This is a genomic window from Microbacterium sp. NPDC064978 (genome assembly GCF_044543605.1).
In the GTDB taxonomy this organism is placed as follows: Bacteria; Actinomycetota; Actinomycetes; order Actinomycetales; family Microbacteriaceae; genus Microbacterium; species Microbacterium meiriae.
Window position 1 is genome coordinate 281,578 of record NZ_JBITWF010000001.1, and the last position, 220,019, is coordinate 501,596.

The 220,019-nt window shown below is 69.7% G+C and carries 219 protein-coding genes, 6 tRNA genes and 2 pseudogenes (2 of these 227 only partly in view); 77 read left to right on the forward strand and 150 right to left on the reverse strand.

Annotation, left to right across the window (positions count from 1 at the left end; all coding sequences use genetic code 11):
• Both ACIGJI_RS01380 and ACIGJI_RS01385 read right to left on the reverse strand, forming a co-directional pair.
• On the reverse strand, window positions 1-603 hold the 5' portion of the coding sequence (locus ACIGJI_RS01380) for an AAA family ATPase (protein ID WP_366243657.1). Its footprint begins 534 nt before the window's first position; the window shows 603 of its 1,137 coding nt (coding positions 1-603); it begins with the start codon at window positions 601-603; the stop codon falls past the left edge of the window.
• A 1-nt stretch (window position 604) separates the two neighbouring features.
• On the reverse strand, window positions 605-1,369 hold the full coding sequence (locus tag ACIGJI_RS01385; protein WP_187661472.1) for a DUF6414 family protein: 765 nt from the start codon (window positions 1,367-1,369) through the stop codon (window positions 605-607).
• 380 nt (window positions 1,370-1,749) lie between these two features.
• Here ACIGJI_RS01385 and ACIGJI_RS01390 point away from each other — a divergent pair, with 380 nt between their 5' ends.
• Complete coding sequence (locus tag ACIGJI_RS01390; RefSeq protein ID WP_363443975.1) at window positions 1,750-3,111, forward strand: hypothetical protein; 1,362 nt, start codon at window positions 1,750-1,752, stop codon at window positions 3,109-3,111.
• A gap of 43 nt (window positions 3,112-3,154) precedes the next feature.
• Here ACIGJI_RS01390 and ACIGJI_RS01395 read toward each other — a convergent pair.
• From ACIGJI_RS01395 to ACIGJI_RS01425, 7 genes and pseudogenes are all read right to left on the reverse strand, one after another.
• Window positions 3,155-3,262, reverse strand: a pseudogene (locus tag ACIGJI_RS01395) (SDR family NAD(P)-dependent oxidoreductase); the annotation flags it as partial.
• A gap of 1,215 nt (window positions 3,263-4,477) precedes the next feature.
• Window positions 4,478-5,029, reverse strand: coding sequence for a hypothetical protein (locus tag ACIGJI_RS01400; protein WP_363443981.1), 552 nt, complete (start codon window positions 5,027-5,029; stop codon window positions 4,478-4,480).
• A gap of 67 nt (window positions 5,030-5,096) precedes the next feature.
• Window positions 5,097-5,978, reverse strand: coding sequence for a hypothetical protein (locus ACIGJI_RS01405; RefSeq protein WP_363443984.1), 882 nt, complete (start codon window positions 5,976-5,978; stop codon window positions 5,097-5,099).
• Between the two features lie 108 nt (window positions 5,979-6,086).
• Complete coding sequence (locus tag ACIGJI_RS01410; RefSeq protein WP_363443987.1) at window positions 6,087-6,830, reverse strand: S8 family serine peptidase; 744 nt, start codon at window positions 6,828-6,830, stop codon at window positions 6,087-6,089.
• A 155-nt stretch (window positions 6,831-6,985) separates the two neighbouring features.
• Window positions 6,986-9,343: an excinuclease ABC subunit UvrA gene (locus ACIGJI_RS01415; protein ID WP_363443990.1), complete on the reverse strand. Its 2,358-nt coding sequence runs from the start codon at window positions 9,341-9,343 to the stop codon at window positions 6,986-6,988.
• Window positions 9,344-9,370: 27 nt separating this feature from the next.
• Window positions 9,371-9,781, reverse strand: a complete 411-nt coding sequence (locus tag ACIGJI_RS01420; RefSeq protein WP_363443993.1) for a VOC family protein — start codon at window positions 9,779-9,781, stop codon at window positions 9,371-9,373.
• Window positions 9,782-9,786: 5 nt separating this feature from the next.
• The gene (locus ACIGJI_RS01425) at window positions 9,787-10,185 is read right to left on the reverse strand and encodes a helix-turn-helix transcriptional regulator (protein WP_259954888.1); all 399 of its coding nucleotides are present in this window, start codon (window positions 10,183-10,185) and stop codon (window positions 9,787-9,789) included.
• Window positions 10,186-10,364: 179 nt separating this feature from the next.
• Here ACIGJI_RS01425 and ACIGJI_RS01430 point away from each other — a divergent pair, with 179 nt between their 5' ends.
• Window positions 10,365-10,952, forward strand: a complete 588-nt coding sequence (locus ACIGJI_RS01430; RefSeq protein ID WP_363443996.1) for a DUF308 domain-containing protein — start codon at window positions 10,365-10,367, stop codon at window positions 10,950-10,952.
• Between the two features lie 63 nt (window positions 10,953-11,015).
• On the opposite strand, the gene ACIGJI_RS01435 is transcribed toward ACIGJI_RS01430, so the two are convergent.
• Window positions 11,016-11,780: an SDR family oxidoreductase gene (locus tag ACIGJI_RS01435; RefSeq protein ID WP_259951525.1), complete on the reverse strand. Its 765-nt coding sequence runs from the start codon at window positions 11,778-11,780 to the stop codon at window positions 11,016-11,018.
• 122 nt (window positions 11,781-11,902) lie between these two features.
• Here ACIGJI_RS01435 and ACIGJI_RS01440 point away from each other — a divergent pair, with 122 nt between their 5' ends.
• From ACIGJI_RS01440 to ACIGJI_RS01455, 4 genes are all read left to right on the forward strand, one after another.
• Entirely contained in the window at window positions 11,903-12,376 is a 474-nt protein-coding gene (locus ACIGJI_RS01440) for an NfeD family protein (protein WP_025103445.1), read from the forward strand.
• An 8-nt stretch (window positions 12,377-12,384) separates the two neighbouring features.
• Entirely contained in the window at window positions 12,385-13,314 is a 930-nt protein-coding gene (locus ACIGJI_RS01445) for an SPFH domain-containing protein (protein ID WP_363443999.1), read from the forward strand.
• Window positions 13,311-14,087: a glycerophosphodiester phosphodiesterase family protein gene (locus ACIGJI_RS01450; protein WP_366243665.1), complete on the forward strand. Its 777-nt coding sequence runs from the start codon at window positions 13,311-13,313 to the stop codon at window positions 14,085-14,087. Before ACIGJI_RS01445 ends, ACIGJI_RS01450 begins: the two co-directional genes overlap by 4 nt.
• A gap of 116 nt (window positions 14,088-14,203) precedes the next feature.
• Window positions 14,204-14,587, forward strand: a complete 384-nt coding sequence (locus ACIGJI_RS01455; protein ID WP_060921636.1) for an RNA polymerase-binding protein RbpA — start codon at window positions 14,204-14,206, stop codon at window positions 14,585-14,587.
• Here ACIGJI_RS01455 and lnt read toward each other — a convergent pair.
• From lnt to ACIGJI_RS01500, 9 genes are read right to left on the reverse strand one after another with little or no spacing between them, the layout of a single operon-like run.
• Window positions 14,584-16,107 carry an apolipoprotein N-acyltransferase gene (gene lnt, locus ACIGJI_RS01460; protein WP_363444003.1) on the reverse strand — a complete coding sequence of 508 codons (1,524 nt, stop codon included), beginning with the start codon at window positions 16,105-16,107 and terminating at the stop codon, window positions 14,584-14,586. The two genes, ACIGJI_RS01455 and lnt, sit on opposite strands and share 4 nt — an antisense overlap.
• 11 nt (window positions 16,108-16,118) lie before the next feature.
• Window positions 16,119-18,593 carry a DEAD/DEAH box helicase gene (locus ACIGJI_RS01465; protein ID WP_363444006.1) on the reverse strand — a complete coding sequence of 825 codons (2,475 nt, stop codon included), beginning with the start codon at window positions 18,591-18,593 and terminating at the stop codon, window positions 16,119-16,121.
• Window positions 18,590-19,348 (reverse strand): twin-arginine translocase subunit TatC, encoded by a 759-nt coding sequence (tatC, locus tag ACIGJI_RS01470; protein ID WP_259951710.1) that lies wholly within the window; start codon window positions 19,346-19,348, stop codon window positions 18,590-18,592. Before tatC ends, ACIGJI_RS01465 begins: the two co-directional genes overlap by 4 nt.
• A 56-nt stretch (window positions 19,349-19,404) precedes the next feature.
• Window positions 19,405-19,641, reverse strand: a complete 237-nt coding sequence (gene tatA / locus ACIGJI_RS01475) for a Sec-independent protein translocase subunit TatA (RefSeq protein WP_101845779.1) — start codon at window positions 19,639-19,641, stop codon at window positions 19,405-19,407.
• 45 nt (window positions 19,642-19,686) lie between these two features.
• Entirely contained in the window at window positions 19,687-20,670 is a 984-nt protein-coding gene (locus ACIGJI_RS01480; protein WP_363444009.1) for a WYL domain-containing protein, read from the reverse strand.
• Window positions 20,667-21,659 (reverse strand): WYL domain-containing protein, encoded by a 993-nt coding sequence (locus tag ACIGJI_RS01485; protein ID WP_366243668.1) that lies wholly within the window; start codon window positions 21,657-21,659, stop codon window positions 20,667-20,669. The genes ACIGJI_RS01480 and ACIGJI_RS01485 overlap by 4 nt, the downstream gene beginning before the upstream one ends.
• Window positions 21,659-22,591 carry a hypothetical protein gene (locus ACIGJI_RS01490; RefSeq protein WP_363444012.1) on the reverse strand — a complete coding sequence of 311 codons (933 nt, stop codon included), beginning with the start codon at window positions 22,589-22,591 and terminating at the stop codon, window positions 21,659-21,661. Before ACIGJI_RS01490 ends, ACIGJI_RS01485 begins: the two co-directional genes overlap by 1 nt.
• Before the next feature lie 10 nt (window positions 22,592-22,601).
• On the reverse strand, window positions 22,602-23,621 hold the full coding sequence (locus ACIGJI_RS01495; protein WP_259951532.1) for a tRNA (adenine-N1)-methyltransferase: 1,020 nt from the start codon (window positions 23,619-23,621) through the stop codon (window positions 22,602-22,604).
• Window positions 23,618-24,301, reverse strand: coding sequence for an HAD family phosphatase (locus ACIGJI_RS01500; RefSeq protein WP_292795163.1), 684 nt, complete (start codon window positions 24,299-24,301; stop codon window positions 23,618-23,620). The genes ACIGJI_RS01495 and ACIGJI_RS01500 overlap by 4 nt, the downstream gene beginning before the upstream one ends.
• Window positions 24,302-24,389: 88 nt before the next feature.
• On the opposite strand from ACIGJI_RS01500, the gene ACIGJI_RS01505 reads away from it, so the two are divergent.
• Window positions 24,390-25,238: a PAC2 family protein gene (locus ACIGJI_RS01505; protein WP_292795165.1), complete on the forward strand. Its 849-nt coding sequence runs from the start codon at window positions 24,390-24,392 to the stop codon at window positions 25,236-25,238.
• A 12-nt stretch (window positions 25,239-25,250) separates the two neighbouring features.
• Here the strand turns inward: ACIGJI_RS01505 and ACIGJI_RS01510 are convergent, their stop codons facing one another.
• Complete coding sequence (locus tag ACIGJI_RS01510) at window positions 25,251-26,081, reverse strand: undecaprenyl-diphosphate phosphatase (RefSeq protein ID WP_136052801.1); 831 nt, start codon at window positions 26,079-26,081, stop codon at window positions 25,251-25,253.
• Window positions 26,082-26,128: 47 nt separating this feature from the next.
• A complete protein-coding gene (locus ACIGJI_RS01515; protein WP_363444017.1) occupies window positions 26,129-27,424 on the reverse strand; it encodes a M20/M25/M40 family metallo-hydrolase in 1,296 nt (431 codons plus the stop codon).
• Window positions 27,425-27,537: 113 nt separating this feature from the next.
• Here ACIGJI_RS01515 and ACIGJI_RS01520 point away from each other — a divergent pair.
• Window positions 27,538-27,620: transfer RNA gene (locus ACIGJI_RS01520), tRNA-Leu, on the forward strand.
• A gap of 102 nt (window positions 27,621-27,722) precedes the next feature.
• On the opposite strand, the gene ACIGJI_RS01525 is transcribed toward ACIGJI_RS01520, so the two are convergent.
• A complete protein-coding gene (locus ACIGJI_RS01525; RefSeq protein ID WP_363444020.1) occupies window positions 27,723-28,820 on the reverse strand; it encodes a VIT1/CCC1 family protein in 1,098 nt (365 codons plus the stop codon).
• A 130-nt stretch (window positions 28,821-28,950) separates the two neighbouring features.
• Complete coding sequence (locus tag ACIGJI_RS01530) at window positions 28,951-30,693, reverse strand: DEAD/DEAH box helicase (RefSeq protein ID WP_187664054.1); 1,743 nt, start codon at window positions 30,691-30,693, stop codon at window positions 28,951-28,953.
• Between the two features lie 146 nt (window positions 30,694-30,839).
• Between ACIGJI_RS01530 and ACIGJI_RS01535 the strand changes: the two genes are divergently transcribed.
• Window positions 30,840-31,667: an SGNH/GDSL hydrolase family protein gene (locus ACIGJI_RS01535; RefSeq protein ID WP_259951537.1), complete on the forward strand. Its 828-nt coding sequence runs from the start codon at window positions 30,840-30,842 to the stop codon at window positions 31,665-31,667.
• Between the two features lie 9 nt (window positions 31,668-31,676).
• Here the strand turns inward: ACIGJI_RS01535 and ACIGJI_RS01540 are convergent, their stop codons facing one another.
• Complete coding sequence (locus ACIGJI_RS01540) at window positions 31,677-32,483, reverse strand: RNA methyltransferase (protein WP_363444023.1); 807 nt, start codon at window positions 32,481-32,483, stop codon at window positions 31,677-31,679.
• A 65-nt stretch (window positions 32,484-32,548) separates the two neighbouring features.
• Here ACIGJI_RS01540 and ACIGJI_RS01545 point away from each other — a divergent pair, with 65 nt between their 5' ends.
• Both ACIGJI_RS01545 and ACIGJI_RS01550 read left to right on the forward strand, forming a co-directional pair.
• A complete protein-coding gene (locus ACIGJI_RS01545; RefSeq protein ID WP_187664051.1) occupies window positions 32,549-33,388 on the forward strand; it encodes a Sir2 family NAD-dependent protein deacetylase in 840 nt (279 codons plus the stop codon).
• Entirely contained in the window at window positions 33,385-33,972 is a 588-nt protein-coding gene (locus ACIGJI_RS01550) for a histidine phosphatase family protein (protein WP_060922608.1), read from the forward strand. Before ACIGJI_RS01545 ends, ACIGJI_RS01550 begins: the two co-directional genes overlap by 4 nt.
• A gap of 8 nt (window positions 33,973-33,980) precedes the next feature.
• On the opposite strand, the gene ACIGJI_RS01555 is transcribed toward ACIGJI_RS01550, so the two are convergent.
• The 5 genes from ACIGJI_RS01555 to ACIGJI_RS01575 are packed head-to-tail and all read right to left on the reverse strand — an operon-like array spanning window position 33,981 to window position 39,926.
• Window positions 33,981-34,787: a CoA ester lyase gene (locus ACIGJI_RS01555; RefSeq protein ID WP_363444026.1), complete on the reverse strand. Its 807-nt coding sequence runs from the start codon at window positions 34,785-34,787 to the stop codon at window positions 33,981-33,983.
• On the reverse strand, window positions 34,784-35,272 hold the full coding sequence (locus ACIGJI_RS01560) for a MaoC family dehydratase (RefSeq protein WP_363444029.1): 489 nt from the start codon (window positions 35,270-35,272) through the stop codon (window positions 34,784-34,786). Before ACIGJI_RS01560 ends, ACIGJI_RS01555 begins: the two co-directional genes overlap by 4 nt.
• A 9-nt stretch (window positions 35,273-35,281) precedes the next feature.
• Window positions 35,282-36,430, reverse strand: a complete 1,149-nt coding sequence (locus ACIGJI_RS01565; protein WP_363444581.1) for an acyl-CoA dehydrogenase family protein — start codon at window positions 36,428-36,430, stop codon at window positions 35,282-35,284.
• Window positions 36,430-38,367 (reverse strand): biotin carboxylase N-terminal domain-containing protein, encoded by a 1,938-nt coding sequence (locus ACIGJI_RS01570; RefSeq protein WP_363444032.1) that lies wholly within the window; start codon window positions 38,365-38,367, stop codon window positions 36,430-36,432. The genes ACIGJI_RS01565 and ACIGJI_RS01570 overlap by 1 nt, the downstream gene beginning before the upstream one ends.
• Window positions 38,368-38,372: 5 nt before the next feature.
• A complete protein-coding gene (locus tag ACIGJI_RS01575; protein ID WP_363444035.1) occupies window positions 38,373-39,926 on the reverse strand; it encodes a carboxyl transferase domain-containing protein in 1,554 nt (517 codons plus the stop codon).
• A gap of 112 nt (window positions 39,927-40,038) precedes the next feature.
• On the opposite strand from ACIGJI_RS01575, the gene ACIGJI_RS01580 reads away from it, so the two are divergent.
• Window positions 40,039-40,641, forward strand: coding sequence for a TetR/AcrR family transcriptional regulator (locus ACIGJI_RS01580; RefSeq protein ID WP_259951545.1), 603 nt, complete (start codon window positions 40,039-40,041; stop codon window positions 40,639-40,641).
• Here the strand turns inward: ACIGJI_RS01580 and ACIGJI_RS01585 are convergent.
• The 3 genes from ACIGJI_RS01585 to pdhA are packed head-to-tail and all read right to left on the reverse strand — an operon-like array spanning window position 40,634 to window position 44,138.
• Window positions 40,634-42,013 carry a dihydrolipoamide acetyltransferase family protein gene (locus tag ACIGJI_RS01585; RefSeq protein WP_366243675.1) on the reverse strand — a complete coding sequence of 460 codons (1,380 nt, stop codon included), beginning with the start codon at window positions 42,011-42,013 and terminating at the stop codon, window positions 40,634-40,636. The two genes, ACIGJI_RS01580 and ACIGJI_RS01585, sit on opposite strands and share 8 nt — an antisense overlap.
• Window positions 42,010-43,020: an alpha-ketoacid dehydrogenase subunit beta gene (locus ACIGJI_RS01590; protein ID WP_363444041.1), complete on the reverse strand. Its 1,011-nt coding sequence runs from the start codon at window positions 43,018-43,020 to the stop codon at window positions 42,010-42,012. The genes ACIGJI_RS01585 and ACIGJI_RS01590 overlap by 4 nt, the downstream gene beginning before the upstream one ends.
• A 2-nt stretch (window positions 43,021-43,022) precedes the next feature.
• Entirely contained in the window at window positions 43,023-44,138 is a 1,116-nt protein-coding gene (pdhA, locus tag ACIGJI_RS01595; protein ID WP_363444584.1) for a pyruvate dehydrogenase (acetyl-transferring) E1 component subunit alpha, read from the reverse strand.
• A gap of 171 nt (window positions 44,139-44,309) precedes the next feature.
• On the opposite strand from pdhA, the gene ACIGJI_RS01600 reads away from it, so the two are divergent.
• Window positions 44,310-44,783, forward strand: a complete 474-nt coding sequence (locus tag ACIGJI_RS01600) for an Lrp/AsnC family transcriptional regulator (protein ID WP_025103414.1) — start codon at window positions 44,310-44,312, stop codon at window positions 44,781-44,783.
• On the opposite strand, the gene ACIGJI_RS01605 is transcribed toward ACIGJI_RS01600, so the two are convergent.
• Entirely contained in the window at window positions 44,755-45,654 is a 900-nt protein-coding gene (locus ACIGJI_RS01605; RefSeq protein ID WP_187664043.1) for an alpha/beta fold hydrolase, read from the reverse strand. The genes ACIGJI_RS01600 and ACIGJI_RS01605 overlap by 29 nt on opposite strands.
• 134 nt (window positions 45,655-45,788) lie before the next feature.
• On the opposite strand from ACIGJI_RS01605, the gene ACIGJI_RS01610 reads away from it, so the two are divergent.
• Window positions 45,789-46,703: an AraC family transcriptional regulator gene (locus tag ACIGJI_RS01610; RefSeq protein ID WP_363444045.1), complete on the forward strand. Its 915-nt coding sequence runs from the start codon at window positions 45,789-45,791 to the stop codon at window positions 46,701-46,703.
• 184 nt (window positions 46,704-46,887) lie between these two features.
• Window positions 46,888-47,205, forward strand: a complete 318-nt coding sequence (locus ACIGJI_RS01615; protein ID WP_060921991.1) for a hypothetical protein — start codon at window positions 46,888-46,890, stop codon at window positions 47,203-47,205.
• Window positions 47,206-47,258: 53 nt separating this feature from the next.
• Here ACIGJI_RS01615 and ACIGJI_RS01620 read toward each other — a convergent pair whose 3' ends face one another.
• The 8 genes and pseudogenes from ACIGJI_RS01620 to ACIGJI_RS01655 all read right to left on the reverse strand — a co-directional run bounded on the left by ACIGJI_RS01620 (window position 47,259) and on the right by ACIGJI_RS01655 (window position 52,897).
• Window positions 47,259-47,519 (reverse strand): DUF6458 family protein, encoded by a 261-nt coding sequence (locus ACIGJI_RS01620; protein ID WP_187664041.1) that lies wholly within the window; start codon window positions 47,517-47,519, stop codon window positions 47,259-47,261.
• Between the two features lie 104 nt (window positions 47,520-47,623).
• Window positions 47,624-48,475: a hypothetical protein gene (locus tag ACIGJI_RS01625; RefSeq protein ID WP_363444587.1), complete on the reverse strand. Its 852-nt coding sequence runs from the start codon at window positions 48,473-48,475 to the stop codon at window positions 47,624-47,626.
• Window positions 48,458-48,838 (reverse strand): annotated as a pseudogene (locus tag ACIGJI_RS01630) (globin domain-containing protein); the annotation flags it as partial. The pseudogene ACIGJI_RS01630 and the gene ACIGJI_RS01625, both read right to left, overlap by 18 nt.
• 89 nt (window positions 48,839-48,927) lie before the next feature.
• Complete coding sequence (locus tag ACIGJI_RS01635) at window positions 48,928-49,434, reverse strand: hypothetical protein (RefSeq protein WP_268776338.1); 507 nt, start codon at window positions 49,432-49,434, stop codon at window positions 48,928-48,930.
• Between the two features lie 147 nt (window positions 49,435-49,581).
• The gene (locus ACIGJI_RS01640; RefSeq protein WP_363444048.1) at window positions 49,582-51,345 is read right to left on the reverse strand and encodes a DUF5979 domain-containing protein; all 1,764 of its coding nucleotides are present in this window, start codon (window positions 51,343-51,345) and stop codon (window positions 49,582-49,584) included.
• A 306-nt stretch (window positions 51,346-51,651) separates the two neighbouring features.
• Window positions 51,652-52,164, reverse strand: a complete 513-nt coding sequence (locus ACIGJI_RS01645; RefSeq protein WP_363444051.1) for a hypothetical protein — start codon at window positions 52,162-52,164, stop codon at window positions 51,652-51,654.
• Window positions 52,165-52,258: 94 nt separating this feature from the next.
• Window positions 52,259-52,332, reverse strand: a tRNA-Ile gene (locus tag ACIGJI_RS01650).
• 28 nt (window positions 52,333-52,360) lie between these two features.
• Window positions 52,361-52,897, reverse strand: coding sequence for a gamma carbonic anhydrase family protein (locus ACIGJI_RS01655; protein ID WP_363444054.1), 537 nt, complete (start codon window positions 52,895-52,897; stop codon window positions 52,361-52,363).
• Window positions 52,898-53,026: 129 nt separating this feature from the next.
• Here ACIGJI_RS01655 and ACIGJI_RS01660 point away from each other — a divergent pair, with 129 nt between their 5' ends.
• Entirely contained in the window at window positions 53,027-53,512 is a 486-nt protein-coding gene (locus tag ACIGJI_RS01660; RefSeq protein WP_025103404.1) for a Dps family protein, read from the forward strand.
• 63 nt (window positions 53,513-53,575) lie between these two features.
• On the opposite strand, the gene ACIGJI_RS01665 is transcribed toward ACIGJI_RS01660, so the two are convergent.
• Genes ACIGJI_RS01665 through ACIGJI_RS01685 form a run of 5 tightly spaced genes read right to left on the reverse strand, consistent with a single transcriptional unit; the run spans window position 53,576 to window position 58,453 of the window.
• Window positions 53,576-55,072: an amidohydrolase family protein gene (locus tag ACIGJI_RS01665; protein ID WP_363444057.1), complete on the reverse strand. Its 1,497-nt coding sequence runs from the start codon at window positions 55,070-55,072 to the stop codon at window positions 53,576-53,578.
• A complete protein-coding gene (locus tag ACIGJI_RS01670) occupies window positions 55,069-55,710 on the reverse strand; it encodes an FMN-binding negative transcriptional regulator (protein WP_259951553.1) in 642 nt (213 codons plus the stop codon). Before ACIGJI_RS01670 ends, ACIGJI_RS01665 begins: the two co-directional genes overlap by 4 nt.
• A 42-nt stretch (window positions 55,711-55,752) precedes the next feature.
• Window positions 55,753-56,751 (reverse strand): Fpg/Nei family DNA glycosylase, encoded by a 999-nt coding sequence (locus tag ACIGJI_RS01675; RefSeq protein ID WP_259951554.1) that lies wholly within the window; start codon window positions 56,749-56,751, stop codon window positions 55,753-55,755.
• A 1-nt stretch (window position 56,752) separates the two neighbouring features.
• Entirely contained in the window at window positions 56,753-57,238 is a 486-nt protein-coding gene (locus ACIGJI_RS01680) for a ribose-5-phosphate isomerase (RefSeq protein WP_363444061.1), read from the reverse strand.
• Window positions 57,239-57,268: 30 nt separating this feature from the next.
• Window positions 57,269-58,453, reverse strand: coding sequence for a ferrochelatase (locus ACIGJI_RS01685; protein WP_363444064.1), 1,185 nt, complete (start codon window positions 58,451-58,453; stop codon window positions 57,269-57,271).
• Between the two features lie 169 nt (window positions 58,454-58,622).
• On the opposite strand from ACIGJI_RS01685, the gene pepN (ACIGJI_RS01690) reads away from it, so the two are divergent.
• The 4 genes from pepN (ACIGJI_RS01690) to ACIGJI_RS01705 all read left to right on the forward strand — a co-directional run bounded on the left by pepN (ACIGJI_RS01690) (window position 58,623) and on the right by ACIGJI_RS01705 (window position 64,439).
• Complete coding sequence (gene pepN, locus ACIGJI_RS01690) at window positions 58,623-61,175, forward strand: aminopeptidase N (protein ID WP_363444067.1); 2,553 nt, start codon at window positions 58,623-58,625, stop codon at window positions 61,173-61,175.
• An 80-nt stretch (window positions 61,176-61,255) separates the two neighbouring features.
• Window positions 61,256-62,332, forward strand: coding sequence for a mechanosensitive ion channel family protein (locus ACIGJI_RS01695; RefSeq protein ID WP_187664030.1), 1,077 nt, complete (start codon window positions 61,256-61,258; stop codon window positions 62,330-62,332).
• Window positions 62,329-62,778, forward strand: coding sequence for a globin (locus ACIGJI_RS01700; RefSeq protein WP_396667007.1), 450 nt, complete (start codon window positions 62,329-62,331; stop codon window positions 62,776-62,778). The genes ACIGJI_RS01695 and ACIGJI_RS01700 overlap by 4 nt, the downstream gene beginning before the upstream one ends.
• Window positions 62,775-64,439, forward strand: coding sequence for an FAD-binding dehydrogenase (locus tag ACIGJI_RS01705; protein ID WP_363444070.1), 1,665 nt, complete (start codon window positions 62,775-62,777; stop codon window positions 64,437-64,439). The genes ACIGJI_RS01700 and ACIGJI_RS01705 overlap by 4 nt, the downstream gene beginning before the upstream one ends.
• Before the next feature lie 36 nt (window positions 64,440-64,475).
• Here ACIGJI_RS01705 and ACIGJI_RS01710 read toward each other — a convergent pair whose 3' ends face one another.
• Window positions 64,476-65,141, reverse strand: a complete 666-nt coding sequence (locus ACIGJI_RS01710; RefSeq protein ID WP_363444073.1) for a hypothetical protein — start codon at window positions 65,139-65,141, stop codon at window positions 64,476-64,478.
• 50 nt (window positions 65,142-65,191) lie between these two features.
• On the opposite strand from ACIGJI_RS01710, the gene ACIGJI_RS01715 reads away from it, so the two are divergent.
• On the forward strand, window positions 65,192-66,079 hold the full coding sequence (locus tag ACIGJI_RS01715) for an acyl-CoA thioesterase II (RefSeq protein WP_363444076.1): 888 nt from the start codon (window positions 65,192-65,194) through the stop codon (window positions 66,077-66,079).
• Window positions 66,080-66,086: 7 nt separating this feature from the next.
• Here the strand turns inward: ACIGJI_RS01715 and ACIGJI_RS01720 are convergent, their stop codons facing one another.
• From ACIGJI_RS01720 to ACIGJI_RS01735, 4 genes are all read right to left on the reverse strand, one after another.
• Window positions 66,087-66,575: a thioesterase family protein gene (locus ACIGJI_RS01720; protein WP_187664025.1), complete on the reverse strand. Its 489-nt coding sequence runs from the start codon at window positions 66,573-66,575 to the stop codon at window positions 66,087-66,089.
• A 7-nt stretch (window positions 66,576-66,582) separates the two neighbouring features.
• Window positions 66,583-68,262: an energy-dependent translational throttle protein EttA gene (gene ettA / locus ACIGJI_RS01725; RefSeq protein ID WP_025103391.1), complete on the reverse strand. Its 1,680-nt coding sequence runs from the start codon at window positions 68,260-68,262 to the stop codon at window positions 66,583-66,585.
• A gap of 80 nt (window positions 68,263-68,342) precedes the next feature.
• Window positions 68,343-68,828, reverse strand: a complete 486-nt coding sequence (locus ACIGJI_RS01730; RefSeq protein WP_232089227.1) for a DUF6993 domain-containing protein — start codon at window positions 68,826-68,828, stop codon at window positions 68,343-68,345.
• A gap of 9 nt (window positions 68,829-68,837) precedes the next feature.
• Window positions 68,838-69,293: a single-stranded DNA-binding protein gene (locus ACIGJI_RS01735; RefSeq protein ID WP_187664024.1), complete on the reverse strand. Its 456-nt coding sequence runs from the start codon at window positions 69,291-69,293 to the stop codon at window positions 68,838-68,840.
• A 206-nt stretch (window positions 69,294-69,499) separates the two neighbouring features.
• Between ACIGJI_RS01735 and ACIGJI_RS01740 the strand changes: the two genes are divergently transcribed.
• The gene (locus tag ACIGJI_RS01740; protein WP_187664023.1) at window positions 69,500-69,775 is read left to right on the forward strand and encodes a hypothetical protein; all 276 of its coding nucleotides are present in this window, start codon (window positions 69,500-69,502) and stop codon (window positions 69,773-69,775) included.
• Between the two features lie 27 nt (window positions 69,776-69,802).
• Here ACIGJI_RS01740 and ACIGJI_RS01745 read toward each other — a convergent pair.
• Window positions 69,803-69,878 (reverse strand) — tRNA-Arg (locus ACIGJI_RS01745).
• Between the two features lie 61 nt (window positions 69,879-69,939).
• Between ACIGJI_RS01745 and orn the strand changes: the two genes are divergently transcribed.
• From orn to ACIGJI_RS01775, 6 genes are all read left to right on the forward strand, one after another.
• On the forward strand, window positions 69,940-70,566 hold the full coding sequence (gene orn, locus ACIGJI_RS01750; protein WP_187664022.1) for an oligoribonuclease: 627 nt from the start codon (window positions 69,940-69,942) through the stop codon (window positions 70,564-70,566).
• 36 nt (window positions 70,567-70,602) lie between these two features.
• A tRNA-His gene (locus tag ACIGJI_RS01755) sits at window positions 70,603-70,678 on the forward strand.
• 87 nt (window positions 70,679-70,765) lie between these two features.
• Window positions 70,766-71,395 carry a LysE family transporter gene (locus tag ACIGJI_RS01760; protein ID WP_187664021.1) on the forward strand — a complete coding sequence of 210 codons (630 nt, stop codon included), beginning with the start codon at window positions 70,766-70,768 and terminating at the stop codon, window positions 71,393-71,395.
• A 30-nt stretch (window positions 71,396-71,425) separates the two neighbouring features.
• Window positions 71,426-71,773, forward strand: a complete 348-nt coding sequence (locus ACIGJI_RS01765) for a metallopeptidase family protein (RefSeq protein WP_187664020.1) — start codon at window positions 71,426-71,428, stop codon at window positions 71,771-71,773.
• 2 nt (window positions 71,774-71,775) lie between these two features.
• On the forward strand, window positions 71,776-72,063 hold the full coding sequence (gene clpS, locus ACIGJI_RS01770; RefSeq protein ID WP_232089236.1) for an ATP-dependent Clp protease adapter ClpS: 288 nt from the start codon (window positions 71,776-71,778) through the stop codon (window positions 72,061-72,063).
• Window positions 72,060-72,557, forward strand: coding sequence for a DUF2017 family protein (locus tag ACIGJI_RS01775; protein WP_363444080.1), 498 nt, complete (start codon window positions 72,060-72,062; stop codon window positions 72,555-72,557). Before clpS ends, ACIGJI_RS01775 begins: the two co-directional genes overlap by 4 nt.
• 6 nt (window positions 72,558-72,563) lie before the next feature.
• Here ACIGJI_RS01775 and ACIGJI_RS01780 read toward each other — a convergent pair whose 3' ends face one another.
• From ACIGJI_RS01780 to gatC, 6 genes are read right to left on the reverse strand one after another with little or no spacing between them, the layout of a single operon-like run.
• On the reverse strand, window positions 72,564-73,145 hold the full coding sequence (locus ACIGJI_RS01780) for a hypothetical protein (protein ID WP_315636906.1): 582 nt from the start codon (window positions 73,143-73,145) through the stop codon (window positions 72,564-72,566).
• Window positions 73,129-73,446: a hypothetical protein gene (locus tag ACIGJI_RS01785; RefSeq protein WP_071328758.1), complete on the reverse strand. Its 318-nt coding sequence runs from the start codon at window positions 73,444-73,446 to the stop codon at window positions 73,129-73,131. Before ACIGJI_RS01785 ends, ACIGJI_RS01780 begins: the two co-directional genes overlap by 17 nt.
• 37 nt (window positions 73,447-73,483) lie before the next feature.
• On the reverse strand, window positions 73,484-74,740 hold the full coding sequence (gene dinB / locus ACIGJI_RS01790; RefSeq protein WP_187664016.1) for a DNA polymerase IV: 1,257 nt from the start codon (window positions 74,738-74,740) through the stop codon (window positions 73,484-73,486).
• Window positions 74,741-74,788: 48 nt separating this feature from the next.
• On the reverse strand, window positions 74,789-76,303 hold the full coding sequence (gene gatB, locus ACIGJI_RS01795; protein ID WP_259951623.1) for an Asp-tRNA(Asn)/Glu-tRNA(Gln) amidotransferase subunit GatB: 1,515 nt from the start codon (window positions 76,301-76,303) through the stop codon (window positions 74,789-74,791).
• Entirely contained in the window at window positions 76,303-77,820 is a 1,518-nt protein-coding gene (gene gatA, locus ACIGJI_RS01800) for an Asp-tRNA(Asn)/Glu-tRNA(Gln) amidotransferase subunit GatA (RefSeq protein WP_259951625.1), read from the reverse strand. The genes gatB and gatA overlap by 1 nt, the downstream gene beginning before the upstream one ends.
• The gene (gene gatC / locus ACIGJI_RS01805) at window positions 77,817-78,116 is read right to left on the reverse strand and encodes an Asp-tRNA(Asn)/Glu-tRNA(Gln) amidotransferase subunit GatC (RefSeq protein WP_025103377.1); all 300 of its coding nucleotides are present in this window, start codon (window positions 78,114-78,116) and stop codon (window positions 77,817-77,819) included. The genes gatA and gatC overlap by 4 nt, the downstream gene beginning before the upstream one ends.
• A 65-nt stretch (window positions 78,117-78,181) precedes the next feature.
• Here gatC and ACIGJI_RS01810 point away from each other — a divergent pair, with 65 nt between their 5' ends.
• From ACIGJI_RS01810 to ACIGJI_RS01820, 3 genes are read left to right on the forward strand one after another with little or no spacing between them, the layout of a single operon-like run.
• Window positions 78,182-79,882 (forward strand): long-chain-fatty-acid--CoA ligase, encoded by a 1,701-nt coding sequence (locus ACIGJI_RS01810; RefSeq protein WP_363444085.1) that lies wholly within the window; start codon window positions 78,182-78,184, stop codon window positions 79,880-79,882.
• 46 nt (window positions 79,883-79,928) lie between these two features.
• A complete protein-coding gene (locus ACIGJI_RS01815; protein ID WP_396654857.1) occupies window positions 79,929-81,767 on the forward strand; it encodes a DEAD/DEAH box helicase in 1,839 nt (612 codons plus the stop codon).
• Between the two features lie 11 nt (window positions 81,768-81,778).
• The gene (locus tag ACIGJI_RS01820) at window positions 81,779-82,258 is read left to right on the forward strand and encodes a GNAT family N-acetyltransferase (RefSeq protein ID WP_187664012.1); all 480 of its coding nucleotides are present in this window, start codon (window positions 81,779-81,781) and stop codon (window positions 82,256-82,258) included.
• A 3-nt stretch (window positions 82,259-82,261) separates the two neighbouring features.
• On the opposite strand, the gene ligA is transcribed toward ACIGJI_RS01820, so the two are convergent.
• Genes ligA through ACIGJI_RS01835 form a run of 3 tightly spaced genes read right to left on the reverse strand, consistent with a single transcriptional unit; the run spans window position 82,262 to window position 86,898 of the window.
• A complete protein-coding gene (ligA, locus tag ACIGJI_RS01825) occupies window positions 82,262-84,577 on the reverse strand; it encodes an NAD-dependent DNA ligase LigA (protein ID WP_366243687.1) in 2,316 nt (771 codons plus the stop codon).
• 38 nt (window positions 84,578-84,615) lie between these two features.
• Window positions 84,616-85,713 (reverse strand): tRNA 2-thiouridine(34) synthase MnmA, encoded by a 1,098-nt coding sequence (gene mnmA, locus ACIGJI_RS01830; RefSeq protein WP_187664010.1) that lies wholly within the window; start codon window positions 85,711-85,713, stop codon window positions 84,616-84,618.
• A gap of 9 nt (window positions 85,714-85,722) precedes the next feature.
• The gene (locus ACIGJI_RS01835) at window positions 85,723-86,898 is read right to left on the reverse strand and encodes a cysteine desulfurase family protein (RefSeq protein ID WP_363444091.1); all 1,176 of its coding nucleotides are present in this window, start codon (window positions 86,896-86,898) and stop codon (window positions 85,723-85,725) included.
• A gap of 101 nt (window positions 86,899-86,999) precedes the next feature.
• Here ACIGJI_RS01835 and glgX point away from each other — a divergent pair, with 101 nt between their 5' ends.
• The 3 genes from glgX to glgB all read left to right on the forward strand — a co-directional run bounded on the left by glgX (window position 87,000) and on the right by glgB (window position 93,404).
• Window positions 87,000-89,072 (forward strand): glycogen debranching protein GlgX, encoded by a 2,073-nt coding sequence (gene glgX, locus ACIGJI_RS01840; protein WP_363444094.1) that lies wholly within the window; start codon window positions 87,000-87,002, stop codon window positions 89,070-89,072.
• Between the two features lie 64 nt (window positions 89,073-89,136).
• Window positions 89,137-91,206, forward strand: coding sequence for a maltotransferase domain-containing protein (locus ACIGJI_RS01845; protein ID WP_315636911.1), 2,070 nt, complete (start codon window positions 89,137-89,139; stop codon window positions 91,204-91,206).
• Window positions 91,203-93,404 (forward strand): 1,4-alpha-glucan branching protein GlgB, encoded by a 2,202-nt coding sequence (glgB, locus tag ACIGJI_RS01850; RefSeq protein WP_363444096.1) that lies wholly within the window; start codon window positions 91,203-91,205, stop codon window positions 93,402-93,404. Before ACIGJI_RS01845 ends, glgB begins: the two co-directional genes overlap by 4 nt.
• 54 nt (window positions 93,405-93,458) lie before the next feature.
• Here glgB and ACIGJI_RS01855 read toward each other — a convergent pair whose 3' ends face one another.
• Together ACIGJI_RS01855 and ACIGJI_RS01860 are read right to left on the reverse strand one after the other, a co-directional pair.
• Window positions 93,459-94,385, reverse strand: a complete 927-nt coding sequence (locus ACIGJI_RS01855; protein ID WP_396667017.1) for a tetratricopeptide repeat protein — start codon at window positions 94,383-94,385, stop codon at window positions 93,459-93,461.
• Between the two features lie 5 nt (window positions 94,386-94,390).
• A complete protein-coding gene (locus ACIGJI_RS01860; RefSeq protein ID WP_366243691.1) occupies window positions 94,391-96,334 on the reverse strand; it encodes a glycosyl transferase in 1,944 nt (647 codons plus the stop codon).
• A 178-nt stretch (window positions 96,335-96,512) separates the two neighbouring features.
• Between ACIGJI_RS01860 and ACIGJI_RS01865 the strand changes: the two genes are divergently transcribed.
• Window positions 96,513-97,574, forward strand: coding sequence for an AI-2E family transporter (locus tag ACIGJI_RS01865; protein ID WP_060922797.1), 1,062 nt, complete (start codon window positions 96,513-96,515; stop codon window positions 97,572-97,574).
• Window positions 97,575-97,592: 18 nt separating this feature from the next.
• On the opposite strand, the gene ACIGJI_RS01870 is transcribed toward ACIGJI_RS01865, so the two are convergent.
• The 9 genes from ACIGJI_RS01870 to rpsB form a co-directional block, all read right to left on the reverse strand.
• The gene (locus ACIGJI_RS01870) at window positions 97,593-98,309 is read right to left on the reverse strand and encodes an alpha/beta fold hydrolase (protein ID WP_315637164.1); all 717 of its coding nucleotides are present in this window, start codon (window positions 98,307-98,309) and stop codon (window positions 97,593-97,595) included.
• Window positions 98,310-98,311: 2 nt separating this feature from the next.
• Window positions 98,312-98,599 (reverse strand): hypothetical protein, encoded by a 288-nt coding sequence (locus tag ACIGJI_RS01875; RefSeq protein ID WP_363444102.1) that lies wholly within the window; start codon window positions 98,597-98,599, stop codon window positions 98,312-98,314.
• Window positions 98,600-98,608: 9 nt separating this feature from the next.
• On the reverse strand, window positions 98,609-99,301 hold the full coding sequence (locus ACIGJI_RS01880) for a transglycosylase SLT domain-containing protein (RefSeq protein ID WP_187664003.1): 693 nt from the start codon (window positions 99,299-99,301) through the stop codon (window positions 98,609-98,611).
• A gap of 66 nt (window positions 99,302-99,367) precedes the next feature.
• Complete coding sequence (locus ACIGJI_RS01885; protein ID WP_187664144.1) at window positions 99,368-99,949, reverse strand: DivIVA domain-containing protein; 582 nt, start codon at window positions 99,947-99,949, stop codon at window positions 99,368-99,370.
• A 20-nt stretch (window positions 99,950-99,969) separates the two neighbouring features.
• Entirely contained in the window at window positions 99,970-101,103 is a 1,134-nt protein-coding gene (locus ACIGJI_RS01890) for a phosphatidate cytidylyltransferase (protein ID WP_187664002.1), read from the reverse strand.
• A 5-nt stretch (window positions 101,104-101,108) separates the two neighbouring features.
• Complete coding sequence (gene frr / locus ACIGJI_RS01895; RefSeq protein ID WP_187664001.1) at window positions 101,109-101,663, reverse strand: ribosome recycling factor; 555 nt, start codon at window positions 101,661-101,663, stop codon at window positions 101,109-101,111.
• A 67-nt stretch (window positions 101,664-101,730) separates the two neighbouring features.
• Window positions 101,731-102,447, reverse strand: coding sequence for a UMP kinase (gene pyrH / locus ACIGJI_RS01900; RefSeq protein WP_025103358.1), 717 nt, complete (start codon window positions 102,445-102,447; stop codon window positions 101,731-101,733).
• Window positions 102,448-102,537: 90 nt separating this feature from the next.
• Window positions 102,538-103,365 carry a translation elongation factor Ts gene (tsf, locus tag ACIGJI_RS01905; RefSeq protein ID WP_187664000.1) on the reverse strand — a complete coding sequence of 276 codons (828 nt, stop codon included), beginning with the start codon at window positions 103,363-103,365 and terminating at the stop codon, window positions 102,538-102,540.
• A 41-nt stretch (window positions 103,366-103,406) separates the two neighbouring features.
• Window positions 103,407-104,363: a 30S ribosomal protein S2 gene (gene rpsB / locus ACIGJI_RS01910; protein ID WP_363444106.1), complete on the reverse strand. Its 957-nt coding sequence runs from the start codon at window positions 104,361-104,363 to the stop codon at window positions 103,407-103,409.
• 535 nt (window positions 104,364-104,898) lie between these two features.
• On the opposite strand from rpsB, the gene ACIGJI_RS01915 reads away from it, so the two are divergent.
• Window positions 104,899-105,276, forward strand: coding sequence for a murein hydrolase activator EnvC (locus tag ACIGJI_RS01915; protein ID WP_268776367.1), 378 nt, complete (start codon window positions 104,899-104,901; stop codon window positions 105,274-105,276).
• A 23-nt stretch (window positions 105,277-105,299) separates the two neighbouring features.
• On the opposite strand, the gene ACIGJI_RS01920 is transcribed toward ACIGJI_RS01915, so the two are convergent.
• Genes ACIGJI_RS01920 through ACIGJI_RS01930 form a run of 3 tightly spaced genes read right to left on the reverse strand, consistent with a single transcriptional unit; the run spans window position 105,300 to window position 108,069 of the window.
• Complete coding sequence (locus tag ACIGJI_RS01920) at window positions 105,300-106,202, reverse strand: tyrosine-type recombinase/integrase (RefSeq protein WP_280567136.1); 903 nt, start codon at window positions 106,200-106,202, stop codon at window positions 105,300-105,302.
• Between the two features lie 56 nt (window positions 106,203-106,258).
• Window positions 106,259-107,449, reverse strand: a complete 1,191-nt coding sequence (dprA, locus tag ACIGJI_RS01925; protein WP_363444111.1) for a DNA-processing protein DprA — start codon at window positions 107,447-107,449, stop codon at window positions 106,259-106,261.
• On the reverse strand, window positions 107,446-108,069 hold the full coding sequence (locus ACIGJI_RS01930) for an ATP-binding protein (RefSeq protein ID WP_363444114.1): 624 nt from the start codon (window positions 108,067-108,069) through the stop codon (window positions 107,446-107,448). Before ACIGJI_RS01930 ends, dprA begins: the two co-directional genes overlap by 4 nt.
• Before the next feature lie 450 nt (window positions 108,070-108,519).
• Between ACIGJI_RS01930 and ACIGJI_RS01935 the strand changes: the two genes are divergently transcribed.
• The 3 genes from ACIGJI_RS01935 (at window position 108,520) to ACIGJI_RS01945 (ending at window position 111,060) form a co-directional block, all read left to right on the forward strand.
• The gene (locus tag ACIGJI_RS01935) at window positions 108,520-109,137 is read left to right on the forward strand and encodes an HNH endonuclease signature motif containing protein (protein ID WP_363444117.1); all 618 of its coding nucleotides are present in this window, start codon (window positions 108,520-108,522) and stop codon (window positions 109,135-109,137) included.
• 230 nt (window positions 109,138-109,367) lie between these two features.
• Window positions 109,368-109,646, forward strand: coding sequence for a hypothetical protein (locus ACIGJI_RS01940; RefSeq protein ID WP_363444120.1), 279 nt, complete (start codon window positions 109,368-109,370; stop codon window positions 109,644-109,646).
• Between the two features lie 262 nt (window positions 109,647-109,908).
• Window positions 109,909-111,060, forward strand: a complete 1,152-nt coding sequence (locus ACIGJI_RS01945; RefSeq protein WP_363444123.1) for a phage major capsid protein — start codon at window positions 109,909-109,911, stop codon at window positions 111,058-111,060.
• A gap of 113 nt (window positions 111,061-111,173) precedes the next feature.
• Here the strand turns inward: ACIGJI_RS01945 and ACIGJI_RS01950 are convergent, their stop codons facing one another.
• Window positions 111,174-111,698, reverse strand: a complete 525-nt coding sequence (locus ACIGJI_RS01950) for a hypothetical protein (RefSeq protein ID WP_363444126.1) — start codon at window positions 111,696-111,698, stop codon at window positions 111,174-111,176.
• 81 nt (window positions 111,699-111,779) lie between these two features.
• Between ACIGJI_RS01950 and ACIGJI_RS01955 the strand changes: the two genes are divergently transcribed.
• The 6 genes from ACIGJI_RS01955 (at window position 111,780) to ACIGJI_RS01980 (ending at window position 114,306) form a co-directional block, all read left to right on the forward strand.
• Window positions 111,780-112,067: an HNH endonuclease gene (locus tag ACIGJI_RS01955; RefSeq protein WP_366243935.1), complete on the forward strand. Its 288-nt coding sequence runs from the start codon at window positions 111,780-111,782 to the stop codon at window positions 112,065-112,067.
• A gap of 149 nt (window positions 112,068-112,216) precedes the next feature.
• Window positions 112,217-112,492, forward strand: coding sequence for a hypothetical protein (locus ACIGJI_RS01960; RefSeq protein ID WP_363444132.1), 276 nt, complete (start codon window positions 112,217-112,219; stop codon window positions 112,490-112,492).
• Window positions 112,493-112,777: 285 nt separating this feature from the next.
• Entirely contained in the window at window positions 112,778-113,038 is a 261-nt protein-coding gene (locus ACIGJI_RS01965; protein ID WP_363444135.1) for a hypothetical protein, read from the forward strand.
• Window positions 113,031-113,489 (forward strand): NUMOD4 domain-containing protein, encoded by a 459-nt coding sequence (locus ACIGJI_RS01970; protein ID WP_363444138.1) that lies wholly within the window; start codon window positions 113,031-113,033, stop codon window positions 113,487-113,489. The genes ACIGJI_RS01965 and ACIGJI_RS01970 overlap by 8 nt, the downstream gene beginning before the upstream one ends.
• Before the next feature lie 82 nt (window positions 113,490-113,571).
• Window positions 113,572-113,799, forward strand: coding sequence for a hypothetical protein (locus ACIGJI_RS01975; protein WP_363444141.1), 228 nt, complete (start codon window positions 113,572-113,574; stop codon window positions 113,797-113,799).
• 165 nt (window positions 113,800-113,964) lie between these two features.
• Complete coding sequence (locus tag ACIGJI_RS01980) at window positions 113,965-114,306, forward strand: hypothetical protein (RefSeq protein WP_363444144.1); 342 nt, start codon at window positions 113,965-113,967, stop codon at window positions 114,304-114,306.
• A gap of 53 nt (window positions 114,307-114,359) precedes the next feature.
• Here the strand turns inward: ACIGJI_RS01980 and ACIGJI_RS01985 are convergent, their stop codons facing one another.
• The 10 genes from ACIGJI_RS01985 to ACIGJI_RS02030 all read right to left on the reverse strand — a co-directional run bounded on the left by ACIGJI_RS01985 (window position 114,360) and on the right by ACIGJI_RS02030 (window position 121,489).
• The gene (locus tag ACIGJI_RS01985; RefSeq protein ID WP_363444147.1) at window positions 114,360-115,190 is read right to left on the reverse strand and encodes a hypothetical protein; all 831 of its coding nucleotides are present in this window, start codon (window positions 115,188-115,190) and stop codon (window positions 114,360-114,362) included.
• Window positions 115,191-115,279: 89 nt separating this feature from the next.
• A complete protein-coding gene (locus ACIGJI_RS01990) occupies window positions 115,280-115,561 on the reverse strand; it encodes a hypothetical protein (RefSeq protein WP_363444150.1) in 282 nt (93 codons plus the stop codon).
• Between the two features lie 85 nt (window positions 115,562-115,646).
• Complete coding sequence (locus ACIGJI_RS01995; protein WP_363444153.1) at window positions 115,647-117,173, reverse strand: recombinase family protein; 1,527 nt, start codon at window positions 117,171-117,173, stop codon at window positions 115,647-115,649.
• Between the two features lie 17 nt (window positions 117,174-117,190).
• Window positions 117,191-118,126, reverse strand: coding sequence for an ATP-binding protein (locus ACIGJI_RS02000; protein ID WP_363444156.1), 936 nt, complete (start codon window positions 118,124-118,126; stop codon window positions 117,191-117,193).
• Window positions 118,123-118,485: a YraN family protein gene (locus tag ACIGJI_RS02005; protein WP_363444158.1), complete on the reverse strand. Its 363-nt coding sequence runs from the start codon at window positions 118,483-118,485 to the stop codon at window positions 118,123-118,125. The genes ACIGJI_RS02000 and ACIGJI_RS02005 overlap by 4 nt, the downstream gene beginning before the upstream one ends.
• Window positions 118,486-118,596: 111 nt before the next feature.
• The gene (locus ACIGJI_RS02010) at window positions 118,597-118,923 is read right to left on the reverse strand and encodes a DUF2469 family protein (RefSeq protein WP_017204525.1); all 327 of its coding nucleotides are present in this window, start codon (window positions 118,921-118,923) and stop codon (window positions 118,597-118,599) included.
• A 56-nt stretch (window positions 118,924-118,979) separates the two neighbouring features.
• The gene (locus tag ACIGJI_RS02015; RefSeq protein ID WP_363444161.1) at window positions 118,980-119,639 is read right to left on the reverse strand and encodes a ribonuclease HII; all 660 of its coding nucleotides are present in this window, start codon (window positions 119,637-119,639) and stop codon (window positions 118,980-118,982) included.
• A complete protein-coding gene (gene lepB, locus ACIGJI_RS02020) occupies window positions 119,636-120,361 on the reverse strand; it encodes a signal peptidase I (protein ID WP_187663992.1) in 726 nt (241 codons plus the stop codon). The genes ACIGJI_RS02015 and lepB overlap by 4 nt, the downstream gene beginning before the upstream one ends.
• Window positions 120,362-120,480: 119 nt before the next feature.
• Window positions 120,481-120,831 carry a 50S ribosomal protein L19 gene (gene rplS / locus ACIGJI_RS02025; RefSeq protein WP_025103348.1) on the reverse strand — a complete coding sequence of 117 codons (351 nt, stop codon included), beginning with the start codon at window positions 120,829-120,831 and terminating at the stop codon, window positions 120,481-120,483.
• Window positions 120,832-121,000: 169 nt separating this feature from the next.
• Entirely contained in the window at window positions 121,001-121,489 is a 489-nt protein-coding gene (locus ACIGJI_RS02030; RefSeq protein WP_187663991.1) for an MFS transporter permease, read from the reverse strand.
• Between the two features lie 109 nt (window positions 121,490-121,598).
• On the opposite strand from ACIGJI_RS02030, the gene map reads away from it, so the two are divergent.
• The gene (map, locus tag ACIGJI_RS02035) at window positions 121,599-122,381 is read left to right on the forward strand and encodes a type I methionyl aminopeptidase (protein ID WP_363444165.1); all 783 of its coding nucleotides are present in this window, start codon (window positions 121,599-121,601) and stop codon (window positions 122,379-122,381) included.
• On the opposite strand, the gene ACIGJI_RS02040 is transcribed toward map, so the two are convergent.
• Genes ACIGJI_RS02040 through rpsP form a run of 6 tightly spaced genes read right to left on the reverse strand, consistent with a single transcriptional unit; the run spans window position 122,344 to window position 125,603 of the window.
• Window positions 122,344-122,826: a pyrimidine dimer DNA glycosylase/endonuclease V gene (locus ACIGJI_RS02040; RefSeq protein WP_187663989.1), complete on the reverse strand. Its 483-nt coding sequence runs from the start codon at window positions 122,824-122,826 to the stop codon at window positions 122,344-122,346. The two genes, map and ACIGJI_RS02040, sit on opposite strands and share 38 nt — an antisense overlap.
• Window positions 122,823-123,557: a class I SAM-dependent methyltransferase gene (locus ACIGJI_RS02045; protein WP_187663988.1), complete on the reverse strand. Its 735-nt coding sequence runs from the start codon at window positions 123,555-123,557 to the stop codon at window positions 122,823-122,825. The genes ACIGJI_RS02040 and ACIGJI_RS02045 overlap by 4 nt, the downstream gene beginning before the upstream one ends.
• A 46-nt stretch (window positions 123,558-123,603) precedes the next feature.
• Window positions 123,604-124,308, reverse strand: a complete 705-nt coding sequence (trmD, locus tag ACIGJI_RS02050) for a tRNA (guanosine(37)-N1)-methyltransferase TrmD (protein WP_259951647.1) — start codon at window positions 124,306-124,308, stop codon at window positions 123,604-123,606.
• 19 nt (window positions 124,309-124,327) lie between these two features.
• The gene (rimM, locus tag ACIGJI_RS02055) at window positions 124,328-124,945 is read right to left on the reverse strand and encodes a ribosome maturation factor RimM (RefSeq protein WP_187663986.1); all 618 of its coding nucleotides are present in this window, start codon (window positions 124,943-124,945) and stop codon (window positions 124,328-124,330) included.
• The gene (locus ACIGJI_RS02060) at window positions 124,929-125,159 is read right to left on the reverse strand and encodes an RNA-binding protein (RefSeq protein ID WP_025103341.1); all 231 of its coding nucleotides are present in this window, start codon (window positions 125,157-125,159) and stop codon (window positions 124,929-124,931) included. Before ACIGJI_RS02060 ends, rimM begins: the two co-directional genes overlap by 17 nt.
• Before the next feature lie 6 nt (window positions 125,160-125,165).
• A complete protein-coding gene (gene rpsP, locus ACIGJI_RS02065) occupies window positions 125,166-125,603 on the reverse strand; it encodes a 30S ribosomal protein S16 (protein WP_280567961.1) in 438 nt (145 codons plus the stop codon).
• Window positions 125,604-125,811: 208 nt separating this feature from the next.
• On the opposite strand from rpsP, the gene ACIGJI_RS02070 reads away from it, so the two are divergent.
• On the forward strand, window positions 125,812-126,963 hold the full coding sequence (locus ACIGJI_RS02070) for a glutamate--cysteine ligase (protein WP_187663984.1): 1,152 nt from the start codon (window positions 125,812-125,814) through the stop codon (window positions 126,961-126,963).
• A gap of 12 nt (window positions 126,964-126,975) precedes the next feature.
• On the opposite strand, the gene ACIGJI_RS02075 is transcribed toward ACIGJI_RS02070, so the two are convergent.
• Complete coding sequence (locus tag ACIGJI_RS02075) at window positions 126,976-127,947, reverse strand: sugar-binding domain-containing protein (protein WP_363444169.1); 972 nt, start codon at window positions 127,945-127,947, stop codon at window positions 126,976-126,978.
• A 102-nt stretch (window positions 127,948-128,049) separates the two neighbouring features.
• On the opposite strand from ACIGJI_RS02075, the gene ACIGJI_RS02080 reads away from it, so the two are divergent.
• The 3 genes from ACIGJI_RS02080 to glpK all read left to right on the forward strand — a co-directional run bounded on the left by ACIGJI_RS02080 (window position 128,050) and on the right by glpK (window position 132,176).
• Window positions 128,050-129,759 carry a glycerol-3-phosphate dehydrogenase/oxidase gene (locus ACIGJI_RS02080; protein ID WP_187663982.1) on the forward strand — a complete coding sequence of 570 codons (1,710 nt, stop codon included), beginning with the start codon at window positions 128,050-128,052 and terminating at the stop codon, window positions 129,757-129,759.
• A gap of 92 nt (window positions 129,760-129,851) precedes the next feature.
• Window positions 129,852-130,625 carry an MIP/aquaporin family protein gene (locus ACIGJI_RS02085; RefSeq protein ID WP_187663981.1) on the forward strand — a complete coding sequence of 258 codons (774 nt, stop codon included), beginning with the start codon at window positions 129,852-129,854 and terminating at the stop codon, window positions 130,623-130,625.
• A 36-nt stretch (window positions 130,626-130,661) separates the two neighbouring features.
• A complete protein-coding gene (glpK, locus tag ACIGJI_RS02090) occupies window positions 130,662-132,176 on the forward strand; it encodes a glycerol kinase GlpK (RefSeq protein WP_187663980.1) in 1,515 nt (504 codons plus the stop codon).
• A 152-nt stretch (window positions 132,177-132,328) separates the two neighbouring features.
• Here glpK and ACIGJI_RS02095 read toward each other — a convergent pair whose 3' ends face one another.
• Window positions 132,329-133,213 (reverse strand): LysR family transcriptional regulator, encoded by an 885-nt coding sequence (locus ACIGJI_RS02095; protein WP_363444172.1) that lies wholly within the window; start codon window positions 133,211-133,213, stop codon window positions 132,329-132,331.
• A 78-nt stretch (window positions 133,214-133,291) separates the two neighbouring features.
• Between ACIGJI_RS02095 and ACIGJI_RS02100 the strand changes: the two genes are divergently transcribed.
• Window positions 133,292-134,200 (forward strand): EamA family transporter, encoded by a 909-nt coding sequence (locus ACIGJI_RS02100; protein ID WP_363444175.1) that lies wholly within the window; start codon window positions 133,292-133,294, stop codon window positions 134,198-134,200.
• A 12-nt stretch (window positions 134,201-134,212) separates the two neighbouring features.
• Here the strand turns inward: ACIGJI_RS02100 and ffh are convergent, their stop codons facing one another.
• The 4 genes from ffh to ACIGJI_RS02120 all read right to left on the reverse strand — a co-directional run bounded on the left by ffh (window position 134,213) and on the right by ACIGJI_RS02120 (window position 137,551).
• Window positions 134,213-135,775, reverse strand: a complete 1,563-nt coding sequence (ffh, locus tag ACIGJI_RS02105; protein WP_187663977.1) for a signal recognition particle protein — start codon at window positions 135,773-135,775, stop codon at window positions 134,213-134,215.
• Window positions 135,776-135,788: 13 nt separating this feature from the next.
• Entirely contained in the window at window positions 135,789-136,298 is a 510-nt protein-coding gene (locus tag ACIGJI_RS02110) for an RNA polymerase sigma factor (protein WP_363444178.1), read from the reverse strand.
• Entirely contained in the window at window positions 136,295-136,897 is a 603-nt protein-coding gene (locus tag ACIGJI_RS02115) for a hypothetical protein (protein ID WP_363444181.1), read from the reverse strand. Before ACIGJI_RS02115 ends, ACIGJI_RS02110 begins: the two co-directional genes overlap by 4 nt.
• 66 nt (window positions 136,898-136,963) lie before the next feature.
• A complete protein-coding gene (locus ACIGJI_RS02120) occupies window positions 136,964-137,551 on the reverse strand; it encodes a TetR/AcrR family transcriptional regulator (RefSeq protein WP_315636929.1) in 588 nt (195 codons plus the stop codon).
• A gap of 87 nt (window positions 137,552-137,638) precedes the next feature.
• Here ACIGJI_RS02120 and lipB point away from each other — a divergent pair, with 87 nt between their 5' ends.
• Window positions 137,639-138,289 carry a lipoyl(octanoyl) transferase LipB gene (gene lipB / locus ACIGJI_RS02125; protein ID WP_363444184.1) on the forward strand — a complete coding sequence of 217 codons (651 nt, stop codon included), beginning with the start codon at window positions 137,639-137,641 and terminating at the stop codon, window positions 138,287-138,289.
• Entirely contained in the window at window positions 138,286-139,275 is a 990-nt protein-coding gene (gene lipA, locus ACIGJI_RS02130) for a lipoyl synthase (RefSeq protein ID WP_363444187.1), read from the forward strand. Before lipB ends, lipA begins: the two co-directional genes overlap by 4 nt.
• Window positions 139,276-139,285: 10 nt before the next feature.
• Here lipA and ACIGJI_RS02135 read toward each other — a convergent pair whose 3' ends face one another.
• Both ACIGJI_RS02135 and ftsY read right to left on the reverse strand, forming a co-directional pair.
• On the reverse strand, window positions 139,286-139,786 hold the full coding sequence (locus ACIGJI_RS02135) for a DUF2004 domain-containing protein (RefSeq protein WP_363444190.1): 501 nt from the start codon (window positions 139,784-139,786) through the stop codon (window positions 139,286-139,288).
• A 43-nt stretch (window positions 139,787-139,829) separates the two neighbouring features.
• Entirely contained in the window at window positions 139,830-140,702 is an 873-nt protein-coding gene (ftsY, locus tag ACIGJI_RS02140) for a signal recognition particle-docking protein FtsY (protein ID WP_025103328.1), read from the reverse strand.
• Between the two features lie 28 nt (window positions 140,703-140,730).
• Here ftsY and ACIGJI_RS02145 point away from each other — a divergent pair, with 28 nt between their 5' ends.
• A complete protein-coding gene (locus ACIGJI_RS02145; RefSeq protein ID WP_363444196.1) occupies window positions 140,731-141,408 on the forward strand; it encodes an alpha/beta hydrolase in 678 nt (225 codons plus the stop codon).
• Window positions 141,409-141,532: 124 nt separating this feature from the next.
• Here the strand turns inward: ACIGJI_RS02145 and smc are convergent, their stop codons facing one another.
• The gene (gene smc / locus ACIGJI_RS02150; protein ID WP_363444199.1) at window positions 141,533-145,078 is read right to left on the reverse strand and encodes a chromosome segregation protein SMC; all 3,546 of its coding nucleotides are present in this window, start codon (window positions 145,076-145,078) and stop codon (window positions 141,533-141,535) included.
• Between the two features lie 387 nt (window positions 145,079-145,465).
• Here smc and ACIGJI_RS02155 point away from each other — a divergent pair, with 387 nt between their 5' ends.
• The 4 genes from ACIGJI_RS02155 (at window position 145,466) to ACIGJI_RS02170 (ending at window position 149,181) form a co-directional block, all read left to right on the forward strand.
• A complete protein-coding gene (locus tag ACIGJI_RS02155) occupies window positions 145,466-145,882 on the forward strand; it encodes a hypothetical protein (RefSeq protein ID WP_363444202.1) in 417 nt (138 codons plus the stop codon).
• 108 nt (window positions 145,883-145,990) lie between these two features.
• A complete protein-coding gene (locus ACIGJI_RS02160) occupies window positions 145,991-147,070 on the forward strand; it encodes a GNAT family N-acetyltransferase (RefSeq protein WP_363444205.1) in 1,080 nt (359 codons plus the stop codon).
• 99 nt (window positions 147,071-147,169) lie between these two features.
• Window positions 147,170-147,865, forward strand: coding sequence for an ABC transporter ATP-binding protein (locus ACIGJI_RS02165; protein ID WP_187663968.1), 696 nt, complete (start codon window positions 147,170-147,172; stop codon window positions 147,863-147,865).
• Window positions 147,862-149,181 (forward strand): FtsX-like permease family protein, encoded by a 1,320-nt coding sequence (locus tag ACIGJI_RS02170; RefSeq protein ID WP_363444208.1) that lies wholly within the window; start codon window positions 147,862-147,864, stop codon window positions 149,179-149,181. The genes ACIGJI_RS02165 and ACIGJI_RS02170 overlap by 4 nt, the downstream gene beginning before the upstream one ends.
• 31 nt (window positions 149,182-149,212) lie before the next feature.
• On the opposite strand, the gene mutM is transcribed toward ACIGJI_RS02170, so the two are convergent.
• From mutM to ACIGJI_RS02200, 6 genes are all read right to left on the reverse strand, one after another.
• The gene (mutM, locus tag ACIGJI_RS02175) at window positions 149,213-150,076 is read right to left on the reverse strand and encodes a bifunctional DNA-formamidopyrimidine glycosylase/DNA-(apurinic or apyrimidinic site) lyase (RefSeq protein WP_187663966.1); all 864 of its coding nucleotides are present in this window, start codon (window positions 150,074-150,076) and stop codon (window positions 149,213-149,215) included.
• The gene (gene rnc, locus ACIGJI_RS02180) at window positions 150,069-150,761 is read right to left on the reverse strand and encodes a ribonuclease III (RefSeq protein WP_060923098.1); all 693 of its coding nucleotides are present in this window, start codon (window positions 150,759-150,761) and stop codon (window positions 150,069-150,071) included. Before rnc ends, mutM begins: the two co-directional genes overlap by 8 nt.
• Before the next feature lie 10 nt (window positions 150,762-150,771).
• Window positions 150,772-150,981 (reverse strand): 50S ribosomal protein L32, encoded by a 210-nt coding sequence (gene rpmF / locus ACIGJI_RS02185; protein ID WP_013586329.1) that lies wholly within the window; start codon window positions 150,979-150,981, stop codon window positions 150,772-150,774.
• Between the two features lie 2 nt (window positions 150,982-150,983).
• A complete protein-coding gene (locus ACIGJI_RS02190) occupies window positions 150,984-151,478 on the reverse strand; it encodes a DUF177 domain-containing protein (RefSeq protein WP_025103319.1) in 495 nt (164 codons plus the stop codon).
• 129 nt (window positions 151,479-151,607) lie between these two features.
• Window positions 151,608-152,105, reverse strand: coding sequence for a pantetheine-phosphate adenylyltransferase (gene coaD / locus ACIGJI_RS02195; protein ID WP_187663965.1), 498 nt, complete (start codon window positions 152,103-152,105; stop codon window positions 151,608-151,610).
• 31 nt (window positions 152,106-152,136) lie between these two features.
• Window positions 152,137-154,311, reverse strand: a complete 2,175-nt coding sequence (locus tag ACIGJI_RS02200; RefSeq protein WP_363444211.1) for an ATP-dependent DNA helicase RecG — start codon at window positions 154,309-154,311, stop codon at window positions 152,137-152,139.
• 60 nt (window positions 154,312-154,371) lie between these two features.
• Between ACIGJI_RS02200 and rsmD the strand changes: the two genes are divergently transcribed.
• Window positions 154,372-154,986 (forward strand): 16S rRNA (guanine(966)-N(2))-methyltransferase RsmD, encoded by a 615-nt coding sequence (rsmD, locus tag ACIGJI_RS02205; RefSeq protein ID WP_259951674.1) that lies wholly within the window; start codon window positions 154,372-154,374, stop codon window positions 154,984-154,986.
• Here the strand turns inward: rsmD and thiL are convergent.
• On the reverse strand, window positions 154,956-155,951 hold the full coding sequence (gene thiL, locus ACIGJI_RS02210; RefSeq protein ID WP_268776387.1) for a thiamine-phosphate kinase: 996 nt from the start codon (window positions 155,949-155,951) through the stop codon (window positions 154,956-154,958). The genes rsmD and thiL overlap by 31 nt on opposite strands.
• 23 nt (window positions 155,952-155,974) lie before the next feature.
• Here thiL and ACIGJI_RS02215 point away from each other — a divergent pair, with 23 nt between their 5' ends.
• Window positions 155,975-156,457, forward strand: coding sequence for a DUF3515 family protein (locus ACIGJI_RS02215; protein ID WP_187663961.1), 483 nt, complete (start codon window positions 155,975-155,977; stop codon window positions 156,455-156,457).
• A gap of 22 nt (window positions 156,458-156,479) precedes the next feature.
• Here ACIGJI_RS02215 and ACIGJI_RS02220 read toward each other — a convergent pair whose 3' ends face one another.
• The 6 genes from ACIGJI_RS02220 to leuC all read right to left on the reverse strand — a co-directional run bounded on the left by ACIGJI_RS02220 (window position 156,480) and on the right by leuC (window position 162,840).
• Window positions 156,480-157,562: a D-alanine--D-alanine ligase family protein gene (locus ACIGJI_RS02220; RefSeq protein WP_363444216.1), complete on the reverse strand. Its 1,083-nt coding sequence runs from the start codon at window positions 157,560-157,562 to the stop codon at window positions 156,480-156,482.
• Window positions 157,462-158,601: an NAD(P)H-dependent glycerol-3-phosphate dehydrogenase gene (locus ACIGJI_RS02225; RefSeq protein ID WP_363444219.1), complete on the reverse strand. Its 1,140-nt coding sequence runs from the start codon at window positions 158,599-158,601 to the stop codon at window positions 157,462-157,464. Before ACIGJI_RS02225 ends, ACIGJI_RS02220 begins: the two co-directional genes overlap by 101 nt.
• Window positions 158,591-159,346 carry a lysophospholipid acyltransferase family protein gene (locus ACIGJI_RS02230; RefSeq protein WP_363444222.1) on the reverse strand — a complete coding sequence of 252 codons (756 nt, stop codon included), beginning with the start codon at window positions 159,344-159,346 and terminating at the stop codon, window positions 158,591-158,593. The genes ACIGJI_RS02225 and ACIGJI_RS02230 overlap by 11 nt, the downstream gene beginning before the upstream one ends.
• Window positions 159,347-159,351: 5 nt before the next feature.
• Window positions 159,352-160,719: a UDP-N-acetylglucosamine 1-carboxyvinyltransferase gene (murA, locus tag ACIGJI_RS02235; protein WP_280569504.1), complete on the reverse strand. Its 1,368-nt coding sequence runs from the start codon at window positions 160,717-160,719 to the stop codon at window positions 159,352-159,354.
• A 61-nt stretch (window positions 160,720-160,780) separates the two neighbouring features.
• Window positions 160,781-161,401 (reverse strand): 3-isopropylmalate dehydratase small subunit, encoded by a 621-nt coding sequence (gene leuD / locus ACIGJI_RS02240; protein ID WP_363444225.1) that lies wholly within the window; start codon window positions 161,399-161,401, stop codon window positions 160,781-160,783.
• Between the two features lie 2 nt (window positions 161,402-161,403).
• Window positions 161,404-162,840, reverse strand: a complete 1,437-nt coding sequence (gene leuC / locus ACIGJI_RS02245) for a 3-isopropylmalate dehydratase large subunit (RefSeq protein WP_363444228.1) — start codon at window positions 162,838-162,840, stop codon at window positions 161,404-161,406.
• 188 nt (window positions 162,841-163,028) lie between these two features.
• On the opposite strand from leuC, the gene ACIGJI_RS02250 reads away from it, so the two are divergent.
• Together ACIGJI_RS02250 and ACIGJI_RS02255 are read left to right on the forward strand one after the other, a co-directional pair.
• Window positions 163,029-164,324 carry an O-acetylhomoserine aminocarboxypropyltransferase/cysteine synthase family protein gene (locus ACIGJI_RS02250; RefSeq protein WP_280569510.1) on the forward strand — a complete coding sequence of 432 codons (1,296 nt, stop codon included), beginning with the start codon at window positions 163,029-163,031 and terminating at the stop codon, window positions 164,322-164,324.
• Window positions 164,321-165,634 (forward strand): LLM class flavin-dependent oxidoreductase, encoded by a 1,314-nt coding sequence (locus ACIGJI_RS02255; protein ID WP_363444231.1) that lies wholly within the window; start codon window positions 164,321-164,323, stop codon window positions 165,632-165,634. The genes ACIGJI_RS02250 and ACIGJI_RS02255 overlap by 4 nt, the downstream gene beginning before the upstream one ends.
• Before the next feature lie 16 nt (window positions 165,635-165,650).
• On the opposite strand, the gene ACIGJI_RS02260 is transcribed toward ACIGJI_RS02255, so the two are convergent.
• Window positions 165,651-166,658: a TerC/Alx family metal homeostasis membrane protein gene (locus ACIGJI_RS02260; RefSeq protein ID WP_259951691.1), complete on the reverse strand. Its 1,008-nt coding sequence runs from the start codon at window positions 166,656-166,658 to the stop codon at window positions 165,651-165,653.
• A 266-nt stretch (window positions 166,659-166,924) separates the two neighbouring features.
• Here ACIGJI_RS02260 and ACIGJI_RS02265 point away from each other — a divergent pair, with 266 nt between their 5' ends.
• From ACIGJI_RS02265 to ACIGJI_RS02280, 4 genes are all read left to right on the forward strand, one after another.
• Window positions 166,925-167,482, forward strand: coding sequence for an RNA polymerase sigma factor (locus ACIGJI_RS02265; protein WP_187663951.1), 558 nt, complete (start codon window positions 166,925-166,927; stop codon window positions 167,480-167,482).
• Complete coding sequence (locus ACIGJI_RS02270) at window positions 167,479-168,567, forward strand: DUF4349 domain-containing protein (RefSeq protein WP_363444236.1); 1,089 nt, start codon at window positions 167,479-167,481, stop codon at window positions 168,565-168,567. The genes ACIGJI_RS02265 and ACIGJI_RS02270 overlap by 4 nt, the downstream gene beginning before the upstream one ends.
• A gap of 64 nt (window positions 168,568-168,631) precedes the next feature.
• On the forward strand, window positions 168,632-169,180 hold the full coding sequence (locus ACIGJI_RS02275) for a helix-turn-helix domain-containing protein (RefSeq protein ID WP_280569523.1): 549 nt from the start codon (window positions 168,632-168,634) through the stop codon (window positions 169,178-169,180).
• A complete protein-coding gene (locus ACIGJI_RS02280; protein WP_363444239.1) occupies window positions 169,180-170,412 on the forward strand; it encodes an MFS transporter in 1,233 nt (410 codons plus the stop codon). The genes ACIGJI_RS02275 and ACIGJI_RS02280 overlap by 1 nt, the downstream gene beginning before the upstream one ends.
• 61 nt (window positions 170,413-170,473) lie before the next feature.
• Here the strand turns inward: ACIGJI_RS02280 and ACIGJI_RS02285 are convergent.
• Window positions 170,474-170,546, reverse strand: a tRNA-Glu gene (locus ACIGJI_RS02285).
• Between the two features lie 151 nt (window positions 170,547-170,697).
• On the opposite strand from ACIGJI_RS02285, the gene ACIGJI_RS02290 reads away from it, so the two are divergent.
• The 3 genes from ACIGJI_RS02290 (at window position 170,698) to ACIGJI_RS02300 (ending at window position 172,900) form a co-directional block, all read left to right on the forward strand.
• Window positions 170,698-171,336: an MBL fold metallo-hydrolase gene (locus ACIGJI_RS02290; RefSeq protein WP_187663947.1), complete on the forward strand. Its 639-nt coding sequence runs from the start codon at window positions 170,698-170,700 to the stop codon at window positions 171,334-171,336.
• The gene (locus tag ACIGJI_RS02295) at window positions 171,333-171,875 is read left to right on the forward strand and encodes a GNAT family N-acetyltransferase (RefSeq protein ID WP_363444242.1); all 543 of its coding nucleotides are present in this window, start codon (window positions 171,333-171,335) and stop codon (window positions 171,873-171,875) included. The genes ACIGJI_RS02290 and ACIGJI_RS02295 overlap by 4 nt, the downstream gene beginning before the upstream one ends.
• A 98-nt stretch (window positions 171,876-171,973) precedes the next feature.
• Window positions 171,974-172,900 (forward strand): serine protease, encoded by a 927-nt coding sequence (locus ACIGJI_RS02300; protein WP_363444245.1) that lies wholly within the window; start codon window positions 171,974-171,976, stop codon window positions 172,898-172,900.
• Between the two features lie 22 nt (window positions 172,901-172,922).
• Here ACIGJI_RS02300 and pepN (ACIGJI_RS02305) read toward each other — a convergent pair whose 3' ends face one another.
• From pepN (ACIGJI_RS02305) to ACIGJI_RS02320, 4 genes are all read right to left on the reverse strand, one after another.
• Window positions 172,923-175,406 (reverse strand): aminopeptidase N, encoded by a 2,484-nt coding sequence (gene pepN, locus ACIGJI_RS02305; RefSeq protein WP_363444248.1) that lies wholly within the window; start codon window positions 175,404-175,406, stop codon window positions 172,923-172,925.
• A 49-nt stretch (window positions 175,407-175,455) separates the two neighbouring features.
• The gene (locus ACIGJI_RS02310) at window positions 175,456-176,466 is read right to left on the reverse strand and encodes a DNA topoisomerase IB (protein ID WP_363444251.1); all 1,011 of its coding nucleotides are present in this window, start codon (window positions 176,464-176,466) and stop codon (window positions 175,456-175,458) included.
• A 72-nt stretch (window positions 176,467-176,538) separates the two neighbouring features.
• On the reverse strand, window positions 176,539-177,045 hold the full coding sequence (locus ACIGJI_RS02315) for a hypothetical protein (protein ID WP_363444254.1): 507 nt from the start codon (window positions 177,043-177,045) through the stop codon (window positions 176,539-176,541).
• Between the two features lie 9 nt (window positions 177,046-177,054).
• On the reverse strand, window positions 177,055-178,329 hold the full coding sequence (locus ACIGJI_RS02320) for an MFS transporter (RefSeq protein WP_363444257.1): 1,275 nt from the start codon (window positions 178,327-178,329) through the stop codon (window positions 177,055-177,057).
• An 84-nt stretch (window positions 178,330-178,413) separates the two neighbouring features.
• Here ACIGJI_RS02320 and ACIGJI_RS02325 point away from each other — a divergent pair, with 84 nt between their 5' ends.
• Window positions 178,414-179,229 carry a hypothetical protein gene (locus ACIGJI_RS02325; protein ID WP_363444260.1) on the forward strand — a complete coding sequence of 272 codons (816 nt, stop codon included), beginning with the start codon at window positions 178,414-178,416 and terminating at the stop codon, window positions 179,227-179,229.
• Between the two features lie 89 nt (window positions 179,230-179,318).
• Window positions 179,319-180,170, forward strand: a complete 852-nt coding sequence (locus tag ACIGJI_RS02330) for a class II glutamine amidotransferase (protein ID WP_363444263.1) — start codon at window positions 179,319-179,321, stop codon at window positions 180,168-180,170.
• Window positions 180,171-180,231: 61 nt separating this feature from the next.
• On the opposite strand, the gene ACIGJI_RS02335 is transcribed toward ACIGJI_RS02330, so the two are convergent.
• From ACIGJI_RS02335 to ACIGJI_RS02375, 9 genes are all read right to left on the reverse strand, one after another.
• Window positions 180,232-180,303, reverse strand: a tRNA-Gln gene (locus ACIGJI_RS02335).
• Between the two features lie 100 nt (window positions 180,304-180,403).
• Complete coding sequence (gene gltX / locus ACIGJI_RS02340) at window positions 180,404-181,909, reverse strand: glutamate--tRNA ligase (protein ID WP_363444266.1); 1,506 nt, start codon at window positions 181,907-181,909, stop codon at window positions 180,404-180,406.
• Between the two features lie 29 nt (window positions 181,910-181,938).
• The gene (locus tag ACIGJI_RS02345) at window positions 181,939-182,703 is read right to left on the reverse strand and encodes a class I SAM-dependent methyltransferase (RefSeq protein WP_363444269.1); all 765 of its coding nucleotides are present in this window, start codon (window positions 182,701-182,703) and stop codon (window positions 181,939-181,941) included.
• A complete protein-coding gene (locus tag ACIGJI_RS02350) occupies window positions 182,700-183,959 on the reverse strand; it encodes an MFS transporter (protein WP_363444272.1) in 1,260 nt (419 codons plus the stop codon). Before ACIGJI_RS02350 ends, ACIGJI_RS02345 begins: the two co-directional genes overlap by 4 nt.
• On the reverse strand, window positions 183,956-184,735 hold the full coding sequence (locus ACIGJI_RS02355) for a fumarylacetoacetate hydrolase family protein (RefSeq protein ID WP_187663938.1): 780 nt from the start codon (window positions 184,733-184,735) through the stop codon (window positions 183,956-183,958). Before ACIGJI_RS02355 ends, ACIGJI_RS02350 begins: the two co-directional genes overlap by 4 nt.
• 115 nt (window positions 184,736-184,850) lie before the next feature.
• Window positions 184,851-185,831: a type IV toxin-antitoxin system AbiEi family antitoxin domain-containing protein gene (locus tag ACIGJI_RS02360; RefSeq protein WP_363444275.1), complete on the reverse strand. Its 981-nt coding sequence runs from the start codon at window positions 185,829-185,831 to the stop codon at window positions 184,851-184,853.
• Between the two features lie 189 nt (window positions 185,832-186,020).
• Window positions 186,021-187,121, reverse strand: coding sequence for a branched-chain amino acid aminotransferase (locus tag ACIGJI_RS02365; protein WP_187663936.1), 1,101 nt, complete (start codon window positions 187,119-187,121; stop codon window positions 186,021-186,023).
• Between the two features lie 62 nt (window positions 187,122-187,183).
• Window positions 187,184-188,227, reverse strand: a complete 1,044-nt coding sequence (locus ACIGJI_RS02370) for a 3-isopropylmalate dehydrogenase (protein ID WP_363444278.1) — start codon at window positions 188,225-188,227, stop codon at window positions 187,184-187,186.
• An 82-nt stretch (window positions 188,228-188,309) separates the two neighbouring features.
• Complete coding sequence (locus tag ACIGJI_RS02375; protein WP_187663934.1) at window positions 188,310-189,845, reverse strand: MFS transporter; 1,536 nt, start codon at window positions 189,843-189,845, stop codon at window positions 188,310-188,312.
• 96 nt (window positions 189,846-189,941) lie between these two features.
• On the opposite strand from ACIGJI_RS02375, the gene ACIGJI_RS02380 reads away from it, so the two are divergent.
• A complete protein-coding gene (locus tag ACIGJI_RS02380; protein ID WP_268776402.1) occupies window positions 189,942-190,484 on the forward strand; it encodes a TetR/AcrR family transcriptional regulator in 543 nt (180 codons plus the stop codon).
• A 73-nt stretch (window positions 190,485-190,557) separates the two neighbouring features.
• On the opposite strand, the gene serA is transcribed toward ACIGJI_RS02380, so the two are convergent.
• From serA to ACIGJI_RS02395, 3 genes are all read right to left on the reverse strand, one after another.
• Window positions 190,558-192,162 (reverse strand): phosphoglycerate dehydrogenase, encoded by a 1,605-nt coding sequence (serA, locus tag ACIGJI_RS02385; RefSeq protein WP_187663932.1) that lies wholly within the window; start codon window positions 192,160-192,162, stop codon window positions 190,558-190,560.
• Window positions 192,163-192,293: 131 nt separating this feature from the next.
• Window positions 192,294-192,629 (reverse strand): hypothetical protein, encoded by a 336-nt coding sequence (locus ACIGJI_RS02390; protein WP_268776403.1) that lies wholly within the window; start codon window positions 192,627-192,629, stop codon window positions 192,294-192,296.
• On the reverse strand, window positions 192,626-193,096 hold the full coding sequence (locus ACIGJI_RS02395) for a hypothetical protein (RefSeq protein ID WP_268776404.1): 471 nt from the start codon (window positions 193,094-193,096) through the stop codon (window positions 192,626-192,628). Before ACIGJI_RS02395 ends, ACIGJI_RS02390 begins: the two co-directional genes overlap by 4 nt.
• 83 nt (window positions 193,097-193,179) lie before the next feature.
• On the opposite strand from ACIGJI_RS02395, the gene ACIGJI_RS02400 reads away from it, so the two are divergent.
• On the forward strand, window positions 193,180-194,130 hold the full coding sequence (locus tag ACIGJI_RS02400) for a hypothetical protein (RefSeq protein WP_259953908.1): 951 nt from the start codon (window positions 193,180-193,182) through the stop codon (window positions 194,128-194,130).
• A gap of 2 nt (window positions 194,131-194,132) precedes the next feature.
• Here the strand turns inward: ACIGJI_RS02400 and ACIGJI_RS02405 are convergent, their stop codons facing one another.
• Window positions 194,133-194,795 carry a GntR family transcriptional regulator gene (locus ACIGJI_RS02405; protein ID WP_280566369.1) on the reverse strand — a complete coding sequence of 221 codons (663 nt, stop codon included), beginning with the start codon at window positions 194,793-194,795 and terminating at the stop codon, window positions 194,133-194,135.
• Window positions 194,796-194,869: 74 nt separating this feature from the next.
• Here ACIGJI_RS02405 and ACIGJI_RS02410 point away from each other — a divergent pair, with 74 nt between their 5' ends.
• A complete protein-coding gene (locus ACIGJI_RS02410; protein WP_363444284.1) occupies window positions 194,870-197,704 on the forward strand; it encodes an FAD-binding and (Fe-S)-binding domain-containing protein in 2,835 nt (944 codons plus the stop codon).
• Between the two features lie 57 nt (window positions 197,705-197,761).
• Here the strand turns inward: ACIGJI_RS02410 and ACIGJI_RS02415 are convergent, their stop codons facing one another.
• From ACIGJI_RS02415 to ACIGJI_RS02440, 6 genes are read right to left on the reverse strand one after another with little or no spacing between them, the layout of a single operon-like run.
• Entirely contained in the window at window positions 197,762-199,111 is a 1,350-nt protein-coding gene (locus ACIGJI_RS02415; RefSeq protein WP_187663926.1) for an alpha-L-fucosidase, read from the reverse strand.
• Entirely contained in the window at window positions 199,108-200,688 is a 1,581-nt protein-coding gene (locus tag ACIGJI_RS02420; protein ID WP_363444287.1) for a M81 family metallopeptidase, read from the reverse strand. Before ACIGJI_RS02420 ends, ACIGJI_RS02415 begins: the two co-directional genes overlap by 4 nt.
• 32 nt (window positions 200,689-200,720) lie before the next feature.
• Window positions 200,721-201,695, reverse strand: a complete 975-nt coding sequence (locus ACIGJI_RS02425) for an ROK family protein (protein WP_363444290.1) — start codon at window positions 201,693-201,695, stop codon at window positions 200,721-200,723.
• Window positions 201,692-202,606, reverse strand: coding sequence for a carbohydrate ABC transporter permease (locus tag ACIGJI_RS02430; protein WP_060920974.1), 915 nt, complete (start codon window positions 202,604-202,606; stop codon window positions 201,692-201,694). The genes ACIGJI_RS02425 and ACIGJI_RS02430 overlap by 4 nt, the downstream gene beginning before the upstream one ends.
• Window positions 202,596-203,501, reverse strand: a complete 906-nt coding sequence (locus ACIGJI_RS02435) for a carbohydrate ABC transporter permease (protein ID WP_060920975.1) — start codon at window positions 203,499-203,501, stop codon at window positions 202,596-202,598. Before ACIGJI_RS02435 ends, ACIGJI_RS02430 begins: the two co-directional genes overlap by 11 nt.
• A gap of 43 nt (window positions 203,502-203,544) precedes the next feature.
• Window positions 203,545-204,804 (reverse strand): sugar ABC transporter substrate-binding protein, encoded by a 1,260-nt coding sequence (locus tag ACIGJI_RS02440; protein ID WP_363444293.1) that lies wholly within the window; start codon window positions 204,802-204,804, stop codon window positions 203,545-203,547.
• Between the two features lie 199 nt (window positions 204,805-205,003).
• Between ACIGJI_RS02440 and ACIGJI_RS02445 the strand changes: the two genes are divergently transcribed.
• On the forward strand, window positions 205,004-206,155 hold the full coding sequence (locus ACIGJI_RS02445) for an ROK family transcriptional regulator (RefSeq protein ID WP_187663923.1): 1,152 nt from the start codon (window positions 205,004-205,006) through the stop codon (window positions 206,153-206,155).
• Window positions 206,156-206,174: 19 nt separating this feature from the next.
• Here the strand turns inward: ACIGJI_RS02445 and ACIGJI_RS02450 are convergent, their stop codons facing one another.
• The 8 genes from ACIGJI_RS02450 to ACIGJI_RS02485 form a co-directional block, all read right to left on the reverse strand.
• Window positions 206,175-207,440: an alpha-L-fucosidase gene (locus ACIGJI_RS02450; protein WP_363444296.1), complete on the reverse strand. Its 1,266-nt coding sequence runs from the start codon at window positions 207,438-207,440 to the stop codon at window positions 206,175-206,177.
• A gap of 102 nt (window positions 207,441-207,542) precedes the next feature.
• A complete protein-coding gene (gene ilvC / locus ACIGJI_RS02455; protein WP_025103269.1) occupies window positions 207,543-208,571 on the reverse strand; it encodes a ketol-acid reductoisomerase in 1,029 nt (342 codons plus the stop codon).
• Between the two features lie 59 nt (window positions 208,572-208,630).
• Window positions 208,631-209,140: an acetolactate synthase small subunit gene (gene ilvN / locus ACIGJI_RS02460; RefSeq protein ID WP_025103268.1), complete on the reverse strand. Its 510-nt coding sequence runs from the start codon at window positions 209,138-209,140 to the stop codon at window positions 208,631-208,633.
• Window positions 209,141-209,143: 3 nt separating this feature from the next.
• Complete coding sequence (locus ACIGJI_RS02465; RefSeq protein WP_363444299.1) at window positions 209,144-210,943, reverse strand: acetolactate synthase large subunit; 1,800 nt, start codon at window positions 210,941-210,943, stop codon at window positions 209,144-209,146.
• A gap of 70 nt (window positions 210,944-211,013) precedes the next feature.
• Window positions 211,014-212,732 (reverse strand): dihydroxy-acid dehydratase, encoded by a 1,719-nt coding sequence (gene ilvD, locus ACIGJI_RS02470; protein WP_187663920.1) that lies wholly within the window; start codon window positions 212,730-212,732, stop codon window positions 211,014-211,016.
• Window positions 212,733-212,741: 9 nt separating this feature from the next.
• On the reverse strand, window positions 212,742-213,539 hold the full coding sequence (gene otsB / locus ACIGJI_RS02475) for a trehalose-phosphatase (RefSeq protein ID WP_187663919.1): 798 nt from the start codon (window positions 213,537-213,539) through the stop codon (window positions 212,742-212,744).
• Between the two features lie 43 nt (window positions 213,540-213,582).
• On the reverse strand, window positions 213,583-214,989 hold the full coding sequence (locus ACIGJI_RS02480) for a trehalose-6-phosphate synthase (protein ID WP_187663918.1): 1,407 nt from the start codon (window positions 214,987-214,989) through the stop codon (window positions 213,583-213,585).
• Window positions 214,990-215,054: 65 nt separating this feature from the next.
• A complete protein-coding gene (locus ACIGJI_RS02485) occupies window positions 215,055-216,311 on the reverse strand; it encodes an MFS transporter (RefSeq protein ID WP_366243719.1) in 1,257 nt (418 codons plus the stop codon).
• 206 nt (window positions 216,312-216,517) lie between these two features.
• Here ACIGJI_RS02485 and ACIGJI_RS02490 point away from each other — a divergent pair, with 206 nt between their 5' ends.
• Window positions 216,518-216,817, forward strand: a complete 300-nt coding sequence (locus ACIGJI_RS02490; protein ID WP_025103262.1) for a hypothetical protein — start codon at window positions 216,518-216,520, stop codon at window positions 216,815-216,817.
• Between the two features lie 21 nt (window positions 216,818-216,838).
• Here ACIGJI_RS02490 and ACIGJI_RS02495 read toward each other — a convergent pair whose 3' ends face one another.
• From ACIGJI_RS02495 to ACIGJI_RS02505, 3 genes are read right to left on the reverse strand one after another with little or no spacing between them, the layout of a single operon-like run.
• Entirely contained in the window at window positions 216,839-218,023 is a 1,185-nt protein-coding gene (locus tag ACIGJI_RS02495; protein WP_187663916.1) for an acetyl-CoA C-acetyltransferase, read from the reverse strand.
• Window positions 218,020-218,682 (reverse strand): 3-oxoacid CoA-transferase subunit B, encoded by a 663-nt coding sequence (locus ACIGJI_RS02500; protein ID WP_363444304.1) that lies wholly within the window; start codon window positions 218,680-218,682, stop codon window positions 218,020-218,022. Before ACIGJI_RS02500 ends, ACIGJI_RS02495 begins: the two co-directional genes overlap by 4 nt.
• Before the next feature lies 1 nt (window position 218,683).
• Complete coding sequence (locus ACIGJI_RS02505; protein WP_292797183.1) at window positions 218,684-219,457, reverse strand: CoA transferase subunit A; 774 nt, start codon at window positions 219,455-219,457, stop codon at window positions 218,684-218,686.
• Window positions 219,458-219,560: 103 nt separating this feature from the next.
• Between ACIGJI_RS02505 and ACIGJI_RS02510 the strand changes: the two genes are divergently transcribed.
• Window positions 219,561-220,019, forward strand: the 5' portion of a protein-coding gene (locus ACIGJI_RS02510) for an IclR family transcriptional regulator (RefSeq protein WP_363444307.1). 330 nt of this gene lie beyond the right edge of the window; the window shows 459 of its 789 coding nt (coding positions 1-459); it begins with the start codon at window positions 219,561-219,563; the stop codon falls past the right edge of the window.

Consider the following 220,019-nt stretch of genomic DNA (forward strand, 5'->3'; position numbering starts at 1 on the left):
CATTGAGAACTGAGTCCGCATCAGAGAACCTTGCAGCAGGTCGTTGATAAACTTTGCCGTCTCTGTCTTGCCGACACCGGACGGGCCGTAGAACATCACGACAACCGGCCTGTTGCGCCTCGCTCTAGTCAGAGGGTACATCGCGCGGAGCATTGCGTCCCGGACCTGCGCTTGACCGACCAGGTGTTCTCCGAAGTGGTCCCGGAAAGCGCGCAGGGTCTCCAATGTCACCATGGGGTAGGAGTACCGCTCGACGCGGAAGGAGTTCGGGAATGTTTTCTCGAGTTGCGCTTTGACTTGTTCAGGCGGGTTGTGGAGATGTAACTCTTTCGGGTTCAGTGCTCTAGCCAGCCACGAGAAATTTGTTATGACATGCTCGTTGAGACTGGCGTAGTCACCTGAGTCCGCTACGAGCCGTTGGGGTCGCTTCCTCTTCTTCGGCTTGACCCGCGGAGGCTCCTGACCAGGTACGTGGTGGATGTGAACAGTTTGATTCCTCTCGTCGTCATGAGCGTTAACTGCCTCCCGCAAGCTCTCTTTGCGTGTTGGCTTGACCCGTTCGCCAAACCACTCGCTCGGTCCGTAATAGGCCGTCACCGCCACGTCAGCTCCCATGCATGACCCCCGCGAGGATGACGTCGTAGACGTCCAGCTCGGCCGTGTCGTTGATCTCGGCTCTACCCACGAGTCGTTCAACGGATGGCAGCGTTGAGGCATCGCTAGGCGCCATCTCGGCTTCCATCGTGAGACTTCCCTCGCTGGCGCTGCCGACCCGCACTGCGTCGAAGACAAGATTCATTCGGGCCAGATCGACGAGTCCATAACTGTTGCGGAACGCGTTGATGTTGAAGCGGAGGATTCGCGCCGTCCCATGGTTGTCTCGAGCGAGCAGCTCATAGTAGCCCTTGGCCGTCGCCAGCATCTCGCTTAGTCCGTTGAGGCTAATCGGTGCGTCCTCTAGCTTGAGCATGGACATGTAGGGGGCGTACATCTTCATGTACGCCGCTGACTTGTTGCTCGCCGTTACGCGCAGTCCCTCGAGACGCGCGACACCCTCGATGTCGACACTCTTGTCGAGGTAGTCGGTAAGAATGGTGTTCGAGATTGTCTTGTTCAAGATGTTTCGCCCGACTGCCGACCCCTTCACGCCAGCCGCGACCTCGGCAGATGCACCGAAGAACGAGAGCCATTTCAGCCTCGCCGATAGCGCCGCATCCGCATTTGCGTGTGCTTCCTTTGCACGTTCCTGGATGTGCTCGGTTGAGGAGACCTCCCGGCCGCCTGCTGTGATGTCAAGCAGGTCAGATGCTGACTCTTCGTCGAAGTAGACGATCTTCACGAGGCGTGCGGGTCGCAGACTCTTCGACATAGTTTCCTCTCGATGCGTGATGTAGCGCGGATACCCGGCCGCAGGCAGTCGAATGCGAGACGATCACCGCATCCGGCCCTTGCCCCCTACCTTGCCAGGTGTTGCGGCCTCCTGGTTCTGTACGATGCTTGTTCTTCGTTGTGCACACTTCTGCTCACTCCGATTGCGCAGCGACGGCACTTGGAGGAGGGCTTCCCACCGATGGTGGCTGAACGCGTCCGTTGGCAATCCCGCCGCGCCGAATTTCGCTCGTCGTTGTGGTGCGCTCCTAGATCGGGCGTCGTGAGCCCGCATCCACACCTCCGTCTGCCGCGGCTCCGACTATCGAGATCGCCAGCCGTCCGCGACCGGCACCTGCGAGTTCCGCTAGATTTCGGTCTATGAAGACTGATGAGCCCGGTGCTGACGTCAACCCCGACACCGTAGATGCAGCTACACGGGAAGAGCGGGTGCCGTCACTCGATCAGCGCTTCTGGGTCACGGGAACTGAGTTCACTGACAGATTCGACGCACTGCGGGAGACTCACACCGAGCTTTCGAAAGCTGCTGCCAATCTCGACCACTTTGGCTCAATCTGGGACAATCTGCCGGCTGGCGTCGAGATCAGCAGTGAAGACAAGCAACGCGTTGTAGCCCGTATCCGCTCGATACCCAAGGATGCGTTCACCGCTCGCAAGTTGCTCGACGCACTTTGGGACGTCACCTCTGATGATGCCTGGGGGCCCGCCTTTGCCACCGCAACGATGGCTAAGTTCTACCGGCCTCGACGAGAACCGATCTTCCATGGCGCGCTGCTGATCAGCGCCGTTGCCAGCCTGGAAGCTCATCTCGGGCAGCTAGCCGAGAACTACTACCGCGCGGCGCCAGCAGCGCTGCATGACGTCCCTAAAGAGGCGCTCAAAGAGTTTTCTTTGAAGGACCTTCAGACGCTGGGTTCGATCGATCAGGCGATCGAAGCCGCTATCGACTCACGAGTTAACAAGCTCAGCTTCGGCACCCTCTCCGACTGGCGAAAATTCTTCAAAGACCGGATGAGCATAGATCTGGCCGATCAAGGCACCACATGGGAGCAGTTGTTGGAGATCTTTGAGCGACGCCACTGCCTTGTGCACAGCGAAGGCCAAGCGTCGCACCGATACGTCAAGGTCACGGGCTCCTCTGAAATCAAGTCGGACTTGCGGCCGGATCGCGACTATGTATCACACGCCATCGATGCTCTGGAAGTCATGGGGACACTTCTGCAAGCGTCGGTCTGGCACAAGTTCACCAAGAACGCGGATGACATATTCACACAGCTTCAGAGGGTCGCGTTCGGAGCACTCAGCACAGGGCGGTGGGCCTTCGCGTTGCCGCTCTTCGAACGGTGTGGAGAATTGCCTCTGTCGAACGAGAAGCGCCTAATCACCCTCGTCAACACTTGGCTCGCTCAGAAAGGCCTATTCGGTCTGGACGCAATTCGCCGAGACGTGGAGGAGTGGGACGTCACTGGTGTCGACGAGCTCTATGTTTTTGCGAAAGCATGCATCCTCGGAGACCTAGATGCCGCGTTCGCTCAGCTTCCAGGTCTCGTAGAACGTGACAAGTTGTCTGGTGCCGCGCTGGCGACATGGCCGCTGACCGCTCCCTTGAGGACTGACCCGCGTATCCGAGAGTACGGCGACCTGGTTCGCGGCTTCTTGTCCACCGAGATCGAGGAATCTGAGCTCGAAGCCGAGATCGAAGACTCGGACCCAGCAGCATGATGCCGGCGTTGTTGACCAGGACACCAGCCCCTCCGAGCTCATCCTGGACGCGGGCGGCAGCCGCGACGATGGAGTCGCGGTCGGTGACGTCGGCTTCGATCGCGATCGCGCCGCAGCTGAGTTCCTCCGCGAGGGCGGTGATGCGGTTCAGGCGGCGGGCGACGAGGGCGACGGTGTAGCCGGCTGCAGCGAGTTCGCATAATCCGCGATGTAACGCAACTCAGAACCATCTGATCACTCGTTTATGAGTAAACCTTGCCTTCTCATGGAGTCCGCGTAGCATGACGACTGCAACCTCACCCTGTGGTCGTCGACCTGGTCGATCCCGTGCTGGCTCCGGACTCGCGGGGAGTGTGATGAGACCGGCCAGTTCGCGTATTGCGAGAATATGTCGTCCTCAATCTGACATAATGTGCATTATCGGATAATCCATATCCGGGATCTGGCAGGACGAGACAGGGTGGGAAAGCCGCCACCGCGGCCCTCGATCATGCGTTGACGTACGCCGCGAGATGCTCACCCGTCAACGTCGACCCGTCAGCGACGGGCTCGGACGGCGTTCCCAGGACACGCGGGCCTCGGACACCGGAAAGGTCGAGCACCTCGGTGATGTCCTTGCCGCCGAGCTTGGGCTCAGCCGCTCAGCTCGAATCCGCTTCTGTGGTCGAGAGGTCAGACCAGACGCTTCTCGGAAGCTGACCGCGCATGCCGATGCCCTCATTCGGCCGGGTGGCAAGCTCGCAGGTTTTCGATCCTCCCATAACCACGTGAAGACGCTGCTGATGACCGCGAATGAGGCCTAGCCGCTCATAGCGCTCGGCAAGCTCGGGTGAGCCGGCGGCGGTGACCACCACTGTACCGCTGGGCAGATTGCGGAGCCGGCAGCGAAGGCTTGGCATCAGGTCAGAGTGTGTGCCGGGTAGCTGGGCCAAGGCCGAGACAACGACCCGCGGGCCTGGCGGGGTTTCAGGGCCAACTGGAGCCGCGGGGAAGCCCGCGCGCCCAACAGCTACCGCTGTTCCCAGCAATATCCATAGCAGCGTCAGAACGGTTAGGGCTGAGACGAGAAGCGCGAGATACGCAGACGTGAGCGTGGGTGCGACGATCACGACCACAGATGCTAGGGTGGCCGGCGTGACGAGCAGGAGGAGTACTGCGACCATCCGGGCGACGCTTCGTCCGGGCTTGTAGGGAGCCACGACCGCGGCCCCGGTACCGTTGTCTGAAAGAACCACGTGCTTCGTTCCTGCCACCGCCAAGGCCCAGGCGTGCGCGGCGAATGTCACGAAGGCCAGTACGCGGTTGTCTGAGAACGCGCGAGCGATAACCCACGCAGCACGGGCTGCGCGGCCGACGCCACCGTATGTCATACGAGAGGCGCCGCAGTGAACGGCGCTCGATCCGCGAACTGGAACGCGCGTCCGAAGAGCGTGGAGCCACTCGTGGGAGAGCCGGGATCTCGGGGCACCACGCCTGTAGCGGCCCAGAGCATTTCGCGCAGCCACTGCGCGCCTCCATAGACTCGAAAGTTACCGACGCGTTCAGCCGTGTGGTCAGCGCGCTCCAGTACGACGTGGATGCGTGACAACTCCTCGATCTCGTGGGAGTACACGGTCCACTCTTCGTTGGCTTCTCCGTACTCGAGCGGGTCGAACTCTGAGGATGGGTCCGAGGCGAAGTTCTCGAGTTCTTCGGGGCTCGCACGCTGACGCAGCAGCTGCGGTGCGCGCAGCGTGAAGGCGACGATCGCGAGTTCGGGATCCACGAACTCATCGATCAGATCCTCGCCGTACCGATCAAGATCTAGTGGCGTAGCGCCTAGTGAGACGAGGAAGGAGGCTACGTCGTCCACCAGAGGCATGGCGGCCACGTTGTAGTGTTCGCGCGCTGACTCCAGCAGCTGGTCGTAGGTCGTCATGTGTTCTCCAACGGTGCTTGGGTCGGCGCCTGAATTCGTTCGGCGCCGACCCACCAGACCCTACCGGCTAGGACGGAGAGCCATAGAACGAGTGCATGTTTGGAGCGTGTCGGTACGGGTGGTAGTGCCACAGGTAGCCTGTTCCATGCTTCTCCGCACCGACGGGATTGCCCGACGGATTGAGCAGCTTCGCGAGCGACTTCGCCTTGGTGCTCGAGATGGCCCAGACATCGCCGCCCGTGCGCCCCCGGGCCTGAGCCTGAGCGGACGTGAGGCCGGTTGGGCTGATATACACCTTGCTGCCTGAGCGGACCGCGATGTAGTAGTCGCGCTTCTGGCTGCTTGAGCGGCGGTTGTTATCGGCGATGATTTTGGAGACCGCCTTCGCAGCTTCAAGCGCTAGGACGCCACCAATGATGATGGCAGCGCCGATGGCCAGGTAGGTGAGCGCTGTGCCCAGCGAGATCGCGGCGAACGCAATGGGGATGACGAATGCGATAGACGGGTTGACGTTGGCCGAGTCGTAGTTGTAGGTCTCCCCCGAACTGGGCTCCGTCAGCGTGAAGCTCGTTTCCTCGACGGTGGATTCCTGAATCGATATGTCATACGTTTCCGTCACCAGTTCGCCGTCGATGCGATCGGTGAAGGTCACCTGACCGAACGACTGTCCCGGCTCCAGCTCCAGCGAGAACGAAAAGTCGCTGTTGGGCTCCGAGGCTGCAGCTTCGAGCTCGACGCCGTCAGTCCCGACCTCGACCGCCTCCAGATCAAGACCCTCTTCTGCGAGGCCCTGCTCGAGTATCTCTTCTGGTTCGAGACCTTCGTACTCACCTTGTATGGCTGTCGTCTGATCGTCCGGGGTCTCGTCCGCAGTTGCCGCTGGCGCCACCAAGACACTGGCGACCAGCGCAGCGGCAGCCGCGACGGCCACCAAGAAACGTCTTGACATGTATTCCTCCTCCGGTTGTTGAGCGGAAAGTAGCACATCTGTCGGCGCTGCATCGCTCTGCCTACAAAAATGACGTGGAACTCACCACGGGAAGTGGCAGAGCGCGGGTCAGTCGTTCCCGTCCGGCGGCTGCGGGAAACGAAAGTCATGGACGCTGTCGATCTCTCCCGCGATGAGAGCACTCACTAGTTGGTGGGTGACGGCCGCGGTCGAGATCGAGGTGCCTGATTCAACGCGAACCTCGCCGTTAGGAGCGAGAACGCTGACGTCCACCCCGTCCGCCACGGCATCGACCTCGCGACGCGCAGCATCGGACCACCACTCCCCTGCGGAGTCAACCGCCGACACGGAGACAACGCTTGAGCATCGGGCAGGAAAATCAGACGCCAGGAACCGCACGTTGCCTGCGGCGGCAATGATGGGGATCCCCGCCTCCCCCGCGATGCGAACAGCCTCTCGGAGACGCGAGGAGTCCTGGCGCACGCCCATGCTGATTGAAATCACGTCGACACGTCTGTCGACCGCCGCCTCAATTGCTTCCGCAAGACCGGTCGCAGTGGCGTTCTCACCTATGTCGTAGCTCACGAGCACAACCCGGTCGGGCGGGAGTGCTTCTGCCCCTTCATCATTCACCCCTAGCAACACAGAGGCCATCATCGTGCCGTGCTCGCCGCTCACCGGTTCGGTTTGATTTTCGATCGTGTAATCGCGTAACTCTGTCACAGAGTTCTCGGCGATGCCCGTGTCGATCATGGCGACCACGATCGGGCCCGAGGCATTATTGTGGGGCGAGCAGGAAGCCATCATCATGGCCAGCAGACACACGCTCAACACGACCCGCAAAGCCCTCATCCAAGGATCGTATCCAAGGACCGGACGGCCCCCGCATCCGAGCACAACCGAGGATCGAACGATCCTTGTGATCTGCAACCGACATCAGCGCATAATCCGCATACAGGGTCTCGCGGGACCAGAGAGGATGGAGAAGCCGCCAGCGCGGCCCTGTATCAAGCGTTGACGTACGCCGCGAGATGCTCACCCGTCAGCGTCGACCCGTCTGCGACGAGCTCGGCAGGCGTTCCCTGGAACACGATGCGACCACCGTCGTGGCCGGCTCCCGGTCCGACGTCGATGATCCAATCGGCGTGCGCCATGACCGCCTGATGATGCTCGATCACGACCACCGTCTTGCCCGCGTCGACAAGACGATCCAACAGACCGAGGATCGTGTCCACGTCGGCGAGATGCAGGCCGGTCGTCGGCTCGTCCAACACGTAGACGTCGCCCTTCTCGCCCATCTGGATCGCGAGCTTGATGCGCTGGCGCTCACCGCCCGACAGGGTCGACAACGGCTGTCCGAGCGACAGGTAGCCGAGCCCCACGTCTTCCAGGCGTCCGAGGATGGCGGCCGCGGCCGGGAGCTTCGCCTCGCCCTCGCTGAAGAATACGCGGGCCTCGGACACCGGAAGGTCGAGCACCTCGGTGATGTCCTTGCCGCCGAGCTTGTACTCCAGCACCGCCGCCTGGAAGCGCTTACCGCCGCAGTCCTCACATGGGGTCTCGATCGTGTCCATGAACCCGAGCTCGGTGATGATGACACCGGCGCCCTTGCACGTGGGACACGCGCCCTCGGAGTTCGCGCTGAACAGGGCGGGCTTCACGCCATTCGCCTTCGCGAAGGCCTTGCGGATGGGCTCGAGCAGCCCCGTGTAGGTCGCGGGATTGCTGCGACGCGAGCCCTTGATGGCGGACTGGTCGATCGCCACCACGCCCTCGCGTCCGGTCACCGAACCGTGGATGAGCGAGCTCTTACCCGAGCCGGCGACACCGGTGACCACGGTCAGGACACCGGTCGGAATGTCGACGTCCACGTTCTGGAGGTTGTTCGTGGAGGCGCCGCGGACTTCGATCGCGCCGGTGCGGTCACGCACGGCGTCCTTGAGCTGTGCACGGTCGTCGAGGTGCTGCCCCGTCAGTGTTCCACTGGCCGTGAGACCCTCGACGCTCCCCTGATAGCAGATCTCTCCCCCGGCGCTTCCGGCACCCGGACCCAGATCCACGACATGATCGCCGATCGCGATGGTCTCCGGCTTGTGCTCGACGACGAGCACCGTGTTCCCCTTGTCGCGCAGGCGCAGCAGCAGCCCGTTCATGCGCTGGATGTCGTGCGGGTGCAGCCCGATGGTCGGCTCGTCGAACACGTAGGTGACATCGGTCAGCGAGGAGCCGAGGTGCCGCAGCATCTTGATCCGCTGCGCCTCTCCCCCGGACAGCGTTCCCGATGGCCGGTCCAGGCTCAGATACCCCAGGCCGAGGGTCACGAAGGCGTCGAGGTTGGCACTCAGCGCCTGGAGCAGCGGCCCGGCACCCGGGAGGTCGAGCCCCCGGACCCACGCGGCGAGATCCGTCACCTGCATGCGGCAGGCGTCGGCGATGCTCACGCCGTCGATCTTCGACGATCGCGCACCTTCGGTGAGGCGCGTGCCGTCGCACTCCGGGCACACCGCGAAGGTGGCCACCCGCTCGACGAACGCGCGGATGTGCGGCTGCAGCGCGTCGAGGTCTTTGGAGAGCATGGACTTCGTGATCTTCGGGATCAGGCCCTCGTAGGTCATGTTGATACCGGAGATCTTGACCTTCGTGACCTCGCCGTAGAGGAAGAGGTGACGCTGCTTGTCGGTGAACGACGCGATGGGCTTGTCCGGCGGGTAGAACCCGGACTGCGAGAACCCCTTCACCATCCAGCCGTCGGCGGTGTATCCGGGCACCATGATCGCGCCCTCGTCGAGGGACTTGGACTCATCGACGATCTGCGAGAGGTCGAGATCGGACACCACTCCCCTGCCCTCACATCGCGGGCACATGCCGCCGAGGTAGATCGCGTCCTTCACGATCTTCTTCTCCCCGCCCGGCCCGGTCATCACTCCGCTGGCCTTCTGCGTCGGGATGTTGAACGAGAACGCCGTCGGCCCGCCGATGTAGGGCTGTCCGAGCTTGCTGAACAGGATGCGGAGCATCGCATTGGCATCCGTCACCGTGCCGACGGTGGACCGCGGATTCGCGCCGAGGCGCTCCTGGTCCACGATGATCGCCGTGGTGAGGCCTTCCAGCACGTCGACGTCGGGTCGAGGGACGGACGGCATGAAGCCCTGCACGAAGGCGCTGTACGTCTCGTCGATCATCCGGCGCGATTCGGCGGCGATCGTGTCGAAGACGAGAGAGCTCTTCCCGGAACCCGAGACCCCGGTGAACACCGTGAGGCGTCGTTTCGGGATGTCGACGCTCACGTCCTTGAGATTGTTCTCGCGCGCGCCCTGCACACGGATGAGATCGTGGGTGTCCGCGGGGTGCTCGGCAGCGGTCATGCGGCGTCCTTCGTGGTGGTGGGGCCGTCAGGCGGCCTGGTTGATGCGGAGCAGGTTGCCCGCGGGGTCGCGGAACGCGCAGTCGCGCACACCGTAGGGCTGATCCATGGGTTCCTGGACCACGTCCGCCCCCTCCGCGACCAGACGGTCGAACAGGGCGTCCAGGTCGTCGCTCGCGAGTGTCAGAGCGCCATAGCTGCCCTTCGCGATGAGCTCCAGGATCGTCTGCCGTTCGGCGTCGGTGATGCCGGGGTCGGTGGCCGGCGGGTGGAGCACGATCGAGGTCTCCGGCTGGCCTGCGGGGCCGAGGGTGAGCCAGCGCAGGCCGTCATAGCCGACGTCGCTGCGCACCTCGAAGCCGAGGGCGTCGCGGTAGAAGCCGAGCGCCGCTTCGGCGTCGGTGTGCGGGAGGAAGGCGTAGTGGATGCTGATGTTCATGATGCTCACGTTAGGTGCGCCTCGGGGCGCGGCGCTTCTCGATTCCTGATCGGTCGGGTGACCTGCTTCGCCTGGAACGACGGGATGCCCTCGACGTTCGCGGCGCGTTCACGGTACACGCTGGGTGGGACACCGACCAGCTCCGAGAACCGGGTGCTGAACGTTCCCAGCGAGGAGCAGCCCACGGCGAAGCACACCTCGGTGACGCTGAGGTCGCCGCGACGCAGCAGCGCCATGGCGCGTTCGATGCGGCGGGTCATGAGATAGGAGTACGGGGATTCGCCGTAGGTCTCGCGGAACCGCCGACTGAGGTGGCCGGCGGACATGTGCACGCCCCGCGCCAGGGCCTCGACGTCCAGGGGCTTCGCGTACTCCCGATCGATGCGGTCGCGAACCTTCCGCATCACGACCAGCTCCCGCAGTCGAGCGTCATCCACCGGTGTCACGTGATGATCCTGCCATGACGCCGGAAGACGGGGAATGACCATCCGCGACGCGCGGAGCCGCTCCTCCCCCGCTGTCGGACTTCCGGCGCTACCCTGGGGGCATCCTCACAGGATTCTCTCAGAAGGGGTTCCCCGTCATGTCTGAAGCAGTCGCAGAAACGAAGTCTTTCTTCAAGTCAATCCGCGTCGCTCTCGCGGTCTCCGGCGTGCTCGCCCTGCTCGCGGGTATCGCGTTGCTCGTCTGGCCGGTGAAGTCCGCCGTTATCGTGACGGCGATCTTCGCGTCGTACCTGATCATCGCGGGAGTCGTCTACATCGGCCTCCGCATCTTCTCCCGCGCCAAGGGCGGCTGGTCTCGCGTCGGCCACATCGTCCTCGGCTTGCTCTACATCGTCGCCGGCGTCATCGCGTTCTTCAACCTGAACGTCGCCGCCGCCACCCTCGCGCTGGTCGTCGTGATCTTCATCGGCGTGAGCTGGATCGTCGACGGCGTCGTGGCGCTCTCGCTGCTCGGCAGCGATGGGTCGCGAGTGTGGACCGTGATCTACGCCATCCTCAGCATCATCGCCGGAATCATCGTCCTCTTCTCGCCGGTCATCGCCGGATTCGCGCTGTGGCTGCTCCTGGGCATCTCGCTCGTCGTGCTCGGTATCGTGCAGATCATCCGCGCGATCACGCTGGGCAAGGATGAGAAGGCGTTCACCACGGGCGCTGCCGCCGTCTGATCTCGGATACGCACGACGCCCCGGACCTGCCGAGCAGGTCCGGGGCGTCGTGGCGTCGGACGACTATTCCGCGGCGAAGGCGCTCACGTCGCCGACGAGGCGGGTGTTGTCCGCGGGGACGGGGTCGATGACCGCCTTGGCGACCTCGGCGGCGAACTCGGACACGTTGTAGAGACGGCCGGCGGATTCGCGGCGCTCGGCGATCGCCCCGGGGTTCGCGCGCTCGAGCAGCGTCGCGGTGATCGTGCCCTCGATCATGTCGCCGGAGACGACGGTGAAGCCGATCCCCTTCTCTGCGAGGCCGGGGATCAGTTCCCGCAGCGCGTCCTCGCCGGCACGCTTGGACAGCGCGACGGGCTCGTACTCCGGCATCGTCGGCGTCGTGCGGATGAAGTGCGCCTGGTGGCTGGTGACGAACACGACGCGTGCGCCATCCGACAGCAACGGGGTCGCGGCGTTGAGGACGTTGAGCTGCGCGTCCCGGTTGAGCGTCAGGGCGTAGTCCTCGGCCATCCCCGACTCCATGCCACCCGAGGCGTTGAGGACGAGGACGTCGAGACGCCCGTACTCGGCGCGGACGGCGTCGAACATCTCGGCGATCGACGCCGGGTCGGTGAGGTCCGCGCCGACGACGAGCGCCCGGCGGCCCAGTTCGCGCAGCTGCGCTGCGAGCTTCTCCGCGCGCGGCGCCTTGTTCCGGTAGTTGATGACGACGTCGGCGCCGGCCTCGGCGAGGTACCGCACGGTGTCGGCGCCGATCCCCCGCGATGAGCCGGTGACGAGGGCCACCTTGCCGTCGAGGGATCCTGCGGGAAGAACGTCGGTCACGGGTGACTCCTCATGGTGCGTGGAACGCCGTGAGCGCACGGCCCTCACAGATTACCAAGGGGGCGCGGTGGCGGCCGGTCGGGCGTCGCCACGCGTGGTACGTTGACGGCAAAGGAGGCCGCATGGACAACTTCTCGACGTTCGTCACGTTCATCGACCACTGGGCATGGATCGGGTGGCTCGTCCTCATCGCCGTCTTCCTCGTCATCGAGATGCTCTCCCTCGACTTCACCTTCCTGATGCTGAGCTTCGGCAGCGTGATCGGTCTCGTCACCGACTTCGTCGGGCTCCCGGTCTGGATCCAGATCCTGATCGCCGCCTTGGCATCCGCCCTCTTCATCCTCTTCCTGCGGCCGCCCCTCTTGCGCCGACTGCACCGCGGTGCCGACCCCACCCGCTCGAACGTCGAGGCGCTCGTCGACCTCCGCGGCATCGCGCTCAGCGAGATCACGCAGATCTCCGGCCAGGCGAAGCTCGCGAACGGCGACACCTGGACCGCCCGAACCACCACCCCGATGGCGATCCCCGCGGGGGCGCCTGTCGCCGTCAGCGCGATCAACGGCGCGACCGCCATCGTCCGACCCCTCAACGACTAGGAGCACGCGTGGACGACGCATCGATCATCCCGACCGTGATCATCTGGATCCTGGTGATCGCGGTCATCATCTTCGTGATCGTCACGATCGCGCGGGCGATCCGCATCATCCCGCAGGCGACCGCCGGCGTGGTGGAACGACTCGGCCGGTATCACAAGACCCTCTCCCCCGGCCTCAACATCCTCGTGCCCTTCATCGACCGTCTGCGGCCGCTGATCGACATGCGCGAGCAGGTGGTCTCCTTCCCGCCGCAGCCCGTGATCACCGAGGACAACCTCGTCGTCTCCATCGACACGGTCGTCTACTTCCAGGTGACCGACGCCCGTGCCGCCACCTACGAGATCGCGAACTACCTCGGCGCCGTGGAGCAGCTCACCACCACGACGCTCCGCAACGTCGTCGGCGGTCTGAACCTCGAAGAGGCGCTCACGAGCCGCGACAACATCAACGGCCAGCTCCGCGTGGTCCTCGACGAGGCGACCGGCAAGTGGGGCATCCGCGTGGGCCGTGTCGAGCTCAAGGCGATCGACCCGCCCGTCTCGATCCAGGACTCGATGGAGAAGCAGATGCGCGCGGAGCGGGACCGCCGTGCCGCGATCCTGACCGCCGAGGGGACGAAGCAGTCCGCGATCCTCGAGGCGGAGGGCCTTCGTCAGGCGGAGATCCTCCGGGCCGAGGGCGACAAGCAGGCAGCGGTCCTTCGCGCCCAGGGTGAGGCGGAGGCGATCCAGAGCGTCTTCACCGCGATCCACCAGGGCGCTCCGGACGACAAGCTGCTCGCCTACCAGTACCTGCAGATGCTCCCGAAGATCAGCGAGAGCCCGTCCAGCAAGCTGTGGATCATCCCGAGCGAGCTGACCGAGGCGCTCAAGGGCATCGGCACCGCCTTCACCCCGAAGGCCGGGCCGGGTTCGTCCACTCCCCCCGCTGGCGCGTGACCCACCCGTACTTCGTCAAGGCCGAGCAGCCCCGGATCCTGGCCCATCGCGGTCTCGTGACCGTCGAAGGGCGGGAGTCCGGGGTCTGGGAGAACACGGCGGCCGCCTTCGCCGCTGCTCATGCCGCCGGGGCCGAGTACATCGAGACGGACTGCCAGATCACCGCAGACGGCGACGTCGTGCTCTTCCACGATCACGACCTCCGGCGTCTGGTGGACGATCCGCGCCCTGTCCACGAGGTCCGGACAAGGGAGCTGAGCGCGCTCTTCGCGGAGCACGGTGGTCTGCTCACCGTGGCCGAGGCGCTCTCCGCGTTTCCGGAGACGCGCTTCAACATCGACGTGAAGACGCCGGCCGCTGCGGCTCCCCTGGGGCCCGTCCTGGCCGCGCACACGCACCGTGTCCTGGTCACCAGCTTCTCGGACGCCAACCGGCGCGCAACGGTGGAGGCCGTGCGACAGACCGGCACCGGGCTCCGGCCCGCCACCTCGGGCGGGAGCCGGACGATCGCGGCGCTCCGGACGCTGTCCGCGATGCGCCTCTCCCCCGGCTGGCTGCTGCGGGAGATCGATGCCGTGCAGATCCCGGAGCGCCACGGGGCGCTCACAGTGCTGACGCCGGCCCTCCTCCGCGCCGCCCACCGCGTCGGCACCGAGGTCCACGTGTGGACGGTGAACGAGGCGGAGGACATGCGCCGCCTCGTCGACGCCGGTGTGGACGGCGTCGTGACCGACCGCGCCGACCTCGCCGTCGCCACGCTGCGGACGGTCTGAGCGCCCTTTATCCTCCGGCGCTGGGATTCCGCTGTGAATACCGGGCAGAACGCCCCCACGTGGATGAAGCGCACAGGCTCGAACGTTATACCTGACAGCGACGAGAGGACCACACAATGGCAGATCGCAGCCTGCGCGGCATCCGACTCGGCGCCCAGAGCCTACAGAGCGAAGAGGGCGTCGTTTTCATGGAGCGCCGTGAGACCACCTACACCTGTGACACCTGCGGACACGACACCACGCTCATGTTCGCAGCCGATGCCGAACCGCCTCAGACCTGGGAGTGCCGTTCCTGCGGAGCGGAAGCCCGCCTGAAGGTCGACGGCGAGGCCGTCACCCTCGAGGCCACCGACGAGAAGGCCGCCCGCACCCACTGGGACATGCTCATGGAGCGTCGCACCCGTGCGGAGCTGGAAGAGCTTCTCGAAGAGCGCCTCGCCTACATCCGAGCCCGGCGCGGTGCCGGCGAGGACCCCACCCGAGAGAAGATCGGCGCCTAGCGCCGACGGGCGCGCCACCACCCGAGACCGAGCGCTCCCAGACCGCCCCAGAGCAGCACCTGCTGCAGCCAGGGGCCCAGGACGATTCCCGCCGTGAGGCCGGAGCGGAGTTCGACATCCTCGAGCATCGCTCCGGCCTCATCCGCGTCCAGGCTGGTGACCGTGCGCCCGTCCGGGAGGATGATCTGGCTCGTGCCGACCGTGGAGATGTTGACGACGCTCCGGCCCGTCTCGATGGCGCGCATCCGCGCGAAGGCGAGCTGCTGCAGATTCTCGTCCGTGCCGCGGAAGTCGGCGTTGTTCGTCTGGAAGACCAGGACCTCGGCGCCGTCGTACAGTCCCTCCGTGATCACGTCGTCGTAGATCACGTCGAAGCAGATCGCGAGCCCCACCCGGACGTCGTCGACCTCGACGATCGGCGGGTTGGTCCCCGGCGTGTACTCGCGCTGGATCAGCCCGATGAGGTCGGGGACGAGGGCGTTGAAGAACGCCCGATCCGGCACATACTCGCCGAAGGGTACGGGATGGCGCTTGTCGTGCTTCTGGGGCGCCGTGCCGTCCGGCAGCCACAGCATCGACGTGTTGTAGTAGAGGTTGCCCCGACCGGTGGCGGCATTGGCGAGCAGCGGCGCATCGATGCGGTTCGCCACGAGGGTCATCCGCCGCGCGATCGCGGAGTTCGCAAAGGGATCCGTGTCCAGCCCGCCCTCCGGCCAGACGAGAAGATCGACGTCCTCGCCGTAGAGGGGCTCGGTCGCCTCCGTCTGCGCCTGGACGACGGCGAAGGGTTCGCGCTGGTCGAAGTAGCCGGTCGGCCCGTTCCCCTGCACCGCGGCAATGCGCATCGATCCGGACGGCATGGTCGGGAAGAGCGGGGTGAAGAAGAGGATCAGGACCAGTGCGACCGGCGCGAGGAGCGTGACTGGCCGCCGCCACAGCCCCGTGCGGACGATCTCGATCACCATGGCGACGAGGAAGACCATGAGGAAGCTCAGCCCGCTGACGCCCACCCAGGAAGAGAGCGCCGCGAGCGGGCTCTCCGCCTGACTCATCCCGAGACGAGCCCAGGGGAAGCCGCCGTATGGCCACCAGCCGAGAAACAGCTCCCTCCCTACCCACAGCGCCGCAACGACCGCCGGGAGGGTCAGCAGGCGACCCGCGGTGCCCGGCCAGGCCCGGGGCAGCCACCGGTAGGCGAGGGTCAGCGGGATCAGCGCCACGGCCGTGAGTGCGCCCTCGACCACGCTCAGGGCAGCCCAGGGCAGCGGCCCCAGATATCGAGACGTCCAGGACACGAGCAGGGCGAAGAACACGATGCCGTAGACCAGTCCCACGAGCAGTGCGCCACCGGCCCGTCGGCCGATCAGCGCGAGCAGCAGCAGCCCCGTGGCGGGGAAAGCCAGGATCCAGATCGCCGCTTCGGGAAACGCGAGGTCCATGAGCAGCGCAGCCAGGGCGGCGACGGGTACGGCGGCCCACAGGGGCAGGAGGGCGCGTCGGCGAACGGGAGCTTCGGTCATGCGGGCGGATCTCACATCGAGGAGTAGGCGACGATGCCACGGCGCACACCGTCGAGGGCTGCCCGGGCGGTGCGTGCGAGTGCGGCGTCCTCCGCGACGATGGACAGCTGATCGAGGAGGTCGATGGTCTGCTTCGCCCATCGCACGAAATCACCGGCCGCCATGTCCGCGTCGATGAGCACGCGATCGAGCATGCCGCCCCGCGCCCACGCGTGCATCGCACCCGCGAGTCCCGCGGCCAGCGGCTCGCTTCCCGGCAGCTGGTGGTCCTGCTCCAGGTCGTCGAGCTCGGCCCACAACGCGGTCGTCTTCTCGTATGCCGCTCGGAAGGCACCCCGCGGGAGGCCCCGCTCCCCCGCGTTGGCTTCGTCCCGACGTGGCTCGTACACGAGGGAGCACGCCATCGCCGCGAGTGACGGGGCGTCCAGTCCCTTCCAGAGCCCCTGACGCAGCGACTCGGCCACGAGTAGATCGCGCTCACCGTAGATCCGCCGCATCGTGCGGCCGGCGTCGGTCAGGTGCATCCCGTCCTCATCGCGACGGACATAGTCCAGCGTCTCCAGCACCTCGACGACACGGTCGAAGACGCGAGCCACCGTTCCCGTCCTGGTCTCGATCTGACGCCGCGTACGGTCTGTCTGCCGCTTGAGCTTCCAGTAGCGCTCGGCCCAGCGAGCGTGCTTCTCGCGGTCGGGGCACCGATGGCACGGGTGGCGCTGCATCCGCGTGCGGAGCGTCTGGATGCGCTTCATCCGCTTGTCCCGGGCGGCACGGGGAGCCTGGGTGTCCTGTCGATTCTTCTTCTCGAGATCGCTCAGCTCGCGGCGGATGGCGGCGTACTCCGGGAAGTCGCCGTGCTCGCACGCCATCGCCGACTGGTAGCCGGCCAGCGACTCCTCGGCCTCCCGCACCTGTCGGGCCAGCCCGACCACCGCGCGGTCGGCCTGGAACTGGGCGAACGACGACTCCAGGATCTGCCGCGCCCTGGCCTGCCCGAACAGATCGATCAGGTTGACGGCCATGTTGTACGTCGGCCGGAAGCTGGAGTTGAGCGGGTAGGTCCGCCGCGATGCGAGGGCGGCGACGGCCTGCGGGTCCATGCCCTCGGTCCACTGCACGACCGCGTGCCCCTCGACATCGATGCCGCGGCGCCCGGCGCGGCCCGTGAGCTGCGTGTATTCGCCGGATGTGATCGCGACGCGCGCCTCTCCGTTGAACTTCTCCATCTTCTCCAGCACGACCGTGCGCGCCGGCATGTTGATGCCGAGGGCCAGCGTCTCGGTCGCGAAGACGACTTTGAGCAGTTTGCGCCGGAACAGCTCTTCGACGACCTCCTTGAAGGCAGGGAGGAGGCCGGCATGGTGGGCGGCCACGCCCCGTTCGAGGTTGTCCAGCCACTCCCAGTAGCCGAGCACCCCGAGATCCTCGTCCTGCAGCGTGCGGGTGCGTTCCTCGACGAGGGCCCGGATCTCCGCGCGCTCTTCCGACGAGGTCAGGCGCAGGCCGGAGCGCCGCACCTGCTGCACCGCGGCATCGCAGCCCACGCGGCTGAAGATGAAGAAGATGGCGGGAAGGAGATTCGACCGTTCCAGCAGCTCGACCACGTCAGGGCGGTCCATACGCTCGATCCGGTGCGCGTTCGCGGCGCGCACGGGGCGGCGGCCACCCCGGGGCGGTCGCGCGGCCTGGCGCCCGGCGTGGCGATTGCTGCGATACGACTGCGCCTGGCGGTTGCTCTCGTAGGTGGAACCCGTGAACGAACGGATGCGCATGAGCTCCTGGTTCACCTGGGCCGTGGCGATGCCCGCCCGGTCGTCGAAGAGCGGCAGCAGGTCGTCGCGTACGAGCACGTGCTGCTCCAGCGGCACCGGACGGATCTCGGAGACGATGACCTCGGTGTCTCCGCGCACGGTGTCGAGCCAGTCGCCGAACTCCTCGGCGTTCGACACGGTCGCGCTCAGCGAGACCAGCCGCACGCGGGGCGGTAGGTGGATGATGACCTCTTCCCACACGGCACCACGGAAGCGGTCGGCCAGATAGTGGACCTCGTCCATCACGACGTAGCGCAGGTCGCGCAGCGTCGCGGAGTCGGCATAGATCATGTTCCGCAGCACCTCGGTCGTCATGACCACGATGCGGGCGTTGCCGTTGATGTTCGTGTCGCCCGTCAGCAGACCGACGTCGTCCGCGCCGTAGACGTCGACGAGCTCACGGAACTTCTGATTCGAGAGCGCCTTCATCGGCGTGGTGTAGAAGGCTTTGTCCGTCGCGGTCTGCATCGCCAGGTGGATGGCGAACTCCCCCACGATCGTCTTCCCGGCACCCGTGGGGGCTGCCACGAGAACGCTGCGTCCGTTCTCCAGCGCGTGGCATCCGGCGAGCTGGAACGGGTCGAGGTGGAAGCGCTGGCGCGAGGCGAATGCTGCGGTCTCCGGGTGCGCCGCGCTCTCCTGCGCCTGCGCGTATCGCTCGGACGGCGAACTCATGGGGCGTCCGGGATGAGTCCGGCGGCGGTGTCCTGCTTGCGCTTGCGCCGGTCGAAGAGGAGGGAGAGCCCTGCCGCTGCGAAGAAGAGGACGATGAGGATGCCGGCCAGCATCAGCATGCTCACGACGTCCGCCGCGGGCGTGGCCAGTGCGGCGAAGATGGTCGCGATGAGGATGGCCACCCGCCACCCCTTCAGGATCGCTCGGCCCGACATCACCCCTGCGAGGTTGAGCGCGACGAGGAAGACGGGGAGGACGAACGAGATGCCGATGACGATCATCAGCTTGAACACGAAGTCGTAGTACTCCTGTGCGGAGTAGAAGTTGGTGCCGCCCTCCGGGGTGAAGCTCCACATGAGCTCGATGACGTGCGGCATGATCTGCACCCCGAGATAGCACCCCGCGAAGAACAGGGGCACCGCGGCGACGACGAAGCCGACCGTGTAGCGGATCTCCTTGCGGGTGAGACCGGGCATGATGAAAGCCCAGATCTGCCACAGCCAGACGGGTGCGGAGAGGAACAGGCCGATCGTGAGGGCGATGCGCATGCGCATGTCGAACGCGGACGTCACTGTCCCGAAGTTCAAGGCGCTGAAGTCATCACCGCGCTGTTCCGAGATGATGCGGATCGGACCGGTGATGAAGTGGATCACCGGATCCGCGATGAGGAACGCCACCACCATGCCGACGACGAGAGCGATCGCCGCGTACATGAGGCGCTTCCGCAGTTCGACGAGATGGGCTCCCAGCGACATCCGCCGATCTCGCTCCGCCGTCGGCGTCACGGCCGGTTCGATGGCTGCCACGGCCGTCAGGCGCGAGGCGGGGTCTCAGGGTCGGTGCCCGAGTCCTTCACCGTCGTGGGCTCCGCGGGTGCCGACTCGGCACGACTCGCGTCCTCTTCCTTCATGGCCTTCATCTCCCCCTTGAAGACGCGGGCCGACTGGCCCATGCTCTTCGCGAGAGCCGGCAGCTTGGCAGCGCCGAAGAGAAGGAGGATAACGGCCAGCACGATGAGCAGGTGCCAGCCTTGCATTCCAGCGAACATATCGACAATCCCGTCGTAGGGGGGCTTTCCGCCCCAGTCTACAGATCAATCCTCGGCATCAGGCCGGTGGTAGAGCGCGAGTCCGGCGGCGGCCCACTCCCGTGTGGCAGCCCGCGCGATGCCCGGATCCGTGACCTCCATCGCTCCGCCGAAACGGGCCGCGAGCCGCTTGATGCCGCGGGGGTCCGCGAGGTGGAGGTGCGTCGTCACCATCCCATCTCCGGTGCGGAGCGTCTCGGCGGGCACGAAACCGCTGAGCAGCGGAGCAAGGCGCTCCGGGACACGGACGGTGACCTCCCGCTCCTCCTCCAGCCCCGCGAACGCCTCCGGCACCCGGTCGCCGCCGTGCGTGCTGGGGATGTCGGTGAGGGTGGGTGCGCTGACGCGGTCGAGGTGGAACGTGCGCATCGCCTCGCGCATATGGCACCAGCCCTGCAGGTACCACTGTCCGTTCGTGATGAGGATCTGCACCGGATCCACGGTGCGCGTGGTGGGCTCGGCGTCAGGGGCCTGGTAGGTGAACGAGACGGCCACCCCGTTCTGCAGGCCGCGGGCGACGACCTCACGCACCTCGTCCACCGCGGTCGGGGCGACGACGACATCAGCCGGCGCATCGGCGGCTCCCCGCGAGAGCTTCGAGATGAGGCCGGCGACGAGACCGGAGTCGGATACGGCCGGCACGGCGGCGACCATCTGCAGGCCGGCGAGCAGGGCCGCGGCCTCACGCGCCGTGAAGCGCGGGACGCGACGCAGGGCCACGTCGTTCGTGATCTCGATGACGTCCTCGAGATCGAGGAGATCCCAGTTGATGTCGAACATCTCCTGCGGCTGCTGCCAGTAGCCCGCCTCGCCGGGAAGGCCGATGACAGTCAGCTTCTCGACCATCGCCCGCATCTCCCGCGGGGTCACCCCGAACTCCTCGGCGGCCTCGGCGAGGGAGACCTGCCCGTGCTCGAGCAGGTACGGGACGAGCGTGAGATAGAGGCGTACACGCTCCGCCGCGAGGAGGGGCTTGGGCGCGGCGCTCATGCGGGCACCTCCGCGTCTGTGTGGGCCTCGACCACGGCGCGCAGACGACTGATCACCGCGTCCCGGAGCGGTGCGGGCTCCACCACGCGGACCTCGGGTCCATAAGAGGCGAGCTCATCGGCCAGGATGTGCAGATCGACGAAGGGCACGTGGATGCCCTGGGCGGCAGGCGTCGCCCGTCGGCCCAGGCGCAGTGCGGCTTCGGTTCCGGGTGTGACCTCCAGCAACGCCGAGTTCTCCGCGGCGACGCGCTCGAGACCGCTCAGCGCCCGCTCCCCCGCGCCCTCGCGCAGCGCGGGGTCGAACGTCGTGGCACTGACCGCGACCTCGCCGACGATGCGGCTCAGCAGGAACGTCCGGTCCTCTTCGATGTCGACGTCGACGCCGTACACGTGCCAGCGCGCCTCGTAGTCCACCAGCGCGAGCGGGCGGATACGACGCCGACGAGGGGCGTCCTCTCCCGGCTTCAGATAGTCGAAGGTGACCACTCTGCGGCGTTCGATGGCGTCCTGGAGCGGGCCGAAGGCGGCATCGCGTGCGGTGATGCGCGGCGCGAAGCCGATGATCGGCTCGTCGCCGTCGATGCCGAGGGCGCGGATCTTCCGCACTCCGGACTGCGCGTCTCCCGAGACGGACTCCGCGCTCCAGACACTTCCCGCGAGGCGCAGGACAGCCAGCTCCGCCGGGGAGAACTCGATGTCTCCTGGCAGGTCGTATTCCGCCTGCGGGATGCGGTACCTGGCCTCGCGGAGGTCGTTCGGGTCCGCGGCGTCGCCGATCGTCTCGATCGGGACGCCGAGCGCACGGAGCTCGTCCTTGTCCCGTTCGAACATCTTCTCCAGGGCATCCGAGCGTGTCCCGGCATCCGCGCGCTGGCGATAGCCGGAGACGTTGTCGAGGATCTGCTGCTTGGTGAGCCCGATCTCCGTCGCCATCAGCGCCACGACGAGGTTCGTCAGGCGCTCTTCGGCAGGGATCCGGGCAGCCATCAGGGTGCGGAGACCGGGGACACGCCGAGGATGTCGACCACGACGGCCATCGCGGAGGAGGTCTCGGTCTTGGGGAGCACGACGAGGACCTGGGAGCCGACCGGCTGCCCGACGAGCGCGTCAGCCACCGGCGCCGCGATCTGTCGGATGCCGTCGGTGGCGGACTGTCCCCAGGTGCTCTGCAGGACGGACTTGTCGTCCCAGCTCACCGCGGTGAAGTGGACGAGCGGCGTCTGGTCCGCGGTCAGCTTCTCGCCATCTCCACGGATCAGCGTCTGGACGACCTGCTCGTCCGGGGCGGCGCTGTCGGGGATGATGATGCCCGGGGTGCCGTCATCGGCGCGCACGACGGTCGGCATCCCCTTCGCGTCGTTGAACTGCAGGGTGCCCTCTGCCTTCGGGAGGAAGGCGTCGACGACGTCGATGACGAACACCGCGATGTCGTCCTGGCCCATGCCGAAGCCGCTGAGGTTCGCCTCGCCGAAGTCTTCCGGGGTCAGACCCGCCACGATGCGGGTGCCGCCGGTCGCGCACTCCATGGCGTCGGCGAGCCCGGGAGACTGCGTGGCCCAGGAGCCGATCGTCGACGCGCGGGTGCTCTCCTCGTCGTACGTCGTCTGGAAGATCTGCTCGCCGGTCGCACCGTTGTAGATGGAGATCTGGGCGATGAGTGGCTGGGCGTCGTCGACGAGCGCCCGACCGTCCCCCGTCACGACGTCGGCGTAGGACGTCTCCGTCAGGTGGACGGGCGCGAAGATCTCGACCTCCGGCTCGGACCCGACATCGCCGGTGACGGTGACGGCACTGTCGATGCCGTTGGCGTGCCCGTCGCGATCGCACGAGGCGTCAGCGGACGATGCGGTCACGCTGCACCCCGTCAGGGCGAGGGCGGCGAGGCTGAGAGAGGCCAGAACGGCGGACGTTTTATGCACGCGCTCCAGTCTATTCCGTCGTGTGCTCGGATTCGCGCGATGCCGCGGCCAACCGCGCGCCTTCGGCCGCCTTCCCGGCCTCCCTGGCACGTTTGCGGAGGTTCTTGTCCGTGATCTCGCGATCACCCACCGCGCCCGGCGTCCACAGTTCGACGTCCTCGTCGCCGTAGCTGCTCTTCGAGGCGCGACGCTTCACCGACGGAGCCACGGCGCCGGGAGCGAGCCGGCGAGCCGTGAGCAGGAAGCCGGTGTGCGCGACCATGCGGTGGTCCGGCCGGACGGCGAGCCCCTCCACGTGCCAGCCGCGTACCATCGTCTCGGATGCCTCCGGGTCGGTGAAGAGGCCGGTGCCCCGGATGAACTCGGCAACGCGGGAGAGCTGTGTGGCAGTGGCGATGTAGCAGAGCACGACACCGCCGGGGGTCAGCGCGTCCGCGACCGCCTCGATGCACTCCCACGGCGCGAGCATGTCGAGGACGACCCGGTCGACGGTGCCGGGCTCGACTTCCTCGGGCAGCGCGGCGACGAGGTCTCCGACGACGACCCGCCAGGAGTCGGGGCGCTCCCCGAAGAAGGTCTCGACGTTCGCCTGGGCGACCTCGGCGAAATCCTCGCGGCGTTCGAAGGAGAGCAGGCGTCCGGCAGAGCCGACGGCTCGCAGCAGCGACAGCGACAGGGCGCCCGAACCGACTCCGGCCTCGACCACGGTGGCGCCGGGGAAGATGTCGGCCTGCATGACGATCTGCGCCGCGTCCTTCGGGTAGACGATCGCGGCACCGCGGGGCATCGACATCGCGAAGTCCCGCAGCAGCGGCCGCAGCGCCAGGTACTCGTGCCCGGAGCTGTTCGCAACGACCGAGCCATCGGGGAGCCCGATGAGGTCTCGGTGCCGGAGGACCCCGTGGTGCGTGTGCAGCTCGCCGTCTTCGCGGAGCGTCACGGTGTGCAGGCGACCCTTCGGGCCGGTGAGCTGCACGCGGTCGCCCTCACGGAAGGGGCCGCTGGGGCGCGGGGCGGACGTGGTCGTCATCGGGTGGCCTCCGTGAACGCGGCGCGGGAGCCGAAGAGCTCCACGAGGTCGGCGGCACCACGGCCGTCGAGGGTCGGCCACAGCTCATGGGCACCGAGGCCGTCGAGCGGGACGATGTGAGGCACGCCGAGCGTCAGAGCGCCGGAGGCGAGGCCCGCGCGGAGACCGGTCGGGGAATCCTCGATGACCACGACCTCGGCGATGTCCACGTCGAGGAGCGCGGCGGCCTGGAGGTACGGCTCCGGGTGCGGCTTGGGGTTGTCGACGTCGTCTCCGGCGACGACGATGTCGAAGGCCTCGAACTCGATCAGCCCGACCACGTCGAGAGCCATCCGACGCAGCGACATCGTCACCAGCCCGGTCGGGATGCCGGCGGTACGGAGGTCACGGAGAAGCTCCTGGGCGCCAGGCCGGAAGGGCACGCCCTGGGCCCGCAGCGACTCCTGCACGGCACTCGTCAGGTGGGAGACGATCGCCTCCGGAGCCATGTCGACCCCCGCGCCCTGGAGGATGATCGCGCTGTCGATGAGGCCGCTGCCCACGAGCTGCAGGGCGTCCTCATGGGACCACCTGCCGCCGAACGACTCCACCAGCGCGGTCTCGGCCGCCATCCAATACGGCTCGGTGTCGACCAGTGTTCCATCCATGTCCCAGAGGACCGCGCGGGGCTTGTTGCTCACTGAACCCATGCTAGCCGGGCCCGCCCACATCCCCTCGACGCGGGCTAGCCTGGGGGGATCGAATCCTCGACCTCGAAGGGAGCACGGCATGGACGTTCTCGGTTCACGCATCATCATCGCCGCCTTCGACGGCTGGAACGACGCCGGTGAGGCCGCGACCGGAGCCGTCGGCGCGCTGCAGGCGGCGGGCGGCTACGACCTCGTGCACTCGGTCGATCCGGAGCTCTACTTCGACTACCAGTACACCCGGCCGGCGACCCGACTCGATGCCGAGGGACGCCGTCAGATGACGTGGCCCGAGGCCGGGCTGTGGCGCCCGCGTTATCCGGGCCCCGGCCCCGAGTTCTGGCTGCTCACCGGTGCCGAGCCCGCGCGCACCTGGCAGGCGTTCGCGTCCGAGTTCATCGACGTCGCCCTGCGCGACGACATCACCGGCTTCGTGACCCTCGGCGCCATGCTCTCCGACGTCCCGCATACCCGCCCGATCTCGATCTTCGCGTCGAGCCAGAACGAGCAGGTCCGCGAGGCACACGCCCTGGAGCGGTCGGTGTACGAGGGCCCCGTCGGCATCCTCACCGTGCTCGAGCACTTCGCCGAGAACGCGGGGATCCCCTCCGTGAGCCTCTGGGCGAGCGTCCCGCACTACGTCGCCTCGGCCGCCCCGTCGCCGAAGGTCACCCTCGCGCTTCTCGACCGTCTCGAGGAGCTGACCGGTGTGGATGTGGACCGCCGGCACCTCCGCACGGAAGCCGCGGCCTGGGAGGCGTCGATCGATGCCGCCGCGTCCGAGGACGAGGAGATGGCGGAGTACATCCGGCAGCTGGAGCGGACGCGCGACACGTGGGACTCCCCCGACGCCTCGGGAGACGCGATCGCCCAGGCCTTCGAGCGCTATCTGCGACGCCGCGACGACGGCCGCGGCGACCGCAAGCGCTGAACGGGGCTCGGCTCAGGCCGAGGCGGGGATGACGCCCATCGCGAGCAGCACGAGCAGCACGCCGCCGAGCAGGATCCGGTAGATCACGAACGGCAGGAAGCTGCGCTTCGAGATCCAGTTCATGAAGAACGCGATCACGCCCAGTGCGACGACGAAGGCGACGCCCGTCGCGGCCACCGTGTCGCCGAGCGAGAAGAAGGACGGCTCGCCCCAGCTCTTGAACAGCTGGTAGAAGCCGCTGCCGAACACGGCAGGGATGGCGAGCAGGAAGGCGTACCGGGCGGCGGCGGCGCGCTCGTAGCCGAGGAAGAGACCCATGGTGATCGTGCCGCCGGACCGCGAGACGCCGGGGATGAGGGCGAGTGCCTGGGCGAGCCCGAAGGCGATGCCGTGCGGGTAGGTCAGGTCGTCGAGCTTCCGGCGCTTGGCCCCGACGTGATCGGCGATGCCCAGGAGGATGCCGAACACGATGAGCATGATCGCCACGATCCAGAGTGACCGGAAGACGGTCTCGATCTGATCCTGGAAGAGCAGCCCGAGCAGCACGATCGGGATGCTGCCGATGATGATGAGCCATCCCATGCGCGCGTCCGGGTCGTTCCGGGGCACCTTCCCGGCGAGCGACCGGAACCACTGGGAGATGATGCGGACGATGTCCCGCCAGAAGAACACCACGACGGCGGCCTCCGTGCCGATCTGCGTGATGGCGGTGAAGGCCGCGCCCGGGTCCTCCCCGGAGGGCAGGAACGTCCCGACGACGCGCAGGTGGGCGCTGGAGGAGATCGGCAGGAACTCGGTGAGACCCTGGACGATTCCCAGGATCAGTGCTTCGAGCAGGTGCATGGAGAGGCCTTCGTCTTTCGGGACGGCACGGAGCGCGTGGACGCCGCTCAGTACGTGCGCAGCAGATCGGCCAGCACCCGCTGACCGAAGACAAGTGAGTCTACGGGCACCCGCTCGTCGACTCCGTGGAACATCCCGGTGAAGTCGAGATCGGCCGGCAGACGCAGCGGGGCGAAGCCGTAACCGGTGATGCCGAGAGTGGCCAGCGCCTTGTTGTCGGTCCCGGCTCCCAGGAGATACGGGATGACCGGTACGCCGGGGTCGTGCCGACCCAGGGCTGCCACCATCGCGTCGACGAGCTCCCCCGCGAACGGCGTCTCCATGCCGATGTCGCGCACCACGGTCTCGATCCGGATGTCGTCGCCGACGATGCGCTGGAGCTCGGCGAGCACGTCGTCCTCGGTCCCGGGGATCACCCGGACGTCGATCAGCGCCTCGGCGCGCTCCGGGATGACGTTGTGCTTGTAGCCGGCGGTGAGGGCCGTCGGGTTGGTCGTCGTGCGGAACGTCGACCGCAGGAAGGCTTCTGCCGGACCGGCCGCGGCGGCGAGGGCGTCGGGGTCGTCGGCGCTCCGGCCGCTCAACGCACTCAGACCCTCGAGCAGCGCCTCCGTCGTCGGCGTGAGCCGGACCGGCCACCGCGTGCGGCCGATGGCGGCCACCGCCTCGGCGAGTTTCGTGACGGCGTTGTCGTCGTGCAGGCGACTGCCGTGTCCCGCTCGGCCGGTGGCGACGAGGCGGATCCAGATCAGGGCCTTCTCCCCCACCTGCAGCAGGTACGCCCGGCGGTCGTCCACTGAGATCGAGTAGCCGCCGACCTCGCTGATGGCCGCCGTCGCGCCGGCGAACCACTCCGGACGATCCTTCACGACGAGCGCGGAGCCCTCCACGCCGCCGTTCTCCTCATCGGCGAAGAAGGCCAGGATGAGGTCACGCTCCGGATGCTCCCCCGCGCGCAGGATGTCCGCCACGGCGGTGAGGATCATCGCGTCCATGTTCTTCATGTCGACCGCGCCGCGGCCCCACAGCATGCCGTCCTGCACCGTGCCGGCGAACGGATCCACCGTCCAGTCCTCGGCGACCGCAGGCACGACGTCCAGGTGGCCGTGCACGACGAGAGCCGGCTTGGTGCGATCGCGCCCCGGGACACGTGCCATGACGTTCGTGCGCCGCGGGATGGGCTCGTGGTACTCGACCTCGAGTCCCAGCTCCTCCAGGTACGCGCCGACGTACTCGGCGGCTTCCCGCTCCCCCTTCGCGTTGCCGCCGCCGTAGTTGGAGGTGTCGAAGCGGATGAGGTCGCTCGCGACGCGGGCGACCTCCGGCAGGGAGGATTCGGTCATGGACTCAGGCTATCGAAACCGCATGCCACGCCCGGGCGTCACGCTCGGTTCGAGACGCCTCCGAGAACGTGCTAATCTCATTCTTCGGTCGGCAACGATCAAATCCAACACCTGCGCGGGTGGCGGAATGGTAGACGCGCTAGCTTGAGGTGCTAGTGCCCGATAGGGCGTGGGGGTTCAAGTCCCCCTCCGCGCACAGAGAGCGAAGGCCCCGGATCCACGGATCCGGGGCCTTCGTCGTTTCCCGTGCGTCGCGGTGGGGCGCTGCGGTCCCGCACGCGGCGGGACCACAGCGCCGTCACACCGCGCCGACGCCGAAGAGCAGGCCCAGCGCGTAGGTCACCGCCGCCGCGCCGAACCCGATGGCGAGCTGCCGAAGGGCGCGACGGAGGGGCGGGCCACCGGAGAGCACGCCGACCATCGCTCCCGTGCTGAGCAGAGCGATGCCGACCAGCACGAGCGCGAGGACGATCGCCGCGGTGCCCTCCATGCCGAAGATCCACGGCAGGACGGGGATGATCGCGCCGGAGGCGAAGAGGAGGAAGCTGGAGATCGCGGCCGTCCAGTCGCTGCCGACGACCTCGTGGGCGTCCGCACCCTGGATGCTCACGGGCCCCGTGGCCGCCCGTCGGACACCCTCCTGCGCCGCCTGGACGATGCGGCGGGCCCTGGCCAGCGACTCGCCCTGGTCCATGCCGCGGGCGCGGTACACGAGCGCGAGCTCGTTCTCGTCGATGTCGAGGTCGGCGGCGGCCGCCGCCGCATCCTCGTTCGCCTCGGTCGCGGTGAGGAGTTCCCGCTGCGACCGCACCGACACGAACTCCCCCGCACCCATGGACAGCGCACCGGCGAGGAGCCCGGCGATGCCGCTGAACAGGACGAAGCCCGAGCTCACGCCGGTGGCGCCGATGCCGAGCACGAGCGCGAGGTTGCTGACCAGGCCGTCGTTCGCGCCGAAGACGGCAGCGCGGAAGGAACCGGAGAGGCGCCGACGCCCGCGTGCGGCGAGACCGCGGACGACCTCGTGGTGGACCTTCTCGTCTGCCCGCATGGCAGGGGTGGCCCAGCGCTCGGCGTCGTACGGAGAGCGGGCCTCGGCACTCTGGGCGAGGGCGAGGACGAAGATCGAGCCGAAGCGTCCGGCCATCCACCCCAGGAGGCGCGAGCGGACCCCCGCCCGCGGCAGGCGGGCCGGTTCTCCGCCCAGCAGATCGAGCCAGTGCTTCTCATGCCGGCGCTCGGCCTCGGCGAGCCCGAGCAGGATCGCCCGTTCCTCCCCGGACCGGCGGGACGCGAGGCGCCGGTACACGGCGCCCTCCGCCCGTTCCTCGACGAGATAGCGAGCCCAGCGCCGTCGATCGGCGGCCGTGGAATCGGCTGCGGCAGGGGCTGTCATGGAACCTCCAGGTGTCACCGTGCCCGGCGTCCGGGCAACCGTTCCACGCTATCCGCGCGGTGTCGCGCAGGCCGCGTCCTGGCACGGATTGCCAGCATTTCGGGGATCCGAAGCAGCGACCGGACCTCGCTCAGGAGCGGACGCGTTTGCGCAGCACCTCGATGCGGGACTGCAGCTGCGTCACGGTCGCCTGCGCCACCGCCGGTCCGCCGCAGATGCGACGGAGTTCGGCATGCACAGCACCGTGCGGCTGGCCCGACTGCCGCGCGTAGAGGCCCACCAGGCTGTTCAGGAGCTGGCGCTGTTCGCGCAGGGTGCGATGCAGCGGCGCAGGGAGCGTCGTCGTCTGCGTCGGCTCTGCCTGGGCCTCCCGCACCTCGCGGTGCCGGGACTGCCGCGCCTGCCGCTGCATGAGGAGCTCGTGGACGTGCTCGGGTTCGAGGAGACCCGGGAAGCCGATGAACTCCTCCTCCTCCGGCGTGTTCGGCTCCGCGAGCTGGCCGAACTCCTTGCCGTCGAACACCATGCGATCGAAGTGGGCGACGGAGGAGATCGCCTGGTAGCTGAACTCCTGGGTCAGCGCGTCGGAGGCCTCGTCCTCACGGTTCGCGCTCTCCAGGAGTGAATCCTCGAGACCGTCGTCATCCTTGGACTGCCGATCCAGCGCGTGGTCACGCTGCTTCTCCATCTCGTTCGCGAGCTTCATCAGCACGGGGACGTGCGGGAGGAAGACGCTCGCCGCCTCACCTCGACGACGGGCGCGGACGAAGCGGCCGATGGCCTGGGCGAAGAACAGCGGAGTGGACGAGGAGGTCGCATAGACGCCCACCGCGAGCCGCGGCACGTCGACGCCCTCCGACACCATGCGCACCGCGACCATCCACCGGGCGGTGCCTTCGGAGAACTTCTCGATCCGCTCGGAGGCGGTGGCGTCGTCGGACAGCACGATCGTCGGCTGCTCGCGCGTGATGCTGTGCAGGATCTTGGCGTAGGCCCTGGCGACGGTCTGATCCGTCGCCAGCACGAGTCCGCCGGCATCCGGGATGTGGTGTCTGATCTCGGTCAGACGGCGGTCGGCCGCCGAGAGCACCGCCGGCATCCAGTCGCCCTCGGGATCCAGCGCCGTGCGCCAGGCCTGCGACGTGACGTCCTTCGTGTTGTCCTGTCCCAGATGGGTCTCGAGCTCGTCGCCGGCACTCGTCCGCCACCGCATCTTCCCCGCGTACATGTGGAAGAGCACGGGGCGGACGACGCCGTCCGCGAGGGCACGCCCGTAGCCATAGGCGTAGTCGGTGCTGGAGACCCGTGCCCCGGACTCATCAGGGAGGTACTCCACGAACGGGATCGGCGCCGTGTCGCTCCGGAACGGGGTCCCGGACAGCAGCAGTCGACGCTTCGCCGGCCCGTAGGCGTCGCGGATCGCGTCACCCCAGCTCAGCGCGTCGCCGCCGTGGTGCACCTCATCGAGGATGACCAGGGTCTTCGCATCCTCCGTGAGGTGGCGGTGCACCGAGGACTTCGCCGCGACCTGCGCGTACGTGACCACGACGCCGTGATAGTGCCGCGCCGGTGCCCAGTCGCTGTTGCGGAAGCGCGGGTCGAGCCGGATGTGCACGCGGGCGGCGGCGTCGGCCCACTGGGTCTTGAGGTGCTCCGTCGGAGCCACGACGATGACCCGGTTCACCTCCCCCATGCGCATCAGCTCGACCGCGAGGGTGAGCGCGAAGGTGGTCTTGCCGGCGCCCGGTGTGGCGGCCACGAGGAAGTCGCGCTGGTCGGCCTGGAAGTACGCATCCAGAGCCTCCTGCTGCCATGCCCGCAGCTTGTTCGCCGTTCCCCACGGGGCGCGCTGAGGGAAGGACGGAGAGAGCATCGACTCCACGATAATCGCTCCCACCGACACCGGGGCATCCGCCGGGGCGCCGCGTGCGTCCTCCCTCGGGAGCGGCGGCACGGGTAGGCTCGGTCACTGCGCGGCGGTCACCACCGTGCGCGCACGCGTTGGCGAAGGAGAGTCGGATGAGCGATCAGGAATCGACCAGGACCCCGTACGTCGCGAACGAGACCCCGCACCCGTGGCGACGGTTCGTCGCGATCGGCGACTCGTTCACGGAGGGCATCGGCGACCCGGACCCGGCGGCCCCGGGTGGACACCGCGGCTGGGCCGACCGCGTCGCGGAGGTGCTCGCCCAGCAGGTGGACGACTTCGCCTACGCCAACCTTGCCGTCCGAGGGAAGCTCATCGCGCAGATCGTCGCCGATCAGATCGAACCCGCCGTCGCGCTCCGCCCCGACCTCATCTCGATCTGCGCCGGCGGCAACGACGTCATCCGCCCCGGCACCGACCCGGACGCCATCGCCGCGCAGCTCGAAGACGCGGTGGCACGGCTGTCCTCCACCGGTGCAGCCGTGATCCTCTTCACGGGCATCGACACCGGATTCACGCCGGTGTTCCGTCCGTTCCGCGGCAAGGTCGCGATCTACAACGAGAACATCCGCGCGATCGCGGAGCGGCACGACTGCATCGTCGCGGACCAGTGGGCGCTGAAGGTCGTGCAGGACGCACGCTTCTTCGACGATGACCGCCTGCACTACAACGCCCTCGGCCACCACGAGGTCGCGCGGATGGTGCTCCGCGCCCTCAACGTGCCGAACGACCTCGAGGCCATGCAGCCGGAACCGCTGCCGCTGCGTACCTGGCGTGCCGCCCGCGGCGAAGACCTCGGCTGGGCGCGGGAGCACCTCGTGCCCTGGGTGCTCCGCCGTCTGCGGCACCAGTCGTCGGGGGATCACATCGCGGCGAAGCGCCCAGAGCCCTCTCCGGTCATCTTCCCCGGCAAGGAGTGACACGCGCCCTCACTCCGCGGGAGCGAGGGCCCACAGTGCCACGGCGGCCGCCGAGGCCACGTTGAGCGAATCCACGCCGCCGGCCATCGGGATCGTGACCACGGTGTCCGCGCTGTCGAGAGCAGTCGGCGTGAGTCCGTCTCCTTCGGCGCCGAGGAGCAGCGCCACCTTCTCCGGCCGCTGCGCTGCGTAGACCCGGAGATCCACCGCCGCGTCGCTGAGAGCGAGGGCGGCGATGTCGAAACCCTCGTCACGGAGGGCGCCCACGGCCGCATCCCAGTCGTCGATCCGGGTCCAGGGCACCTGGAAGACCGTGCCCATGCTCACCCGCACGCTCCGCCGGTACAGCGGGTCGGCGCAGCGCGGCGACACCAGCACCGCATCGGCCCCCAACCCGGCGGCGGCACGGAAGGCCGCACCGACGTTGGTGTGATCGCCGAGGTCCTCCAGCATCAGCACCAGACGTGCGTCGCGTACCACCTCCGCGACCGGCGCCAGAGTCGGGCGGTGCATCGCGGCGAGGGCCCCACGGTGCACTTGATAGCCGGTGACCTGTTCCGCGACCTCCTCCGGCACCACGAGCACCGGCACGCCGCGCTTCCCGATGATCCGGCCGACCTCGTCGACGCGCCGGGCCGAGACGAGCACCGATCGGGCTTCGTGTCCGGCGGTCAGCGCGCGCTCGATCACCTTGGCGGTCTCGGCGATGTAGAGTCCCTCCGCGGGCTCTCGCACGGCGCGGAGGGCGGTATCGGTGAGGCCGCGATAATCGTCCAGCCGCGGGTCGTCGATGTCGATCACATGCTGGAGGTCCACCGCTCCACTCTGCCATCCCCGTTCCCCTCCGCCCCACGCCCCGTAGACTCGATCGAGGAGGTCCTGTGAGCGTGACGAACACCGCCGAGCCGTCGGCAGAGCTCTCCCACGCCGCCGACCTGCTGCGCGGCAAGCGGATCGCCCTCCTCACCGGAGCCGGCATCTCCACCGACTCGGGCATCCCCGCCTACCGCGGCGAGGGCGCGCGCACGCGTAGCAATCCCATGACGATCCAGACGTACCTCGGCGACGAGGCCGCGCGTCGTCGCTACTGGGTCGGCGGTCATCTCGGCTGGCGGGCGTTCGCGCAGGCGGCGCCCAATCCCGGCCATCGCGCCCTCGCGGAGATGGAGTCCAGAGGCGTCGTCTCGGGCGTCATCACGCAGAACGTCGACGGCCTGCACCTCCGCGCGGGAAGCTCACACGTCATCGAAGTGCACGGCACCATGCGCCGGGTGCTCTGCCTGCACTGCGGCCAGGTGTTCGATCGTCGCGACATCGCCGTGCAGATCGAGGAGCGCAATCCCTGGATCACCGTCCCCGAGAACGTGGCCCTGGCCCCGGACGGCGACGTGCTGCCGGAGAGCACCGAGGGCTTCCTCGTCCCGACCTGCACGGTCTGTGACGGCATGCTCAAGCCCGACGTGGTGTTCTTCGGCGAGTACGTGCCGCAGGACCGCTTCCGCGCCGCGGAGTCGCTGCTCCGCTCCAGCGATGCGCTCATCGTCGCCGGCTCCTCGCTCGTCGTGAATTCCGGCGTGCGCCTCGTGAACCGTGCGCGTCGGCGTGGCATCCCTCTGATCATCGTCAATCGCGAGCCGACCCGCGCGGATGCCTGGGCCGATGTCACCATCGCCGCCGGCACCAGCGACGTGCTCCCCGCCCTCCAGGAGATGCTCTCGTGACCTATCTCACTCTCATCCGCCACGGTCAGACCGACTGGAACCTCGCCCGCCGCATCCAGGGGTCGACCGACATCCCGCTGAACGAGACGGGGCGCGAGGACGCACGGTGGGCGGCGGAGAAGCTCGCCGGCACGACGCACCATGCCGTCTACACGAGCCCGCTCGTGCGAGCGAGCGAGACCGCCGGCATCATCGCGGAGCGCCTGGGGCTGGAGATCGCGGGCGTGGTCCCCGACATCCGGGAACGGGAGTTCGGCGACGGCGAGGGCATGCTCGTTCCCGACTACATCTCGACCTACGGCGACTGGCACGCGGAGGTGCCCGGGGCGGAATCGCTGCACGAGGTCGGCGTCCGTGCCATCGCCGCGCTGCACCGGATCGCACGGGACGCGCGACGGAGGTCGGCGCCGCAGGCCGAGTCCGTGCTCGTCGTGACCCACGGGGGCGTGATCCGCGCCGTCATCGACCACGTCTCCGGCGGCACGCTCCCCCGCGACGGTGAGGTGCTGCGCAACGGCTCCGCGCACCGGTTCGTCGCCGCACCCGGCTACCTCCGCCTGCTGGAGGAGACGCCCGTCCTCTGACGGGACGGTCAGCCGGCGCGGGAGACCACGGCGCGCGCGTGGCGCAGGACGGGCTCGTCCACCATGCGCCCCTGGAAGCGGAACACACCCCGTTCCTCCGCCGCTGCCGCGAGGACCGCATGTGCCCAGGCCACGATCTCGGGGTCCGGTGCGTACGCGGCTCGGATCACCTCGACCTGACTCGGATGGATGCAGGCCGTCGCACGGAACCCCGAGGCTGCAGCGTCCCTCGCCTCCTGCTCCAGCCCTGCCGTGTCGGCGATGTCGACATGCACGGCGTCGATCGCCGCCTTGCCGTACGCGCCGGCCTCCAGCAGCACCCGGGAACGGGCGTAGCGGGCGATGTCCCGGTACCCGCCCTCGTCGTTCCGGGATGACGTGCCGCCGAGCGAGGCCACCAGATCCTCCGCTCCCCACATCAGTCCGGCGACCGTCGGATGCGCGGCGATGTCGGGCGCCGCATGGATCCCGCGCGCCGTCTCGCACAGCGCGAGGAGCGAGTAGTCCGCGCCGAAGGCGTCCAGACTCTCCGCGCTCTCCGTCTTCGCCACCATCACGGTCCGGAAGGGCGACCGTGCCAGGGCCTCGAGGTCGTCAGCGAAAGCCGCGGAGTCCGGGGCGTTCACCCGCACGATGACGCGCGCGGGATCGAGGTCAGCGGCGACGACGTTCTTCCGGGCCTCGGCCTTCGCAGCCGGCAGGACGGCGTCCTCCAGGTCGAGGATCACGGCATCGGCCCGCTCCTGCGCCTTCGCGAAGCGCTCGGGGCGGTCCGCCGGGCAGAAAAGCAGGGCAGGACCGAGCTCGAACGTCATACCGCCTCCCCTTCCGGTCGGCAGCGCACGAGCACCGTGCGGACGGCCGTCGCGACCACCGTGCCGTCCTGATTGCGTCCGGTGTGCGCGATCTGCACGACGCCCTGACCGGGGCGGGACGACGAGAGCCGCTTATCGACGACGACGCTCTCGGTCCTGAGCGTGTCGCCGGCGAACAGCGGGTGCGGGAAGGCGATGTCGCCGAGGCCGAGCTGCGCCACCAGCGTCCCCTGCGTGAGCTGGGCGACGGAGGAGCCCACCATCGTCGACAGCGTCCACATGGAGTTCATGAGGCGCGCGTGGAAGGGCTCCTGGGCATCGGCGAACGCGGCGTCCAGGTGCAGCGCCTGAGTGTTCATCGTCAGGGTCGTGAAGAGGACGTTGTCCGCCTCCGTAGCCGTGCGACCGGGGCGGTGTACGTACCGGACGTCGGTCTCGAACTCCTCGTAGTACAGGCCGCGCTGCACGATCTCGCGCATGGTCATGCCTCCACGCTACCGGGCGAGTCCGAGCGCCCTGGCGATCACGAGAAGCTGGACCTCGGTGGTCCCCTCGCCGATCTCCAGGATCTTGGAGTCGCGATAGTGGCGCGCCACCGGGAACTCGTTCATGAAGCCGTTGCCTCCGAAGATCTGCGTGGCGTCGCGAGCGTTGTCCATCGCGGCCTCCCCGGCGACGAGCTTCGCGATCGCCGCCTGCTCGGCGAACGCCTCTCCCGCGTCGCGGAGACGGGCAGCGTGGTGCCAGGCGAGTCGTGCCGTGTGGACGCGGGCCCGCATGCGCGCCAGGGTGAACTGGGCGTTCTGCCGCGTGCTGAGGGCGCTGCCGAAGATGGTGCGGCTCTTGGCGTAGTCGACCGCCGCCTCCAGGCAGCCCTCCGCGGCGCCGGTCGAGAGGGCGGCGATCGCGATGCGCCCCTCGTCCAGGATGCTGAGGAAGTTCCGGAAGCCGCTCCCCCGCTCGCCGAGGAGGTTGCCCGCCGGCACCCGTGCCCCGTCGAACGTCAGCGGATGCGTGTCCGAGGCGTTCCAGCCCACCTTGTCGTAGGGCGGCTCGACCGTGAACCCCGGCGTTCCGCTCGGGACGATGATCGTGGAGATCTCCTTGCGCCCCTCGTTCTGACCGGTGACGGCGGTGACCGTCACGAACCGTGTGATCGGGGTGCCCGAGTTCGTGATGAACTGCTTGGAGCCGTCGATCACCCATTCGTCGCCGTCGAGCCGCGCTGTCGTCCGCGTCGCCCCGGCATCGCTCCCCGCCTCGGGTTCCGTGAGTCCGAACCCGGCGAGGGCACGACCGGCGAGGAGATCCGGCAGCAGCTCGCGCTTCTGCTCCTCGGTGCCGAAGCGGAAGACGGGCATCGCCCCGAGGCTCACGCCGGCCTCGAGGGTGATCGCGATCGACTGGTCGACTCGTCCCAGAGCCTCGATGGCGAGGCCGAGCGCCATGTAGTCGCCGCCCTGCCCGCCGTACTCCTCGGGGAAGGGCAGCCCGAAGAGGCCGAGCTCGCCCATCTGCCGCACGACGTCCATCGAGAGCGTGTGGGTGCGATCCGCCTCGTAGGACTGCGGGGCGACCACCGTGTCGGCGAATTCGCGTGCCATCACGGCGAGTTCGCGCTCCTCTTCGGTGAGATCGTGCATCATCGGTCCTCCTCCGTCATCGACACGCGGGCGACCGGTTGATCGCGCCGCACCTGATCGCCCACCGCGACCAGCATCCGCACCACGCCGTCGTGCGGCGCGACCACGGGGTGCTCCATCTTCATCGCCTCGATCGATACGAGAGGCTCTCCCGCGCGGACGGCCGCCCCGTCCTCGACATGGACCGCCACGACACCGCCCGGCATGGGGGCGCGCGCCTCGGGCTCGGTGGCGCGGGCCTCCCGCTCCGCGGCGGCGAGTCGCCTCCGCATCCGGCCGCGGCGATCCAGGGGGCGGAGCCGCAGCGTCCGCCCGCCTTCGCAGACCCATATCGCGCCCTCGGCATCGCGGGCCGCGCACACCCGGTCGGACGGGGGCAGCGTCGGTGTCGTGCGTACGATCTCGTCGTCGTCGTCGGTGAGCAGGGTGAAGGGTTCGGGCGCGTGCGGTGCTGCCCCCAGACGCCACCCGGGGAGGGAGCGCCACAGCGATCCGGCGCCGCCCGGTGATGCGGCGGTCTCGCGACGAGCGTCCACCAGTCCGGCAGCTGCCGCGACCTGCGCCGCCGACGGGCTCATCGGCTCGAGCGGGAGCAGGGTGTCGATGAGACCGGTGTCGAGGTCGCCCTCGAGCACGCGACGGTCCCGGAGGAGCCGGCGCAGGAACGCGATGTTCGTCTCCACTCCCAGCACCACGGTGCGGGCGAGGGCATCGTCGAGTCGCTGCAGCGCTGTCGCCCTGTCCTCCGCCCACGCGATGATCTTCGCGATCATCGGGTCGTAGAACCCGCTCACCACGCTCCCGGATTCCACGGCCGCGTCCACGCGGACACCGGAAGGTGGGTCGAAGAGCAGCACGGTGCCGGTCGACGGCAGGAACCCGCGCTCCGGCGACTCGGCGTACACACGGGCCTCGACGGCATGCCCGGTCGTCCGGGGTGCGACGTCGAGCGGCTGTCCGTCGGCCATGCGGAGCTGGAGTGCGACGAGGTCGAGTCCGGTGACCTCCTCGGTCACCGGGTGCTCCACCTGCAGCCGGGTGTTCATCTCGATGAAGAAGACGTCGTCGGGAGCATCGGCGTCGACGAGGAACTCCACGGTCCCCGCTCCGACGTAGGCGACGCTCTCCGCGGCGCGCACGGCTGCCGTGAGCAGCCGGTCGCGGGTCGCGGGCGGGATCCCGGCGGACGGCGCCTCCTCGATCACCTTCTGATGACGACGCTGGAGCGTGCACTCGCGCTCGCCGAGCGCCACGACGGTGCCGTGCGCATCGCCGAACACCTGCACCTCGATGTGACGCGGTCGGCGGATGAGACGCTCCAGGATGAGCGCATCGTCGCCGAAGGCGGATGCCGCGACGCGTCGGGCTGAACTGAGCGCGCCGGGAAGACCCGCGCTGTCGACGACGACCTCCATACCCTTCCCACCCCCGCCGGCACTCGGCTTGACGAGGAGCGGGAACCCGACCGCCTCCGCCTCCTCGCGGATCTCCGCATCCGAGAGGCCCCTGGCGTCGAACCCCGGCACCACCGGCACGCCGCTGCGGCTCACATGCTCACGGGCTCGCGCCTTGTCTCCCATGATCTGGAGTGCTTCGACCGTCGGGCCGATGAACACGATGCCGCTCTCCGCACAGGCCTCCGCGAGCCCGACGCTCTCGGAGAGGAATCCGTAGCCGGGATGCACGGCCTCCGCTCCGGAAGCGCGGGCCGCGGCGATGACGGCGTCGATGTCGAGGTAGGACTCCGCCGCCGGCGCCGGCCCGATCCGCACGGCGGCGTCCGCCTCGCGGACGTGCGGCGCGTCGACGTCTGCATCGCTGTAGACCGCGATGCTGCGGATGCCGAGGTCGCGGAGGGTCCGGATGATGCGGCGCGCGATCTCGCCGCGGTTCGCGACGAGGGCCGAGGAGAACGAGAGGGAAGGCGAGTGCGACATGGGGCTCACATCCGGAAGACGCCGAAGCGCGGCTCGGGCAGGGGGCTGCGGGCGACGACGTCCAGGGCGAGACCGAGGAGGTCACGGGTCTGCTCCGGGTCGACGATGCCGTCGTCCCACAGCCGTGCGGTCGCGTAGTACGGTTCGCCCTGCTCCTCGTACTGCGCCCGGATCGGCTCTTCGAACGCCGCACGCTCCTCCGCGGTCCACGCCTCCCCGCGCGCCGCGAGCTGGTCGTCCTTCACCGTGGCGAGCACCGAGGCGGCCTGAGGCCCGCCCATCACCGAGATCCGGCTCGCCGGCCAGGTCCAGAGGAATCGCGGCGAGTAGGCGCGCCCGCACATCGAGTAGTTGCCCGCCCCGAAGGAGCCGCCGATGATGACGGTGAGCTTGGGGACCCGGGTGGTCGCCACCGCCGTGACCATCTTGGCCCCGTCCTTCGCGATCCCTCCCGCCTCCGCATCGGAGCCGACCATGAACCCGGTGATGTTCTGCAGGAAGAGCAGTGGGATGCCGCGCTGATCGCAGAGCTCGATGAAGTGCGCGCCCTTGAGCGCCGACTCGCTGAACAGCACGCCGTTGTTCGCGACGATGCCCACGGGGTGGCCGTGCAGCCGCGCGAAACCCGTCACCAGTGTGGTGCCGTACTCGGCCTTGAACTCATGGAATGTGTCGCCATCGACGAGGCGTGCGATCACCTCGCGCACGTCGTACGCGGCGTTGACGTCCACGGGAACCACGTCGTACAGGGAGCCGATCTCCGCCGGGGCGCGACTCTCCCCGACGTTCCAGGCCGGGGCGAGCGGCGGCGGCAGCGTGGCCACGATGTCGCGGAGGATCTCCAGCGCGTGCTCGTCGTCGTCGGCGAGGTGATCCACGACGCCGCTGCGCCGGGCGTGCAGCTCCCCTCCGCCGAGCTCCTCCGCCGTGACGATCTCGCCGATGGCAGCCTTCACCAGAGGAGGCCCGCCGAGGAAGATCGTGCCCTGTCCGCGGACGATGACGGTCTCGTCGCTCATCGCGGGAACGTAGGCGCCACCCGCCGTACACGATCCGAGGACCGCCGCGAGCTGCGGTATTCCCCGCGCGGACAGCCGGGCCTGGTTGAAGAATATGCGTCCGAAGTGCTCGCGGTCCGGGAAGACCTCGTCCTGTCGAGGAAGGAAGGCGCCGCCCGAGTCCACGAGGTAGAGGCACGGCAGACGGTTCTCGAGGGCGATCTCCTGCGCCCGCAGGTGCTTCTTCACGGTGAGCGGATAGTACGTTCCGCCTTTCACGGTGGCGTCGTTGCAGACGACCATGACGTGCCGGCCGTGGACCAGGCCGATGCCGGCGATGACACCGGCCCCCGGCGCCTCCCCGCCGTACAGACCGTCGGCCGCGAGCGGGGCGATCTCGAGGAACGGGCTGTCCTCGTCGAGGAGACGGGTGACGCGGTCGCGCGGGAGGAGCTTCCCGCGGGCGACATGTCGCTCGCGGGAGGCCGCGGGGCCACCCTGCGCTGCGGTCGCGAGACGGTCACGGAGCCGCTGGGCGAGTGCTTCCTGGGTTGCCGGCATCGTGACGTCCTCCTCGACCCACGTCGCGCCGGGCGGGGAACCTGGCGCGCTGCATGCATTCTCGGTTAGTGTTCACTAACCCGTCGATTCAGGTTAGCGAGGATTAACTGAGATGACAAGCCCCGCCACCGCCCGTGACCGCGCCAAGGCAGAACGCTCCGACGCCCTTCTGCATGCCGCGGCTCGGCTCTTCGCCGCGCGCGGGTACAGCGGGGTGAGCCTGGAGGACATCGGCGCTGCCGTCGGTGTGTCCGGGCCCGCGGTGTACCGCCACTTCGCCGGGAAGCAGGCCCTTCTCGGAGCGGTCCTGGTGAAGGTCAGCCAGGACCTCGTCGCGGGCGGACGACGCGTGTCCGAGGAGACGAGCGCACCCGACGAGCGCATGCGCGGGCTCATCCGCTTCCATGTGGAGTTCGCGCTCGGCAACGCCGAGGTCATCCAGGTGCAGGATCGCGATCTCGCCTTCCTCGACGAGGACGATCGCGCCGAGGTCCGCCGACTGCAACGCGCCTACATCGAGCTCTGGATGGACGCTCTCGCCGCGCTCGAGCGTCCGGAACCGCTCGACCGGGACGAACTCCGGCTCCGCGTGCAGGCGTGCTTCGGTCTCATCAACTCGACCCCGCACAGCACGCGGGCCGCGACGAGAAGGCACACGGCCACCGCGACCGTGCTGGTCGCGATGGCCGAGGCTGCACTGCGCGCCGCTAGCTGAGCAGCATCGCCCGTCCCGGATCCTCGAGGATGTCGGCCACGTCCTTGAGGAACGTCGCGCCCTCGGCCCCGTCGACGAGGCGATGATCGAAGGACAGACTCAGCGTCATGAGCTGACGGAGTGCGATCTCACCGCGGTACTCCCACGGCTGCCGCCGCACCGCGCCGACCGCGAGGATCCCAGACTGCCCTGGCGGGAGGATCGGCGTTCCGGCCTCCACCCCGAACACCCCGATGTTCGACAGGGAGAACGTGCCCCCGGCGAGCTCGGCCGGGGAGGTCTTCCCTGCGCGAGCGGTGTCGGCGAGCCGCCTGACCGCGGTCGACAGCTCCACCAGGTTCATCCGCTCCGCATCCCGGATCATCGGCACGATGAGACCCCGATCGGTCGCCGCGGCGATCCCCAGGTCGACATAGCTGTAGTGGACGATCTCGCCGGACTCCTCATCCCAGCGCGCATTCAGGCCGGGCGCCCGGCGCAGAGCGAGACAGACGGCCTTCGCGACGACGGCGAGCGGGCCGATCCGGTGCTCCGCAAGCGCTCGGTCCTCGCGGAGACGTGCCAGCATCTCCATGGTCGCGGTCACATCGACCGTGTGGAAGACCGTGACGTGCGGGGCGGTGAACGCGCTCTGCACCATCGCCGCTGCCGTGTGCTTGCGGACCCCGCGGATCGGGACGCGCGTCTCCCGCGGCCTCCCCTCCGCGCGCGGAAGGGTGCCGGAGGCCGCGGTGGTCTCGCGCTCAGGCGTCCCGGCGGGCCGTGACGGCTCCGCTCCGACACGCTCCGCGTACGCATCCACGTCTGCCCTCGTGATCACTCGGTCACCGACTTCCGCAGCGACGAGGACGAGGTCGACGCCCCGTCGCTTGGCGTAGGCGCGCACCGGAGGGGTGGACCGTGGTCGCTCCAGAACGGGCTCGATCGCGACCGATGGCGTCGCGTCGTGCGGCGCTGCCTCGAGAACGGCGGTGTCGGCCGCCGAGGCCACCTGGGCGGCACTCCGGCGCCGCACCCGGCGCGCGGGGCGTCCACTCGATGTCGGGGCGGCTCCGTAGCCCACGAGGTTCGGCTGCGCCTTCTCCGCGGAGGCCACCTCCTCGCCACCGGACGGCGCCGCCGGAGGATCGTCCCCCTCGATGTCGAAGGCGATCAGCGGTGCTCCCACGGCGACGGTCTCTCCCGCGTGCGCGTGCAGGGTCGACACCGTGCCTTCATAGGGCGACGGCAGCTCGATGACGGCCTTGGCCGTCTCGACCTCCGCGAGGGTCTGATTCAGCGCGACGCTGTCGCCCGGCGCGACGAGCCACTGCACGACCTCCGCCTCGGTGAGTCCTTCGCCGAGGTCGGGGAGACGGAATTCGGCGATCATGCGTCCGCTCCCGTCAGGCTGTGCGGGCGATCCATCACGCGATCGACCGCATCGAGGATCCGGTCGAGATCCGGCAGGTGGTACTTCTCGAGCTTGGCAGGCGGGTACGGCACGTCATGCCCGGTGACCCGCAGCGGAGGGGATTCGAGGTACTCGAAGCAGAGCTCGGTCACGCTCGCGATGACCTCCGCGGCGAGGCCGGCTTCCCGGGAGGCCTCATGCGCCACGATCACACGCCCGGTCTTCCGCACCGAGGCGGCGATGGAGTCGTAGTCCACCGGAGAGAGCGATCGCAGGTCGATGACCTCCAGGGCGACGCCCTCGTCTTCCGCGGCCTCCGCCGCCTGCAGCGCGGTGCTCACCATGGCTCCGTAGGTGAGGACCGTGACGTCCGTCCCGGAGCGCACGACCCGGGCGAGTCCCATCGGCGGCGCATCCGCGAGCGGTGCCTCGAGGTCGACCTCGCCCTTGTGGTGATAGAGCCGCTTCGGCTCGAAGAACACGACGGGGTCGTCCGACGCGATCGCCTGCCGGAGGCTCCGATAGGCGTCCTCCGGGTTCGAGACGGCGACGACACGGAGGCCCGCCGTGTGGGCGAAGAAGGCCTCCGGCGACTCCGAATGATGCTCGGCGGCACCGATTCCGCCGGCCCACGGGATCCGGATCGTGATCGGCATCTTCACCCGCCCCTGGGTGCGGTAGTGCAGCTTGGCGACCTGCGAGACGATCTGGTCGAAGGCGGGGTAGACGAACCCGTCGAACTGGATCTCGACGACCGGGCGGTAGCCGCGGAACGCGAGACCGACGGCCGTGCCGACGATCCCGGACTCCGCGAGCGGTGTGTCGATGACCCTGGCCGCCCCGAACTCGTCGAGGAGGCCGTCGGTGATCCGGAAGACGCCGCCGAGCTTGCCGATGTCCTCGCCCAGGAGCACCACCTTCTCGTCGTCGCGCATCGCCTGACGGAGGCCGGCGCCCAGCGCCTTGCCGAGAGTGAGTTCGGTCATGGTCACGCCTCGCCCTCGAACGACGCGAGGTATGCCGCGTACTCGTCGCGCTGCCGCTCCAGGCCCGTGTGCGGCTCGGCATAGACGCCGTCGAACACCGCCAGCGGCGGACGGGTGACCATGCCGAGGCAGGTCGCGCGCATCTCCTTGGCGACCGCGTCCGCAGCCGCCTGCGTCTCGGCGAGATGCTCCTCGGTGAGGTCCCCGGTCGCACGGAGGTACGCCTCCAGTCGCGTGATGGGGTCGCGGCGGCGCCAGGACTCCAGCTCGGCCTCGTCCCGGTACCGGGTGGGGTCGTCCGCGGTGGTGTGCGGGCCCATCCGATATGTCACGGCCTCGATGTAGGCCGGGCCTTTCCCGGAGCGCGCGTGGGCCAACGCCCAGCGCATCGCCGCCAGGCAGGCGAGGACGTCGTTCCCGTCCACACGGAGGCTCGGGATCCCGAACCCGGGCGCGCGCCCGGCGATCGGATACTGCGACTGCACGGCGACCGGCTCGGAGATGGCCCAGTGGTTGTTCTGACAGACGAAGACGACCGGCGCCTGATACGACGCGGCGAAGATCATCGCCTCGTTCACATCCCCCTGGCTGGTCGCCCCATCACCGAAGTAGGTCACGGCGACCTCCGATGCCTTCTCATGCTGGATGCCGAGCGCGTACCCGACCGCGTGCAGGGTCTGGGCGCCGATGATGATCTGCAACGGAGCGACGCGGAGGGCGGCGGGATCGTAGGCCGCCCCTTCTTCACCGCGCCACATCCGCACGTAGTCCCCCGGCTGCGCGCCGCGCGCGTAGATCACGCCGGTCTCCCGGTAACTCGGGAAGACGTAGTCCTGCGGATCGAGCGCTCTGGCCGTACCGATCTGCGTGGCTTCCTGGCCCTGGCACGGCGCCCAGAGTCCCAGCTGCCCCTGACGCTGAAGGGCCACGCCCTCGGCATCGATGCGGCGGAGGATGACCATGTCGCGGTGCAGTGCCCGCAGCTGCGCGGCGTCGACATCGGTGACGAACGGGTCGAGGCGGTCGTTGGCGACACGGGTCCCGTCCGGAGCGAGGATGCGCTCCGACAGCTCCAGATCCTGGGCGGTGTCCGCAATGGGGGTGGTCTGCGGCGACATCATCGTCCTCCTCGTCCCTGGCGGCCCTCGTGGGGCGACGCGCAATGGTGCCAGCGTCATCACCGGCATGGTCTGAGGGTACGTCCGGTGAACACCTCGCTCAAGCAACTCAATCTGGATTGAGCATGTTGCTCATTTTTCTCCGGTCGCGTGCTGCTAGGGTTTGGCACTATGCCTGGACTGGACCGGATCGACCTGGAGCTTCTCGCCGCGCTCGCCGACGACCCGCGCGTGACCATCGTCGCTCTCGCAGAGCGCATGAGCCTGTCGCGGAACACCATCCAGGCGCGGATGGCGCGGTTGGAGCAGAGCGGCGTGTTCCTCTCCTACGAGCGCGCCTTCTCCCCCGATGTCCTGGGGTTCCCGCTGCAGGCGTTCGTCAGCATCGGCGTCCGCCAGACCGAGCTTCCCCGGATCATCAACGAGCTCGCGCGCATCCCGGAGGTCGTCCAGGCGCACGGCCTGAGCGGCTCCATCGACCTGTTGGCGCGCGTGGCATGCCGCGACGCGCGTCACCTGTTCGACACGGACGCCCGGATCCTCTCGATCGAGGGCGTGGAGCGCACGGAGACCTCGCTCGCGATGGGCGAGGTGATCCCGTTCCGGGTGGCCGGACTCATCGGCCTCGCGCGACGGGAATCCTGAGGAACCGACGGACCGCTCCGGCCGCCTCGGCCGGGGTCTCGTAGTGGATCAGGTGACCCACGTGCGCGATCTCGACGAGGGACGCGTCCGGGAAGAGAGTGACCAGCGCGCGCTCCGCCTCGATCGGGGTGATGTCGTCCTTCTGGGCGGCGATCAGGAGCGTGGGAACGTCGATCGACGGCGCGAACTCCCTGACGTCGTGGGAGACGCTCGCGACGAACGCGTCGTGCAGGACCTCCCGGTCGGAGAACCGCGAGAAGTAGGTGTCGTGCTGGTCGTGGATGAAGCGACGCAGCTCCGGATCCCGCGTCTTCGCCATGGTCACGCTCATGACACGGACGATCACCCGGTTGCGCAGGAGCGCGGTGCCGATCCGCGGCGGAAGCTTGGCACCGAGAGCGTAGTACAGCACCGCCAGTCGGGTCATGATGCCCTTCGGTCCCTCCAGCGCGGGCGCGCCGATGGGGTTCACGAGGATCAGCCGCGGGGTCTCCAGCCCCCCGGCGACGGCGGCGGCGGTCACGATGGAACCGAACGAATGGCCGAGGATCACGGCACCAGGTGCCGTGGCCGCCGTGAAGTCGGTGAGCCATCCAGCGTACTCCGCCAGATCGTGGCGGCGACCGGGCAACGGCGCGGACTCCCCGAATCCGGGGAGGTCGGGAGCCAGCACCCGGAGTTCAGGCAGGAAGGCCAGGACCGACTCGAGACCGTGGTGCTCGCCCCGGAAGCCGTGGACCGCGATGACGGTCGTCTCGGCGTCGTCCGGACCGTACGCCCAGTACGCCGTCGATCCGCCGCGGACCTCCACCTCATGGCGCTGCACCGGAATCCGGCTCAATCGCTCCGCATACGGGGAAGGCACACTCATGATCCGAGTCTACGAGGCCCCGACCGCGCGGCCCGCCCGCGGGCCCGCGGAGCATCCCCACCGTGCTGTCAGTGGCATGGGCTACTGTCCAAGAAGCCCCGGCCGCCCGGAAGAGGGCGCAGCAAGGAGTGTCGGTGCAGTTCACATCCACGGACATCGAGCAGGTGGAGACCACCTGGCAGCAGTTCGTGCCCTCGGCGACCCTGCAGGACGTGGACCCGCGCCGGTTCCGCTTCGATTGGCGCTCGGTGGAGGCACCCTCGATGTCGCTGGTCCGTTACCAGCTCGCCGCCCAGGTGCACTCCCGCGCCGAGCCCGAGGATCAGCTGCTGGTGTGCCGCGTGGATGCCGCCGATGCCCGGATCTGGTCGGGGCGCCAGGGACTGGACGCCGCCCAGCCGTGGCTGACGGACGGCGTCCGCGTGGAAGCGAAATGGAATCAGGTGGCCCGGGTCCGGGCCCTCGTGTTCGATCGGACCGCAGCGCGCGACTCGATCAGGCAGATCACCGGCGACGACCGCCTCGAGCTCCGGGCCACCGGGCTCGCTCCGCATACGCGGGAGGACGGAGCGCGGTGGGAGCAGATGTTCTCCTATATCGACGGCTCGTTCGGACCGGACGGCGCCGCCCCTCTCATCGCCGCAGAACTCGAACGCCACGCCCTCCTGCTGACGATGTCGGCGTTCCCCACCACGTTCAGCGAGTCGCTGCACCGTCCCGCGCAGCGCTCTGCGGCACCGACCTCGGTGCGTCGTGCCCTGGCGTACATCGAGGACAACGCACATCTGCCGATCACGGTCGACGACGTCGCCGCGGCCGCGTACATGTCCACGCGTGGCCTGCAGTATGCGTTCCGCCGCGCACTCGACATCACACCGAACGAGGCCCTGAGGCGTGCTCGGCTCGATGGCGCGCATCGGGATCTGCGACACGGCAAGGGAGCCTCCGTGTCGGCCGTCGCCCGCCGATGGGGTTTCAGCAATGTCTCCCGGTTTGCCATCGCCTATCGCGAGGCGTACGGGAATCCGCCCGTCCTGGCGGCCCTGTGACGCCGGACTGACACCGCGCGCATACTCTGTTCGCGCCCGACGGCGAGTCCCGGCGATGCGCACGATGTCGTGCGCAAATTGGGTAGAGTCCAAGTATCCCCGGGAGCGGTCTGCCGTCTTCCCCCTGCACGTTCCGAAGGAGCGCCATGAACACCCCCGCCTCCCGCGCGAAGGTCGGCTGACGATGGGCAGCCTGTACTACGGCGACACCCAGACGCCGATCCAGATCGAAGACCGCGCACTCGCGCACCTCAAGGTCGTCATCGCCACCAAGCTGCGGCGCAACGAGAGCTTCACCCTCTCCTGGCGCCACCCCGAGGGCGACGCCCCCGGCCGCTCCACGCTGTGGCTGCACCCGTCCATCCCTCTCCGGTTCGTCTTCGACGAGGCCGAGACGCCCGAGCTGAGCCGTCGCTGGATCGAGGAACTCGCGCACTCCGCGAACTCGAGCGGAGGCATCACCCTCGTCGAGGAACATCTCGAAGGCGCAGACGTCGTCTGACGAGAAGGGCCGCGGGTTTCCCCGCGGCCCTTCTCGTTTCCGAATGAGTCAGCTCAGAGGCCCTCGTCCGAACTGGAGCTGACCGAACGCCGGGTCGTGGGCTCCCCCGTCGCCGGGTCGACGTACGTGCGCGACACGGTCTCCGTGCGACGTCGGCGGGCGAGTAGCACGATGCCGATGAGGAAGATGATCACGCCGGCACCCATGAGGATGTAGCCGACCATGTCCAGGTTGACCCACGGCACGTCGACGTTGATCGCGAACACGAGGATCGCTCCGATGACGAAGAGCGCGATTCCGCTGCCGATGCTCATTGTCTCTCCCGTTCCGCGGCGCGGTGCCGCTCTCGGGGAGCATGGCAGCGCCTCGTGGCGTCGAGGAGGGGCTTGACACGGCCACGCTCAGGTCTCCGGGACTCTCAGGCCGCACCGGACTCCGGGCGCCGGGCCCAGAGGTCAGGGCCGAAGACCTCGTAGTCGATACGGTCCGGCTCGATCCCGCGGGCCGTCAGTGCGCCCCGAACGGCTTGCATGAACGACAGCGGCCCACAGAGGAAGACGCGTGCCGTCGGCGGAAGGTCGATGCCGGCGAGATCCATCCGGCCGGACCGCACCGACGGCCCCTCCTCCACGCCCGCCGTGTACCAGGTCAGGGCGCGGACGTCGCTCAGATGCTGCGCACGACCGCGCACGGCAGAGACGAGGGCGTGCGTGTCCGGCTCCCGGTCCACATGGAACAGGTGCACCGGCCGGTCGGGACGCCGCTGTGCGAGGTCGTCCACCATCGCCGCGACGGGAGTGATGCCGATTCCCGCCGAGATCAGGACCAGCGCGTCATCGGAGTCGTCGAGGAGCAGGTCGCCGGCGGGCTGGGAGACATCGAGTACCGTACCGACCTGCGCGTTCTCGTGCAGCCAGGTCGACACCTGACCGTCCGGTGCGCCGTCCACACCACGCACACGCTTCACGGTGACGCGCAGCGCTGCCCCGGGTGCAGACGAGGAGATCGTGTACTGCCGGGGCTGGCGCGTGCCGTCCGGGAGGTCGACGGCGACGGCCACGTACTGCCCGGTCCGATGGGGCGCCCGCTGACCGTCCACCGGCTCCAGGACGAGGGAGATGACGTCGCGGGCCTCCTCCACCCGCTCGATGACGCGGTGCGGCCGCCACGGGTGGTCCGGGTCTGTGCCCGCCTCCGCGTAGAGCCGCGCCTCCTCCGCGATGAGCGAGCAGCCGAAGAGCCAGTACACCTTATCCCACGCGGCGTGCACCGCCGGTGTGACCGCCTCGCCGAGGACCTCATCGACGGCGGCCAGGAGATAGCGGCCCACGATCGTGTACTGACGGGCCGACACCCCCAGCGAGACGTGGCGGTGGGCGATACGTCGCATCACCGGGGAGAAGTCCGGCGCGTCGGGATCGATGAGGTGGACGGCGAACGCCACGACGGACGCCGCCAGTGCCTTGGGCTGATCGCCCTGCGCCTGATGCGCGCGGTTGAAGACGTTCAACAGCTCCGGATGCGCCTCGAACATGCGCCGATAGAACAGGGTGGTGATCTCGTCGGCGTGAGAGGCGACGACGCCCGCGGTGGCGCGGACGATGGCTTCGGAATCCGTGGAGAGCTGCATGGCTGCCTTTCGGTCGGTGTCCGTTCAGCCTCTCGACGACGAGCGCGCCACGTCGCCGCGGATACCGTGGAAAACAGGACTCCGCCCCGCTTTCACCTCACGTAGCCGTAGGACTCGACCCGCGGGAACGCGAGTCCATCGCCTTCGCCCGTCCACACGCCGGTGAAGCGCAGCACGACATCGTCTCCGGCGTCGAGCGGCCCGTTCCACGTGACGGCGTTCTCCGCCGCGGAAGGGCGGCCGGAGGTCGCTTCCAGCGTCGACGCTGCCCAGGTCGAGTCGTCGAGGAGGCCGTCCAGGCGGAACGTGAGCGCGCTCTTCGTGGAGTCCACCTCGCCGTTGTTGAGGAACTGCATGGTGTACGTCACGGTGTCCCCCACCTGGGGATCGGTCGGGCTCATGTTGAACGTGTACTGGAAGAAGAGACAGGCAGGCCCGACGCGCTGCGCGAGCACGCCCGTGCTCAGCGGCTTCGACACGGCCGGGTCCGCAGGTGTCGCCTCCGCGTGAGCGGCGGGAGCGAGCGTCGCTCCACCGAGCGAAAGAGCGGCCGCGACGCCGAGGGCGGCAGAGGCACGGGCAATGAGCGTCTTGGTCATGAGAGATGCCTTTCTCCGACGCGCTGCGGCGTCGGCGTGGTCGTCGAGGGAAACTCCTCGACGACCACTAGACGCCGAATGGCACGATCGATCACGCGACGACGAAGAAGTCGTCGCGCGATCGATCTGCCCGGCCTCTCCTAGTCCTCAATCACCGGCGCGACCCGCCACCCGATGGCGGACGCCGAGCGCTGTCAGTCCCGCAAGCAGCAGCGGCGCTCCCAGGGCGAACGGGCCGGCGGGTCCCTCGGATCCGGTCAAGGCGAGCTCACCACCCGGAGGGGGCGGCGGAGTGACGGCGGTCCCATTGGTGAGGACCACCCCGAGCGTCGCGTCTTCGGAGATCGTGAGCGTCGCGCCGTCGTCGCCGACGTCGACTCCTGCGCCGGTGAAGTGCGGGCTCTTCCACGTGACGCCCTCCACGGCGATCGGCGCCTTCTCGCGGAGCGTGACGACCGTTCCCGCCGGCAGATCCGCGAGTCCCTCGCTCTCGCCGGCACGGAGCGCGAGTTCACCGGTGACGGAATGCCCGGCGAGCTCGTACGAGTACTCCACGGTGAAGGTCTGGTGCGCAGGAACGAGGGAGGCCCCGGCCCCCGTGACCTTCTTGGTCACCGTGAACCCCCCGACCGGCGGCGGCGTGACCGTCGTCGGGTTGGTGAGCGTCACCACGACTGTCGTGCCCCGTGCGATGGTGACGGTCGCGCCGCCATCGGTGATCGCCACATCGGTGCCGGAGAAGACCGGCGCCTGCCAGGTCACGCCGTCGACGTCCGCAGGCGTGACCTCAGACAGGGTGACGACCGTGCCGGCCGGCAGATCCTTCAGACCATCGGTCTGCCCGGATCGCAAGGCGAGCTCGCCCTCCACCGTCTGTCCTGCGCGCTGATACGTGTAGGCCACCCGGAACTCGCGGTCGTCGGGCACCAGAGCCGCGCCGGAACCGCTGACCTCCTTGGTCACGGTGAACCCGCCGACCGGGAGCACCCCTTCACCGTCTCCCCCGCCCTGGGAGTAGATGACCGGCGTACTCTCGGTGACCCACCGGGAGCCGGTCACGGTGTTGTGGAACGCATCACCGGGACGGACGTCGGCGGGCAGAGCCGTCTTGTAGCGGAGCACGTAGATCGCGTCGGCGACGATCGGCGCGTCGACCGTCACCGTGAACGACTCGGAACTGACCTCCGTGACGGTGAAGTCGCTGCCCGACTGCAGCGCCGTCGACACGGTGTACTTGCCTCCCGCCCAGTCCTTCGCGAGCACGTACGCCACGGTGACGGACGCGGGGTCGAGCACGAGGCCGGCCGTGAACGTGTCGCTGAGCGTCGGAGCCTCCCCGGCCAGCGCGGAGGACGGGATGTTCACGCCCCACGCGATGTTCCGACCGTCGAGCGTCACGTCGCCCCACTTGGTCGGGGTCGTCGGCGCAGGGAACTCCGGGACCGGCCCGATCCCGCCGGGAACGTCGACCGGGACGACGGTTCCGCCGCCCGTCGTGAACGGGATCTCCGTCAGTGTGGTCTCCTCGTCCGCCCTGGCGCGGAAGTGCAGGGTGCCGCTGACGTCGGTGTGGCTGTCCACGTAGTCCGTGAGCGTGCACACGAGCTCACCGGTCGACACCTCGCACGTTCCGACGGTCTGGCCATCCGGCGCCGTCAGGGCGAAGGAATCCCGCACCCCGGTCAGGCTCGGGCTCGTCGGAAAGGCGAGGCGGAACGTGTCTCCCGCGGTCGCCGTGTCCGGCACTGCCCAGGTCGCTTCGAACGCGATCCGGTCCCAGACCTTGATCTGGTCGGTGGGTTCGGTGATGGTCACCGAGGTGATCCCCGCGACCTCCGCAGCGCGGGCCGTGGCCGGCGTCGCGATGACGGCCGCCAGGGCCGCCAGACAGATCGCGAGCAGAGCACCCACGAACGTCCTCAGGCGCGTTCCCCGCGCGCCCGATCTGATTGCATGCTGAATGACTGGCACTTTCGACTCCCCAGATGATCGATGAACTCGCGCGGATGGCTTCTTCCGCGCGAGTGATGTCCCCAGGAAGGGATGCAGAACGGCGCGTTCTGTTACGCGGTTCGGTCGAACGGGTTTCTCGCGGCACGTGCAATATGCCGTGATCCTGCGGAAAACGGCGTCATGAAACGGTCACCTCGTCATCTCTCCTGTGACGGATCGCTTCCCCTTCCGACGCGTCCGTCCGTCTGTAGAGGCATTCGCCGTCTACCTGGTGCCGGGGGCATCGTTGTCTCTCCCCGCTCCCGGCACCTCCTTTCGCAGCGCATCGATGCTCCACCGGTAGCGCTTCAGCCCCGCGAGCAGGATCGCGGCGGCCGTGAAGACGAAGACCGGGTATCGGAACGGCGCAAGCGGCCCGAGGAAGACGAGCATCGTCACGCCGAACGTCACCGTGAGCAGCGCGGCGACTCCCGCCGCGAGCCGGGTCCACAGCCCGACGGCCAGCAGCAGAGCGAGGACGGTTTCCAAAGCCGTCGCCAGCACGGCCGCCGTGTCCACCACCAGGTCGACGGGGACAGGGACGAGCTGCGCCGTGTACGCACGGAAGATCGTCCACGATCCCCACGACACGCCATCAGCCCCCGGGCCGCCGAGGAGCCCGAAGCGGTCGGCGACGGCGAGGGCGAAACTCGCCGCGATCGCGAGACGCAACGCGATCTGCCCCACGTCCTCGATCCGACGACGGGTCTCCGCGTTCGGCACACTCGTGGTCGTCATGGCTCCTGCTCCGATCCGGAGGCTGACGGGCGTCGAGACCTCCAGAGGAGAGACGGGAGAACGCGGCGACGATTACGACGGACGAGACGGGTAGTAGGGCGGGTCGGACTTGAACCGACGATCGTTGGGTTATGAGCCCACTGCCTTAACCAGCTTGGCCACCGCCCCGTACCGCCCAGCCTAGCGGGGCAGGGCCTTACGCTTCCGTTGCGCGGACGTGCGTCGCCGCGTGCTCCAGGTAGATCGCCGCGTTCGCCACCAGGGAGGCACGCTCGTCGTCCGACAGCGCCCTGCGCACCTTCGCGGGAACACCGGCGACCAGGGAACCCGGCGGCACCTCGGTCCCGCCGAGCACCACGGCTCCGCCGGCGATCAGGCAGCCCTCTCCGATCACGGCACCGCTGAGGACGACGGCCCCCATGCCGATGAGAGAGCCGTCACCGATCGTGCAGCCGTGCACCACCGCGTTATGGCCTATGGACACCCGTGACCCGACGACGACGGGATGCCCGGCGTCGACGTGGATCGACACGTTGTCCTGCACGTTGCTGCCGGGTCCGATGACGATCGGCGAGGAGTCACCGCGGAGCACGGCGTTGTACCAGACGCTCGCACCGGGTCCGAGCGAGACCGCGCCCACGATGCGGGCGCCGTCCGCGACGAAGGCCGTGTCGTCGAGCTCGGGGATGCGATCCGGGAGGGCGAGGACGGAGGCTCCGGCAGCGATGCTCATGAGGCGAGACTACCCTCACTCCCCCGGAATCACGCGGAAGTGAGTGGAGCCTCAGCTTCCTTGCGGAATGTCTGAGGCTGAGTAGCGTTGTACTCGTCAGTCAGAGAACTTCATTCGGAGGAGCACAAGATGAGCAAGGCCCAGACCGTTTCCACCACCGCCATCGACCCGACTGTCGCCGCCGGTGCGGCGCAGTTCCTCTCCCCCGTCGTCCTCGGTCTCCAGGCGCTGACCGTCAACGGCAAGCAGGCGCACTGGCACGTCCGCGGCGCCAACTTCGTCGGCGTGCACGAGCTGCTCGACACGATCGTCGCCCACGCCGGTGACTTCGCCGACACCGCCGCCGAGCGCATCGTCGCTCTGGGCCTCCCGATCGACGCGCGTGTGAACGCCGTCGCCGAGAAGGCCGGCGCCACCGGCGTTCCGGCCGGCTTCGCGCAGTCGGACGAGCTGATCCGCGCCGTGATCGCCGACATCGACGCGATCCTCGTCGATGTGAAGGCCGCTGTGGAAGGCCTCGACGAGGTCGACCTCACGAGCCAGGATGTGGCGATCGAGATCCAGCGCGGCCTCGAGAAGGACCGCTGGTTCCTCGTGTCGCACATCGCGGCCTGACACCACGTTCACGACGAAGGGCGGCTCCGATACGGGGCCGCCCTTCGTCGTGTGAGCGCCGCCTCAGGCGACGTGCGTGAGGCGGCCGCCGAGCAGCGTCGTGGTGACGGGCATCGTCCGGAGCCCCGCCGCGTCAGCGATGCGAGGATCCGTCCCGAGGATCACGATGTCGGCGCTCTGACCGGGACGGAGAGATGTGCGGACACTCGCTTCGAGCGCCTGCTCCAGCGTCAGCCGCTCCTCCGGATGCCAGGCAGCACGGTCGTCGTCAGTCCGCCAGACGGCCGCGGAGATCGCGTGCCAGGGGTCGAGCGGGGCGACCGGCGCGTCGGACCCGAAGCGCACCTCCGCGCCTGCCGCCCGCAGCGAAGCGAGCGGATAGCCGATGGCCGTCTGACCGGCCCAGTGGTGCTCGACCAGGTCGCGGTCGTCCACCGCATGCTGGGGTTGGACGCTCGCGCGCACCCCGAGCCGGGCGAATCGAGCCAGATCCGCGTGCCGCACCAGTTGCGCATGCTCCATCGATCCCGTGGCCCCGGAGGCCCCGAAGGCGTCGAGGGCCGCCGTCACGGCGCGATCGCCGATCGCGTGCACGGCGACCTCGATCCCGGCTCCCGCCGCAGTGGTCAGCAGCGCCGTGAGCTCGTTCGGAGGCACCGTCAGCACCCCGTAGTTCGCGGGGTCGCCGGGGTACGAATGTGAGCAGGCCGCGGTACGGGTGCCGAGCGAGCCGTCGCTGATGACCTTCAACGACCCGACCCGCACGAGGGATCCGACCAGCCCGGTCGGATCCGACACCGCGAGGCGCTCCCCCGTCCGGAGGCCCGCGGTGATCGCCCGATCGAGATCCGCCCGATAGAACGCGAACTCGACACGGTGCGCGGCGAAGCCCGCGAGGATCCGTCGCGGCCAGGCATCGGCGTTCCACGCCATGTCGAAGTCGACCAGCCCGGTCACGCCACGCGCTGCGGCCGCCGCCCCCGCACGGATGACCGCCTCATCGCTGTGGGCAGGGTCGACGGCATTCAGGCGGCGGGAGATCTCGAACGCGTCCTCCTCGCGGAGCAGACCGTCGTCCCCGCGGAAGCCCTCGCGCGCCAAGGCCGCCGAGTTCAGCCAGACGCTGTGCACGTCCGCGTTGATCAGGTAGGTCGGCACGACGCCGGTTTCGGCATCGAGCGCGGCCACGGATGGCCGATCAGGCCACAGCGCGTCCCGGAACCCCGTGCCGATCCGTCTTCCATCGGGGAGGACCGGAGCGTCGCGCATCAGTCTCGCGGCCGCTGCGGCCGAGTCCGCCCCGTCCAAGGGCACGCGCTCCGCCGCCAGAGCCCACTGCACGGTGTGCACGTGGTTGTCCCACAGCCCTGGGACCGCCCAGGCACCGTCCGCTTCGATGACCTCGCCGCGCGCCGGCAGGGCCCCGGTCGGCGCGATGTCGACGATGCGTCCGTGGGCGAGGTGGAGGTCGACCGGCTCATCGTCCAGCAGGAACTCCCGCCCCGGACCCACGGGGCGGACGGCACGGACCGTTCCGACCTCGACTCCGAGGGCGCTCACGCCCCGCCACCCGTCCGTGCGTCCTGTGCACGACGCATCTCCGCGGCGAGGGCGGCGTTCTCATACGGGCCCTCGGCGTGCAGCGCCGCGATCACCGCCTCGATGGTCTCCGCGGGCTTGTTCTGGCTCAGCTTCCGCTTGGCGACGACCTTCGTCGGGGCGAGGCGGAAGCCGACCGTTCCGGATTCGAGTCTCTCGATGAAGGCCGCGTCGTTCGGACGCTCCCACATCAGGCGCGGGTCGGGCAGGCGCGACTCGAACCGCGCGACGAGGGCATCGAGCACACGGAGATTCTCCGCGGTGCTGAGGATCTCGGGAACGCCCGACAGGTGCACCGCGGTGTAGTTCCAGGTGGGGACGGCGGGGACGTCGCCGTACCAGCCCGGCGAGACGTACCCGTGCGGCCCTTGGAAGGCAAGCAGGATCTCCCGGTCCCCCAGACCGTGGATGGCGTCGTCCGGGCGGCCCACGTGCCCCACGACCGTCAGATCATCGCGGTCGTCGTCGAGGAGGACGGCATAGTGCGAGGCGACCAGACCATCCTCAGGCGCACTCACCACCGTCGCCCACGGGTTGGCGTCGATGACGCGGCGGATCTCGGCCACATCGGCGAGCGTGAAGCTCGGATTCTGTCGCATGGATCCCAGCCTAGAGCGGCGGAAGCCCCGGGGATCCCGCCCTCAGGCCTGACAGCGCGGGCACCAGTACAGCTTGCGGGCGCCGATCTCCTCCAGGGCGATCTCGGTCCCGCACACCCGGCACGGTAGGCCGGCGCGGTGGTAGACCCAGTGGCGGTCGTCGCGGCTGGCCATCGCGGCGCGGTACTGCTCAGGAGACAGTCCGTCCATGGTCATCATCTGACCGGTCTCCACACCGATGGCCAGCAGCCGCACCCAGTCGTGCCAGAGCGCCCTGACGACATCCTCCGGGACGTCGCGGCCCGGCGTGTGCGGGTTCAGGCGCTGCCGGTAGAGCATTTCGGCGCGGTACACGTTGCCGATGCCGCTGACGACCGCCTGGTCCATCAGCAGCAGCGCGATCGGGGTCGGCTTCTTCCGCACGGCGCGGACGAACCGCTCCTCGTTCTCCGCCGGATCGCCGACGAGCGGATCGGGGCCGAGCTTGGCCACGGTCGCCAGCATCTCCTCCGGCGTCTGCAGCACGCACGCGGTGGGACCGCGCAGGTCGGCCACGGTGATGTCGGTCATGAGACGGAGACGCACCTGACCCACCACGGGCGGGGGCCATTCGTCGACCTCGTCGGTCAGCCCCTTGGTCTGCTCGGACATCCGCACGTGGACCCTGGCGCGACGCGGAGCCCCGATCGAGGCGAGGGAGTTCTCACCCGCGTCGTCCAGGATCGCCTCGTCGAAAGTGGTGCCGCGCTGATTGGTCTGTCCCATCCGGCCGTTGGCCGACGCGATGGTGGGATCGACGAGGATCTCCCCCGCGAAGTCCCACGCGCCGTAGAGGCCGAGGTGCACACGCAGCCAGAGGTCGCCCTCCGCCTCGAGGAACATCTGCTTGCCGACGGCCTGCACGCTCACGGCCTGGCGCCCGTCGAGCACGGCGGCGCCCTCGGCGAAACGGCCCTGCGGGCTGGACGCGCTCATCGTCTTGCCGACGAAGTTGCGATCGAACTGCCGCGCGATGCGGTGGACGGAATGTCCTTCGGGCATGTCAGGCCCGAGGGTCCGGGAGGAGCGAGCCGTCCCGCTCGAAGTCGGCGATCTGGCCGATCCGGCGGACGTGACGCTCGTCGCCCGAAAACGGCGTCGCGACGAACCGGTCGATGAAGGCCGTGACCTCGTCGTAGGTGTGCTGGCGAGCTCCGATGGAGATGACGTTCGCGTCGTTGTGCTCGCGCGCGAGCTCGGCCGTGGACAGGTTCCAGACGAGGGCCGCGCGGACGCCGGCGACCTTGTTCGCCGCGATCTGCTCGCCGTTGCCGGAGCCGCCGAAGACGACGCCGAGCGCCGGCACCCCTGTCGCCTGATCGACGACGACGGCCTGCGCCGCCCGGATGCAGAAGGCGGGGTAGTCGTCGAGCGCGTCGTACTCCACCGGACCATGGTCGATCACCTCGTGCCCCGCGGCGCGGAGATGCTCCTGCAGCCGGGTCGAGAACTCGAGTCCGGCGTGATCGGTGGCGATGTGGATGCGCATGGTCTCCATCCTAGGATCCGGTGTCCCGACTCAGGGGGCGATGCCGGCCGCCGCGGGCTTGAACCCCGCGCGCACGTTCTCGCAGCACCCGGGACGGCAGACGTCGAACGCGCCGGGCAGATCGGTGACGTGCGGACGCTCCGCGTTCGGGCGACCCTGCAGGCGCTCCTCGATGAGGTCGACGATGCCCTCCACGAACGCCTCGCGGACACCGGGCGTCGGCGTGCGCACGAAGGCGAGGCCCGCCTCCTCCGCGGCTTCGGCGGCCTCGGTGTCGAGATCCCAGAGGACCTCCATGTGATCGCTCATGAAGCCGACGGGGACCACGATGACGGCCTTGCGGCCGCGAGCGGGGAGCTCCGCGATCACGTCGCAGACGTCGGGCTCCAGCCAGGGCTGCGACGCGGGACCCGAACGGGACTGGTAGACGAGCTCCCAGGGCACATCGGCGGCTCCCGGGATGGCCGCCCGCACCTGCTCCATCGTCCACTCCGACACGGCGAGGTGCTGCGCGGCATAGGCCCCGCCCTCGCCCCAGTCGATATCGCGGGCGCCGGAGCGCTCGGCGTCGGCCGCCGGGATGCTGTGCGTGGAGAAGAGGACCTGGATCTCGGTCGGCGCGAAGCCCTGGTCGAGATAGCCCTGCACCGACTCCCGCACGCCCGCCTCGAAGGCCTCGACGAAGCCGGGGTGGTCGTAGAAGGGACGGATCTTGTCGATGGTGACCGTCTCGCCGAGGCCGGTGTCCGTCAGCACGCGAGCGAAGTCCTCGCGGTACTGGCGGCAGCTGGAGAACGAGCTGTACGCGCTCGTGGCGAAGGCGAGGAGGGTGGTGTGACCGTTCGCGGACGCCTCGGGCAGCACGTCCTCCAGGTACGGACCCCAGTTGCGGTTGCCCCAGTACACGGGGAGGTCGATCCCCCGGGCCACGAGCGCCTTCTCCAGCGCGTCCTTGAGCACACGGTTCTGGCCGTTGATCGGGCTCACCCCGCCGAAGTGACGGTAGTGGTGCGCGACCTCCTCCAGACGCTCATCCGGGATGCCCCGACCGCGCGTCACGTTCCGGAGGAAGGGGATCACGTCCTCCTGGCCCTCCGGGCCGCCGAAGCTCGCCAAGAGGATGGCGTCGTAGGCGACGGGCGTGGTCACATAGGGGTCGCCGCCGGCAGCGGCGGGCGAGGCAAAGGGAACGACATTCGGCTCGATCGCGGTCACCCCTCCATCTTCCCACCTCCGCAGCCCCCGAGCGTCCGCGCGACCGTGACTATCCCCGGTCCGTGCGGATCGACGGCGCGCGCGTCGCTCTGGCGTAGGCTGTCATGGTTGCCGTCGGCGCCAACTGCGCCGACCCCGGTTACATCCCCTCACCCCTGGGAGTACAGCTTTGCCTGGAGAGAACCTCACCCGAACCGAAGCGCAGGAGCGCCGCGACGTCGTCGACACGCACTCCTATGAGGTCGCCCTCGATCTGACCAAGGGCGCCGAGGTCTTCGGCTCCCGGAGCGTCGTGCGCTTCTCCGCGTCCCCCGACAGCTTCACCTTCATCGACCTCATCGCCCGTGACGTGCGCGAGATCTCGCTCAACGGAGAGCAGCTCGACCCGCGCGAGGTCTTCGCAGACTCCCGGATCGCGCTCGCCGGTCTGCAGGAGGAGAACGTCCTCGTCGTCGACGCCGACTGCCTCTACACGAACACCGGCGAGGGCCTGCACCGCTTCGTCGACCCGGTGGACGGCGAGGTGTACCTCTACTCGCAGTTCGAGGTGCCCGACTCCCGTCGCGTGTTCGCCGTCTTCGAGCAGCCCGACCTCAAGGCCACCTTCCAGTTCACGGTGACCGCTCCCGCGGAGTGGAAGGTCGTCTCCAACTCCCCCACGCCCGAGCCGATCGTCCACGACGACGGCGTCTCGGCCACCTGGGGCTTCGAGCCCACGCCCCGGATCTCCTCCTACATCACGGCTCTCGTCGCAGGACCGTACGAGGCCACCTTCTCGGAGCTCACCAGCGCGTCCGGCCGGGTGATCCCGCTCGGCGTCTACGGCCGCAAGAGCCTCTGGCAGCATCTGGACGCCGACTACATCTTCGAGAAGACCCGAGAGGGCTTCGCCTACTTCGAGTCGAAGTTCGGCGTGCCGTACCCGTTCGCCAAGTACGACCAGCTCTTCGTGCCGGAGTTCAACGCCGGCGCCATGGAGAACGCGGGCGCCGTGACGTTCACCGAGACGTACGTCTTCCGCAGCAAGGTCACGGACGCCGTCAAGGAGCGTCGCGTCGTCACGATCCTGCACGAGCTCGCGCACATGTGGTTCGGCGACCTCGTCACCATGAAGTGGTGGAACGACCTCTGGCTGAACGAGTCGTTCGCCGAGTGGGCCTCGACCATCGCGACCGCCGAGGCGACCGAGTGGACCGAAGCCTGGACCACGTTCAACGCCATGGAGAAGACCTGGGCCTACCGCCAGGACCAGCTCCCCTCGACCCACCCGATCGTCGCCGAGATCAACGACCTCGAGGACGTGCAGGTGAACTTCGATGGGATCACCTACGCCAAGGGCGGCTCCGTCCTGAAGCAGCTCGCCGCGTGGGTCGGCATCGAGGCGTTCTTCGCCGGTGTCTCGCAGTACTTCCAGAAGCACTCCTGGGGTAACACCGAGCTCAGCGACCTGCTGTCCGAGCTGGAGGCCACGAGCGGTCGCGACCTCGGCACCTGGTCCAAGAAGTGGCTGGAGACGGCCGGCGTCAACACTCTCGAGCCGGTCGTGGCCGAGGACGACAACGGGAAGATCTCGCGCTTCGCCATCACTCAGACGGCTCCGGCCGACTACCCGACCATCCGTCCGCACCGTCTCGGCATCGGCTTCTACTCGCTGCAGGACGGCGCGCTCACGCGCACCCACCACATCGAGGTGGACGTGGACGGTGACCGCACCGAGGTGCCCGAGCTCCAGGGCCTGGCTCGCCCCGATCTCATCCTCCTCAACGACGACGACCTCGCGTACGCGAAGATCCGTCTCGACGAGAAGTCGCTCGCGACCGCGATCGCCCACCTCGCCGACATCCACGACCCGCTCGCCCGCTCGCTCGTGTGGGGTGCGGCCTGGGACCAGACCCGCGACGCGGAGACGCCCGCATCCGACTACATCGACCTCGTCCTCGGCAACATCGGTCGGGAGACCGAGTCCACCACGGTCCGGACCACGCTCGCGCAGCTGCGGACGGCCGCGACGCTCTACGTCGCTCCGGCGGAGCGCGAAACCGCACGGCTGAAGGTGGCCGACGGTCTCTGGGCGCTCGCCGAGTCGGCGGAGGCCGGCAGCGACAGCCAGCTCCAGTTCGTCACCGCCTTCGCGAACAACCTGGTGACGCCGGAGCACGCCGGCATCGTCGGCCGTCTGCGCTCGGGCGAGGAGACGCTCCCCGGACTCGACGTGGACGCCGACCTGAGCTGGCAGCTCCTCGTCGGCCTTGCGACGATCGGTGCGACCGACGCCGGTGCCATCGACGCCGCGCTGGCCGCCGACAACACGGCCAAGGGCGCGGAGTTCGCCGCGCAGGCGCGCGCGGCTCTTCCGGACGCCGCAGCGAAGCAGCAGGCCTGGGACGCGCTGATCGCGCGCGACGACGCCCCGAACACGATCGTCCGCTCCGCAGCCCTCGGTTTCGTCCACCCGGCGGGTGCCGAGGTGCTCGGTGCCTTCGTGTCGCAGTACTTCGACATGCTCCTGCCGGTGTGGGAGTCGCGGACCTACCAGATCGCCCAGTACCTGGTCGTCGGGCTGTTCCCCACCGCGCTCGCGGACGTCGCCCTGCGCGACGCGACGCGCGGATGGCTCTCCGAGCACCAGGACGCGCCGCCCGCGCTGCGCCGTCTCGTTCTGGAGAACCTCGCGGACGTGGAGCGCGCTCTCGCAGCGCAGTCCCGCGACGCCGAGGACTGACCCTCCGCCACCGACACGACACGGGCCTCTGCCGCCGCTCTTCCAGCCGGCGCAGAGGCCCGCTCGGTACCATCGAGACGATGCTGATTTCCGCCGAGACGACCCCCGCGCCGACGCCCGCCGAACTCCCGCCGTGGGTGCAGGACATGCTCGCCGTGCTGACCACGGTCGGCGGCAAGCTCCTCCAGATCGCGATGATCATCGGCGCCTGCGTCCTCATCGCGCTCGTGCTGCGCCGGGTGATCACCCGCGTCGTGCACCGCATCGTGGACACCGCCAAGAACAAGGCCGCCGTCGACGACACGCAGGCGCTGGAACGCTCCCCGCTCGCGGACATGCGCCTCGTGCAGCGCACCCGAACGCTCGGCACCATCCTGCAGAACATCGTGAACGTGATGCTCGTCATCATCGCGATCATCCTCATCGTCAACGCGATCGACAACGCTCTCCTCGGATCGCTCACCCTCCTCACGGCAGCGGTCGGCGCCGGCCTGGGTTTCGGCGCCCAGAACATCGTCAAGGACGTGCTGAACGGGATCTTCCTCGTCGCCGAGGACCAGATCGGCATCGGAGACGTCGTCGACCTCGGGCTGGCGAGCGGCGTCGTCGAATACGTCAGCGTGCGCGTGACCCAGGTGCGGGACGTGAACGGGACGCTCTGGTACGTCCGCAACGGCGAGGTCACCCGCATCGGGAACATGTCGCAGGGCTGGGCGCGGGCGATCGTCGACATCGGTGTCGCCCCGGATTCCGACCTCGAGCAGGTCGAGCAGATCCTTCTGGAGACCGCGCAGGGACTGGCGAAGGACCCGAAGTGGCGCACGCGCATCGTGGAGAAGCCGGAGCTGTGGGGCCTCGAGTCCATCGACGGGGATGCGCTCGTCGTCCGGGCCGTCATCAAGACCAGGGCGAACGCGCGGGACGACGTGGCACAGGAGCTCCGACGCCGCCTCCGGGCCGCTCTGCTGGAGAAGGAGATCGACGTGCCGCGTCTCGCGGACGTCGTGCCCACCGGACTGGAGGGCGCGCGCCGCGTCCGGGGCGCCAACCCGCCGAAGACGCGCCCCAACGCCGTCACCGGGGTGCCCGTCATCCCCGACCGCGGCATCTGGCGACGCAAGAAGAACACCGGCGGCGACGGGAGTGCAGACAAGTGACGTTCTACGACGAGGTCGGCGGCCGCGAGACGTTCGCGAAGATCGTCTCGGTGTTCTATCGCGAGGTCGCCCTCGATCCCGTGCTCAAGCCGATGTACCCGGAGGAAGACCTCGGTCCCGCGGAGGAGCGGCTGCTGCTGTTCCTCGAGCAGTACTGGGGCGGCCCGACCACCTACGGCGAGACCCGAGGGCACCCCCGGCTGCGGATGAGGCACATGCCGTTCCATGTGGATCCCGACGCACGCGATCGTTGGCTTCGTCATATGCGCACCGCCGTGGACGAGGCGCAGTTGTCCCCGTTGCACGAAACCACTCTCTGGGACTACCTGGAACGCGCCGCCTATGCCATGGTGAACACATTCGAGCCGTCCGGTATCGGTACGGCACCTCAGGGCCGCACGACCCTGGAGACCCGATCCCGTCAGGAATCAACGGAGAACCCATGACGACGACACCCCCGACCGCAGACGTCCTGGTGATCGGTTGGGGGTTGGCGGGTCTCGTGGCCGCCGCGGAAGCCCTCGAGGCCGGACGTCGGGTCGTCATCGTCGACCAGGAGCCCCGCACGAACCTCGGCGGGCAGGCGTGGTGGTCGTTCGGCGGCCTGTTCCTCGTGGACTCCCCGGAGCAGCGCCGCCTCGGCATCAGCGACTCGCTCGAGCTCGCGACCCAGGACTGGTTCGGTACCGCGGGATTCGACCGGCCGGAGGACGAATGGCCACGGCGCTGGGCCGAGGCCTATCTGCAGTTCGCGGCCGGTGAGAAGCGCTCGTGGCTCCGCTCCCGCGGCGTCGGCTTCTTCCCGGTGGTCGGGTGGGCCGAGCGGGGCGGCTACGGCGCCCTCGGCCCCGGCAACTCGGTCCCTCGCTTCCACATCACGTGGGGCACCGGGCCGGGGATCGTCGCCCCGTTCGCGGCCGCCGTCGAGCAGGGTGAGCGCGAGGGACGACTCACCGTCCTCGCCAGACACCGCGTCGAGGAGCTCATCCTCACCGACGGACGCGTGACCGGCGCGCGCGGGAGCGTGCTGGCGTCGGATGGTGCCGCACGCGGCATCCCCTCCTCGCGCGAGGTCATCGGCGCCTTCGAGATCGACGCGACGGCGACGATCGTGGCCTCGGGGGGCATCGGCGGAAACCATGACCTCGTCCGCGCGGCCTGGCCCCCGCGCCTCGGCACTCCCCCGGCGCACATGCTCTCCGGCGTGCCCGCCTATGTCGACGGCTCGATGCAGGCCGTGAGCGCCACCGCCGGCGCCCGCCTCATCAACGGCGACCGGATGTGGCACTACGTGGAGGGCATCACGAACTGGAACCCGGTGTGGCCGCAGCACGGCATCCGCATCCTGCCAGGGCCGTCGTCGCTGTGGCTCGACGCGACCGGACACCGGCTCCCCGTTCCGCTCTTCCCCGGCTTCGACACCCTCGGCACGCTCGAGCACCTGCGGCGGACGGGCCACGACCACTCCTGGTTCGTGACCTCGCGGCAGATCGTGGAGAAGGAGTTCGCGCTGTCCGGCAGCGAGCAGAACCCCGACCTCACCGGCAAGGATGTGGCGCTGCTGCTCAAGTCCCGCCTCGCGAAGGGGCCGACGGGACCAGTGCAGTCATTCCTCGACGAGGGCGAGGACTTCATCGTCGAGAACGACCTGGAGTCGCTGCTGGAGCAGATGGCGGCTCATCCCGGCGGCGAGCTCCTGGACATCGATGCCGTGCGCCGGGAAGTGGTCGCTCGCGATCGCGAGATGGCGAACGACTTCAGCAAGGATGCGCAGATCGGCATGCTGCGCTCGATGCGGGCCTATCGCGGGGACAAGCTCATCCGCACCGCGGCGCCGCACCGGCTGCAGGATCCCTCCGCAGGACCGCTGATCGCGGTCAAGCTGCACGTGCTGACCAGGAAGTCCCTCGGCGGGATCAACACGGATCTCGACGGTCGTGCCCTGGACGGAGGCGGCGCACCGATTCCTGGCCTCTTCGCCGCCGGTGAGGCCAGCGGCTTCGGCGGCGGGGGCGCGCACGGCTACCGCGCCCTGGAGGGGACATTCCTCGGCGGGTGCCTGTTCTCCGGCCGTCAGGCGGGACGCGCGGCGGCTGCCCTCGGCTGAACCGGCACTGTTCCCCTGGTCCTGCCTGCGGTCACGTCAGTCGGTGGAGCCGGTGGCCCGCACCCCCGTCAGTCCGGTGGCGACGGGGCCCCGTGCGAGGACGTGGCCGCGGCGGAACGCGAGCCGCGTCCAGCGGCCGGACCGCGTGACGGTCACGTCCTCTTCACCGGAGATGAAGCCCAGCGCGTCCGCGGCGAACGCCACGCCCCGCGGCAATCCGCCGAGGTCGTCGTCCGGCTCGCCCCAGATGGCCGCACGAAGCGCGCGCACGGCCTCCTCACCCGACCCCGGTCCCGCACCGTGGGCGACCGCGGAGATGCCCCACTGTGCACGCTGCGCGATGGTGGAGGCGGGCAGGACGGACTCCGCGAGCCAGCCCTGCCGCGGGGGCGCGACGCCGGCCCATGCGGGCGAGAGGGCGGTCTCGGGCAGCCCGAGGCGCTGCGGGTCGTCCGTCGGGCTCAGGGCGTCGATCACGAGGTCGCACTCGAGCTCCGGATCGGCACGGACGATGCGCATGGCGAGGATCGTCGGCGTCTGGTCGAAGAGCCCCTGGGGTGCGAGGACCGCCGTCGTGAGCGCCAGGACGCCGCGATGGGCCTGCAGGCGAACTCCTTCGTCGGACACCCGGGCCGCGCGGCCCGTGAACGTGAGGACATCCTTCGCCGTGTCCGGATCGGCGAGCAGGAGCTGAGGGGTCACGCGTTCTAAACTACCAACGAGCGGCGACCCGGGGCCGCGGAGGGGAACACATGAGCGCCGACGAACACGCCATCCAGACCGTGGAGCGTCTTCTCGACGTCCTCGACCTCGACGCCACCCAGGCGCGGACCACCGAGGACATCTTCACCGGTTCGTCGCACCCGATGCCGAGCGGCCGCATCTACGGCGGTCAGGTGCTCGCGCAGACCCTCGTGGCCGCGGAGCGCACGCTGCCGGAGGACCGGGCCGTCCACTCGATGCACGGGTACTTCCTCCGCCCCGGCGACGCGAGCCAGGGCATCACCATCGCCGTCGACCGCATCCACGACGGCCGCTCGTTCTCCACCCGTCGGACTCAGGTATACCAGAACGGCGTCCCGATCTTCTCGATGATCGCCTCGTTCCAGGACGCCGACCCCGGAGTGGAGCACGCCGAGCCCATGCCCGCCGGTATCCCTGTCCCCGAGGACCTCGTCCCCGATGAGGACCGGGTGCCGGGCCTCGCCGGCGGTGCACGGCGCATGCTGAGCGAGCGCGCCGCGGACATCCGCCACGTCGACTCCCCGCTCTATCTGCCGAACGATGATGAGAGGGTTCCGCGGCAGGCGGTGTGGATGCGGCTGCGTGCCCCGCTCCCTAACGACCAGCGGCTGCATCGGGCCGCGCTCGCCTACCTCAGCGACATGACGATCCAGGAGTCGATCCTGCGCGCTCACGGAGTGTCATGGTCGCTGCCCGGGTTGAAGGTCGCGAGCCTGGACCACGCGATGTGGTGGCATCGTCCGGCCCGCGTGGACGAATGGCTCCTCTACGTGCAGGAGTCGCCGAGCGCCCGGGGCGGTCGCGGTCTGGCCACGGGGCGGGTGTACACCCGTGAGGGCGCGCTGGTCGCGAGCGTCGCGCAGGAGATCATGATTCGCGTCCCGGAGGATCACTGACCTGCGCTCAGCGGTGGGCGTACTCGATGGAGGGGCCGACGTACGGCTCCCATGCCTCGCGCATCTCCGCGGTCAGCCGCGTCGGCCGCCCGGTCCCCGCGTCGACGAGCACGATGACGGCCGTGGACCGCGCGTAGAGTTCACGCGGCTCGGCGGCCGGGTCATTGTGCACCTCGTAGCAGACCTCGACGCTCGAGCCACCGAGCTTCCCGAACCACATCTGCACCTCCAACGGGCGGCGCTGATACGGCACCGGAGCGAGGTACTCGATCTCCTGCCGCGCGATGAGCGTCAGGATGCCTTCCTCGATCCCGGAGTCGAGGACGGCCGTGGACGGCGCCTGCTCGCCGGGTCCCGCCCGCCAGAACGCGCGGACGCGCGCCTCCTCGAGCAGCTTCAGCATCGAGGTGTTGTTGACGTGGTTGAACGCATCCAGATCGCCCCAGCGGAGCTGGATCGGGATGTGCAGGCGGGAACCCGGCGAGTCGGTGCTCATGACCGGCTCAGTCGCGCGTGAGCTTGCGGTGGGTCGAGCGGTGGGGCTTGGCCGCGTCCGGCCCGAGGCGCTCGATCTTGTTCTGCTCGTAAGCCTCGAAGTTGCCCTCGAACCAGTACCACTGGTCGGGCTTCTCGTCTGTGCCCTCGTAGGCGAGGATGTGCGTCGCGATCCGGTCGAGGAACCACCGGTCGTGGGTGATGACCACGGCGCAGCCGGGGAACTCGAGCAGCGCGTTCTCCAGGGAGCTCAGGGTCTCGACATCGAGGTCGTTGGTCGGCTCGTCGAGGAGGAGCAGGTTGCCGCCCTCCTTGAGGGTGAGCGCGAGGTTCAGACGGTTGCGCTCTCCACCGGAGAGCACGCCGGCCTTCTTCTGCTGGTCCGGACCCTTGAACCCGAACTTGGACACGTAGGCACGGGACGGGATCTCGGTCTTGCCGACCGTGATGAAGTCCAGACCGTCGGACACGACCTCCCACAGGGTCTTGTTCGGGTCGATCGACGAACGCGACTGGTCGACGTAGCTGATCTTAACGGTCTCGCCGATCTTCAGGTCTCCGCCGTCCAGCGGTTCGAGACCGACGATGGTCTTGAACAGGGTCGTCTTTCCGACGCCGTTCGGACCGATGACGCCGACGATGCCGTTCGGCGGGAGGCTGAAGCTCAGGCCGTCGATGAGCGAGCGCCCGTCGAAGCCCTTCTTGAGGTTCTTCGCCTCGATGACGACGTTGCCGAGTCGAGGACCGGCAGGGATCTGGATCTCCTCGAAGTCCAGCTTCCTCGTCCGCTCCGCCTCGGCCGCCATCTCCTCGTACCGGGCCAAACGGGCCTTCGACTTGGTCTGGCGGCCCTTCGCGCTGGAGCGGACCCAGTCGAGCTCGTCCTTGAGGCGCTTCGCGAGCTTGGCGTCCTTCTTGCCCTGGATGTCGAGGCGCTCGGCCTTCTTCTCCAGGTACGTCGAGTAGTTGCCCTCGTAGCCGATGAGGCGGCCGCGGTCGACCTCAGCGATCCACTCGGCCACGTGGTCGAGGAAGTACCGGTCGTGGGTGATCGCGATCACGGCGCCCTTGTACGACTGGAGGTGCTGCTCGAGCCAGAGCACGCTCTCCGCGTCGAGGTGGTTGGTGGGCTCGTCGAGGAGCAGCAGGTCGGGCTTCTGCAGCAGCAGCTTGGCCAGCGCCACACGGCGCTTCTCGCCACCGGAGAGCGGAGCGATGGCCGCGTCGCCGGGCGGGGTGCGCAGGGCGTCCATCGCCTGCTCGAGCTGGGAATCGAGGTCCCAGCCGTCCGCCGCGTCGATCTCCTCCTGCAGCGTGCCCATCTCCGCGAGCAGCGCGTCGAAGTCGGCGTCCGGGTCGGCCATCAGCGCGGAGATCTCGTTGAACCGGTCGACCTTGGCCTTGATGGCGATGCCGTCCTGGATGTTCTCCAGGACCGTCTTCGACTCGTCGAGCTCGGGCTCCTGCATGAGGATGCCTACGGAGTAGCCCGGCGAGAGCTTGGCCTCACCGTTGGAGGGCGTGTCGAGCCCCGCCATGATCTTGAGGATCGTCGACTTTCCGGCGCCGTTGGGGCCGACCATGCCGATCTTCGCGCCCGGCAGGAACGCCATCGTGACGTCGTCCAGGATGAGCTTCTCACCCACCGCCTTGCGGGCACGAACCATGGAGTAGATGTACTCAGCCACCGAAAACCGCTCCTTCTGTTGGCGTCGAAGATCGACACTCCAGCCTACCGGCCGTGAGCGGGCTTATCTGTGTACGCGGGTCACCAGTCGATCGGCCGCGTCACGCCCACGAGACAGCGCCCGCCGGCGAGCTGCGGCATGACGGTGGTCACGACGGCGCCGGTGGAGGGTCCGACCTGTCCGATCAGGCACTCCTCCTCGCCCCAGCGGACCGAGAACTGGATGCTCTCCGCCGGGTTCCCGACCGTGGACTGGTCCGGCGTGAGCTGCATGGCGTCCCGATCGAACCCCGCCGCGACGAGACCGTCGACGTATGCCCGCCCCTCCGCACGCTGCTCCGTGCCCCACACCTGTTCGGCCACTGCGGTGAACACGGGAAGGTTGTCTGCGGCGCTCCCGCCCGGCACCAGAGCAGGCGCGGCCGGCGGTGTCGGCGTGGCACTGGCCGTCCCGGTCGGGGTCGGCGTCACCTCCGGCTCCGGGGCGCACCCGGCGAGGACGGCTGCCGAGAGACCGGCGACGAGCACGAGCGTCGCAGCGCGGGAGTTCAGGACCGATCGGAGCACGAGCAGAGTCTAGGCCGCCTCGCCCTCCGCCGGCTGCTCCCACGCATCGCGCCCTTCCTCATCGGTCGTCGGGACGTCCCCGCTCACCTCCACATCCGTGGGAGACGGACGGGTGCTCGGTCGGTACGCGGTGGTCCCCCACCGCAGATCGTGTCCGATCGTGTCGGCGTCGATGTCGACGCTCGTCCCCTGCTTGCCATTGCTCTCCCACGGTCGTACGCGCAGTCGTCCCGAGACGATGACGCTGTCGCCGACCCTGAGCGATGCGCGCGCATGCTCCGCGAGCTGGCGGAAGGCGGCGATCGAGAACCAGTTGGTCCCCGCATCCACCCACGAGCCGCTCGCTGCGTCGAAGCGCCGGTGCGTGCTCGCCAGCCGGAAGTTCGTGACGGGCACCCCCGCACTCGTCCGCCCCGGGGTGGGCTCCGTCGCGACTCTCCCCACGATGGTCACGGTGTCGATCATGCGTTCGTCCTCTCGCTGCCGGCTCAGCGGCCGGATGCCCTCCAGCGTGCACCTCGCGGAGCAGGTTGCAGGGGCACGATCGCGCGATCTGTGGACGGGCTAAGGCAACCGTCATCCGTGCAGAAGAAGCCAGGTCACCGCCGGATATCGATGCGCGGGCCAATGTCGGTGGTCGGTCGTATGTTCGAACCATGGAAGGAGAGACCATGACCGCCACCACCACCGCTTCGATCCCTGCTCCCGGAATCCCCCTCGTAGCCCCGCCGCTCGCGTCCCGGCGAGAGCACCTCGTCCGTGCCGCCGATCACCTGTGGCGCGTACAGGACAGCCGCGAGCACGTCCTCGGCCACCTGCGCGTGGTGGCCGATCCTCTCGGCCTCCGGTACCGGGCGGAGCGGCTCCATCTGGCGACGGGCGGCTTCCGGCTGATCGGCGAGTTCTGGCGCGCGGACGACGCCGTCGACGCGCTGCGACACTGCTGACCTCCGGTCGACGTGACCGGCGATCACTGGCGCCCCCGGCAGGATTCGAACCTGCGACCAAGAGATTAGAAGGCTCCTGCTCTATCCCCTGAGCTACGGAGGCGGACATCTCTACCGTACCGCGCTCCCCCGGCGGATGTCGGGGCCGTCGATAGGATGGCGACATGGTGACTGCTTCCGAGAACGACCGCCTCGTCTGGATCGACTGCGAGATGACGGGACTCGATCTCGCCATCGATGAACTGGTCGAGATCGCGGTGGTGGTCACCGACTTCGAGCTGCGTCCGCTCGACCCCGGCTTCCAGGTCGTCATCCGTCCGAGCGCGGACGCCCTCGCGCACATGAACGACTTCGTCACCGCGATGCACGAGACCTCCGGGCTCATCGAGGAGATCCCGCAGGGGATCAGCCTCGAGGAGGCGGAGGAACAGACGCTGGCCTACATCCGCCGCTTCGTCCCGCTGGAGCGCCGAGCGCCTCTCGCCGGCAACACGATCGGCACCGACCGGATGTTCCTCGCGAAGTACATGCCACAGGTCGACCAGTGGCTGCACTACCGGAACGTCGACGTCTCCAGCATCAAGGAGCTTTCCCGCCGCTGGTACCCGCGGGTGTTCTTCCAGGCACCTGCCAAGGACGGCGGGCACCGCGCGCTGGCGGACATCCTCGAGTCGATCCGCGAGCTGCGTTACTACCGCGAAGCCGTCTTCGTCGACGAACCGGGACCTTCCAGCGATGATGCGAAGGAGATCGCCGCCCGCACGGTGTCGGAGTTCACCTCGAACATGTAATAGACTCGTGGGGTTGCCTGTTTCGGCGGGCGCATGGTGGGTATAGCTCAGCTGGTAGAGCGCCTGGTTGTGGTCCAGGAGGTCGCGGGTTCAAGCCCCGTTACTCACCCCAGCTCGAAGAGGCTCGGACCGTTCGGTCCGGGCCTCTTCGCCTTTCGGCCGGTCCGGCCCCGTGGTCGCGCGGCCCTAGACTGTCCTGGTGTCACTGGCGGTCTGGTTCTCCCTTCTCACCGCATCCGTGGTGATCAGCTTCACGCCGGGAGCCGGCGCGATCAACACGATGTCCAACTCCCTCACCCAGGGCTGGAAGCGCTCGATCTGGGGCATCATCGGCCAACAGATCGCGCTCATCGTCCATGTGGTGATCGTCGCCGCCGGAGTCGGGCTCCTCGTCTCGCGCTCGGATCTCCTGTTCAACGTCATCCGGTACGCCGGCGCCGCCTACCTCGTCTACCTCGGGATCCGGTTGATCCTGACCCGGCCCGCGCCGGCACTCGACGACGCGCCGGATCCTGTGGACGCCCGGGAGAGCCACTGGTCGATGATGCGCCGCGGGTTCTGGGTGAACCTGCTGAACCCGAAGGCGATCGTGTTCTTCCTCGCGTTCATCCCGCAGTTCATCCGACTGGACCAGCCACCGCTCCCCCAGTACCTGGCACTCGTCGCGACGGTCGTGGTCGTCGATGTCCTGGTGATGTGGGGGTTCTTCGCCACGGCGGCGCGTCCCTTCCGGCGTCTCACGCGCTCCCCGCAGGGACAGCGGATCCTCAACACGGTGTTCGGAACCCTCTTCATCGGCGTGGCAGCCCTCCTCGTCCTTCTGCACTGAGCACCCGGCCGTCGCCGTAGGCTGGAGGGGATGGACATGGACGCCGCGGCCTTCGAGGCCCTCGTGATCGACGAGCTCGACCAGCTGCCCGATGAGATGGTCGAGCAGCTCGAGAACGTCGTCTTCGTCGTGGAGGACCGTCCGGAGGACGGCGGCCTCGACCTGCTCGGCCTCTACGACGGCCTGGCGCTGACGGAGCGCACGCAATACGGGATGGGCGAGCTGCCCGACCGCATCATCGTCTACCGGGAGCCGCACCTCGCACAGTGCGACGACATCGACCAACTCCGTGACGAGATCCACACCACGCTCGTCCATGAGATCGCGCACTTCCACGGCATCGACGACGCGCAGCTGCATGAGCTCGGGTGGGCATGATCATGTCGACCGCTCTTCCCGAGGTCGAGGAGACCACTGACCTGTTCGCTGCTCCGCTGGAGCCCTGGGAGGTTGTCGTATGGAACGACCCCGTGAATCTGATGAGCTACGTCGTGCGCGTCTTCCGCACCTACTTCGGCTACACGACCGAACACGCCACCCGCCTCATGCTCGCCGTTCATCACGACGGCCACGCGATCGTCGCCACCGGCCCGCGAGAGACCATGGAGGTGCACGCTCAGGCGATGCACGACTACGGACTCTGGGCGACCGTCAGGAAGGCCGCATGAACACCACGCCGATCACCGTCTCCGTCGCCACGATCGAGGGGATGCACCTGGCCCGACTCGTCGATGACTTCATGGAGGTGCTGCGGGACTCCGAACAGGACGACCCGGGGGTGGCCCGGCTGACCCCGAACGCCTACCCGGACGACGACGATGCGTCGGCCGCATTCGCCTCCGCCACGCGCGCGGACCTCCTCGACCGGCGGTTGCACGACGCCCGCACGGTTCGCGCATCGCTGCAGATGTTCGACCCCGACGCCGAGGTGACCGATGCCGACGCCCGGATCCCCCGCGATGTCGTGGTGCGCCGTGACCACGTGGACTCCTGGCTGCGCACCCTCACCGCCATCCGCCTCGTGATCGCGACGCGCCTCGGCATCACCGACGACGAGCCCGACGTCGGGGGCGATGGTCAAGCGGTGTACGACTGGCTGGGATACCGCCTCGAACTCCTCATCGAAGCCGTGGACGAGAGCGACGCCGACGCACTCCGCTGAGTGAGCTCAGGGAACCTCGACGACTCGGGTGGCGAGTTCGCGGGGGTGGTCCCGCTCGACGTGACGGCGCTCCTGCGCCGCCCAGCGGTCCCAGTGCGGGCGGTAGGTGTCTCCGTCCCGGGCAAGCGCCCGTGACTTGCGTGACTGTTCCCCGGATTCCACCCAGACGCGGACATCCGCCAGCCGTGCCGTGGACGGACGCAGGATCCCGCTGCCCTCGACGATGACCCCGAGTGCGGGATCCACGGCGTGAGTCTCCGCCTCCTCCCCGCGCTCCCAGTCCCAGCGACGCCAGGCGCCGAGCAGGCCGCGTCCGTGCGGGCGGAGGATGCCCTCCAGCGCCTTCTCCGCGCCCCCGTCGAGTCCGTCCCAGCCCGGGTACAGCGAATCCAGCGCGATGACCTGCACGCGGCCGGCAACCGGCCAGGCATGTGCCACACGCGCAGCCAGAGAGGTCTTGCCGGCGCCGCTTCCCCCGTCGATGATCACGACAGGATTGGACGCCGCGAGTGCGCGGACGTCCTCGACGATCAGTGTCGCGGCGCGCGAGAGAGCAGCTGCGACCGCGTCGTCACTTCTTGAGGGCACGGATGATGCGCGTGAGTGCCCGACCTGTGACCCAGACGAAGGGCACGGCCACGACCAGGAGCGTCACGATGTTCGGCTCGAAGCGCAGTCCCTCTTCGCGACGGACATAGACACCGACCGGGACCGACACGCCGCCGCCCCCGCCGCCTTCTCCTCCGTCGCCGCTGGCGCCGCCGAAGCCCGCGTAGGTGAACGCCACCGGAGTGACGGTGACACCGTCGATCTCCTGCGGCTCCCCGTATGCGCTCTTCACGCCGAAGGACGCGACCTGATTCCCGAGTTCCAGTGCAATGTTCGGCATGTTCCCACGGTAGCCGACGGCGGCCTCCGGCGCGCGGTCAATCGACGCCGTGATCCTTCGGATGGCGAGCGGCACCTCGTCCTTCACCTCGTCCGATGTGGCGCGCTCTGCTGATCGTCGCCGAACCGAACCGTGCCATGGCCTCGTCGACCGCCCCCTCGACCTTGCGCCAGCCCTCGTCGTCATCCCAGAGCGCCAGCGCGCTGCCTCCCGCAGGCCGGAGGTTCTCGGCGCGGACTCCCACGAGGCGGATCGGGTCGCGACGCTCGATGAGCGCGAACAGACCCTGCGCCGCCTCGCCGATGCGCTGCCCGACCGCGGTGGGTTCACTCAGCGTCTGCGATCGGTTGACGGTCCGGAAGTCGTCGAAGCGGATCTTGATCGCGACCGTGGAGGTCTCCCACCCGGCCCGACGCAGGCGGGCGCCCACGCGATCGGCGAGCCGGAGCAGTTCGGCGCGGAGGAACGCTCGATCCGTGATGTCCTGGTCGAACGTCTCCTCGTGGCCGATGCTCTTCTCCACGCGCTCGGTGTCGACGGCGCGGGGGTCCTCTCCCCGGGCGAGCTGCGCGAGCCGCGTGCTGAGCGCCGGCCCGACAGCCCGGTCCAGCATCTCCGGCGGCGCCGTGCGCAGGTCGTCGATCGTGCGGAGGCCGCGGGCTTCCAGAGCTTCCGCCGCCTTCGGCCCCACTCCCCACAGCGCCCGTACCGGGCGCGGCGCGAGGAACGCGAGAGTGTCGTGCTCGGCGACCACGAGCATTCCGTCGGGCTTTGCCATGGTCGATGCCATCTTCGCGACGTGCTTGGTCGCGGCCACGCCGACGCTGCAGGTGATGCCGACCTCCGCGAGGACGCGCTCGCGGATCTGGGCGGCGATCCGGGCCGGACTCCCCCAGAGCCGGCGCACACCCTGCACGTCGAGGAAGGCCTCGTCCACCGACAAGGGTTCCACGAGCGGCGTGAACGACTCGAAGATCGCCATCACCTGCCGCGAGACCTCTTGATACCGAGAGAAGTGCGGCGGGACGATACGTGCGGTGGGACACAACCGCAGAGCCTGCGATACGGGCATGGCGGAGCGCACGCCGTAGCGCCGTGCTTCGTAGGAAGCGCTGGAGACCACCGATCGTCCGTCCGGGGATCCGATGATCAGCGGCAGCCCGCGAAGACCCGGATCATCCAGCACCTCGACGGCGGCGTAGAACGCATCCATGTCGACGTGGAGGATCCGCGTCCCGGAATCGTCGGCGTCGGCCGAGGACACCATGCGGCCTCTGCCATCACCGTGTCCCATGAGTCCATTGTCCCCCGGGCCTCCGACACGGAGGCCCGGGGGCGAGAATCACTGCGCGGCGCGCTCGAGGATGAGTTCGCGGACGCGTGCGGCGTCGGCCTGGCCCTTCATGGCCTTCATGACCGCGCCGATGATGGCACCGGCCGCCTGGACCTTGCCATCCTGGATCTTGGCCATCACGTCGGGCTGCGCGGCGAGAGCCTCGTCGATCGCCGCGATGAGGGCGCCGTCGTCCGAGACCACGGCGAGACCACGGGCGTCGACGACCTCTTGCGGCGTGCCTTCCCCGGCGATCACGCCCTCCAGCACCTGGCGCGCGAGCTTGTCGGTCAGCGTGCCGGCATCGACGAGCTGCTGCAGTGCGGCGACGCTCTCCGGGCTGACCAGGTCGACCGCGTCCTTCTCCTGCGCGTTGGCGAGGCGGGTGATCTCCCCCGTCCACCACTTCCGTGCCGCGGCGGGCGTGGCCCCGGCGGCGATCGTGGCCTCGACGACGTCGAGCAGACCGCCGTTGCGCACGTCCTGGAACTCCAGCGGGGTGAAGCCCCACTCGTCCATGAGCCGGCGACGGCGGGCGACGGGCTGCTCGGGCAGCGCCGCACGCAGCTCCTCGATCAGCTCGCGGGGAGGCTGCACCGGAAGCAGGTCGGGCTCGGGGAAGTACCGGTAGTCGTCGGCGTCCGACTTCGGACGGCCGGGAGAGGTGGTCCCGGTGTCCTCGTGCCAGTGCCGCGTCTCCTGGGTGATGGTGCCGCCGTCGGCGAGGATCTGCGCCTGGCGCTGGATCTCGTACCGCACCGCACGCTCCACCGAGCGCATCGAGTTGACGTTCTTCGTCTCGGTGCGCGTGCCGAGCTTCTCCTCGCCACGAGGACGGAGAGACACATTGGCGTCGCAACGGAGGTTGCCGCGCTCGAGGCGAGCCTCGGAGATCCCGAGCCCGCGGACGATGTCGCGGATCGCGGCGACGTAGGCCTTGGCGACCTCGGGGGCCCGGTGATCGGTGCCGAAGATGGTCTTCGTCACGATCTCGACGAGCGGGACACCGGCACGGTTGTAGTCGACGAGCGAGTACTCGGCACCCTGGATACGCCCGGTCGAGCCGCCCATGTGCGTGAGCTTGCCGGCGTCCTCCTCCATGTGCGCGCGCTCGATCGGGATCGTCACCATCGTGCCGTCCTCGAGCTCCACCTCCACCGAGCCCTCGAAGGCGATCGGCTCGTCGTACTGGGAGATCTGATAGTTCTTGCCGAGGTCCGGGTAGAAGTAGTTCTTCCGGGCGAAACGGCTGGACTCGGCGATCGAGCAGCCGAGCGCGAGGCCGAGGCTGATCGAGGATCGGATGGCCGTCTCGTTGACGACCGGCAGCGAACCGGGCAGACCCAGATCGACCGGCGCGATCAGGGTGTTCGGCTCCGCCGCGTGGTACGCCTCGTTCGCGGGGTTGGGCGCGTCGGAGAACATCTTCGTGTTCGTGTTGAGCTCGACGTGCACCTCGAATCCGAGGACCGGCTCGAACATCTCGAGCGCCTTGTCGAAGTCCATGAGCTTGGCAGCGGCCATCAGCGCGCGCCTCCTTCCAGCTGGGGGGCACGGGACAGCAGCGGCGCGCCCCAGGAGTCCACGAGCAGCGTCTCGAGGGCGGCGCCCACGCGGTACAGACGAGCGTCCTCCCGCGCCGGGGCGAGGAACTGGATGCCGACGGGCAGGCCGTCGTCGTCCGCAAGACCACTCGGGATCGAGATGCCGGGGACACCGGCGAGGTTCGCCGGGATCGTCGTGATGTCGTTGAGGTACATCTGCAGCGGGTCGTCGATCTTCTCACCGAGCTTGAACGCGGTGGTCGGGGCCGACGGGGTCGCGATGACGTCGACATCGGCGAAGGCCGCGGCGAAGTCCTGCTGGATCAGCGTGCGGACCTTCTGCGCGCTGCCGTAGTACGCGTCGTAGTAGCCCGCCGACAGCGCGTAGGTGCCGAGGATGATGCGGCGCTTGACCTCGTCGCCGAAGCCGGCGTCGCGCGTGGCGGACATCACGTCCTCGACGGTGGGGTTCCCGGCCGGGGTGACGCGGAGACCGAAGCGCACCGAGTCGAACTTGGCCAGGTTGCTCGAGGCCTCCGCCGGCAGGATCAGGTAGTAGGCGGCCACGCCGTACTCGAAGTGCGGCGCACCGATCTCCACGATCTCCGCGCCCTGCGCCTCGAGCAGCGCCAGCGCGCTGCGGAACGACGCCGCGACGCCCGGCTGGAAACCGCTGTCGGGGAGCTCGCGGATGACGCCGACGCGCAGACCCTTGAGGCCGTCGCCGCGCGCACCCTCGCGTGCGGCCGCCGCGAAGGACGGCCACTGCTCGTCGAGCGACGTGGAGTCCTTCGGGTCATGGCCGCCGATCGCGTCGTGCAGCAGACCGGCATCGAGCACCGTGCGGGTGACCGGGCCGACCTGGTCGAGGCTCGACGCCAACGCGATGGCGCCGTATCGGCTGACACCGCCGTACGTCGGCTTCACGCCGACCGTGCCGGTCACGTGCGCAGGCTGACGGATCGATCCGCCGGTGTCGGAGCCGAGGGCGAGCGGGGCCTCGAAGGCGGCGACGGCGGCGGCAGAGCCCCCACCCGAGCCCCCGGGGATCCGGTCGAGATCCCAGGGGTTGCGTGTCGGGCCGTAGGCGGAGTGCTCCGTCGACGAGCCCATCGCGAACTCGTCCATGTTCGTCTTGCCGAGCGGGATGAGTCCGGCGGCACGGGAGCGGGCCACGACCGTCGCGTCATACGGCGAGCGGTAGCCCTCGAGGATCCGCGAGCCGCTCGTGGTCGGCTGATCGGTCGTGACGAGGACGTCCTTGATCGCGAGCGGGACACCGGCGATCGGCCCGAGGTCCTCCCCCGCGGCACGGCGGGCGTCGATGTCGGCCGCGGCCTCGAGCGCGTGCTCGTTGACGTGCAGGAACGCGTGCACGGCGCCGTCGACCTGGGCGATGCGGTCGAGGTGCGCCTGCGTGGCCTCGACGCTGGAGACCTCGCGCGTCGTGAGCTTGTCGGCGAGCTCCGCCGCCGTCAGTCGGATGATGTCGCTCACTGCTCTTCTCCCAGGATCGCGGTGACGCGGAACCGGCCGTCGGCCTGGTCCGGGGCGTTCTGCAGCACCTGCTCGTGCGTCAGCGTCTCGCCGACCACGTCGGGACGGAACACGTTACTCAGCGGGATCGGGTGGCTGGTCGCGGCGACATCGGCGGTCGCGACCTCGGACACCTTGGCGATGTTGTCGACGATGGCGTCGAGCTGGCCGGTGAGCCGCGTCACCTCGTCGTCGTTCAGCTGGATGCGCGCGAGCACGCCGAGATGGCGCACAAGATCAGGGGTGATTTCAGACACGCTCCCCAGTCTAGTTGGCGAGCCGCCCGCCGCTCGGTGCGGCGCGGCCCGCCTAAGCTGGGCGCGTGAGCACGTTCCAGCCCCCTCGCCCGTGGATCGCCAGCTACGCCGACGGCGTCCCGGAGGACCTCGCCCCCGTCAGCGGCTCCCTCGTGGACATCGTCGCCGCGTCGGCGCGGGACTATCCCGATGCCCCGGCCCTGCAGTTCTTCGGCAGGGAGACCACCTACGCACAGCTGCAGGAGGCGATCGATCGCGCCGCCGCGGGGCTCCGGGATCTCGGCGTGCGCGCCGGCGACCCGGTCGCCATCGTCCTGCCGAACTGCCCCCAGCACATCGTGGCGTTCTACGCCGTGCTGCGACTCGGAGCGGTCGTGGTCGAGCACAACCCGCTCTACACGCCCCGCGAGCTGCGCAAGCAGTTCGAGGACCACGGCGCCAAGCACGCGATCGTCTGGAACAAGGTCGTGGCGACGGTTCAGGAGTTCCCGAGCGACCTGGCCGTCTCGACGCTCGTGTCCGTTGACGTCACTCGCGCCATGCCCGCACTCACCCGCTTCGCGCTCCGGCTGCCGGTGGCGAAGGCGAGGGAATCGCGGGCGGCGCTGACCGAGCGCGTCCGCGGCACCGTCCTCTGGGAGTCGGTGGTCGCCGGTGCCCCGATCCCCGCCTCGCATCCGCAGCCCGGCACGGACGACCTGGCGATCATCCAGTACACGTCGGGGACCACGGGCACGCCGAAGGGCGCCGCCCTCACCCACCGCAACCTCCTCGCCAATGCGGCACAGTCCCAGGCCTGGGTCCCATCCATCCAGCGCGGCAAGGGCTGCGTCGTGTACGCCGTGCTGCCCATGTTCCACGCCTACGGCCTGACCCTCTGCCTCACCTTCGCGATGTCGATGGGGGCGCGCCTCGTGCTGTTCCCGAAGTTCGATCCCGATCTCGTGCTGGACGTGGTCAAGAAGCACCCGGCGACGTTCCTGCCGCTCGTGCCGCCCATCGCCGACCGGCTGCTCGCGGCCGCCAACGCCAAGGGCGTCTCCCTCGACGGCATCGAAGTGGCGATCTCCGGCGCCATGGCGCTGCCGCACGAACTCGTCGTCCCGTTCGAAGCCGCGACGCACGGCTATCTCGTCGAGGGCTACGGTCTGAGCGAGTGCTCCCCCGTCCTCATGGCGAACCCGGTGGCCGACAACCGTGTCCCCGGCACGGTGGGCCTCCCGCTCCCCGGGACGGAGTGCCGCGTCGTCGATCCGGAGAACCCCACCGAGGACGTCCCGGCCGGTTCCGCCGGCGAGCTCGTCGTGCGCGGCCCTCAGGTCTTCTCCGGGTATTACGGAAAGCCCGAGGAGACGGAGGCCGTGTTCGTCGACGGCTGGTACCGGACGGGCGACATCGTCACGATCGACGACGCCGGATTCGTGCGGATCGTCGACCGGATCAAGGAGCTCATCATCACGGGCGGCTTCAACGTCGCCCCCACCGAGGTCGAGAACGCGCTGCGCCAGCATCCGTCGGTCGTCGACGCTGCGGTCGTCGGACTGCCCAGCGACCACTCGGGCGAGGAGGTCGTGGCGGCGATCGTCGTCGACCCCGGGGCCGATGTCGATGTCGAGGCGATCCGCGAGTACGCCCGCAGCATCCTCACGCCGTACAAGGTGCCGCGCCGCGTCTTCGTCGTCGACGAGCTGCCGATGTCGCTGATCGGCAAGGTGCTCCGCCGGCAGGTGAAGGAGAAGCTGCTCGCCCTCACCTCGGGCGTCTGACCCGGTCGCACAGGAAGCGGGTCGCCGGGCGCGCTACCCTTGGGAAGTGACCCCTGAAGAAGTGACCCCCACCGACGCCCCTGACGAGTCCCCCGCAACCCCCGGATTCGAGGACCTCGGCATCACCGGGCCGGTCCTCAAGGCCATCAAGGATCTCGGTTACGAGACCCCCTCGCCCATCCAGGCCGCGACCATCCCGACGCTGCTCGCCGGCCGCGATGTGGTCGGCATGGCGCAGACCGGCACCGGCAAGACCGCCGCCTTCGCCCTCCCCGTGCTGGAGCGGCTCGACGTCACGCAGAAGACGCCGCAGGCCCTCGTCCTCGCCCCGACCCGCGAGCTCGCGCTGCAGGTCTGCGAGGCCTTCGAGTCCTACGCGTCGCGCATGAAGGGCGTGCACGTGCTCCCCGTCTACGGCGGTCAGGGCTACGGGGTGCAGTTGTCCGCGCTTCGCCGTGGCGTGCACGTCGTCGTGGGAACCCCCGGCCGCATCATGGACCACCTCGCCAAGGGCACGCTCGACCTCTCCGAGCTGCAGTACCTCGTGCTGGACGAAGCCGACGAGATGCTGAAGATGGGCTTCGCCGAAGACGTCGAGCAGATCCTCGCGCAGACGCCGGAGGAGAAGCAGGTCGCCCTGTTCTCGGCGACGATGCCCGCGCAGATCCGCCGCCTCGCGCAGCAGTACCTCCGCGACCCGGAGGAGATCACGGTCAAGTCCAAGACCGCGACCAACACGAACATCACCCAGCGCTACCTCGTCGTCTCCTACGCGCAGAAGGTGGACGCTCTGACCCGCATCCTCGAGGTGGAGAACTTCGACGGGATGATCGTCTTCGTCCGCACGAAGAACGAGACCGAGACCCTGGCCGAGAAGCTCCGCGCCCGCGGATACTCCGCCGCCGCGATCAACGGCGACGTGCCGCAGGTGCAGCGCGAGCGCAGCGTCAACCAGCTCAAGGACGGCAAGCTCGACATCCTCGTCGCCACGGACGTCGCCGCCCGCGGCCTCGACGTCGAGCGCATCAGCCACGTGGTCAACTTCGACATCCCCACCGACACCGAGTCGTACGTCCACCGCATCGGACGGACCGGGCGGGCCGGCCGGACGGGTGACGCGATCAGCTTCATCACCCCGCGCGAGCGCTACCTGCTCAAGCACATCGAGAAGGCCACGCGTCAGCAGCCCACGCAGATGCAGCTCCCGAGCACCGAGGACGTGAACACGACGCGGCTCGCCCGCTTCGACGACGCCATCACGACCGCGCTCTCGGAGACGACGCGCATCGACGCGTTCCGCGACATCATCGCCCACTACGTGCGGCATCACGATGTGCCGGAAGGCGACGTCGCGGCCGCTCTCGCCGTGGTCGCCCAGGGTGCCACGCCACTGCTCCTCGACCCCGCCCAGGACGCCCTGTCGCAGGCCGTGGCCGCCGACAACCGCCCGCCGCGCGAGCGGCAGACGCGGGAGCCGCGCGAACCCCGGGAGCGTCGCGGCCGCGGCGACTACACGCCGTACCGCATCGAGGTGGGTCGCCGGCACCGCGTCGAGCCGCGACAGATCGTGGGCGCGCTCGCGAACGAGGGCGGTCTGGGCCGCGACGACTTCGGGGCGATCAACATCCGTCCCGACTTCTCGATCGTCGAGCTTCCGGCGAACCTCGACCCCGCCGTCCTCGACAAGCTCCGCGACACCCGTATCTCGGGACGACTGATCGAGATCGCTCCCGACCGTGGCCCCGGGGCGCGACGCGGGTCGTCCTCGCGCGACGGCGACGGCCGTGGTCGCCCGACCCGCTACGACAAGCGCGACCGCGACGAGCGCCCGGCGCACGGCGACCGCGAGGAGAAGCCCTTCCGGAAGCCCCGTCACAAGGCCTGAGCGGACCGACGATGCGCATCGACCGCGCCGGCAGGGAGGATCTCCCCGCGCTCGCCCAGCTCAAGTGGCAGGACGTGCCGAGGGACTTGACGGCCGGTCGATCGCTCGACACGTACACCGCGGAACTCGGCGACTGGTGGCAGGCGCACGCCCGCACCCACGTCGCCTTCGTCGCGCGCGCCGAGGAGGATGACCGTATCGTCGGTGCCGCCTGGGTCGCCCTCGTGCCGCGTGTGCCGCGGCCCGGGGCGGTCGATCGCATCTCCGCGGACATCCAGAGCGTCTTCGTCCTCCCGGAGCATCGAGGGCGCGGAGCGGGCCGCGGCCTCGTCGCCGCCGCCTGCGCGCACGCCGTGTCCGTCGGTGCCGAGCGGATCACCGTGCATTCGAGCGAGGCCGCCGTGGGTCTCTACCAGAAGCTGGGATTCGCGGACTCACCGCGGCTGCGACAGTTCCTCGCGCCCACCACGGCGGCCCCGGAGAGCGCCTGAGCCTCACTCCAGCGCCGCAGGGCCCTCCGTGACCAGCACGTGGAACTGCGCGGCGTCGAGGATGCGGACGCCGAGCTCCTCCGCCTTCGCGAGCTTGGAGCCGGCGCCGGGACCGGCGGCCACGAAGTCGGTCTTCTTGGAGACGCTCGAGGCCGCCTTGCCGCCGGCCTTGATGATCGCCTCCTGCGCGCCCTCGCGGGTGTAGCCGTCGAGAGATCCCGTCGCGACCACCGTGAGGCCTTCCAGCACTCCCCCGGCGGCGACAGCTGCTCCCGGCCCGGGGTGGCCCGGCGTCGCCCACTGCACGCCCGCATCCGTCCACTGCCGGACGATGTCCTGGTGCCAGTCGACGTCGAACCACGCGAGCAAGGAGTCGGCGATGATGCCGCCCACGCCCTCGACCGCGGCGAGCTCTTCCCGCGATGCCTCCCGGATCGCGTCGAGCGACCCGAACCACTGCGCGAGCGCCCGCGCCGCGACCGGTCCGACGTGGCGGATGTTGAGGGCGACGAGCAGCCGCCAGAGGTCTTTGGTCTTCGCCTTCTCCAGCTCCGCGAGCAGTGTCAGCGCCTGCGAGGACGGCTGCGGACCCTCCAGACCCGACTTCTTCTCGGCGGCGGTCGGATTCCGTCGGAACGGCGCGCGCGTCTTCACGAGGCCGTCCTCGTCCTCGCGCGGCAGACCCGTCTCCGCATCACGCACGACGACCTCGATCGGCACGAGCTGCTCCAGCGTGAGGGCGAACAGCCCCGCCTCCGTGCTCAGAGGGGGCTCGGCCGGAGTCGTGGGCTGGGTCAGGGCCGCCGCGGTGACCTCGCCCAGGGCCTCGACATCGAGGGCGCCGCGGGAACCGATGTGCTCGACGCGTCCGCGCACCTGCGCAGGGCACGACCGCGCGTTCGGGCAGCGGAGGTCGATGTCGCCCTCCTTCATGGCGCGCAACGGCGTGCCGCACTCGGGGCAGTCGGCCGGCATGACGAACTCCCGCTCCGTCCCGTCCCGCTTCTCGACCACGGGGCCGAGCACCTCGGGGATCACGTCGCCCGCCTTCCGGAGCACCACGGTGTCGCCGATGAGCACGCCCTTGGCCTTGACCACGTCCTTGTTGTGGAGCGTGGCCTGACGGACCACGGATCCGGCGACGTGAGCCGGTGCCATGACCCCGAAGGGAGTGGCGCGACCGGTGCGCCCGACGGAGACGACGATGTCGAGGAGCTTCGTCTGCACCTCCTCCGGCGGGTACTTGTAGGCGATCGCCCAGCGGGGGGCCCGGCTCGTGGCCCCGAGCTCGTCGTGCAGGTCGAGCTCGTCGACCTTGACCACGATGCCGTCCAGTTCGTGCTCGATGTCGTGCCGGTGCTCCCCGTAGTGCTCGACGAAGGCGACGACGTCGTCGATGCTGCGGCACACCTTGGTGTGCGGGCTCGTCGGCAGCCCCCAGGCGGCCAGCAGCTCGTAGACCTGGCTCTGCGCCGCGACCGGCGGGTTCGTCCAGGCGCCGATGCCGTGCACGTAGAGCGCGAGCGACTCGATGCGCAGCAGGCCCGCTTCGAGCTCCAGGCCGTCCTTCTTGTCGATCTGCTGACGCAGGCCGCCGCTGGCGGCGTTGCGGGGATTGGCGAAGGCCGGGAAGCGCCGCGCCGCCGCGGTGCGCGCCTTCTCCTCATCGAACGGCCTCTTCGCGCCGCCCCTGGCCTCCCACCGCGCGAGGGCGTCGGCATGCGCGCGGTCGCGGAAAGCCGCCTGCGCCGCGTTCAGGCGCTCGAACGCGGCGACGGGGATGAAGACCTCTCCGCGGACCTCGACGATCGGCGGGTGTCCCTCCCCGGCGAGCCGCTCCGGGATCTCGGGGAGCCGGAGCGCGTTCTCGGTGACGATCTCGCCGACCCGCCCGTCACCGCGGGTCGCGGCCGACGTCAGGACGCCGTGCTCGTATCGCAGATTGATCGCGAGCCCGTCGATCTTGAGTTCGGTCAGCCAATCGACGTCGCGCCCGGCGGCCGCCCGCGTCTTCTGCGCCCACTCCCGCAGCTCCTCGATCGAGAAGACGTTGTCGAGGCTGAGCATGCGCTCGGCGTGCTCGATGGTCGCGAGCCCTGTCGCCTCGGCCGCGCCGACCATCTGCGTCGGCGAGTCCTGACCCTGGAGCTCGGGGTGCAGGCGCTCGAGCTCTTCCAGGCGCCGCATCCAGCCGTCGTACGTCGCGTCGTCGACGAGCGACGTGTCGCGCCCGTAGTACGCGTCCTTCGCCGCGAGGATGCGGGTGGTCAGCTCCTCCGCCTCGCTGCGGGCGTCTTCCAGTGAGATGTTCTCCGGCACCCCGCCAGTCTAGGAGCGGGGACCGACATCCACCCGGATCAGACGCCGACCGGAACGGCGGAGACGGTCGTATCGATCGTGAACTGCCCGAGCACACGTGTGCCGACGTAGAGCACGGCGGTCTGTCCCGGGGCGACGCCGTCGAGCGGAGTCTGCGGCACCACCCGGACGCCCTCCGCGGTCACGGTGGCCGTGGCGGGCACCGGCTCGGCGTGCGCGCGGATCTGCACATCGCACGCGAACGTCGACGCGGCAGGTGCGGCGCCGGCCCAGCTGAAACGCTCCCCCGCGATCTCGGCGATCGCCAGGGCCTCCTTGGGGCCGACGACCACCGTGTTCGACACGGGGCGCACCTCGAGGACGAAGCGGGGCTTGCCGTCCGCCGCCGGGACACCGAGCTTGAGCCCGCGCCGCTGGCCGACGGTGAACGCGTGCGCGCCCTCGTGCGCGCCGACGACCGCGCCCGTGCGATCGACGATCTCGCCGGTGGCCGTGCCGACCTTCTCGGCCAGCCACCCCCGGGTGTCGCCGTCGGGGATGAAGCAGATGTCGTGACTGTCCGGCTTCTGGGCCACGCTGAGACCGCGCTGCTCCGCCTCCGCCCGCACGAGGGCCTTCGACGGCGTGGTCCCGAGCGGGAAATAGGTGTGCGCGAGCTGGTCGGCCGTCAGGACACCGAGCACGTAGGACTGGTCCTTCGCGTTGTCCGAGGCCCGGTGCAGCTCGAGACCCTCAGGACCATCCACCAGGGTCGCGTAGTGTCCGGTGCAGACGGCGTCGAAGCCGAGCTCCAGGGCGCGCTCCAGCAGGGCCGCGAACTTGATCTTCTCGTTGCACCGCATGCACGGGTTCGGAGTACGACCGGCGCGGTACTCCGCGACGAAGTCGTCGATCACGTCATCCCGGAAACGCTCGGAGAAGTCCCACACGTAGAAGGGGATGCCCAGGAGGTCGGCGGCCCGGCGGGCGTCCAGCGCGTCCTCGATCGTGCAGCAGCCTCGACTGCCGGTGCGCAGGGTCCCCCCGGCGCGGGAGAGCGCCAGGTGCACGCCCACCACATCGTGCCCCGCCTCGACGGCCCTGGCGGCCGCGACGGCGGAGTCCACACCGCCGCTCATGGCCGCAAGGATTCGCATGGGTCCAGTCTACGAGCGCTCGGCTGCACGGGCCCCGGATGCCCGGGCATAGGCATCGCCGATCGCCCCGAGCACCGCGTCGACGTCGGCGTCCGTCGAGGTCCGGCCGAGAGAGAATCGCAGCACGCTCCTGGCGTCCGACTCGCTGCGCCCCATCGCCATCACGACGTGCGAGGGCTCGGCGACCCCCGCCTGACAGGCGGATCCCGTGGAGGCCGAGACCCCGGCCACGTCCAGCAGGAACAGCAGGCTCTCCCCCACGGCACCGGGGAAGAGCAGATGCGCGGTCCCGGGAAGACGGTGATCGGGGTCGCCCAGGAGCTCCGCCGCCGGCACCCGCGCACGGACCCCCTCGACGAGACGGTCGCGCAAGCGGCCCACCCGGACGGTCTCGGCGGCCCGCTCCCGTTCGGCGAGCTCGAGCGCGGTCGCCAGTGCCGCGGCTCCCGGCACATCCTGCGTACCCGCACGCAGACCCCGCTGCTGGCCCCCGCCCCGCAGAAGCGGGGTCAGTCGGGCGGACCGAGCGACCACCAGCGCACCGACGCCCACGGGCGCGCCGACCTTGTGACCGGCGACGCTGAGCGCCACCAGGCCCGTCCCCTCGTCCGCACCGCCCCTCAGCTCCCGGAACGACAGCGGGAGGTGCCCGAGCGCGGCGACCGCGTCGAGGTGCAGCGGCACTCCGGCATCGGCGGCGGCCGCGGTCAGAGCCGCCGCGTCGTTGACCGTCCCGGTCTCGTTGTTCGCGACGAGCGCGGTCGCGAACGCCGCACCGGGCAGGGCCGACGCGAAGCGGCTTCCGTCGATGCGCGCCTGGGCAGAGAGAGGAACAGCGCGCACCTCGGCTCCGTCGGAGACGAGGGCGGCGACCGTGTCCATCGTCGCGTGATGCTCACCGTCCGGCACGACGACCGCCGAAGAGCCCGGACGACGCGAGCGCCACAGGCCCTGGAGAGCGAGGTTGATGGACTCGGTCCCGCCGGATGTCAGCACCACCTCGATCGGGTCGGCCCCGAGAACCGCGGCCACGCGTTCCCTGGACTCCTCCAGCACCCGGCGCGCATCCTGCCCTGCCCCGTGCGTCGACGAGGCGTTGCCGACGATGACGGACGCCTCCAGCCACGCGTCCCTGGCCTCCGGGCGCAGCGGGGTCGTCGCCGCGTGGTCGAGATAGTGCCGCATACGTCGATTCTCCCCGATCCGCGCGGCGAACGCTCCGTCTGGGCGTGAGACCGGGTGCGTCCTGTCATGAGACTGAAATGCAACACGTTTAGGGTGTATCCATGCCTTCGTCCCCCGCCTCCGTCGTGCCCGGTGGGGCGACCCTCGACGATCTCGGCGTTCGCCTGCACGACGGCGTCGGCACGATCCGGGTCTGGTCGCAGAACGCCTCGGCCGTCGAGCTCGTCGTGTTCGACGCCACGGACCTCGACTGGGTGGTCGACCAGGCAGCGCTGGAAAGGCGGCCCGGAGGGGTCTGGGAGGTCACGACGCCGTTGCTCCAGCCGGGCGTGCGGTATGCCCTCCGGGTCGAGGGACCGCACGGCCCCGGCAACACGTTCAACCCGGAGACGCTGCTCCTCGACCCGTACGCGCGTGGTCTCGCCCAGGGCCACGGCTACCAGGAGTGGCGCGGCGTGGTCATCGAGGACGGCTTCGACTGGGGCGACTCCACCAAGCCGCGGGTCCCGGCCGACCGGACCGTGATCTACGAGGGCCACCTGAAAGGGCTGACCAAGCGTCACCCCGACATCCCGCCGGCGCTGCACGGGACGTATGCAGGCCTCGCGCATCCCGCCATGATCGCGCACCTCCGCACGCTCGGGGTGACCTCGGTGGAGCTGCTCCCCGTCCACGCATTCGTCCCGGAACCCCGACTCCTCGAGCGTGGTCTGACGAACTACTGGGGCTACAACACCCTGAACTTCTTCACGCCGCACGCCGCGTACGCCACCGAGGGCGCGCGCAAGGCCGGGCCCGAGGCGATCATCGCCGAGTTCAAGGGCATGGTGCGGCTGCTGCACGAAGCGGGTCTCGAGGTGATCCTCGACGTCGTGTACAACCACACATCCGAGGAGGGCATCGGCGGCCCGCGGTCCAGCCTCCGCGGCCTCGACAACGCCCGGTACTACCGGCAGGACGACGCGGGCGTCTACATCGACACCACCGGATGCGGCAACACGCTCAACACCGCCACCGAGGCCGGGGCGCGCCTCGTCGTGGACTCCCTCCGGTACTGGGCCGAGGAGATGCAGATCGACGGATTCCGTTTCGATCTGGCCACGGCGATCGCCCGCGACGGCGCGCACACCTACACCCCCGACCATCCCCTTCTGCAGGCGATCGCCGCCGACCCCGTGCTCGCGGAGACCAAGCTCATCGCGGAACCCTGGGACGTCGGTCTGGGCGGCTGGCAGACCGGGAACTTCCCCTCGGGCTGGCATGAGTGGAACGACCGTTACCGCGACCGGGTGCGCAACTTCTGGCTCAGCGACATCGACTACGCCCGGCGGGCCTCGGCACCGGTGGGGATCGGCGGTTTCGCGACACGTCTGGCCGGCTCGTCCAACACCTTCAGCGAGGATCGGGGACCGCTCGCGAGCATCAATTTCGTCACCGCGCACGACGGCTTCACACTCCACGACCTCGTGTCTTACGACGTGAAGCACAACGAGGCCAACGGCGAGCAGAACCGCGACGGCGCGGATCTGAACCGGTCCTTCAACCACGGCGTGGAGGGCCCCACCGACGATCCGATGATCCTCGCCGCCAGGCGGAAGGCAATGCGCAACCTGCTCGGCACCCTGCTGCTCTCGGCCGGCATCCCGATGCTCACCGCCGGGGATGAAGTGGGACGGACGCAGCGGGGCAACAACAACGCCTACGCGCAGGACTCTCCGTTGTCCTGGCTCTCCTGGGAGTTCGAGCCGTGGCAGGAGGACCTCCGCGCCCACGTCGCGCGCCTCCTCCGGCTCCGTGAGGAGAACCCCGCGCTGCGCCCGAGCCGGTACGCGCGCCTCGGCGAGCACATCCCGAACGCGTCGGTCATGGACTGGTACGACCAGGACGGCGCGACGATGGAGACGGCCCAGTGGACGGACCCCGGCAACCGCACCCTGCAGTACGTCGCCGCGTCCACGCCGGACAAGGAAGCCGCGAACCGGATCCTGCTGATCGTGCACGGCACGGAGGCTCCGATCGACGTCCGGCTCCCGGAGGACATCGACGGCGCCACCCGGTTCGTCTCGCTCTGGTCGAGCGCGGATGAGCGGCCGTCGGACGCCGAGGAGACCTTCGTACCGGGCGAGGTGCTGCCGATCCCCGGCACCTCGATGCGCCTGTTCCGCGTCGAGTGATAGCACGGTTCGCCGCCCTGGTCGAGCGGTAGGTTCCAGCACGCCCGACCGGTAGATTCGGCATGTGACTGCTCGTGCTGGAACCCGGCCCACGGCTCTGCGGAGCCCCGTTCAGATCCCGACGCGCGCCGCCGACGCGGACCGCCCCGGAGCGCTGCGCACGACGCGGATCCCGCTGCTCGACGGGAGCCCCGCGGTCCCCGGTGGCTTCCCGGCCAAGGCCTTCGCCGGCGAGGTCGTGCCGTTCCGCGTGGTCGCCTTCCGGGAAGGTCACGACCTCATCGGCGTGCACGTGCGGCTGACGTCCCCGACCGGCGAGGAGAGCCTGCACCGGCTCACCGCCCTCGCGGACGGCACCGACCGCTGGGAGGCGGAGATCGCCCTCGACGCGGAGGGCGTCTGGCACTTCCACTTCGAGGCGTTCTCCGACGACTTCGCCACCTGGGCGCACGCCGCGCACGTCAAGGTCGCCGCAGGCGTCGATGTGGACGTGATGGCCGCGCTCGGCGCGGAGCTGCTGCGGCGGGCCGCGGCGGAGAAGGATCGCCCCGCGGCACAGCGCACGCGCCTGCGCGTCCGAGCCGATGAGCTCCAGGCCGGCGACGCCACCACCACTGCGGCGATGGCCGTCGACCCCGAACTCGCAACGATCTTCCGCGACCGCCCGATCGCGACCCTCCGCTCCCTCTCCGCGGAGCAGGTCCTCCGCGTCGAGCGCACCCGTGCGGGCGTGGGCGCCTGGTACGAGTTCTTCCCACGCTCCGAAGGTGCCAGACGGCTCAAGGACGGCACGGTGCGCAGCGGCACGTTCCGCACGGCGGCGAAGCGCCTGCCCGAGGTCGCCGGGATGGGCTTCGATGTGATCTACCTCGTCCCGATCCACCCCATCGGCAGCACCAATCGCAAGGGGCGCAACAACACGCTCGTCGCCGAGGCGGGAGACCCGGGCTCGCCGTACGCGATCGGCGCCACTGAAGGAGGGCACGACGCCATCCATCCCGACCTCGGCACCCCGCAGGACTTCCGCGCGTTCGTGCGCGCCGCGCGGAAGGAGGGGCTGGAGGTCGCCCTGGATCTCGCGCTGCAGGCATCCCCCGACCACCCGTGGGTCCGCGAACACCCCGAGTGGTTCACCACCCTCCCGGACGGCAGCATCGCGTACGCGGAGAACCCGCCCAAGAAGTATCAGGACATCTATCCGCTGAACTTCGACAACGACCCGGAGGGCATCGCGGCCGAGATGCTCCGGATCGTCCGGCACTGGGTGGCCGAGGGTGTGCGGATCTTCCGCGTGGACAACCCGCACACCAAGCCGCTCCAGTTCTGGGAGTGGCTGATCGCGACGGTCAACGCGACGGATCCCGACGTCATCTTCCTCGCCGAGGCCTTCACCCGGCCCGCCGTGATGCGCGCGCTCGCCGCCGTGGGCTTCCAGCAGAGCTACAGCTACTTCACCTGGCGCAACACCAAATCCGAGCTGGAGGAGTTCCTCACCTCCATCTCCCACGAGACGGCCGACTACATGCGTCCGAACCTCTTCGTGAACACCCACGACATCCTCACCGAGTACCTCCAGTTCGGCGGACGCGCGGCGTATCGCATCCGCGCCTGCATCGCCGCGACGGCAGGGCCCGTGTACGGGGTCTACGCGGGGTACGAGCTCGTCGAGAACGTGGCTCGCCCGGGTTCCGAGGAGAACATCGACAACGAGAAGTACGAGTACAAGTTCCGCGACTGGGCGGGAGCCGAGGAACGCGGGGAGTCGCTGGCCCCGCTGCTCCGGCGGCTCAACGAGATCCGTGCGGCGCATCCCGCGCTGCGCCAGCTCCGCAACCTCGAGCTGCACTGGAGCGACGACGACGCCATCCTCGTGTTCAGCAAGCATCTCGACGCCGCCTTCACCGGTACCGGGAGACCGGACACCCTCATCGTCGTCGCGAACGTCGACCCGCACTCGGTGCGCGAGACCACCGTCCACCTCGACACCACGCGCTGGGGAGTCCCCCTGGGCGAGACCTTCGAGGTGGAGGATCTCCTGACCGGCGCTGTCTGGACCTGGAGCGATCACAACTACGTCCGGCTCGACGCCTTCGCCGAGCCCGTCCACATCCTGAAGGTGAGGGAGCGCGCATGAGCCGCATCGAGGACACCCCGAACGCCGAGTGGGAGGCCGTCGCGGCCGGTCAGCATCACGCCCCGCATTCCCTGCTCGGCGCGCACCCCGCCAAGGATGCCGCCGACCGTACCGTCACCGCCATCCGCGTCCGCCGACCGCTCGCCGAGAGCGTCGAGGCCGTCTTCAGCGATGGAAGCCGACTCGCCCTGTCCCACGTCGCGCACGGCCTCTGGGAGGGCACGCACCCCGGGCCGCCGCTCCCCTACCGCATCGCGACGCGCTACCGCGGCGAGGAGGAGATCGTCTCCGGCGACCCGTACCGGCATGCACCGACACTGGGCGAACTCGACCTGCACCTCATCGCCGAGGGGCGGCACGAGCGTCTGTGGGAGGCGCTGGGGGCGCATCCCCGTACGCAGGGCGACGAACAGGGCGTGTCCTTCGCGGTCTGGGCTCCCGATGCCTCGGCCGTCCGGGTCGTGGGCGATCACAACGGCTGGAACGGCGAGAGCCACGCCATGCGCTCGCTCGGCGCCAGCGGCGTCTGGGAGATCTTCATCCCCGACCTGCCCGTCGGCACCCGCTACAAGTACCAGATCCGCACCCGGAGCGGCGCCTGGATCCTCAAGGCCGACCCGATGGCGCTGGCGGCGCAGGTGCCGCCGGAGACCGCGTCGGTCGTCACCGCCTCGTCCCACGCCTGGCAGGACGGCGCGTGGATGACCCGTCGCGCCGCCACCCATGCCGTCGCGCAGCCGCTGTCGGTGTACGAGGTGCACGTCGGCTCCTGGCGCGAGGGGCTGGGCTACCGCGAGATGGCCGATCCGCTGATCGCACACGTGCAGGAGACGGGGTTCACCCACGTCGAGTTCATGCCGCTGGCCGAGCATCCGTTCGGCGGCTCGTGGGGCTACCAGGTCAGTGGATACTACGCACCGACGAGCCGGTACGGCTCCCCCGACGACCTGCGCTACCTCATCGACCGCCTGCACCAGGCCGGCATCGGCGTCATCATGGACTGGGTCCCCGGGCACTTCCCCAAGGACGCCTTCGCGCTGGCCCGCTTCGACGGCCAGCCCCTGTACGAGCACCCCGATCCCCGCCGCGGCGAGCATCAGGACTGGGGCACACTCATCTTCGACTACGGCCGGCCCGAGGTACGCGGCTTCCTCGTCGCCAACGCCCTCTACTGGCTGGACGAGTTCCACGTCGACGGCCTGCGGGTCGACGCCGTGGCGTCGATGCTCTACCTCGACTACTCGCGCCGGGAGGGCGAGTGGGAGCCGAACATCCACGGCGGACGCGAGAACCTCGAGGCGATCCGCTTCCTCCAGGAGGTCAACGCCACCGCCTACCGGCTCCACCCCGGCATCCTGATGATCGCCGAGGAGTCCACGAGCTTCCCCGGCGTCACGGCACCGACGGATCACGCCGGCCTCGGGTTCGGTTTCAAGTGGAACATGGGCTGGATGAACGACTCGCTCCAGTACATCGGACGCGATCCGATGTACCGCGCGCACCACGAGGGCGAGATGACGTTCTCGTTCGTGTACGCGTTCGGCGAGAACTACGTCCTGCCCATCAGCCACGACGAGGTGGTGCACGGCAAGGGCAGCCTGTTGTCCAAGATGCCGGGCGACCACTGGCACAAGCTGGCGAACGTCCGTGCCTACCTCGCCTACATGTGGGGGCATCCCGGGAAGAAGCTGCTGTTCATGGGACAGGAGTTCGGTCAGCTCGCGGAGTGGTCGGAGGGTCGGGAGCTGGACTGGTGGCTCCGTGACCAGCCCTCCCACGCCCAGCTGCAGGACTTCGTCGCCGCGATGAACGGGGTGTACCGGTCGCAAGCCCCCCTCTGGGAGCGCGACAACGACGGCTCCGGTTTCACCCGCCTCGGCGCCCCGAGTTGGGACCCGTCGGTCATCGCCTTCGAACGACGGGACGCGCACGGCGGGCGCCTCGTCGTCGTCAGCAACTTCGCCGGAGTGGAACGCACCGGCTACCGTCTCGGGCTGCCCAGAGAGGGCGTGTGGCAGGAGATCCTGAACTCCGATGCCGTCGCCTACGGCGGACGGGGGTCGGGCAACCTCGGGATGGTGATCGCCGAGCCCGCGGACGCCGGCGCCCCCACGGCGTCGATCACGCTGCCCGCGCTGTCGACGCTCTGGCTCCGCCACCAGCCCGAGCCGCACGTGCCGACGGTGAACAACGGCTGACGGACGGCCGGCGACGATCGGTCTGCGCGGAGGAACGATCCCCGCGCAGGCCGATCAGAAGAGCAGCGAGGAGAGTCGGTTCCGAGCCGCGATCACGCGCGGGTCGCTGGCGCCGATGAGGCCGAAGAGCTCGATGAGACGCTCCCGGACGGGAGTGCGCTGGTCGGACGGCAGCTGAGCGAACAGGTCGAGGAGCCGGCCGAAGGCGTCGTCGACATGTCCACCGGCGAGGTCGAGGTCCGCGACGTCGAACTGGGCCTGCACGTCCAGCGGAGCCGCTGCGGCCGCGGCTCGGGCGGTCTGGAGGTCGAGCCCCTGCACACGGTCGAGCAGGCGGACCTGGCCCAGGCCGGCGATGGCGTCCTCGTCGCGCGGGTTCTCCGCGAGTGCCTTCTCATAGGCGGTGATGGCCGCACGGTAGTCGCCGCGCTCGATGGCGGCGAACGCCTCCGCGTGCAGCGGCGGCAGCTCGGGCTCGGCAGCGGCTTCGGCTTCCCCGGTCCCGGCGTCGCCGACGGGGAGCGTTCCCGAGACGCCGTTCTGCGCCGCCACCTGGAGCAGCTGCGCGAAGACCTCACGCACCTGCTGCTCCGGTACGGCGCCCGTGAACATCGGCACCGGCTGGCCGGCGATGAGGGCGACGACCATCGGGATGGACTGCGCGCGGAAGCTCTGCGCGAGCTGCGGGTTCGCATCCACGTCGACCTTCGCCAGGAGCACGCGGCCGCCGAGCTCCCGAGTGACCTTCTCGATGATCGGGCTCAGCTGCTTGCACGGCCCGCACCACTCGGCCCACAGGTCGACGACCACCGGGACGGTGCGCGACAGCTCCAGGACCTGACCGAAGTTCTCGTCGGTCGCGTCGACGACGACGTCAGCCACCGGTGCGGTCGCGGGCGCCGCTGCACCGCCCGCCGGCGGGGACGGACGGTTGCGCAGGCTGGACAGATCGACGGCGCCACGCAGGGCCGCGGGAGACATCTCACTCACTTGATCACCTTCACGGACACGAGATCCTGACGGGACGCCAGGAGACGGATCGGTTCGCTCGACCCCTGGGACGGGACGGCGAAGAACAGCTGGAACTCATAGGTCGTCTGGGCGCCCTTCGCGGACTCGTTGGCCCCGGTGAGCGCCTTGGCCTCCTTGTTGTCACCGAAGCGGATGACGACATCGGAGGACGTGGGCGTGATGGTCTCGACATCGAGGACGGAGACGGCGACGATGGCGCCGCTGTCCAGCGTCGTCATCGAGACGGGCTCCGCCGTCGTCGGCTTCATGTCGAACGCGGCCTTGGAGGTCTTCGCAGCCCCGGCGTCGGCGAGTCCCTTCACCAGGCTCTGTCGGCTGTCCCTGATCGATGTGGCCAGGTTCAGCGCCAGATCGTCGAACTGCCCGTAGGAGGCGCTCTTCTCACCGTTGTCGACGACGTCGGCGAAAGCCGCGGCGACCTCGTTCGGCGGCACCGACAGGAAGGCCGAATCCGCCGGGACCAGCGAGGTCCCCAGCCAGCTGGCCGCCACCTCGGGGAACGCCGCGTCCGCCGACATCTCCGCCATGTTCGTGACCTTGTAGTTGGACCAGGGGTCCGCCTGCGTCATGGTCAGCACCACCGGCGGCACGGTGTCGTCGCCGGTGCTCTTCGAGAGCATGAGGACGGTGCGTGGCCAGCGGTCCGTCGCCTCGGGGAGGACCACCTCGACGTCGTCCGTCGGGATCGCGGCGGGCGCGGCCCGATCCGGCAGCTTCGCGCGCAGGGCGTAGTCGGTGGTCCTCGTCGTGAGAGGTGCGCCGTCGAGACGGGTGGCCGCGAGGTCCAGATCCTTCGCCTCATCGGCCTGCACCAGAGTCTCGGAGACCTCCCGGAGGATCCGCTCGGCCTGCGTCTCGGTGACCGCCGGCGGCTTCTGGTTCTCGGGGGCGATCACGGTCGGGGTCGGAGACGGCGATGCGGAGGGGGCCCCGAACTCGGGCCAGGACTCCGCCGTGCAGCCGGAGGCCAGCAGGGCGGTCAGACCGAGGGCGGGGAGGGCGAGCAGGCGCCGACGACGCCTCGGGCGCTCAGCGCGCATCGTGCTCTTCCCGTCCTGCTCCTTCTCGTCGACGATCTCCGCGTCCTCCACGTCGTCCTTCCTCACCGGTGTCGGCGCCTGCTCGCCGTCCGCGGCCTCCAGGGCCTCGCGCTCGGACGGCGGAAGGGCCGCCACGTCGATCGGCTGCGTCGTGGGAAGCGGCCCAGGCCCCTTCCGGCGCGGGCCGCGGCCACGGCGCTGGTGACGGATCGCGAGCACGTACAAGACCAGGCCCACGAGGAGCACCAACCCGCCTGCCGCCATGAGCGGGCCCGCCAGCGGCGTCCGCGTGTCCAGCGGCCAGGAGACCACGATGTCGTCCGGCGCGTCCTTGGTGCCGTCGTAGGCGATCAGCACGCTGGTCCCTTCCGGGAGCTGCATCTTGTCAGTGGCGAGGAAGTTCTCCTCGCTGAAGGAGTCGAGCCACAGATCGGAGCCGGCCGGGTTCCGGCCCGCGGGCGCGTCGGCGTCCTTCTCCGGCGCCGGGGTCGCGGTCGTCTCGGGCGCCGGCGTCTCGGTGGACCCCTCGTCGTCCGCTGCGGCGACATGCTCGACGACGAGCTCGTCCTCGTCCCCGACGGTCACGTGGTTGTACTCGGAGTCGGAGAGCCAGGCCTCCATGTCGGCCGTGCGCCCGTAGCTGGTGAAGATCTCCCCTTCGCCGCGGATGAGCAGCTTCTGCGCGCCGGCGTTGATCCGCAGGACGTCGCCGTCCAGGAGAACGAAGGGCGCGGGCTCCTCGATGTCGACACGGGCCTCCTCGGACGAAGGGCCGACGAAGATGGTGCGTTGGGCGATCCCCGCACCGATCAGCACGGCAGCCAGCACGAAGGCCACCACGGCCCATACGAAACGCACGAATAGTCTCCTCACGCATCGCGGCTTCCCGCCCACGACGCCACACTCGACATTTCAGACTAGCGAACCCACCTGTGTGTTGACCACGAGGGCCCTCCCTCGTCCGTCGTCCGGCACGTCGGCGGCGCGTCGAGCCGCGGCATGGGTAGCCTTGCTGCAGCCGTACCGAGGAGTCTGCATGAAGATCCACAACCCGTTCCGCACCGCCCTCGTGGCGACACTCGGCGTGGGGCTCGGGATCGTCCTGATCAGCAGCGTCCAGACGCTGTCGACCGTGCTGCTCTACATCGGCACCGCCCTCTTCCTCAGCCTCGGCCTCGACCCACTCGTCACGTTCCTCGAACGTCGACGCCTGCCCCGCTGGCTCGCGGTCCTCGTGACGATCGTCGCCGTGCTGGCCGTCTTCGTCGGGATCATCCTCATCGTGCTGCCCGTGCTGGTCGACCAGATCTCGCAGCTCATCGCCCAGATCACGGCGATCGTGCAACGGGGAACCGCGATCGAGGATCTGAGGAGCTGGATCCAGGAGACATTCCCGAACCTCCTCGTCGACGACGTCTTCGCGTATGTGGAGGACTGGCTGACGACCAATCTCGCGGAGATCGGCGGGTCTATCGGTCAGGGCGTGCTGATCGCCAGCGGCGCCGTGCTCAGCGGCGTGTTCGGCGCCTTCATCGTCCTCATCCTGACCATCTATCTCACGGCCTCGACACCGTCGCTCAAGCGCGCGGTGTACCAGCTCGTCCCGGCGTCCAAGCGGGATCGCTTCATCGATCTCTCCGAGCAGATCACCGACTCGGTCGGCTACTACGTCATGGGCCAGGTCAGCCAGGGCGTCATCAACGGCGTCCTCAGCGCGATCTACCTGACGATCATCGACGCGCCGTTCCCCGCCGTTCTCGCGGTCGTCGCGTTCTTCTTCTCGCTCATCCCGCTGGTGGGCACCCTGACCGGCTCGACGATCATCGTCCTCGTCTGCCTCATCCCGGGCCTCGGCTCCCCCGGCACGGCTCTCGCGGCGGCGATCTACTACCTGATCTACATGCAGATCGAGGCGTACGTGATCTCGCCGCGCATCATGAGCCGCGCCGTCTCCGTGCCCGGCGCCGTCGTCGTGGTGGCAGCCCTCGCGGGAGGAAGCCTGCTGGGCCTGCTCGGGGCGCTCATCGCGATTCCCGTGGCGGCCAGCATCCTGATCCTCTACCGGCAGGTGCTCATCCCGCGCATGAACGAGCGGTGACCGGGGCGGGCCTCGCCGTCAGTCCGCTGCCGGCCAGTGGGTCGGCAGCGGCAGCGCCGACGGATTGACGGCGGCGACGATCTCGGTGAGCACCCGGCGCGTCTGCGTCTCTCCCACCCACAGGTGCTTGCCCCCTTCCACGGCGATCAGCTGCGCCTGCGGGATCGTCGCGAAGCGCTCCCGCGCTTCCGCCGGGCGCAGGTAGTCGTCGAACTCGGGCACGAGGATGACCACGCGGTGGCCGGTCTCCCCCCAGGCGGCGACCTCCTCCGCCGTCGCGCGGTGCAGCGGCGGCGAGAGGAGGATGATGCCCTCGATGTCGTGGTCGGCACCGTACTTGAGGGCGAGTTCCGTCCCGAACGACCACCCGACGAGCCAGGGGCGCGGCAGCGCGCGGTCGCGGACGACGTCCATGGCGGCCGCGACGTCGAACTGCTCTGCAGCGCCGCCGTCGAACGTCCCCTCACTGGTGCCGCGCGGCGAGGTGGTGCCACGGGTGTTGAACCGCAGCACCGCGAGATCGGCCAGGGCGGGAAGACGCGCGGACGCCTTGCGGATGATGTGCGAATCCATGAAGCCACCGGCGGTCGGCAACGGGTGCAGCGTGACCAGCGTCGCCACCGGGACTGCGGCTTCCGGCGTCGCGAGCTCGCCGACGAGCGTCAGGCCGTCCGCGGTGTGCAGCTCGATGTCCTCGCGGCGCGCCGGGAGCTCCAGCGGTCCCCGGATCTCCATGGTCATGCGATCCTCCAACAGTGGTTGTGCCAGTGTCTGCGGTCAGCCAGGGCTGCGGCATCGCCGAGCACGCCGTCGGCGCGCCAGGCCACGAGATGGGAGGTACCCGGTTCGACGGATCGTCCGCAGCCCGGGCAGATGTACGCCTTCTGCGCCTGGAGCGCGGAGACGGGCTGCACCGTCCACTCCACGCCCCGGCGGACCTCGGTGCGCTTCCAGCCGGCGAGGAGACGGTCGAACGAGTCCTCGCCCTCAGGGCGCGCGGAAGGACGTCGGCGTGAGCGGGGCATGGTGCCGGCTCACCACCAGTGGTTGGTGACCCAGAAGTTGTACGCGCCGGCCCAGCTGCCGTAGCGACCCGTGGCGTATCCGGTCGCCCAGCGGAGGTTGTCGACCGGGTTGTAGCCGTTCCCCGGCACCTTGCTGCAGGGCAGGGCCTGGACGAGGCCGCAGGCACCGGAGGAGGAGTTCGTCGCGTTGGGGTTCCAGCCGCTCTCCCGCGAGACGATGTAGTCGACGTACTGCCAGTCGCCCTGCGCGATCCCGGCGGCCGCCATCCACTCCGCAGGTGCGCCTCCGCCGCTGTACGGCGGGAGTCCGCCGCCCCCGGACGACCCGCCCTGCGAGCCCTCGGACGACGACGAGGAGGTGGTCACCGGGGCCGGCTTCGGCTTGGGCTTCGGCTTGGGTTTGACGTAGACGTCGAAGGAGCCGCGCTCGACGGGAGTGATCGCCGCGCCCTCCACCGTGACCGTGAGGTTCTGGGTGTCCGCCAGGGCCACCGCATACACGGAGTCCGGGGCCTCCGTGGCGACGGGCTGAGCGAGCGCGACGCCGGTGGGCGCGACCATCGCGGCCGCGAATGCGACGACCGCGAGCGAGCTGAAGACGCCCACGACACCGCGGCGGCGCGACCAGCGGCGCGTGCCGCGGGAGGCTGATGCAGCCGTGGCTGCGGGTACCAGCACGGCGTCGCTTCGTTCGGGAATCATGTCGTTTCGGGAGTTCACGATGGAGGACAGTTTACGCATACCTGCCTGAAGAGGCCATCAGACGGCTCAGCGGACCGCCAGGATCACGTCGATGGTGGCATCCAGGAGCGCGTCGACCTGCTCCTCGCGGTAGCCGCCACGCTGCATGCGGAACGCTGCGGACCGCAGCTGCTCAGCGGACAGCGCGTCGCCGTCCCGCAGGTAGCGGACGATCCGGGAGGTGACGTGGTCGACCTCGTCGACGCGGTACCCGAACGTGAGGAAGCCGGTACGGGCGAACCGGTGGCGACGCGGACGCGCCAGATGGTCCAGGATGACCTGCGCGTCGGCTCTGGCCTGCTCCACCCAGGCGCCCGCTCCGAGAGACCGCACGGCGCGTTCCCGCTCTCGGGCGGCGAAAGCGTCCTCGACCCGTCCGAGGGCCGCGTCGACGTCAGCCACCACGTACCCCTCCTTGACGAGGGGGAAGGAGACGGTGCGGACGTCATCGGCCGTGAGATCGTCAGCGCCGCTCTCGAACGCCCGCCGCGCCGAGGCGAGGAATCCGTCCACCGCCGCACGGTGGTACCCCTTCGTGCGTCCGGTCGTGAGCGCGAAGGCCGGCGTGGCCGCGCGTTGCGTGGCGACCTCGCGACGGTCGTCGTTCATCACAGCACCACTGTCGTTCATCACAGCACCAACCAGGGAGAGAGGAGGAAGTACAGGCAGAGGGCCGGGACGGTCGACGGCAGGATGCTGTCCAGCCGATCGAGGAGCCCACCGTGCCCGGGGAGCCAGGAGCTCATGTCCTTGATCCCGAGATCCCGCTTCAGCATCGACTCGCCGAGGTCTCCGAGCGTGGCGGACAGCAGGATCGCGGCCCCGAAGATCACACCGCCCCACCAGGGCAGGTCGAGCAGGAACATCGCCAGGAGGACGCCCGCCGCGAGCGACGCCACCACCGCACCGCCGAAGCCCTCCCAGGTCTTCTTGGGGCTGATCCGCGGCGCCATCGGGTGTCGCCCGAACGCGAGCCCCGCGGCGTAAGCGCCGGTGTCGGCCGCCACGGCGATCGCGATGAAGCTGAGCACCCACCACTGGCCACCCTCCTGCTCGAGCAGGATGAGGGCCACACCCGCGAGGAACGGCACGTACACCTGCACGAACCCGCCGATCACGGCGTCGGTGAGCACATCGCCGTACGTGCGCCCATCCTTCGCGACCATCTGGGCGAGCAGGCGCCAGACGATGACGAACGCCACGGAGACGAACAGCATGACCCAGCTCAGCCAGGGCTCCGCGAAGTACGCGGAGAGCACGAGGAAGGTCGCCGCTATCAACTGCGGGATCACGTCGACGCGACGCCCGGCGGCGCGCAGCGCGCGCGAGAGCTCGTAGACGCCGAGGAGCGCCGCGGCCAACGCGAACGGGACGAACAGCGCCTTGATGAAGAGCAGCGAGCCGAGGAGCGCCGCACCGAAGGCGAGGCCGATCAGGATCGCGAGGACGAGGTCACGTCCGGTGCGCTGCTTGATGCGTTCGTTCGCCTGGTCGAGCTGATCCCGCGCATGCGACACGTGCGTGCCGAACTCGTCCCGCGCCTGGCGCCACTGCTCGCGGATCGCATTGTGATCCGCGGTGTCCAGCCGGTCGGCGGTCACCGGCGCTGCACCCGGCGTCGCCGGAAGCGGCGGTCGCGGGGGCACGCGGTCGGCGTCGAAGGCCGGGAAGGCCGCGTCGCCGAGCGGCACGCCGCCGTCGGGGCCGACCTCCGGCCGCGCCACCGGAGCGCCCTCGTCGGTGCCTCGCGATTCGTCGGACATGCGGACTACACCTCGAGGAGTTCTGCCTCTTTGCGCTTCAGCGCGTCGTCGATGAGGTCGACGTGCTGACGGGTCAGCGCGTCGAGTTCCTTCTCACCACGGGAGATCTCGTCCTCGCCGAGCTCGCTCTTCAGCCCGTCGAGCTCGTCCTTCGCCTTCCGGCGGATGCCGCGGACGTGGACCTTGGCGTCCTCCGCCTTCGACTTCACGAGCTTGACGTACTCCTTACGGCGCTCCGCCGTGAGCTCCGGCATCGTGACGCGCACGAGGTTGCCGTCGTTCGTCGGGTTCGCGCCGAGGTTCGGCATGTCGCGGATGGCCTGCTCGATCGCCTTCAGCGCCGACTTGTCGTACGGCGTGATGATGAGCGTGCGCGCCTCCTGGTTCGCGAGCGACGCGAGCTGAGCGAGCGGCGTCGGCGTGCCGTAGTAGTCGACCAGCACCTTCTGGAAGAGCTGCGGGTTCGCACGACCCGTGCGCACCGTGGAGAAGTCCTCCTTGGCAGCCTCGACGGCCCGGGACATGCGGGTGGTGGTTTCAGCGAGGACGTCCGCGATCACGGTGGCTCCTATCGTCGGGGTGTTCTGGAAATTCTATCGGGAGCGGGCCCCCGTCCCGTGCAGGCGCTCAGGCGGTGACGAGCGTGCCGATGGGCTCGCCCAGGAGAGCGCGGGTGACGTTGCCCGCCGGCTCCATGCCGAAGACGCGCATGTCCATGTTGTTGTCCATGCACAGGCTGAACGCCGTCGAGTCGACGACCTTGAGGCCCTGCTGGAGCGCATCGCGGTAGGTCACGCGCTCGATGCGCTCGGCGTCGGCGTGCTTGTTCGGGTCGGCGGTGTAGATCGCGTCGACGCCGTTCTTGGCGACGAGGACCTCCTGCGCACCGATCTCCAGTGCGCGCTGCGCGGCGACCGTGTCGGTGGAGAAGTACGGCAGGCCCGCACCGGCACCGAAGATGACCACGCGGCCCTTCTCCATGTGCCGCTCCGCGCGACGCGGGATGTAGGGCTCGGCGACCTGGGTCATCGAGATCGCCGACTGCACGCGCGTCGCCGCGCCCGCCTGCTCCAGGAAGTCCTGCAGCGCGAGCGCGTTCATCACGGTGCCGAGCATGCCCATGTAGTCGGCCCGCCCCCGGTCCATGCCCCGCTGGCTGAGTTCGGCCCCGCGGAAGAAGTTGCCGCCGCCGACGACGACCGCCACCTCGACCCGGTCGACCGCAGCGGCGATCTCGCGCGCCATCTGGCTGACCACGTCGGGGTTGACGCCGAGCTGCCCGGCGCCGAACGCCTCTCCGGAGAGCTTGAGGAGGACGCGACGGCGTCCGGTGCGTTCAGTCATGGGGGATGTCCTCTCGTCCCGATTCAAGATAGTGCCTGGTGGGCATGAAGAAGGGGTTCGGATCGAGCGATCCGAACCCCTTCGACAGTGCTACGCGCCGACCTTGAAGCGCGCGAAGTCCGTCACGGTGATACCGGCGTCCTTCGCCACCTGGGCGACGGAGAGCTTGTTGTCCTTCGCGTAGTCCTGCTCGAGCAGGGCGACCTGCTTGATGAACGCGGAGACACGGCCCTCGACGATCTTCGGCAGAGCGGCCTCGGGCTTGCCCTCGTTGCGGGAGATCTCGGTGACGATCTCGCGCTCCTTCTCGACCGCATCCGCCGGCACGTCCTCGCGGGACAGGTACGACGGGTTGGCGAACGAGATGTGCTGGGCGATGCTGCGCGCAGTCTCGGCGTCGTCACCCGTGTAGGCGACGACGACACCGATCTGCGGCGGCAGGTCCTTGCTCGTGCGGTGCAGGTAGACCTCGACGCTGTCACCGGTGACGGTGCGCACGCGACGGAGCTCGACCTTCTCGCCGATGATGGCGGCCTCTTCCGAGATGAGCTGCTCGACGGTCTTGTCGCCCGCCGGAGCGGCAAGAGCGGCCTCGACCGAGTCGGCCTTCACGGCGGCGACGGCGTCGGCGACCTTGTCGGCCAGCGCGATGAAGCGCTCGTTCTTCGCGACGAAGTCGGTCTCGCAGGCGAGCTCGACGAGCGTCACGGCGCCGTCCTGCTCGCGAGCGACGACGAGGCCCTCGCTGGTCGAACGGTCGGCGCGCTTGGCGTTGCCCTTCGCACCCTTCAGGCGCAGGATCTCGGTGGCCTTCTCGACGTCGCCGTCGGCCTCCTCGAGTGCCTTCTTGGTGTCGACCATTCCCGTGCCGAGCTGCTCACGCAGCGCCTTGAGGTCGGCGATGGTGAAGTTGGCCATGTGTGGTGGCTCCTTGCTTCGTTGTGTGGGTGTACGAGGGATTACTTGGCGTCTGCGGCCTCGGCGGCGGCGACCTCGGCGGTCTCCTCACCGGAAGCGGCGGCGATCGCCTCGTCGTGCGCCTCGGCACCGGCCTCGTCGGCGGCGGTGGCGTCGGCGGCAGGGGTCTCGACGACAGCGGCCTCGTCGTCGGCGGTCACGTCGTCGGCGGTCACGACCTCGGCGGCGTCAGCGGACTTCTGGACGGGAGCCTCGAGGAGCTCCTTCTCCCACTCGGCCAGCGGCTCGGCGTCGCCCGACTCCGGGTTGTGCTTCTGCTGCAGGCCCTCGGCGGCGGCGTCGGCGATGATGCGCGTCAGCAGCGACACCGAACGGATGGCGTCGTCGTTGCCGGGGATCGGGTACTGGAAGTCGTCCGGGTCGGCGTTGGTGTCGAGGATGCCGATCACCGGGATGCCGAGCTTCTTGGCCTCGTCGATGGCGAGGTGCTCACGCTTGGCGTCGACCACCCAGAGGGCGGACGGCGTCTTGGTGAGGTTGCGGATACCGCCGAGCGACTTGTGGAGCTTGTCCAGCTCGCGCTTCTTGAGCAGCAGCTCCTTCTTCGTGAAGCCGGAGGCGGAGGGGTTCTCGTAGTCGAGCTCCTCGAGCTCCTTCATGCGGGCGAGACGCTTCGCGATGGTGGAGAAGTTGGTGAGGAGGCCGCCGAGCCAGCGCTGGTTCACGTAGGGCTGGCCGACGCGCGTGGCCTGCTCCGCGAGGATCTCCTGCGCCTGCTTCTTGGTGCCGACGAAGAGGATCGTGCCGCCGTGCGCCACGGTCTCCTTGACGAAGTCGTACGCCTTGTCGATGTAGCCGAGCGACTGCTGGAGGTCGATGATGTGGATGCCGCTGCGCTCGGTGAGGATGAAGCGCTTCACCTTCGGGTTCCACCGACGGGTCTGGTGTCCGAAGTGCACGCCGCTGTCGAGCAGCTGGCGGATGGTGACCACAGCCATGGTCGTCTCCTGATTCTGGCGCGGAGCGCCGTTGAGGTTGTCATGCCGACCGGACGGTCGGACATCCTGGTGCCCGGCTCACGCCCACCCGTTCGGAGAACGGGACCTGCGGGAGTGGATGCCACGACGGAGTCGCTCTGGGCACGCGTAGTCACCCCGAGTTCGAGGTGCTCGTCCAGCATACAGGATCATGCGCCGCCGGCTCGTCCTGCACAGGAGCGCGATCCTCGCCCTTCTCCCCCGCTACAGGGTTCTTCCCCCGGGCGTCCGGTCCGCGCGATCGCCCCCGGCGCACACTCACCGCATGGCTTCTCCCTCCGGTTCCCCTCACCTTGTCCGTTCACACTCGTCTCGTGCCGCTCGCGTCGCGATCACGGCGGCGCTCGCCTGTCTCGTGCTTCTGGGCGGCGGCGGCGCGCCACTCCCCGCCCCTGCATCCGTACACACAGCGACGGCACCCCGCTCCGGCCCGTCCCCGGCCGACAGTTCCGCCTCGGAGGGTGCATGGCGATGGCCCGTCGACGGTGGTCGCCATGTGAGCGCCGCGTATCGCGCACCGGCGCACGCCTACGGTCCCGGGCACCGGGGCATGGACGTCACCGCCGCCGTCGGTACCGCTGTCGGCGCTCCGGCGGACGGAGTGGTCGCGTTCCAGGGCGTGGTCGTCGATCGTCCCGTGCTGACCATCCGACACGCAGACGGCCTGGTGAGCTCGTTCGAGCCGCTGGAATCTTCGCTCCGGGCGGGCGACACGGTCAGCCGGGGTCAGGAGATCGGTCGGGTCTCCACAGGTGGGCACACGGCTCCTGGCGCGCTGCATGTCGGTGTGCGGCGCGATGGGGAGTACATCAACCCGATGCTGCTGTTCGGCGCGGTCCTGCGGGCCCGTCTCCTGCCCTGCTGCGGGACCTGATCTCCGACCGAGCGGGCAGCCGCTCAGGCGCGAGGATGCGCCAGCCGGTACGTCGCCGTCAGCCGCTCCGCCGAGACATGCGTATAGATCTGCGTCGTGCCGAGGCTCGCGTGCCCCAGGATCTCCTGCACGGCGCGCAGGTCGGCGCCGCCGTCGAGCAGATGCGTCGCCGCCGTGTGGCGGAGGGCGTGCGGCCCGACGGTCTCCGCGCCGACGACGGGTGCGAGCGCACGGGCGACCACCTCGTAGACCGTCCGCGGTCCCAGCCGGGCGCCGCGGCTTCCGAGGAAGACGGCAGGCGAGGCACCCGCGGCCCTGCTGAGGAGCGCCGGGCGAGCGCGGCGCAGGTACGCACCGAGTGCATCCCTGGCCGGGGCACCGAATGGCACGACGCGCTCCTTGTCGCCCTTGCCCCGCACAAGAGCCGTCCCGCGGTCGAGATCGAGGTCGTCGATGTCGAGACCGCAGAGCTCGGAGACGCGGACCGCGGAGCCGTAGAGAAGCTCCAGGACGGCGTGGTCACGGAGGGCGACGGGCTCGCCCGAGGATGCGGCCTGCCGATGGCGTTCCAACAGCTCGGACATCGCGTCCTTCGATGCCACGGTCGGCAGCGTCTTGGCCCGTTTCGGCGCCACGAGCCGAAGACTCGGGTCGATGGGGATGATGTCCTGCTCGCGCGCCCAGCCGAAGAACGCTCGCGCGGTGGCCGCACGTCGGGCCAGGGTCGCTCGCGCGTCGCCGCGCTGGGTCGCCTGCCACAGCCATTCACGCAGCATCTCCAGGTCGATCCGGTCCACCGGACCGCCCGCCACGCTCGCCCCGAGGTCCCGCAGGTCGGAGCGATACGCCTTCACGGTCGCGGGCGACAGCCGGCGCACCTTCTCCAGGTGGTCGGCGAACGCCTCGACAGCGACCGCGAAGTCCATACCTCCACCCTGGCCCGCCCCCGCCCCCCGAGCCGCGCGCCCCGCCGCGAGCCGTCCTATGACGTCCGTGCCGCGCCGATCCCGCGCCAGCCGTCCCCGTCCCGCCGCGCAAGGCCGTCGAGATCGAGGAGGCCGAGCAGTGCCCTGGTCCGCTCGACGGTGAGATCCGCGCGTTGCGCGAGCTCCGCCTCCGTCCGAGCGGTCCGGGTGCTCAGGGCACGGAGGAGCAGGACCCGCCCCTCCTCCGTGGCATCGTGTGCATGCGGCGACCGCGCGTCGGTCGGGAGCATCTCCGCCACCTCCGCCGCGGAGGTGACGCACACCGCGTCGTACTCGCGGAGCAACCGATGACAGCCGGCCGACGAGGCGGAGGTGACGGGACCGGGCACCGCGCCGAGTGGCCTGCCGAGCGTTGCCGCGTGCCCCGCCGTGTTGAGGGAGCCACTGCGCCACCCGGCCTCGACGACCACCGTCGCCTGCCCCAGTGCCGCGATCAGTCGGTTGCGGGCGAGGAAGCGCCACCGGGTCGGCGCCGTCCCGCAGGGCACCTCGCTGACCACGACCCCGTCGACCGCGATCCGCGTGAGAAGGTTGCGGTGCCCGGCGGGGTACGGGCGGTCCACGCCTCCGGCGAGAACCGCGATCGTCCCCCCACCGACAGTCAACGCGGCGCGGTGGGCTGCCCCGTCGATGCCGTAGGCGCCGCCCGACACGACAGCCGTCCCCGCGGCGGCCAGGTCGCCGGAGAGGTCGGCGGCGACGCGCTCCCCGTAGGCGGTGGCCGCCCTGGCGCCCACGATGGCGACGCGTGCCGCGCTGGTCAGGAGCTCCGGGCGCCCGCGCGCCCACAGCACCACCGGAGCCTCCGTATCGAGATCGTCGACGGCGAGCGGCCAGTCGGGATCTCCCGGAAGGAGCAGATGGGCGCCCGCCGTCTGCGCCCGCCGGAGGGCATCGATCACAGCCGCCGGATCGGCACGCTGTCGCCACCGCACCCGCGCCTCGTCGAGCGCCCGTCGTGCGCCCGCGGCGCGGACCATCGGCCATGACCGTCCCCGCGCGTCGAGAGCGAAACGCATGCCGTCGGCCGGTCCGAACTCGCGCACGAGGGTCGCGGCGACGGCGTCCCCGGGATCGGCGATGACGGACCAGGCGACACGTGCGAGCGCCTCCGCCACGTCGTCGGTGCCGCGCAGTCTCCGAGCGGCGTCGAGCGCATCCTGCTGAGAGACGAGTTCGTCGATCACCGCGCCACCCCCGTCCGCAGAAGGAGCGCGCGGCCGATCTCGTCCGTTCCGGGGAGGTCGAGTCCGGCGAGGTCGGCCATGGTCCAGGCCACCCGGAGGACGCGGTCGTATCCGCGGAGCGTCAACGCCCCTCGTTCCAGTGCCCGATCGAGACCGGCCCGCGCGTCTGGCGGGAGGCGGAATCCGCCGTGCCGGAGCAGGGTCCCGGGAACCTCCGCATTGCGTCGCCAGGGCGTGCCACGCCATCGCCGCTCCGCTCGAGCGCGCGCCTCGCCGACGCGGCGCCGGGCCTCGACGGTGGTCACCCCGGAGCGCTCCCCCGCGAGCGAGCGTGAGGCGGCGACACGCGAGACCGGCAGATCGATGTCGAGACGATCGCGTAATGGCCCGGAGAGGCGAGTCGCGTAGCGTCGCAGCGCCTGCGGTGGGCAGATGCAGTCGCCGTCACGCACCCCCCGGTTCCCGCACGGACACGGGTTCATCGCCAGGAGCAGCTGGAACCGCGCCGGGAACCGCACGACGAAGCCGGATCGATGCACGTCGACGAAGCCGGTCTCGAGTGGCTGACGGAGCGCGTCCAAGGCCACCCGGGGGAACTCGGCCGCTTCGTCGGAGAACACCAAAAGGCGTACACGTTGCCCCACGTCAACCTGCCCTAGCCCTCCGTTCAGGGCAGGTTGGACCCGCTCTCACCCTGGCGAAACTGCCCTGGAACAGCATCCAGGGCAGGTGTCAGGGTAGGTTTCAAAGCCTCCCCGGGAGTCTCCCGACGGCTTTCGGAGGCTCCTGAGCTTCAGTTTCGGGGCCCTAAACGTGCTCTCGGAGACCTCCGAGGCCACAAAAGGTGCCCTGGACAGCATTCAGGGCAGCTTCTAGGGTAGTTTCGAACTGGCCCCAATGCCAGTGTTTCCAAGGCATCGGGCCCCTTCAGGGTAGAAAGGGCAAGAACGGGGGCACGCTTTCTATATGTTTCCAAAACGGCTCGCCCTTTAGGGGTTAATGGAAACTCTTGCCCTAGTTGCCCTTTCTACCCTGGGCCCCGTTTCGCCACTCGACCGAAGGAGGTCGCCTTGCTCGATCCAGCCAGGTCAGCCGAGCTGACCGCCCTTGCCGAGAAGCGCTGGGGTCCGAAGCGGCACTGGTCCTGCGTCTACTGCGGTGCAGGTGCCGGGCTCACCGTGGACCACCTCTGGCCCCGCCAGGCCGGCGGCTCTGACGAGGCCACGAACTTGTTCCCCGCCTGCGACCGGTGCCAGTCCTCGAAGTCCGACCGCCCGCCGATCGCCTGGATGGTGGCTGTGGGCGTCCCCGAGGACCGGATCGCCCGAATCATCCGGATCAACGGCAACCCCGACTTCCGCGTTGTCCAGCAGCCCGGCGACCTGGTTCCCAAGATGCCCGAGGTGCGGCCGATCACCCCCGACCACGAGGCTGGCCGCAAGGTCCGCCGCCTCAGCACCCCCGACCCCGAGGGCCCGCGCGCCGAGCCCGACGCTTCCGGCCTCCCCGCCGTCTTCGAGCTCGACCCTCACGCCTGGTCGCCCCGGGCCGCCTTGCATGCCGCGGCTGACGCGGCTGACCCCGGCCACTCGGCTCGCGCGCTGTACCGCGACCTGGAGCGCCGTGGCTTCCGGCCTCACAAGCGGAACGGCGTGCGCGGCTTCTGGGGACTCCGCGTCCCGGAGTAGCCCCAGCCCCCAGCCTGCTCCGTCCCCTCAATGTGGTATATGAATCGTGGAGGCCGGAAAAGCTAGACGCCGCCCGCCCCGCCCCCCCACGGGCCGCCCGCCCTCAATGTGGTATATGAATCGTGGAGGCCGGAAAAGCTAGACGCCGCCCGCCTCCCCACCATCTCAGCCCCCTGACCTCCACCGGTCCAGGGGGCTCTTTCGTGTGACCTCTCGACCTCAGGAGCCCGATGCCCCGCCGCAACCGCCGCCGCCCCCAGAACGACCCGACCGTCTTCGACTCTCTCGCCAGCCAGCTCCACGACGAGCACGCTGTCAGGACGGGTCGCACGACCTGGGCGGACCTCCGCCAGGCCCGCAAGGACGTGCGTTCCCGCGAGAAGTACGGCGAGGGCGCTGTCGGCAACCCGGCTGAGCGCCGTGCCCGGGAGGCTCGCGCAGCCCGCGAGGCCGAGCGCCCCGTCCACATCGAGGACGCCCGCGCCAAGCTGGCCGCCTACCTCGCGTAGAGCGGCCCCACCTACTCCCCGCGCAAGCGGGTAAGCCGCAGCAGTCCACCCGGCCAGATCAGCCGGAGGAAACCTGCGACGCACTCCGCCGCGACCGCGGTGCCGAGGGCCAGGAGGCCAGAGCACCGACCACGGTCACCGGTTAGCCGTCCCGCCAGCCCCAGTCCAGGAGGACATGCAATGGGGTCCGCGAAGGACCGCAGTCGGTAGGCACTACCGCGCCAGATACGGCGCACCTAGTGACTACCCCATTGGAGTCAACATGGACATCAAGTCCGAACTTGCTGCCCTGCAGCAGAAGAACAACGCGCTCGTCCTGAGCGTCAAGGCATCCGGCCGCCAGCTCTCGACCACTGAGGTAGAGCAGATGGAGCAGGACGCCGACCGCATCATCCAGCTCAAGGCGGCTATCGCCCGCGGTGAGTCGAACGCTGCGGTGATCGACCGCCTCAACAGCGGCCTCCAGGGCGTCGAGGACGTCAGCGACGGCTTCGGCGGCGCCAAGTCGGTTGCTGCGACCGAGGCCAAGTCCGGCTTCCTCGACCTGTCGCCTGCGGGCATCAAGTCGATGGCCCGCACGATGGCCGACCAGGCCACCGAGCAGAAGGCGCTTGTCGCCGGAGGCACGGTGACCACCCAGGTCACCCTCGCGCCGAACATCGTCCGCATGGGCGGTGGCGGTCTCGCGCTGATGTCGGCCCTGCCGGTCATCCAGCACGACACCCCGTCGTGGAAGTACCTGCGCCAGAGCGTCCGGACCAACGCTGCCGCTGAGGTGGCCGTGGGCGCGACCAAGCCGACGAGCACCGTGACGGTGACCGACGTCGACGGCCAGCTCCGCGTCTTCGCGACGCTGTCCGAACCAGTCGACAAGTACCTGATCCGCGACAGTGCTGCCCTGCAGCGCTTCGTCGGTCAGGAGCTGGTCTACATGGTCGGCACCAAGGTCCAGGCTGCGGCTGTGGCTGCGTTCCTCGCGACCTCGGGCATCCAGACCGTCTCGGCTGCGGCTGAGCCGATCGTCTCGGTCCGCAAGGGCATCCAGGCGGTCGAGGACCTCGGGTTCTCCGCCGACCTGATCGTGCTCAACTCCGCCGACTACTTCGACATCGTGACCACGCGCAACGCGGGTGGCACCTTCGACGTGTCGAACGGTGTGGGCGCGACCGAAGAGGCTCCGCGCCTCTGGGGTCGTCAGGTGGTCTCGGTTACCGAGGGCGTCGCCGCGGGCTCCGCGCTCGTGCTCGACCGCTCGGCTGTCGCGATCGACACCGACAAGGTCGGGCTGGAGACCGAGTGGAACCCCTACGCAGGGTTCGACAACAACACGGTCAAGGCTCGCACCGAGGGCCGCTTCGACTTCTCGGTGTTCCAGCCCTCCGCGCTCGCGCTGGTGGACCTCGCCGGGGAGTAACCCGAACCTCTGCTGGTAGGTAACCAGCCGGCCAGGCATCCTTCACCGGGTGCCTGGCCACTCGGGTGCCCGGGTAGCTGCGTCAGCTGTACGAGCTCGGGCACCCCTCGTCGTTAGCTCAGCCTGTTCACCTTGATCAGGGGCTTCCACGCCTCCGGAATCAGAAGCACCTGCGGCCTTCCAAGCAGTGTCCTCTGAACGCTCTGACTACTCTTGCGCCAGCGCGAGGGCCGCTGGACGATCACCGCGGACGGCCTGCCCGTCAATCCGTCCCACCACGATCCCTGGAGCGAAATCTCGTAGGTCCACGACCGCGAATCCTTGCCTTCCAGCCGGATGGGCATGTGTTCGGTCACCACTGAGCTCTTGACCCTCACGGTTCCGCCGTGCTGCATCTCGATGATCCAGCAGACCTCATCGATCGTGATGGCCTCGCTGCCGGTGTTCGCGACGCTGATATCGAATGACCAGCACGCCGTGCTGTAGTCGTTCTGCATCACGGTGCAGCCCACTACGCCGGTGACGTGGACCCACGGGCGGTCGGCCTTCGCTTGCCGAATCTGCCACCCCAAGGCCACTACTGACATCACGAACGCCAGGCCCGAAAGCACGGTCGTGACGATTTCTGCCGGTGTCATGTCACGAGCTTGGCATACGCCCCCGCTTGGCGCTCTCTGTCGCGACTGCGCCGATTCCCGACTATCTCCCGGAGTGTGATGATGCCGAAGTCCCGCGATGGTCGGTCCTCCGCGCAGTGGCAACAGATCAAGAAGACCCAGCGAGCGAAGCGACTGCCCTGCTTCCACTGTGGTCAGCCCATCGACTACGAACTTCAGTGGCCTGACCCGGCCTCGTTCAGCGCCGACCACCTTCGACCACTCTCTCGGTTCCCGGAGCTCGCGCACGACCCCGGGAACGTGGTGTCGAGCCACCTGCGCTGCAACCAGGTCAAGGGTTCCAGCATGCACTTCAGTGCTGGTCTCGGCGAGCTGAGCGAGGAGCTCTAGCCCCACCCCCGGGTAGTGGGGGCCGAATCCTGTGGATGGACGGCCCAACCGAATAGTCCCGGCAATCCAGAGTGTGTGTCTGGGCTAGCCACCCCATCCCGCACGCACGCACGCGGTATAGGTGTGCACCACGATCCCTAGGAGTCCCGATGACTGACCCAATCCTCAAGTTCACCAAGTGGTGTCCGGCCTGCAAGGCGGAGCTGCCGATCACTGCTTTCGGCCACAACCGCGCCAGCGCGGACAACCGCACGGCCTACTGTCGCCCTCACCACAACGAGCGCACGAAGGCCTACTACGCGACTCCCCGCGGTAAGGCCGCCCGTGCCGAGTCCCAGCGCCGCACCCGCGAGCGCCGGAAGGCCCGCTACGAGGCCGCCGTCGCCCAGCTCTCTCCTGAGGATCGCGCCCGACTGGGCCGCTGAGTCCATGACCTTCCCAGGGGTTGATTCAACTCAGCTCCCGGCCCTCTGAACCCGCGTCACTGTAGCTAGTGACGCTCGCGACCCGCGTCTGCCAACGCTCTACGGGTCGCCACTTTGACCAGCCCCGCTGGTCTCGTCGTGGCAGCGGCGGGACTGGCGGGGCTTTTTCAGTACCCAGAAAGGCACTGCCATGTCGTCCAACATCATTCGCCGCATCATCCGGGACCACATCGTCCCCGCCGGCTTCTCCCTGTCCCTCGTGTTCGTCGCCCTGGGGGTGCTGTCATGACCGCCGCTCAGTACCCAGAGCCCACTCCTGCTGAGCGCAGGGCGTGGTACTTCGAGAAGCGGGACCGCCGCGCCCGTGCTGCCTACCGGAACAGCCTGCCGACCGGCCTCCACGCTCTCTACGCCCTGCTCGCTGACGCCCCGTCCCCCTGGCACGCCGAGGTCATCGAGGCGCGCATCGAGACCGTGCGCGAACACAACCGCGAACGGAACCGCGCTCGCCGTCGCCGCGCCCGGGAGGCGAGCCAGCATGCCTAATCGGATCGACCGCCGCCCAGGCGAGGTGTGGGCCAGCATCCCCGGTGCTCCCGGCTACTGGGTCTCCTCTCTCGGTAGGGTCCGCTCTCCCCGTGGCGTCCTCACGCCCCGGCCCCGTGATCGCGTAGGCCACGTCGCCGTCGTGCTTCCTGGCGGCCGTGACGTCCTGGTTCACCGTCTGGTCGCCGACCGCTTCATCGAAAACCCCGACAGCCTGCCTCTCGTCCGCCACGGCAACGACGTGGCCTGGGACAACCGCGCCGAGAACCTCAGCTACGGCGACGCCCTGCGCAACGCCGAGGACCGTCGCCGGAACAAGGGCTACGGCCAGCGCAAGCCTCGCCCCGCCGGGCACGTCCACTCCACCGGCGGGGCCTATCTCCCTGGGTGCCCAGGGTGCCGGCTCGTCGCCCGCGAGGCCGCCGCTCGGCGCCGGAGGGCCGCCGCATGACCGCCGCCTGACTCAAGGCCCACCACCCCGAATGGCTCGACGTGATCGTCGCCCTGTTCCCTCACATCAAGGAGACCAACTCATGACCCTCAACCTCGACCCGCCCACCGCCACCCGCACCCTCGTCGCCCTGATCGACGCCGAGGACCCCGCCGAGGCCCTCGCACAGGCCACGACCGAGTTCAACCCGGTATACCTGCTCCAGGTCCTCTCGACCGCCGTGGCGTCTCTTCTCGATGCTCAGGGCATCACCGCGGCGGACGACGCCGCTCTCGTCACCGCGCTCGTGGAGGCCGAGAATGACCGCTGACCCGAAGCCCGTCTCGCACGCGACCGGCGACCACCTTGGTGGCGAGAAGTGCTGGCGCTGCGGCTCTCCCCGCGACATCTGGGGCGATGGCACCCGCAAGTGCTCCAATTGCGGTGCGTCCGACGACCCCGGCTGGCAGTCCTCGCCCGTCCTCGGTGCGCGCTGATGGCTGACGCCGCCGACCAGCCCGACGTCCTGGAGCCCTTCGCCGCGGCCTACCTCCGCCTCCGCGCCCTGATCGATGGTCCAGACCTGGCGGATGCTCAATGGACGGCCGGTCGCTCCCCCGTGCCCAGGGAGGACACGACGGAGCGGGCGAAGAACACGACCGCCGATCCGGTCCTCTTCGCCGTCACCGACCCGCGTCGGGTGGCTCTCCGCGACGCCGTCCAGCTGGCCGAGCGAGCCCTCCGCCACGCCGAGTACACGATGGGCGTCGCCGTGGCCCGCCTGGAGGCCGCTGCCCGGTCGTCCCGTATGGGCTCAGAATCACCAGGCCCTAGCTAGGACCCTTTTTCACGGTTCGGGGAGCCCAGATCAAGCCTGGTGGATCCGCAGGGTTAGAGGATGACCCCTCGGCGGGGTTCGTGCTGCACGAGGACTTCCCCGAAGCGCTCATCGCCGTTGACGTCGTGCCATCCAATCACCAAGTTGGCTCCGAACCGTCGCCCGTTGCCGACAAGCTCCCCGGAGAATGTCACCTCACCCGGGAAGAACCCTGGCCACTGGTTCGAGCCGTGGAAGACGAAATCGCCGAGAGGTACCTGGAGCGACACGTGCTGCACGTCTGTAGGGAGAATGCCGTCCTGCGTGTTCCTCAGAACGTAGGTCCCCTCACCGACACTCACGACTCGCCAGACTGGCTGTAGGCGCGGTGCGGCACGCTGGGCCTCGACCTCGGCCAACGCTTGTGCGTGCCCCTCGGTGCGGCCGAGCTCTCGTGCTGTCTCGGCCAGCTCCGCGCCGCGTCGGGCCTGGTCCGCAAGCTGTTGCTGAGCTAGCGATTGCGTTGCGTCGATCTGCTCGCGCGCGTGGGCCCATGCCGTCTCCTTGGCATCCCGCAGGGTCGCGATGCGCTCGGGTACGACGGTGCTGTCATCGCGTACTGGCCACACCTCTAGGAGGTCGCACACCTCTCTGAATCGCTGGGATTCGAGTTCCAGCCGTTTCAACTTCAAGTTGAACGCGTCTCGTTGGCGCGCGGTCATGACCGGGCGGAACGCCCAGAGCCAACGCAACCAACCTCCGACGCGGTCACGAAGTGGCCGCCAGAACTTGGCGCGGGCGGTCTTGCTGATCATGGAGAGCAGCGCCGCGGCGATCAACGCCGCAGCGACGTTAACGACTACGCCAAGCCAGCCTTGTTGCCACAGTTGGTCGGGGGTCATCACGGCTCCGAGAATACCGGGACCGACACGACGAAGCCCCCGAGGCATCCCCGGGGGCTCTCCGTGTCGCGAACGGCTAGTCGGCTCCGAACTCAGCGAGCCTCCGCCGCCTCCTGCTCTGCGAGCAGCGCCAGCGCCTTGGCCACGCGTTCCTTGCGGGCGTCCCGTGACTTCTTCGACGCGATCACGGCCAGGCGCTTGGCGTGCCCCTTCTTGATGGATCGCACGAGCTCGACGATGCTGTCGAGGTCCGAGACATAGGCGACGAGCTCCGCGTCGCTCGCGAACTCCTGCGGCTCCCGCGACGCCTCGTCTCGAAGCGCTGCGAGTGCTGCGAGTGCGTTGTCGGCGGTCTGGGTGTTCTTGGCGGCCATGATGACTCCCTGTTGGTGTGGCTGGCTGATGTAGATCAACCTGCCGCCCCAACTCGGGGTCGCCGCTGGGTCTGGTCGGGGGTTCCTAGTCGTCCTCGACCGGGTGCTCGATCCAGACGAACTCGAGCCGGTCACCGATGACGCTCGCCGCCCCGTTCGCGGTGGCCGGCTTCACGTTGATGCTGTCGAGCATGTCGTCCACGATGAACCGCCGCTCTGCGATCCCGCCCGTCTCCCACGCCTCGGCCAGGGTCCGCCCCGTCTCGTGGCGCACCTTGACCACCCGGGCCGGCTGGCTCAGCAGGCGCCGCCGTTCCTCCTTGAGCTGGTCGAGCCGCGGGAGCAGAGCCCCGTAGTCCGCTCCGTCGCGGCCCAGCGCCGCCTGCACGTCCGCGATCGCCTGCGCCACCCCGTCGAGCTCGCCTGTGTCCGCGGTGCCCTCGACACGCTCGGTGACCTTGTATTCCTTCAGGCTCCCGATCATGCGCAGGATGACGCCCTCGACGTGGTCCTCGACTCCCCCGCGGCTGATCGAGACGCCGGGACATACCCGACCGGGAATGGCCTTGTTCGCGCATCGGAACGTGTCCACGTTCCGCGTCTTCCTCGAATTGGCGTACATGACCGACCCGCACTTGCCGCAGTAGAGAAGCCCGGACAGCCACGACGCCGCCTTGCGCGGCGCGTTCGGCCCTCGCTTCCTGAACCGCTCCTGGACCTGCGCCCAGAGGCCTGGGTCGACCACCGGCTCCCACCTGGTGATCGGGATGCCCTGCGCGTCGGTGACGGCCCTGTATTCGATCACTGGCGAGCCGTCCGACCTCCTGCCCACCTCGACCCGCTGCGTGGTCCTGCCGAGCAGTGTCGGGCTCTGGAGCATCTTCCGCACGGTGGTGATGCGCCAGAGTCCGCCGTTGAGCCCGTCTGTCGGCTCGCCCTTCTGCCGGGCTCGCCTGAGCGCTGACATCGTCGTCGGCACCCCTTCCGCGTTCAGCATCGCCGTGAGGTCGGTGAGCTTGTCGCCGCGGGCGAATCCCTCCATCAGCCTCCGGGCGTACGGGACTTCGAACGGGTCGGGCACCAGGGCCTTGCCGCCTCCTGGTCGCGTCACGGCGCGGTAGGAGAAGGGCGGCGAGCCTCCGAGCCACCGCATCGAGTCTGGGTCCGTCTGGCTGAGCACGTGGCTCCGCATCGACCTGATCCGGTCGCGAGTCCCCTCGCTCTCCATCCTCGCGACCTCGGCGATGACCGCGGCGAGGATGCCGAAGGCGGGCATGTCCGACCGAAGCCCTTCCTTGTGGAACACGAGCAGTGCGTCCGGCCTGTCCTGAAGCACGCCGACGAGCTTGGCCACGGCGGTCAGGCCCATCCTGCTCCACCTCGACAGCTCCCAGCTGATCAGAATGTCGGCCCTGCCCTCGGCGACCATCGCCAGCGCTGCCTCGGCCTTCTCGCGCTCCTTGGTCCCGGTGACGCCGTCGTCGCTCAGCACCGAGACGACCGCCCACCCCTCGCGCTCCGCGACCTGCCGGAGCTCGCGCTCCTGCCTGGCGAGGCTGACGCTCTCCTCGGTCGTGCGGGACACTCGAACGTAGAGGACTGCTCTCTTCATGCTTCAATTATGCGCCTTTAGGCGTTCCTCGACTCGTCGAGGAAGAGCACGCCCCGATGAGCCCGTGCGACCGCGCCGGGGCGCGCCGTCCGCGACCCGCCTCCGACCATCGCCGCCACCGAGGCGCTGTGGTGCGGAGCGACCAGCGGAGGCTGGTGGTCGAGCCCGGTCACGGCCTCGCCGCAGAGGGAGCGCACGGACGCGACCTCGATGGCCTCCTGCTCGGTCAGCGGCGGCATGATCCCGGGCAGTCGCCCGGCGAGCATCGTCTTGCCTGCTCCCGGCGGACCGCTCAGGAGCATGTTGTGGCCGCCCGCGGCCGCGACGATGAGGGCCTCGACGGCTTCCTCCTGTCCGAGGACATCGCTGAGGTCCCGGTCGTCCGGTTCTCCCTCCGGCGGCTGCGGGCCGGGAACCGGCTCGACATCCGGCACCTCCACCTCGGCCCCGTGCCAGACTGCCACCTCGGCGAGCGACGCGGCGGCGCGCACCTCGACGCCAGCGACGAGACCGGCTTCCGTCGCGTTGCCGTGCGGCACGATCACGCGCTCGAAGCCGGCGCGTGCAGCGGCGAAGACCGCGGGAAGCACACCGGGGACGGGCCGCAGACGGCCATCCAGCCCGACCTCCCCCAGGTGCACCGTCTGCCGCACGGCACGACGAGTGAGCATATCGCTCGCGGCGAGGGAGGCGACCGCGATCGCGAGGTCGAAGGCGGACCCGTGCTTGGGCAGACTCGCCGGCGAGAGGTTCACCGTCAGACGCCGCCGGGGCAGCGACAGCCCGGAGTTCACGCAGGCGTTGTGCACGCGCTGCACCGCCTCGCCCAGAGACTTGTCGGGGAGGCCGATGATGCGGAACTCCGGCGTCTGCGGCGAGAGGTCGGCCTCGACCTCGACGACATGCCCCTCCGCCCCGGTGAGGGCCACCGACCACGTCCGAGCGGTGCTCACGCGATGTCCTCGAGGTGCTCGATGGACGCGGTCTCCGGAACCGCCCCCACGATGCCGACCGCCTCCACCCGCAGCACCCGTCCTCGTGCCAGATCCGGATGCGCAGCCCGCCACGCAAAGGCGAGCTGCCACAGCCGCCGGCGCTTCCGGTCGTCGATGGCGTCGAACGGGTGCCCGAAGGCCGCCGACCGCCGCGTCTTCACCTCGACCACGGACAGGTGCCGACCGATGACGGCGACGATGTCCAGCTCCCCCTGTGGACACCGCCAGTTTCGATCGACGATGCGATACCCGCGCTTCGTCAGGTAGTCCGCTGCCTGCTGTTCCCCGGCTCGCCCGAGGTCGTCTTTCGCTGCCATCCCCACAGGATTCCCGGGGCCACCCCGTGACCTCCGCGGTCCGAAGCAGACAGCCCGGCCGCTGTGGAAACAGCGGAGAACGTCACCGTTGTGCAGGAACGGCGGCTGGAGTCACTCCCCGTCGAGCGAGAGCTCTTGTGGCAGTTCGAACTCGCGGCGTTGCAGCTCCTCGACGTTCACGTCCTTGAACGTGAGCACCCGGACGGCCTTCACGAACCGGTCCGCACGGTAGATGTCCCACACCCACACATCGCTCATGGAGATCTCGAAGTAGAAGTCGTGCTCGGTGTCCCGGCGCACGACGTTGACCTCGTTGGCCAGGTAGAAGCGACGCTCGGTCTCCACGACGTACTGGAACTGAGAGACGACGTCGCGGTACTCGCGGAACAGCGCGAGCTCGAGCTCACGGTCGTAGTCGTCGAAGGCTTCCTCATCCATGATGAGTCCATCCTATGGTCGGCGGGCGCCGGTCGCGGCATCCCGGCCGCGACCGCTCAGAAGAGCGTCGGTGCGTCGGCGATCGCCCACGACGAACGGTGGAACGGTGAGAGGCCGAACGACCGGATGGCCTCCCGGTGCTCCGGACTCGCGTACCCCTTGTTGCGGTCCCACTGGTAATCGCGATGATCCTCGTGGAGCTCGGCCATGTACCCGTCCCTGGCGACCTTCGCGATCACCGACGCCGCCGACACCGAGGCGCAGTCGCGGTCCGCTTTGACGACCGGCCGAACGTTCAAGGGCCCAGGATGCACGCGCGAGACGTAGTCGTGGTTGCCGTCGAGGAGGATCAGAGCGTTCTCGACCGTGGCACCCTGCGCCACCACCGCCAGCACGGCGCGGGAGGCGGCAAGGCCCAGCGCCCGCATGATCCCGACCTCGTCGACCTCCGCGGCGGTCGCCCAGCCGACGCCCGAGGCCTGCACCCACGCAGCCGCGCGGGCGGCGACGTCGGGGCGCCGGCGCTCGGGGACGAGCTTCGAGTCGCGCAGCCCCTCCGGCACGCGGCGACGAGCCCCCTTGGCGTCCATCACCGCCGCCCCGACGGCCACCGGCCCGGCCAGCGCCCCGCGACCGACCTCGTCGAGGGCGATGATCAGGTCGCACTCCCCCAGGAGCTTCCGCTCCAGGGTCAGTCGAGGCGTGATGACAGTCATTCGGGGTCCGGCACTCCGTTGAAGATCTCGTGGTGGCCGTCGATCGGTCCGAAGCGGTCGAGCGGCCAGGTCGTCAGGAACGCCTTGCCCACGATGTTGGACACCGGGACGAAACCGCCGCTGGGCAGCTCCTGGTGTGCACGGGCGTCGCGGGAGCGGTCCCGGTTGTCGCCGAGGAGCCACACGGAGTCCTCGGGCACGACGACGTCGAAAGGTTCGTTGGAGGCCGCGGTGTCGCCCTCGGGGAGGTTCAGGTAGCTCAGCTCATCGATCGGGGCACCGTTGATCGTGATCTGCCCCAGCGCGTTGCAGCACACCACATGGTCACCTTCGACGCCGATCACCCGCTTGACCAGATGGTCCTGGGTGTCGGTTGCCGAGATGCCGACAAATGTGAGCACCCAGTCGATGGCCTGGACCAGCGGTGGCTGTGCAGGTGTCTGCGGCATCGGGTCGAGCCAGCCGCCCGGATCCTTGAAGACGACGATGTCACCGCGCTCATAGCCGGTCCAGCGCGGGGTGAGCTCGTCGACGAGGATGCGGTCGTCGATCAGCAGCGTGCGCTCCATGGAGGCCGATGGGATGTAGAACGATCGGACCACGAACGTCTTGATGACGAAGGACACCAGCGCGGCGATGACGACGATGACCAGCACGTCACGGAGGAAGACCAGGAACCCGCGCCGCCGTCGTGTCGGGCGTGCGGACGGAGAGTCAGTCATCTGGTTCCTTCTCGAAGAGTGCACCGTGAGCGCACGGCAGTAACAAGGTTCGCACACCGGGGACAGAACGAAAGCACCCCGGGACATCGTGTCCCGGGGTGCTGTGAAGAAGCTTCGCGTCAGTTGTTGACGCGCTTCTCCTTGATCTTCGCCTTCTTGCCGCGGAGCTCGCGCAGGTAGTAGAGCTTGGCGCGACGCACGTCACCGCGGGTGACGACCTCGATGTGGTCGATCACCGGGGAGTGCACGGGGAAAGTACGCTCGACACCCACCTGGAAGCTGATCTTCCGGACGGTGAAGGTCTCGCGGACGCTGTCACCCTGGCGGCCGATGACGACGCCCTGGAAGACCTGGATACGAGAACGGTTGCCCTCGGTGATGTTGACGTGCACCTTGACGGTGTCACCGGGGAAGAACTCGGGGATGTCGGAACGGAGCGAAGCCGCGTCGACGGCGTCGAGGATCTGCATGATCGTCTCTCTCTGCACTCGCCTCAGGTCGGATGCACGGATTAGGAAGGAACAAGAATGGGAGTGTGCCGAACGGCGCTGACGCGTCCGCGGGCTCCCCTGGGGCAGAGCCGGTCACGGCACAAAGAACCATTCTGCCACGGATGGCAGGCCCCACCAAAACGAGCGGTCAGGGCCGGTCGTCGGTCTCCCGCACCACGATCACCTCGTGCACGCTGGTCTGCGTCGTCTCCGCACGGGGCGGGGTCATCGTCGACCAGGAGATGGTCTCACGAATCCGCGCTCCACTCCCCCGCGCTTCATTCCAGAGCTGCCACAGCTGCAGCCACACCAGTCCGATGCCCACCACGATGGCGGCGGCGAGGAGCCAACCGAAAGCGCCATCGATGAAGAAGCCGACCGCGATCGTCAGCGCGTGCCAGAGACCGAACCCGGCGACGTCCCACCACGACAGGGCGCGCTCGGCGCGGACAGACGGCCGGGAACGCGTCAGCAGCGTGAGCAGGAGCTGTCCCACGAAGACCGAGGGCATCGCGATGAGCAGCACCCAGAGGATGGACCAGCCACCCTGGAAGACGGCCCAGCCGATGAGGAGCCACAGCGGCAGGAGGAACGCCGACGGCAGCAGCCAGCGGAAGAAGGCCTGTCGGATCCACATGCTCCGATGCTACGGCGAGGTCGGGCCCCCGTCACGGGTGTTCGCTGAGAGCGGCAGGCGCCGGGCACCCCGTCCGATCAGGGAGAATGGACGGGACGAGAGGACACTGATGATCGAACTGCGCACCCCTGCCGAGATCGATGAGATGCGCGCGGCAGGCCGGTTCGTCGCCGAGACGCTGGCGACCCTGCGCGACGAGACGAAGGTCGGCACCAACCTCCTGGCGATCGACCGCCGGGCCCACGACATGATCCGCAAGGCGGGCGCCGAGTCCTGCTACATCGACTACCACCCGTCGTTCGGCGCGAGCCCGTTCGGCAAGGTCATCTGCACCTCGGTGAACGACGCGGTGCTGCACGGTCTCCCCCATGACTACGCACTCAAGGACGGCGACCTCGTCACCCTCGACTTCGCCGTCTCGGTCGACGGCTGGGTCGCGGATTCCGCGGTCTCCTTCGTCGTGGGCACGCCGCGGGATGAGGACCTGCGTCTCATCGACACCACCGAGCGCGCGCTGACCGCGGCGATCGAGACCTCGGTGGTCGGGCACCGCATCGGTGACATCTCCGCTGCCATCGCAGAGATCGCGCACAACGAGGGGTACTCCATCAACACCGACTTCGGCGGGCATGGCGTGGGCCGCACGATGCACGGCGACCCTCACGTCGCGAACGACGGCCGCGCGGGCCGCGGGTTCCCGCTCCGCGCCGGCCTCGTGCTCGCGCTGGAGCCCTGGTTCCTCGCGACCACGGACGAGCTGGTCACCGACCCCGACGGGTGGACGCTGCGCAGCGCGGACGGGTCCCGAGGGGCGCACTCCGAGCACACCATCGCGATCACCGATGACGGGCCGATCATCCTGACGGATCGCTCGTTCCTCGGGGTGGACTGACCTCGGCCGCCGGATCGGCGCGTTCCCAGGATGCGACCGGCCCCGGCACGACGGTGAACAGCGGGTGCGCCTTCGGGAGCGCCACATCCCCGTGCCGCTGAAGCACCTCAGGACTGCGCTCGGCGAGCTTCGCACGCAGGTGCTCCCATTCCCGCGCGAGCTGCCCCGCGGTGACCGGCATCGTCGGAACGGCAGGCTCCCGGCGCCGGATGCGCGTGCGGTCGAAACGGTAGCCGCGGGCGTCCGCCTCGTCGGCGACAGCGACGAGGTACGCGCCCACCGCGGCCAGCGGATCCGCTGCCTCCCGGAAGCGCTCGAGCTGCGGGTGTCGCTGATACCCCTTCGTGGCGTCGGCGAGCACCGCCTGCGCGAGCAGCGTCTCCCGCCAGCAGGCGACGAGACCCTGACGGTCGAGGTACTCAGGGTGCAGCGACCAGATCCTCATACGCGGCGGTAGCGGAACACATCGGTGAGATGGGGGAGGTCGAACTCCGCCTTCCCGCGCGTCTCGTCCGCGCCGTCCAGCACCGCCTCCAGGGCCGCCACCATCCCTGCACGCTCCGCGTCGTCCGCCACGAGGAGACTGCTCACCGTGCCCCAGCGTCGGAGGTAGACCTCGCGGCTGATCCGCTCCGTCCAGCGCACCTCCTCGTGGGCTTCCAGGACGAAGCCGGGGATGTCGGTCGCCGATGCGGAGGTGTCGTCGTCCGCGCCGACCGCGGGATGCGCCACCCGATGGCAGGCGAGATCCCACGCACAGGCGGGGTCGGCGCGATTCCAGAGCAGCCCGAGCGTCCCGTCGGCGACGAGTGCGCGGGCGATCTCGGCCGCCGCCGTATCCCGGTCGAACCAGTGGAACGCCTGCGCGACGCTGACGACATCGACGGAACCGTCCGGCACGGGGATGCTCTCCGCGGTCCCCGGCCGCGCCTCGACCGTCGGCAGCGTCCGGGCGAGGACGGCGAGCATCGGCGCGGAAGGCTCGACGGCGATCACCCGCGCCGCACGCTCGACGAGCAGGCTGGTGAACTTGCCGGTGCCGGCGCCGAGGTCGAGCGCCGTGGCCACCGGCGCCGGAACAATGATGTCGGCCGCACGCTCCGGGAAGCCCGGTCGGTAGCGGTCGTACTCCTCGCCGATGCCTTCGAACGATCGCGCGCGTGTCACATCCACCATGTCTCGACGCTAACAGCAGTCGTTGCCGCAGACGGTCGGGGTGCGGTCAGTCGTCGGTCGGCGCGTCCGGAAGCAGATCGGGGCGGCGCAGCCGCGTGCGGACGAGCTGCTGCTCGCGCCGCCATGCCGCGATCGCCCCGTGGTTGCCGCTGAGGAGCACATCCGGTACCGCACGGTCACGCCAGACGGAGGGCTTGGTGTACGACGGGTACTCGAGGAGTCCGTCCTCGTGCGACTCCTCGACCAGGCTCGCCGGATTGCCGACGACCCCGGGGATGAGACGGCCGATGGCCTCGATCATCGCCATCGTCGCGACCTCGCCGCCGTTGAGCACGTAGTCGCCGAGGCTCAGCAGCCGCACCTCGCCACGCTCGGCGGCGTACTCGAAGACGCGCTCGTCGATGCCCTCGTAGCGCCCGCAGCCGAACACGAGGTGGTCGCGCCCCGCGAGCTCCCGCGCGGTCGCCTGGGTGAAGACCTCGCCCGCCGGCGACGGGAAGATGATGGTCGGCGGCGCGGCGGTATCCGCGGTGAGCTCGTCGAGGGCGAGCCCCCACGGCTCGGGCTTCATGACCATGCCCGCTCCTCCGCCGTACGGAGTGTCGTCGACGGTGCGATGGCGGTCGTGCGTCCAGTCGCGAAGATCATGCACCTGGAGGTCGAGCAGACCCGAGCCGCGGGCCTTGCCGAGCAGGGAGAGCGTCAGTCCGTCGAAGTACGAGGGGAAGATGGAGACGACGTCGATGCGCACGGGGGAACCGTATCAGCGGTCACTCGGCAGCGTCGGAGGCGGTGGTCTCGTCCTCCGACTCGGGAAGCTCCTCGAAGAGCCCGGCGGGAGGGGTGACGATGACCCGTCCGGCCGCGACGTCGACGGTGGGGACGATGGCCTCGACGAACGGGACCATCACCTCGTCCGTGCTCCCGCCCGACGACGGCTTCACGATCAGGAGGTCATGCGCCGGCAGGTGCTCGACGCGGACCACGCGGCCGACGACGACCTCGTCCCGCACGACGTCCAGGCCGACGAGCTGGTGGTCGAACCAGGCGTTGTCCTCGGTCTCGTCCTCGTCCTGGTCCATCCAGAGGATGGCGCGGACGAGGCTCTCGGCGGCGGTGCGATCGTCCACGTCCTCGAAGAAGACGACGGGGTTGCCGTTCATCACGCGGTATTCGCGGACGACGATCTCCTTGCCGTGCCATGGAGATGCCTCTGGCACCTGCAACGTGAACGCGGCCCCGGGGACGAAGCGCCGCTCCGGATTGTCGGTGTAGAGCTCGAGCTTCAGCGCGCCCTTGAGCCCGTGAGCCTTGACCAGGCGCCCGACGCGCAGTTGGTTACGGCCTTGGGTGCGGTCCTGCGACACCACGTCAGTCGTCCGCGACATCGACGCGGACACGACGCCCGTCGGCGAGTGCACTCACGAGGGTGCGCAGGGCCTTGGCCGTGCGGCCGCCGCGCCCGATCACGCGTCCACGGTCGTCGGGGTGCACACGCACCTCGAGCAGGTCGCCACGGGGCGACGAGGATTCGTGGATGCGCACATCTTCGGGGTGATCGACGATCCCCTTGACGATGTGTTCGAGCGCGGCGGCGAGCACGATGGATTACTCGGCGTCGGCGGCGGAAGCCTCAGCGGCCTCCGCGTCGGCGTCAGCGGCGGGGGCCTCCGCAGCGGGGGCCTCCTCCTTCTTCTCCGCCTTGGGCTTCACGACGGACTTCTTGGAGGCGTCGACCTCGAAGGCGGCCTTCGGCTCGGCGACCTTGAGGGTGGACTTGGCGTCCTTGTCGCCCTTGAAGGTGCCCCAGTCGCCCGTGATCTTGAGGATGGCGGTGACCTGCTCGGTCGGCTGCGCGCCGACGGAGAGCCAGTACTGCGCACGCTCGGAGTCGACCTCGATGAAGGAGGGCTCCTCGGTGGGGTGGTACTTGCCGATCTCCTCGATCACACGACCGTCGCGCTTGGTGCGCGAGTCGGCCACGACGATGCGGTAGTACGGCGCGCGGATCTTGCCCATGCGCTTGAGACGAATCTTGACAGCCACGATTCTCCTGAATGGTGTGGAAGGAAACGAACCGGTCGCCTGGAGCGTGGGGTGCACACCCGGCGGAAGCTCAAATGAGGAGGACGAGTGCTGGATAGAGGGTCGAGCACGTCGTCCGACCCTCTATTCTGCCAGATGCGCGCGCCGGGCGCGAAACCCGGTGACACGGCGTTGCGGAGTCGGCACCGGCCCGTGTCAGACTGTCCCCGTGCAGCTCGACTTCGCCGCTTCGGCCCGCTCCACCGTCGGTCTCGAGTGGGAGATCATGCTCGCCGATCCCGAGACCGGTGATCTCGTCGGTCGCGCACCGGAGCTCCTCGCCGCACTGGAGGCGGAGAGCGAGGACGAGCGCCACACCGTCACCGGCGAGCTGCTCACGAACACCATCGAGGTGACCAGCGGGATCGGCGATTCCGTCGCGCACGCCGTCGATGACATCGCGAACGCGATCGCGGCGGTGCGGTCGGCCACCGATCCGGCCGGCATCGAGCTGCTCTCCGCCGGAAGCCACCCCTTCGCCCAGTGGTACGACCAGTCGGTGACAGACAAGACCCGCTATCACAGCCTCATCGAGCGCACCCAGTGGTGGGGGCGCAACATGATGATCTGGGGTATCCACGTGCACGTGGGCGTCGACGAGCAGCGCAAGGTCTTCCCCATCATCAACGCACTGTCGGCGTATCTTCCCCATCTCCAGGCTCTGTCGGCGTCCAGTCCGTTCTGGGCCGGGGAGCGCACGGGGTACGCCTCCAACCGCGCGCTCGTCTTCCAGCAGCTGCCGACGGCGGGCTTGCCCTGGCCGCTCCGGGACTGGTCGGAGTTCGAGCGGTATCTGGACGACATGGTCCGCACCGGCGTGATGGCCGATGCCACCGAGGTGCGCTGGGACATCCGCCCCGCTCCGCGCTGGGGCACGATCGAGGTCCGCGCGTGCGACGGCCTCTCGACGCTCTCCGAGATGGCCGCGGTGGCCGCGCTCGTACAGGTCCTCGTCGAGCACTTCTCCCGACTTCTCGACGAAGGCGCGGCACTCCCCGATCTTCCGGCCTGGTTCCACCGCGAGAACAAGTGGCGCGCGGCCCGATACGGCCTGGACGCGCGCGTCATCGTCGACACGATCGGCACGCAGCGCCCCGTTCGCGAGCACCTGACCGAGAAGATCGAGGAACTGGCCCCGGTCGCCGTCGAGCTCGGGTGCGTCCGGGAGTTCGGCAGCATCGCGTCGATCCTCGACGGCGGGGCGAGCTATGCGCGTCAGCTCGCGGTCGCCGACGCCACGGACGGCGATCTCCGCGCCGTGGTCCAGCACCTCATCCGGGAGTTCCGGACCGGACCGCAGTCGTCGATCGAAGGCGAGTGACGCGGACGCGACTCAGTCCTCGACGAGTCGACGTGCGAGACCCTCGTCGAGCACCACATCCGTGATCAGCTCGGCGGCTATCGCCGCCCGCAGACTCGCGAGCTTGGGCACACCCGAGACGACGCACACGCGACGCGGCACCCGCCGGAGCCGGTCGAGTCCCGGCCCCGTCGCCCGCGCGTTGAGCCGGATGTCGCGCCAGGAGCCGTCGGCACGGAAGAAGACCGTCGCCACGTCGCCGATCGCATGGTCCTCCCGCAGACTGCGGTAGTCCTCCCGCCCGAGGTAACCGCCGACGTAGACGCGGCTGGGCACCTCCGCCGCCGGAGACCCGAGGCTGAACACGGCGATGTCCATCTTCGCCTGCAGATCGAGCACGCGGCGGGTGCTGCGCTCGCGCCACATAGCCTCCCGGGTGGCGGGGTCGTCGAAGAAGGCGGGCACGGGGAACTGCTGCACCTGCGCACCGAACGCGCTCCCGAAGCGCTGCAGGATGTCGCTGGAGTACTCCACACCGCTGGTCTGGGTGTTCCCGGCGCCGTTGAGCTGCACGAACGTCGTATTGTGCGTCTCCTTCTGGGCGAGACCGCGACTGACCGCGCTGATCGTCGATCCCCACGCCACGCCGACGATCATGTTGGAGTCGACGAACTGGGACAGGAGGCGTCCTGCGGTCAGCGCCACGCGCTCCAGTCGCTCGACCTCGCTCACGATCTCCGCCATCGGCACGACGTGCGCCACCACGCGGTGCCGATCCCTGATGCGCTGCTCGAGCATTCCCAGACGCTCCAGGGGGGAGTTGATCCGGATGTCGACGAGGCCGCTCTCCCGCGCGAAGCTGAGCAACCGTGACACGGACGACCGGGAGGTGCCGAGCTCCTGCGCGATGACCTCCATGGTCTTGTCCTGCATGTAGTACAGCTGCGCGGCCGTGAGCGCGGCGATCAGCTTCCCGTCGCGCGACGGTGCTCCGGATCCCGCCATGATGACCTCCTCTCCCTCGATCCTTGCACATATGTGCAGCCAGCTTGCGCGCGGCGTCACGGAGGTCGATGCTGGTGGCAAGCAAGGAAGAGAGGGTCGATGATGATCGATTCCACCCACACGTCCCCGGAGCGGGACGCGGTCCGCGCGCTCCGGGAATCCGGGCGCACCAGCGTCCTCGTCATCGGCGGCGGCATCAACGGCATCTCGACGTTCCGTGATCTGGCCCTGCAGGGTGTGGACGTCGTCCTGGTCGAACGCGGCGACTTCGCCTCCGGTGCCTCCGCGGCCTCGAGCCACATGATCCACGGCGGCATCCGCTACCTCGAGAACGGCGAGTTCCGCCTCGTCCGGGAGTCGGTGGAAGAGCGCAACGGCCTGCTCAAGATCGCCCCGCACTACGTCAAGCCGCTGCAGACGACGATCCCGATCTACTCCACGTTCTCGGGGATCCTCTCCGCTCCCCTCCGGTTCCTCACGCACAAGAGCGGGAAGCCGAAGGAGCGCGGCGCCTTCCTCATCAAGGTCGGCCTCACCATCTACGACACGTTCTCCCGCGACGGCGGCACCGTGCCCCGCCACCGCTTCCTCGGACGCAAGAAGTCCCTTGCCGAGCTGCCGTCGATGGACCCGAAGATCAAGTACACGGCCACGTACTACGACGCCTCGATGCACGATCCGGAGCGCCTGGCGCTCGACGTGCTGCAGGACGGCCGCGCGAGCCACCCGGGTGCGGTGGCTCTCAACTACGTCGAGGCGATCGGCCGCGACGGCGAGCAGATCACCCTCCGTGACCGCGAGAGCGGCACCGAGTTCACCGTGACCGCGGATGTCGTCGTGAACGCCTCCGGCCCGTGGACCGACCTCACGAACGACGCGCTCGGCACCGACACCCATTTCATGGGCGGCACCAAGGGCTCGCACATCGTGCTCGACCACCCGGAGCTGCTCGAGGCGACGCGAGGTCGCGAGATCTTCTTCGAGCACTCCGACGGCCGTATCGTGCTGATCTACCCGCTCAAGGGGCGCGTCCTCGTGGGCACCACCGACATCGACGCCGACCCGCGCGAGGTGCCGGTGTGCACGGAGGAGGAGATCGACTACTTCTTCGACCTCATCCACCACGTGTTCCCGTCGATCTCGGTGACCCGCGAGCAGATCGTCTACAACTTCTCCGGCATCCGGCCGCTCCCCCGCCACGAGGACACCGCTCCCGGATTCGTCTCGCGCGACTACCGCGTCGAGGTCGACCGCAAGGGCGCCGTCCCGCTGGTGAGCCTCGTGGGCGGCAAGTGGACCACGTTCCGCGCCCTGGGAGAGTCGCTCTCCGACACCGTGCTCGGCCTCCTCGGCCGCACGCGCACCGTCTCCACGGCCGGACGCGCGATCGGCGGCGGACGCGAGTTCCCGCGCACCGAGAAGGCGAAGCGGATCTGGATCCAGGAGAACCTCGCCGGCGCCGGCGCTCGGGCCGATCAGCTCCTCGCCCGTTACGGCACCGGAGCGGCGGCCGTCTGGGCGTTCGTCGAGCAGGGGGACGACGCCCCCCTCGCCGGCGGCGACCTGTCGACCCGTGAGCTGGAGTGGATGGTCAACGAGGAGATGGTCGCCCGTCTCGAGGACGTCATCCTCCGCCGCACCAGCATCGCCTTCACCGGTGGAGCGCAGGCAGAAGTCCTCGACGAGATCGCCGACGCCCTGGCACCGCTCCTCGGATGGGACCGAGAGCGTCACGACGCCGAGGTGGAGCAGACGCGCCTGCTGCTGAACGAGCGACACGGACTCGACATCCCGTCCCGCACCCGCGGCTGACGGGGCCCCGACCACCGCGCCCTCCTCGCGGTGCTACCCCATAAGGGGTCGGGGCAGAGGGGCCCCGACCCGCAAGAAAGGTCAACGAAGACATGACTGACGTCAATCTCGGTCTCTACTTCCTCTCGGAGCTCGTCGGCACAGCGATGCTGGTCCTGCTCGGCTGCGGTGTGGTGGCGAACGTCGCCCTGGCGAAGAACAAGGGCTTCGGCGGCGGCTTCCTGATGGTCAACTGGGGATGGGGTCTCGCGGTGTTCGCGGGTGTGCTCGTCTCGGCGTACTCCGGTGCCATCCTGAACCCGGCCGTCGGTATCGGCCTCTGGGTGCAGAACCTGCTGGATCCCGCCAAGGGCATCGACTTCACGATGTTCCTCACCGCGACCGGGGCGGAGCTCCTCGGCGCGATCATCGGTGCCATCGTCGTCTGGCTCGCCTACAAGCAGCACTTCGACCAGGAGCCGGAGGCCGCGAACAAGCTCGGCGTCTTCTCCACCGGCCCCGCCATCCGCTCGTACGGCTGGAACCTCGTCACGGAGATCATCGGCACTTTCGTCCTCGTCTTCGTCATCTTCGCGTTCGCGGACTACGGCGACATCGAGGTCGGCACGCCCGGTGGCCTCGGCCCGCTCACCGCTCTTCCGGTCGCCCTGCTGGTGGTCGCGATCGGTGCATCGCTCGGTGGTCCGACCGGATACGCCATCAACCCGGCGCGTGACCTCGGTCCCCGCATCGCCCACGCGATCCTCCCGATCCAGGGCAAGGGTTCCAGCGACTGGTCCTACTCGTGGGTGCCCGTCGTCGGTCCGCTCATCGGTGGTGTCATCGCCGCCCTCGCCGCCCCCGGCCTGCTCAGCCTCGCCGGCTGATCCCCCTCAACCGCTCGGGAATTCAAAGGAGAACACATGGCTGACTACATCATCGCGATCGACCAGGGCACCACGTCGAGCCGCGCGATCATCTTCGACAAGAAGGGCAGCATCGTCGCCACCGGTCAGAAGGAGCACGAGCAGATCCTTCCCAAGGCCGGCTGGGTCGAGCACGACGCCGCCGAGATCTGGCGCAATGTCCAGGAGGTGATCGGTCTGGCCCTCGGTCGCGCCGATCTCACCCGCCACGACATCGCCGCCGTGGGCATCACGAATCAGCGCGAGACCGCGGTCGTGTGGGACAAGACGACGGGCAAGCCGGTCTACAACGCCATCGTCTGGCAGGACACCCGCACGCAGGAGATCGTCAACCGCCTCGCGGGCGACGAGGGCGTCGACCGGTTCAAGTCGATCGTCGGGCTCCCCCTGGCGACGTACTTCTCCGGCACCAAGATCACCTGGATCCTGGAGAACGTCGAAGGCGCCCGCGAGAAGGCCGAGGCCGGAGACCTGCTCTTCGGCACGACCGACTCCTGGGTCCTGTGGAACCTCACGGGCGGCATCGACGGCGGCGTGCACGCGACCGACGTCACCAACGCCTCGCGCACGATGTTCATGGACCTCGAGACGCTGGAATGGCGCGACGACATCCTCGAGGCGTTCGGCGTGCCGCGCTCGATGATGCCGGAGATCCGCTCCTCCTCCGAGGTCTACGGTGCGGCCGAGAGCTCATCGCTGCTCCGCGAGACGCCGATCGCCGGCATCCTCGGCGACCAGCAGGCGGCGACGTTCGGCCAGGCCGCGTTCCAGAAGGGCGAGAGCAAGAACACCTACGGCACGGGCTGCTTCCTCATCTTCAACACGGGCGAGGAGATCGTCCGCTCGAAGAACGGACTGCTCACCACCGTCGGCTACAAGCTCGGCGACCAGCCCACGCACTACGCGCTGGAGGGGTCGATCGCGGTCACCGGCTCGCTCATCCAGTGGCTGCGCGACCAGCTCGGCATCATCTCCTCCGCCCCTGAGGTCGAGGAGCTGGCCGAGAAGGTCGAGGACAACGGCGGCGTGTACATCGTCCCCGCGTTCTCGGGTCTCTTCGCCCCGTATTGGCGTCCGGACGCCCGTGGCGCGATCGTCGGCCTCACCCGCTACGCGAACAAGAACCACATCGCGCGCGCCGCCCTGGAGGCCGTGGCCTTCCAGACCCGTGACGTGCTCGACGCGGTCAACGCGGACGCCGGAGTGGACCTCAGCGAGCTCAAGGTCGACGGCGGCATGGTCGCCAACGACGCGCTCATGCAGTTCCAGGCCGACATCCTCGGTGTCCCAGTCGTGCGTCCGGTCGTGGCGGAGACCACGGCGCTCGGTGCGGCCTACGCGGCCGGTCTCGCGGTCGGCTTCTGGAGCGGTCTCGACGACCTGTCCGCGAACTGGCAGGAGGACCGCCGCTGGGAGCCCTCGCTCGACGCGGATGAGCGCGACCGTCAGCTGCGCCTGTGGCGCAAGGCCGTCACCAAGTCGATGGACTGGGTCGACGACGACGTGCGCTGATCACCGCATGACGAGGCGGGTCCGGGTTCTTCCCGGGCCCGCTTCGTCGTCTCCGGGCCGCCATCCGCCCGTTCACCTGCACGATCCGAATACGGTTGCCCACCCGTTCCGGCGGTTCCGTCGTACACCCGTTCCCTGGTCGTGCAGACCGATCAGGGGCTCAGGAGGCCTTCCGCGACGATGTCGAGGAAGGCGCGCGCGGCGCTGCGCGGTGCCGCGGCGTCCCAGGCCAGGTGCTCGACACGGACCGGGCCATCCAGGACCGCCACCGTGTCGACGACGTCCCGATACCCCTGCACCACCCCGGGCGCGAGCAGGGTGACGGCGAGGCCCGCAGCGACCAGACCGATCAGACTCGCGGCCGTGTCGGATTCGAAAGCCACATCACGCCGCACCCGCGCGGCCAGGAATGCCGCGTCGGTCTGCGCTCGCCCCGACGTGCCGGCGGGGAAGTCGGCGAACGCGGAGTCCGCGAGGTCGCTCAGCTGCACCTCCCTTGCCCGGCCCAGCTCATGCCCGCGGGGCACCACGGCCACCAGCGGTTCCCGGGACAGCGCGCGGGAGGCGACCCCCTCGGGCTCCACGCCCTCCCGGAGCCCGAGGAATGCGGCGTCGAGATCGCCCTGACGAATCGCCGCCACGAGCGCATCGCTGTTCCCCTCACGGAGCTCCACGCGGGCGGCTGGATGCGCGGCGCGATAGGCCACGAGAACCGCGGGGACGTCGACAGCGGTCACCGTGGGGATGACGCCCAGCCGCAGCGTGCCCACCACCTTCCCGCTCGCCGCCGCCGCATCCTCCCGGGCCTGGTCTGCGGCGCGGACCGCCAGACGCGCGGGGCGGAGGAACGCCTCTCCGGACTCGGTCGCGCGGACGCTGCGACTGGTGCGCGCGAACAGTCGCACGCCCAACTCGCGTTCGAGAGCGGCGACCTGGTGGCTGAGCGCCGACTGCGTGACATGACAGCGCTCCGCCGCGCGGGTGAACGAACCGGTGTCCGCCACGGCGACGACATACCGCAGCTGCTGGAGCTCCATCCGCCCATGATCTCGCTTCATAGATGGTGTGACAAGAATGCGTTGGACTCATACCCCGGATGCGCGCACCCTGGTGACATGAACCGCCTCACCCTCACCCTCGTCACGGCTCTCGCCCCTGCGACGTGGGGTACGACATACCTGGTGACGTCGGAGCTGCTCCCCGCCGGGCACCCGCTCCTCGCCGGCCTCCTCCGCTCGCTGCCCGCAGGCCTCCTCGCGGTGCTGCTGGCCCGCCGTCTGCCGCACGGGTCCTGGTGGGGCAAGGTGCTCGTGCTCGGCGCCCTCAACATCGGCGCGTTCTTCCCGCTGCTGTTCCTTGCGGCCGAACGCCTCCCCGGTGGGGTTGCCGCCGCCGTCGCCGGAGCGCAGCCGCTGATCGTGCTAGGGCTCGGAGCGCTCGTGCTCGGGGAACGTGTCCGACCGGTATCCGCCGCGGCAGCCGTCGCCGGAGCGGGTGGGGTCGCCCTCGTCGTCCTCGGCCCTGCCGCCGCGCTGGACTTCTGGGGCCTCGTCGCGGCTCTCGGCGGCGTGACCGCCACCGGCCTCGGGATGATCCTGACCAAGCGCTGGGGCCGCCCCTCCGGCGTCGGTCCCGTGGCCTACGCGGGGTGGCAGCTCACGGCGGGAGGGCTGTTGCTTCTCCCCCTCACCTTCGTGGTCGAGGGCCCGCCTCCTGCCCTCGACGCGGGTGCGCTCCTCGGCTACCTCTGGCTCGCGACAGCGGGAGGGATCATCGCCTACACGCTCTGGTTCCGCGGTATCCAGCGCCTGCCCGTGATCGTGCCGGGCCTCCTCGCACTGCTCTCGCCGATCGTCGCGACGCTGCTCGGCGTGCTCATCGCCGGCGAGAGCTTCACCATGGTCCAGGTGGCGGGCATCCTGATCACGCTCGCCGCCCTCGTCGGCGGGCAGTTCGCGGCGCGGCCGCGAGGAACGCCGTCGACCGCGGTCAATCCCTCGGCCGCGCCCGTCGCCGTGCGCTGAGGTCCCGGCCGCTCAGCCCTTGCCGAACAGCTTCTGAATCTCGGCGAGGTCGGCCTCCGACGGTGCCTCCGCTCCCCCGCCGAGGCCGAAGCCCGAGCCGGTGGGTGCCGTGGAAGCCGCGAGGCCGGCGTTCTCCGCAGCGCGCTTCGCCGGGTTGCCGGAGCGGGAGCGGTTTCCGCCGCCGCCCTTGCCCTTCTTGCCGCGCTTCGACGAGGCCCCGGGCTTGCCCATTCCGGGCACCGGACCCATGCCCGGGATGTTCGGCGTGCCGCCACGAGCGACGGTCTTCATCATCTTCGCGGCCTGCTCGAAGCGCTGCACGAGCTGGTTGACGTCGGTGACGGTCATGCCGGAGCCGCGCGCGATGCGCAGACGACGGGAACCGTTGAGGATCTTGGGGTTGCGACGCTCGACCGGCGTCATGGAGCGGATGATGGCCTCGGTGCGGTCGATCTCGCGCTCGTCGAAGTCCTCGAGCTGCTGCTTCATCTGCCCCATGCCCGGGAGCATCCCGAGCATCTTCTTCATCGAGCCCATCTTCTTCATCTGCTGAAGCTGCTCGAGGAAGTCCTCCAGGGTGAAGGCCTCGTTCGCGAGCTTCTCGGCGACCTTGCGCGCCTCGTCCTCGTCGAAAGCCTGCTGCGCCTGCTCGATGAGGGTGAGGATGTCACCGAGGTCGAGGATGCGGCTGGCCATACGATCGGGGTGGAACGGCTCGAGGTCCTCCAGCCGCTCGCCCGTCGAGGCGAAGATGATCGGACGCCCCGTGACCGAGGCGACCGAGAGCGCCGCTCCGCCTCGGGCGTCGCCGTCGAGCTTCGAGAGGACGACGCCGGTGAAGTCCACTCCCTCCTGGAAGGCCTTAGCGGTGTTGACCGCGTCCTGACCGATCATCGCGTCGATGACGAAGAGCACCTCGTCCGGGTCAACGGCCTTGCGGATGTCGGCGGCCTGCTTCATGAGCTCGGCGTCGACACCGAGGCGGCCGGCGGTGTCGATGATGACCACGTCGTGCTGCTGGCGGCGGGCGTGCTCGACGCCGTCGCGCGACACCTTGACGGGATCGCCGACGCCGTTGCCCGGCTCGGGCGCGTACACCGTGGCTCCGGCCTGCTCGGCGACCACCTGGAGCTGGTTCACCGCGTTCGGGCGCTGGAGGTCGGCGGCGACGAGGAGGGGCGTGTGCCCTTCGCCCTCGAGCTGCTTGGCCAGCTTGCCGGCGAACGTCGTCTTTCCCGAGCCCTGAAGACCGGCGAGCATGATCACGGTCGGCGCGGTCTTGGCGAACTGCAGGCGCCGCTGCTCTCCGCCGAGGATCTGGACCAGCTCCTCGTTGACGATCTGCACCACCTGCTGCGCGGGGTTCAGCGCCTTGTTGACCTCGTCGCCGAGAGCGCGCTCGCGCACCTTGGCGGTGAAGTCCTTGACGACCGCGAGCGCGACGTCGGCGTCGAGCAGAGCACGACGGATCTCGCGCACCGTGCCGTCGACGTCGGCGGCGGTGAGCTTTCCCTTCGTGCGCAGGTTGCGGAAGGTGTCGGTAAGCCGATCGGAGAGCGTGCCAAAGGTAGCCATGGTGCCTACGATTCTACGCGAGCGGAGCCTCCACGCTCAGCGCGGCACGGGGCAGTGTCTTGGCACGCTGGTGACGCCCCCGGACCGTGGACGCGGGGACCCCGAGCAGTGCGGCCGCATCGGTCAGGCTGAATCCGTCCCAGTGCACCAGGCGGATGACCTCCGCGAGGTCGGGATCCAGGCGGGCGATGGCGTCGCGCACCTCCGCGCCCCCGTCCGCCGGCGGTGCCTGCAGCCGGAATCCCTCTCCCTCTCCCCGCACCCGTTCGTGCAGGGCGCGCCGACGCCTCTCACCGCGGGCGTGGTTGAGCAGGGTCTTGCGAGCGACTCCGAACAGCCACATCCGCGCCCGTTCGGGGTCGTCGGGCAGATGCCGGACGCGCCGCCAGGCGACGACCATCGTCTCGCCGAGCAGGTCGCCGGCGTCATCCGCCCCGACCCGACGCGCGAGGTAGGCCAGGAGATCCGGGGCGCACGCCTCGAACGCGCCGATCAGCGCCGCGTCGTCGGCACGGCTGCTCACTCGCCGCTCCAGGCTTCGTCGTCGCAATGCACCTGGGAGTGGAAGTCGGCTCCGGGGATCGGACCGAACCCGTGCTCCTCGAGTTCGGCGTGGAGCGCCTCGTTCAACGCGCCCTCATGAGCCATCCAGGCGCGGGTGTCCGCCGCATTCTGATCCGTCGTCGGAACACCCGCGGCCTCGTCGCCCTGCTCGAGCATCCGCAGTTGGCCGTGCACGTAGGGCGCGGCCTCCGCCTCCACATCCGCCGAGGCGAACCATTGATCGATCACACGATCGACATCGGCCTGGATCAGCGGGTTGTGCGTGTCCAGGCGGCTGAAGCGGATCTCGCACTCTCCCCAGGTCGGCGCGGTGAACCGGTAGCTCCGCGCGGGATCCTCGAGGCCGTCGCCCCAGAGCCAGTCGGAGGAGGCGGTGGCCACCCCGGCGCCGCCCACCAGGACCACCGCCGTGACCGCGGCGATCACACCGCGCGACCGGAGGCGGGGCCGAGCGCGCCCACGGGACGCGTCGATCATCGCCCGCAGCTCGTGTCCAGCGAGGGCGGGGGTGGGCGGCGCCGAGCCGTCCAGCAGGTCGTCCAGCGGATCCGTGGTCATGGTGTCCTCCTCGTCAGGGATGCCTTCATCACTGACGTGTCCGGCCGACACCGATCCGTCCGCGCGTCACTCCCCCCAGGGCAGATCGTGCACGCGGGCGAGCGCCTCGCGGAGCACGGACTCCGGAGTGCCGCGGCCTGCCCCCTCCTCGGCCCAGACGCGCAGGGCGGACAGGACGGCGGCCGCCTGCGCCGCTCCCAGCACGTCCGCACGCATCACATCGATACCCGCCGCGCACGCCGCACGGGAGACCGCGGCGGCGAGGCGGGCCAGACGGACACCCGTCTCCCGCACCAGCTCCACCTCGAGCGCCATGGCCTCCGCATTCCGCAGCGCCAACGCCAACGGATCCGGGGCGAAATCGTCCACGATCCCCTGCAGGATCCCGCGCACCCGCTCCCCCGTGGCAGCCCGGCCGAGGTCGTCCAGCGCGGCGATCGCGACGCCGATGCGCTCGTCGATGCCGGACCACAGCACGTCGCTCTTCGACGTGAAGTAGTTGAAGAAGCTCGACCGGCTGACCCCCGCCCGCTGGGTGATGTCGGCGATGGAGGTGGCCTCGTACCCGCGCTCCAGGAAGAGCTCGCAGGCGGCCTCGGCGAGGGTCTCGCGCGAGGAAGCCTTCGGGCGGCCGGCGCGACCAGTCCGGTTCATGACTTCACGGTACCGCGCGGGACGCCGCGGCCCGGACGAGGATGTATTGTTGGACGCAATCCATGTATTCGAGGGAAGCGACGACGCATGCTCGACATCCTCACTCCCGGCTTCCTGCCGACCCCCGTCCCCTATGAAGAGGGCTGGGCCCTGCAGCGCCGCGTGCACGCGGACGTGGTCTCCGGCGCCCGCCCGGACACCCTCATCCTGCTCGAGCACGCGGCCGTGTACACCGCGGGGAAGCGCACGGAGGATCACGAGCGCCCCCAGGACGGGACCCCGGTCATCGACGTCGACCGCGGCGGGAAGATCACCTGGCATGGGCCGGGGCAACTCGTCGGCTACCCGATCTTCCGGCTGCCGGAGCCGATGGACGTGGTCGCGCACGTGCGGCGGCTGGAGCGGATCCTCATCGAGGTGCTGCGCCCGTTCGGGGTCGACGGTCACCAGGTCGAGGGGCGGAGCGGGGTGTGGGTGCGTCGACCGCTGTCGGAGGACAAGGTGGCCGCGATCGGCGTGCGCGTGCAGCAGGGCGTAACCATGCACGGCTTCGCCATCAACTGCGACAACAGCCTCGCGCCCTTCCGCGACATCATCCCCTGCGGCATCACCGACGCCGGCGTGACCACGGTGAGCGAGGTGTCCGGCCGCGTGGTCGGCCCGCTCGACCTCGTCGACGCCGTGCAGGACGCCTTCCGCACCGCCCACGCACCCGACCTGACAGGAGTCCCGGCATGACCGCCGCACCCGAGGGGCGCAAGCTCCTCCGCCTCGAGATCCGCAACGCCGAGACCCCGATCGAGCGCAAGCCCGAGTGGATCAAGACCAAGGCCAAGATGGGGCCGGAGTACTCGGCGCTGCATTCCCTCGTGAAGAGCGAGGACCTGCACACGGTGTGCCAGGAGGCCGGCTGCCCGAACATCTACGAGTGCTGGGAAGACCGCGAGGCGACCTTCCTCATCGGCGGGTCGCAGTGCACGCGCCGCTGCGACTTCTGCCAGATCGACACCGGCAAGCCCGCGGACTACGACACCGACGAGCCACGACGCGTCGCCGAGAGCGTGCAGCGGATGAACCTCCGCTACGCGACCGTGACGAGCGTGGCCCGCGACGATCTCCCCGACACCGGAGCCTGGCTCAATGCCGAGACGGTGCGGAAGATCCACGAGCTCAACCCGAACACCGGAGTGGAGCTGCTGGCGAACGAGCACAACGCCGACCCCGCCTTCCTCGGCCAGATCTTCGAGGCACGCCCCGAGGTGTTCGCGCACAACGTGGAGACCGTGCCCCGCATCTTCAAGCGCATCCGCCCCGCGTTCCGCTACGAGCGCTCGCTGAACGTGCTCACGCAGGCTCGCGATGCCGGGCTCATCACGAAGTCGAACCTCATCCTCGGCATGGGCGAGGAGCCGGAGGAGGTCGTCCAGGCGCTGCAGGACCTCCACGACGCCGGCTGCGACATCATCACCATCACCCAGTACCTCCGCCCGACGCCGCGGCACCTTCCGGTCTCCCGGTGGGTGAAGCCCGCCGAGTTCGTCGAGTTCAAGGAAGAGGCGGAGCGGATCGGCTTCCTCGGGGTGCTCGCCGGACCTCTCGTGCGCTCCTCGTACCGCGCCGGGCGGCTCTGGGCGCAGTCGATGACCTCGAAGGGACGGGAGATCCCCGCTCATCTCGCGCACATCGCGGACAGCGCCGACCTCGGGTTCGCGCAGGCCGTCTGACGGGCGGCGGTCAGTCGGCGCTCATCACCGACTGCACGCTGCCGTCGGAACCGAGGTTCACGAGCAGCACGTCGTCGGTGGCGCTGTCATCGAGCGCGTACTCCAGGACGGCGAACGGCTCGGAGCCACCGTGCTCGTCGGCGAGGATCGTCATGCTCATCAGGCGCATCGACCGGATGATGTCCACGGCCGCGTCCCCGGACACGTCGATGAGGACGTCGGGTAGGTCGTCGCCGAACACCTCCTGCTGCTGAAGGATGTACTCGGTCACCTCACTCGTGCGGTCGTCCACCTCGGCGAGCATTCCGCGGCGCGCGGTCGCGTCCACGTTCTCCAGACCGGCGATGAGTCCGGCGGCGATGTCGAGGGCGTCGGCGGAGACGTCGTCCTGGTCCGGAGCCGTCAGGTCCACGGTCACGCTCTGGTCGCCGAGTTCGACCGTCTCCGACCAGAAGATCGAGCCGTCGGGGCCCGACGACAGCAGTCCGAAGTAGTCGTGTTCGATCGCCATAACGCTATGAAACCAGCCTGGTGCTCGGGGCGGAAGCCCTGTGTCAGCCGACCAGCGCCTGCACGAACACGTGCGGCGTGAAACCGGTCAGATCGTCGATGCCCTCGCCCTGTCCGAGGAGTTTGACCGGGATGCCCGTCCGCTCCTGCACGGCGAGCACGAAGCCGCCCTTGGCCGAGCCGTCGAGCTTGGTGAGCACGAGCCCCGTCACGCCCGCGTGCTGCAGGAAGGTCTCCGCCTGCATCACACCGTTCTGTCCCGTCGTGGCGTCGAGGACGAGGAGCACCTCGCTGATCGGGGCCTGCTTCTCGACGACGCGGCGGATCTTGCCCAGCTCGTCCATGAGACCGCCCTTGGTGTGCAGCCGCCCCGCCGTGTCGATGATCGCGATCTCCATGCCCTCGCGCTTGGCGTATTCGACGGTCTGGAAGGCGACGGAGGCCGGGTCCTGCCCCTCCTGCTGCGGGCGGACGATCGCCGCTCCCCCGCGCTGGGCCCAGGTGGCGAGCTGGTCGACGGCGGCCGCACGGAAGGTGTCGGCAGCCCCCACCACCACGCTCCGCTGGTAGCCGCGGAGGAACTTCGTGAACTTCCCGATCGTCGTCGTCTTGCCCACGCCGTTCACACCCACGACAAGGACCACGGCGGGCCGCTCGGTGAGCTTCAGAGTGGTGTCGAACTTCGCGAAGTGCTCCTCCAGGGTCTCCCGCAGCATGCGCTGGAGGTCCTTGGGGTCGGTGGTGCGGTACTTCGCCACCTTGTCGCGCAGTTCTTCGACGATGCGCTCGCTGATGTCGGGGCCGAAGTCCGCCGTGATGAGCGCCGTCTCCAGGTCTTCCCACGTCGTCTCGTCGATGGTGGGCTTCACGAACATGCCGCGCAGCGCGCGACCGAGAGACCAGGACTTCTCTGCCATGCGTCCAGCCTACGGGTAGCATCCAGGGATGCACCGCGCGCCGCTCCCGCACCGGGTGTTCCTGCACGGTGCCGGGAGACGCGGCACCACCGCGTGGCCCTCGCAGGATCCGGAGTCGGGGACCTTCCTCAGCTTCCCGCCGGAGTCGTCCGTCGAAGCGCAGGCGGGCGCTCTCGTCGAGGGAGAGCGTGACCGGACGCCGCTCGTGTTCGCGCACTCGATCGGCGCGGTGACCGCCGTCCGCGCCATCGCCGACGGCCTGCGGGTGTCCGGCCTCGTCCTCGTCGAGCCCGCCCTGTACGACATCGCCCGCGGTGAAGCTCCGATCGAGCGGCATATCGCGGTGGTGACGGAGGCACGGGCGAGGGTGACGCAGGGCGACCTCTTCGGCTTCTGGTCCATCCTGCGCCCGCTCATGTTCGGAGGCCCGTCCACCCGGGAGCGCTGGGAGGACGAGCGCGCGGTCGCGCAGCGGTGGGCGACCACGAACCTCCCCTGGGGTCACGGCATCCGGGAGCGTTGTCTCGCCGGCGTGCCGACCATCGTGGTCACCGGCGGATGGAACGAGGAGTACGAGATCATCGCCACCAGGCTCGTCGACGTCGGAGCCGACCACATGATGCTCCCCGGCTACGCTCACCGCCCGCAGGACCATCCCGACTTCCCGGCTGTGATCACGGGCTTCGAACGCTCCCTCGCGATCTGACCCGGCCCCGTCCGTCCGGTCACAGCTTCGGAGACCGCGGGCGACACGCCGGATCCGACCATCGACACGCCGGATGAGGGCCATGATCTCCGAAGCTGTGCCCGCCGAGGGAGGGCGGCAGGACTCAGACGGCGGCGGCGGCGCGGTCGCCGACGCGCTGACCCACCACGGCCGAGACGCCATCCTGACGCATCGACACGCCGTAGAGCGCGTCGGCGATCTCCATCGTCCGCTTCTGGTGCGTGATGACGAGGAGCTGGGAGCTCTCCCGCAGCTGCTCGAAGACGGTGAGGAGCCGGCCCAGGTTCGCGTCATCGAGGGCGGCCTCGACCTCGTCGAGGATGTAGAACGGGCTGGGACGCGCCTTGAAGATCGCCACCAGGAGCGCCACCGCGGCCAGCGACCGCTCCCCGCCGGACAGCAGCGACAGCCGCTCGATCTTCTTCCCGACGGGGCGGACCGAGACCTCGATCCCCGTCGTCAGCATGTTGTCCGGATCGGTCAGCGAGATGCTGCCGGTGCCGCCGGGGAACAGCAGCGGGAAGACCTGGCCGAAGGCCTCCTTGGTGTCCTCGAACGCGCTGGCGAAGATCGTCTGCATGCGCTCGTCGAGGTCGGCGATGATGGTCAGCAGATCCTGCCGGGTCTGCGTCAGGTCCGTGAGCTGCGTGGTGAGGAACGCGTGACGCTGCTCCAGGGCGGCGAACTCCTCCAGCGCCAGCGGGTTGACCCGCCCGAGCTGCGCGAGCTTCCGCTCCGCGTCCGCGAGACGCCGCTGCTGGATGCGGCGGTCGAACGGGATCGCGGTGTCGTCGAGCAGCTCGCCATCGGCCGGCTCCGCCCCGGGATCCCGCGGCACGAGCTGGTCCGGCCCGTACTCGGCGACGAGCACGTCCTCGTCGAGCGCGAGTTCCGAGGACACGCGCTCCAACAGGCTGTTCAGGTGGAGCTTCTTCTCGTGGATCTGCAGTTCCAGGCCGTGAACGCTCTCCGTGAGCCCGGCCAGACGCTCCCGCAGCGACGACTCCTGGGCGCGCAGCGCGACGAGCTCCTCGTTCTGCGCCGACCGGGCGGCTTCCGCCTCCGCGAGCGCCACGCGGGCTTCGGTGACGGAGCGGTCGAGGGAGTCGAGGATGCGCGGCAGCTCGTCCACGACTCCGGATGCCGCCTCGCGCTGCGCCCGGCGGATGACGGCGCGGCGGGCGGCCTCCGCCGCGGCGTCCCGCTCCTGCTCGCGCTGCCGCTCCAACGCGGTCACCCGGGACTGCGCCGCCCGGACCCGCTCCCGCAGGGTCTCGACCTCCAGACGAGCACGGACCTCGCCCTCGCGGGCGCTCTCCAGTGCCTCCAACAGACCGTCGCGCGCCGAGGCGTCGAGCACCGGACGCGGCGCGGCGACCGCGGCGTCGAGCTCCGCCTTCGCGGCCTCCGCCTTCGCCTCCGCGTCGGCCACGGCGGCCTGCGCCTGGGCGAGTCCGGTCTCCAGGCGATCGCATTCGGCGACAGCGGCCTCGTGACGCACGGTCACCTTGTTGAGCTGCTCCGCGTGCGTCGCGAGGGCGGCGTCGTGCTCGCGCAACGCGCGCAGCGCGTCCTTCGCCTGACGCCGCGTCTCCTCCACGGCCTCGTCGGCGTCGATACGCGCCTCACGGAGGGAGTCGACGACGATCTGGATCTCGGTGAGCCGCTCGGTCGCGGCGTCCCGCTCCGCCGCGAGTTCGAGGCGCGAACGCTCCCCTCCGGAACCCGTGCGCAGGGTCTGAGCGGTGATGACGTCGCCGCCGGTGGTCACGATCGTGGTCGAGGTGTCGCCTCTCGCGTCGAGAATGCGCCGCGCGGCACGCGCCGCATCGAGGTCGTCGGCGATGAGAACGTGCGCCAGGATGCCGAGGATCCCGTCCGGCGCGGTCACCGTCTCCGTCGCGGCGATCACGCCGTCGACGGCCGGGGGTGTCGGCTGCTCCCTCGGGGCATCGGCGACCACGAAGTCGACCACGCCCCGGCGGCGCTCTGCGGCCTCCGCCGCGAGGATGAACGCATCCTCCGCGGAACCGACCAGCACACCCTCGGCCAGCGGACCGAGGACGGCCGCGATCGCGGCTTCGTATCCCGCCCGCACCTGCACGGCATCACCGACGAGACCGCGGACCCCTGGACCCCCCTCGGCGACGATCTCGGCGGCGCCTCCCGACAGCGACAGGGCACTGCTCAGGGCGGCGGCCTTCGCGGTGAGGGCGTCGACCTCGCGCTCGGCGGCATGCAGCCGTTCGCGCAGGCTCTCCCGTTCCGCCTCCGCCGCCGTCGCCGCACGCTGAGCGCTCTCGTAGGCCGCGGCGTACTCGACGGCCGTGCCATCGGGGGCCTCGGCGTCGTCGATCGCCTCCAGGGCTTCTTCGGCCTCTCGTCGCCGGGCGTGCGCGGCTTCGAGGGCGTTCTCCTGGCGGAGCACGGCGCCGCGGACGGCGGCCAGGGCCGATGCCGCCGCATCGGCGTTCCCGCGGAGCGAGGACAGTCGCATGTCGTACTCGGAGACGAGCGCGCTCTGCTCCGCGATGTCCACGTCGAGCGTGTCGAGCTCGGCGCGGGCGTTCACGACCTCGCGACTCGCCGCAGCCGCGGCGTCCTGCGCATCGCCGAGGCCGGACGAGATCGTCTCGATGTCCTCCTTTGCCTCGTCGATCGTCGCCTGTGTGACGGTCACCGCGGTCACGGCCGCGTCGTCTTCCTCGGACCCGAGAAGCGCGAGGCGCTGGTTGGCGAGAGTGTAGAGCCCGCGCACCCGCTCCTGCACCTGCTCGAGCCCGAAGGCGACGCTGCGCGCCTCGTCGACGGCGATCGAGTTCTGGTTCTTCTCCAGCCGAGCGATCCCGGCGCGCACGGTCTCGGCCTGGTCGGACAGCACCAGGCGCTCGGTGTGCCGCTCCTGCTCGGTCCGGGTGTGGTCGGCGAGGGCTGTGCGCAGCGCAACGACGTCGTCGGCGAACAGTCGGGCCTTGGCATCGCGGACGACGGCGGCGATGGTCTGCGCCTCGCGCGCGATCTCGGCCTGGCGGCCGAGCGGCTTGAGCTGGCGGCGGATCTCCCCCGCGAGATCGCTCAGACGCGTGAGGTTGGCCTCCATCGCGTCGAGCTTGCGCAGCGTCTTCTCCTTGCGCCGACGGTGCTTGAGGATGCCCGCCGCCTCCTCGATGAAGCCGCGTCGATCCTCCGGCGAGGCCTGGAGCACCGTGTCGAGCCGTCCTTGACCCACGATGACGTGCATCTCGCGGCCGAGGCCGGAGTCGCTGAGCAGCTCTTGCACATCGAGGAGACGGCAGCCCTCCCCATTGATCGCGTATTCGCTGGAGCCGTTGCGGAACAGCGTGCGGCTGATGGTCACCTCGGCGTATTCGATGGGCAGCGCGCCGTCCGCATTGTCGATGGTGAGCTGCACCTCGGCACGCCCGAGGGGGCCGCGGGTCGACGTGCCGGCGAAGATGACGTCCTCCATCTTCCCGCCGCGGAGCGTCTTCGCTCCCTGCTCCCCCATCACCCAGGCGAGGGCGTCGACGACGTTGGACTTGCCGGAGCCGTTCGGTCCGACGATGCACGTGACGCCGGGCTCGAACACGAAGGTCGTCGGCTGTGCGAACGACTTGAACCCCTTGAGCGTCAGGCTCTTCAGGTGCATGGGGCGACCGCTCGTCCGGGGAGATTCACGCCGCTACGCTACCGGAATCCCGCGGAACGGCCGGTATCCCGCGCGGTCGTCACGGACCCCGGCTCGATCGCGACACGCCGGTGCTAGCACGAAATGCTTGACGATCTCCTGTGAGTTTCGCTACGGTGGCCTCCGGATCGCCACACGAAAGGAGGTTACCGATGATGATCACTCAGCACACCGCAGAGGTCTTTGGCCTCGCCGCGCCTGCGCACTCTGCGCCGCGCCACGCGGCATCGGTGACCGCCGGCGTCCGTCACGGCTCGCTCGGCTAGAACCGCAGCCTGGGAACGCAGACCCGATCCGGGTCTTCTCCCGCCTGTTCTGTCGCGTCCCACCCTCTGATCCCCTCGGATCATGGATCCCCGCCTCCTGCCTCCGCATTCCGCGGCTCCACAGGCGCTGCTCTCGTCCGCACCCGTCGCGGCCGACGACTCGGTCCTGACGTGGTGCTTCCGCACCCCATCCATCCCTTTCGAAGGAACCATCGTGAACATCACGCTGTCACGCAGCACCACCCATCCGCCCGATACCGAGGACCGCGAGGTCCTCCAGATCCCCCGCGACGACGAGCTGCGTCAGCTCGGCATCGCGGACCGCCTCTCGCTCCGGATCGGCCTCTGGCTGTTCCAGCGGGCGCAGCGGCCCCGGCGTCCGCGCCGGTCGTGGACCGTCGATCCCGGCGACCTGTTCCTCGTCGGAGAGCAGCGTCACCGCTCGGCTGCGGAGGCGCACGCCCTCCTCATGCACGACATGCAGCGCGGAATGCGCTGACAGACGATGACGACCGCATCGACGCCGACCCGGCGTCCGTCCGTACAGCTGCGGACGGACGCCGGGCCACCCGGCACCTCCTCCTCCCTCCGACACGAAGGACCCGACATGACGACCGCCGCACTGACGATCACGCCGCTGATCGTCCCGGCCACCCTCGCCGATGCGAACGCCGCGGACTTCCGCGCCTACGGCGCCCTCAATCGACAGATCTGCGACGAGCAGGTCGGCCTCCCCGACCTCGCCCCGGACGCCGCGCAGATGCTGCCCAACTGGCAGGACGACTCCGATGCGCTGGACCTCGGATTCGTGGCGCGCGAGGGGGACGACATCATCGGCATGGTGACGGTGTCCTTCGCACAGGAGGAGGACGCGCACGCCGCCGAGCTCGACCTCCTCGTCCCGGCCGCCCACACCGGGCGCGGTGTCGAGGACGCGCTGCTCGACCGCGCCGAGACCGAGGCCAGGGAGCGCGGCCGGAGCGTCCTGCAGATCTGGACCCTCCACCGCCCCGAGGAGGCCGACCGCATGCTCCAGCCGCGCACGGGATGGGGGCGCATCCCGGCGACACCGCTGAGCGACGTCGTCGAAGCCCGCGGCTTCACGCTGGAGCAGGTGGAGCGCAACAGCGAGCTCGACCTGCGTGCCGACCCGGAGCCCCTGCGCCGCGCGTTGGACGCGGCGCTCGCGGTCGCGGGACCGGACTACCGCGTGGTCGAATGGGAGCTGCCCACCCCGCCGGAGTTCCGCGACGGATACGCCGCGGTGCTTGCCCGACTGTCGACCGACGCCCCCAGTGGCGACATGGACTTCGTCGCCGAGGTCTACGACGCCGATCGGGTCGTCCGCCGCGATGCTCGTCTCACGGGCGCCGGCCAGACGGTGTCCGTGGTCGCCGTGGAGCATGTCCCGTCCGGCACCCTCGTCGCGTACAACGAGCTGCTGATCGGTGCGGAGAAGACCGGGACCACCCACCAGTTCGGGACGCTGGTCGCCAAGGACCACCGCGGCCATCGCCTCGGAACGATCGTGAAGTGCGCCAACCTCCTGCGGTGGTGGGAGCTCGTCCCGGATTCGGACGTGGTCTCCACGTTCAACGCCGAGGAGAACCGGCCGATGCTCGACATCAACGAGGCGATCGGCTTCGTTCCCGTGTCGTACGCGGGCGCGTGGCAGAAGAAGATCTGAGGACGAGCGGCAGCCGTCATCCTCCCGGATGACGGCTGCCGCTCAGCTTCATCCGCCTGACCGACGACACCGGCACAGGTCTCCGGCGAGGCTGGGAACATGAACACTCCCGTGATCGAAGCCCACGCCCTCGTGAAGACCTACGGCGTCACACACGCCCTCGCCGGAGTCGACCTCACCGTGCACCGCGGCGAGTCCGTCGCCATCATGGGAGCGTCGGGGTCGGGCAAGACCACGCTCCTGCACGTGCTGGCGGGCATCACCGCCCCGGACAGCGGGCGCGTGGTCTTCCACCCGTCCACCGGAACGCCCATCGAGGTGACCGCGCTCGGCGAGGCGGCGCGCTCCCGGCTGCGTCGCGAGCGATTCGGGTTCGTCTTCCAGCAGGGACTGCTGATCCCCGAGCTGACGGCAGTGGAGAATGTCGCCCTCGCCTCGATGATCAACGGTGTCGCGAAGAAGGACGCACTCCCCCACGCGGCGTCGTGGCTCGCGGCACTGGGTCTCGGCGGCATGGAGGAACGGCGCATCGGCGAGCTGTCGGGAGGACAGGCCCAGCGCGTGGCCATCGCCAGAGCCCAGGCCACGGGTGCGGACCTCGTCTTCGCCGACGAGCCGACCGGCGCCCTGGACTCGCACACCTCCGCCGAGGTCATGGACGCGCTCCTCTGGTCCACGACCGGACAGGGCCGCACCCTCATCGTCGTCACGCACGACGCCGACGTCGCGGCCCGCTGCACACGCACGGTCGCTGTCCGGGACGGCCGCATCCTCGGTTCGGCGGTGAACGCGTGAACCTCTCCGTCCTCGGCCTGCTCCTGCGTCCCGCTCCCGGACAGCGGAGCGTCCTCGCGCTCCCGATCGTCGCCTTCGCGGTGGTCACGACCCTCGTCCTCACCGTCGTCGGCGGGGCCCAGGCCTTCTGGACCTGGACCGACGACGAGGCCGTCCTGTACCAGGCGCTCGCCGCCATCGCCCTGGTCCTCCTGGTCGTGCCGCTGGCCTCGCTCGGCGGCGCCGCCGCCCGCTTGTCCGCCCGACGCCGCGACGAACGTCTCTCCACTCTGCGTCTGCTCGGGGTGACTCCGGGCGGGGTGACGACGGCGACCGTCGTCGAGTCCGTCCTCGTCGCCGCCACCGGCGCGATCATCGGTGTCGGCGGCCATCTGGCCCTGAGCCCGCTCATCGGTCTGATCCCGTTCCGTGGCGAGCCGCTCGGCCTGCCTGCGGTCGTGCTCCCTCCGGTGATGATCGCCGCTGTCGTGGCCGGCGTGCTCGTGCTCGCCGCCGGAAGTGCCGTCGTGGGGCTGCGCCGCGTCGTCATCTCGCCACTCGGAGTCCGAACGCGCACGGCGCCGACGAACGTGCACTGGGTCCGGGCCGTCATCGCGGTGGTGGGCATCGCCTTCGCGTTCGTGCTCGTCAAGGTCTTCCCGATGATCGGCGGGATCGTGGCGACGATCGCGGTGCTCGCGGCGACGTTCGCGCTCGCCCTCACGGTCCTGAACGTGCTCGGCCCATGGGTGCTGAAGGTGTCGGCGGGACGTCAGCTTCGGCGGGCGGAGCGTCCCGAACGGCTGCTGGCCGCACGCCTCGTGCTCGACGCTCCGAAGGCGGCCTGGCGTCAGGTCGGCGGCATCGCGATGGCGAGCTTCATGGCCGTCTTCGCCGGCACCGGCGTCGCCCTCCTCGACACGATCGGGGCCGGTGACGATCCCTCCAGCATCGCGCTCGCGGAGGACATCCGCACCGGGCTCATCATCACCCTCGTCGGCTCGTTCCTCATGGTTGCCGCCTCCGTCGGTGTGAATCAGGCCTCGGACGTGCTCGACAAGAGCGACCTGCACCGGAGCCTGCACCACCTGGGTATGCCCGTCGAGACAGTGGACCGCGCGCGTCGTCGCGCGATCATGTCGCCGCTGCTCGTCACGGCGGTGGGATCCGCGCTGTGCGCTGCGGTGCTCGTGTTCCCGCTGGTGGGGATCGCGCTGATCGTCGCGCCCCTCTCGCTGATGACGATCGCGTCGGTCGTGGCCGTCGGCATCGGCGTCGTGTGGGCGAGCACCTGGGCGACCCGCCCGCTGCTGGATCGTGCTTTCGCTCCGGCGTGAGGCGGTGGCGGGCCGGGGATACCGGCCCGGGTCAGCGCCTCCGCTGGCAGCGCGGGCAGAAGTGCGAGGAGCGGTTCATGAAGGCGGCACGGGTGATCGGCGTGCCGCAGCGCGGGCAGGGCTTCCCCCCGCGACCGTAGGCGTTCAGCGAGTGCGCGAAGTAGCCGGCCTGCCCGTTGACGTTGACGTACTGGGCATCGAAGCTCGTGCCGCCCTCGGCGAGAGCCTTCTGCAGGACCGACCGCACCTCGGCGAGCAGGCGATTCACGGCCCGGGTCGGCAGAGCGTCGGCCGGTGTCTCCGGATGGATGCGGGCCGCCCACAGCGACTCGTCGGCGTAGATGTTGCCGATGCCGCTCACGACACCCTGGTCGAGCAGCACCCGCTTGATCGCGCTGTGCCGCCGGGCGAGGGCAGCACGGAAGACCGCGTCGTCGAAGAACGGGTCGAGCGGGTCACGCGCGATGTGCGCGACCTGTGTCGGGATGCGGGAGGGGCCGTCGGGGACGAGGGCATCGACGGCCAGCGATCCGAAGGTGCGCTGATCGGCGAACACGATCGCGAGCTCGCCGTGTCGGGGGTGCTCGATGCTCAGACGGATCCGCTCGTGCCGCTCGGATGGAGCGTCCGGCGCGCGGAGCAGCATCTGGCCGCTCATGCCCAGATGCGCGATCAGAGCGGAGTCGTCGGAATCGAGCGGCAACCAGAGGAACTTGCCCCGCCGCGCGGCCGCGGTGAATCGGCGACCCTCCAGACGCTGGACGAAGTCCGCGGCTCCGGCGGTGTGCCGGGTGAGCGCGCGTTCGTCGAAGACGCTGACGCCGGTGATGACGGCGTCCACCGCGGCCGGTGCGAGGCCCGAGCGGACGACCTCGACCTCGGGGAGCTCAGGCACGTTCGCTGAGGGTGCGCCAGGCGCTGAGTGCCGCCGCCATCTCCGCCGTCTTCTTGCTGCTGCCGGCACCCGTCATGCGAACGTCGCCGACGGCCACGGTCGCCGTGAAGCGCCGGTCGTGGTCGGGGCCGCTGGCCTCGACCGAGTACTGCGGCGGCGTGGCGCCGAGGCGTGCCGCGAGCTCCTGCAGGCTGGTCTTCGGGTCCATCGCCGCGCCGTACCGCTCGGGGTCGGCGAGCAACGGCTCGGTCAGACGCAGGACGAGCGCCGTCGCGGCCTCGGGCCCGGCGGACAGGTAGGTGGCGCCGATGACGGCCTCCATGGTGTCCGCGAGGATCGAGTCCTTGTCGCGACCACCGGTCTGCTCCTCACCGCGTCCGAGCAGCAGGTGACTGCCCAGATCGATGCCGCGAGCGACCTCCGCCAGGGCGACCGTCGACACGACGCTCGCACGACGCTTCGCCAGCTCCCCCTCGTCGAGCTCGGGGTGCCGTGTGAACAGCATGACCGTGACGGCCTGCCCCAGCACCGAGTCGCCGAGGAACTCGAGACGCTCGTTGTGCGGGATGCCGCCGTGCTCGTACGCGTAGGAGCGGTGGGTGAGGGCCAACTCCAGAAGCTCCGCGTCGATATCGACGCGGAGCTTGTCTGGGAGAGGCCTCGTCCCCCCGGGGACCTCCGTCAAGGTTCGCGACTCAGACGTCGGCGACCTTGCGGCCCTTGTACTCGAGGAAGAGCTCGGTGCCCTGCGAGTCGGTGACGACCTTCGCCTGGTGCGGACGGCTGTAGACGACCTTGCCGTTCTCGATGGTCTTGACGAGCGCGGGGGCCTCCGCCTTCCACTGCGCGCGACGCGAGCGGGTGTTCGAACGGGAGACCTTGCGCTTCGGGGGGTTACCAGCCATGACTAGCTCTCTTCTTTCTCGGCGGCACCGCGCTCTGCCGTGCCGTCCTGGTCTGTGATCTGCTGGAGCGCGCTCCACCGAGGATCGATGGGAGCGGCCTGCTCCGTTCCGGTGCTCTCGGTCAGCCTCTCGCCTGTGACCGGGTCGAGCCCGAGGCAATCCGGTTGACACACCGGCTGAAAAGGAAGGGCCAAAACGGCCGCATCCCTGACGAGAGTTTCAAGATCCACGTGGTCGTCTTGAACCTCGAAGTCAGTTTCTTCCTCACCAGGATACGCGAAAAGCTCCTGGAACTCGACTTCGACGGGCCGGGCGATGTCGGTGAGGCATCGACCGCACACGCCGACGTACTCGCCCTCCGCCTCTCCGGTGACGAGGATGCCCTCGTGGACGGACTCCAGGCGCACGTCGAGATCGAGCTCCGAGCCCGCTTCGAAGGAGACGATGCCCTCCCCCCACTGCTCCGTCAGGGGCACCGAGAAGGAGTGCTCGCGCATCTCCCCCGGGCGCCGGACGATGTCACGGACGGGGAGGACGAAAGGGCTGTTGAGTCGGGAACGCACCCCGCCATGCTACCCGGGTCACCGGAGAGGAGGGCCGGGAGACCGCCGGGAGCGGGACGCGGATCAGATCCCGCGCGCGCCGGTGTCGAGGAACGAGGCGACGGCCGGCGGCACGAACGGCGACACGTCTCCACCGAGGCTCGCGACCTGCCGCACCAGGGAGCTCGAGACCATCGCATGCGCGGGATCGGGGAGCAGGAAGACGGTCTCGATGTCGGCGAGGTGCCGGTTGACGATCGCCATCGGCGACTCGTACGCCACGTCGACCTGCGAGCGGATCCCCTTCACGAGCACGCCGGCGTTCACATCGCGCGCGTAGTCGACGAGCAGACCCATGCTCCAGGACCCGATGACGATGTCGCCCGCCATGCCGTCCTCGGCGATCGAGCGCTCCAGGAGTGCCAGCCGCTGCGCGATCGGCAGCATCGCCTCTTTGCCCGGGTTGTGCACGACGAGCACGTGCAGCTCGTCGTAGAGGGCGGCCGCACGCCGGATCACGTCGAGGTGACCCAGGGTCGGCGGATCGAAGGAACCCGGGACGACGGCGATCCGGCTGCTCATGGCATCCAGCCTAGGGCACCCGGAACGGCGATCAGTTCTTCGCGAGCGCCGCGCGATCCTCGTCGGTGACGCGCCGTCCGATGGCCTCCCGGAGCCCGGGATGCGCCGCCAGCTCGGGGTCGATGGCGAGGATGTCCTCCGCGAGCTCGCGAGCCCGGGTGATGAGGGCGGCGTCCTTGACGACGCGCAGCAGCTTGAGGGACGACCGCACGCCGGCCTGTGCCGCGCCCAGCACGTCGCCTTCGCCGCGCAGTTCGAGATCGACCTCGGCCAGCGCGAAGCCGTCGAGCGTGGCGGCGACCGCATCGACCCGCTCGCGGGCCACGGATCCCGCCTCGGCCTCGGTGACGAGAAGACAGAGTCCCGGAACCCCTCCTCGGCCCACCCGACCGCGGAGCTGGTGCAGCTGGGAGACCCCGAAGCGGTCCGCGTCCAGCACGATCATCGTCGAGGCGTTGGGGACGTCCACGCCCACCTCGATCACGGTCGTCGCGAGGAGGAGGTCGATCTCCCCGCGGGCGAAGGCCTGCATGACGGCGTCCTTCTCCTCGGAGGGCATCTTCCCGTGGAGCACCGCCCGCCGGAGCCCGCCGAGGGTCGGATGGGTGGCCAAGGCCTCGTCGAGCTGGACCACGCCCCAGCGGGGGCCCTTGCCGCCCTCGGGGGCGAGCAGCGCCTGCTCCCCCGCCTCGGCCGTCTTCGCCGCGGTGTCGATGGCCGCGCAGACGGCGAACACCTGCCGGCCCTGCGCGATCTCCTCCGCTGCCCGTTCCCACACCCGGTTGAACCAGCCGGGATGCTCGGCCAACGGCGCGACGTACGACTCGATGCCGGCGCGGCCGGCCGGCATCGTGCGGATGACCGAGGTGTCGAGGTCGCCGAAGACCGTCATCGCGACCGTCCGCGGGATGGGCGTCGCGGTGAGGACGAGCGCGTGCGGGCTGGATCCCTTCGCACGCAGCGCCTCCCGCTGCTCGACCCCGAACCGATGCTGCTCGTCGACCACGACCAACCCGAGGTCGGCGAACGTGGTCTTCTCACCGAGGAGCGCATGGGTGCCGACCACGATCAGCGCCTGGCCGGAGGCGACGCGCAGCGCGGCCTTGCGACGGTCGGCAGCCGGCATCTGCCCGGTGAGCAGGGTCGGCATCAGCAGGGGGGCGAGCTGCGGACCGAGCATCTTCGTGATCGAACGCAGATGCTGCCCCGCGAGGACCTCCGTCGGCGCGATCAGGGCCGCCTGTCCCCCGCTCTCGGCGACCTGCAGCATCGCCCGCAGGGCCACCAGCGTCTTTCCCGAACCGACCTCGCCCTGCACCAGTCGGTTCATCGGCCAGGAACCGACGAGGTCGTCTGCGATCTGCGCACCGACCGTCTCCTGGTCGGGCGTGAGCGTATAGGGCAGGGCGGCGTCGAAGCGTTCAAGGAGGCCGCCTGAGGTCGCCGGCCGCGAGGTGGCGGCCAGAGCCCGCACCGCGTCACGCTGCTGGAGCAGGGCCGTCTGCAGGGTCAGCGCCTCGTGCATGCGCAATGTGCGCACCGCGGGATCGATGTCGTTGCGGGAGCGCGGGCGGTGGATCGCCTCCAGCGCCTCCCGCGCCGTCAGCAGCTCCTCGCGGGTGCGGATCTCCGGGGTCAGCGGGTCCGGCACGGTCGGGAGGTCGTCCAGGACACGACCGACGAGCCGGGCGATCTGCCACGTCTGGATCGCGGAGGTGGCCGGGTAGATCGGGAGCGGCACGGCTGCCCTGGCATCGGCACGCCGCCGCGCCGCGTCCTCGTCGTCGAACAGTTCGTACTCCGGGTGGGCGAACTGGGTCATCCCGTTGAATTCGCCGACCTTGCCGGAGAACACGCCACGGCGCCCGACCGCCAGATCCTTGGAGCGCCATTCCGCTGCGCCGACGTTCTTCGCGAAGAAGGTCAACGACATGCGACCGACGCCGTCGCCGATGACGACGTCGACCATGGCTCCCGGCCGGTTGCGCATCCGACGGAAGCTCGACGAGAGGACCTCCGCGACGATGGTGACGGTCTCTCCGATGGGGAGGTCGCGGATGGGGGTGAGCTCGCCGGGGTCGGCGTACCGACGCGGATAGTGCGCGAGCAGGTCGCCGACGGTCTTCATGCCGAAGGCGCGGTCGAGCGTCTTGGCCGACGCCGCACCGAGGGCCTCCTCCAGCGAGGATTCGAGCGTGAGCGACATGCTCCGAGTCTAGGGAACCGCACGGACACGACCGCCCGCGCCCTGTCGTATCGTGAACGGGTGACGAGGATCATCGCCGGAACGGCACGCGGCACCCGGCTCGACGTCCCCGGTGCCGGGACACGGCCGACGAGCGATCGCGTGCGCGAGTCGCTGTTCGGCGCCCTGGAGTCGCTCGACGCGATCGCGGGTGCCAGGGTGCTCGACCTCTACGCGGGCTCCGGCGCGCTCGGGCTCGAGGCCCTGAGCCGCGGCGCCCGAAGCGCCGACCTCGTGGAGCGCAACCGGCAGGCGGCAGCCGTCGTACGCCGCAACGTCGCGGCAGTGACGAAGGCATCCGGCGCCGCGTCCGCGAAGGTCCAGGAGGCGACCGTCCGGGCGTTCCTCGGCCGAGCGTCCGGGTCGTACGACCTCGTGTTCACGGATCCGCCGTACGACATCGACGACGAGGCGATGGACGGTGACCTGGCCGCCCTCGCTCCACTGCTCAGCGACGACGCCGTCGTGGTCGTCGAGCGTGCCCGCCGTTCCCCGACCCCCGACTTCACGGCGGCCGGGCTCCGCGTGTTCCGGGAGAAGACCTACGGCGACACCACCCTCTGGTGGGCCGAGCCGGACCGCGACGAGCCGGCGTCCGCGGCCGTTCAGCCGGAGACGGAGTCCCAGTCCCGGTAGGGATCCCAGCCGCTGACATCCACAGGACGGTCGTCGCAGAGCAGGTCCTCGTCGCCGCGCGACCGCACGACACCGATCGCGCGGAACCCCGGCGGCAGCACGCCGTCCGGGAACGTCGCGAGCAGCGCATGGTCCTCACCGCCCGCGAGCGCCCGCTCCGGGTTCGCACCGAGCGCCGCGCCGTCCAGCGCGAGAGTGACGCCGGAGGCCTCCGCAAGACGACGCGCATCGAGGGCGAGGCCGTCCGAGACGTCCATCATCGCGGTCGCGCCGGCGGCCGCCGCGGCGACGCCGAGGCCGATGGGCGGGGATGGTCGCAGCTGCGCGGCGACCGCGGCGCTCTCCCCCGCCGCGAGGGCCGCAGGATCGACCGGCATCGGCGTCTCGCCGTCCCGGAAGCGTCCGAACAGCACCGCCAGTCCGTGCGCGGCATGGCCCAGCTCCCCCGCCACGGCGACGACGTCGCCCGGTCGCGCCCCCGCCCTGGTCACCGGCGGGCGGCCTTCGAGGTCGCCCAGTGCCGTCACGGCGACCGTGAGCACCTCGGACACCGTGAGGTCGCCGCCGACGACCGCGCACCCGGGCGCGAGCGCCGCGCAGGCCTCGCGGAAGCCGTCAGCCAGGCGCTCCACGAAGGACAACCGGAGCTCACGCGGCACGGCGAGAGCCACGAGCAGGGCGGTGGGACGCGCGCCCATGGCGGCGATGTCGGCGAGGTTGACCGCCGCCGCCTTCCACCCGAGGTCGTAGCCGCTCGTCCAGGCGAGGCGGAAGTCCGGCCCGTGCACGAGGGTGTCGGTCGTCGCGACGACGGAGGCGGAGGGAGCCGCGATGACGGCGGCGTCGTCACCCGGCCCGAGGAGCGTGTGCGCGGCGGGCGCGGTGCGCTGGAGGATGGCGCGGAGGATGCGGCCCTCCGAGAGATCCCCCAGGCGCGGATCGTCGGAGTCGGGTCGGGAGGGCATGTCGTCAAAGGTAGCCTGGATGCATGCTTCGTTCCCGCCGCCTCGCTGCCGTCGCGGGGTCGATCGCCCTCGCCGCCGGACTCGCCGGATGCTCCACCACCGTGCACCTCGAGCCTGCGGAGGACGCGAACGACCCGGCCTGCGCGAACGTCTCCGTGCTCCTGCCGGACACCGTCGGCGGCTACGAGCGGGTGTGGACCGACGCGCAGGCGACAGGCGCGTGGGGCGATCCCACGGTCGTCCTGCGTTGCGGCGTGGAGCCCCCCGCCCCGTCCGACCTCGTCTGCACCACCCTCGGTGGCGTCGACTGGTTGGTCCTGGAGCAGGAAGACGAGCGCCAGCGCCTCGTCACCTACGGGCGGGAGCCGGCCATCGAGGTCATCATCCGCCGCGGCGAGCAGGTCGACTTCCAGTCGATCGTCGACAGCCTCTCGTCGAACATCCAGTCCGGACTCGCACCGGCCACCGCGCAGTGCACGGACCGGGTGGAGTTCCCCGCGAGCTGAGCGCCCGCAGGGAACGCCGATGTCAGCGGCGCAGACCCGCCTCGACCAGTTCGGTGATGAGATCGCCGTAGCTCAGCCCTGACGCGACCCAGCACTTCGGGAACATCGAGATGGGCGTGAATCCGGGCATGGTGTTGAGCTCGTTGACGACGAGCTCGCCGTCCGGGGTGAGGAACATGTCGACGCGGGCGAGACCGCGACCGTCCACCGCCTGGAAGGCACGCACGCCGGCTTCCTGGACGTCCGCCACCTCCGCCTCGCTCAGCTCCGCGGGGCACACCACATCGACGCCGTCGCCACCGAGGTACTTGCCCTCGAAGTCGTAGAAGCCGCGGTCGGTCAGCACGATCTCCCCCGGAAGGGAGGCGCGGACGCCGTCGGCGGTCTCCAGGACCGCGACCTCGATCTCCCTCCCGGTGATCCCGGCCTCGATGAGGACCTTGTCGTCCTCGGCGAAGGCGATGGCGAGGGCGGCATCGAGCTCCTCCGGAGCCGTCACCTTCGAGACGCCGACGCTCGATCCTGCGCGCGCCGGCTTGACGAAGACGGGCAGGCCGAGCTCGACGGCACGGCGGCGCACGGCCGCAGGGTCGACGTCCCACTCGCGGCGGCGCACGGTCACGCCCGGTGCCACCGAGATGCCGGCGGCCCGCAGCGCGATCTTCATGAAGTGCTTGTCCATGCACAGCGCCGAGTCGAGCACGCCGCCGCCGGCATAGGGCACCTCGAGCGTGTCGAAGTAGCCCTGGATGGTGCCGTCCTCGCCGTGGGGTCCGTGCAGGATCGGCAGGACCACGTCGATCTCGCCCAGCCCCTCGGTCGCGCCGCCGGGGTGCACGACGCGCAGGGTGCGGTCGCCGCCGGGTTCCGGCCAGAGCACCCGGGTGCCGTTGTCCACGACCTCGGGCAGGTGCGCGGCGTCCAGCGGGAACTTCGCCGGGTCGTCGTCCTCCAGGACGAAGGCGCCCTCGCGGGTGATCCCCACCGGGATCACGGCATACCGGTCACGATCGATCGCGCCCAGCACTCCCCCCGCCGTTGCGGAACTGATCGAATGCTCGCTGGAGCGCCCTCCGAAGAGCACCACCACCGTCTGCTTGTCCATGGTTGGTCCTCTCCCCCTGCGGGGTGTCGTCGTCCGTCGTCAGATGCGGGGCGATGTCCCGGGGATCCATCTTGCCGTCGAGCACCATCTTCACCTGCTCCACGATCGGCATGTGCACATCGGCTTCGCGGGCGAGCTGCAGCACGGGGGCGACCGAGGCCAGGCCCTCCGCGGTCTGCTGCATCTGCTTCACCACATCCTGGAAGCTGTATCCCTGTCCGAGCAGCCGCCCGGCGGTGTTGTTGCGGCTCAGCGGCGACTGACACGTCGCGATGAGGTCGCCGAGCCCCGCCAGTCCCTGCAGGGTCTCCGGCTGGGCACCGTTCGCCACCGCGAAGTCGGTCATCTCGACGAGGCCGCGGGTGATGATCGAGGCCTTCGTGTTCTCGCCGTAGCCCACGCCGTCGACGATCCCGATGGCGACGGCGATGAGGTTCTTGAGCACCCCGCCGAACTCCGTGCCGATGACGTCGGTGTTCACGAACGTGCGGAAGTAGGAGTTGCGCGCGGCGCGGGCCACGACGTCCGCCGTCTCCTGGCTGCGCGACGAGATCACGGCCGCGGTCGGCTGCTCCCGCGCGATCTCCAGCGCGAGGTTGGGACCGGAGGCGACGGCGACCCGGTCGGGATCGCACTGCAGCTCCTGCTGGATCACCTGGCTCATGCGCAGTCCGGTGCCACGCTCGACGCCCTTCATGAGGCTGACGATCTTCGCGTCGCCCGAAGCGATCAGCGGGCGCAGCGCCTTGAGGTTCTCCCGCAGCGACTGACTCGGCACGGACAGGTAGACCTGGTCGACGCCCTCGAGGGCGGTCGCCAGCTCATGCGTGGCCGCCATCGTGCGGGGCAGGTTGATGCCGGGCAGGTAGCGCGAGTTGCGCTTCGCCTCATGGATCTCGTGCGCCAGCTCCGCACGGCGCGCCCACATCGTCACGTGAGCGCCGCCGTCGGCGAGGATCTTGCCGAACGTGGTGCCCCAGCTGCCGGCGCCGATCACGGCGACGCGGGGTCCGGCCGGCGCGGGTCTCTTAGGGGTCAAGGCGTCCGGTCTCCTTCTGGCCGTGGCTCGCCGGATTCCAGCGCTCCACGGGGGCCTTCTCGCCGCGCACCTGCTCCAGCAGCGCGGTGATCGCGTTCATGAGGCGGTTGGTGGCCTCCGTCAGCGCCGCCGGCTCGCCGGCGCGACCGCGGAGGTCGGACACGTCGACGGGGTCGCCGATGATCACGGTGACGGGCTTCCGGAGCGGCCAGAGGCTGAGCCCCTTCTGGTAGCGGCCCATGATCGCCTGCGTGCCCCACTGGGCCATGGGGATGAGCGGGATGCCGTCGGCGAGGGCGAGCCGCACCGCTCCCGACTTGCCGCGCATCGGCCACATGTCGGGGTCTCGGGTGAGCGTACCCTCCGGGTACACGATGACACCGCGACCGTGCTCCACGAGAGCCGCCGACTGGGCCATCGTCTGCTTCGCGGAGGACGCCGAGGACGTGCGCGCGACCGGGATCATCCCCGTCTTGCGCAGGAACCATCCGAGTACGGGCACCCGGAAGAGGCTCTCCTTGGCCATGAACCGCGGGGCGCGCCCGATCCGCCAGACCGCCATGGCGACGATCAGCGGATCGAACTCCGAGTAGTGGTTCGGCGCGAGGACGAATGAGCCCTCGCGTGGCAGCTTCTCCGCACCGACGATCCGGATCTTCGCGATCAGCGACACCACCGGGACGACGATCGCCGCGAGCGGCCAGAAGACGCTCGGACGCGTCTTCTCCGGAGACCGGGACGCCATCGGGCTCACCGGATGACGTCGAAGTCGGCGCCGAGCGCGTCGAGCTTGGCGAGGAACTTCTCGTATCCGCGGCTCAGGATGTCGACCCCCGACACCTTCGACTCGCCCGTGGCCGTCAGCGCCGCGATCACGTGGCTGTAGCCGCCGCGCAGATCGGGGACGACGATGTCGGCGCCGTGGAGCGGCGTCGGGCCCGTGATGACGGCGGCCTGCTCCAGGTCACGACGCGGCACGCGCCGCGGGCCGTCCTGCAGCCCGCGCGGGTGCACGACGATGTCGGCGCCCATCTTGACCAGCGCCTCGGTGAAGCCCATGCGGTTCTCGTACACGGTCTCGTGCACGACGGAGCGGCCGTGCGCCTGGGTGAGCGCGACCACGAGCGGCTGCTGCCAGTCGGTCATGAACCCGGGGTGCACGTCGGTCTCGATCACGACCGGCTTGATGTCGCCGTCGCGACGGAAGAGGATGCCGTCCTCCTGGATGTCGAACCAGCCGCCCGCCTTCCGGAAGACGTTGAGGAAGGTGAGCATCTCCTGCTGCTTCGCGCCGCCGACGAAGATCTCGCCGTCGGTGGCCAGAGCGGCCGAGGCCCACGAGGCCGCCTCGTTGCGATCGAAGATCGACCGGTGGTCGTAGCCGCGGAGCTTCTCGACGCCCTCGATGAGGATGACGCGGTTCGGCTCGTAGGAGATGATCGCGCCCATCTTCTGCAGGACGGCGATGAGGTCCATGATCTCGGGCTCGATCGCCGCGTTGCGCAGCTCGGTGATGCCCTCCGCCCGTACAGCGGTGAGGAGCACCTGCTCCGTGGCGCCGACGCTCGGGTACGGGAGGTGGATGTTGGCACCGTGCAGACGGGCCCCGCCGGTCGAGAGGCGGATGCCGCTGGGGAGCTTCTCGACGATCGCGCCGAACTTCCGCAGCGCGTCCAGGTGGAAGTCGATCGGCCGGTCGCCGATGCGGCAGCCGCCGAGGTCGGGGATGAACGCCTGGCCGAGGCGGTGCAGGAGCGGACCGCAGAACAGGATCGGGATCCGGGAGGCGCCCGCATGCGCGTCGATCTCCTCGAAGTGGGCCGACTCGACGTCGCTGGGGTCGAACACCAGGGAGCCGGGCTCGTCACCCTCCGACACGCGGACGCCGTGCACCTCGAGCAGCGAGCGCACCACGGCGACGTCGCTGATGGCCGGCACGTCGCGCAGGACGCTCGTGGTCTCCCCGAGCAGAGACGCGACCATCGCCTTGGTGGCGAGGTTCTTCGCGCCCTTGACGTCGACGCGTCCGCGCAGCGGACGGCCTCCGCGGATGGCGAGGACGTCTCCGGTCAGCGCGGGGACGTCGTCGGAGAGAGCGTCGCGCACGGGTGTCGTCATTCGGGGCCTCACTTCATTCATCGGGGGCGGGGTTACCCCTGGCTCCCCCGCCCCTTCCGTCTCACTGGACGGGAAGGGTCCGCGGCCGCCACGACTCGCGACGGGCCTCGAACTGCGCGATCTTGTCTTCGTTGCGCAGCGTGAGCCCGATGTCATCGAGCCCTTCGAGGAGCCGCCATCTAGTGTAATCGTCGATCCCGATGTCGGCCTGGAAGCCAGCCTCCACGCCCCCGGTCGGGTCGCCGATGGAGGCGGTGCGGGCCTCGAGGTCGACCGTCATCCGCGCGCCGGGATCGGCGTCCATGACGGCCCAGAACCGCTCCAGATCCGCCTCCGAGATGGTCGCGGCGAGGAGTCCCTGCTTGCCCGCGTTCCCGCGGAAGATGTCGGCGAAGCGGGGGCTCAGCACGACCTTGAAGCCGAAGTCGCGGAGCGCCCAGACGGCGTGCTCACGGCTGGAACCCGTACCGAAATCGGGTCCGGCGACGAGGACGGACGCCCCCTGGTACGGCGCCTGGTTGAGCACGAACCCGGGGTCCTGCCGCCAGCCGTGGAACAGCGCGTCCTCGAAGCCGGTCTTGGTGACGCGCTTGAGGAACACCGCCGGGATGATCTGGTCGGTGTCGACGTTCGACCGCTTCAGCGGCGCGGCGATGCCCGTGTGGGTGATGAACTTCTCCATGGTCAGGCCTCCAGGTCGCTCGGGCTGGACAGGGTGCCGCGGATGGCGGTCGCCGCCGCGACGAGCGGAGACACGAGGTGCGTGCGGCCCCCCTTGCCCTGGCGTCCTTCGAAGTTGCGGTTCGAGGTGGAGGCGCAGCGCTCCCCCGGGGCGAGCTGATCGGGGTTCATGCCCAGGCACATCGAGCACCCCGCGAAGCGCCACTCCGCCCCGAAGTCCTTGATGACCCGGTCCAGGCCCTCGGCCTCGGCCTCCAGTCGCACGCGGGCTGAGCCGGGAACGACCATCACCCGGACGCCGTCGGCCTTCTTCTTGCCCTGGATGATGGAGGCGAAGGCGCGGAGGTCCTCGATGCGGCTGTTCGTGCACGAGCCCATGAACACCGCGTCGACCGGGACCTCCTTGAGGGGCGTACCCGGCGTCAGGTCCATGTACTCCAGCGCACGCTCGGCGGCTGCCCGCTCGTTGGGGTCGGCGATCTCCGCGGGGTTCGGCACCGCGGCGGAGAGCGAGCTGCCCTGCCCGGGGTTCGTCCCCCACGTCACGAACGGCTCCAGCTCGTCGGCGTCGATGAAGACCTCGGCGTCGAAGGTGGCACCTTCATCGGTCGGCAGGGTGCGCCAGTAGGCGACCGCGTCGTCCCAGTCCTGCCCCTTCGGCGCGTGCGGACGCCCCTCGAGGTAGGCGAAGGTCGTCTCGTCCGGAGCCACCATGCCCGCGCGGGCCCCCGCCTCGATCGACATGTTGCAGATCGTCATGCGGCCCTCCATGGAGAGCGCGCGGATCGCGCTGCCACGGTACTCGAGCACGTAGCCCTGACCGCCACCGGTCCCGATCTTGGCGATCACGGCGAGGATGATGTCCTTCGCGGTGACGCCGGGACGCAGCGTGCCCTCGACGGTGATCGCCATCGTCTTGAACGGCTTCAACGGCAGGGTCTGGGTCGCCATGACGTGCTCGACCTCGCTGGTGCCGATGCCGAACGCCATCGCGCCGAACGCGCCGTGCGTCGAGGTGTGCGAGTCGCCGCAGACCACGGTGATCCCGGGCATGGTGAGGCCGAGCTGCGGGCCGACGACGTGCACGATGCCCTGCTCCGCGTCCCCCAGCGAGTGCAGGCGCACGCCGAACTCGGCGGCGTTGCGGCGCAGCGTCTCGATCTGCGTGCGGCTGGTGAGGTCGGCGATGGGCTTGTCGATCTCCCACGTCGGCGTGTTGTGGTCCTCCGTGGCGATCGTCAGGTCGAGCCGGCGGAGCGGCCGCCCCTCGCTGCGGAGGCCGTCGAAGGCCTGCGGGCTGGTGACCTCGTGCACGAGATGCAGGTCGATGTAGATGAGGTCGGGCTGGCCGTCCTCGCCCTTGACGACGAGGTGGTCGTCCCAGACCTTCTCGGCGAGCGTCCTGGGGCGTGCGGAATCCGCACCGGCGGTGGTGGTCATGGCGTGTCTCCTGTGGATGGCGGTTCGGCCCACGATGGACTCCGCGACGAGGAGGGGCTCAGATCGAGGTCTCGCCGCGGCCGCTAAGAAGGAGCACGGTCCGCATGACGTCAGGTTACCACCGCTCGGACACGCCGAGACACGCCGTGACACTCTGTTGCTCACCCGATCGACCGAGAGGCCCCCGCATGACCGTCGAGACCGCCCGCTTCGCCACCCGCGCCGTCCACGCCGCGAGAGGCCGAGCCGCTGCCGCCTCCCGCGTGACGCCGATCTACCTGACGGCGGGCTTCGAGTTCGACGACTTCGATCACGCCGCCGACCACTTCGGCACCGGCACCGGATTCGGGTACACGCGCACCGGCAACCCCACGGTGCACGCGGTGGAGCGGCAGCTCGCGAGCCTGGAGTCCGGTGCCGACGCCGTGCTCGTGGCCAGCGGACAGGCCGCGGTGACGACCGCCCTGCTCTCGGTCGTGGGGGCGGGCGATCACATCGTGTCCTCGACCCACATCTACGAGGGCACCCGCGGGCTGTTCCTGGACAACCTCGCCAGACTCGGCATCGAGACGACGTTCGTGGACGACATCGCGGACCCGGATGCCTGGCGCGACGCCGTGCGCCCGACGACCAGGGCGCTGTTCGCGGAATCGCTCGCGAACGCGCGGAACGACATCCTCGACGTCGCGGCGGTGAGCGCGGTGGCCGACGAGATCGCCGTTCCGCTGATCGTCGACAACACCCTGGCCACCCCGGCTCTCCTCCGGCCGCTGGAGCACGGCGCGGCCATCGTGGTGCACTCGGCGTCGAAGTTCCTCGCGGGTCAGGGCGCGGTTCTCGGCGGCGTGGTGATCGACGACGGCCGATTCGATGCCGACCGCGCCGGGCACAACGCCCCGCACCTCGTGCTGCCGGGACGGGGCGGCGCCCCCAGCGTCTTCGCCCGACACGGCGGCCGCGCGCGCATCGGGTACGCCAGAGAGTCGGTGGCTCCGCGGTTCGGTGCCTCGCCCTCGCCCCTCAACGCGTTCCTGATCGGTCAGGGCACCGAGACGCTCGGCCTGCGCGTGGAGCGGCAGTCGCAGAACGCCCTCGCCGTCGCACGCTGGCTCGCCGCGCATGACGCCGTGGAGAGCGTGGACTACGTCGGCCTGCCCACGCACCCGCACCACGAGACCGCGGTGCGTTACCTCGACGGCGGCTTCGGTTCGATCTTCACCTTCACGTTGCGCGGGGGTCTCCCCGCGGCCCGTCGCTTCGTGGAGGAGGTGTCCGTCTTCACGCACATGACCCACATCGGCGACGTGCGGTCGCTCGTGCTGCACCCGGGCACCACCAGCCATGCGCAGCGCACCGACGAGGAGCGCCGGATCCTCGGTGTGGGCCCCGGCACCCTCCGACTGTCGATCGGCATCGAGGACGTGGACGACCTGATCGGCGATCTGGCGCGGGTGCTCGAGAGCGTCCGGGAGACGGTGGCATGAGCCGCCTGCAGCACTTCGGGTGGTTCCTCGCCCGGGGCTTCGGCCCTCAGGGGTGGGGCTATCCATCCCTGGACTGGGACTACGACTGGACACGACCGGAGATCTACCAGGAGGCCGCGCGCACCCTCGAGCAGGCCGGATTCGACCTCGTGATCGTCGAGGACAGTCCCTCCCTCGGCTCAGCGGACACGATCGATCTGCGCGTGCGGCACGCGTTCGGCGGCCCGAAGCACGATCCCCTGCTGCTCGCGCCGTACCTCTTCCAGGCGACCCGTCACCTCGGGGTCGTGCCGACCGTGAATCCGGCGGCCTCGCTGCCGTACACGTCGGCGCGCCAGTTCGCGACGCTGCAGCATCTGAGCGGGCACCGGCTCGGCCTCAACGTGGTCACCGACACCGGCAGCGCCCGCCACTTCTCCGCGGCCCCGCAGCTCGGCCACGACGAGGCGTACGACCGTGCCGAGGAATGGCTCGCCGGCATCCGCGCGCTCTGGCGGAGCTGGGACGAGGGCGCCCTGGTCGCCGACCCCGCCTCCGGCGTCCATGCGGACGGCACCCGCATGCGCCCGGTGCAGCACCGCGGGGCGCACTACGACTTCGACGGCCCCTTGAACGCCCTGCCCTTCACGGACGGGGAGCCGACCATCGTCTCCCCCGGCGGCTCGGGGCGCGGCCTGGCGTTCGCGGGTGCCAACTCGGACGTCCAGCTCGCGCTCGCACCGCTGCACGAGAAGGCGGTACGGGAGTATCGGCAGCGCGTGCACGACGCCGCGATCGCCCGGGGACGCCGTGCCGAGGACGTCAAGATCCTCTTCGCGATCCAGCCCGTGATCACGGCGTCCGCCGAGGAGGCCGACCGGATCGTGGCCGCCTCCGCACGCCCGGACGACGCCGCACTCGCGCAGATCGCCCGGAAGCAGTCGAGTGATCTGGAGACCGATCTCACGGCCCTCGATCTGGACCGTCCCCTCGACCCTTCGGTCTTCGGAGCCCATGTCTCCCGCGGGAGCATCCAGCGGCTGATCGGCGACCGCGGAGAGGATGCCCCGCTCCGCGCGCATCTCACCGCACTCGCCCGCACCGGCCGGCTGCACGACCGCAGCGGTTTCGTGGGCACCGCAGAGGAGTTCGCCGATCTCGTCGAGGAGCTCGGTGAGTGGGGCAACGACGGCGTGCTGCTCTGGGGCGACTTCCACCCCGTGACCCTGCACCGCACGCTCGACGAGCTGGTGCCGATCCTCCGCCGCCGCGGGCTGCTCCGGCGCGAGTACGCGGACGGCGGCCTGCAGGCCAACCTGCAGGCGTTCTGACCCGCTCCGCGCGGACTCAGTCTCCGACGGGGGCGACGCGCTTCTCCGCGCGCTTCTCCCTGGACGACGCGATCAGGCTCGCGATCGTCGCGACCGTCATCGACACGAGGATCACGCCGAGCGACACCATGTTGTCGATGTCGGGCACCCACTCCACGTGCTCGCCGCCGTTGATGAACGGGAGCTCGTTGACGTGCAGCGCGTGGAGGATCAGCTTGATGCCGATGAACCCGAGGATGACGGCGATGCCGTAGTGCAGGTAGCGGAGGCGGTCCAGGAGGTCGCCGAGGAGGAAGTAGAGCTGGCGCAGCCCCATGAGGGCGAAGATGTTCGCGGCGAAGACGAGGAAGCCGTTGGTCGTGATCTCGAAGATCGCGGGGATCGAGTCGATCGCGAAGATGAGGTCCGTGACGCCGATCGTGATGAACACGATGATCATGGGCGTCCACATGCGCGTCCCGTCGACGGTCGTGCGGATCTTCGAGCCGTCGTAGGTCTCGCTGATGTCGATCCGACGGCGGAGTAGCCGGACGATGAAGTTCTCGCGCTTGACGTCGTCCTCGTGCTCGCCCTCCGGCATCGCCTGCCGGATGGCGGTGTAGACGAGGAAGGCGCCGAACAGGTAGAAGATCGGCGAGAAGTTCTCGATGATCGTCACGCCCACGAGGATGAAGAGCCCGCGCAGGACCAGCGCGATGATGATCCCGACCATCAGCACCTGCTGCTGCAGACGTCGCGGCACCGCGAACTGCGCCATGATCAGCACGAAGACGAACAGGTTGTCGACGGAGAGGCTGTACTCCAGCGCCCACCCGGTGATGAAGTCCCCGGCGTTCTGCCATCCGCCCACATTGCCCAGCAGCACCGCGAAGAGCAGCGCGAGGCCCACGTAGAACACGACCCACAGCGTCGACTCCTTGGTGGAGGGGATGTGCGGGCGCAGCCGGATGAGGAGCAGGTCGCCGATCAGGATGATCGTGAGGACGACCATCGACGTGATCTCGAACCAGACGGGGATGTCCACGGGCGCTGTGCACCTTTCGCGAGGGGTCGGGAATGAGTCGAAAGTCTCTCCCCCGCAGATGTGCGGCGCGCGCCCGGAGCAGCGGTGTCGATGCTCGTGATGACGTTACGCGCGGATTCGGGATACTCCCTCTCGCCCGGGCCATGCTACCGGAGGTGGGAGCCGCGCGGACGAGGAAGTCCCCACCCGCTGCGGATCTGAGGCCGTGCTGAGACGATGGGTCATCCGCCGACACTCTCGAGGGAGAGACACCGAACGGAACAAGGATGCCCGCGCAGACGAGTGACCAGCGATGGGCCGCCCAGGCGGCGGCCGGCGATCAGAGCGCCTTCCGCGCGCTGTACCGCGCCCACGTGCGCCCCGTGTACTGGATCGCCCACGGGATCCTGGGCTCCCCCGCCGACGCGGAGGACGTGGCGCAGGAGACCTTCGTGGTCGCCTGGCGGAAGCTTCCGGATCTGGAGCTGCAGGGAGAGTCGATCCTCCCCTGGCTCGCGACGATCTGCCGCTTCCAGTCCGCGAACCGGCTGCGCCAGCGCCGTCGCGACCAGGCGCACACGACGGACGCGGCGGACGATCAGCTCCCGGACGTCGTCAGCGTCGAGGAGCAGGTGATCACGGCGGCGCTCGCCGCGAGGATCGCCGCGGAGGTGGGCACCCTGAGCGAGCTCGACCGGGAGATCTTCCGGCTGTGCGCGTCCGAGGGCTACGCGTACCAGGCCGCCGCCGACGAGCTCGGCGTGACGCACGCCGTCGTCCGGAACCGTCTCTCACGCGTGCGCACCCAGCTGCGCGGCGCCGTCAAGGAAGTGAGGGACGCATGAACCACCAGACCCCGCAGGAGAGCCTCCCGCCACTGTCGGACGCGACCGTCGCCCGGATCGAGGAGGCCGTCTTCACCGAGATCCGCAGCGAGCGGCGCCCGCTGTCTCCGCGAACCGAACGCGCCCGGAACCGTCGACGCCGATTGCTCACCGCCGGAGGGATCGCGGCGGCCTTCGTCGTCGGGGTCCTGGTGACTCCGCCGATCCTCGGCGCCGTCGGAGGCGGCGGCTCGTCCGTATCCACAGCGGACGGCACCGCGGGCTGGTCGACCGACGAGGCGGGCTCGGCCGTGCCGGACCGCGCCGTCGAAGGGGCGACCCTTCCCGGCACCGTCGGATCGGACGCCGCGGCGTCTGCCGAGGACGCCCGTGACATCGTCGCCACCGCCCAGGCGTCGGTGCAGGTGCGGGACATCGCCGACGCCGCATCCGCCATCGGCGATCTCGCCGTCGAGCACGGCGGCTACGTCGAGAGCACCGAGGTCGGCCGAGCGGTCTCGTCGGATGCCCCCGCCGAAGCGGCTCCCGCGGATTCCGGGTACAGCTGGATCACGATCCGCATCCCCGCCGACGATCTGACCACGGTGATCGCCGCCCTCGGCGACACCGGTGAGGTGTTGTCGTCCTCCGTCACGAAGCAGGACGTCACCGCCACGGCGATCGACCTCCGCGCCCGCGTGGAGTCGACCCGTGCGTCAGTGCAGCGGCTCACGGAGCTCATGGGGCAGTCGGGCACTGTCGCCGATCTCATCGAGGCCGAAGTCGCGCTCACCGATCGCCAGGCGCAGCTCGAGTCGTACGAACAGCAGCTCGCCGCGCTGGAGGACCAGGTGGCCCTGTCGTCGCTCACCGTGGAGCTGTCCCGCAGCGGCACCGCGACGTCGGCAGACCCCGCCGGCTTCGGCGACGGTCTGCTGGCCGGGTGGAACGGGCTCGTGGTCTCACTCAACGCCCTGGTGATCGCGGTCGGCTTCCTCCTCCCCTGGCTCGCGGTGGTCGCTGTCGTCGTGCTGGTCGTCTGGCTCGTCCGCCGCAGCCGCCGGCGCCGGGAAGCGGCGTCCACTTCGCCCCGCACGGAGGAATAGCGCGCAGTTCCGGGGTATACAAGAACTCTTGTGCGCATCCGGGTCGCTGCTTAGCCTTCGGAGCGTGGAAGACATCTCCGTGATCACCGCCGTGCATCACCCGTTGCGGCGCCGCATCTACGACTATCTGCTGCTGTACGGCACCTCGCAGGTGACCGGCCTCGCCCGTGCGCTCGACAGCCAGGTCGGCAGCATCAGCCATCACCTCAGGATGCTCGAGCGGGCCGGGATCGTCGAGCGTGCCGCCGATCCGACCGGCGACCGGCGCACGAGCTGGTGGACCGTCGCCCGGCGCGGCCTCACCTGGTCGGTGGAGGACTTCGTCGACTCCCCCGCCGATGCCCTTCTCGCCCGGGAAGCACAGCGGCAGGGCATCCGCATGCAGATCGACCGCCTCCAGCGCTGGCACCGACGCCGAGGGGAGCCCGCCGTCGCGGCCTACGACGCCTCCAACACGGAGACCACCGCGTGGGCGACCCCGGAGGAACTGCGCGACCTCTCCGCGCGCGTGCTGGACGTGGTGCGGGACTGGCAGGCCTCGATCGACGAAGGCGACGGCCAGGCGCGCACGCCCGTCTTCTTCTTCGCCCACGCGTTCCCCACGGAGCCGTGATGACCGCGCCCCTCGAGCTCACCAGTCCTCCTTCGTTCCGGCGTGACCGGATGGTGCACGCGTGGATCGGAGTGAAGGCTCTGTCCGACGGCGGCGACGCCGTGTGGACGATCGCGTTGGCGTGGACGGCCGTGCAGATCGCCTCCCCCGCCGTCGCCGGACTCATCGTCGCCGCCGGCACGGTTCCGCGCGCGGTGGTGCTGCTCTTCGGCGGGGTCATCGCGGATCGCGCCGACGCCCGCCGGGTGATGATCGTCTGCAATGCGGTGCGTGTGGGGGTGCTCGTCGCCGCCGCCGTGTGGACGGTCTCGCATGCGCCCACCGTGCCCGTCCTGCTCGCCGCCGCCGTGGCGTTCGGGGTGTGCGACGCGTTCTACGAACCCTCCGCCGGCACCATCGGGCGACAGCTGGTACGCACCGACGATCTCCCCTCCTACGCGGCCGTCATCCAGACGGCGTCGCGCCTCGGCACGATGGGGGGCGCCGCGCTGGGCGGCCTGCTCGTCGCCCAAGCCGGTCTCGCGGGGAGCGCATCCGCGAACGCGGTGACCTTCGCCCTGGTCGTCGGGTTCCTGGCGATCGTCCTGCGCCCGCGGTTCCGGCTCGCCCGGGCCCCGCGCACCTCGTCCCTGCGCGCGATCGGCGCGGCGTTCGCCCACCTCGGAGCGAACCACACGACGCGCACTCTCGTCATCGCCCTCTCCGGACTCAATCTCGCCGTGGGCCCCGCCATCGGCATCGGCCTGGCTCTGCGGGCGCACGACGAGGGTTGGGGGGCTCCCGCGGTCGGCCTCTTCGAGGGCCTCCTCGGCCTCGGCGCCGCCGTGGGGGCTGCCGCGGTCGCGAGATGGCGGCCGCGCCACGAGGCGCGGAGCGGGTTCGGCGCGCTCCTCGTCCAGGGAGCGGGAATCGTCGCGCTCGGGTTCGGCCCCGTCTGGACGGTGGCCGTCGCCGCCACCGTCGTCGGCGCCACCGCGGGCTACGCCTCCGTGCTGCTGAGCGCGACCTTCGCCGCGACGGTGGACACCGCCTTCCTCGGTCGGATGGGGTCCCTCACCCGGCTCGGCGACGACTGCCTGATGCCGCTCGCGATGGCGGGCTTCGGCGCGCTCGCGACCGTCACCGCCGTCTGGGTGCCGTTCGTCGTGGCCGGTGGAGCGATGACGGCGCTCATGCTCGTACCGCTCCGGGCTCGCGCGTTCCGGACCCTGTCGCTGCGCGCGGATGGCTGACGCGCACGCCCGGGAACGGCGAAAGCCCCCCGGGGAACCGGAGGGCTTTCGTCGTGTTGTGTGACCCCAGCGGGATTCGAACCCGCGTTACCGCCGTGAGAGGGCGGCGTACTAGGCCGCTATACGATGGGGCCGTCTTGCGGAACTTTTCCGTTCCGCGACAACCGTTCAAGTATGCCACGGCGATTCTCACTGCGCCAAATCGAGGCCAGTCCACCCGAGATCCCGGGCGTGGCGCGCCGATTTCCGTTTGCCGCAGACCCCGGGAAGGAGTTGACTCGTCTCATGCGCGTCACCAAGTTCGAACATGCCACCCTCCGCCTGGACCAGAACGACGACACCCTCCTGATCGATCCGGGATCCTTCACAGCCCCGCTGCACGACCTCAGCGGACTGGTCGCCATCGTGCTCACGCACGAGCACCCCGACCACTGGACGCCGGAGCACCTCGACCGGATCCTCCGCGCGGCCCCCGGGACCCCGATCTTCGGGCCGGAGGGCGTGGCGAAGGCGGCGGAGGGCTACGAGGTCACGGTCGTCTCCCCCGGCGACACCGTGGAGGTCGGCGCCTTCACTCTGCGCTTCTTCGGTGGCACGCACGCGGTGATCCACTCCTCGATCCCGACGATCGACAACGTGGGCGTGCTCGTCAACGACACGTTCTACTACCCCGGCGACTCGTATGCGGTGCCGGAAGGCGTCGAGGTCGGCACCCTCGCCGCGCCGCTCGGAGCCCCGTGGCTCAAGATCGGGGACGCCATCGACTACGTCCTGGCTGTGAAGCCCCGACGCGCGTTCGGCACGCACGACATGACCCTGTCCGTGATCGGCAAGAACATGCACCGGCAGCGGCTACAGTGGGCGACCGAGCAGGGCGGCGGCGAGTTCCTCGTGCTCGAGCCCGGCGACACCATCGATCTGTGAGCGGACCACGCCGCCTCCTGCCCGCCCCGACCCCGCGACTCGCCTTCCGGGAGATGATCGCGGACGATCTCGACGACATGGCGGCGCTCCTGGGTGATCCGGAGGTCATGGCGTACTACCCCGCGCCCAAGTCGCGAGCGGAAGCCGCCGAGTGGATCGCGCGGATGCAGCAGCGCTACCGCGAGGACGGCCACGGTCTCTGGATCATCGAGACGCACGACGGCGAGTTCCTCGGCGACTGCGGCCTCACCTGGCAGTCGGTGAACGGCGCTCCCGTGCGCGAAGTCGGCTACCACGTCCGCGCCGATCGCCAGCGCCGAGGCTATGCCACCGAGGCCGCACGCGCCTGTGTCGACCTCGTCGCGCGGACCTTCGCTCCCACGCTCCTCACCGCCATCATCCACCCCGCGAACGAGGCGTCCCGCGGTGTGGCGGAGAAGCTCGGCATGACCCACGTCGATGACGATCACGCCCATCCGTGGATCGTGCGCACGGTGATGGGCATGACCGTGGAACGCGTGTCCGACAGCCCCTCCTGACAGCCGGCCAGGATACCGGGGAACTCTTGCTCCTGCCGTGAGCGGCTGCTGTACTGGGGCGTCGTAACGTGTTACCTGTCACGAAAGGAACAGTCCTCATGATGATGACCGGAGTTCACCAGAGCAGGAAAAGGATCGGGCTCGCCCTCGCCGGTGTCGCCCTCGTCGCGTCCGGCATCGTCGGCACCCCCGCGACGACGGCGTGGGCGGACGGCGACTCCGGCGACCGCGACGAACGCGCCAGCTCACGGATCATCGGAGGCACGGCAGTGCCGAACGACGCCTATCCGTTCATGGCGTCCCTCCAGTTCGCCAGCGAGGCGTTCTGCGGCGGCTCGCTGGTGGCGCCGCGCGTCGTGATGACCGCCGCGCATTGCGTCACCGGCGCCGATCCCCTCAGCGGGCTCCCGGTGCCGGACGTGGACGGAGTGACCGTCACGGTCGGCCGCACCGTGCTGTCCGACGGCAGTCAGGGTCAGGATCGCGGTCTCGCCGGCGCGGAAGCCGGTGGCCCGGTCATCGTCCACCCTCGCTACCTCCAAGGGGACGAGGCCTACGATCTCGCCTTCGTGACGCTCGACCGCCCGATCTCCGGGATCGTGCCCGTGAAGCTGCCCACCAAGGGGACGGATGCCCTCCTTCGTCCCGGACAGTCGGCGACGGTCATCGGCTGGGGCAACACCGACACCGCCCTCGGGGACTTCCCGGACCGTCTCCGTCAGGTCCAGGTGCCCATGCTCGCGACCGAGGAGTGTGAACTCGCCTACGACTCCTTTCGACCGGGGGTGAACATGTGCGCCGGTGTCGTCGGCAAGGACTCCTGCCAGGGGGACAGCGGCGGGCCGCTGTTCCGCCGACCACCGGCTCGCGACACCGCCTACCAGATCGGCATCGTGTCCTACGGGGACGGCTGCGGTGAGCAGGGCGCCCCCGGGGTGTACGTGTCGCTGAGTTCTGCAGATCTCTGGGACACGCTGGCAGAGTCCCCTGAGGGCAAGGCCATCGCGAAGAGCCTGAGGCGCTGACCGCTGCCGGAATCGCTGTCGGTCAGCCCTGAGCGCCACGCACCCGCAGGTCACGCGCGAGGTGGTCGCGCTGCTCGATGAGGAGTCGTCGCAGCGCCGCCGGGGCCTCGGGGCTGGCCGACAGCCAGGAATCGACGAGATCCAGCGACGAACGGGCGGGGAACAGCCCGATCACCAACCGACGAGCGATCTCGATGCTCCGGTCCGTCCACGCGGTCCCGATCCGCGCGAAGTATTCCTCGTCGTAGGACTCGATGAGGTCACGGCGGCCACCGGCGCGGAAGCCGCCGATCTCGGCATCGAGGTGGTCGTTCGTCAGCGACTGGTCTTCCCACGCGGCGGTCCAGGCGGCCCCGCGTACCGCCGCGTCGGGGACGGAGGCGCGGGCGCGGCGGGCGGCGGTGCGTCCGTCGCCGGTGTCGTCCCTCTCCTCCTCGGCCGCGATGTCCGAGGCGTCGGCGTGACCGGTCGTGACGAGGGCTGTGAGGAGCTGCCAGCGCAGATCGGGATCCACGACGAGGCCCTCCGGCACGTCGCCGTCGAGCAGGGCCCGGACCTCCGCGTGGTGGACGTCATCGAACGCCGAGGCGGCTGCCAGCGCACGCGCCCACGAGAGCTGGGCGTCGCTGCCGGCGTCCGCCTGCTGCAGTGCCGCCCACGTCGTCTCGGTCCAGGCGCGCTGCTCCGCGGCGCGTCGGTCGTCGGGGACGAAGTGCCGCAGCGCGAACGCGGCGTCGAGGAGGGCCGCAGCCAGCAGACCGCCGTTCGACTCCCGCGGTGCGTGCGCGCGCACGATCGCGACGAAACGGGCGGCATCGAGCTCGCCGTCTCGGGTGGCGTTCCACAACGACGACCACACGAGCGCCCGGGCGAGCGGGTCCTCGATGTCCGAGAGGGATTCCTCGACGGTGCGGAGCGACCGCTCGTCCAGGCGCGCCTTCGCGTAGGTGAGGTCGTCGTCGTTGAGCAGCACGAGATCGGCCTCGGGGAGCTCGATCTCGACCCGCTCCCCGATCAGGTCCAGCTCTCGCTGCTCCCGACGCACGATCCGGTCGTCCACGCGGTCGTACAGTCCGATCCGCAGGCGGTGCGGACGGACGTCGTCCTGGACGAGGTGCTGTGCTCCGTCGGCGTCGGTCTCCACCCAGATGGTCGAGACGCCCGTCGTCTGCAGCCAGGCGCCCGCCCAATCGGTCATGTCCCTGCCGGACACCGCGCTGAGCTCGACGAGGAAGTCGTCGAGGGTGGTGTTGCCGAACGCGTTGGCCGCGAAGTACCGCCGGGCGCCTGCGAAGAACGCCTCGTCGCCCACGAACGCGACGAGCTGCTTCAGCACCGAGGCGCCCTTGGCGTAGGTGATGCCGTCGAAGTTCAGCTTCGCGGCCTCCAGGTCGGGGATGTCGGCGACGATGGGGTGCGTCGTCGGCAGCTGGTCCTGCTGATAGGCCCAGGCCTTGCGCCGCATGGCGAACGTCACCCACGCGTCGTGGAACCGGGTGGCCACCGCCGAGGCGTGCGATCCCATGTAGTCGGCGAAGGACTCCTTGAGCCAGAGGTCGTCCCACCACGTCATCGTGACGAGGTCGCCGAACCACATGTGCGCCATCTCGTGCAGGATCGTGTTGGCCCTGCCTGCCCGCTGCGCCTCGGTGGCAGCACCGCGCGAGAGGTAGCCTTCCGTGAAGGTGACCAGGCCGGGGTTCTCCATCGCGCCGAGGTTGTACTCGGGGACGAAGATCTGGTCGTACTTGCCCCACGGGTAGGGATACGCGAAGGCGTCGGTGAAGAAGTCGAGCCCCTGCCGGGTGACCTCGAGGATCTCGTCGGCCTCGAGGTGCTCGACGAGCGAGCGGCGGACGCGCACGCCGAGGGCCACCCGCTGCTCGTCTCTGGTCCACTCCCCATCGACACGGGCGTACGGGCCGGCCGCGACCGCCGTGATGTAGCTCGAGATCGGCAGCGTGGGGGCGAACTGCACGCGCTGGACGCCGACGCCGAGGTCGACGTGGGCCGGCGACTGGTTCGAGAGCACCTCCCACCCGGACGGCGCGTCGATGACGAAGGTGTACTCCGCCTTCATGTCCGGCTGCTCGAAGCAGGCCATCACGCGACGGGAGTCCGCGGGCTCGTACTGCGTGTAGAGGTAGGTGCGGTCGTCAGCCGGGTCGTGGAACCGGTGCAGGCCCTCCCCCGACCGGCTGTAGGCGCCGACCGCTTCGATGCGCACGACGTTCGACGCCGCGAGGTCGTCGATCGTGAGGCGCGCCCCGTCGTAGACGACGTCCCGTTCCTCCCCGTTCACCTCGACGCGCCGGACCTCCTCGCCGATGAAGTCCAGCCACGTGCTCTGGACGGTCGCATCGAACTCCAGGACCGTCGTCGTCGGGAAGCCCGTGCGCGCCCGCTCCGGGGCTCCGGTCAGGTCCAGCTCGACGCGGATGCGGTGCAGGGTGATCGCGGCGGATCGCGCCGCGGTCTCCTCACGGGTCAGGTTCGCGGTGTGCATCCCTCCATCCTGGCATCTTCCCGAGGTCAGCTGGGGAGCTCCCGCGGCCTCATCCGCGCCGCCCGGCACCGCGCCGGTTGACCTTCCGCGACGTCTCGGGCCCGCCCAGCAGCCGCCGGATCGCCGTCTCCGGGGTCACGTCGAGGTCGAGCGTCCTCCCCTGGCCGTACTGCCGGAACACCCGAGGGTCGATGTAGCTGTTGCGGGCGACGGCAGTCGTGTTGCCCAGGGCGGTCGCTGCCGCCTGCACCGCGAGGCGCTCGGCCTGGTTCCGCTGTCCGCGGCGGTCGAGGACGCCGATGCGGGCCAGGGCGTCTGCGGCGATGATCGTGCCGTGGAGGGTGCGGAAGTCCTTGGCGGAGAAGCTGGCCCCCAGCACGTCCTTGAGGTACGTGTTGACCTCGGCGGGCGTGATCTTCACCCGCCGCCGGCCTTTCCGGTAGGCCAGGAGGAAGGCGGTGGAGGCGCCGCTCGCGAAGTCGGTGAGGGCTTCGGCGAGGGATTCGTCGGTGATCTCGATCGCGGCGGTCTGTCCGCTCTTCGCTGGGAAGGACAGGGCGACGTCGCCGCCGTCGATGCGGACGTCGCGGCGGCGGAGCGTGGTCAGGCCGCGGCTGCCGTGGCGCGCCAGGTAGCGTTCCGAACCGATCCGCAGCGCGGCGTCGTCGAGCAGGCGGAAGGCGATCGCGAGGGCTCGCTCCTTCGTCTGGCCCTCCTCCTTGAGAGCCTTGGTGACCTGCGCGCGGGCGCTGGGCAGGGCCGCGGCGAGGTCCAGTGCGCGGACGAACTTGCGACGGTCGCGGGAGACACGCCAGAGCGGGTGGTAGAGGTACTGCTTGCGACCGGCGGTGTCGATCCCCACGGCCTGGATGTGCGCGAGCGGGTCGGCCGCGATCCACACATCCTGCCACGCCGGCGGGATCACCAGGTCGCTGATGCGTTCGCGATCCGCCTCGGGCGCAGGCTCCCCCATCGGATCGACGTACCGGAATCCCGAGCTCGTCCGCTTCCGCGTGAAGCCCGGGTCCTGACCGGGTACCACTCGCACCAGTCGCGCCATGCGTCTCTCCTCCCGCCGTGCAGCTCCTCCGAGTGTGGAGTCACCCGGTCTCGGCGGGAAGGGAGTGGCGTCTCACCCCGCCGGCGTGCTATCCGCGTCGGCGTCCTTCGCGAAGACCGCCCGCATGTGGTCGCTGGTGAGGAAGTCAGCGATGCCGATCATGATCAGGCTGAAGATGATCTGCTCGGTGACCATCCAGACGGGATAGAGACCGGGGATCGCCGCCATGACGAGCGTGATGACCGGGAAGATCTGCGCGAACAGCCGCAGTCGGAGGTAGGCCCAACGCCATCCGCGGCGCGCACGCCACGCGAAGTAGAACAGCGTCGCCGTCATCGCGAGCACCACGAGCGTGCGCATCCACACGGCGAAGGGCACGCTGTCCCCGTCCGCGGCGAGCACGAGCGCGACCACGACAGCGCCCACCCCGAGCACCAGCTCGGCGACGAGGAGCCAGAGGATCCAGGTGAAGGCACGGACCGTCCTGGGGTGAGTGCGGCCGGCGTCGCTGATCAGTACGCCGGCCTGCCGCCCACCCGCGATCCGGTCGAGACGGAGGAAAAGCGGTTCGAGGGCCATGCTCGGAGCCTAGACCGGCGGCGTCCGCTCGACCTCGTCCGTTCGATGGACCTCGGCGCTGCCGTTGGCTGCTTCCGGGAGCACCCGCTCCAGCACCATCGCCAGCACGCCGACGGCGAGACTGCCCGCCACCATTACCGCGATGAACCACCCGCTGACACCGACGCCGAGGAGCACCCCCGCGACGAGCGGGCCGAGGATCGCTCCGCCCTGGAAAGCGGCGGAGTTGAGGGCGTTGTAGCGGCCGCGGGTGCGGTCGGTCGCGAGATCGTTGTAGATGGCGGGGATCGTCGGCTGCATCATGGTCTCCCCGAACGCGAAGACGCCCATGAACGCGATCACCGCGATCGCGGCCGTGACCGAGTCGGGGAGCAGACCCGCGGCACCGAGCATGACCCAGGAGACGGCCCAGATGAGCGCCATGACCTGCATGACCCTGGTGCGGCGGCGACCGTTGATGAGGCGGAGGACGGCGAACTGCAGCAGCACGATGACAGCCGTGTTCACCGCGAACGAGATGCCGACCACGGCGGTCGACACCTGGGCGATCTGACGGGCGTAGGCGGGGAAGCCCGCCTCGATCTGTCCGTACCCGATGAAGACGGAGAAGAAGGTCAACAGCGTCATCCACAGCACCGCCGGTCGACGGAGGATCTCCCGGTAGCCGCCCTCGGTGGTCACCGCCGGGTCGGGCTCCGCCTGCGTGCGCACGTGCCGGAGCGGACCCAGGAGCAGTGCCAGCGGGATGAGGCTCGTGGCCGCGTCGATGAGGAAGATCGTGGTGAAGGTCGACGGCTCCGTCACGTCGACGAAGAAGCCGCCGATGATGCCGCCCACGCCGATGCCGAGGTTGACGAGGGCGAAGTTCGCGCCGAAGTACTGCTGACGGACCTCGCCGTCGACCACCGAGGCGATGAGCGCGTTGAAGCCGGGCCAGGAGACCCCGAAGTTGACCCCGATGAGCACGACCGCGACGGTCGCGACGGCGGGATGCGTGGCGTAGGCGAGGAGCGTGCACCCCGCGATCATCGAGAGCAGTCCCACGATCAGCACACGGCGGGCGCCGAAGCGGTCGATGAGCGTACCGCCGGGGCCCGTGACGACGAGCCCCGTGATCGCGATGAGGCTCATGAGCGCCCCGGAGAACCCGAGATCGAAGCCGCGGACCTCGTGGAGGTAGATGATCGTGAACGGCAGCGTCATCCCCCGCCCGAGCGTCTGGATCGCCACGGTCGACAGCAGCCAGCGCCCCTCGGTGGGCAACGCGTTCCAGAAAGACCTCATACCGATCACCTCGTCATTGTTCCAGGAGCCGCGGACATCGGATGACCGCCGGGCTCCCGGGAGCAAAGCCGATATTCTGCGAACATGCCCGTGTCGTTCGAAGACTTCCGCTCCGCCCTGCTCCACGCACCGACCCGTGAGGCCTGGGGCCTCGTGCTCACCGATGCCGAGGCGCAGCAGGTCGCCGCGGACGAGCAGGCGAGCCGGGCCTGGTACGACTACTGGCTCGCCACCACGGCGCCGGCGACGCCCGCCCCCGCGGCGGCAGGGCTCGGCGGACACGAACTCCCCAGCGCCGCAGCGCCCGGGTTCGCTGCGGCGCCGCCGCCGGCACCGGCCGCGCAGGGACCCGTCTCCTCCGGTGGGCCGGAGATCGCGTTCCCCGCTTCGGAGAGCACCGGGAGGAAGAGCCGGGTCGGCCTCTGGGTGACGCTGGGCATCGTGGGCGCGCTGCTGCTGATCGCCGCGATCGTCACGGTGTTCGCGTTCACGACCGCACGCCACTGGACCAAGGTCGACGTGCCGGAGAAGCCCGAGACCTTCCACAGCGAGGAGTACGAGACCGGCAAGTACCTCGTCGCCGACGACGGCGTGAGCCCGTGCGCGGTGGACCAGGACTGGACGGACTGCATCGGCCTCATGGAGGCCGAGTACGCGGGCGCCTGCGCCGGGGTCGACCTCGTCCCCGCCGCCGCGGACCTGTGCGCCCAGCACGGCGCCGAGATCGACCGGATGATCGCGGAGGACGCGGACGGGATGTACGTGGCCTCCCTCGGCGATTTCGGACACCTCACCCGGACGCCCGAGACGGCGACGCGCCAGGTCTCGAACGACGATGCGGAGCCGGCCGTCACCCACGAGGCCGTGTGCTATCTGGGGTTCCTCGGGGAGTGCGAGTAGCCGGTTCACCATCCGCGGGTCTCGCCGGGGAGGCCGACCGAGCGTATCGTCGGGCACAGACCTGATCGGGTCGGGGACGAGGTGTCGACATGTGTCGGTGGCTGGCGTATGTGGGAGAACCGCTGCACCCGTCGGAGGTGATCCTCGACGCGCGACATTCGCTCGTGGCGCAGTCCCTGGACTCGCCACTCGGTGCGGAGACCGTGAACGGGGACGGGTTCGGCCTCGGCTGGTATCCGGTGTCGAACCGTGAGGACTCGGGGCAGCCGCCGGGGCCCGCGCTGTTCCGGAGCATGGAGCCCGCCTGGAACGATCTGAACCTGCGCGAGATCTCCCGCACGATCCGCAGCCCGCTGTTCTTCAGCCATGTGAGGGCCGCCGCCGGGCCGCCGGTCCAGCAGACCAACTGCCACCCGTTCCGGCACGCGAACTGGCTCTTCATGCACAACGGCGGCCTGACGGACTTCCTGGCAGTGAAACGCGACCTCACTCTCGCCGTCGATCCCTCCCTCTACCCGGAGATCCAGGGCACCACCGACTCCGAGGTGCTGTTCCACCTCGCCCTGACACTCGGCCTGCAGGACGATCCGATCGCGGGGATGCGGGCGGCCATCCGGGAGGCCGAGCGAGTGGGCCACGAGCATGGCATCCGCTTCCCGGTGCAGGGCACCTTCGCGGTCTCCGACGGCGCCACCGTGTGGGCGATCCGCTATTCGACCGCCGGACGCTCCCGCTCCCTCTTCCACTCCACCGACATCGAGACTCTTCGTCGGATGTACCCCGATGCGGAACGTCTTCGCGTCTTCGGTCGCCGGGCGCACGTGATCGTCTCCGAGCCGCTGAACGATCTGCCCGGTGCGTTCGAAGAGGTCCCCGAATCCACGGTCTCGATCCTCGACGAGGCGGGCTACCGGTACGAGCCCTTCCTCGAAGCTGCGTGAGCACTGACGTTCCCGCCAGGGGAACGACAAAACCCCCGCCGGAGCGGGGGTTTTCGAAGTGCTGGGGTACCTGGACTCGAACCAAGAACAACTGAACCAGAATCAGCCGTGTTGCCAATTACACCATACCCCAAGGGCGAAACCGGAGCCTCGCACCGAGAGTCAAGCTTACCCGAGCGGCGACCGATCACCAAAACCACCGGTGCCGTGTCGCCGCTCGGGCGCGTCGCGGATCAGTTCGCGAGGAACGCCGAGAGCGCGCGCAGGCGGCGCAGCGACTCGTCCTTGCCCAGCAGCTCCATCGACTCGAACAGGGGCGGCGAGACGCGGCGGCCGGTGATGGCCACACGCGGCGGCCCGTAGGCGACGCGCGGCTTGAGCTCGAGGTTCTCCACGAGCGCCGTCGACAGCGCCTCCTGGATCTTCTCCGGGGTGAAGTCCGTGACCGGCTCGAGGGCGGTGACACAGGCGTCCAGCACCTCGGCCGCGTTGGCCGGGAGCCCCTTGAGCGCATCCGCGTCGTACGACACCTCGTCGCGGAACAGGAAGCCGAGCATGCCCGGGACCTCGCCCAGCAGCTGCACGCGCTCCTGCACCAGGGGCGCCGCACGGAAGGCGAGGACGAGCTGCTCGTGGGTCGGCTCGTCGAACAGACCGGCCGCGGCGAGGTACGGAACCGTGCGCTCGGCGAAGTCCTTCACGTGGAGCTTGCGGATGTGGTCGCCGTTGATGGACTCGGCCTTCTTCTGGTCGAATCGGGCCGGGTTCGGGTTCACGTTCTCGATGTCGAACGCGGCGATGAACTCGTCGAGCGAGAACACGTCGCGGTCCGGGCCGATCGACCAGCCCAGGAGCGCGAGGTAGTTCAGGAGGCCCTCGTGGATGAAGCCGCGCTCCCGGTGCAGGAACAGATCGGCCTGGGGGTCACGCTTGGAGAGCTTCTTGTTGCCGGTCTCCCCCAGCACGAGCGGCATGTGGGCGAACCGCGGCACGAACGTCGTCACACCCGCGTCGATGAGAGCGGCGTAGAGCGAGAGCTGGCGCGCGGTGGACGGCATGAGGTCTTCGCCGCGGAGGACATGGGTGATGCCCATCAGCGCGTCGTCGACGGGGTTCACGAAGGTGTACAGCGGCACCCCGTTCGGGCGCACGACGACGAAGTCCGGGAAGGAGCCTGCGGGGAAGGTGACCTCGCCGCGGATCAGGTCCACGTACGTGAGGTCCTCGTCCGGCACGCGCAGGCGGAGGGCGGGCTGACGACCCTCGGCACGGAAGGCCGCCTTCTGCTCGTCCGTCAGGTCACGGTCGAAGTTGTCGTAGCCGAGCTGCTTCGCCCGGCCGTTGGCCTCGTTGCGGGCGTCGATCTCCTCGGCCGTCGAGTAGCTCTCGTAGAGCGCGCCCGTCGCGAGGAGCTTGTCGATCACCTCGCGGTAGATGTCGTGCCGCTCGGACTGCCGGTACGGGGCGTGCGGGCCGCCGACCTCGACACCCTCGTCCCAGTCGATCTTCAGCCACGTGAGCGCGTCGACGAGCTGGCGGAAGCTCTCCTCGCTGTCGCGCGCGGCGTCGGTGTCCTCGATGCGGAACACCATCTTCCCGCCGTTGTGACGGGCATAGGCCCAGTTGTACAGAGCCGTGCGGACCATGCCGACGTGCGGCAGCCCCGTCGGAGAGGGGCAGAAGCGGACGCGGACGTCGGCGCCGGCGGCGGTCGTGGTGAGGGGATGCGGAGTAGCCATAGCCCTTCGATTCTACGGGTGCGGGCGGGTCAGCCCCGGCGCGAGACCGCCACCGCCGCGCAGTGCTCCAGGGGCAGCACTGTTCCCACCCGATGGGCCGCGACCGTCTCCTCGAACCCCGCGCGGAACCGGCGTCGCTCGGCCGTGGAGAGCAGGGCGTACTGGGCGCCGGCGCCGGCCACGCCCCCTTCGACGGAGGTCCACAGCGCGCCGGGGTCGGCCTCCCACGTCCAGGTGTGCTCGGTGACCACGACCTCCGGGAGCCCGGCGCCGGTGAGCACGTCCGCGAAGCCGTCCGGGATGCGTGCGAAGTCCTCTTCGGCGGGGAGCCTCTCCCCCGCGTACGGCGGCAACCCCGCGCGTTCGACGACCTCCGCCCAGAACCACGACGGGGAACGGGTCCAGATCGTCGCGGCGACCGGACCACGCGCGACCCGACCCAGCTCGCGGGCGGCGGTCCGCGGGGAGGAGACGTGGTTCAGCACGAAGTTCGCCACGGCGGCATCGAAGGACCCGTCGCCGAAGGGCAGCGTCGGCAGTCCGCCCTCGACGATGCGCAGCGTCGGGTACTCCCGGTGGGCGACGGCACGCATCGTCGGCTCGGGCTCGCAGGCTGTGACGTCCCATCCCCGTCGTGCGAAGCGGGACGCGAGACGGCCTTCCCCCGCGCCGACGTCCAGCAGGCCACGATCCTCCGCCGGGCCGAGTGCGGCGGAGAGAGGCTCGAAGGTCCCGGCGCACAGGGCGGCGTACGAAGCGGCATAGGCCTCTCCGACGCCGTCCCAGGCCTTCACCGCGCGCTGCTCCGGGCGAGCGGTGACAGCGCGACGATCGAGAGGACGAGCACCGAGGCCGCGATGCCGAGCCCGGCGTACTGGAAGTTCGACAGCACGATGCCGGCGAGGACGGACCCGGCGGCGGCGGACAGGCTCATCAGCGAGTCGCTGCGTCCCTGACGACGAGTGCGCACCTCGGGCGCGGAGGCTTCGGTGAGCAGCGCGGCACCGGCGACCGTCGCGGCACTCCAGCCGAGGCCGAGGAGGATGAGGGCGACCATGACGCCCCACGCCACGGTGCCCGCGAAGACGGCGAAGGCCAGGGCGCCGCCGAGCAGAGCCTGCCCGAGCAGCACCACGCGCAGCCGCCCCCAGCGGTCGGCCAGCACGCCGAACACCGGCGAGAGCGCGTACATGCCGCCGACGTGCAGCGCGATGGTGATGCCGACGAGCGCTGAGACGTCCGCCGGTGTCGCCGCCGCACCGTGAGCGCCGTGGGCCATGTGCGAGAGATGCACCGGGGTCATCGCCATGACCGACGCCATCACCACGTGCGACCCCGCGATGGCGAAGATCGCGTAGCGGGCCACGCGCGGGCGGTCCGCCACGATGGCGCTCGTCGTCGCGGCCGCCGCCTGAGCGAGTCGCTGCGCGGCCAGCAGCGGATCGGGGCGCAGGGCGACGAGGTAGAGCGCGAGCGCCGCGCACTGCGCGACGAACGAGAAGACGTAGGAACCCGTCTGCGGAGGCATCCCGATCGCCTGTCCGACGATCTCCCCCGGGCCGAGTAGCAGCGGTCCCGCCACGCCGCCGATCGTCGTGGACCAGACGACGATCGAGAGGTCACGCCCGCGGTGCTGCGGCGCCGCGAGGTCCGTGGCCGCGAACCGGGATTGCAGGTTGCCCGCGTTCCCCGCACCGATCAGCAGGATGCCGACGAGCAGGAGCGGGAAGACGCGCACCGACGCCGCGAGGATCACCACGGCGATGCCGACGAGGGCGAAGAGATTGCCGAGGGTGAGGGCGCGGCGGCGTCCGAGCCGTGCGGCCATCCGGGCGAGCGGGATCGCGCAGAGCGCGGCGCCCAGGGTCACCGATGCCGTCGCGAGCCCGGAGAGCGCGTCGCTGCCGGAGATGTCCGCGGCGAGCAGCGCACCGAGCGACACGGTGGCGCCGAAGGCGATGCCGCCCAGCACCTGCCCCAGCGACAGCACGAGCACGGTGCGGCGCTGGACCGCCTGCTGCTGCGTCGCCGTGAGGGCGACGTCGGTCATGACGCGGGAGCGGCGTCGCGCACGGGGTTGCGCAGGATGCCGAGTCCGGAGATCTCCACCTCGACGGTGTCGCCCGCCTCGAACGTGCCGACGCCCGCGGGTGTCCCCGTCATGATGACGTCGCCCGGAAGGAGCGTGAATACCGCGGAGGCGTACTCGATGATCGCGGCGACCGAGTGGATCATGTCGGTGAGCGGCGCGTGCTGGCGAACCTCGCCGTTGACCCGCGTCTCGATCGTGGCCTGCGCGGGGTCGAAGTCCGTCTCGATCACGGGTCCGAGCGGGCAGAATGTGTCGAAGCCCTTCGCCCGCGACCACTGCCCGTCCTTGCGCTGCAGGTCGCGTGCGGTGACGTCGTTGCCGATCGTGTAGCCGAGCACGTGGTCGAGGGCGTTCTCCGCCTTCACGTTCTTCGCGATCCGTCCGATCACGACCACGAGCTCGCCCTCGTACTCCGTGCGCTCGGACAGCGCGGTGGGACGCACGATCGCGTCATCCGGGCCGATCACGGCGGTGTTCGGCTTGAGGAACAGCAGCGGCTCCTCGGGGGCCACTCCCCCCATCTCGGCGGCGTGATCGTGGTAGTTCTTGCCGACGCACACGACCTTGGAGCGCGGGATGACGGGCGCGAGCAGCGTGACCTCGGTCAGCGGGACGCGGGCGCCGGTGGTCTCGTACCCGGAGAACATCGGGTCCCCGGCGAGGACCACGAGCTCGCGGTCGTCGATGATCCCGTACATGATGGCGTCGTCGTGGCTGAACCGGGCGATCTTCATGCCTCCAGCCTAGATCCCCTCCTTTATCGTCGAGACCCCGCTTTCTCGTCGAGACCCCGGTTCGCTTGCGCGGGAGAGGCGGGGTCTCGACGGAAGCCCAGGGCCCCGGTGGAACTCATCCGGGAGGACGGATGCCGAACGCGGCGAGCCGTCGTCCGAGGTCCTCGGCGGTCCGGATGTGCCGGGAGCCCCAGCGCACCACCCGCCAGCCGGTCACCCCGCGGATCTCGTCCTCGCGGTGCTTCTCCGCCGTCACCGCATCGGCTGCCGTGGGCATCGTCCGCAGCTCCGCGTCCCGGTACTTGTCCTCCCCGTCGAACTCTCCGAAGGCCCGGGACCGCGGGAACCCGAAGTCGGCGAAGTACCGCGCGCCGTCGGAGCCCACGATGGGGACCTGCAGATCGATGTCTCGGAACCCGAGTCGATGCAACTGGAGGCGGCTCACGCTCTCGCCGGGAAGCTGGGCCCGCCCGTCCGCGAAGACTCCGATCCATCGCGCGCGCCGCACACCCCGGAGTCCCGCCACGCACAGGCCTTCGACTTCGGCCCGCCAGGCGGCGACGGCATCCGGGTCGACCTCATGCCCGTCGACCGAGACCATCCGTAGGGCCGCATCACCCGCAGCGACGACGGCCTCCGGTCGCAGCAGTCGGGCGAGATCGAACACGGTGCGGGCCAGCGACGTGCACCGGAGCCCGTGCCGCCGGACGACATCGCCCTCGTCGAGCATCATCTGGTGTCGGACGACCCCGGCCTCGGTCCTGGTGTGCCGACGGCTGCGGATCGCAGTGTGCACGTCGTCCCGGATCGGCCCCACGAGCGGCAGCCCCCAGAGCGCGGCGGCGGAGAGGTGCGAGAACACGGGACCCCCGCCCGGACTGGCCCTGCGGACGGCGCACACCCGCACGAGCTGCCGCCCCTCCGGCCACAGCTCGTCCCACACATCCGCGTCGACGTACGCCCCGCGGTGCACCCGTCGCAGCCTGCCGTGCGCGACCGCCGCCGCCAGCTCCCGTTCCGTGACGCCCGCATCGAGGACCTCCTCCCGCGACCGCACGAGATCCCAGGCATCGGAGAACGAGAGGCGCCGCGACATCCCCTCACTCTCCCCCGCTGATCTCTCCCTCCCAACGTTCTCCACACCCCCACCCCTCATCCCCCACTCCCCCCGCACTGTGCAGGAACGACCCCGGCGCGCGAGACCCCGGGTACACGCCGAGACCCCGCCTACCACGCGTCGACACGGCGGGGTGTCGGCGGGAAGACGGGGTCTCGGGGAATGGAATCAGGCGTCGAGGCGGAGGAGCCAGCCGTGCTTGTCCTCGCGACGGCCGTACTGGATGTCGGTGAGCTCCTCGCGGAGCGACAGCGCCAGCTCGCCCAGCGGCTGCGGCTCGTCGAAGCCCTCGCCCACGAGCGCGCCGATCGGCGTCACGACCGCGGCCGTGCCACAGGCGAACACCTCGACGATGTCGCCGGAGGCCACGCCCTCGCGCCACTCGTCGATCGAGATCGGTCGCTTCTCGACCGTGTAGCCGCGGTCCTCGGCGAGCTGCAGCAACGAATCCCGCGTGATGCCCTCGAGGATGCTGTCGGACTCCGGCGTGACGACACGACCGTCCTTGAAGACGAACACGACGTTCATGCCACCGAGCTCCTCGACGTCGCGGTTCTCGTTGAGGAACACGACCTGGTCGCAGCCCTTCGCGCTGGCCTCGGCCTGCGGCAGGAGGCTAGAGGCGTAGTTGCCCCCCGTCTTCGCCTTGCCGGTGCCACCGCGGCCGGCGCGGGCGTAGTCCTCGGAGAGCCAGATCCGGACCGGCTTCACGCCTCCGGTGAAGTACGCGCCCGCGGGGCTGGCGATCACGTAGTAGGCGACCTTCTGCGCCGCTCGCACGCCGAGGAAGGCCTCCTTGGCGAACATGAACGGACGCAGATACAGGCTCTGGTCGGCACCGGAGGGCACCCACCGGCCGTCGACGGCGATGAGCTCCCGCAGCGACTGGATGAAGTACTCCGTCGGCAGCTCCGGCAGCGCCAGGCGGCGGGCACTGGCCTGCAGGCGCGCGGCGTTGCGGTCGGGACGGAAGGTGTGGATCGAGCCGTCGGCGTGCCGGTAGGCCTTGATGCCCTCGAAGATCTCCTGTGCGTAGTGCAGCACGGACGCCGCGGGGTCGAGCGGGATCGGGCCGTAGGGCTGCACACGCGGACGGTGCCAGCCGCCCTTGACCGACCAGCAGATGTCGACCATGTGGTCGGTGAAGACGACCCCGAAACCGGGGTTCTCCAGCACTTCGGCGACGCGTGCCGGCGAGGCCGCGTTCAGGTTCTTCGTCACGGCGAACTCCAGGGGAGCCACGCTCGTCTCGGCGTCGATCGTCGTCATGTCGTCATCCAATCCTCGTGGGGTGGGCGCATCCTCGCGCCCTGTCAGCCTACGCCCGCCGTTCAGAGACGGGCAGTGATCGCGGAGCCGATCTCCGCGGTGGTGCGGGCACCGCTGCGGGCGGCGATGTCCGCCTCGACCGCGGCGCTCACACGCGCCGACTCGGCCGTCAGGCCGAGGTGGTCGAGCAGCAGCGCGATGGAGAGGATCGCGGCGGTCGGGTCGGCCTTCTGCTGGCCCGCGATGTCCGGAGCCGAGCCGTGCACGGGCTCGAACATCGACGGGAAGGCGCCATCGGGGTTGATGTTCCCCGAGGCGGCGAGGCCGATGCCGCCCGTGACGGCGCCGGCGAGGTCGGTGAGGATGTCACCGAAGAGATTGTCCGTCACGATCACGTCGAAGCGCGAGGGATCGGTGACGAGGAAGATGGTGGCGGCGTCGACGTGCAGATAGTCGACGGCGACGTCGGGGTGCTCGGCGGCGACCTCGTTCACGATGCGCTGCCAGATCGCGCCGGCGTGCACGAGCACGTTGGTCTTGTGCACGAGGGTGAGCTTCTGACGGCGGCGCTCCGCGAGGGCGAACGCATAGCGGACGACCCGCTCGACACCGAACGCCGTGTTCACGGAGGTCTCGTTCGCCACCTCCTGCGGCGTCCCCTTCCGGATTGCTCCGCCGTTGCCGACGTAGGGACCTTCCGTCCCCTCGCGGACGACGACGAAGTCGACCTCGCCCGGGTCGGACAGCGGACCGGGCGCTCCGGCGAAGAGCTTCGAGGGGCGCAGGTTCACATAGTGGTCGAGGGTGAACCGGAGCTTCAGCAGCAGTCCGCGCTCGATGTTCGCGTCCTTCAGTCGCGGGTCGCCCGGCGTCCCGCCGACCGCGCCGAGGAGGATCGCGTCGTGGGCGGCGATCGCGGCGAGGTCGTCGTCCGTGAGCGTGTCGCCGGTCTCGAGGTACCGGCCGGCACCGAGCGAGAAGCGGGTCTTGTCGAACGTCACGTCGCTGTCGGCCGTGACGGCGTCGAGCACCTTCTCCGCCTCGGCGATGACCTCGGGACCGATGCCGTCACCCGGGATGACGGCCAGCTTCACGACACGCGACATGAGACTCCTTGCGCACTGCACGGGGGTGGACCGGCCGCGGCGCGACCGCGGGTCGAACGGGCCGGTCCCCCCAGCGTAGTGGTCAGTGCGTGGGTGCCTTGCGCAGTGTGACGGCCGCGATGACCGCCGCGACGACGACGAGGCCCGCCCCGATGAGCGAGGTCACGGTGACGCCGGAGCCGAACGCGTCGGCCGCTGCCTGCCACAGGGCGTCGCCGAGCGCGGCCGGGAGCTCGTGGGCGGCGGTGTACGCGCCGGCCAGCGTCTCCTGCGCAGCGCGGGCCACCTCGGCCGGAAGCCCCTCGGGCAGCACCAGCGCGCCGCGGTAGAACGCGGTGATGATGCCGCCCAGGATCGCGGTCCCCAGCACGGCACCGAGCTCGTACGCCGTCTCGGACACCGCGCTCGCGGCACCGGCCTTCGCCGCGGGGGCGCTGGAGAGGATGAGCTCGTTCGAGATGGTCTCGGCCGCGCCGATGCCGATGCCGAGGACGACGAAGGCGAGGATGAGCGGTGCCACGCCGTGCTCGTGCGTCGTGAAGGCGACGATGAGGTACCCCGCGACGGAGAACACCAGCGCCGCCGGGATGAGCACGTGCGGCGGCACCCGCCGCGAGATCGGCACCACCGTGAGTCCGGCGACGATCATCGCCGCCATCCCCGGCACGAGCGCGAGGCCCGCGACCATCGGCGAGAGCCCCAGCACGAGCTGCAGGTGCTGCGAGACGAAGTACAGGAACCCGACGAGGGCCACGACGCTGAGCAGGTTCACCAGGATCGCCCCCGAGAACGACCCGCGGCGGAACAGGGCCATGTCGAGCATCGGGGTGTCGGCACGGAGCTGACGGCGCACGAACAACGTCCCCATCACGAGGCCGAGCAGCGCCCATCCCCCGGCGTACAGCGACGGGCCGTCGACCGCGAAGGACTTGATGGCGTAGACGACCGGGATCATCGCGGCCATCGAGAGCACGATGCTGAGCGGGTCGATGCGGCCGGGATTCGGGTCACGGCTCTCCGGCACGAGCAGCGGCGCGGCGATGAGCAGCGGGATGAGGACGGGGACGGCGATGAGGAACACCGAGCCCCACGCGAAGTGCTCGAGGAGGAAGCCGCCGACGATGGGGCCGAGCGCGGATCCGGCGGAGAACGCAGACGCCCAGACCGCGATGGCCATGCGGCGCTGGTCGCGGTTCTGGAAGATCGACCGCAGCAGCGAGAGAGTCGAGGGCATGAGCATGGCGCCGAAGAAGCCGAGCAGGGCGCGCGCCGCGATGAGAAGGCCCGCGGTCGGCGCGAAGGCGGCCAGAGCGGAGACCACGGCGAACCCCGTGGCTCCGATGAGGAGCAGGCGGCGGCGCCCGAAGCGGTCGCCCAGCGTCCCCATGGTCACCAGGAGTCCGGCGAGCACGAGCGGGTAGACGTCGATGATCCAGAGCTGCTCGGCCCCGCTCGGCGCGAGCGAGATCGAGATCTCGGGCAGCGCGAAGCTCAGCACCGTGTTGTCCACCGACACCAACAGCACCGGGAGCATGAGGACGACGAGCGCCGCCCACCCCCGAGCCCCGACGCGGGGAGCTTCCGTCTCTGTCGTCGGGATCGACGCAGTACGGGTCATGGAACACCTTTCCTTCCTGTGGACCGCTCGTTACTAAACCGTCCGGCTGGTATAGTAACAGATGCAGCCCTCCCGATCCCGCTCAGAGGATGACCGATGCCCCGCCCTCCCCTCGCCCGTGAGAAGGTCCTCGACGCCTTCGAGGCGATCCTCATCGACGACGGCGAACGCGCCGCGACGCTCGAGGCCACGGCGAAGGCCGCCGGCGTGTCGAAGGGCGGCCTGCTCTACCACTTCCGCTCCAAGGACGACCTGGAGACCGGGCTCCTGGAGCGCCTGGACCACCTGACCACCCTCGACCTGGAGCGCATGCGCACCGCCGAGGAGGGCCCCGTCGCGTACTACGTCCGGACCTCGGTGATGGAGGACGACGCCCTCGATCGCGCGCTCATCGCCACGACTCGGCTGGCCCAGGGCGGCTCTACCGCCGCGTCCGACATGCTCCGGGATACCCGGCGTCGCTGGGCGGAGACGATCCGTCCGCACGTCCGCGACACCGCCAGCCTCGACCTCGTGATGCTCGTGAGCGACGGCCTCTACTTCAACAACTCGCTCGACGTGCACGGGCCGGAGCGCCTGGTCCCGCGCAGCGACGAGCTCGCCGATCTCATCGCCCTCGTACTGCGCGCCACCGCCTGACGCCGGACAAGGCTGCGGGTACGGAGAAGGGCGGGAGCCTCGCGCTCCCGCCCTTCTCCCCCGCTCTGCGGTGTCAGACCTCGGTGATCTCGATCTGACGGAAGAGGTCGGCGTCGATGGCACCACGCACGTCGTCCAGCAGCTCCTCGGACACGGGCGAGTCGAGCGTCAGCACGCTGAGCGCCTGATCGCCCGCCGCGAGCCGCGAGATCTGCATGCCGGCGATGTTGATCCCGGCCTCGCCGAACTTCTGTCCGTAGACGGCAACGATGCCGGGGCGGTCGGTGTAGAGCATCACGACGTGGTGCTTCTCGATCGGCAGCTCCAGGGCGTGGTCGTTGATGCCGACGAGCTTCTCGGCCTGCTTCGGTCCGGTCAGCGTGCCCGACACCGAGAGCTGCGTTCCGTCGGACAGCGCCCCCGTGAGGGTGATGACGTTCCGGTACTCCTCGCTCACGTCGTCCTTGAGCAGGCGCACCGCGATGCCGCGCTGCTCCGCCAGGAGGGGCGCGTTCACGTACGACACGGTCTCGCTCACGATGTTCGTGAAGACACCCTTGAGGGCCGCGAGCTTGAGCACGCTCACGTCGTAGTCGTTGAGCTCGCCGTGCACCTCGACGTCGAGGCTCGTGAGCGGCGACGTGGCCAGTGCGGCGAAGATCTGACCGAGCTTCTCCACGAGCGAGATGCCGGGACGCACGTACGGGTCGATGACGCCGCCCGCGACGTTGACCGCATCCGGGACGAGGTCACCGCCGAGCGCGAGCCGCACCGAGCGTGCGACCGAGACGCCGGCCTTCTCCTGTGCCTCTTCCGTGCTCGCACCGAGGTGCGGCGTGACGACGACGTTCGGGAGGTCGAGCAGGGCACGGGCGCTGCCACCCTCGGCCGGGGGCTCGGAGGTGAAGACGTCCAGACCCGCACCGGCGATCTCACCGGCGACGAGAGCTTCGTGCAGCGCCTCCTCGTCGATGAGCCCGCCGCGGGCGACGTTCACGACGAAGGCGGTCGGCTTCATGGCGGCGAATTGCTCGGCGCCGATCATGCCCGTCGTCTCCGGGGTCTTGGGCATGTGGATCGTGAGGAAGTCGGCTTCGGCGACGAGCTCGTCCAGCGAGAGGAGCTGCACGCCGAGCTGCTGGGCGCGCGCCGAGGTGACGTAGGGGTCGTACGCGACGACGCGCATGTCGAAGGCGGCCAGGCGAGCGGCGACGAGAGCGCCGATCCGGCCGAGTCCGACGATGCCGACGGTCTTCTCGAAGAGCTCGGCACCGGTGAAGGAGCTGCGCTTCCACTGGCCGGCGGAGAGCGAGGCGTGCGCGGCCGGGATCCGGCGGGCGAGGCTGAGGATGTGGCCGACCGTCAGCTCGGCGGCGGAGACGATATTCGACGTCGGGGCGTTGACGACCATGACGCCGGCCGCGGTCGCAGCCTTGATGTCGACGTTGTCGAGGCCGACACCGGCCCGCGCGACGACCTTGAGCTTCGGCGCGTGCGACAGCGCCTCCTCGTCGATGCGGGTCGCGGAGCGGATGAGCACCGCGTCCGACTCCGCGAGGGCGGCGAAGAGCGCCTCGCGATCGGTGCCGTCGACGTGGCGGACGTCGAAGTCGGGGCCGAGCGCCTCGATCGTGGCGGGAGAGAGTACTTCGGCGATGAGCACGACAGGCTTCGGCACAGTGGATCCTTCGGGGCAGCGCGACAGGCGGGAGGGGCCGATGCGCCGCACACCGTCGGGGGCGCGATCGCGACAACTCTACCGGAGCGCCGGGACCGCTCCGTGCCGTGTGACGGCGTGACGGATCCGGCTCAGGCGCTGGGCAGCGTCAGACTCAGCGCGAGCAGGCTCATCCAGAACACCGCGACGATGCCGAGTCCGGCGAGGAAGGTCAGGGCGAGCTCGCCCACACGACGGCGTCGGCCGATCGCGAAGGCGAACCCGAACACGATCACGGGAAACACGACACCGAACAGCAGCGTCGCCCATCCGGTGCCGGTGAGGCCGGTCTGGGCCATGGTGATGAGGTGCGCGACCGCGTTCCACACCGCATACGCGTAGAAGAGCCCGGCGAGGGCGATGACGGTCCACACGAGCCAGCGCGGCGAACCGGTCGCCACGGCGGACGGTGTCTTCGGAGCGGTCATGCGCCGATCACCCCCACGGTCACGAACGGCCACGGCACGAGCAGCACGACGCCCGCCAGGAGCACCGCGGCGCGGATCCAGGATGCCCGGCCCCGCGTCAGCACCCACGTCGCGAGGAACCAGAGCGCGGGGGCGGCGATCGCCAGCACGAACCAGGGCAGGAACATGAAATCCGCGACGAGGAACGAGGCGAGCGGCTGCAGGCGGAGACCGCCGGCGATCCACCCCACGGTGTAGAGCAGGTAGACGCCCCCGACGACACCGACGAGGACCAGCATCGCATTGCTGAGACCGGAGGGCGCTGCGGTCTCCTCGTCCACCGACGCGGGTGCAGACGCCGAGGGTGCGACGGCCTCGGCCGGGATCGGTTCCGGAGCAGGCGTGGAACGCCGTGCGGCGTCCCGGGGGCGCTGCTCCGCGCTGTCGTCGCCGTCCCAGCTCAGGGCGTCGTCCGAATCGGATGTCATCTCTCCAGAGTAGGACACCCCGACCACTAGGCTCGGGGATGCCTCGGCGGGGTCGCCGGGGACTTTCGGGGGAAAGGACAACCATGGCCGAGAACGAGCCCACGTCGTCTGCTGCGCCGCGTCGTTCCACGGCCGGCGCCACGACCGGCGAACCGCCCGCGGGCTGGACGCCGAGCCCGGAGGCCAAGGCCTCCGCGACGCGCTTCCGCATCATCGCCGCGGTCCTCTGGGCGCTCGCGATCGCGGGCGAGGCCATCGGCATCTTCTGGCTCCTGCGCCAGCGCGAGTTCGTCGATGAGGGCGGCGCGCTGCTCCGCGATCCGGACACCGGCCTCCTGGAAGAGCAGGGAGCGACGGCGCAGTTCCCCCAGTGGGCGTTCGTCGCCCTGCTCGTCCTGCTGTTCGTGATCGCGGCGCTGTCGATCATCGGCTCGATCCTGTGGAAGAAGGCCAACACTCTCGACCCCGCGCGCCGCGCCGACAAGACGCGGTTCTTCGTCCAGAACCAGCTCGGCGCGATCATCGCGGTCGTGGCCTTCCTCCCCCTGGTCATCCTCATCTTCCTGAACAAGGACATGGACAAGCGGCAGAAGGCGACCGCCGGCATCGTCGGCATCGTCCTGGCCGTCCTCGCCGCGATCGTCGGGACGAGCTTCGCCCCGCCGTCCGTCGAGCAGTACACCGCGGATCAGTCGGCCGTGATCCAGCTCCTCGGGGCCGATGAGGTCGTGTGGGTCGACGGCGGCAAGGTCTATCACGTCTGCGACGAGGTGCCCGCGATCCAGACCGGCAGCGAGATCCGCACCGGCACCACCTCCGAGGCCATCGAGGCGGGGAAGATCCGGCTCACCCTGCAGTTCGCGTCCGAGCTGCGCACCTGCGGCCTGGCGGTACCCGAGAACGCCGACGAGATCACCGAGGCCCTCCGCGCGATCCAGGCCGGCCAGGTCGACACGCCTCTCCCTGCTCCCGTCTGGGCCGACCCGACGGATGCCCCGATCCAGATCGAGGATGCCCCGGCCGACGAAGGCTGACGTCAGGAGGCGCTCAGGGCCTCGACGAGACGGTCCTCCGCCGAGGCGAGGTGGGCGCGCAGCACCGCGGCGGCGCGCTCCGCGTCCCCGGCGGCGACAGCCTCGAGCATCTCCGCGTGCTGCGCGGCGATGAGTTCGGCATCGAGGAGACGCCGCCCCTGCACCTGCGCCATGCACAGCCGCACCTCGTCCAGCACGCTCCGGTACATGCGGCTGGTCCGCTCGCTGCCCAGGGCGTCGATGAGCGCCGTGTGGAAGCGGAGGTCGGGATCGACCGTCGCGGGATCAGGGCCAGGTGCCATCGCCTGCAGCTCGGCGTTCGCCGCCACGGCGGCTGCCGGCACGGCGGCGCTCTCCGCCAGCTCGCGTAGTGCCGCGCTCTCCAGCCGGATCCGCGTGCGGTAGACGTCGCGGACGGTCTCCGCCTCGATGCCGACCACGCGCGCCGTGCGATGCGCCGTCCGCACGAGCAGCCCGCTGGCCACGAGCTGCTCGATGGCCGCTTTGGCGCTGGGACGGGCGACGCCGTAGGTCTGGGAGACGGCCGCCTCGGTCAGAGGCTCCCCCGAGCGGATCTCGCCGGAGAGGATCCGGCTGCGCAGCTGTCCGGTCACGGCGTCGACCACGCCGACCACGCCGAGGGGGCGCTCCGCGATCGAGGTCATGCGGAACAGTCTAGTGAGGCGTCCGTCGTTCAGTACACTTGTCTGACAATCTTCGAGCGGAGCAGAGGAGCACCGTGCCCACCACCCTCGACCACCCCCTCGATCCCGCACTGCTGGGGCCCGAGACGCAGGTCCACGCCCGATCCATCGACCGCTTCGCCCGCGCCCACGACGCCTCGCATTACCTGCTCGTCCCGGACGCGGTGCTGTCCCCCGCGGACGCGGAGGGCGTCGCCCGCGCGTTCTCGGCGGTCCGGGCGGCCGGACGCACGCTCACGTTCCGCTCCGGCGGCACCAGCCTCTCCGGACAGGGCATCAGCGGCGATATCCTGGTCGACACGCGCAGCCACTTCCGCGACATCCACATCGAGGACGACGGCGCCGCGGTCAGGGTCGGCCCCGGGGCCACCGTCCGGCAGGTGAACACGCGGCTGGCCCGGTACCGCCGCAAGCTCGGGCCGGATCCGGCCAGCGAGATCGCCTGCACGATCGGCGGCGTCGTCGCGAACAACTCCAGCGGCATGGCCTGCGGCATCACGGAGAACTCGTACCAGACGATCACGTCGATGGTCGTCGTGCTGCCCAGCGGCACCGTCCTGGACACCGGACGCGCGGACGCCGCGGACGTGCTCCGCGCCGCGGAACCCGCCCTGTTCGCCGGGCTGTCGTCGCTCCGGGAGCGTCTGCTCGCCTCGCCCGGGAACGTCGCGTTCCTGCGGCAGCAGTTCTCGATGAAGAACACCATGGGCTACGGCCTGAACGCCCTGCTCGACTTCGACGACCCGGTGCGGATCCTCGAACACCTCCTCATCGGATCGGAAGGGACCCTCGGCTTCGTCGCAGAAGCCCGTTTCCGCACCATCGAGGTGCGCCCCGCGATCGCCACCGGTCTGCTCGTCTTCGAGACGCTGTCGGCGGCGATGACCGCGCTCCCCGCTCTCACGGAGCTCGGACTCGCGACGATCGAGCTCCTGGACGCCGCCTCACTGCGCGTCGCCCAGGGCCTGAGCGACGTCCCCGCCGCGATCTCGGAGATCGACGTCCAGGGCCACGCCGCCCTCCTCGTCGAGGTGCACGCCGCCGACGACGACGCCCTCGCCGTCGCGAGCGCATCAGCGCAGGCGCACTTCGATGCCCTCCCCCTCGCCGTCGCCCCACGCCTGACGACCGATGCCGCCGAGCGCGCCGCACTGTGGCACGTCCGCAAGGGCCTCTACACCGCTGTCGCCGGGGCGCGGCCGTCCGGGACGACCGCGCTCCTCGAGGACATCGTCGTCCCCGTCCCCCGCCTGCTGGCCACGTGCGAACGACTGATCGAGCTGTTCGCGGAGCACGGCTACGAGGGCTCCGTGATCTTCGGGCACGCGAAGGACGGCAACGTCCACTTCCTGCTGAACGAGCGCTTCGACGACCCCGAGAGCGTGGCGCGGTACCGCCGCTTCACGGACGACCTCGTCGAGCTCGTCCTCGCACAGGAGGGATCCCTCAAGGCCGAGCACGGTACCGGACGCATCATGGCGCCGTTCGTGCGGCGTCAGTACGGCGACGAGCTCACCGACATGATGTGGGAGATCAAGCGGCTGTTCGATCCGGACGGGATCCTCAACCCCGGCGTCGTGCTGTCCGACGACCCGGACTCGTACCTCCGGGATCTCAAGCGCGTGCCCACGGTGGAGCGCGAGGTGGACCGCTGCGTGGAGTGCGGCTACTGCGAGCCGACCTGCCCGAGCAAGAGCATCACGCTCACCCCGCGGCAGCGCATCGTGCTGCGGCGGGACATGGCCTGGGCCGAGGAGCAGGGCGACACGGCGCTGCTGCGGGACCTGCGCGCGGACTACGACTACGACGGCGTGCAGACCTGCGCGGTCGACGGCATGTGCGGCGTCGCGTGTCCGGTGGACATCAACACCGGCGACCTCGTCCGCCGCCTCCGGGCCGAGCAGGAGAACGCCGTGGAGGGTGCGGCCTGGGGGACGGCGGCGAAGCACTGGAGCACCGTCACGCGCGCCGGCGGCGTCGCCCTCACGGTCGCCGATGCTCTCCCCGTCCCGCTCGTGCGCGGCGCGACGCGGGTCGGGCGCGCCGTGCTCGGCGCCGACACCGTCCCCCTCTACGACGGCGGCCTCCCCCGCGGCGGCACCGCGCCGCCTCGACCGGTCTCGCCTCCCGACGCCCAGGCCGTCTTCTTCGGCGCCTGCATCGGCACGATGTTCGGTCCGGAGGACGAGGGTCCCGGCTCCCGCGACGCCCTCCGCGCCCTGCTCGACCGCGCCGGGATCCCCGTCGTGGTCCCGGAGGAGAACGGCGGGCTCTGCTGCGGGACGCCGTGGAAGTCCAAGGGACACCTCGACGGCTATCGCCTCATGTCCGACCGGGTGCTGGCCTCGCTCTGGGACGCCAGCCGCCACGGGGAGCTCCCGGTCGTCTGCGACGCGGCCTCCTGCACCGAGGGCCTCGACGTCATGCTCACCCAGGCCGTCGCCGCCCATCCGGAGTACGCCGGTCTGCGCATCGAGGACGCCACCACGTTCGCCGCGCGGGAGGTGCTGCCGCGCCTTTCCGTCGATGCGAAGCTCCCCTCGATCGCCGTGCACCCGACCTGTTCGACGACCGCGCTCGGCGCGACCGGGGCGCTGACGGCGATCGCCTCCGCCGTCGCTGACGAGGTCTTCGTGCCCGACGGCTGGGGCTGCTGCGCGTTCGCCGGTGACCGCGGCATGCTGCACCCCGAGCTCACCGCGAGCGCGACAGCCCAGGAATCGGCCGAAGTCTCCGCGGCCGATACGGCCCGCGGCGGCTTCGACGCCTTCGTGTCGGCCAACCGCACGTGCGAGATCGGCATGACCCGCGCCACCGGCCGCCCGTACCGCCACGTGATCGAGGTTCTCGAGGAGCGCACGCGCCCCTAGCTCAGCGACGAAGGGCCCCCGTCGGATCACCGACGGGGCCCTTCTGCGGAGCGTGTGTCAGGCGCCGTGCGCGGTGAGCACGGCGACCGGAGCCTCGCGGAGACCGGCCGGGATCACGATGCGGGTCGAACCGCCGTCTGCGGACACCTCCGCCGGGGTCCCGTCGGCCCACGACAGCGCAGCGGCCGTGAGCTCGGACGGCAGCTCGAACTCGCCGTCCGCCGGGTCGAGCGCATGCACGTGCACCGCGTCGGTGGACGTGGTGTAGCGGCGAGGAGCCCCCGTGCGCTCCCCCATCCGCGTCCAGGGCCGCGTGCCGTAGATCGCCGCACCGTTCACGGCCAGCCAGCTGCCGAGCTCCTGCATCGCCTTCCGCTGCAGCGCCGGAATGGATCCGTCCGCCGCGGGGCCGACGTTGATGAGCAGGTTGCCGTTCTTCGCGACGACGTCGACGAGGAGCCGGATCAGGGCCGCGCCGGAGAGCGAGTGGCGCTCGTCCTCCGCCTGGTTGAACCCGAACGAGTAGCCGAGCCCGCGGGTCGACTCCCACGGCTCGGGGATGATGTCCGGGATGTCCGTGTATTCGCGGGTGAGGAACCCGTGGTACGGCACACCCCAGCGGTCGTTGACCACACCGTCCGGGACGGCGTCGAAGTACCGCTGCAGGAGTGCGGCCACGGCGTACTCCTCCGTGCCCTTGCCGCCGTCCGGCCACTCGATGTCGTTCCAGAGCACGTCGGGCGCGAACCGCTCCACGAGCTCCTCGAGCTGCGCGGCGGCGTACCGGGAGAAGTGGGCGTCGTTGCGACGGAACCGGAACAGGTCGGTGTCCGACTCGATCGGCGGGAAGTCGCTGACGTGCCAGTCGAGCGCTCCGGAGTAGTACACGCCGAACTTGGCTCCCGCCCGCCGCGTGGCGTCGTGGAACTCGGAGATGAGGTCACGGCGAGGGCCGCGCGCGACGGCGTTGAATCCGGTCGTGGCGGTGTCCCACAGACAGAACCCCTCGTGGTGCTTGGTCGTGGGCACGACATAGCGCGCTCCGGCCGCGACGAGTTCACCGACGAAGGCCTCGGCATCGAAGGCGTCGGCGTCCCACTGGTCGGCGAGGTCCTCGTACGAGGTCCCAGGACCGTAGGTGCGCTGGTGGCGCTCCCACGTCGGGCTGCCCGGGATGCGCACCGTGTTGCCGTACCACTCCGCGTACTGGTGCCACGCATAGGCATCCTCGGTGGGGATGTTCACGCCCTCCCCGTGCTGCACGGCCCACGCCGGCACGGAGTACAGCCCCCAGTGCACGAAGAAGCCGAGCTTGGCGTCGCGGTACCAGTCCGGCACGCCGTTCGCGGGGTAGACCGGGGACGCCGCACCGAAGTCGGGGCCGGTGCGCTTCTCGAAGTTCATCATGATGCCGTGTCCTCCTCGTCGGCCCCGCGGCGCACGACCACCGCGGTCAGATCGGGGTCGCCTGTCGTGTCGAACGGGAACACCCCGGGGCGCAGGCGATGGTGTCCGAGGCGGAGCAGGTCCTGGTCCACCCCGCCCGGGGTGAGCGCCAGCGTCCATCCCGCTGCCAGCTCGTACAGCTCCGGCTCCAGGTAGCCGATCTTCACGACCACGATCTCGGCCGTCGTCGGCTCGAGCCCCAGCATCCGGAAGTCGGAGAGGTGGTGGAAGGGCTTGCGGCGCTCGGTCAGGATGGCGTGCAGCCCGCCGACCGCGAGCACCACCTGGGTGCCGGCGTCCGGGTCGTCGTCGGTGACGGAGAACACCGTGCCGGTGATCTCGACCGGTCCGTGGGGCCCGGAATCGACCGCGGCTCCGGCTGACAGCGTGACCGTCGCACCGACGCCCGCCTCCACGGCTTCGGCGACGGCCCGCGGATCGAAGATCGAGGCGACCAGCGTCGTGTGCGTGCCGTCGGTGAGCTCGGGTCGCTGCAGCAGGTGGGCGAGGGTCCAGGTCACATCGCCCGCTCCCCCGGCCGTCGGGTTGTCCCCGGAGTCGGAGATCACGTACGGATGCGGGGCACCGGGGGCCAGCGCCTCCTCCAGCGCGTCGTCGAGGCTTCCCGTCTTCGCGACGAAGACGAAGTCCTTCCGTGCCTCCCAGAACATCCGGGCCACGCGCTCCGCCTCACGGGCGATGACCTCCCTGTCGTCCCCGGTGACCACGACGTACGCCTGGCAGCGCGGCTCGTCGGCCCATGCATAGCCGATCCACACCGACGCGTCCACGACGCCAGGCAGCGCCTCGATCTCCGGCAGCTCGGCGTAGATGCTCCGCGCGGGCTCCAGTCGCGTGCTCGTCTTCTCCCCGGGCAGCAGCACGGGCACGGGCACCCAGGCCGTGAAGGGCCGCCGTGCCTGCACGTCGCTGCCGTGCGGGCCGCGGAGACGGTCGAGCAGGTTCCACACCGCCCGCTCCTTCGTGTTCAGCCAGTCCTCATGCGGCGCCATCCGGTAGCAGGTGAGCAGATCCACCGCGTCGCGCAGAGTCTCCGAGACGTTGCCGTGCAGGTCCATCGATGTGGAGACGAGGGTGTCCGGGCCCAGGGCGTCCCGCACCGCGAGAGCGAGGTCGCCCTCGGCATCGTCCATCCCGACGACGCTCATCGCGCCGTGGATGTCGAAGAAGAATCCGTCGAACGGCCCCTGCGTGCGGATCCCCTCGACGATCGCGTCCTTCATCCGGCGGTAGGTGTCCGGGTCCACGGCACCGCCGGGCAGCGAACGGCCGTGCGTGAGCGGGACCCACTCCGCCGCCTCGGCGAGCTCGCGTCCGGCGTCGAGGAACGGGTAGTACGCCCGCAGTGCATCGCCGGTGCGGATCGTGAAGGCCTCGTCCCCGGAGATATGCGGGGAGAAAGTGCTCGACTCGATGGAGATGCCGCCGATGCCGATCCGGGGCCGCGCGAGCCCGCCCTCGGCGAGCGGCGGCAGCGGACCCTTCCAGATCTCGTGGGCTTCCGGGCGTGCGGTCACGGTGGTGTTCTCCTCTGCGGTCGCAGTCGTGGTCAGGAAACGGGGGCGAGGGCGCGTCGTGCGCTCTCGATGGCGCCGAGCGCGACGGCGTCGGCTCCGAGGACGGCGGGGACGACGCGCAGCGCGATGCCCGACACTGGGGCATCGGTACCGAGCGTCCGCTCGATCGACGGCTTTAGGAGGTCCCAGGCGGCCGTGACCCCGCCGCCGACGATGGCCATCGGCAGGTCGAGGAGCGTCGCGGCACTGGCGCAGGCGAGAGCGAGCGCCCGTCCGGCGGCGTCGAACACGGCGCGGGCGTCGGCGTCGCCGGCCCGTGCGGCCTCCGCGACCTCCCTGGCATCGTTCACCGGACGACCGGTGCGCTCCTCGAACCGCCGGGCGATCGACGTCCCGGACGCCAGGGTCTCCAGGTGACCGGTCTGCCCGCAGGTGCAGACGAGGTCGCTGTAACCGGGCGTGTGCCCGATCTCGCCGGCCGCGCCGTGGGGGCCGTGGTGCAGCTCCCCGCCGATGACCAGCGCGCCGCCGACGCCCGTGCCGAGCATCACACCGAGAACATCGGGAACGCTCGGACCCGCCGCGGCGGCTTCTCCGAGGAGGAAGGCGTTCACGTCGTTCTCGACCCGCACCGGGACGCCGACGCGCTGCGCCAGCTCCGGGCCGAGCGGGAAACCCGCCCAGTCTGCGAACAGGGCGGACGCGGCACGGATGGTGCCGCTCTCATGGTCGATGACGCCTGCGGCACCCACCCCCACCGCGGCGACGGCGACACCGGCCTCGGCCGCCAGCCGCGCGACGAGGCCGGCCGCGGCGTCCGCCATCGCCGAGCCGCCGACGCTCGCGGGCGCCGGGACGCTTCCGCGTGCGAGGACGTCTCCGAAGGCGTCCACGACGAGGGCCGCGATCTTCGTGCCCCCGATGTCCACCCCCGCCAGAGCGAAGTCGGACCCGGGGCCCGTGGTCGTTCGTCGAGGGTCGTCCGTCTGCTGCCCGACCGCGTTCATCGTCCGCCCAGTCCGGCCATCGCGATGCCCTTGACCAGGTGCTTCTGCAGCACGATCACGAGCAGGGTGGTCGGAATCATCGAGATGATGGCGGCGGCCATCTGCAGGTCCCACCGGGTGCCGGTGAGACCGGCGAAGCTCGCCAGACCGACCGGCAGCGTGCCGTGCGCGTTGTAGTCGACCGTGACGATGAGGGGCCAGAGGTAGCTGTTCCAGAAGGACAGGAACGTGAAGACCGCGAGTACCGCGACCGCGGACTTCGACAGCGGCAGGATGATCTGCAGGAAGGACCGGACAGGGCCGGCGCCGTCGACACGGGCCGCCTCCTCCAGCTCGTAGGGGATGCCGCGGAAGAACTGCCGCATCAGGAACGTGCCGAAGGCGCCGAACGCGAAGGGCAGGATGAGCGCCTGATAGGTGTCGACCCAGTTGAACCACTGCATGACCTGGAACATGGGGATGACGAGCACCTCGGCGGGCACCATCAGCGTGGCCAGGAAGAGGACGAAGACCGCGTCGCGGCCCTTCCACCGCAGGCGCCCGAACGCGTATCCGGCGGTCGTGGACACCACGAGCACGACCAGGGTGCCGCCGATCGCCACGATGAACGAGTTCATGATGTACGTGAGGAACGGTCCGTAGGCGAAGACGTCGACGAAGTTGCTCCAGCGGAGCTCGGAGCCCACGAGCGTCGGCGGCATCGAGAACATCTCGGAGTTCGGCTTGAGGGCCGAGAAGAACGCGTAGACGAGCGGCGCGATGAAGATGAGCGCCGCGACGTAGATGGTGACGTGCGCGAGGATCAGCCGGGCGCGCGCGCCCGGCGTGGTCGCCGCACCGCGCGCCTTCTCCCGCTCGCGCTGACGCCGCGGGGCGGTGCCGGTGGGCCGGACGAGGGTCTCAGTGCTCATAGTGCACCCACTTCTTCTGTGCGGCGAACTGGATGCCCGTGATCGCGATGATGATCGCGAACAGGATCCACGCGGCGGCGGCGGCGAGTCCGAGATCGCCGAAGGTGAAGCCCTGCTCCCAGATGTACATCACGAGGGGCTTGGTGGCGTTGCCGGGGCCGCCTCCGGTGAGCATCTGCGGCTGGACGAAGACCTGGAGCGAGGTGATCATCGTCATGATCGTCGCGAAGAAGATCGACGGCGAGATCATCGGGATGATGATGCTCCACACACGCCGGATGCCCTGTGCGCCATCGATACTGGCCGCTTCCAGGACGCTCTCCGGGAGCTGTTCGAGGGCGGCGGAGAAGATCAGCATGTTGTAGCCGAGTCCCTGCCAGACGCTCATCACGACGACCATGATCATCGCCCAGTTGGGGTCGGCGAGGAAGTTCGGCAGCTCGATGCCGAACCAGGTGACCGAGAGGCCGTTGAAGAGCCCCTGCGGCTGCAGCATCATCTTCCACACCAGGACGTTCGCGACCATCGGGGTCACGACGGGGATGAAGAAGAGGACGCGCAGGGCACCGCGGCCGCGGATGCGGGGGCCGAGGCCGAGGGCGAGCACGAGCGAGAGAGCGACGCTCAACGGCACGTACAGCAGCGTGTACACCGCCGAGTTGCGCAGCGCGGGCCAGAAGTCCGGGCTGCTGGTGAACAGCTTGACGTAGTTGTCCACCCCGTTGAAGGTGCGTTCGCCGAAGGTCGGCCAGTCGAAGACGCTCATCACGATCGAGAGCCCCACGGGCACGATCGTGAACAGGGCGAGGCCCACCAGGGCTGGGCTTGCGAAACCCAGCGCCTGGCGGCCCTCGACCTTGGCGAGCGATCCTCGACGTCTCGTCGTGATCGTCATCTCGTTGTCTTTCTCTGTTACTGCTGTGCGGGCCGGATCCGGCTCACTCGCCGAACTGCGCCTGGGCGTTCGACAGCAGCTCCTCCATCGTCATCTGGCCGTTGTAGACGCTGACGAGGTTGGGCTGGATGTAGCTGTCGAGCTTCTGCCAGTTCTTGGTCATGTACAGCGGCACCGTGTCACCGAACGCGGCCTCGAACACCGACTGGACCTGGTCGCGGTACTGCTCGTCGATCGACTCGAAGTACAGCGGCTGCGACGAGATGCGGGCCGGGTAGGAGCGGCCGGACGACGCGATATAGTCCTGCGCGTCCTCGCCGACGAGGGAGCCGAGCACCTTCAGCGCGGCCTCCGGGTTCTTGCAGTTCTCGGCGATGCCGTAGCCGGAACCGAGGATGGGACCGGGGTTGCCGTCCACGCCCGCGGGCAGCGGCACCATGCCGGCGGCGAAGCCGGACTCGTTGTTGAGGTAGCTGACGGCGTTCCAGGTGCCGTCGACGGCCATGGCCGCGTTGCCACCCGTGTACTGGTTCTCGCCCCAGCCGGTGTCGGAGGCGGAGGCGACCGGAGCCGCGACCTTCTTCTCCGTGACCAGGCCGGCGTACCAGGACGCGGCGTCGACGAAGTCCTCGTCGTCGATGTGCAGCGTGCCGTCCTCGGAGGCGGGCTGCGTGGCGGAGTACGCGATCGGCATCGACATCCACTGGTAGCCGCCCATGCCCATGCCGAACCCGTACTTGCCGTCCTTCGTGGCGTCGGCGGCGATCGTGTCGAAGTCGTCGAACGTCCAGCCGATCTCCGGCGTGGCGGCACCGGCGGCGCTGAGCATGTCCTGGTTGTAGTAGACGAGCATCGTGGCGACGTCGAACGGCACGCCGTAGACCTTGCCCTCGAAGCTGAGGATGCCGTCGGCGCTCGGGTTGAACTCCGACCAGTCGATTCCCGCGGTCTTGAGATCCTCGTCGCTGAGCTCGCGGAAGCCGGCCGTGTAGCCGCCGAGCTGCGCGCCGCTCATGCCGGTGATGCACGCCATGTTGCCGCTGGCCATGTTGGTCGTGAGCTTGGTGAAGAAGTCGCTCCACGGCGACGTCTGCAGCTTGATCTTGATGTCCGGGTTCTGCTCCTGCGCGAACTCGATCTGCGCCTCCAGCGCATCGACGTCCGACTCGCTGCCGGCCCACATGTCCACCACGATGGTGTCGCCGTCGGCCGAGCCCCCGGATCCCCCGCTGCTCGCACAGCCGGTCATCGCCACGGCCACGCCCGCGACAGCGGCGACAGCCCCCACACGCAACTTCTTCATTGAATGCCTCCTGAGAAGGGATAGGTTATTTCGAGACTCGCACTAACCAATTAGGATTTCGTATGAAGTTACGCTGTCATAGTTCGCAAGGTGCCGCAAGCTGAACATCCGATGTTTATAGGGTGGTGATAATTCGTCACTCGCCTGAAACACGCCGCACCCCCGCTACGCTGACGATGCCTCGAGACGAAGGGCCTCCATGACGAACCCCGCCGACACCACCGTCGACGACCCGCACACGCGGCGCATCCTCGACTTCGTCGCCCGCGGACAGGCGCGCTCCCGCTCCGAACTCGCCTCCGCCCTCGGCGTGGCCGCGTCGACGGTCGGCCTGCGCGTACAGGCGCTCCTCGATGCCGGCGTGCTGGAGGAGGCGGGGGCCGGCACCTCCCGCGGCGGACGACGGCCGCGCGTGCTGCGGATCGCCGGCGACGGCATCGTGCTGTCCGCCGATCTCGGCGGACGCCATGCCCGCATCGGACGGCACGACCTCAGCGGCGGCCTGCTCCACTCGGAGACCATCGCGATCGACGTCGCGGACGGCCCGGAAGCGACGCTGGAGAGAGTGTCGGAGGTCTTCGAGCGCCTGCTCGCCGAGACACGGGTCCACGCGATCGGCGTGAGCCTGCCCGGCCCCGTCGACGTCGCGACCGGCTCCGTGGATCAGCCCTCGCGGATGCCGGGGTGGCCCGGATTCCGCGTCGGCGAGCACCTCGCGGAGCGCCACGGCGTCCCCGTCGTCGTCGACAACGACGCCAACCTCGCCGCCCTCGGCGAGCACCGTCGCCAGCTCGGGCACACCCAGCACAGCATCACCGTCAAGGCGGGCACCGCGATCGGCAGCGGGATCATCGTGGACGGGCACATCCATCGGGGAGCGACCGCCGCAGCCGGCGACATCACGCACACGCGGATCGACGGCAGCGGCGACATCCCCTGCTCCTGCGGTAACACCGGCTGCCTGGAGACCGTGGCCAGCGGCGCGAGCCTCGTCCGCCAGATGCGCGAGCGCGGCAACACCGAGGTCCGCACCACGGCCGACGTCCTCACGCTGGCGCGGGACGCGGACCCCCTCGCCACGACCCTCGTCCGCACCGCGGGGACCCACCTGGGTCAGGCACTGTCCGGCGTCGTGAACTTCTTCAACCCGCACGCCCTGTTCCTCACCGGGAGCATGAGCGCCTCCGAGCCGTTCATCGCCGCGGTGCGCAGCCGGGTCTACGAGGCCTGCCACCCGCTCGCGACCCAGCGTCTGCGGATCGAGGCCGCGGCCACCGGCGCGGACGCGATCCTGCACGGCGCCGCCCGCCTCGCGCTCGAGGGCATGGACATCCCGGTGGCGACGGCCTGAGCCGCCGCCACCGTCAGCCTCACTCCCCCGTGAGGCGCAGTTCGATGACCGGCATCAGCACGTCGGGACGCCGTACCGGAAGATGCACCGTGAGCGTCCCCTCGGCCTCGCCCGCCGGCGTCATCAGGTCGGCCTGCTGGTCCGGGTCGCTGACGCTCGTACGCAGCCAGGAGCCGTCGTTCAGCAGCCGCGCATACGAGACCTTGCCCGCAAGACCGGGCAGATGCACGAAGCCCAGCGGCCAGCTGAACAGGCTCAGGTAGAGCCGGTCGCCGCGGAGCGTGTACACGCCCTCACGGGGCGGCGTGAACGGCGCGTGACCGGCCCCGATCACGGCGCGGTCGTGCAGGCGCATCCACTCCCGGATCTCGGCGAGGGTCTCCGCATCCCGGGGCGCGATCGCCCCACGCCCGTCCGGGCCGATGTTCAGGAGCATGTTGCCGCCCATCGACACCGAGTCGACGAGCATCTGCGCGAGCAGCACCGGCGACTTCTGGTCGGTGTTGTCCCGGTGGTACCCCCAGGAGCCGTTGAGCGTCTGGCATGCCTCCCACACGAGGGGCACGCCGTCGCGGACGATGGGAGCCGTCGGCTGATACTGCTCGGGCGTCACGAAGTCCGCGGGGATGCCGAGCCGGTCGTTGACGACCATCTCCGGCTGCAGCTCCCGACACAGCGCGAGCAGCGCCTCGGCGTCCCAGTCCTGCGGCCCCTTCCCCTCCCAGCCGTCCTTGGACTCGGGATAGGTGAAGTCGAAGAACAGGTAGTCGATGTCGCCGTACCCGGTGAGCAGCTCGCGGACCTGACCGTGCAGGTACTCGCGGTAGCGGGCCATGTCGCGCCCCTCGTTCAGGGCGTGCGCGTTCTCGTCGTCGCGTCGCGGGTGGTTCCAGTCCACCGTGAAGTCGGGGTGATGCCAGTCGATGACCGAGTGGTAGAGGCCGACCCGGATCCCCTCGGCACGGAGGGCGTCGACGTACTCGCGCACCAGGTCGCGCCCGACCGCCGCGACGGACGTGAAGTCGGTCAGCTTCGAGTCCCAGAGGCAGAAGCCGTCGTGGTGCTTCGTCGTCAGCACGACGTAGCCCATCCCCGTCTCCTTGGCGGTCTTCGCCAGGGCCGCGGCATCGAAGAGGTCGGGATCGAAGTTGTCGAAGTACGGGCGGTACTCCTCGTCGGTGAGGCGTTCGTAGTTCTGCACCCACTCGTGCCGCGCGGCCCCGCTGTAGAGGCCGAAGTGGACGAACATGCCGAAGCGGGCGTCATCAAACCATTCCTGTCGCATGCGTCCATCCTGGCACAGACATCGGATGTCTGCGCCGCGGAATGCCGTACGGAACGCCGAACGGGCGCCCCCGGAGGGACGCCCGTTCGTTCGCGAGTCGAATCAGCGCGCGGCGCTACCGTCGACGTAGTCCTCGTCCTGCTGCTTCCAGGCGAAGAGCGAACGCAGCTCCTTGCCGGTCGCCTCGATCGGGTGCTGCTCCTCCTTGGCGCGGAGTGCGAGGAATTCCTCGGCCCCGTTGTCCTGGTCCTCGATGAAGCGCTTCGCGAACGCGCCGGACTGGATGTCGGACAGGACGCCCTTCATGCTCTCCTTGACGCGCTCGTCGATCACGCGCGGGCCGGACACGTAGTCACCGAACTCGGCGGTGTCGGAGATCGACCAGCGCTGCTTGGCGATGCCGCCCTCCCACATGAGGTCGACGATGAGCTTGAGCTCGTGCAGCACCTCGAAGTAGGCGATCTGCGGCTGGTAGCCCGCCTCGACGAGGGTCTCGAAGCCCGCCTGGACGAGGTGGCTCATGCCGCCGCAGAGCACGGCCTGCTCGCCGAACAGGTCGGTCTCGGTCTCCTCGGTGAAGGTCGTCTTGATGACGCCGGCACGGGTGCCGCCGATGGCCTTCGCGTACGACAGCGCGAGGTCCCAGGCCTGGCCGGAGGCGTCACGCTCGACGGCGATGATGTCGGGGATGCCGCGGCCGGCGACGAACTCGCGACGCACCGTGTGGCCGGGAGCCTTCGGGGCGACGAGGATCACGTCGACACCCTCGGGTGCGTCGATGTAGCCGAAGCGGATGTTGAAGCCGTGCGCGAAGGCCAGGGTCTTGCCCGCGGTCAGGTTCGGGGCGATGGACTCGCTGTAGATCGTGCGCTGGTGCTGGTCCGGCGCGAGGATCATGATGACGTCGGCCCACTCGGTCGCCTCGGCGACGGTCTTCACGGGGAAGCCGGCCTCCTCGGCCTTCGCGGCGGACTTCGAGCCCTCCTTGAGGGCGATCGCGACCTCGACACCCGAGTCGCGCAGGTTCTGGGCGTGGGCGTGGCCCTGCGAGCCGTAGCCGACGATCGCGACCTTCTTGCCCTGGATCAGGGACAGGTCGGCGTCGTCGTCGTAGAAGATCTCGGTGCTCACTGGTTTCTCTCCTTGGTTGTGGTTGTGCGGGACGCGCGGTCCCAGAGTCTGTCGAAGGGTCAGCCGCGCAGGACGCGCTCGGTGATGCTCTTGCCGCCGCGGCCGATCGCGAGGAGGCCGGACTGGGCGATCTCCTTGATGCCGAAGGGCTCCAGAGCGCGCAGCAGCGCCTCGACCTTGCCCTTGTCGCCGGTGACCTCGATGACGAGGGCGTCGGCGGCGTAGTCGACGACCGACGCGCGGAAGAGGTTGACGACCTCGATCACGTTCGAGCGGCTGGCGTTGTCCGTGCGCACCTTCACGAGCATGTGCTCGCGCTGCACGGACGACGCCGGGTCGAGCTCGACGATCTTGATGACGTTGATCAGCTTGTTGAGCTGCTTGGTCACCTGCTCGAGCGGCAGTTCCTCCACATCGACGACGACCGTGATGCGGGAGATCCCCGGCACCTCGGTCACGCCGACGGCGAGGGAGTCGATGTTGAAGCCGCGGCGCGCGAACAGGCCGGCGACGCGGGTCAGAAGGCCGGGGGTGTTCTCCACCAGCAGGCTCAGGACGTGGGTCGACATGGCTCAGTCCTCCTCGTCGAACGCGGGCGCGTGGTCGCGCGCGTACTGGACATAGCTGTTGCTGACCCCCTGCGGCACCATCGGCCACACCATGGAGTCGGCGCTCACCACGAAGTCGATCACCACGGGGCGGTCGTTCGTCTCCAGCGCGAGCTGGATGGCGGCGTCGACCTCCTCCTCCTTCTCCACGCGGATCGCGAGGCAGCCGTACGCCTCCGCGAGCTTCACGAAGTCGGGGATGCGGATCGTGCCGTGTCCGGTGTTCAGGTCGGTGTTGGAGTGGCGGCCGTCGTAGAACAGCGTCTGCCACTGCCGGACCATGCCCAGCGACGAGTTGTTGATGATCGCGACCTTGATCGGGATGTTGTTGATCGCGCAGGTGGCGAGCTCCTGATTGGTCATCTGGAAGCAGCCGTCGCCGTCGATCGCCCAGACCTGGCGCTCCGGCTCGGCGACCTTCGCTCCCATGGCCGCCGGCACCGAGTAGCCCATCGTGCCCGCACCGCCGGAGTTCAGCCAGGCGTTCGGACGCTCGTACTTGATGAACTGCGCGGCCCACATCTGGTGCTGCCCCACACCGGAGGCGAAGATGCCCTCCGGTCCGGTCAGCTCGCCGATGCGCTGGATCACGTACTGGGGCGCGAGCAGGCCGTCGGTCGTCGGCGCGTACCCGAGGGGGAACTCGTTCCGGAGGCCGTCGAGGTACGACCACCACTCCTCGATGTCGGGCTTCGTGTCGGCCGTCGCTCCGCGGAAGGCCGCGTCGAGATCGGTGAGCACGTCGCGCACGTCTCCGACGATCGGCACGTCGGCCGTGCGGATCTTGGAGATCTCCGCCGGGTCGATGTCGACGTGCACCACCTTCGCGTGCGGCGCGAACAGTGCCGCCTTGCCCGTGACGCGGTCGTCGAACCGTGCGCCCAGCGAGACGAGGAGGTCGGCCTCCTGCAGCGCCAGCACGGCGGGGACCGTGCCGTGCATGCCCGGCATTCCCAGGTGCTGCGGATGCGAGTCGGGGAAAGCACCTCGCGCCATCAGCGTCGTCACGACGGGCGCACCGGTCGACTCGGCCAGTTCGAGCAGCTCGGCCGCGGCCCGGCCGCGGACGACGCCTCCGCCCACGTACAGCACCGGCTTCTTCGCCTCCGCGAGGAGGGCGGCCGCCGCCTGGATCTGCTTGCCGTGCGCCTTCGTCACCGGGCGGTACCCGGGGAGCTCGATCTTCGGCGGCCACACGAAGGGCGCGGTCGCCTGCTGCGCATCCTTGGTGATGTCCACCAGCACCGGACCGGGGCGACCGGTGCCGGCGATCTCATAGGCCGCCGCGATGGCGCCGGGGATGTCCGCGGCGTCCTTCACGAGGAACGAGTGCTTCGTGATCGGCATCGTGATCCCCACGATGTCGGCCTCCTGGAACGCATCCGTTCCCATCAGCGTCGAGAACACCTGACCGGTGATCGCGAGCAGCGGCACCGAGTCCATGTAGGCGTCCGCGATCGCCGTGACGAGGTTGGTCGCCCCGGGGCCCGAGGTGGCGATGCACACGCCGACCTTGCCGGATGCGGAGGCGTATCCCTCGGCCGCGTGGCCCGCGCCCTGCTCGTGCCGCACGAGGATGTGACGCAGCTTCGACGCATCCATCAGCGGGTCGTAGACCGGGAGGATCGCTCCGCCGGGAAGGCCGAAGACGTCCGTGACACCGAGAAGCTCGAGCGAGCGGACGACGGCCTCCGCACCGGTGATCTCCGGAGCGGATGGGCGGGCGGGCGGCCTCGGCACGGCCGAGACGGAGTCAGCAGTCATGACTTTCCTTCTGATGAACTGTGCGGGACACCGGCGCTCCGATCGAGCGGTTCCTGAGCCGGTCGATGGATCAGCCGGTCGTCGCTCCCTCGGCGGCGGACCGCACGAGGCGCGAGTACTTGGCAAGAACGCCTCGGGTGTAGCGCGGGGGAAGCGGCTCCCAGCCAGAGCGGCGGGAGGCGAGCTCCGCCTCGTCGACGAGTAGGTCGAGAGAGCGAGCTGCGATATCGACCCGTATCAGATCACCATCGCGCACGAAGGCGATGGGACCTGCGTCCACCGCTTCGGGTGCTATATGTCCGATGCACAGGCCGGTTGTGCCGCCTGAGAATCGTCCGTCCGTCAAGAGTAGTACATCTTTTCCGAGCCCCGCGCCCTTGATGGCCGCGGTGATGGCGAGCATCTCGCGCATACCCGGTCCGCCCTTGGGGCCCTCGTACCGGATGACGATGACCGTCCCCGGCTCGATGGTCCCCTCGGCGACCGCGTCCATGGCGGCGCGCTCGCGCTCGAAGACCCGCGCGGGACCCTCGAAGACGGCCGCGTCGAAGCCGGCGGTCTTGACCACGGCACCCTCCGGAGCGAGCGACCCGTGCAGGATCGTCAGGCCGCCCGTGGCGTGGATGGGGTTGTCGAACGTGTGGATGACCTCGCCGTCGATCGGCTGCGGGTCGAGCTCGGCGAGGTTCTCGGCGAGCGTCTTGCCGGTGACGGTGAGCGCGTCGCCGTGCAGCAGCCCTTCGTCGAGCATCGCCTTCATGATGACGGGGATGCCGCCGTGCCGGTCGACGTCGTTCATGACGTACTTGCCGAACGGCTTCATGTCGGCCACGTGCGGAACCTTGTCGCCGATGCGGTTGAAGTCGTGCAGGCTCAGCTCGACCTCGGCCTCCCGGGCGATCGCGAGGAGGTGGAGCACGACGTTGGTCGAGCCGCCGAGGGCCATCGCGAGAGCGATCGCGTTCTCGAACGCCTCCTTGGTGAGGATGTCGCGCGTCGTGATGCCCTGACGGAGCAGGTTGACGACGGCCTCGCCCGACCGGTGCGCGAAGTAGTCGCGGCGGCGGTCGGCAGCGGGCGGCGCGGCGGAGCCCGGCAGGCTGAGCCCGAGCGCCTCGGCGACGGAGGCCATGGTGTTGGCGGTGTACATGCCGCCGCACGCGCCCTCACCGGGAGCGATGGCGCACTCGATGCGCTTGAGGTCCTCCTCGCTCATGAGGCCGGCACGACAGGCGCCGACCGCCTCGAACGAGTCGATGATCGTGACGTCCTTCTCGGTGCCGTCGGAGAGCTTGACCCAGCCCGGCGCGATCGACCCGGCGTAGAGGAAGACGCTCGACAGGTCGAGGCGCGCGCTGGCCATGAGCATGCCGGGGATCGACTTGTCGCAGCCCGCGAGCAGGACGGAGCCGTCGAGGCGCTCGGCCATCATCACGGTCTCGACCGAGTCGGCGATGACCTCGCGCGACACGAGCGAGAAGTGCATCCCCTCATGGCCCATCGAGATGCCGTCCGAGACGGAGATGGTGCCGAACTGCAGCGGGTAGCCACCGCCGGAGTGCACGCCCTCCTTCGCCCCCTGCGCCAACCGGTCGAGGCTCAGGTTGCAGGGTGTGATCTCGTTCCAGCTGGACGCGATGCCGATCTGCGGCTTGTCCCAGTCGGCGTCCCCCATCCCGACCGCGCGGAGCATGCCGCGGGAGGTCGTGGCCTCGATGCCGTCGGTGACGACGCGACTGCGGGGCTTGATGTCGATGGGCGCGCTGGTGGAGGGATCATGCGAGGACATGACGAGAGTCTATTCCTGCGCGACGGCCCTCTCGTTCGCGAGCGTCTCCAGAAGCGCGGCGATCTGTTGTGGAGAGTCCACACGGAGGGTCGCGGCGCTCTCCCCCGGTCCGACGCGCACACCGAGGTCGCCCTCCTGCAGCACACGCATCGCATCCTCGTCGGTCACGTCGTCACCGGCGAAGAGGATGCCCGTCGCGTCGAAGCGCTCCCGAAGGGCGATCATCGCGGCGTCCTTGCCCTCGTTCCGCGACGAGAACTCCAGCACCCGATGGCCGGCGCGCCGGCGCCACTGCGGGAAGCGCTCGGCGACGAGGGCGTCGATCTCGGCGAAGACCCTCTCCTCCGTCTCCCGGTCCGCGCGACGGGTGTGCACGCCCATGCCGAAGGTCTTCGGCTCCAGCTCCGCGCCCTCGTAGCGGTCGATGATCGGCTGCGCGGCGGCCCACAGCTCCTCGCGCGCCCCGAGCTCGGTCGTGTCCCCCGGGGCGTCGGCGGCACCCTCACCGGGGAACCAGTACTGCGCGCCGTGGGAGCCGGCGAGGACGACCACGGAGTCGTCGGTGTGCTCGGTGATCTCTCTGAGGTCGTGCATGCTGCGACCGGAGACGTAGGCGACGATCGTGTCGGGCATCGCCGCGAGACGGGCCATCTGCACGGCGACCTCCGGCAGCGCCCGCGCGGCCATCGGGTCCGCGACGAGCGGGGACGCGGTGCCGTCGAAGTCGAGGGCCACGACCAGGCGCGGCGTCGTCGCGAGGGCGGTGAGGTCGGCGTCGGCGGTTCCGGGGATCCAGGGGCGCGTCACGGTGTCTCCGATCGAGAAGAAGAAGGGTGTGCAGGGAGTGCGGTCAGCGGCGGCGGACGTCGGCCAGAGCGTCGAGGAAGGATGACGACCAGGCGTTCACATCGTTGTCCAGCACCCGGCGGCGGAGGGAGCGCATGCGCCGCGCCTGCTCGGCGGGGGACATCTCCACCGCCTCCATGATCGCGTCCTTGAGGCCCGCGATGTCGTGCGGGTTGACGCGCACGGCCTGGCGGAGCTCGTCCGCCGCGCCGGTGAACTCGCTGAGCACGAGGACGCCGCGGTTGTCGGTCCGGGTGGCCACGTACTCCTTCGCCACCAGGTTCATGCCGTCACGCAGCGCTGTCACGAGCATGACGTCGGCCGCGAGGTACAGGGCGACCATCTCCTCGCGCGGGTACCCCTGGTGGAGGTAGCGGATGGCGGAGTGACCGACCGTGTCGTGGTCGCCGTTGATGCGGGCCACCGCGAGCTCGATCTCGTCCCGGAGGTGCGCGTAGGCGTCCACCCGCTCCCGGCTCGGGCTCGCCACCTGGATGAGGGTGACGTCCTCCACGTCCAGGCGGCCGTCTTCGAGGAGCTCGCCGTATGCCTTGATCCGGTGCCCGATGCCCTTGGTGTAGTCCAGGCGGTCGACGCCGAGGAGGATGCGCTTGGGGTTGCCGAGGCTGGCGCGGATCTCCGCGGCCCGCGCCCTGACGTCTTCGCGAGCGGCGAGTTCGAGGTACGGGGCGGTGTCGATGGAGATCGGGAAGGCCTTGGCGATGGCCGTCCGCGAGCCCCCCTCATCCGGGACCGCGATACTCGACCCCTTCACCTCGTAGCGCAGCCGGCGCCGGACCGCGGTGAGGAAGTAGGTCGCGTCCTGCGCCCGCTGGAAGCCGATGACGTCGGCGCCGAGCAGTCCGCGCAGCACCTGGTCCCGCCAGGGAAGCTGGGCATAGAGGCCGTGGGCCGGGAAGGGGATGTGGTGGAAGTAGCCGATGGTGACGTCGGGGCGCAGCTCGCGGACCATCTGGGGCACCAGCTGGAGTTGATAGTCGTGCACCCAGACGGTGCCGTCCTGCGCGGCCGCGGCCGCGGCCGCCTCCGCGAAGCGACGGTTCACCCGCACGTACGCGTCCCACCACTCGCGGTGATACTGCGGCGGCGCGATGACGTCGTGGTACAGCGGCCAGATCGTGTCGTTGGCGAAGCCCTCGTAGTAGTCCGCGACCTCGTCGGAGCTCAACGCCACCGGGATCAGGTGGATGCCGTCGGCATCGAAGGCCTCGAGCTCCACGTCGGGCTGGCCAGGCCAGCCGACCCAGGCACCGTGTACACGGCGCATCATGGGCTCGAGCGCGGCGACGAGGCCGCCGGGCGACGTCCGCCAGGTCTCCTCACCGTCGGGGCCCACGACCCGGTCCACCGGGAGGCGGTTGGCGACGACGACGAAATCAGCAGCGGTCACAGGGGCACTCCTCGGTCCAGTAGCTTCCAACCTATCGAGGATGCGCGCCGACCGCCGGTCCTCCCTCAGGCCTTGACAGCGGACGCCGCGCGGTGCACACCGCTGAGAGCCCAGTTCCCGAGGCCCGCCGCGAACGCGATGCCGGCCGCGATCATCGGGAGGACGAGCGCAGCGGAGGTGCCGAGGCTCTCCGCGATCTCCCCCGCCACCGCGGCGCCGATCGACTGACCGACGATCACGCCGGAGCCGAGCATCGCCATCACCGTCGCCGACCGGCCACGGGGGCTTCGAGCGGCTCCGAAGCTGTACTGGGTGACGAGGGTCGGACCGATGCCGATGCCCATGATGGCCAGGGCCAGCATCATGCCCGCCGGGGAGTCGACGATGCCGAGGAGCAGCGATCCGGCGAGCAGGATCCCCGAGAACACGAGCCAGCGCGCGCGCAGGGAGAACCGGACGGGGAGCCAGGCGACGCCGAGGGCGAGCACCGCGGAGCCGACGCCCATCACGCCGTACAGGAGCCCCGCCTGCTCCGGGGCTCCGAGGTCGGCCATGAACGAGGTGAGCGAGGTGAGCATGGTGCCGAAGAAGATCCCGACACCGAGGATGCCGAGGACGACGATGAGGAGCTGCGGACGGAACAGCTCGGACACGGCGGACGGTGCCCGACCGTCGTCGGTGCGGTCCTGGGAGACGTGCCGCCCGCTCGGGTGCAGGGCGAAGGCTCCGACGAACACCAGGGTCAGCGCGGCGGCCCCGACCAGCGGGGCCCACGGCGCGAGCGCCGAGGCGAGCACACCCACGAGGAAGGGCCCGAAGACGAAGACGGTCTCGTCCGCGGCCGACTCGTACGCCATCGTGCCGGAGACGGTCCGCGCGCGGCGCTCCGCGGGCATCCGCTCGCCGATGATCGTCACCAGCCGGGAGCGCGAGAGCGGCGCCACCTGGGGCGCGGTCGCGCCGATGCCGATCGCGGCGAGGAGCACGAACCCGTCAGCGGCCGGGCCGTAGACGACCGCCGTGAAGAGCAGGAGCATCGCCGCGTTGCCCACGGCGAGCGCGAGGAGGACCGTGCGCTGACCGAAGCGGTCGGCGGCGGCGCCCAGGAGCGGTCCGAAGCAGGCGGTACCGAGACCGACCGCAGCCGAAGTGAGTCCGCCGAGGGAGAGCGACCCCCGCGCCGACACGACGACGGTGAGGACGCCGACCACCATCATGGCGAACGGCAGTCGCGCGATGAACGCGATGAGGAAGTACGGCAGGCCGGCGAGGCGGAAGAGGCTCGGCTCGGCGGTGTCAGGCGTGGTGCTGGTGTGTGTCATGGCTCTCGCGCGTCGATGACGCGTGTCGGGTGCCGCCGCTGTCCGCCGGAGACGCCGACGGCCGGTAGATACACGGTTTCTGCGGCCGCGGGTGAACCGCGACCCTCCCATGATATCCGGTGGCCCTGGACGGACGCCCTGCCAGCCTCTCCCCCGGCTTGTCAAGGCTCCGGCCCCCGTGCCCCGGCTGCGGGTACCGTAGGGGCATGCGCTACCTCTTCAGCACCGGACTCGTCGCCGCGATCTCGGCTGGGATCTCGCTGCTGCGCGGCACCCGCAATGAACCCATCACCTGGCGCTCGCTCCTGTCATGGGTGAGCTGGGGCATCACGATGGCGCTCGCGGTCGGCGCGGTCGTCGACATGCGCCGCGAACGCCACGGCGTGCCGGTGGATGCCGACTCCCCGCAGTCGGTGAAGAAGTCCAAGAAGGCGCAGCGTCTGCAGTTCCGTTCGCAGAAGGCCCTCGCCGATGCGCAGGGGCACGCCCAGGACAAGCGGTCCTGACGCACCCCCGCGCCTCCCGCGTCAACGGGTGAGGATCAGCGCCTCGCCCTGACCGCCGCCGCCGCACAGGCCGACCGCCGCGGTTCCGCCACCCCGGCGGGCCAGCTCGTGCGCGACGTGCACCACGAGACGGTTGCCGGAGGCGCCGATCGGATGACCGATCGCGATGCCGCCGCCGTGCACGTTGACGATGTCGCCGTGCAGCCCGAGCTCGGTCTGCGAGCGGGCGACCACGGCCCCGAACGCCTCGTTGATCTCCACGAGATCCAGATCCTGCGGCGTGATGCCCTGTTTCCGGCACGCCTGCTCGATCGCCCGCGCCGGCTGCGCCTGGAGCGAGTTGTCCGGGCCGGCGGTCTGGCCGCTCGCCCCGACGGTCACGAGCACCGGCCAGCCTTTGGCCTCGGCCGTCCCGCGCGTCGTGACGACGACGGCGGAGGCGCCGTCCGAGATCTGGGACGAGTTGCCTGCGGTGATCGACCCACCCTCGGCGAAGGCGGCACGCAGTCCCGCGAGGGTCTCCACCGTGGTCTCGGGGCGCACCCCCTCGTCTCGGGTCACCCGCACGGGCTCGCCCCGGCGCTGCGGCACCTCGACGGCGACGATCTCCGCATCCAGCACCCCGCTCTCCTGGGCGGCGGCGGCCCGCTGATGCGAGAGCGCCGCCACCTGGTCCTGCATCTCTCTGGTGAGCTCGTATCGCGCGTTGTGCCGTTCCGTCGACGCGCCCATGCTCTCCCGGTCGTAGGCGTCCGTCAGCCCGTCGTAGGCCATGTGGTCGAGGACCTCGACGGTGCCGTAGGTCCAGCCGTCGCGCGATCCCATGAGCAGGTGCGGCGCGCGGGTCATGGACTCCATGCCGGCGGCGACGACCACCTCGGCGTCCCCGGTCCGGATCATGCGCGCCGCGTCGATCACCGCGGTGAGCCCGGACAGGCACACCTTGTTCACGGAGTGCGCGGGCACGTCCCAGCCGATCCCTGCGCCGATCGCCGCCTGACGGGCGGCGTTCTGCCCGGATCCGGCGGCGAGCACCTGTCCCACGATCACCGCGTCGACGTCTGCCGGATCCACTCCCCCCTGCTCCAGGGCGCCGCGGATCGCGAACGATCCGAGCTGCGGCGCGGTGAAGGCGGCGAGCTGTCCTTTCAGCCGGCCCTGCGGGGTGCGCGCCGCGGCGACGATGACGACATCGTTCTCACTCATTGCTCGGTCCTTCCGTTCTCCAGTTCCGGGGCGAGGCGGAGGGGCGGCTCCGTGGCCTCCCGTACCTGCTGCACCGTGACATCGGGCGCGACCTCGACCAGCAGGAGGCCCTCCCGCGTCACGTCGATCACCGCGAGGTCCGTGATGATCCGGTCCACGACGCCGCGGCCGGTCAGCGGCAGCGTGCAGGCGTCGACGATCTTCGCCGAGCCGTCCTTGGCGACGTGCTCCATCAGCACGATCACCCGTCCGGCGCCGTGCACGAGGTCCATGGCGCCCCCGGGGCCCTTGACCATCTTGCCCGGGATCATCCAGTTCGCGAGGTCGCCGGAGGCGGAGACCTGCATCGCCCCGAGGATGGCGGCATCGATCTTCCCGCCGCGGATCATGCCGAAGCTGAGGGCGGAGTCGAAGAACGCCGCTCCGGGGAGCGTGGTCACCGTCTCCTTCCCCGCGTTGATGAGATCCGCGTCGACCTCGTCCTCCCGCGGGTAGGGCCCGACCCCGAGGATGCCGTTCTCCGACTGCAGCACCACGGTCACGTCGGACGGGACGTGGTTCGGGACGAGCGTAGGCAGGCCGATGCCGAGGTTCACGTACGCGCCGTCCGGGAGCTCGACCGTAGCGCGCGCGGCCATCTGATCTCTGGTGAGCGCCATGTCAGGCTCCTTCCGCGGCGACGGTCCGCCGCTCGATGCGCTTGGGGATGTCCTCGCCGACCTCGACGATCCGGTGCACGAAGACCCCGGGCAGGTGGATCGTGTCCGGATCCAGCTCCCCCGGTTCCACGAGCCGCTCCACCTGCGCGATGCACACGCGTCCGGCCATCGCGGCGAGCGGGTTGAAGTTCCGGGCTGCCTTCCGGAACACGAGGTTGCCGTGCCGGTCGCCGCGCGCCGCATGCACCAGGGCGAAGTCGGTGGTGATGGCCTCCTCCAGCACGAACTCGCGGGGCTCGCCGTGCACCGCGAACGTGCGCACGTCCTTGGGCGGTGAGCCCACCGCGATCGATCCGTCGGGGTGATACCGGCGAGGCAGGCCCCCGTCGGCCACCTGGGTGCCGACGCCCGTCTGGGTGTAGAACGCGGCGATCCCGGATCCTCCCGCTCGCAGCTTCTCGGCGAGCGTGCCCTGCGGCGTCAGCTCCAGCTCGAGCTCCCCGGACAGGAACTGCCGCTCGAACTCCTTGTTCTCCCCCACGTACGACGAGGTCATCTTGCGGATGCGCTGCGCGGCGAGCAGCACGCCGAGCCCCCAGTCGTCCACCCCGCAGTTATTGCTCACCACGCTCAGGTCGGTCGTGCCCTGCGCGAGGAGCGCTTCGATGAGCGCGATCGGGTTCCCGGAGAGTCCGAAGCCTCCGACGGCGAGCGAAGCGCCGTCCGGGATGTCGGCGACGGCGGCCTCCGCGGATTCCCACTGCTTGTCGATCACGTCTGCTCCTTCGGTTCCGTGTCCCCACCAGCCTCCCGCCCCGGCGGAGTCACGGCCAGCGCCCTCTTGCGATGTGGACGCCCGCGCCACTAGCGTCCACGATGTGGACACTGCGACGAACCCCGTCCCCGGCGCTCAGGCTGTCGCGCGGGCGGCGCGGCTCCTGCGACTGGTGACAGCCGCCGGCACCGACGGCGCCACCCTGCAGGAACTCGCCGGCAGCGCCGGTCTCTCCCGCCCCACGACTCATCGCCTGCTCAGCGCCCTGCGCGTGGAGGGGCTCGTGGACCGGGACGGCGACAGCAGCCGCTGGATGCCGGGACCCGAGCTTTTCCTCATGGGATCCGTGGCCGCCGCTCGATACGACGTGACTGCCCTGGCCCGGGACATCGTGCGGTCGCTCGCCGTGAAGACCGAGGAGAGCGCCTTCTTCTCCGTCCGACGCGCGGACGAGACGGTCTGCCTGCTGCGCGAGGAGGGCTCGTTCCCCATCCGCTCCTTCGTGCTGAGCGAGGGGGTGCGCTTCCCGCTCGGAGTGGCGAGCGCCGGCCTCGCGATCCTC

What these genes read in the sequence shown, in the direction of transcription:
- ACIGJI_RS01385 (WP_187661472.1), bottom strand. Translation starts at nt 1,369, where the DNA reads ATGTCGAAGAGTCTGCGACCCGCACGCCTCGTGAAGATCGTCTACTTC.
- ACIGJI_RS01390 (WP_363443975.1), top strand. Translation starts at nt 1,750, where the DNA reads ATGAAGACTGATGAGCCCGGTGCTGACGTCAACCCCGACACCGTAGAT.
- ACIGJI_RS01400 (WP_363443981.1), bottom strand. Translation starts at nt 5,029, where the DNA reads ATGACGACCTACGACCAGCTGCTGGAGTCAGCGCGCGAACACTACAAC.
- ACIGJI_RS01405 (WP_363443984.1), bottom strand. Translation starts at nt 5,978, where the DNA reads ATGTCAAGACGTTTCTTGGTGGCCGTCGCGGCTGCCGCTGCGCTGGTC.
- ACIGJI_RS01410 (WP_363443987.1), bottom strand. Translation starts at nt 6,830, where the DNA reads ATGAGGGCTTTGCGGGTCGTGTTGAGCGTGTGTCTGCTGGCCATGATG.
- ACIGJI_RS01415 (WP_363443990.1), bottom strand. Translation starts at nt 9,343, where the DNA reads ATGACCGCTGCCGAGCACCCCGCGGACACCCACGATCTCATCCGTGTG.
- ACIGJI_RS01420 (WP_363443993.1), bottom strand. Translation starts at nt 9,781, where the DNA reads ATGAACATCAGCATCCACTACGCCTTCCTCCCGCACACCGACGCCGAA.
- ACIGJI_RS01425 (WP_259954888.1), bottom strand. Translation starts at nt 10,185, where the DNA reads ATGCGGAAGGTTCGCGACCGCATCGATCGGGAGTACGCGAAGCCCCTG.
- ACIGJI_RS01430 (WP_363443996.1), top strand. Translation starts at nt 10,365, where the DNA reads ATGTCTGAAGCAGTCGCAGAAACGAAGTCTTTCTTCAAGTCAATCCGC.
- ACIGJI_RS01440 (WP_025103445.1), top strand. Translation starts at nt 11,903, where the DNA reads ATGGACAACTTCTCGACGTTCGTCACGTTCATCGACCACTGGGCATGG.
- ACIGJI_RS01455 (WP_060921636.1), top strand. Translation starts at nt 14,204, where the DNA reads ATGGCAGATCGCAGCCTGCGCGGCATCCGACTCGGCGCCCAGAGCCTA.
- lnt (WP_363444003.1), bottom strand. Translation starts at nt 16,107, where the DNA reads ATGACCGAAGCTCCCGTTCGCCGACGCGCCCTCCTGCCCCTGTGGGCC.
- ACIGJI_RS01465 (WP_363444006.1), bottom strand. Translation starts at nt 18,593, where the DNA reads ATGAGTTCGCCGTCCGAGCGATACGCGCAGGCGCAGGAGAGCGCGGCG.
- tatC (WP_259951710.1), bottom strand. Translation starts at nt 19,348, where the DNA reads ATGTCGCTGGGAGCCCATCTCGTCGAACTGCGGAAGCGCCTCATGTAC.
- tatA (WP_101845779.1), bottom strand. Translation starts at nt 19,641, where the DNA reads ATGTTCGCTGGAATGCAAGGCTGGCACCTGCTCATCGTGCTGGCCGTT.
- ACIGJI_RS01480 (WP_363444009.1), bottom strand. Translation starts at nt 20,670, where the DNA reads ATGAGCGCCGCGCCCAAGCCCCTCCTCGCGGCGGAGCGTGTACGCCTC.
- ACIGJI_RS01485 (WP_366243668.1), bottom strand. Translation starts at nt 21,659, where the DNA reads ATGGCTGCCCGGATCCCTGCCGAAGAGCGCCTGACGAACCTCGTCGTG.
- ACIGJI_RS01495 (WP_259951532.1), bottom strand. Translation starts at nt 23,621, where the DNA reads ATGACGACCACGTCCGCCCCGCGCCCCAGCGGCCCCTTCCGTGAGGGC.
- ACIGJI_RS01505 (WP_292795165.1), top strand. Translation starts at nt 24,390, where the DNA reads ATGGACGTTCTCGGTTCACGCATCATCATCGCCGCCTTCGACGGCTGG.
- ACIGJI_RS01510 (WP_136052801.1), bottom strand. Translation starts at nt 26,081, where the DNA reads ATGCACCTGCTCGAAGCACTGATCCTGGGAATCGTCCAGGGTCTCACC.
- ACIGJI_RS01515 (WP_363444017.1), bottom strand. Translation starts at nt 27,424, where the DNA reads ATGACCGAATCCTCCCTGCCGGAGGTCGCCCGCGTCGCGAGCGACCTC.
- ACIGJI_RS01525 (WP_363444020.1), bottom strand. Translation starts at nt 28,820, where the DNA reads ATGACAGCCCCTGCCGCAGCCGATTCCACGGCCGCCGATCGACGGCGC.
- ACIGJI_RS01530 (WP_187664054.1), bottom strand. Translation starts at nt 30,693, where the DNA reads ATGCTCTCTCCGTCCTTCCCTCAGCGCGCCCCGTGGGGAACGGCGAAC.
- ACIGJI_RS01535 (WP_259951537.1), top strand. Translation starts at nt 30,840, where the DNA reads ATGAGCGATCAGGAATCGACCAGGACCCCGTACGTCGCGAACGAGACC.
- ACIGJI_RS01555 (WP_363444026.1), bottom strand. Translation starts at nt 34,787, where the DNA reads ATGACGTTCGAGCTCGGTCCTGCCCTGCTTTTCTGCCCGGCGGACCGC.
- ACIGJI_RS01560 (WP_363444029.1), bottom strand. Translation starts at nt 35,272, where the DNA reads ATGACCATGCGCGAGATCGTGCAGCGCGGCCTGTACTACGAGGAGTTC.
- ACIGJI_RS01565 (WP_363444581.1), bottom strand. Translation starts at nt 36,430, where the DNA reads ATGCACGATCTCACCGAAGAGGAGCGCGAACTCGCCGTGATGGCACGC.
- ACIGJI_RS01570 (WP_363444032.1), bottom strand. Translation starts at nt 38,367, where the DNA reads ATGTCGCACTCGCCTTCCCTCTCGTTCTCCTCGGCCCTCGTCGCGAAC.
- ACIGJI_RS01575 (WP_363444035.1), bottom strand. Translation starts at nt 39,926, where the DNA reads ATGCCGGCAACCCAGGAAGCACTCGCCCAGCGGCTCCGTGACCGTCTC.
- ACIGJI_RS01580 (WP_259951545.1), top strand. Translation starts at nt 40,039, where the DNA reads ATGACAAGCCCCGCCACCGCCCGTGACCGCGCCAAGGCAGAACGCTCC.
- ACIGJI_RS01585 (WP_366243675.1), bottom strand. Translation starts at nt 42,013, where the DNA reads ATGATCGCCGAATTCCGTCTCCCCGACCTCGGCGAAGGACTCACCGAG.
- ACIGJI_RS01590 (WP_363444041.1), bottom strand. Translation starts at nt 43,020, where the DNA reads ATGACCGAACTCACTCTCGGCAAGGCGCTGGGCGCCGGCCTCCGTCAG.
- pdhA (WP_363444584.1), bottom strand. Translation starts at nt 44,138, where the DNA reads ATGTCGCCGCAGACCACCCCCATTGCGGACACCGCCCAGGATCTGGAG.
- ACIGJI_RS01600 (WP_025103414.1), top strand. Translation starts at nt 44,310, where the DNA reads ATGCCTGGACTGGACCGGATCGACCTGGAGCTTCTCGCCGCGCTCGCC.
- ACIGJI_RS01605 (WP_187664043.1), bottom strand. Translation starts at nt 45,654, where the DNA reads ATGAGTGTGCCTTCCCCGTATGCGGAGCGATTGAGCCGGATTCCGGTG.
- ACIGJI_RS01615 (WP_060921991.1), top strand. Translation starts at nt 46,888, where the DNA reads ATGGGCAGCCTGTACTACGGCGACACCCAGACGCCGATCCAGATCGAA.
- ACIGJI_RS01620 (WP_187664041.1), bottom strand. Translation starts at nt 47,519, where the DNA reads ATGAGCATCGGCAGCGGAATCGCGCTCTTCGTCATCGGAGCGATCCTC.
- ACIGJI_RS01635 (WP_268776338.1), bottom strand. Translation starts at nt 49,434, where the DNA reads ATGACCAAGACGCTCATTGCCCGTGCCTCTGCCGCCCTCGGCGTCGCG.
- ACIGJI_RS01645 (WP_363444051.1), bottom strand. Translation starts at nt 52,164, where the DNA reads ATGACGACCACGAGTGTGCCGAACGCGGAGACCCGTCGTCGGATCGAG.
- ACIGJI_RS01655 (WP_363444054.1), bottom strand. Translation starts at nt 52,897, where the DNA reads ATGAGCATCGCTGCCGGAGCCTCCGTCCTCGCCCTCCCGGATCGCATC.
- ACIGJI_RS01660 (WP_025103404.1), top strand. Translation starts at nt 53,027, where the DNA reads ATGAGCAAGGCCCAGACCGTTTCCACCACCGCCATCGACCCGACTGTC.
- ACIGJI_RS01670 (WP_259951553.1), bottom strand. Translation starts at nt 55,710, where the DNA reads ATGCGACAGAATCCGAGCTTCACGCTCGCCGATGTGGCCGAGATCCGC.
- ACIGJI_RS01675 (WP_259951554.1), bottom strand. Translation starts at nt 56,751, where the DNA reads ATGCCCGAAGGACATTCCGTCCACCGCATCGCGCGGCAGTTCGATCGC.
- ACIGJI_RS01680 (WP_363444061.1), bottom strand. Translation starts at nt 57,238, where the DNA reads ATGCGCATCCACATCGCCACCGATCACGCCGGACTCGAGTTCTCGACC.
- ACIGJI_RS01695 (WP_187664030.1), top strand. Translation starts at nt 61,256, where the DNA reads ATGCTGATTTCCGCCGAGACGACCCCCGCGCCGACGCCCGCCGAACTC.
- ACIGJI_RS01705 (WP_363444070.1), top strand. Translation starts at nt 62,775, where the DNA reads ATGACGACGACACCCCCGACCGCAGACGTCCTGGTGATCGGTTGGGGG.
- ACIGJI_RS01715 (WP_363444076.1), top strand. Translation starts at nt 65,192, where the DNA reads ATGAGCGCCGACGAACACGCCATCCAGACCGTGGAGCGTCTTCTCGAC.
- ACIGJI_RS01720 (WP_187664025.1), bottom strand. Translation starts at nt 66,575, where the DNA reads ATGAGCACCGACTCGCCGGGTTCCCGCCTGCACATCCCGATCCAGCTC.
- ACIGJI_RS01735 (WP_187664024.1), bottom strand. Translation starts at nt 69,293, where the DNA reads ATGATCGACACCGTGACCATCGTGGGGAGAGTCGCGACGGAGCCCACC.
- ACIGJI_RS01740 (WP_187664023.1), top strand. Translation starts at nt 69,500, where the DNA reads ATGACCGCCACCACCACCGCTTCGATCCCTGCTCCCGGAATCCCCCTC.
- orn (WP_187664022.1), top strand. Translation starts at nt 69,940, where the DNA reads ATGGTGACTGCTTCCGAGAACGACCGCCTCGTCTGGATCGACTGCGAG.
- ACIGJI_RS01765 (WP_187664020.1), top strand. Translation starts at nt 71,426, where the DNA reads ATGGACATGGACGCCGCGGCCTTCGAGGCCCTCGTGATCGACGAGCTC.
- clpS (WP_232089236.1), top strand. Translation starts at nt 71,776, where the DNA reads ATGTCGACCGCTCTTCCCGAGGTCGAGGAGACCACTGACCTGTTCGCT.
- ACIGJI_RS01775 (WP_363444080.1), top strand. Translation starts at nt 72,060, where the DNA reads ATGAACACCACGCCGATCACCGTCTCCGTCGCCACGATCGAGGGGATG.
- ACIGJI_RS01785 (WP_071328758.1), bottom strand. Translation starts at nt 73,446, where the DNA reads ATGCCGAACATTGCACTGGAACTCGGGAATCAGGTCGCGTCCTTCGGC.
- dinB (WP_187664016.1), bottom strand. Translation starts at nt 74,740, where the DNA reads ATGGGACACGGTGATGGCAGAGGCCGCATGGTGTCCTCGGCCGACGCC.
- gatB (WP_259951623.1), bottom strand. Translation starts at nt 76,303, where the DNA reads ATGGCCGCTGCCAAGCTCATGGACTTCGACAAGGCGCTCGAGATGTTC.
- ACIGJI_RS01820 (WP_187664012.1), top strand. Translation starts at nt 81,779, where the DNA reads ATGCGCATCGACCGCGCCGGCAGGGAGGATCTCCCCGCGCTCGCCCAG.
- mnmA (WP_187664010.1), bottom strand. Translation starts at nt 85,713, where the DNA reads ATGCGAATCCTTGCGGCCATGAGCGGCGGTGTGGACTCCGCCGTCGCG.
- ACIGJI_RS01835 (WP_363444091.1), bottom strand. Translation starts at nt 86,898, where the DNA reads ATGCGGCACTATCTCGACCACGCGGCGACGACCCCGCTGCGCCCGGAG.
- glgX (WP_363444094.1), top strand. Translation starts at nt 87,000, where the DNA reads ATGCCTTCGTCCCCCGCCTCCGTCGTGCCCGGTGGGGCGACCCTCGAC.
- glgB (WP_363444096.1), top strand. Translation starts at nt 91,203, where the DNA reads ATGAGCCGCATCGAGGACACCCCGAACGCCGAGTGGGAGGCCGTCGCG.
- ACIGJI_RS01855 (WP_396667017.1), bottom strand. Translation starts at nt 94,385, where the DNA reads ATGTCTCCCGCGGCCCTGCGTGGCGCCGTCGATCTGTCCAGCCTGCGC.
- ACIGJI_RS01865 (WP_060922797.1), top strand. Translation starts at nt 96,513, where the DNA reads ATGAAGATCCACAACCCGTTCCGCACCGCCCTCGTGGCGACACTCGGC.
- ACIGJI_RS01870 (WP_315637164.1), bottom strand. Translation starts at nt 98,309, where the DNA reads ATGGAGATCCGGGGACCGCTGGAGCTCCCGGCGCGCCGCGAGGACATC.
- ACIGJI_RS01875 (WP_363444102.1), bottom strand. Translation starts at nt 98,599, where the DNA reads ATGCCCCGCTCACGCCGACGTCCTTCCGCGCGCCCTGAGGGCGAGGAC.
- ACIGJI_RS01880 (WP_187664003.1), bottom strand. Translation starts at nt 99,301, where the DNA reads ATGATTCCCGAACGAAGCGACGCCGTGCTGGTACCCGCAGCCACGGCT.
- ACIGJI_RS01885 (WP_187664144.1), bottom strand. Translation starts at nt 99,949, where the DNA reads ATGAACGACGACCGTCGCGAGGTCGCCACGCAACGCGCGGCCACGCCG.
- ACIGJI_RS01890 (WP_187664002.1), bottom strand. Translation starts at nt 101,103, where the DNA reads ATGTCCGACGAATCGCGAGGCACCGACGAGGGCGCTCCGGTGGCGCGG.
- pyrH (WP_025103358.1), bottom strand. Translation starts at nt 102,447, where the DNA reads ATGACTGAACGCACCGGACGCCGTCGCGTCCTCCTCAAGCTCTCCGGA.
- tsf (WP_187664000.1), bottom strand. Translation starts at nt 103,365, where the DNA reads ATGGCCAACTTCACCATCGCCGACCTCAAGGCGCTGCGTGAGCAGCTC.
- rpsB (WP_363444106.1), bottom strand. Translation starts at nt 104,363, where the DNA reads ATGGCTGTGGTCACCATCCGCCAGCTGCTCGACAGCGGCGTGCACTTC.
- ACIGJI_RS01920 (WP_280567136.1), bottom strand. Translation starts at nt 106,202, where the DNA reads ATGGACTTCGCGGTCGCTGTCGAGGCGTTCGCCGACCACCTGGAGAAG.
- ACIGJI_RS01940 (WP_363444120.1), top strand. Translation starts at nt 109,368, where the DNA reads ATGCCCCGCCGCAACCGCCGCCGCCCCCAGAACGACCCGACCGTCTTC.
- ACIGJI_RS01945 (WP_363444123.1), top strand. Translation starts at nt 109,909, where the DNA reads ATGGACATCAAGTCCGAACTTGCTGCCCTGCAGCAGAAGAACAACGCG.
- ACIGJI_RS01950 (WP_363444126.1), bottom strand. Translation starts at nt 111,698, where the DNA reads ATGACACCGGCAGAAATCGTCACGACCGTGCTTTCGGGCCTGGCGTTC.
- ACIGJI_RS01955 (WP_366243935.1), top strand. Translation starts at nt 111,780, where the DNA reads ATGCCGAAGTCCCGCGATGGTCGGTCCTCCGCGCAGTGGCAACAGATC.
- ACIGJI_RS01960 (WP_363444132.1), top strand. Translation starts at nt 112,217, where the DNA reads ATGACTGACCCAATCCTCAAGTTCACCAAGTGGTGTCCGGCCTGCAAG.
- ACIGJI_RS01965 (WP_363444135.1), top strand. Translation starts at nt 112,778, where the DNA reads ATGACCGCCGCTCAGTACCCAGAGCCCACTCCTGCTGAGCGCAGGGCG.
- ACIGJI_RS01970 (WP_363444138.1), top strand. Translation starts at nt 113,031, where the DNA reads ATGCCTAATCGGATCGACCGCCGCCCAGGCGAGGTGTGGGCCAGCATC.
- ACIGJI_RS01975 (WP_363444141.1), top strand. Translation starts at nt 113,572, where the DNA reads ATGACCCTCAACCTCGACCCGCCCACCGCCACCCGCACCCTCGTCGCC.
- ACIGJI_RS01980 (WP_363444144.1), top strand. Translation starts at nt 113,965, where the DNA reads ATGGCTGACGCCGCCGACCAGCCCGACGTCCTGGAGCCCTTCGCCGCG.
- ACIGJI_RS01990 (WP_363444150.1), bottom strand. Translation starts at nt 115,561, where the DNA reads ATGGCCGCCAAGAACACCCAGACCGCCGACAACGCACTCGCAGCACTC.
- ACIGJI_RS01995 (WP_363444153.1), bottom strand. Translation starts at nt 117,173, where the DNA reads ATGAAGAGAGCAGTCCTCTACGTTCGAGTGTCCCGCACGACCGAGGAG.
- ACIGJI_RS02005 (WP_363444158.1), bottom strand. Translation starts at nt 118,485, where the DNA reads ATGGCAGCGAAAGACGACCTCGGGCGAGCCGGGGAACAGCAGGCAGCG.
- ACIGJI_RS02010 (WP_017204525.1), bottom strand. Translation starts at nt 118,923, where the DNA reads ATGGATGAGGAAGCCTTCGACGACTACGACCGTGAGCTCGAGCTCGCG.
- ACIGJI_RS02015 (WP_363444161.1), bottom strand. Translation starts at nt 119,639, where the DNA reads ATGACTGTCATCACGCCTCGACTGACCCTGGAGCGGAAGCTCCTGGGG.
- lepB (WP_187663992.1), bottom strand. Translation starts at nt 120,361, where the DNA reads ATGACTGACTCTCCGTCCGCACGCCCGACACGACGGCGGCGCGGGTTC.
- rplS (WP_025103348.1), bottom strand. Translation starts at nt 120,831, where the DNA reads ATGCAGATCCTCGACGCCGTCGACGCGGCTTCGCTCCGTTCCGACATC.
- ACIGJI_RS02030 (WP_187663991.1), bottom strand. Translation starts at nt 121,489, where the DNA reads ATGTGGATCCGACAGGCCTTCTTCCGCTGGCTGCTGCCGTCGGCGTTC.
- map (WP_363444165.1), top strand. Translation starts at nt 121,599, where the DNA reads ATGATCGAACTGCGCACCCCTGCCGAGATCGATGAGATGCGCGCGGCA.
- ACIGJI_RS02040 (WP_187663989.1), bottom strand. Translation starts at nt 122,826, where the DNA reads ATGAGGATCTGGTCGCTGCACCCTGAGTACCTCGACCGTCAGGGTCTC.
- ACIGJI_RS02045 (WP_187663988.1), bottom strand. Translation starts at nt 123,557, where the DNA reads ATGGTGGATGTGACACGCGCGCGATCGTTCGAAGGCATCGGCGAGGAG.
- rimM (WP_187663986.1), bottom strand. Translation starts at nt 124,945, where the DNA reads ATGTCGCGGACGACTGACGTGGTGTCGCAGGACCGCACCCAAGGCCGT.
- ACIGJI_RS02075 (WP_363444169.1), bottom strand. Translation starts at nt 127,947, where the DNA reads ATGGCGGGATCCGGAGCACCGTCGCGCGACGGGAAGCTGATCGCCGCG.
- ACIGJI_RS02080 (WP_187663982.1), top strand. Translation starts at nt 128,050, where the DNA reads ATGATCGATTCCACCCACACGTCCCCGGAGCGGGACGCGGTCCGCGCG.
- ACIGJI_RS02085 (WP_187663981.1), top strand. Translation starts at nt 129,852, where the DNA reads ATGACTGACGTCAATCTCGGTCTCTACTTCCTCTCGGAGCTCGTCGGC.
- glpK (WP_187663980.1), top strand. Translation starts at nt 130,662, where the DNA reads ATGGCTGACTACATCATCGCGATCGACCAGGGCACCACGTCGAGCCGC.
- ACIGJI_RS02095 (WP_363444172.1), bottom strand. Translation starts at nt 133,213, where the DNA reads ATGGAGCTCCAGCAGCTGCGGTATGTCGTCGCCGTGGCGGACACCGGT.
- ACIGJI_RS02100 (WP_363444175.1), top strand. Translation starts at nt 133,292, where the DNA reads ATGAACCGCCTCACCCTCACCCTCGTCACGGCTCTCGCCCCTGCGACG.
- ffh (WP_187663977.1), bottom strand. Translation starts at nt 135,775, where the DNA reads ATGGCTACCTTTGGCACGCTCTCCGATCGGCTTACCGACACCTTCCGC.
- ACIGJI_RS02115 (WP_363444181.1), bottom strand. Translation starts at nt 136,897, where the DNA reads ATGACCACGGATCCGCTGGACGACCTGCTGGACGGCTCGGCGCCGCCC.
- ACIGJI_RS02120 (WP_315636929.1), bottom strand. Translation starts at nt 137,551, where the DNA reads ATGAACCGGACTGGTCGCGCCGGCCGCCCGAAGGCTTCCTCGCGCGAG.
- lipB (WP_363444184.1), top strand. Translation starts at nt 137,639, where the DNA reads ATGCTCGACATCCTCACTCCCGGCTTCCTGCCGACCCCCGTCCCCTAT.
- lipA (WP_363444187.1), top strand. Translation starts at nt 138,286, where the DNA reads ATGACCGCCGCACCCGAGGGGCGCAAGCTCCTCCGCCTCGAGATCCGC.
- ACIGJI_RS02135 (WP_363444190.1), bottom strand. Translation starts at nt 139,786, where the DNA reads ATGGCGATCGAACACGACTACTTCGGACTGCTGTCGTCGGGCCCCGAC.
- ftsY (WP_025103328.1), bottom strand. Translation starts at nt 140,702, where the DNA reads ATGGCAGAGAAGTCCTGGTCTCTCGGTCGCGCGCTGCGCGGCATGTTC.
- ACIGJI_RS02145 (WP_363444196.1), top strand. Translation starts at nt 140,731, where the DNA reads ATGCACCGCGCGCCGCTCCCGCACCGGGTGTTCCTGCACGGTGCCGGG.
- smc (WP_363444199.1), bottom strand. Translation starts at nt 145,078, where the DNA reads ATGCACCTGAAGAGCCTGACGCTCAAGGGGTTCAAGTCGTTCGCACAG.
- ACIGJI_RS02155 (WP_363444202.1), top strand. Translation starts at nt 145,466, where the DNA reads ATGGATCCCCGCCTCCTGCCTCCGCATTCCGCGGCTCCACAGGCGCTG.
- ACIGJI_RS02160 (WP_363444205.1), top strand. Translation starts at nt 145,991, where the DNA reads ATGACGACCGCCGCACTGACGATCACGCCGCTGATCGTCCCGGCCACC.
- ACIGJI_RS02165 (WP_187663968.1), top strand. Translation starts at nt 147,170, where the DNA reads ATGAACACTCCCGTGATCGAAGCCCACGCCCTCGTGAAGACCTACGGC.
- rpmF (WP_013586329.1), bottom strand. Translation starts at nt 150,981, where the DNA reads ATGGCTGGTAACCCCCCGAAGCGCAAGGTCTCCCGTTCGAACACCCGC.
- ACIGJI_RS02190 (WP_025103319.1), bottom strand. Translation starts at nt 151,478, where the DNA reads ATGCGCGAGCACTCCTTCTCGGTGCCCCTGACGGAGCAGTGGGGGGAG.
- coaD (WP_187663965.1), bottom strand. Translation starts at nt 152,105, where the DNA reads ATGAGCAGCCGGATCGCCGTCGTCCCGGGTTCCTTCGATCCGCCGACC.
- ACIGJI_RS02200 (WP_363444211.1), bottom strand. Translation starts at nt 154,311, where the DNA reads ATGTCGCTCACGCTCGAATCCTCGCTGGAGGAGGCCCTCGGTGCGGCG.
- thiL (WP_268776387.1), bottom strand. Translation starts at nt 155,951, where the DNA reads ATGCCCTCCCGACCCGACTCCGACGATCCGCGCCTGGGGGATCTCTCG.
- ACIGJI_RS02215 (WP_187663961.1), top strand. Translation starts at nt 155,975, where the DNA reads ATGCTTCGTTCCCGCCGCCTCGCTGCCGTCGCGGGGTCGATCGCCCTC.
- ACIGJI_RS02220 (WP_363444216.1), bottom strand. Translation starts at nt 157,562, where the DNA reads ATGGACAAGCAGACGGTGGTGGTGCTCTTCGGAGGGCGCTCCAGCGAG.
- ACIGJI_RS02230 (WP_363444222.1), bottom strand. Translation starts at nt 159,346, where the DNA reads ATGGCGTCCCGGTCTCCGGAGAAGACGCGTCCGAGCGTCTTCTGGCCG.
- murA (WP_280569504.1), bottom strand. Translation starts at nt 160,719, where the DNA reads ATGACGACACCCGTGCGCGACGCTCTCTCCGACGACGTCCCCGCGCTG.
- leuD (WP_363444225.1), bottom strand. Translation starts at nt 161,401, where the DNA reads ATGGAGAAGTTCATCACCCACACGGGCATCGCCGCGCCGCTGAAGCGG.
- leuC (WP_363444228.1), bottom strand. Translation starts at nt 162,840, where the DNA reads ATGACCACCACCGCCGGTGCGGATTCCGCACGCCCCAGGACGCTCGCC.
- ACIGJI_RS02250 (WP_280569510.1), top strand. Translation starts at nt 163,029, where the DNA reads ATGACCGTCGAGACCGCCCGCTTCGCCACCCGCGCCGTCCACGCCGCG.
- ACIGJI_RS02255 (WP_363444231.1), top strand. Translation starts at nt 164,321, where the DNA reads ATGAGCCGCCTGCAGCACTTCGGGTGGTTCCTCGCCCGGGGCTTCGGC.
- ACIGJI_RS02265 (WP_187663951.1), top strand. Translation starts at nt 166,925, where the DNA reads ATGCCCGCGCAGACGAGTGACCAGCGATGGGCCGCCCAGGCGGCGGCC.
- ACIGJI_RS02270 (WP_363444236.1), top strand. Translation starts at nt 167,479, where the DNA reads ATGAACCACCAGACCCCGCAGGAGAGCCTCCCGCCACTGTCGGACGCG.
- ACIGJI_RS02280 (WP_363444239.1), top strand. Translation starts at nt 169,180, where the DNA reads ATGACCGCGCCCCTCGAGCTCACCAGTCCTCCTTCGTTCCGGCGTGAC.
- ACIGJI_RS02290 (WP_187663947.1), top strand. Translation starts at nt 170,698, where the DNA reads ATGCGCGTCACCAAGTTCGAACATGCCACCCTCCGCCTGGACCAGAAC.
- ACIGJI_RS02300 (WP_363444245.1), top strand. Translation starts at nt 171,974, where the DNA reads ATGATGATGACCGGAGTTCACCAGAGCAGGAAAAGGATCGGGCTCGCC.
- pepN (WP_363444248.1), bottom strand. Translation starts at nt 175,406, where the DNA reads ATGCACACCGCGAACCTGACCCGTGAGGAGACCGCGGCGCGATCCGCC.
- ACIGJI_RS02310 (WP_363444251.1), bottom strand. Translation starts at nt 176,466, where the DNA reads ATGGCGCGACTGGTGCGAGTGGTACCCGGTCAGGACCCGGGCTTCACG.
- ACIGJI_RS02315 (WP_363444254.1), bottom strand. Translation starts at nt 177,045, where the DNA reads ATGGCCCTCGAACCGCTTTTCCTCCGTCTCGACCGGATCGCGGGTGGG.
- ACIGJI_RS02320 (WP_363444257.1), bottom strand. Translation starts at nt 178,329, where the DNA reads ATGAGGTCTTTCTGGAACGCGTTGCCCACCGAGGGGCGCTGGCTGCTG.
- ACIGJI_RS02325 (WP_363444260.1), top strand. Translation starts at nt 178,414, where the DNA reads ATGCCCGTGTCGTTCGAAGACTTCCGCTCCGCCCTGCTCCACGCACCG.
- ACIGJI_RS02330 (WP_363444263.1), top strand. Translation starts at nt 179,319, where the DNA reads ATGTGTCGGTGGCTGGCGTATGTGGGAGAACCGCTGCACCCGTCGGAG.
- gltX (WP_363444266.1), bottom strand. Translation starts at nt 181,909, where the DNA reads ATGGCTACTCCGCATCCCCTCACCACGACCGCCGCCGGCGCCGACGTC.
- ACIGJI_RS02350 (WP_363444272.1), bottom strand. Translation starts at nt 183,959, where the DNA reads ATGACCGACGTCGCCCTCACGGCGACGCAGCAGCAGGCGGTCCAGCGC.
- ACIGJI_RS02355 (WP_187663938.1), bottom strand. Translation starts at nt 184,735, where the DNA reads ATGAAGATCGCCCGGTTCAGCCACGACGACGCCATCATGTACGGGATC.
- ACIGJI_RS02360 (WP_363444275.1), bottom strand. Translation starts at nt 185,831, where the DNA reads ATGTCGCGGCGCCTCTCGTTCTCCGATGCCTGGGATCTCGTGCGGTCG.
- ACIGJI_RS02365 (WP_187663936.1), bottom strand. Translation starts at nt 187,121, where the DNA reads ATGACGACGATCGACGCCGAGACGAGCGTGGCTCCCCTGGAGTTCGCC.
- ACIGJI_RS02370 (WP_363444278.1), bottom strand. Translation starts at nt 188,227, where the DNA reads ATGTCGCGTGTCGTGAAGCTGGCCGTCATCCCGGGTGACGGCATCGGT.
- ACIGJI_RS02375 (WP_187663934.1), bottom strand. Translation starts at nt 189,845, where the DNA reads ATGACCCGTACTGCGTCGATCCCGACGACAGAGACGGAAGCTCCCCGC.
- ACIGJI_RS02380 (WP_268776402.1), top strand. Translation starts at nt 189,942, where the DNA reads ATGCCCCGCCCTCCCCTCGCCCGTGAGAAGGTCCTCGACGCCTTCGAG.
- ACIGJI_RS02390 (WP_268776403.1), bottom strand. Translation starts at nt 192,629, where the DNA reads ATGACCGCTCCGAAGACACCGTCCGCCGTGGCGACCGGTTCGCCGCGC.
- ACIGJI_RS02395 (WP_268776404.1), bottom strand. Translation starts at nt 193,096, where the DNA reads ATGACATCCGATTCGGACGACGCCCTGAGCTGGGACGGCGACGACAGC.
- ACIGJI_RS02400 (WP_259953908.1), top strand. Translation starts at nt 193,180, where the DNA reads ATGGCCGAGAACGAGCCCACGTCGTCTGCTGCGCCGCGTCGTTCCACG.
- ACIGJI_RS02405 (WP_280566369.1), bottom strand. Translation starts at nt 194,795, where the DNA reads ATGACCTCGATCGCGGAGCGCCCCCTCGGCGTGGTCGGCGTGGTCGAC.
- ACIGJI_RS02415 (WP_187663926.1), bottom strand. Translation starts at nt 199,111, where the DNA reads ATGATGAACTTCGAGAAGCGCACCGGCCCCGACTTCGGTGCGGCGTCC.
- ACIGJI_RS02425 (WP_363444290.1), bottom strand. Translation starts at nt 201,695, where the DNA reads ATGAACGCGGTCGGGCAGCAGACGGACGACCCTCGACGAACGACCACG.
- ACIGJI_RS02430 (WP_060920974.1), bottom strand. Translation starts at nt 202,606, where the DNA reads ATGAGCACTGAGACCCTCGTCCGGCCCACCGGCACCGCCCCGCGGCGT.
- ACIGJI_RS02435 (WP_060920975.1), bottom strand. Translation starts at nt 203,501, where the DNA reads ATGACGATCACGACGAGACGTCGAGGATCGCTCGCCAAGGTCGAGGGC.
- ACIGJI_RS02440 (WP_363444293.1), bottom strand. Translation starts at nt 204,804, where the DNA reads ATGAAGAAGTTGCGTGTGGGGGCTGTCGCCGCTGTCGCGGGCGTGGCC.
- ACIGJI_RS02445 (WP_187663923.1), top strand. Translation starts at nt 205,004, where the DNA reads ATGACGAACCCCGCCGACACCACCGTCGACGACCCGCACACGCGGCGC.
- ACIGJI_RS02450 (WP_363444296.1), bottom strand. Translation starts at nt 207,440, where the DNA reads ATGCGACAGGAATGGTTTGATGACGCCCGCTTCGGCATGTTCGTCCAC.
- ilvN (WP_025103268.1), bottom strand. Translation starts at nt 209,140, where the DNA reads ATGTCGACCCACGTCCTGAGCCTGCTGGTGGAGAACACCCCCGGCCTT.
- ACIGJI_RS02465 (WP_363444299.1), bottom strand. Translation starts at nt 210,943, where the DNA reads ATGACTGCTGACTCCGTCTCGGCCGTGCCGAGGCCGCCCGCCCGCCCA.
- ilvD (WP_187663920.1), bottom strand. Translation starts at nt 212,732, where the DNA reads ATGTCCTCGCATGATCCCTCCACCAGCGCGCCCATCGACATCAAGCCC.
- ACIGJI_RS02485 (WP_366243719.1), bottom strand. Translation starts at nt 216,311, where the DNA reads ATGACACACACCAGCACCACGCCTGACACCGCCGAGCCGAGCCTCTTC.
- ACIGJI_RS02490 (WP_025103262.1), top strand. Translation starts at nt 216,518, where the DNA reads ATGCGCTACCTCTTCAGCACCGGACTCGTCGCCGCGATCTCGGCTGGG.
- ACIGJI_RS02495 (WP_187663916.1), bottom strand. Translation starts at nt 218,023, where the DNA reads ATGAGTGAGAACGATGTCGTCATCGTCGCCGCGGCGCGCACCCCGCAG.
- ACIGJI_RS02500 (WP_363444304.1), bottom strand. Translation starts at nt 218,682, where the DNA reads ATGGCGCTCACCAGAGATCAGATGGCCGCGCGCGCTACGGTCGAGCTC.